The following is a 230686-nucleotide window of genomic DNA, read 5'->3' as shown; positions in this document are numbered from 1 at the left end:
GGTAGCGAGGCACAAAAACAGCAATGGTTGCAACCTTTGCTTGCAGGAGAAATCCGTTCAGTGTTCTGTATGACTGAACCCGCCGTGGCTTCCAGTGATGCCACTAATATGCAAGCCACGGCAGTGATTGATGGTGATGAAATCGTCCTGAATGGGCGTAAATGGTGGTCATCGGGCTTGGGTGATCCCAATGCCAAAGTGATTATCTTCATGGCTTATACCCCTGACGAGAGCAAAGACCGTCATCATCAACATTCGATGGTCTTAGTACCGATTGACACGCAAGGCGTGACGATTGAAAGAATGTTGCCTGTGTTTGGTGATTACGATGCGCCACATGGACATGGGCAAGTTAGTTTTGACAATGTACGTGTACCTGTCGGCAACTTTATTGGTGGTGCAGGACAAGGTTTTGAAATTGCACAAGGGCGTTTAGGGCCTGGGCGAATCCATCATTGTATGCGTTGTATCGGTGCTGCTGAAAAAGCCTTAGAACTGATGATTGATCGTGGTATGTCCCGAAAAGCCTTTGGCAAAGAATTATTAAAGTTGGGTGGGAATTTAGAACGTGTGGCAGAAGCCCGTGTGCAAATCGACCAAGCCCGTTTATTAACGCTGTATGCGGCTTACAAGATGGACACTTTAGGTAATATGGCGGCACTCACCGAAATTTCTGCAATCAAAGTGGTTGCACCAACCGTATTGCAAAATGTGGTGGATATGGCGATTCAGATTCATGGCGGAGAAGGTGTATCACGCGATACTCCGCTGACAGGATTTTTCAATCAAGCACGCAGTTTACGTTTAGCTGATGGACCAGACGAAGTACATAAGGGCATGATTGCTAAACTAGAACTCAAAAAACGTGGCTATGGTCGTGGATAAGGATATAAGAAAATGGCAGTGATTGATGTGGGTGGTCAGGTTCGGCATGGCGAAGAACTGGATATTTCCGCAGTGGAAACGTGGTTAAAAGACCAAGGTATAAATCTACAAGGACAGGCACAAGTCACCCAATATTCGGGGGGTGCATCGAATTGGACTTATCGCCTGCAATATGACAATGCAGATCTAATTTTACGCCGTCCACCGAAAGGCACCAAAGCCAAATCAGCACATGATATGGAACGTGAATACAATGTGCAGAAGCATCTTGCGCCGTTCTACCCTGTCCTGCCTGAAATGATGGCACTGTGTCAGGACGAGAGCGTAATTGGCTGTGACTTCTATGTGATGAAACGGATCGAGGGTATTATTCCACGCGCCAATTTACCGAAAGAATTACAGTTAGATGAGCAACAGGTACAGCAATTGTGCCTGAATGTTCTAGATAAATTGATCGAGCTGCATCAAGTGCCGTATCAAGGTACAGAATTGCAACAACTGGGCAAAGGTGAAGGTTATTGTCGCCGTCAAGTCGAAGGTTGGGATGCACGTTATAGCAAAGCCCTCACACCGAATGTGCCTGATTTTGCTTTTGTGCGTGAGTGGTTATTGGAACATATCCCTGCCGATGCTAAAACTTGCGTGATTCATAATGACTGGCGTTTTGATAATGTCATTTTAGATCCACAACAACCGACTCAGGTGATTGGGGTGCTAGATTGGGAAATGGCAACACTCGGTGATCCATTGATGGATTTGGGCAGTGCCCTCGCCTACTGGATTCAAGAGGATGATGATGCGCTGATGAAATCAAGCCGCCGTCAACCGACCAATTTAAAAGGTATGCTGACACGTCAACAGGTGGTGGATTACTATCTGGAAAAAACAGGTTTGCAACCAACGAATTGGGCTTTTTATGAAGTGTTTGGTTTGTTCCGTTTAGCTGTGATTGCGCAACAGATTTATTATCGTTATTACCATCAGCAAACTGATAATCCCGCCTTTAAGGATTTTTGGATTTTGATTCATGCCTTACATATTCGGGCTTTAAAACTGATAGCCCAAAACAATCCGCAAGCACGTCCATTGATTGCTGAATATGCTGCAAAACTACAGGATATTTTAAAACGATGAGCACAATTTATTTGGTGCGACATGGGCAAGCGTCGTTTGGCGCAGCGAGCTACGATCAGCTTTCAGCTAAAGGTGAACAACAGGCACAGGTTGTGGGTGATTTTTTTAAACAAACCCTAAAACAAACGCCTTTAGTGGTTGCAGGTTCAATGCAACGTCATCAGCAGACGGCGCAACTCGCTTTATCGCAAAGTTTCCATAATGCATCCATTCAAACCGAATCGGCGTGGAATGAGTTTGATCATCAGCATGTCTTTGCTCAATATGAACCACGTTTTAATCGGCCTGAATTGCTGAAACAGGATGTTGAACTGGTTGCTAATCCACGTGCTTATCTGGCCAAAATCTTTGATGGTGCGATTGACCGCTGGATTGGAGCGCAATATGACCATGAATATCATGAGACTTGGTTAGGCTTTCAGACCCGTGTAGAAACTGCTTTGCAAACCCTGTGTGAGCATCTTGATGCGACACAACAGCGTCAAGCCGTGGTATTTAGTTCAGGTGGCGTGATTTCTGTGGCGGTAGGTAAAGTATTAGGTCTGGATGCTAAACAGATTTTTGCACTGAACTGGTCCATCGCCAATGCCAGTATCACCACGCTGCGTTGGGTGGATGGGCGTTTGCAGTTACTCAGTTTTAATGAGCATCATTATTTAAAAACACGTGATGCTGAACTTTTAACATGGATTTAAAAAATAGGTGGCAGGCATGGCAAAGACCATTTTAATTACAGGGGCAAGCTCGGGTTTGGGCGCAGGTATGGCGCGTGAGTTTGCTGCCAAAGGCTATAATCTTGCGTTGTGTGCACGGCGGCTGGAACGTTTGGAAACACTCAAACAAGAGCTACAAAGCCAGTTTTCGATTCGGGTGGGGATTAAGATGCTGGATGTGACCCATTACGATGATGTGTTTACGGTTTTTAAAGCCTTTCAGCAAGAATTTGGAACGATTGACCGAATTATTGTCAATGCAGGTGTGGGTGAAGGTCGCCGTATCGGTAAGGGTCATTTTGATGTAAACCGCGCTACGGCTGAAACCAATTTTATTTCGGCATTGGCGCAATGTGAAGCCGCGGTTGAAATCTTTAGAGCGCAAAATAAAGGGCATTTGGTGGTGATTTCCTCGATGAGTGCAATGCGTGGTTTACCAAAGCATTTATCGACCTATGCCGCGAGTAAAGCCGCGGTGGCGCATTTGGCTGAAGGGATTCGTGCCGAGTTGTTGAATACGCCAATTAAAGTCTCAACGATTTTCCCAGGTTATATTCGCACTGAATTGAATGAAGGTGCCAAGAAATTACCGTTTGAAGTGGATGAGAAAACTGGAAGTAAGGCTTTGGTGAAAGCGATTGAGAAGGAACCCGTGAAGGCGTATGTGCCGCAGTGGCCGTGGTTACCAATGGCAATTGCAATGAAAATTTTGCCTTTAAAACTGGTAAATAAATTGAGTTAATTACAATAAATGGATTGGATATGTTTCATTTGGAAAAGGCTGCACAGCCTCATATAGACTGAATAGGTTTAATTGTTTTTTATAGGCATTTCCTTACTTTTCATGGGTGAGGAGTTTACTCCGCAAGGTAACAAAAATCCTTTGTTGAGCAGAGGGTACGTCCATGTAACCCCTGCTCAACGGGCAGCATCCATGCCGCCTGTCACGGTAGTAAATACCGTGACAAGATTGAATTATGAAAGTGTGCTATAGGCTAGATTACGACAAAGCCGTAATCAACTTTTGGTGTAATCCACCAAAACCACCATTCGACATAATCACCACAGCATCGCCCTCACCTGCTTCATTCACCACACGGGCAATGATCTCATCTAAAGAGCGGCTGACTTCGGCCTTGTTTGATGAAGCGGCAATCACAGGCTGTAAATCCCAGTCCAAGCCCTCTGGTTGATACCAGATCACTTCATCGGCCAATCGTGCAGAGTGTGCCAAACCATCTTTATGGCTGCCCATACGCATGGTATTAGAGCGTGGCTCAATGATCGCCCACAGTTTACGTTCGCCTAGACGTTTACGTGCGCCGTCCAGCGTGGTTTCAATCGCAGTTGGGTGATGAGCAAAATCATCATAGACTTCGATACCACGCACCCTACCTAACAGCTCCATACGGCGTTTAACGCCACCGAAGTTGGATAAGGCTTCACAGGCTTGTTCAATCGTTACACCGACATGCTGCGCTGCAGCAATGGTGGCTAAAGCATTGGCAACACTATGCTGACCCGTCATATTCCATTTCACTTCGCCAATTACTTTGCCATGTTCAAGCACGTTAAAATGGCTGCCATCGGCACTAACCAATTCAGCAGATAAAGCGGCTTGGTCATTTGGCTCAAGACTGGTACGAACCACAGGCGTCCAGCAGCCCTGTTCTAGCACTTCATCAATATTGGTTTCAGTAATCGGCGCAATAATACGACCTTCACTTGGAATGGTACGCACTAAATGGTGAAACTGTTTTTGAATGGCAGCGAGGTCATCAAAGATGTCGGCATGATCAAATTCAAGGTTATTTAAAATCGCAGTTTTTGGATGATAGTGAACGAACTTAGAACGCTTATCGAAGAAGGCAGAATCATACTCATCGGCTTCTACACAGAAATATTTTCCACCACCTAAACGCGCGCTCTCACTAAAACCCAGTGGTACGCCACCAATCAAAAAGCCAGGGTTTAAACCTGCCTGATCCAGCACCCAAGCCAGCATGGTCGTGGTTGTGGTTTTGCCATGTGTCCCCGCCACACCAAGTACATGCTTGCCCTGCAAGACATGATCTGCCAAAAACTGTGGGCCAGAAATATAAGGCAGGCCTTCATTTAACATGTATTCAATCGCATCAATACCACGTTTCATGGCATTACCGACGATCACAAGGTCAGGATGCGGTTGTAAATGGCTACGGTCATAGCCCTGCATCAATTCAATACCTGCATTTTCCAGTTGAGTCGACATGGGTGGATAAACATTGGCATCTGAACCTGTGACTTTATGTCCTAAATCTCGTGCTAACAGAGCCAAAGACCCCATAAATGTGCCACAAATACCCAAAATATGCAGATGCATGTTGTATCTCGCTTTATTCATTCACGTAAAACGTGTGTTATGCAGTTAAAAATTTGCCTCAAAAGATAGCAAGGCTGACATTGAAAAGATAGTCAAAATTCGTTGTTGTTCTTTACTTATAATGACGTTGAGGAATGATAAAATTCCAGTATTTTTAAAATATTATTTTGCAAAGGACATTATGTTGAGCTTCCCTCTGCTGGCGTTATGCCTATTGATCATTTCTAACTGTTTTATGACTTTGGCATGGTATGGGCATCTTAAAATTTTACACGATGCCCCGCTTTGGCAAGCGATTTTGTTTAGTTGGTGTATTGCCCTGCTGGAATACAGTTTTATGATTCCTGCAACTAAACTATTAAATCAACAGGGTTGGAGTTTGGGCGAAATGAAAATCACCCAAGAAGTTGTTACGCTGATTGTGTTTGTGCCCTTTATGATTTTTCTGTTTAAACAACCATTCAAGTTGGATTATGTCTGGGCGATGTTTTGCTTAATGGGCTGTGTCTATTTTGTGTTCCGTAACCAGAGCTAATTTTGGGGGATCAGTAAAAATGTTCTTTAGTTGGGGATGCCTGAAAAAACCGCTATAATATTTGCCAATTGATTCCTTTGTGCTTGGCGTAAGTCGAGACATTTCCCTATTTTTATCATGTTTTGGAAAAGCCAATGAATGCGGTCGCAACAGATAGCCAACCTTTAGTCGGGATTATCATGGGTTCTCAATCCGATTGGGCAACCCTTGAACATACCGCTAATATGCTCAAACAATTGGGTGTTCCTTTTGAAGCTGAGGTGGTTTCTGCGCACCGTACGCCAGATCGTTTATTTGAATATGCTGAAACAGCACGTGATCGTGGTATTCAGGTGATTATTGCAGGTGCGGGTGGCGCGGCGCATTTACCGGGGATGTGTGCTGCTAAAACTGATTTACCTGTGCTTGGCGTGCCTGTTAAATCTTCAATTTTAAATGGCGTTGACTCATTGCTTTCGATTGTACAAATGCCAGCGGGTATTGCTGTGGGAACACTGGCAATTGGTCAGGCAGGTGCAACCAATGCGGCAATTCTTGCAGCGCAAATTCTAGGTTTAACCCGCCCAGATATTGCTAAAAATGTGGCTGATTTCCGCACAGTTCAAACCGAAAAAGTATCGAACAATAACATTCCTGGTCAAGTATAACGGGGCCAATCATGAATAAAACCATCGGTATTTTTGGTGGTGGACAGCTTGGGCGCATGATGGCGCAAGCAGCTTTACCACTCAATATTCAATGTAGCTTTTTCGAAGCCGAAACAGACTGCCCAGCAGCTATTTTAGGTCCTGTATTTTCAAGTAAAAATCCAGAAGCACTACAAGATTTCATCGCAAGTGCCGATGTATTCAGTCTTGAATTTGAAAATACGCCTGTTGCTGATGTAGATGTTTTGACCCAAACCAAAACACTGCACCCTCCTCGCCTTGCTTTGGCGACAGCACAAAATCGCTTGGCAGAAAAAAGTTTGTTTGACGAACTCGGTATTCCAGTTGCACCGTATCGTGCTGTGGATAGCTTAGAGAGCTTAAAGCAAGCCGTGGCTGAACTGGGATTACCTATCGTATTAAAAACCGTAACAGGTGGCTACGATGGTAAAGGTCAGTTCGTATTACGTTCTGAAGATCAAATTGATACAGCTTGGGCTGAATTAGGGCCTGCCAAAAGCTTGATTGCAGAAAGTTTTGTGAAATTTAGCCGTGAAGTATCCATTATTGCGGTGCGTGGACAGGATGGTGATGTTAAAACTTGGGCACTTGCTGAAAACCACCATCACAATGGCATATTGTCACACTCAATCGTTCCTGCACCAAATAGCACAGATTTACAACCAGTTGCACAAGACTATATTACTCGGTTGTTGAATCATCTTAATTATGTGGGTGTACTTACACTTGAATTATTCGTGACTGAACAAGGGCTTTATGCCAATGAAATGGCATGTCGTGTTCATAATTCAGGACATTGGTCGATTGAAGGTGCGATTTGCTCGCAGTTTGAAAATCATATCCGTGCAGTAGCAGGCTTGCCGCTAGGAGCAACCGATATTGTGCGTCCAACAGTGATGATCAATATCATTGGTCAACACCCTAAATCAGAAGATGTTTTAGCACTCAAAGGTGCGCATTTACATCTTTATAATAAGTCTGAGCGTGCAGGTCGTAAGTTGGGCCATATCACACTGATGCCGAATGACCGTGATGATTTAACCGACTTGTGTCGTCAGTTGGCGAAGATTTTACCAGTTCCATTAGCACTGACAGATGATATGAATCTCTAAACTTACCCACATTATCTAAAAGCGATCTTTGGATCGCTTTTTTATTGCGTATGATTTTTTGAATTTAAAGTTTTAAATTCAAAAATGTGCGATACCATTTTTGGAGTGCTGTGGATAACTTTAAGCTGGGCTTTTGAATTTAAAATAGTATGAAAAATTTGAATTTAAATTGTGCTGGGTTGTTGAGTGTTGTGGTTTAAATTCAAAAATATGCATTTTTTAAAATTAAAACCAAAGGTGTTGCTGTGTTTTGAATTTAAATTTTGAGGCTGTGGATATCTATTTTTGATTTTAATTTTATGAAATGTAAGTAATAGTGTGTGGGTTTGAGCTGTTTTAGTAAACTGGAATGAATTTAAATGAAGTATCTATTTTTGAATTCAAAAACATGGTTGGTATGAAGTTATTTTTTAAATTCAAAAATACAGATAGTGATTGATGCTTTTTTTGAATTTAAATGAAGGGTGTTGGTAACTTTTAAATTTAAAACGATGGTGGAGTTATGAATTTAAAAATTAGGTTTTAAATTTAAAAGACAATAAATGAATTCAAAGTTACGTTTCCAAACGATACATATTCAAACAGCATGTTAAGGTGAATAGGAAATTTAAATTTAAAAACTTTGGTTAAGACATGAAACATCATTTTTCTTTATTTATGGGCACTGCCTTATTTGCTTTATTTAATCAAGCGCATGCAGAACTCATTATTAATGGTGCAACGGTGTCAGCGACAACGACAGCACCATCCAACAGTACCTATTCACCAAATACAAATTTCCAGTCGTGTATTGCGAACTTGCGTTCTCAGGCAATTGCATCTGGGGTATCTGGTGCGACTTATGATCGTTATACACAAAACCTAACGCCTGATTATTCAGTCATTGATAAATTAAATTACCAGCCTGAATTTTCGACTCCAATTTGGGACTATTTATCAGGTTTGGTTGATGATGAGCGTGTCCAAGTGGGCAAACAAAAACTTGCTCAACATCGTTCTGTTTTAAATCGAGTTGAACAGGCTTATGGTGTACCCGCAGAAACTGTAGTGGCGGTGTGGGGTGTGGAAAGTAACTACGGCGATATTTCAGGTAAATATCCATTATTGCAGGCTTTGGGAACGCTCAGTTGCGAGGGTCGCCGCCAAAGTTATTTCCGTAGTGAATTTTTTGCGACGATGCGTGTTTTACAGCGTGGTGATTTAGCACAAGATCAACTCTATGGCTCATGGGCAGGGGCTTTTGGTCATACCCAGTTTATGCCATCGACCTACGAGCGCTTAGCAGTAGATTTTGATGGTGATGGTCGCCGTGATCTGGTTTCAAGTACCACAGATGCTTTGGCTTCGACGGCAAACTTTTTAAAACAAGCAGGTTGGCAAACAGGTATGCCATGGGGTTTTGAAGTCAAAATTCCACAAGGTGTGTCAATTGCGGGCGAAAGCCGTCGTAATAAAAAATCTCTAAATAGTTGGATTGAGCAAGGGGTGATACGTGCTGATGGTACAGCTTTAATTCAAGGTAATTTATCGGGTAGTACGCCTGCTGGATTGATTTCACCTGCGGGCGCAAATGGTCCAATATTTTTGGTCTTTAAAAACTTTGATGCAATTTATAGCTATAACGCTGCTGAAAGTTATGGTTTAGCGATCGCTCATTTATCTGATCGTTTACGAGGTGGTACAGCATTTTTAACGTCTTGGCCAACGGATGATGCAGGGACTTCTCGAGCAGAGCGTCGCGAAATTCAGCAGTTTTTGGTCAAGCGAGGTTATGATATTGGTGTGGTGGATGGATTGATTGGAGACAAAAGTCGTCAAGCCATTCGCCAAGAGCAAACGCGCTTAGGCCTGAATCCTACAGGTCGTGCTGGTCAACAAATTTTACGTGCATTTAGGCAAGAGCAAGCAAAACAAATGATGCAATAAGTATATTTAAATAAAATAAGGTCTGCTTAAACACAGACCTTATTTTATTTAGGGTGCAGCATCTAATTTTATGGCTTCTAAAATATCAAAAATTACCGCAGTGACATCTTGGCTTAAATCACGATCATTAAAAATCTCGTAAGCAGTAATGGTCACATCTGTATCGCTAGGTAGTTGTTTTTGTTCTTCTTCAATCAGGTGTTCAATTGGCAAGAGCGTTTGTTTAACTTCGAGATGTAGAACTTCATTATAAGTAAGATTCTCATCTTCAAACTCTAATTCATGTTCATTGAAATAGGGGATCAAAATAGAATGAAGATACGGACTAAGATCCTGAATATCCAAGATTTCAATATCACGAGTCTGCTCAATCGTACTGATGTGATCGTTCACCTCAATCAGGATATGATAATAACTCATGTTGATCTCCGCTTAAGACTAAAATAATGTTTTATCGACACAATAACATGAATAAATCAAAAGAATCGACCCATTCTTGTTATCTTGTTCAAAAACATCATTCGGGAAATCAATGATGCGTTTGGACTGGGCTTATCGGGACAAACCCAATAATTCCAGATCAGTGTCGGTCAGCTGAAAGTCCTTGGCATCCTGTTCCTTGATACGTGGATACATGAGGGACTTTGAATTGTGGGTATGTTTAAGTCCCAATGCATGACCAAATTCATGTGCAAGCGTTAAACGCAGGTCATCAACTGAGGAAAATTCATAAATAGAAATCTGTTTACCATTGAAATGCCCTTTGTGAAACAAACGTGGCTGAAATGTTTGATTAAATTGATGAGCTGATGCTACAAGTTGCTTATTATTTTGATTGAGTTTTTGAATATCTCGATTAAGTTGCTGAGTTTTTTGATTATAAACTTGAATCTCTTGTTGTAGGGCGAATTCAGCCATAAAAGGCTATCTTGTTAATAATAAATCACGGTCGGCCTGAGTGAGACGGAAATGGTCCATCTCTTGATCTTTCATAATAGGGTGCATTAAAGCTTGAGGGCTGTTTGCATGTTGTAAACCAAGGGCGTGTCCTAGTTCATGTGCTAGTGTTAATCGTAAATCGTTATCTGATTCAAACTCATAGATTAAAATTTGTTTTCCATTAAATAAGCCTTTATGAAATAAATGTGGTTGAAAGCGTTGTTTGTATTGTTTGACTGAAGCATCTAGTTGTTGATCCAGTGAATTAAGTTCATCTATTTTTTGATTTAATTGAGTAATTCTTTGATTGTATTGATTCACTTCTTGTTGCACTAACTCAATATTACTTTGTAGCTCTTGTTGTTTTTGCTGAAAATATGTCGAATCCCCAGATGAAGATTGGTTGTGTTGAGCAGAAAGCTGCTCTTGATTATATTGCTGAATTTGTTGATTGAGTTGTTGTTGTTTTAAATCTAAAAATTGCTTACTCCGCATAATTTCTTGTTCAATTTGGTCTAATTGCTGTTTTTTATCTTTCCATACCTGTTGATTCGCTTCGAGTTGAGTTATATGTTCTCTGCGTTGTTCACTTTCTTGTTGGCGTTCATCGTAAATGAGGTGAATCGCGAGCTTTGCATTCGGATCATGGATAAAATAATCCTTTCCCGTACCATCTTTCCAGATCTGCGTGGCTTGCTGGCTAATGGCCTCGACCTGCTCAACACTGAGTTTAAAACGAGGATCTACCTCAGCGATTCGATAACGCAGGCGAGTATCTATTGGATGAGTGATACGGTCAGCTAATGAATTGAATTTTAGTTGAGGATGTTTCTGAGTTTGATAACTTAACCCTAATAAGAAAATAATTAACCCTGAAAAAATTAAAAAGCGCATGATTGTATTTTCTATTCTTCTGAAAATGAGATGAATCAGTTTAAGAGAGACTTTTGATCTAAATAAATTGAACTATAACAAGAATAAGAGATATCTGGAAAATATATCAACATGTATCACATTCTGCTTTAATGCATATTCTGAAGGAATAAATAAAATAAACATTAAGGCACAATATGCTGAAATATTTACTGAAAGCGCCTGATACTGTATGGACAGCAGATTCTCCTGCTGAGGCAAACGTTAAAAATTTAAAAATCAAATATTTGGGGACGGCGGGATTCATTCTTTCTGATCAGCATCGTACAGTTGCGCTTGATCCTTTTATCAGTCGTCCAAACTTAACCCAAACGTTTACTCAGCCTTTATTGAGTGATCCTGAATTAGTCAGACAACATATACCAAATGCAGATGATGTATTGATTGGGCATGCTCATTACGATCATATTTTAGATGCACCTGAGGTTTGTAAGCAAACAGGAGCACGTTTAATTGGATCCAAAGCGACTTTAATGTATGGACGTTCAGCAGGCTTGTCTGAATCGCAAATGCTTGAAACAAAGGGGAGAGAAATCATAGATTGTGGTCAATGGCAAGTGGTGGGTTTACCATCCATACATGGTAAGGCACTGTTTGGTCGTGTGCCTTTACCAGGGGATATGACCACTCCACCTCCTTATCCTCCCAGATTTCATCACCTGCGGCATGGTCAAGTGTTTAATTGGTGGATTAATACGGGGCATCTTCGCGTTGTACACATTGATTCAGCTGATTTTATTGAACAAGAATTACAAGGGAGGCAAGCAGATATTGTTTGTCTATGTGCGATTGGACGCAAATATCGCCCGAACTATGTCAAAGATGTCGTGCGCTTGCTGAAACCTAAATACATTATTCCATGTCATTGGGATAGCATGGTGACACCGATTGATGCACCACCACAGTTATTACCTGGGGTGAATATTCCTGAGTTTATTGAAGAAATAAAAGCTTGTGGCGTTATACCTTTGTTTATGCCAATTTTGGGCGAACTTTATTTTGAACAAAATGACTTATCTTAAAATATAAAAAAAACCGCGCTTTCGCGCGGTCTTTTTTAAAGAGACAAATTATTTTTTGTCATCTTTAACTTCTGTGAACTCAGCATCTACAACGCCATCGTCCGCTTTTTGTTGTTGACCCGCATCACCACCTTGGAATGCATTTGGATCAAAACCTTCTGCGCCGCCAGCACCTTGTGCTTGTTCATAAGCACGTTGAGTGATTGGCATCAAGATGTTTTGTAAAGCTTCAGTTTTCGCTTTGATGTCTTCAACATCATTTTCTTTAGTTGCTGCTTCAAGCTCAGAAACCGCAGTAGCGATTGCAGTTTTTTCATCTTCAGTCACTTTGTCACCTAGATCTTTAACTGCTTTGTTTGAGCTAGATACTAAAGCATCTGCTTCGTTACGAGCTTTCGCTAACTCTTCAAATTTGCGGTCTTCTTCAGCATTCGCTTCAGCATCTTTAATCATTGCTTCGATTTCAGCATCAGACAAACCTGAGTTCGCTTTAATCTGGATTGATTGCTCTTTACCAGTGCTCTTATCTTTAGCCGATACTTTTAAGATACCGTCAGCGTTGATGTCGAACGATACTTCAATTTGCGGTACGCCACGTGGAGCAGGTGGGATATCGCCTAATTGGAAGTTACCCAACAATTTGTTTTGTTGAGCCATTTTACGTTCACCTTGGTAAACCGAAATATCTACAGCAGGCTGGTTGTCAGCAGCAGTAGAGAACACTTGTGATTTCTTCGCAGGAATCGTAGTGTTCTTCTCAATGATTGGTGTTAATACACCGCCCATTGTTTCGATACCTAAAGTTAATGGTGTTACGTCTAATAAAAGAACGTCAGTTTTGTCACCAGACAATACTGCACCTTGAATCGCAGCACCGATTGCAACCGCTTCATCAGGGTTGACGTCTTTACGTGGCTCTTTACCAAAGAATTCTTGTACCTTTTGTTGTACAAGTGGCATACGAGACTGACCACCAACTAAAATTACGTCAGAGATGTCTGAAGTCGAAAGACCAGCATCTTTAAGCGCGATTTTGCAAGGCTCGATTGTACGAGCAACTAAATCAGCAACCAAACCTTCAAGTTTTGCACGCGTTACATTGATCACTAAGTGTTTAGGACCAGTTGCATCAGCGGTGATATATGGAAGGTTGATTTCAGTTGCATTTGATGAAGAAAGCTCGATTTTTGCTTTTTCAGCAGCTTCTTTCAAACGTTGTAACGCAAGTGGATCATTTTTCAAGTTCACACTTTGTTCTTTCTTAAATTCTTCAACCAAGAATTCAATTAACGCGTTATCAAAGTCTTCACCACCAAGGAACGTATCACCATTTGTTGATAACACTTCGATTTGTTGGTCGCCATCAAGGTCTGCGATTTCAATGATTGATACGTCGAATGTACCACCACCTAAGTCGTAAACTGCAACTTTACGGTCGCCTTCTTTTTTGTCCATACCGAACGCAAGCGCCGCAGCAGTTGGTTCGTTAATGATACGTTTAACATCAAGACCTGCAATTTTACCTGCATCTTTAGTTGCTTGACGTTGCGCATCGTTAAAGTAAGCAGGAACGGTAATTACCGCTTCAGTAACGGTTTCACCTAAATAGTCTTCTGCAGTTTTCTTCATCTTTTTCAAGATTTCAGCAGAGATCTGTTGAGGCGCTAATTTTTTATCGTTTACTTCAACCCAAGCATCGCCATTGTCTGCTTTAATGATTTTGTAAGGTACAAGACCGATGTCTTTTTGTACCGCTTGATCTTCGTAGCGACGACCGATTAAACGCTTGATTGCGAATAATGTATTTTTCGGGTTGGTTACAGCCTGACGCTTAGCACTTTGACCCACTAAGATCTCGCCATCTTTATAAGCGATGATCGATGGAGTTGTACGTGCGCCTTCAGCGTTTTCGATTACTTTTACTTTATCGCCTTCAAGTACAGCAACACATGAGTTGGTAGTACCTAAGTCAATACCAATAATTTTCGCCATTTGGTGTGTTCCTCTAAAATTTTGTTGCAATGTTTTGCTTGTTATTCGATATGAGAGTCAATCGGTTTTTTTCAAGCATTTTTATGAAAAAAAATCAAAAAACTCTCAAATTCCTCCATTTTTGAGCAAAAAACGCTTGCTCACACGCATTATTGACCCACCATCACCATCGCAGGACGAAGTAAACGTCCATTCAGGGTATAGCCTTTCTGCAACACCGTACCAATCTCATTGGCCTTGGCATTTGGATCGATACCTACCGCTTGGTGTAAGTCAGCATTGAAGCCATTTTGGGTATTCGCCTCAACCACGCCAAATTTTTCCAGTGTGGTCAAAAGGGATTTTAGGGTCAATTTCACGCCTTCGAGTACAGGTGTTTGTTCATCACCAGCGGCTTGAATCGCACGTTCAAGATTGTCGACTGAATCCAACAACTCTTTAGCAAATTTCTCAAGAACGGTATCTTTGTGTTTTTCCGATTCACGCTGGATACGTTCAACACTCTTTTGTGCTTCGTACACGGCATTTGCGGTACGGGCTTTTTCAAGTTTCAAGCTTTCTTCGAGTTTGGTGATTTGCGCTTGTAAATCTTCAACGCTAAGCTCGTTTGCTTGCTCTACACCTTCAGCTTGAGTTTGTTCAGTTTGTTGCTCATTTTGAATGTCTTGAGCTTGCTCATTTTGCTCATTAGCCATTGATGATCTCCGTTGAAAAAAGTTCTTAAACATGTACAGTCCTTTTGGCGTGAATGCTCATAGGGTTAAACCCGAACTGCCACATCTTGTTCATTCATAGATAGGGATGAAGTATGGGCAACACGACAAAATTCAAGCGTTCAGGTTGATTTAAATCTTTTAATTTTGCTGATTTAAGTAAAAATTTAAGTTTTCGATGACAAAAGCAATAAATTCTTGTGTGATTTTCGGTAAATGTTGCCTTGATGCATAGACTAACGACAAGGTTAGGTCAGGTGCAGAAAAATCTGTAAATACCTGTTGCAAACGATGTTGTGCTATATCCTGACGCACCAATAGCGTTGGTAACATGGCAATGCCTTCTGCTTTGAGACACATTTGATAGAGCGCAATCACATCATTACTTTTAAACGTAACATTTAATGGATAATTCTGAGGTTGTTGATCTGTATCAAACAAAGTCCAATACTGATTATGCGTATGGTGGGCTATACATTCATGCTGAATCAGTTGGCTTGGGTGTGAAAGGGGAGTGTGATCTTGTAAATAATGTGGATGCGCACAAAAGATAGATTCAATATCACAAACAGGACGAGCAATTAAACCATCAGCAACTTTTTGTGTAATTCTGAGTGCAAGATCAAACTGAGCATCCATCAAATCAACCGTATTTTCAGTTAAATACACATCAAAATGAATGTGTGGATATAATTTTTTAAATTGCTTAATGCATTCATTTACCCCAAGTTGAAACAAAAATAAACCACAAGTAAAACGGATCGTACCACTATGCTGTTCAGGTGCAGCCAAACCTTCAAGCAACTGTTGCTGCTGTAAAATATTCTCACAATAGACCAAGGCTTTTTCACCCGCAGGGGTAAGAGAAACTTTACGTGTATTACGCTGAAATAGCCGCGTCGAAAAAGTATGTTCAAGATGATCGGCTTTGTTGCACGAAGTTTACGCTATTGGCGACGATATTCAGGTCCATGTTTCTTGCGTTTCCATTCGCCCTCACCTAGAAACTTCATGCCTGTAGAGTCTACGATGAGAAATATATTGCACAAGGCAGCCCATCGCTACTTTTATGGTCGCTGATTACAATATCAATATGCTTTTGTCTTCTACAAAGCGGGGAGTACGAATATCACTGATATTCGGGCTGCTCAGCCGTAAAGTTTAATCAGACTTTGCACAAAGCCAGTAACCATACGTAAAGACAGACGGAATAAGGATTTAATCATTAAGCAGCATTGGATGGCTGCGTCGGAGTAAGTTTGATTTCGCCCTTGTTTGCCTTTTGATGGCGCATACCATTGCGTAGCAGGATCAAACCAAGTGGCAATATTTCCGCGATGAAAAAGCCTTTACAGATAGGTTTGTGCAACAAAGCCATTAGAAATATTAAAAAATCAGAAAATACCTCTTTTACCTGTGCTTGAGCTTGGCTATTGGCATGAAAGGCAAGCAGTGATTAGCAAAATGGTTAATGACTTTTTAAGATAAGCCATTTAGGTTACAGCATGATTTTGAATTCTTTAACTTGATCTACGACTTTATAACAGCATATAGTCGATATGAACAAGAACTATGGACAGGGCGAAAAAGGGGAAGAACGTGTCAGCATTACCTCAAAAAATTCAAACGATTTTAGATAAAGGACAAGGTCCTGCTGCACGAGCTCTAGATAAGCTGCCTAAGATTGTACAAGAATCATTGGCGAAAGTTTTAGGCTACCCATATCAATATCCAGATTTGGATGCTTTTACAAAATGCTTAATAGCAGTTCAAATTAAACAAGGGCGTGTTGGTTTTATTGGAGATGATCCGATCGAATCTCGCCGTCAATTTGATACACAAATGTTAGCGATTTTAAATAAATCGACTTCTATAGAATCGGTAGAAGATATACGTCTGCCTTTACAGAGTGGCACTGTTTTCGCAAGGCATTATCATCCTGCACCTAATAAGAAATTACCGATGATCGTGTTCTATCACGGTGGTGGTTTCGTCGTTGGTGGTTTAGATACACATGATGAAGCCTGTCGACTCATTGCGAAGTACGCAAAAGTACAAGTTCTGAGTATCGATTATCCGCTTGCACCAGAAGCATCTCCGCAGTTACTCATTAAATCTTGTGATGATGCATTAGCATGGGTGTATCAAAATCGTCGTCAGCTAAAAATTTATAAAAATCGTATCGCTGTTGCTGGAGATAGTGCAGGAGGAAATATTAGTACTGTGGTTGCACAGCATGCGGTTGGTAAATCATATGCACCACAAGCTCAGTTGTTGTTTTATCCTGTTGTAGATTTTAAAAGTAAACATCCTTCTTTTTATGCCTATGGTCAGGGTCTGGTGTTAACCAGTAAAGATGTAGATTACGTCACTAAATATTATTCAACACAGCATCAAGTTGCGTTAGATGATCCATTAATCTCACCTACGTATGGAAGTCTTAAAAAACTAGCTCCAGCATTTGTGGTAACAGCAGGGCATGATTTATTACATGATGAAGGTGAGATTTATAGCCATAAACTAAGACAAAGTGGTGTTAAAGTGCATTATGTAGATTATCCAGATCAAACGCATGGATTTATTAATCTCACACCGATTTCGAGTAAAGCTAAACGCAATACAATCGAAATCGCTAAAAACTTCAGAAAGTTTTGGGATAAACACAATTAAATTAATCAGCCTATGTTTCACGTGGAACATAGGTTTTTTTTATTAGTAAATAACAAATAGAAATAGCAAAAATAAATTTGTAAAACTAATATTGAGAAGTACAACAAATCACTCGTTAAAATCAGAGAAAAGCAATCATGAAAAAGTTGTTGATGACAACCAGCCTACTATTAGTAAGCAGCCATTTATTTGCCAACACAATGGTTGATATGAAAACCAGTATGGGAAATATTGAAATTGAACTTTTTAACGATAAAGCACCTGTATCAGCAAAAAATTTTGAAAGCTATGTAAAAAGTAACTTTTATGCTGGAACTATTTTTCATCGAGTCATCCCAGGATTTATGATTCAAGGCGGGGGGATGGATGCCAATATGATTGAGAAGGTAACTAAAGCACCTATTAGTAATGAAGCAAGCAATGGCTTGAAAAATACGCGCGGTACATTGGCAATGGCTCGTACTAGTGATCCTAACTCTGCTACGAGTCAATTTTTTATTAACGTTGCTGACAACACTTTCCTAAATCGTTCACAAATGAATGCTGGTTATGCTGTATTTGGTGAGGTAACGAAAGGAATGAATATTGTTGATAAAATTGTTAGTGTTCCTACAGGTAACTATGGAATGCATCAAGATGTACCTAAACAGCCGATTAAAATCATTAGTGTTCAGATAAAGAACAAGAAGTAAAAATTAAAGCAGAAATATTTTTAAATATTTCTGCTTTAATTCAATTTGATCATCAAAATTAGGTGGAATTACATCCATATTTTCAATTAAGTCATTAAATTACATACACTTACTTTAATTAAATTCACTTTTAAGATAATTAATAAATTTTAAATTATATAAATCAGTAAATTAGGTAAGTTGGAGTTTAAAAAAAAAACAACCGAATTTTAAATTTTCTAAAAGTGCTTGCGTGTGTTTTGAAATGGTGTAGAATGCACATCCATCGGCGGTGATGCAGATAAAAACTTGTTGAGAAACAAGGATTTGGCTAGATTGGTTGGGTTCTTGGGTTGGTTGGTGAGTTTTAAGAATATCGAAATTACCTGTTGACTTTAATTTAGATTAGAGTAATATAGCCGACCTAGCTTGATGATGACGAATCATCGAGAAGATCATTAAGAGAATAGAAGAACAACTTGTGTGGATTTTTACTGGTTGATCGATCGAAAATATTTCATTGATTGAATGGTAGAAATTACTCGAAGTTTATTTGAGCGAATTTTTAGTCAGAAAATTGATGAGCCAGATTTAGTACTTTTAGTAAAGTACAAATGATTTTAAACTGAAGAGTTTGATCATGGCTCAGATTGAACGCTGGCGGCAGGCTTAACACATGCAAGTCGAGCGGAGATGAGGTGCTTGCACCTTATCTTAGCGGCGGACGGGTGAGTAATGCTTAGGAATCTGCCATTTAGTGGGGGACAACATTCCGAAAGGAATGCTAATACCGCATACGTCCTACGGGAGAAAGCAGGGGATCTTCGGACCTTGCGCTAAATGATGAGCCTAAGTCGGATTAGCTAGTTGGTGGGGTAAAGGCCTACCAAGGCGACGATCTGTAGCGGGTCTGAGAGGATGATCCGCCACACTGGGACTGAGACACGGCCCAGACTCCTACGGGAGGCAGCAGTGGGGAATATTGGACAATGGGCGGAAGCCTGATCCAGCCATGCCGCGTGTGTGAAGAAGGCCTTTTGGTTGTAAAGCACTTTAAGCGAGGAGGAGGCTACCTAGATTAATACTCTGGGATAGTGGACGTTACTCGCAGAATAAGCACCGGCTAACTCTGTGCCAGCAGCCGCGGTAATACAGAGGGTGCGAGCGTTAATCGGATTTACTGGGCGTAAAGCGTGCGTAGGCGGCTGATTAAGTCGGATGTGAAATCCCTGAGCTTAACTTAGGAATTGCATTCGATACTGGTCAGCTAGAGTATGGGAGAGGATGGTAGAATTCCAGGTGTAGCGGTGAAATGCGTAGAGATCTGGAGGAATACCGATGGCGAAGGCAGCCATCTGGCCTAATACTGACGCTGAGGTACGAAAGCATGGGGAGCAAACAGGATTAGATACCCTGGTAGTCCATGCCGTAAACGATGTCTACTAGCCGTTGGGGCCTTTGAGGCTTTAGTGGCGCAGCTAACGCGATAAGTAGACCGCCTGGGGAGTACGGTCGCAAGACTAAAACTCAAATGAATTGACGGGGGCCCGCACAAGCGGTGGAGCATGTGGTTTAATTCGATGCAACGCGAAGAACCTTACCTGGCCTTGACATACAGAGAACTTTCCAGAGATGGATTGGTGCCTTCGGGAACTCTGATACAGGTGCTGCATGGCTGTCGTCAGCTCGTGTCGTGAGATGTTGGGTTAAGTCCCGCAACGAGCGCAACCCTTTTCCTTACTTGCCAGCATTTCGGATGGGAACTTTAAGGATACTGCCAGTGACAAACTGGAGGAAGGCGGGGACGACGTCAAGTCATCATGGCCCTTACGGCCAGGGCTACACACGTGCTACAATGGTCGGTACAAAGGGTTGCTACCTAGCGATAGGATGCTAATCTCAAAAAGCCGATCGTAGTCCGGATTGGAGTCTGCAACTCGACTCCATGAAGTCGGAATCGCTAGTAATCGCGGATCAGAATGCCGCGGTGAATACGTTCCCGGGCCTTGTACACACCGCCCGTCACACCATGGGAGTTTGTTGCACCAGAAGTAGGTAGTCTAACCGCAAGGAGGACGCTTACCACGGTGTGGCCGATGACTGGGGTGAAGTCGTAACAAGGTAGCCGTAGGGGAACCTGCGGCTGGATCACCTCCTTAACGAAAGATTGACGATCGGTAAGAATCCACAACAAGTTGTTCTTCGAAGATGTATCTGAGGGTCTGTAGCTCAGTTGGTTAGAGCACACGCTTGATAAGCGTGGGGTCACAAGTTCAAGTCTTGTCAGACCCACCAATCTGCAACAAAGCTAGAGATTAAGATATATCGTTCATTAAGTGATAAGCTGGGGACTTAGCTTAGTTGGTAGAGCGCCTGCTTTGCACGCAGGAGGTCAGGAGTTCGACTCTCCTAGTCTCCACCATGAATTAAAAGAGTTTGTAAAAACGAAATTAATTCAAAGCTAAATAGATTATAGAGTTTAATGAATAAAAAGATTAAGTAATTGATCTTGGTTTATTAATCTCTGTGATTTATCACAGTTTACTGCAAGCTGACGAGGCTGTAGTTAATCATTAACAGATTAGAAAATTGAGTCTGAAATAAATTGTTCACTCAAGAATTTAAGTTGATCGAAGTAATTTGATTGATTTAAACATATTGAGAACTAGCAAAAACACTGAATCAAGCGTTTTGGTATATGAATTTAGATTGAAGCTGTACGGTGATTAAGTTCACGAAGCAACAAACTGGATGAGAGCGATGTAAGTTGAAAAACGAGCATAGCAATCTGTCCTAACCTTACTTGTAAGGGTTAGCGACTGTTTGGGGTTGTATAGTCAAGTAATTAAGTGCATGTGGTGGATGCCTTGGCAGTCAGAGGCGATGAAAGACGTAATAGCCTGCGATAAGCTCCGGGGAGGCGGCAAATATCCTTTGATCCGGAGATTTCTGAATGGGGGAACCCACCCGCTATAAGGCGGGTATCATAAGCTGAATACATAGGCTTATGAAGCGAACGAGGGGAAGTGAAACATCTCAGTACCCTTAGGAAAAGAAATCAATTGAGATTCCCTTAGTAGCGGCGAGCGAACGGGGATCAGCCCATTAAGTTGTGTGTGTTCTAGTGGAACGCTCTGGGAAGTGCGAACGTAGAGGGTGATATTCCCGTACACGAAAGGGCACACACAATGATGACGAGTAGGGCGAGGCACGTGAAACCTTGTCTGAATATGGGGGGACCATCCTCCAAGGCTAAATACTCCTGACTGACCGATAGTGAACCAGTACCGTGAGGGAAAGGCGAAAAGAACCCCTGTGAGGGGAGTGAAATAGATCCTGAAACCGCATGCATACAAGCAGTGGGAGCCGACTTGTTCGGTGACTGCGTACCTTTTGTATAATGGGTCAGCGACTTATATTCAGTAGCGAGGTTAACCGTATAGGGGAGCCGTAGAGAAATCGAGTCTTAATAGGGCGTATAGTTGCTGGGTATAGACCCGAAACCAGGCGATCTATCCATGAGCAGGTTGAAGGTTGGGTAACACTAACTGGAGGACCGAACCCACTGTCGTTGAAAAGCCAGGGGATGACTTGTGGATAGGGGTGAAAGGCTAATCAAGCCTGGTGATAGCTGGTTCTCCCCGAAAGCTATTTAGGTAGCGCCTCGGACGAATACCATTGGGGGTAGAGCACTGTTTCGGCTAGGGGGTCATCCCGACTTACCAAACCGATGCAAACTCCGAATACCAATGAGTACTATCCGGGAGACAGACTGCGGGTGCTAACGTCCGTAGTCAAGAGGAAAACAATCCAGACCGCCAGCTAAGGCCCCAAAATCATAGTTAAGTGGGAAACGATGTGGGAAGGCATAGACAGCTAGGAGGTTGGCTTAGAAGCAGCCACCCTTTAAAGAAAGCGTAATAGCTCACTAGTCGAGTCGGCCTGCGCGGAAGATGTAACGGGGCTAAAACTATGTGCCGAAGCTGCGGATGTATACTATGTATACGTGGTAGGGGAGCGTTCTGTAAGCCGATGAAGGTGTGTTGAGAAGCATGCTGGAGGTATCAGAAGTGCGAATGCTGACGTGAGTAACGACAAAACGGGTGAAAAACCCGTTCGCTGAAAGACCAAGGGTTCCAGTCCAACGTTAATCGGGGCTGGGTGAGTCGACCCCTAAGGCGAGGCCGAGAGGCGTAGTCGATGGGAAATTGGTTAATATTCCAATACTTCTGTGTAATGCGATGAGAGGACGGAGAAGGTTAAGTCAGCCTGGCGTTGGTTGTCCAGGTGGAAGGTTGTAGGCATGTATCTTAGGCAAATCCGGGGTACTCTATGCTGAGAGCTGATAGCAAGCTGTACTTGTACAGTGAAGTGGCTGATACCATGCTTCCAGGAAAAGTCTCTAAGCTTCAGTTACACAGGAATCGTACCCGAAACCGACACAGGTGGTCAGGTCGAGTAGACCAAAGCGCTTGAGAGAACTCTGCTGAAGGAACTAGGCAAAATGGTACCGTAACTTCGGGAGAAGGTACGCTGCTGACGGTGATGGGACTTGCTCCCTGAGCGGTTGGCAGCCGCAGAAACCAGGCCGCTGCAACTGTTTATTAAAAACATAGCACTCTGCAAACACGAAAGTGGACGTATAGGGTGTGATGCCTGCCCGGTGCTGGAAGGTTAATTGATGGGGTTAGCGTAAGCGAAGCTCTTGATCGAAGCCCCAGTAAACGGCGGCCGTAACTATAACGGTCCTAAGGTAGCGAAATTCCTTGTCGGGTAAGTTCCGACCTGCACGAATGGCATAATGATGGCGGCGCTGTCTCCAGCAGAGGCTCAGTGAAATCGAAATCGCTGTGAAGATGCAGTGTACCCGCGGCTAGACGGAAAGACCCCGTGAACCTTTACTGCAGCTTGACATTGAACTTTGACCTTACTTGTGTAGGATAGGTGGGAGGCTTTGAAGTTGGAACGCTAGTTCCAATGGAGCCGTCCTTGAAATACCACCCTGGTAATGTTGAGGTTCTAACTCTGCCCCGTAATCCGGGGCGAGGACCATGTCTGGTGGGTAGTTTGACTGGGGCGGTCTCCTCCTAAAGAGTAACGGAGGAGTACGAAGGTGCGCTCAGCGTGGTCGGAAATCACGCGTAGAGTATAAAGGCAAAAGCGCGCTTAACTGCGAGACCCACAAGTCGAGCAGGTACGAAAGTAGGTCTTAGTGATCCGGTGGTTCTGTATGGAAGGGCCATCGCTCAACGGATAAAAGGTACTCTGGGGATAACAGGCTGATACCGCCCAAGAGTTCATATCGACGGCGGTGTTTGGCACCTCGATGTCGGCTCATCTCATCCTGGGGCTGAAGCAGGTCCCAAGGGTATGGCTGTTCGCCATTTAAAGAGGTACGCGAGCTGGGTTTAGAACGTCGTGAGACAGTTCGGTCCCTATCTACCGTGGGCGCTGGAAATTTGAGAGGATCTGCTCCTAGTACGAGAGGACCAGAGTGGACGAACCTCTGGTGTACCGGTTGTGACGCCAGTCGCATCGCCGGGTAGCTATGTTCGGAAGGGATAACCGCTGAAAGCATCTAAGCGGGAAGCCTACCTCAAGATAAGATTTCCCTAGGAATTTATTCCTCTAAAGAGCCGTTCGAGACTAGGACGTTGATAGGTTGGGTGTGGAAGCACGGTGACGTGTGAAGCTGACCAATACTAATTGCTCGTGAGGCTTGACTATACAACACCCAAACAGTTGTTGTATTCAAGATAAATTCAATACACAACTTGATTTAGTGTGAAAACTAGTTAAAATGCTGAACACAAAGTTAGACTCAATATCTAATCCGTTAATAACTCTTTGGTTCGTAAGTAAGGCAGACATGAAGTGAAAACACAACATGATCAATAAGACCCCAAAACACCACAACAGTTTGCTGGCGACAATAGCAAGAGTGAACCACCTGATCCCTTCCCGAACTCAGAAGTGAAACCTCTTAGCGCTGATGGTAGTGTGGCACTTGCCATGTGAGAGTAAGTCATCGCCAGCTTTTAAATACGAACACCCCCTACTCGATAGAGCAGGGGGTGTTTTTTATTGAGTGGAGAAAACATAAGATTATTGTGAAAAAAGTCGAGGGTTTATGGAAGATATTGAATTATATAATTTTTCTACAGATATTCTTAATACAATCACAAAGGAGCTAAATCAAAGTTATTATGCTGATTTTGATGAAAAAATTGTTATCAAATTTAGTACTGAAGATGAAATTAATGCTTATGCTAAAGTTTTGCCTACAGGCGATCATTGTATTGTTATTACTTATGAATATATAAAAGCCATTTATGATGATGCTGTTGAATTCTGTAATTTTATTACTCGAGCGCAGACAGATATATATTTTCAGAAATTTTTCATTGGTTTAAGTGAGGCAACAATGTTACCTCAAAGTTTCACATTCGAAGATAATATTAAAAATATGTTTGTAAATTCTTTAACGTGGACTTATTTTCACGAATTAGGTCATTTAGTACAAAAACATGGATTTGTAAGAGATAGTGATTCCATTAATATTCAAGAGTTCCATGCAATGTCGGATGCGAAGGAATTAACTGGTGCTTCCGCTGTGTATTCACATGTAACAGAAATAGCAGCAGACTATTATGGTGTAAAGAGTGTTCTTTTAGAGTTATTTCGGCATTGGAAGGGGCAAAGCAAACTCTTGGTTGATTCGGTATATATATTTGTATGCTCATTAACAAGCTGTTTTTATAGATTTTATGGCAATAAATCTTTAATTATTAATTCTACTCCCCATGGTTCACATCCTCATCCAATTATTCGTGCTGAATTAACTAATCAAATTAATGTTGAATTTTTAGATTTAGTTCTATCTATAAATTGTCCACCTTATTTAAACCGAAAAACTATTGTACACTTTTGTTATAGAGCAGCTCTAGCAACATCTTTATTCTGGTTCCAGAAATATGAGAAAGATAAGGATGATATATTAGCTTTCATGATGAAAGGAGTTTTGAATAGACAGGAATCTAAAGATTATATGAATACTATAATTACAACATGGGATAAAATTTTACCTACGATAGAAGCAAATGCTTTAGACACAAATTCTTTAACTCTTTTATCATTTACTGATCAATTTAGAGATATAGTGAAATGAAACTCAATTCTTTCTCCCCACTCCCTGAAGATGATGATGAACTGCATTTGCCTGAGCTAGTGTATTGGGCATCCCTTGGTGATGTGGAACAAGCCGAGCAATTATTGGTAGAGGGAATAGATCCAAACCAGACCGATGATGAAGGTTATAGTGCGCTTCAAGCTGCTGCCGAGAATGATCATTTAGCTGTGGTGAAACTACTAGTGAGTAAAGGAGCAAATGTCGCTTATAAAGGCGAATATACTGCGCTGCAGCTTGCAGAAATGGCAGAGCATGACGAAGTGGTTGTCTATCTAAAAACTCTTTAAATCACGCATAAAATGATAAATAAAAAGAAGCCCCATCATCCTGACGGGGCTTCTTAGTATTCAGCTTCTTGTCGTTTATATTCCTTATGAACGACCGCTTCCTGCATATCTTGTTATTTTCAATGAGACTTCCTGTCTCTCTATGATTTATATGATATGTGAAAACTTTAGAATGGGATATTCGCCAATCGCTGAGATTGTTGTAAGTTTTGGCGTACATCAATCGGGAATGATGAAATGATAAGCGATAAAAAACGGAATCTATAGATTCCGTTTCTCAGCTTATTAGGATTTAGAAATGAACATCTAAACCGATATAAGGACCTTTAAAATTAAATTTAAGATCGTTTTTTTCGTAGTCATCTAATTTAATGTCTAAGATACGGTAGCCAGCTTTCAAGCCAACATCGACCAACAGATTATCAATAAAGTTATATTGTAATTCTGCTTGCGCATCGGTAATTTTAGTATCATTAAAGTTGCTATATAAGAGTTCTGCTTTGGCACTTAGACCAGTAAACGGCAGTTTTACACCCGCCGATCCATAGATCACAGGTAAAGTTTTATCGATACCTGTTTTGCTTAAACCGAGTGTTTTAACATCACCATTTAAACTGGTTGCGCCTAAACCAATATCTGCATTTACGATAGTATCCAAGATTTCATAATATAAAATGAAATCGGTATGGTCTATGTTCAAGTCATAAACTGGCTGACCTGCAACTTCATTTTCAGTTTGTGATTTTAAATTCACATAGCGAATTTTTGCATTTGGAATCAGTGGAATTGGGTGCTCAAATGCAAGCGAAACCTGTGCAGATCCCTTACGATCAAGGTCTTGATCTGGTGCAGATGTTTGTGCAGCCATATTGGCTTCACCGTTGTAATTCCAGTAGCTGAGATCGCCTTTTACACCAATCATATCTGCTTGCGCCAGACCACACAGACTTGTCCCTAAAGCTAAGATTGATATTTTTAATATTTTCATTCGATTGTCCTAATTCATATCAAAAACCGTAATGAATTGTTGTGAATTCATCAGTGATTGGGCGAATCATATAGTGATATTTGAAAATATACAGTAGTCTAATTTTAAATTTTAATTATGAGATGAAGAATAATGACTGATGTACAAAATGTTGTGGATTATCCTTTGTATGTTGCAGGGAAAGCGGTAACGACAGGTGAATGGTTAGAAGTTCATGATAAATATACTAATACGGTCTATGCTCGAGTTGCGTTAGCAGATGAAAAAGTGTTGGAAAAAGCAATTTCTGCTTCAGTTAAAGCTGAGGTAGATATGGCGACGCTTAAGCCATTTGAAAAACAAAAAGTTCTATTACATTGCGTTAAACGTTTTAATGAATTACGTGAAGAATTGACAGAAATATTGATTGTTGAAGGGGGTAAGCCGCGAGGTGCTGCAAGTGCCGAAGTGGAACGCCTGATAAATACTTTCCAATTGGCTGCAGATGCGGTCACACAACTTGATGATGGTCGAATGTTGCCTTTGGCAGTAACGCCTGCGGCTGCTCGTTTTCGAGGTATGGTTAAGCATGTGCCAATTGGTGCAGTTTCGCTGATTAGCCCATTTAATTTCCCTTTAAATCTGGTTGCACACAAGATCGCACCTGCAATTGCAGCAGGTTGTCCATTTGTATTGAAGCCTGCGAGTTTGACACCGATCAGTGCATTAATGATTGCCAAAGTTTTGGCGGAAACTGATTTACCAAAAGGCTCATGGTCAGTGTTGCCTTGTGATCGCCAAGCAGCGGATATTTTGGTAACAGATGATCGTTTTAAATTACTCAGCTTTACGGGGTCAGATCAGGTTGGTTGGGACATGAAAGCGCGTGCAGGGCGCAAGAAAGTTACTTTGGAACTGGGTGGCAACGCTGCGGTTCTGATCGATGCTGATACCGTGATTGATGAGGCGCTGATTGATCGTTTGATCAGTGCCGCTTATGGGCATGCAGGGCAAGTTTGTATCAGTGTGCAGCGGATTTTAGTGCATGCTGATCTTTATGTGGAAGTGAAAAAGAAACTGATTGCGAAACTGAAAAAAATTAAAGTAGATGATCCAAAGCTCAATACCACATTGGTAGGTCCGATGATTAAGGAAGCTGAAGCTGTTCGCCTGAAAAAATGGGTTGATAAAGCCGAGAAAAAAGGGGCAAAGGTTCTGACGGGAGGACATTTACAAGGCGTATTATTTGAACCGACTTTACTGGAGAATGTTGATGCCAAACTAGAAATCTATAAGGATGAAGCATTTGGCCCCGTTGCCATTTTAGAAAAATTTAAAGAGTTTGAGCAGGGTATTAATACAATTAATCAAAGTCGTTTTGGTTTACAGGCAGGGGTATATACGCAAAATCTGAATAAAATGCTGTATGCATGGGATCATTTGCATGTTGGTGGAGTCATCATTAATGATGTGCCTACATTCCGTGTCGATAACATGCCGTATGGCGGTGTGAAAGACTCAGGCTTAGGTCGCGAAGGAATTCACTCAGCGATTCGTGATATGCAAGAAGAACGCTTGCTCGCAATTAAACAATAAAATAGAAGTTCAAGCGGAGTTCTGGCTTCGCTTGATTAGGTTGTATACTTGATTTTATAAATTGACTGTAAGGTCAAAATTTCATTCAGTTAAAAAATAATCAGTTATTTAAAAAACCTAATTTTTCAGACAGAAATTACAGTAAAAAGAAATAAAAACAGGTATTGTTCGGCTATTAAAAAGCAGAAAAACAAAATCCAATCTTTAAGGAAGATGGTTTGGTTTTTGCTTGTTTGTTCATGAAAATGAGAGGCCCACAAGGTTGGAATTTCATGCAAGCAAAACAATATTTTTTATGGCACTTTTCATGTCTGTTGGATAATAAAACCTAACGCAGTATGAAAAATGCCAGCGGTATATATTTAGGTGTCATATGGCAGATTCTCGTGAAAACTGGACATCACGATCTGGTTTTATTATTGCAGCCGTTGGTTCGGCTGTAGGTTTAGGTAATATTTGGCGCTTTCCTTATGTTGCCTACGAAAATGGTGGTGGTGCGTTTCTTATTCCGTATTTACTCGCACTAATTACGGCTGGTTTACCTCTTTTATTTTTAGATTATGCGACTGGACATCGTAGTACAGGCTCACCCCCTAAAGCATATCGTGCTTTATTTAAAGGTGGTGAAACACTAGGTTGGTGGCAAGTCTGTGTCTGTATCATTATTGGTTTGTACTATGCCAGCGTACTGACGTGGGCGGGAAGTTATGTGTATTTCTCGATTGGTCAGGCGTGGGGCAGTGACCCAGAAAGTTTCTTCTTTAATACGTACTTACAGACCTCGAAAGCAACTGGCTTTGATTTGCAGTTTGTCAGCCATTTATTTTGGCCAATTGTTGGGATTTGGGCACTGACCTTAGTGATTTTGTATGGTGGTGTTAAAAAAGGTGTTGAATTATCCAACAAGATTTTCATGCCTTTGTTATTCGTCCTCTTCACAGTTCTGGTAATTCAATCATTACGTTTACCTGGTGCGGCTGAAGGCTTAAATGCATTCTTCACGCCGAACTGGTCTGCGATGATGGACTATAAAGTGTGGTTAGCTGCTTATGGGCACACTTTCTTCTCATTATCTGTTGGCTTCGGGATCATGGTGACATACTCCTCTTACTTAAAGCCGAAAACCAATTTAACAGGTTCGGGGTTGATCGTTGGTTTTGCCAATGCTTCAACTGAGATCTTGGCTGGTATTGGTATTTTTGCAGCATTGGGTTTTATGGCTCATACCGCGGGTAAAGAAGTACAAGATGTCGTCAGTGGTGGTATTGGTCTGGCATTTATTGCCTTTCCAAAAATCATTTCAAGCTTGGGTGCAGGTGCAGATTTATTTGGTCTATTGTTCTTCTCTTCGCTTTTTGTCGCTGGTATTTCTTCCATGGTCAGTATCTTGGAAGTACCGATTGCAGCCATGCAAGATAAGTTAAAATGGAGCCGCAAGAAAGCAGTAACCATCATTGGTGGTGGTAGCGCATTCGTTTCAGTTATCTTATTTTCAAGCGTAAATGCGATTAAACTGGTTGATATTGTGGATCACTTTATCAATAACATCGGGATTATTGGTGGTGCATTATTATCCATCATCAGTGTGGCTTGGTTTAAGCGTTCAGCTTTAATCGAACTTCGTGATCATGTGAACCGTATTTCGACGATTCAATTGGGTAAAGGTTGGGATTTCACTTTAACTGTGATCACCTCTTTGATCTTATTAACCACATTGAGCATGACTGTGTTTAACTTGGTCAAAAATGGTTACGATACGTATAGCATGAGCTTGCAAGGTATCTTTGGGTGGGGCAGTGTGATTTTCTGTGCTGTCGTTGCAGTTATACTCAGCAAAATGAAAGATCGCTAGGAGCGCAGTTATGAATACTTCAGCAATCGTGATGATGATCATTTCAATGGTGTTTTTATGGGGCGGACTTGCTTTGTCGATTCTGCACTTAATGAAACATCCAGAAGAGTTAGATGATGTTTTAGAAGAAGTTAAAGATCATCATACGCTTTAAAATAGATTCAAAAACAGCAGGCTTTGAAGCCTGCTTTTTTTTATTTTGATTATGCCAATTTTTTAATTCGGCAATAATAGAAACCATCGCCAGAGTGCGCAGACGGTAATAATTGGCGACCATAAGTCTGTTCAATACCCCAATCCGCATTGATTTTGATTTCTTCGGCATTGGCATGTGCGGCGAAGAATGCCGCCATTTGCTGTTCATTCTCAGCTTTTAGAATGGAGCAGGTGATATACAACAACGTTCCACCAACTTTGAGTTGTTGCCACATTTGTTGAAGAATCTGTTTTTGTAATTCAACCGTTTGTGCGATATCGGTTGATTGTCTTAACAGACGAATATCCGGATGGCGACGAATCACACCTGTTGCAGAACAAGGCGCATCTAGCACGATACAATCGACGGGTTCTGGTGTCTGCCAAGTGGTGGCATCAGCGGTAATAATCTCGACATTGTTGTCATTTAAGGCAAGACGTTCTAAATTTTCAGAAACACGCAATAAACGTTTGGCATCATGATCCAGCGCAATCAGTTTTTGAGGGTTAAAGCGCTCAAGAATATGTGCAGTTTTACCGCCTGGCGCAGCACAAGCATCGACAACAACTTTATTATCTAAGTTCGGTAACAGCGTCGCGCACAATTGGGCATGTTCATCCTGAACGGAAAAACCACCTTCTTCAAAACCTGGTAAATGGGTAATATTGCCCGTTTGTTCCAAAACAATACCCACATTTGAAAGCATGCAAGGATGAGCATCAATCTGCTCTTCGTCCAAAATCTCTAAATATTCGTTACGACTGACTTGGCGTTGATTGATGCGAAGAGTGAGTGGAGCGACTTGTTTTAAGGCTTGGCATAGAGTCTCTGCTTGCTCAGGCCAATCTTTTTTAAGTCGCTTGAATAACCAGCTTGGTAAACCATGCGTACTATTCAAAGCTGTTTGAAATTCCGCTGTTTCACGTGAAACACGACGCAGAATCGCATTCACCAAACCACTCATGGGTTCGAAACCAAGTTGCTTAGCCGCATTTACCGTTTCTGAAATCGCAGCATGTACTGGAATGCGCGTACATAGAATTTGATATAAACCTAGATATAAACAACTTTCGAGTGCTTCATTGTCTAATGGCTTTGTGAGCAATGGTAAGGTAATGGCTTTTAACGAATACCATTGGCGTAAACAACCTAAAGTAAGTTCGTGATATAAACCACGGTCACGTTCAGAAACGATATTGATATGTTGATTTAAAACAGAAGCCAAAGATTGCCCGTTTTGAACCGCCAAAAGTGTTTTGACCACTTGTGCGCGCAGATTCAAATTTTTTGCAGATGATTGATTCGATTGGCTCATGGGAGAATTTGTCCAAGATGTAATTTTTGAGTTTGGGCAATTTGTACAGGATTTAGGGCCTTGCCACCTGACCATTGCAGGCTGGTGAGGCACACCGCGGTATTGTCGCCACAGGCAACATGTACGCCTTGTTTATCAATTGCAAGAATTTCACCGACTTGTGCATCTGCCTTGTTGTGTTCAGAGAGCATTGAACTCCAAACACGTAAAGCATTATTTTCATCCAATTGAATAAAAGCCACAGGCCAAGGATTGAACGCTCGAATATTGCGATCGATTTGGATTGCAGTTTGTGTCCAGTCAATTCGTGCTTCTGATTTCACTAATTTATGTGCATAAACCGTGAGGGATTCATCTTGAACTTCACGTTTTTCGATAAAATCCTGCAAGCTTTGCTCTGACTCAAGCACGGCACAAATCGCTTCAGCACCTTGAGTCGCCAATTTGTCATGCAAGGTTGCAGAGGTATCTTCTGCTGTGATTGGGCAATAGGTTTTGTACATCATATCGCCTGTGTCCAAACCTGCTGCCATTTGCATGATGGTAATGCCAGTTTCTGTATCGCCTGTGGCAATGGCACGTTGAATCGGTGCTGCGCCACGCCAGCGGGGTAACAGCGAACCATGGATATTTAAACAACCATATTTAGGGGTATCTAAAACCGCTTGCGGTAAGATTAAACCATAGGCTGCCACCACCATGACATCTGCGCCAAGTGCAGCAAGTTCTTGTCGAGCAGCTAAACCTTCTTCAGTCGACGCTTTAAAATGCAGTGGTTGATAAACGGGTAAACCATGTTCAAGTGCCAGTTGCTTGACAGGAGAGGGAGTGAGTTTTTGCCCACGACCTGCCTTACGGTCAGGCTGGGTATAAACCGCAATGATCTGGTGTGATGTTTTTAATAATGCCGCCAATGCGGTTGCCGCAAATTCAGGCGTACCAGCAAAAATGATCTTCACAAAGATAATCCACAGAAAATTTGCCCCAAATTATAAGCCAAAAAACCACTAGCCCCTAATTAGGTGAAAGGAATTGTCTTTGAACAAAAAAGATAGGTTCGCCGGTCATCAGTTAAACGATAACTTGTAGTATGATGGGAAAAGCTCAGTATCATTTCGCCAGAGAGAATGTCTTATTCATCTCGAGCACACACTTGTTGGGAATACAAAATGCCTGATTATCGTTCAAAAACATCAACACATGGAAGAAATATGGCGGGCGCGCGCGGTTTATGGCGTGCGACTGGTATGAAAGATGAAGATTTTGGCAAACCAATTATTGCGGTGGTCAACTCATTTACCCAATTCGTTCCAGGTCACGTGCATCTTAAAGATTTAGGGCAACTGGTTGCACGAGAAATTGAAGCTTCTGGTGGTGTCGCAAAAGAATTTAATACCATTGCCGTGGATGACGGGATTGCCATGGGTCATGACGGGATGCTGTATTCACTACCATCACGTGATTTAATTGCCGATTCTGTAGAATATATGGTGAATGCACATTGTGCCGATGCAATGGTGTGTATCTCGAACTGTGACAAGATCACACCAGGAATGCTGATGGCGGCAATGCGCTTGAATATCCCAGTGGTGTTCGTATCTGGCGGTCCGATGGAAGCGGGTAAAGTCAAATTCCGTGGTGATGAAAAGGCAATCGACTTAGTTGATGCCATGGTCGTTGCAGCAGATGAAAGCTATACCGATGAAGAAGTTGCAGCATTTGAGCGTTCGGCATGTCCGACGTGTGGTTCATGTTCAGGTATGTTCACGGCCAACTCAATGAACTGTTTAACTGAAGCTTTAGGCTTATCATTGCCGGGTAATGGTTCTATTGTTGCAACTCACGCTAACCGCAAAAAACTATTCCTAAAAGCAGGTCGTTTAGTCGTTGAACTTGCGAAGCGTTATTATGAACAAAATGACGACAGCATTCTGCCACGTTCAATTGCAACCAAAGCCGCTTTTGAAAATGCGATGACTTTGGATATTGCAATGGGTGGTTCTACCAATACCGTATTGCATTTGCTTGCTGCTGCACATGAAGCAGAAGTTGATTTCACTATGGATGATATCGACAATTTATCTCGTAAAGTACCTGTATTGTCTAAAGTTGCACCTGCAAAGTCGGATGTGCATATGGAAGATGTACACCGTGCTGGGGGTATCATGGCGATCTTGGGTGAACTCGATCGTGCTAACTTACTGAACACCTCTTGCCCAACGGTACATGAACCTACTCTCAAAGATGCCTTAGACAAGTGGGATATTATCCGCACTGAAGATGCAGATGTTTATGAGTTCTATCGCTCATCACCAGGTGGTGTTCCAACTCAAGTGGCATTCTCACAAAACCGTTATTATTCAACTTTGGATGGTGACCGTGAGAAAGGTGTGATCCGTAATGCTGAACATGCTTTCTCTAAAGACGGTGGTTTGGCAGTCCTTTATGGCAACATCGCTTTAGATGGCTGTATCGTGAAAACTGCGGGTGTGGATGAATCGATTCTTAAATTCACGGGTACAGCGCGTGTTTTTGAAAGCCAAGATTCAGCGGTTGAAGCGATTTTAGATCATAAGATCGTGGCAGGTGACATCGTTGTCATTCGTTATGAAGGCCCACGTGGTGGTCCAGGCATGCAGGAAATGTTGTACCCAACCAGTTACTTGAAGTCGAAAGGTTTGGGTAAGGACTGTGCGTTGATTACTGATGGTCGCTTCTCTGGTGGTTCTTCAGGTTTATCAATTGGTCACGTGTCTCCAGAAGCAGCGGAAGGTGGTGCAATTGGTCTGGTTGAAGATGGTGATACTATCCAAATTGATATTCCGAATCGTACCATTCACCTTGATGTTGATGATGCAACCATGGCGCACCGCCGTACAGCTCAAGAAGCCAAAGGTTGGCATCCAGCGGAAGAGCGTAAGCGTAAAGTTTCAAAATCTTTGAAAATTTATGCTTTGCATTCAACGAGTGCTGCGAAAGGTGCAGTACGCGTTCTGTAAACTATTGCTAAGCGACAATGTTTATCATCCCTCTTTATTACGATAAAGAGGGACTTTTTTCTGATTTTATAAGATACTCATTATACTTATTTGCTCACTTGTTTGAATTCAAGTTAGAGAAAGCTTATCCATTCATCACTTTATAATCATTAGAGGCGATCGACATGTCTTTGTTACGTCGTTGGTTTGATCCCATCCGATCGAGTTGGTTCTATCAAAAACCTTCTCGTCAGGCGGTGTTGCCCACGGAACAGGGTTTAAGTATTTACCTGCGTTTAGACGATGTTTATAGCTATCTTGCAGTACAACAGCTTGATCAGCTCAATGAAATTTTGAGTGATGAACTAAAACCTTTAAAAGTGATTATTTCAAGACAGGGTGCTGAGCCTCCTAATGGTATGTCACAACAAGATTGGCAGAGTTATTGTTTGAATGATGCTAAAATTCTCGCCAAACAACATCGGTTTGGTTTCGATGAAACCCCTGAAATACCTAGTCCAGAAGCATTACAACAAGCAGAAATAATTCTAAAAAATACCCCTCTGAGAGAACACAATTTTTTACATTTACTCGAAGATGTATTCCACATGTTATGGCAACAACAATATGGGAAATTACGTACTCTTTATGCGATGGCAAGTCAGCATCAAACACCTCAAGATTATCCTGAACGTATTTTTAAAGATGTGCCTGTTGCAGCCAGTTACTTCGAATTTGGTGAGCGTAAATATCAGGCCGTTGATGATTTATTACGCCTTACACGCCGTTTGAAACAACAAAAATTACTCACCGGAAATCCAATTTTTCTGATTAATCATATCGAATGGCGTGAGCATCTCATTAATGATGGTGAGTCACTGACAGAAGTCCAAAGCTTACATCCAGAATTAGATCTGTATATTGCACTTGAAGACCCGATGAGTTGGCTATTATTGGCTTATATCAAAGAAGAACTGGCCAATTATTATAATATTCAATTGAGCGTTTATCCGCTGAGCTATCATGGGCGAGATTGGTTTGACTGGAGTTTGGCGACCCGTGTTTCCAAACGTACACAGGTGGCATTCACCCCATTCTGTCGGCCTACTAAAGAAGCAACTTATGAAATGGCGAAGCTGTTTTATAGTGTTGCAGAGGAACAGCAGGTGGATGTGATCCACCAGATTCTGGAAAGTGTCTGGACACGGGGTAGGGATTTATCCTTCAAGGCGCATTTTCAGCGAATGCAAAAGCGCTTGCAGATTGAACAGGTCACTGAACAGGATGTTGAAGCTTTGTTGAAACAGAATGATGAACTCTGTCAGCAAAAGCATCAGCCAGATTTTCCTGTACTGGAATTACGTATAGATGGACAGAGCTATGTTTTTAATAGTTTGTATCGAGTTTGGATGATTGAAAGTATTATCAGCAATGTTTTGGAAGATAAATATAAGCAGGAAAGTCAGGAATAAATAAAAAGGCAGCCGAAGCTGCCCACGATTCTAATGTTTATCTTTTAAACTGAATAACAGGTTCAGGAAAATCGCAGCAAACGTTGCGGTTCCAATTCCCCCTAAATTAAAGCTACCAAACAGTAATTCAAAGTTGCCTGCACCCAGAATAATGGTCACTGAAGCCACAATCAGGTTTTTATTATTAGAAAAATCGACTTTATTTTCGATCCAGATTTTTGCACCTGCAATGGTAATTAAACCAAATACTACGATCGAAGCACCCGTAAGGACTGCTGTCGGGATCGTACTAATCACTGCGCCAAATTTAGGAGACAGCCCCAAGAAAATTGCAAATACGCCAGCGATTACAAATACAATCGTAGAATAAACACGGGTGACTGCCATCACACCAATATTTTCACCATAGGTGGTCATACCCGGTGCGCCAACACTACCAGATAAGGTCGTTGCAAGACCATCCGCAACAAAAGCTTTACCCAGTTGAGGTGTAAGATCTTCACCTGTCATTGAACCGACTGCTTTGATGTGACCTAGATTTTCAGCGACTAAAATCAATGCAACGGGAGCAATAATTAAAATTGCATTTAAATCAAAAGTTGGGTGTGAAAAAGTTGGGATGCCAAACCATGGTGCTGCTGCGATTTGGGAGAAATCAATCGGTTTACCAAATCCTAGAATATTTGTTGCAACCACATATATGGCATAAGCAATCAATAAACCTACTAACAGTAATAAACGTTGTAATAAGCCCTTGGTAAATACAGCAATAATGCCCATGCTTAATACAGTGATGAGTGCCATCCACATTTCAAAAGGCTGTCCAGCAACGCCTTTAATAGTAACGGGTGCAAGGTTGAGACCAATAATCATCACCACAGCGCCTGTGACAACAGGTGGCATGAGTTTCTCAATCCAACGCGTGCCTGTGAGCATGACCGCAAAACCGATCAAGGCATAAAAAATACCACAGGCAACAATTCCACCAAGCGCAACTGCAAGGTTTGGATTGGCTCCTGACCCAGTAATATGACCAGTTGCGGCTGCAACGACACCAATAAAGGCAAAGCTTGAGCCTAAATAACTTGGAACACGACCACCCGTGATCAAGAAGAAAATAATAGTACAAATCCCTGACATTAAGATGGCAAGGTTGGGGCTAAAGCCCATCAGAAGGGGTGCAAGAACAGTTGCACCAAACATTGCAAATGCGTGTTGTACCCCTAATACCGCACTTTGTAAGGGCGGTAAATATTCATTTGTCGCGACAGGGCGATGATCAATCTTTCCCTGATACGGCTGCCATTTTGGAAACCAATTTGACATAGATGAGACTCATTATGTGATATCAGCGGGTATGATACCCTGTCTTAAAACGAGCTTTCACCTATAAGTCATTGAGAATATTGCCAGATCATGTTTTTTACGTCTGTATTTTTACCTTTTGGTAAAATGTGTTTCAAAATAAACTATCGTATTTATTATTTATTTTTTTCTAAATTATTTGAAAAGTTAACTATCTTATTTAAAAAATATTTTCTAATTTTTTTCTAAAAATGGAATGTTTTGCCAATTTTGCCATCAACACCTGTGATTTATGTTGATGGCAAGGCTCTTATTTAGCCGGTATTGCGCAAACCTGCCGCAATACCTGCAATACTCACCATTAAGGCATGATCGACAGGGCTATGCTCGGTTTGATGCTCGGCTAAATACAGACGACGGCGTTTCATTAACTCTGCTTGCAGTAAATGTAAAGGCAATAAATACGGTTTACGCACCTGCATGGATTGATCCAATACTTCATTATTACTTAAAAGCTTAGACTCACCTTTAAGACTGAGCAAGGTATCTACAGCATTTTGTAGGCGTTGGCGTAATTCAACCCCCAAGTTTTTTAAGTCTTGGTTTTGTGTCAGGTGAGACTCGTAATAGAGCGCAATATCTGCATCAGATTTGGATAAAACCATTTCCAGCATATCAATTAAAGTTTGGAAATACGGCCACTGTTCAAGCATTTCATTTAAGGTGTTTTGGTGTTGTTCATGTACCTGATTGATCGCCGTGCCTGTACCCAACCAAGCGGGCAACATCAAGCGAATTTGTGTCCATGCAAATACCCAAGGAATTGCTCGAAGAGATTCTATGCCACCACTAACTTTGCGTTTGGCTGGGCGTGAACCAAGCGGTAGCATTTGTAATTCTAACTCAGGTGTGACCGTGCGTAGATAACTGACAAAATTCGGATTTTCACGCACAGTTTGTCGATAAACCTGTACCGATAAATCAGTCATTTGATTCATCAAATCACGCCATTGTTTCTTTGGCTCTGGCGGTGGCAATAACGTTGCTTCTAATGTTGCCGCTGTATATATTTCCAAATTTTGTAGCGCGATGCCTTCTAAACCAAATTTAAAGCGAATCATTTCACCCTGTTCAGTGACACGAATTGCTCCAGAGATTGAACCTGGTGGTTGTGAGAACAATGCTTGTTGTGTTGGTGCACCGCCACGACTGATTGAACCGCCACGACCATGAAACAGAGTCAATTGCACCCCATGTTCTCGAGCGACAGCGGTGAGTTCTTCTTGCGCACGATATTGTGCCCAGTTTGCCGACATAAAGCCCGCATCCTTTGCCGAGTCTGAATAGCCGATCATCACTTCATGTTTGCCTTGAATATGCTGTTTATACCAATGCATATTGAATAAGGTATTCATGGTTTTGGCTGCACCATCAAGATCTTTTAAGGTTTCAAATAAGGGCACCACTCGAAGAGGATGTTGGATACCAGCTTCTTTTTGTAAGAGTAAAACAGCTAAGACGTCACTTGGATATTCTGCCATCGAAATAATATAGGCACCCAAGCTCTCAGCTGGTTGTTCAGCCAAAGTGCGCATGGTCGCAAAGACTTCGAGTACATCAGGATGTTGAATCAAGCTGCCTTCAGGTTCATTGAAATATTTAGGCAGTAAAGGACGTTTACTTTGTAGTTCCTGAATAAGGAAGTTTTGACGAGCCTGTTCAGTCCATGATTCAAAATTGCCTAAACCTAGATATTCAGTAATCGCTGAAATGGCTTGACGATGCCGCCCTGATTCTTGGCGAATATCGAGTTTGAGTAACTCAATTCCAAAGCAATTGATTCGGTATATAAAATCAAGCAATTGCCCATTGGCGATTTCAGCGAGGTTGCTCTCGATTAAGGAGCGATAGCAGAGTAATAAGGGCTGTAATAATTCATCTTTATTTCGAATGATCTGACTATCATCAGCTTCATGGCCTTGTAAGCGTTGCCCCAACCAATAGCGGGTGGCTTTTAAACGTTCACGGGTGTCGCGCAGATATTCACGATACGGTTCAGGGTGTTCATAACCTAATGCTTGAGTCAGTTCCTCAGAACAACTTTGAATGGACAGTTCCCAACGCAGATTTTCAATATCACGCAAATACAAATCAGCAGCTTGCCAACGTGATAACCATAATACTTCTTGGGTGACTTGATGGGTGACATTGGGATTGCCATCACGATCACCACCCATCCATGAGGCAAAGCGAATTGGCGCGATATTGAGCGGTAAGTTTTGTTCACAATGCTGTTGGGTCAGTTCATTCAGCTCACGAATAAACTTAGGTACAGCATTCCACAAAGTTTGTTCAATCGTCGCAAAGCCCCACTTTGCTTCATCGACAGGGGTCGGGCGATGTTGGCGAATTTCGTCTGTCTGCCAAGCTGAACTGACCAATTGTTTCAGGGTGGCGATGGTTTGTTGGCGTTCACGAGGTGTTAGTTTTTGCTGATCTAGTTGAGATAGGCAATCGGTAATATCATCATATTTTTGAATCAAGGTACGACGACTGACTTCGGTTGGATGCGCTGTAAGTACCAATTCAATTTTTAAATCGCAGATTTGTTCGAATAATTGTTTTGAGTTGATCTGTTCAGTTTTGAATTTTTCAAATAAATGTGACAAAGGATTTGGATTAGGGGCTTGTTCGTCAAACTCAGCCTGACGACGATTACGCACTACATGATATTGTTCCGCAATGTTGGCGAAGTTCAGAAAATGTGAGAATGCACGAGTCAGCGGCAAAATTTCTTCATCTTTCAAACCGAGAAACAATTGTTCGAGCTGTTTTTCTGCTTCGATCTGGCCGTCACGTGCACCTTTGGCTAATGCGCGAATTTGTTCAATCTGATTAAACAAATCTTGCCCAGCATGTTGCTTTAAGGTCTCTCCAAGTAAATTGCCGAGTAAGCGGACATCTTCACGTAATGGAGCAGTGATTTGTTGAATCATTCTAATTCTCCTGTTGTTCTCACTCGACTATAGCGCGATTGGGGGACATTCCAAGAGCAGAACGTAAAAAAATGTGAATTTTATCTAATTTTTAGGTTGATATTTAAGCAAAAAAATCTCGATGGCATGTTGAATGATCTGATCGATTTCATCCGCCGTGGGCACTGCGGCTAGACCCAGTAACACTTGTTGATGACGGATACCTAACATCAGCGAGATGATCAGCTCTGTTTGCTTGAGTGGCGCGTCTGCCTGAATAAATTTAAAGGCGATGGCTTGCTCAAAAAAATCACACCACACATGACACATGCGGGTATGTGACGCATCAAAAAACTGTTGGGTTAATGGACTTTGTTCCGCTGCCAGTTCAAACAGTAGGCAATCCAGTTTCAGTGCTTCAGGCAGATAGATAATACTCAAAGCCCGTTGACACATCAGTTGCAAAGCCTGTTTGAAATCAGAATCTGCGGTCAGTTCAAACTGTTTGGTCCGAATCGATTCTTCACAGCTTTCTTCAATGGCGCAGATAAACAGGTTAGCCTTGTCCTGAAAATGGTTGTACACCGTGAGTTTAGTCACGCCTGCTTCTTTGGCAATCTGATTCATATTGGTGGCGTGGTAACCCATTTTTAAAAAAATAGATTTTGCAGCCTGTAAGATTTTGGCTCTTTTTTCTAAATCTTTAGGGCGACCACTGTGAATTTGCACGTTAGCTGTCTCATTTAATTCAATTCAAAATCAAAATGCTAGATTTAATTTTTAATTAGTGTACTCATGAGTATATTAATTAAAAAATAAACAATCTATCATAATGTTCATATTGTGCCTTAAAAAATCAATTTGAATAAGAGCGAAACAGAGATGAATCTGCTAAATCATGTAATTGTGGGGTTGCTCGTACTCAGCAGTGTCACTTTAACAGCATGTCAAAAAGAGGTTCCCAAGACTGAGGAAATTCCTTATGTCATGGTGACGCAGCCGAATACGAATCATATCGATCAAAAAAGTTATGCAGGTGATGTTCAAGCCAAGCAACAAACCGCACTGGCATTTCGTGTTGGGGGGCAAATTACCGAACGTTATGTTGATGTGGGTGATCGGGTCAAAGTCGGACAGGTTTTGGCTAAACTAGATGTCAAAGACGCACAATTGCAAATGAACGCTGCCAAAGCGCAATTGCAAAGTGCTGAAGCAGCAGCAAAAATTGCGGCTCAAGAATATCAGCGTTATCAACAGTTATTACCTGTCAATGCAGTGAGTCGCTCACAATTTGATGCGGTGAAAAATCAGTATGAATCTGCTCAAGCAGGGTTACAGCAAGCGCGTTCTAATTATGAAGTGTCTTCAAATCAAACCGGTTATAACCAACTTATTTCGAATAAAAATGGCGTGATTACTCAACGTCAAATTGAAATTGGACAAGTAATTGCGGCAGGTCAACCTGCCTATCAACTCGCAATTGAAGGTGAGCGAGAAGTCGTGTTTGGCGTACCTGAGCAGGCCGTCAGTACCATTAAAGTCGGGCAACCTGCTTGGGTCACTTTGTGGTCTCAGCCAGAAGCACGTTTTGCGGCAAAAGTCCGTGAAGTGTCACCCGCTGCAGACCAATCGCGAACATTCACCGTGAAAGTTTCATTGCTTGAAGGGCAGTCGACGATTCAACTCGGGCAAAGTGCACGGGTATTCTTTGTCGCAAATGAAAATAATGTTCTGAGTGTGCCCTTATCCAGTGTTACTGCCAATGATCAACAAGCCTATGTCTGGGTGGTGAATGCTAATCAAACCTTACGTAAAGTCCCAGTGACGTTGGGTACTTATGGGCGTGACAGTGTGCCTATTCTGTCAGGTCTAAAAGCTTCAGATTGGGTTGTGGTTGGTGGTGTGCATCTATTACGTGACCAGCAAAAAATTCATCCTGTAGATCGTGATAATCGCGCAGTCACGGTTAAAACAGGAGGTTAAGCATGAAATTTAACCTTTCAGAATGGGCACTTAAGAATAAGGGCATCATTCTCTACTTTATGCTGTTACTCGGCATTGTCGGGGTGATGTCGTATTCCAAGCTGTCACAGAGTGAAGACCCACCCTTTACTTTCAAAGTGATGGTAGTACAGACCTATTGGCCAGGCGCAACCGCACAGGAAGTTGCAACGCTGGTGACAGATCGTATTGAAAAAGAACTGATGACCACAGGGCAATATGAAAATATTCGGGCATATTCACGGCCTGGGGAATCTATGGTCACGTTTATTGCTAAGGATTCCTATCGTTCTGAGCAGATTCCTGACGTTTGGTATAACGTGCGTAAAAAGGTCAATGATGTCCGTTCACAACTTCCAAGCGGTGTACAAGGCCCATTTTTTAATGATGAATTTGGTGATACCTTCGGCAATATCTATGTTTTAACGGGTAAAGATTTTGACTATGCGGTAATGAAAGAATATGCCGATCGTTTGCAACTACAACTGCAACGGGTCAAAGATGTCAGCAAGGTTAATTTGGTGGGTCTACAAGATCAGAAGATCTGGATCGAATTATCCAATACCAAAGCTGTTCAGCTCGGTGTCCCTGTCACAGCCATTCAGGAAGCGATTCAGAAGCAAAATGATATGGCAGGTGCAGGTTTCTTTGAAACAGGTACAGACCGTATTCAAATCAGAGTTAGCGGACACTTACATAGTGTCGATGACCTGAAAAAAATGCCGTTGTTGGTGGGCGATAAAACCATTCAATTGGGTGATGTTGCTGAGGTCTATCGCGGCTTTAGTGAACCTGCTCAACCACGTATGCGTTTTATGGGTGAGAATGGGATTGGCATTGCGGTGTCCATGCGTAAAGGTGGGGACATCATTGCATTGGGCAAAAATTTAGAAACCGAATTTAACAGTCTACAAAAAAGCTTACCTTTGGGCATGAAACTGCAAAAAGTTTCAGACCAACCTGTTGCAGTACAACGTAGTATTCAAGAGTTCTTAAAAGTTTTAGCTGAAGCGGTCATTATCGTTTTATTGGTCAGTTTCTTCTCACTCGGTTTTCGTACAGGGCTTGTTGTTGCATTGTCGATTCCATTGGTTTTAGCAATGACCTTTGCTGGGATGAGTTTATTTGACGTCGGCTTACATAAGATCTCATTAGGCGCATTGATTCTTGCGCTGGGTTTGTTGGTCGATGATGCCATTATCGCCGTGGAAATGATGGCGATTAAAATGGAACAGGGTTACAGCCGATTAAAAGCAGCAGGTTTTGCATGGCAAACCACCGCTTTTCCAATGCTCACAGGTACATTGATTACCGCAGCAGGTTTCTTGCCAATTGCCACGGCACAATCTGGAACAGGTGAATATACCCGTTCTATTTTCCAGGTGGTGACGATTGCATTGATCGTGTCATGGATTGCTGCGGTGTTATTTGTGCCTTATCTGGGTGAAAAACTGTTACCTGATTTCACCAAACAGAATCAACAAGCGGCATGGTATTTACGTTTATGGGCAAGGTTACGCAAGCAGCCTGTACCAGTAGTTGAGTCGCATGGTCAGCATCATGATCCTTACCAATCCAAGTTCTATCAATCCTTCAGGCATATCGTCGAAATCTGTATTACCTATCGTAAAACGGTGATTGCTATTACGGTCGGTATCTTTGTATTGTCTGTTGCGATGTTTAAGTTGGTACCGCAACAATTCTTCCCACCATCGAATCGTGCAGAAATTCTGGTGGACTTAAAACTGGAGGAGGGGGCTTCACTAACGGCGACAGAACAAGCAGTACATAAGGTAGAACAATTCCTATCCAAACAAAAAGGGATTGATAATTATGTCGCTTATGTTGGAACAGGTTCACCACGTTTTTACTTACCTTTAGACCAACAACTTCCACAAGCCAGTTTTGCCCAGTTTGTGGTGCTGGCATCATCTTTAGATGATCGTGATGAAATCCGTCGCTCTTTAGACAAGCAGATTAAGCAATTATTGCCACAGGTTCGTACTCGTGTGTCTTTACTCGAAAATGGCCCACCTGTGGGTTATCCATTGCAGTATCGGGTCTCAGGTGAAGATCTGGCAACGGTTCGGGCAGAGGCACAAAAAGTGGCTAAAGTTTTAAGTGAAGATCCCAATACAACCAACGTACATTTAGATTGGGGCGAGCCAAGCAAAATTATTGCAATTGAAATTGACCAAGATCGTGCTCGTCAAATGGGTGTTTCCAGTGTTGATTTGGCTAACTTCCTAAACGCTTCTGTGACAGGTGCGGTGATGAATCAATATCGTGAAAAACGTGAACTCATAGAAATTCGTTTACGTGGTGATAAGTCAGAACGTGTCGAAGTGGCTTCGTTAGCAAGTTTAGCTGTGCCAACCACCAAAGGCACCACTGTACCGCTAGCGCAAATAGCAAAAATTGAATCACGCTTTGAAGAAGGTCTGATTTGGCATCGTAACCGTCTACCAACGATTACTGTTCGTGCCGATATTCGAACCAATTTACAGCCTGCAACCGTGGTTCAGCAGTTAGCGGATAAAATGCAAACTTTACGTGCCGATTTACCCAATGGTTACTTAGTGGAAGTCGGTGGTACGGTTGAAGAATCTGCGAAGGGTCAAAATTCAGTCAATGCAGGCATGCCATTATTCTTGGCTGTGGTGATGACTTTGCTGATGATTCAATTACGTAGCATGTCACGCGCAACGATTGTTCTGCTGACAGCACCACTTGGCTTAATCGGGGTGGTTGCATTCTTACTCTTGTTTAATAAACCGTTTGGTTTCGTGGCGATGCTTGGGACGATTGCATTGTCAGGGATGATTATGCGGAACTCGCTGATTTTGATTGATCAAATTGAACAAGATATTCAGGCAGGGTATGCACCGTGGGATGCGGTGATTGGTGCAACCATGCGCCGTTTCCGTCCAATTGTATTGACGGCATTGGCTGCTGTACTGGCGATGATCCCTTTATCACGCAGTATTTTCTTTGGTCCGATGGCGGTTGCGATTATGGGTGGCTTGATTGTGGCTACCCTGTTGACCCTGTTTTTCCTGCCTGCACTCTATGCGGCGTGGTTTAAGGTCAAGAAAGCAACACATCTATCATAATTATTTTGTGAATAAAGGTGCGAAATATTGAAAATTTCAATATAGTAGCACCTATATTTTAAGACCAAAAAATAATTGAATTTCATTGCATGACTGGTTTGGCAAAATGCAGTGAATGAGGTGATCTAGAGCATGGGGCAAGACAATATTGAGCAGCATCGCCGTTATGTGGCGATTTCGTACGTGTTCATGTTTCTTGCATTATTTACAATCGTGTTTGCAGTGTTTGCGTATCTGCTGGCACGAAAAGTTGCGACTGCGAATAATGCTGAAGTATGGATACACGCGCATGCACTGTGGATTATGCGTAATGTGCTGCTGTTTATTCTAATGGCTTTCTTTGCTGCCCTGTGGTTTATTCCACTGTTCTTTTTTGTCTGGAACAGCGCCCTCTGGGTGACCGCCATGACGGTTGTGGGTGTCGTGTTTAGCTCAATTGCATGGCTATTTCTGTTGAATGCATGGATCAAAGGTATTGCCAGATACTTTAGAAATAAAGCGGTTTTCTAAATTTATCGCTTTTTTTATCACAATCACCCTTGTAAACGTATTGTACAGGCCCTATTAAGGCTCTGTTGACTTTAGAAATAAAATGTCAGCGGAGCCTATTTGTTTTTTTAAGTTTGAATAAATTCCGTGAGGAGCATCGCCAACCATGGCTAAACGTGATTATTATGAGGTTTTAGGCGTTTCGAAAACCGCAAGTGATGATGAGATTAAAAAAGCCTATCGTAAGTTGGCGATGAAATATCATCCAGATCGTAACCCAGACAATGCTGAAGCGGAAGAAAAGTTTAAAGAAGCAGCAGAGGCTTACGAAGTACTTTCTGATGGCGAAAAACGCAGCATGTATGATCGTGCTGGCCATAGTGCTTTTGAAGGCGGTTTTGGTGGCGGCGGTGGCTTCGGTGGTGGTTTTAGTGCAGAAGACATCTTTAGCCAGTTTGGTGATATTTTTGGTGGTGCTTTCGGTGGTGGCGGTGGTCGCCAACAACAACGCCAACGTCGTGGCTCTGATCTTCGCTATGTGATGGAATTGACGCTTGAAGAAGCAGTCAAAGGCGTGAAAAAAACGATTACTTTTACTGCACCAGCGCCGTGTGAAAGCTGTGATGGTAAAGGTTCTAAGAATCCAAATGATGTTGAGACGTGTCGTACCTGCCATGGTGCTGGTCAAGTACGTATGCAGCAAGGTTTCTTCTCGGTTCAACAAACTTGTAGTACTTGCCGCGGTCAAGGCAAAATTATCAAAAACCCTTGTAATACTTGTCATGGTTCGGGCGTTGCGGATCGTCAACAAACGCTTGAAGTCACTATTCCTGCAGGTGTGGACAACGGCGATCGTGTTCGCTTAACAGGTAAAGGTGAAGCGATTCGTGATGGTCAAGCGGGTGATTTATATGTTGAAGTCGTAGTTCGTGAACACGAAGTCTTCCAACGTGACGGTGCAGATCTCTATATGGATGTACCAGTCAGTATTGCTGATGCTGCATTGGGCAAAGAAATTGAAATCCCGACGCTTGATGGTCGTGTCAGCTTAAAAATTCCAGAAGGTACGCAAACAGGTAAGCTATTCCGCTTACGTGGTAAAGGTGTTCGTCCTGTACGTAGCAGCATGGTCGGTGACTTATTGTGCCGTATCGTGGTAGAAACACCTGTGAATTTAAACAGTCGCCAACGTGAATTGTTGAAAGAATTACAAGCGTCGTTAGATGGTGATGGTCATGCTGCATCACCAAAGAAAAAATCTTTCTTTGATCGCTTGTTTGATTAATTAGCATCAATAAAAAACCTGCTGCGGCAGGTTTTTTTATGGGAATTTTTTAGCGTAGACACAGAGTTTTGCTATAGTAGCTCAATTGTTTAAATAAAAGACTAGGAAAAATTATGTCGACTTCTCCACGCATTGGAATCTTGGGTGCAGGCGGACGCATGGGGCGTATTCTGATTCAAGCAGTACAACAAGCAGGCTACCAACTCGCAGCAGCTGTTGAACGTCCAGAAAGCAGTTTGGTGGGTGCAGATGCAGGGGAACTTGCAGGGATTGGCAACATCGGCGTCAAGATTGTGGGAAGTTTAAGTGAAGTTTTAAAAGACTGTGATGTCGTGATTGATTTCACTGCGCCTGTTGCCACTGAACAACACTTAAAGTTATGCCGTGAGGCAGGTGTTGCAATGGTGATTGGCACCACAGGGATGTCGGATGAACAAAAGGCTTTCTTAGATGAAACCGCAACACAGACTCCAGTCGTTTATGCTGCTAACTATTCAGTTGGTGTGAATGTTTCAATCAAATTATTAGAGCTTGCAGCGAAAGTGTTTGGTGATAGCGTTGATATCGAAATCATCGAATCACATCACCGTCACAAAGTGGATGCGCCATCTGGTACTGCATTTATGATGGGCGAGGCGATTGCAGATACTTTAGGTCGTGACTTGAAAACAGATGCTGTGTATTGCCGTGAAGGTCATACAGGTGCTCGTGAGCGTCAAAGTATTGGCTTTCAAACCATTCGTGGTGGCGACATCGTCGGTGAACATACCGTGATGTTTATTGGTGAGGGTGAACGTGTTGAAGTCACACATAAAGCGACCAATCGAATGAATTTTGCTTCAGGCGCTGTTCGTGCGGCTGCATGGGTAGTGGGTCGTGAGGCTCGTAAATATGATATGAAAGATGTTTTAGGCTTTAACGAGATTGAAGTTTAAAAGGTACTTTTTTTGTACTATAAAAGAGCTTGTTGAGCTTTCTTTCTGATAGAGATACAACAAGCTCTCGCCATCATTACAACAATTGAGCATGACATGAATAAAAAGCATATTGTTCTTGCTACACTGCTAAGCGCGACAAGTTTAGTCGTCAGTGCCGCAGAAGCACCTAAACTGAGTTTACATCGCAATAATATTAAAGTTTGGACCTACCAAACAGAGAATAATCCGGTCTTTCAGTACAAAGCAGAAACGACTTTTGATGTACCTTTGGAACGGGCAGTTGCGGTAGTACTTGATGTTGAACGCACACCCCAATGGGTGCCTTATGTTGCTAAGGCACAGCTTTTGTCTCGGGATGAAAAGAAAGGGGAATTTACCCTGTATATGCTGTTAGATTTCCCATTTCCTTTGAAAGACCGTGACTTGGTCATTAAAGGCAAAATGAATAAAAATGCTGATGGCAGTATTAGTATTAAGAATAACGCGATTAAAAATAGTTACCCTGAACAACCTGATGTGATTCGTTTGAATCAATATACAGGAGATTGGACGTTCCAAAGACTTGCCAATAATAAGGTTAAAGTCATGACTAGTGGTTATGCCGACCCAGCAGGTTCGATTCCATTGAGTTTTGTGAATATGTTTGTGCAGCAGCAACCGTATCAAATGCTGATGAAAATGAAGAAAGAAGTGAATAATCCATTCTATGCACAACCACATTTGCCTGAATTGCTTAAATAAATCTAAGAGTAAAAAGCCTGATTCAATCAGGCTTTTTTATGCACTGATACATTAGCCAGCTTGCCACCGAAGGGATGAGCAAACTCGAAAAAACCATCCCTATCCAGACCAGCATCAGGGTGATAAAGGTCGGTTAAGCAGGATTAAACTCAACCAAATTGAGCGATACACAGATTGTTCACTTAATCTTTTTCACTATTCTGTTGATGGCTGCAATTTTGCGATGATTATTGTTGCTAAAAAATAGATGAATTTGCAAAATACAGTTGACGAAATATCAATAATTAACGAGGCGGCAATGAAATCTACGGTAGAAGAACTACTTGCTTTTATGACCATTGTCGATACAGGATCATTTATTGCTGCTGCTGAGCGGCTTGGACAGACGGCATCGGGAATGAGCCGCTCTCTCAGTCGTCTAGAGTCAAAGCTTGGAGTCACCTTGCTAGAGCGCACGACTCGAAAGTTAAAACTGACCCAAGAAGGACAACAATTTTTACAACATGCGCGTAAAATTCTCAGTGATTTAAGTGCAGCTGAAGAAGCTCTAGAAAAATCGGATCAGGATACCTCGGGTGTGATTCGGATTGACTCAGCCACGCCGTTTATTCTGCATGTCATTACGCCATTGGTACATAAGTTCAGACAAAGTTATCCCAATATTGAGATTGAGCTGAATAGTAATGATTTAGTGATAGATCTATTAGAACATAAGACTGATGTGGCGTTTCGTTTTGGTGAATTACATGATTCCAGTCTGCATGCGAAATTGGTGTGTAAAAGCCGAATTTATATTGTTGCTAGTCCTGAATATTTACAGCGTAAAGGGAGACCTGTACAAGCTCAGACATTAATAGAGCATGATGTGATTGGTTTCACCCGTCCAACCTATATCAATACTTGGCCGATTAAAATTGATGGTGAGTATTTTCAAACCCAACCGAAAGTAAAAGCATCGAGTGGCGAAACGGTTCGACAACTCTGTTTGCGTGGGCAGGGCATTGCCCGACTATCAGAGTTTGAAATCTGGCAGGATATGAAAGAAGGCCGCCTTCAGGCTCTATTTGAAGATCAGATTGAGCACTCTTATCAAAGCATCCATGCTGTGTATTATCAACAAGCGCATTTGCCGAAACGGGTTCGCTTATTTATTGAGTTTTTGACTGAGCAGTTAAGTCATGGATTTTCGGTTTGCCAATAGCTGTTTCGGCAAGTTTGAGTTCTAAAACTTGAACAAGTTGTCCAGTCGGTTGTTGTACTGCAACTTTGACCTGTTGCTGTTGTTGCGTGCATTCAATTTTGACCGTTGGCAGAAAGTTACTTGAGAGCATCAGGCCATTTTCATTGGGCTTCTTATAGGTCAGTTTGATGACACGGCTCTGCTCAGGGGCTTCACTTTTCTCCATTTTCCATAATTCATAGGTCGATTGGTTTTGAATTTGCAGATATCCCTGTGAGAGTGATTTACACACTTGTTGTTGCTGATAAGTGGACTGGTCAGTCAGATTGCAGCCTGTAAAAAAAATTGTAGAAAATATAAATAAGATCTCTGTACACGACAAATTTCATAGGGCCCTTGTCCTATCAGGCTTTTTCTTCCTTAAAATTGCGAGCACTTTCTTAAATTCTTCTTTTTTTCCAAAACCAATCAAACGTAGAATAGCCATTTGAACATAGTCCAAACCGTATCGAAATAAACTTACTGAAAGTCGTCCATGCTTCTTTATTTTTATCGTTTTTTTTCGATCATGTTGCCATTCACCTGTTAAATAGCACCAACAGAAACCGATCGCTAGCACTGCTATCAATTTCTTGACTCGTCTAGGGTCTGTTAAACGAGTATTTTCAAGATTGAATCCACGTCCTTTGAGACAACTAAATAAGGTTTCGATTTCCCAGCGTAATGCATAATCACGAATAGCAGAAGCATTAAACATACGAGAAACAACAAGTAAAAGTTCTCCATCTTCTAATCGTAGCGCACTAATATACAGTTTCACTCGACCAACCCAAATACGTCGTTTACGACATTCAGTTTGACCAACTTGAAGATGACGAAATAAATCACTAATTTTATGATTCTTGGCTAAGTGATTGGTCACAATAAAGTTTTTTTAACACGTATACAGAAGTTAATGTCATTTTCAATTCACCATGTAAACCATTTCTCACCGATAAATTCTCTGTCTGCGAACACATTCACAATACGATCTTTACCAAAAATGGAGATAAAGCGTTGAATCAAAGCAATACGCTCTTTTGTATCTGAATTTCCACGTTTATTGAGCAATGTCCAAACAATAGGTATCGCTATTCCACGATAGACGATGGCTAACATCAAGATATTGATATCTCGTTTTCCCCATTTCCAATTGGTTCTATCTAAAGTCAGTTGCACTTTGTCGAATGAAAACATATTGAAAATCAACTGAGAAATTTGACGATAATCAAAATACTGACCTGCAAAGAAGCGTTGTATACGTCGATAAAATGATTGTGGTAAGCACTTGATGGGTAAGGCTTTAGATGCAGAAGAAAGGTTGCATGTCTGTTTTACAATTAATGCCAGCATAATCAGTGTAAAACATTTTACATGTGACTTGTTCCACTTTAGATATTTGTTTAAGATGAGATATAACTCATTGAAATGTGTCATCATATTCGTCGTCAGAAAACAAGTATTATGCCATTATTTCAATGAGTTATCTTTTTTTGTCGTGTACAAAGAAATAAGATATTGTTTTTCATGCTCTTATCATTTGTTAGTTGATTTTTATAGCTTAACGGTGTTGTATTAACCAATACAGATACAGAAATTTATAAAAAAGCAGTACAGATATGACTTTTCAATATCAACGCCTAGCAGATCAATTGGCTCATAAAATTTATCAACATGAATTACAGCCACAGCAAAAGTTAAGTTCTTTAAGGGAATTTGCTCGTCAGCAAAGTATTAGTTTGAGTACCGCACAACAATGCTACGAACTGTTAGAAGCAAAAGGACTGATTTATGTCAAAGCCAAATCAGGCTATTTTGTAAGTTCAAGACAATATCAAAGTGCTGCCCCTGAAAGTCCAAGCTTTGAGTCCAAAGCACGGCAAGTCTCGAATTTAGACTTACAGAATCAGATTCAAACAGCATCGATTCAAAATCATTTAACTCCTTTAGGGGCTATTCAGTTGTCGCCCCATTTAATTCCTGTAGATGGGCTACGTCGTTCCTTACAGCGTGCGCTTAAACACTGTCAGCCCGAAGATTTTTTATATTGTAATAAACAGGGACATGAGCAGTTACGTAAGGCTTTATCAGATCATTGGCGTGAAGATGGGATTTATGTCGCTACAGAAGATATTTTTATTACCAATGGCTGTATGCCAGCTTTGTCCCTGTTAATTCAGCAGATCAGTCAGGAAGGGGATAGTATTTTAATTCCAACACCTACCTTTAATGGCCAGTTGCAAATGTTGGCAAGTCTTAAGCGTAAGATTATTGAGATTCCAGCAGATCATCATGGTATTGACCTTGAGCGTCTTGAGTTTTTTATGAAACAGGGCGATGCCAAGTTGTGTTTACTCACTGCTAATTTTCAAAATCCATTGGGCTACTGTTTAAGTCATTCACAGAAGCAAAAAATTGCTGAACTTGCACAGCAATACCAATGTTTTATTTTAGAAGATGATATTTATGGTGAATGCAGTTTCCAAAAAGAGAGACCTTTGCCGATTCGTTATTGGGATCAACAAGGCTACGTAATTTGGTGTGGTTCAGTCTCGAAGTCACTGTCTACCGCCTATCGTGTGGGATGGTTTTGCTTGGGACCACAATTACAACACTTACGACCACAACTCTTATCAAATAACGTCGGTGTCAATACACCCTTACAGTTAGGCTTGGCTGATTTCATTTATAGTCGTGGTTATCGTGAGCATTTGGATGAGTTAAGACCGAAGTTGATGCAACAAGTCCAACAGTATCGTGCTTATATTTTGCAAGTATTTGGTGGGATTCCAATCGCCTTGAGTCAATCAGAAGGGGGTTATGCTTTGTGGTTGCAACTGCCAGAAAATATTACGGGCTTAGAGTTATATTATTTAGCGCAGCGCCAAGGGATTAATATCGTACCAGGGGAAGTGTTTGGTGAAGATCAGCGTTATCAGCACTTCATCCGCTTAAATGCAGGGCATGCGTTGACCACCGAAATCCGCCAAGCAATTCAACAGTTGGCGGATTGGGTGAGAGAGCGTATGTCGTCGGTTTTAAATTAATCAAAGTCTGCTTTAAGTACGATCCGATAACGTGCTTGACCTGAATGCAGTCGTTCAAGGGCTTCATTGAGTTGAGACATTGGAAATAGCTCAATTTGTGGCGCAATATTTTTACGTGCGGCAAATTGTAGTAGTTGACGCAGTGCTAAAGGTGACCCAGTTGGAGAAGCTGTAATCGATTTGGCACCACTCATGATAGTACCTACAGAAACTGGAATAGGCTCTAAGGTAATACCCAAGAAATGCATACTACCATTCGGTGCCAAGGTATTGAGATAGGCTTGCCAATTCAGAGTTACATTGACGGTGCTAAGCAATAAATCAAATTTGCCACGTTGCGCTTTGATCGCTTGAGCATCACGACTATTCACCACATGGTCAGCACCCATGGCTTTGAGTTCTTCAGTTTTGTCTGGATTTGAACTAAATGCAGTAATCTCACAACCCCAAGCTTTAAGTAGCTTGATGGCCATATGCCCTAAACCACCAATCCCAATGACACCGACGTGATGTGTTGCTTGGATCTGATGTTTAAGTAAAGGATCAAACACGGTAATGCCGCCACAAAGCAATGGTCCTGCACTCTCAGGATCCAAACCCTCTGGTAGAGGAATGACCCATTGCCAACCTGCGCGAACTTTTTCTGCAAAGCCACCCGCATGACCAACGATAGTCGCAACGCTGCCACCGGTACATAAAACTTGATGACCACCAATACAAGGATCGCATGCTTGGCAACTTTCAGCTGTCCAACCAATGCCAACACGTTGACCAAGTTTCAGTCCTTTGGCTTCTGAACCGAGTGCGATAATTGTGCCAATAATTTCATGTCCAGCGACAGCAGGATAAACGGATGAATGCCATTCATTATTGATCACAGACAAATCTGAGTGACATAAACCGCAGTATTCAACTTTAACTTCAACCTGATGTGGCTTTAATTCACCTGCATCAAATTGATAAGGAACCAATTGCTCTCCTGCTTTCATTGCAGCATAAGCACGAATTTGGTTATTGCTCATTCGATAACTCCTTGGAAAGGAAAATGAATTCGTATTATTTAAAATGACAGTGATTTTCGTGATCGTTGACCATTCCTACCGCTTGCATAAACGCATAACACGTTGTGGGACCAACAAATTTAAAACCACGTTTTTTCAGTGTTTTTGAAAGTTTTTGACTGATTTCGGTTTGTGCAGGTGCATCACGATAATGAATGACATCGTTATTTGGAGTCTGATGGTCAACAAAGGCCCATAGCCAATCAGATACATCACCAACTTCATTTTTGAGTTGCTGCCATGCAATTGCATTGTCTCGAATCGCTTTAAGTTTACCTAGATGACGAATTAATCCTGCATCACTCAGTTTGTCTTCGAGTTGATCATCAGTAAACTCTGCAATCTTAGTAATTGGATAGTGAAAGAAGTGTGAACGGTAATTCTCGCGCTTTTTTAGTACCGTAATCCATGATAATCCAGCTTGTTGACCTTCAAGACAAAGCATCTCAAATAATCGATTTTCATCTTGTTCTACTTTGCCCCATTCTTCATCGTGGTAGCTAATATAGAGTGGATCATTGGAGCACCAGCCACAGCGTTGAATCGTCATATTTGATGCTTCCTATTGTTATTCATATAAAATCATGAAAGTGTGAATGTCACCCATTCATTTGGGCGAGTATCCCAATAATACAGTTCAGCTGTATTTAAATCAGTAAATTTAAGCCAAAAGTCTTTACCAGATTTATCTGCAAATCCTGTGCTAATCAGCAGAGCATCTTCGGTAATCTCCATAATCCAGCCTTGATAGCTTGTACCATTGATGATGATTTTTTGCTGATTTCCAGACTCTGCAAATTTAACCAGTCGTTCAATCAATGCTTCTGACATTCTATGTTCCTAACGTAAATATGAGTATGGATTGACTGCTCCACGCCCTTTGCCATTTAAATAAATACCATAATGTAAATGTGGGGCAGTCGCACGAGCATTGCCTGTATTGCCCACATAACCAATGAGGTCGCCCTTATGAACATAGTCTCCCACATTAAGACCACGTTTATGACCATCTAAATGGGCATAGTAGTGCCAAGAACCAGATGGTCCTAGAATCCAAATGATTTTGCCACCTAAATTATTATTACGTAAATCAGCGACCAACCCTTCGGTAGCACTATACACTTTCGTCCCACGCTCCGCCATGATATCAATCCCTTCGTGGTTACGTCCTTGGCTACGTGCAGCTCCCCAAGTATCTCGTAATTCACTTCGATTGACACCTTTGACTGGAACGGGCAAACGGCTGTCTAAACGCAGATTTTTAAGTTTATTAATTTGAGTGGCTGGTAGGGGCGTAGGCTTACTAGGCGTTGTCGTACATGCAGAAATGAGAATAGCCAATAGGCTAATAACAATAAAGGGAATCGAAAGATGCACACAAACTCCTTGTGATTTCGATTTACAGCAGTTAAGTAGAGGAGGTCTTTTGTTTTGCTGTAATCAATTTTTTCATGGCGGTTGGAATGCCTTTGGCAATCGCAGCTTCTGGACTTAGCCATACTCCATTTAATTCGATACTGAGCTGTTCTTTTTGATCATGTTCCACGTGGAACAGTTGTTCATGCAGTATCCATGTAAAGTGGGTAAAACTATGACTAATCTGTAGTGATGATACTTGAGCTTGGAGCTTAAATTGCTGTTCAATCTGTTGTAATTCGGTTGCCTGTTCAATGATAGGCAGACAATACAAACCTCCCCATAGACCGTGGGCTTCACGTTGTTGCCAAAGCCACTCATGACCTGATTGAATTAGGAGCACATTCGCCGTTTTAACAGGGACAGGTTTTTTTGCTTTTTTAAACGGGAGTTCTTGTTCTAAACCTTGTTGATAGGCCTGACAGTGTTGTTGCATTGGGCAGTATAGACACAAAGGCTTTTTCGGTGTGCAGACTGTAGCACCCAAATCCATGATTGCTTGGGTGTAATCATGATTACGTTCTTTAGGGCACAGCTGTTCCGCAATTTGCCATAAAGCGCGCTCATGCTGTGGCTTAGATAAATCATCTTCAATCGCAAAAAAACGTGCTAAAACCCGTTTCACATTGCCATCCATAATGACGCCATATTGTCGTAAGCCAAGAGACATTAATGCACCAGCAGTTGAACGACCAATGCCTGGTAATTCAATCCACTGTTCTAATGTTTCAGGAAACTTTCCTTTCTGCTTTACGATTACAGCGGCTTTGTGCAGATTGCGTGCACGGGCATAGTAGCCCAAACCAGCCCAATAAGGGGCAACCTCATCCCAACTGGCCTGACCAAGATCGTCTACGGTTGGAAACCTTTCGATAAAGCGATCAAAATATTGCAGAACAGTTTTAACTTGAGTCTGTTGTAGCATGATTTCTGACACCCACACTTTGTAGGGATCATCAGCGACTTGCCATGGTAAATCGTGGCGGCCATGTTGGTCGAACCACGTGAGTAGTGCATCAGAAAATGAGAAATCAGACATGAATCAGAACAATCAAAAGCAGAGGCTTAGTATAATGAAAATATAATCGTGGACTTATTTAAATGATAAAAACATTTGTTCGTGTGTAGGAGACATAAATGCCACCTACACAGAATGAAGTCTTTGCGAAAGTTTATGCCAATATTTTGAATCAGTTTAAATGTTTATCTAGTAATTCATACATTGCTTCTAATCCTTGATGTTCAGCTTCGGCGTTATAGCCTAAGTCAACATTATTTGCTTTAGCTCGCTCATCTGCGAGGGGATTACTAAAGCCATGTTTGGCATCTTCAAAAATAATCACTTCATGATCGACTTCTGCATCGTGCATTTCCTGACGGAAGCTTGCGACATCATCTAAAGAAACCATGGTGTCGATCTCACCGTGTAATACAAGAATTTCAGCCTGAATCTTTCCTTTTTGTGCAGGTGCTTTCGGGCTTAAATTCGCGTGGAAGGTCACCACAGCTTTCAAATCGGCACCAGATCGCGCCAAATCCAGAACAACTTTACCACCATAACAAAAACCAATTGCTGCCAATTTTTCAGTATTGACCTCTGGTTGTGCTTTTAAAGCATCTAAGCCTGCTTGAGCACGCTCAACCACGGTGTCTACATGATCAAATGTTTGCATCATCCATGCAGATGCTTGAGGAACATCAGAGGTAACTTTTTTGTCTCCATACATATCAATTGCGAGAGCGGCAAAGCCGTGTTCTGCAAGTTCACGCGCACGTTGCTCGGTATATTCGGTACGTCCCCACCATTCTGGAGCAACAATAACTCCTGCAACTGGTACATCTCGGATAGGTGTCGCAAAATAGCCAATAAGGCGTTGACCATCTGGGGCGGTATATTCAATTTCACGCGTTGTAATTGGAAAGCTCATTTTTTAATCCTGATCTATATTTTCAATGCTTTGATTAAAGCATAAAAAAGCAAAAAATTGATGATGCTAGCGGAAAGACAAATTTTTATTCGGCTGAAATGATGATAATAAAAAAAGAAGAATACGGCGATTCTTCTTTTTTCTTTCTGAATTTTTATTTCTGTTTAAACTAAACTTTACCGCGTGATAAGAAACCCACTACAGCAAGAATAGCCGCGACCACTAATAAAATGACGGCAAAGTCTTTGGATAAACCAGCAACACCACCAAAACCTAATAAACTGGCGATTAATGCAATCACTGCAAAGATAATAGCCCAACGGAACATATTACTTACTCCTAAATTTATCGTTATGAGATTACTATAGCGTGTATTTTTCGCACCAAATGTGGTGTTTCTGTGGTTGAAATGTTCAATAACTTAAGTATTGTTAATCGCTTAAGTCGCTTGGAAAACAGCTTGATTGAGAATAAATGCTATAATCAACACAAATTTTTAAAGCCTAAAACATTTGCCATGTCTACCGAATTGCGCGCTAACTTTTGGAAACTATATCCACTTGATCAGTTGAATAATACTGAGTGGGAGGCATTGTGTGATGGTTGCGGTTTGTGTTGTTTGGTTAAGCTTGAAGATGAAGAAACGGCAGAAGTCGCATATACCAAAGTTGCATGTAAATTATTAGATTGTAAAACGGCACGTTGTTCTGATTATCCGAATCGTCAACAGCATGTTGCAGATTGTATTCAATTGACACCTGAACGATTGCAAACAATTACATGGTTACCTCCTAGTTGTGCTTATCGTCGTTTGAATGAAGGTAAAAATTTACCGTCATGGCATTATTTAAATACGGGCTCACGTCAGAGTGTGATTAAAGCGAAGAAATCAGCAGCCGGCCGCTGTATTTCAGAACAAGATATAAATGAAGATGATATAGAAGATTATGTCGTACGTTGGGTACGTTAGATCTTGATATATATTTCTTATAACTGTGTTTTTTATCAATAAAAAACAATACTTTTGCAGTATTTTATTTATACATTCCCATATGATTAACACTGAGAGGTCGATGTGGTTTGAGAGCCTCTTTGTTTGAATGAAATGGGTTTGGGAAATAGACATGATCGCATCAAGAATGCTTTTTTTACTTGCAGGGCTTTTATCCTGTAATTCTTCGATTTGGGCAAAACCGCTCAGTGAGCAGCAAGTTAGGGAAATTGTAGATCAATAATTTAAACCATTATTAGATCAATATAAGATTCCTGGATTAGCGGTCGGTGTCACATTCGATGGTAAGCATTATTTTATCAATTATGGCTTGGCATCAAAATCAAACCAACAACCCGTAAGTAACCATACTTTATTTGAACTTGGCTCAGTCAGTAAGACCTTTAATGCAACTTTGGCAGGTTATGCACAGGCGCAAGGGCAGTTATTATTGTCGGATCATCCCGCCAAGTATTTCCCAGAATTAAAAAATACCGCAGTGAATAAAGCTACGATTTTAAATTTAGGTACATATACTGCAGGTGGCTTTCCGCTGCAATTTCCAGATGAAGTTGTTAGTCAGCAGGACATGCTTCAATATTTTCAAAGATGGCAGCCAAAGACCAACGTTGGTACGGCACGACAATATTCAAATCCAAGCATTGGTTTGATGGGGTATATCACGGCATTAGGATTGAAAAGACCCTATTCTGAATTGTTAGAAAAAACACTTTTTCCACAATTGGGATTGAGTCAGAGTTTTGTGCAAGTATTTGAGCAGCAGATGCCACAATATGCGTGGGGTTATAAAAATGACCAACCCATTCGCGTTTCTGCTGGGATGTTGGATGCTGAAGCTTACGGAGTGAAAAGTAGTAGTTCTGATATGCTGAAATTTTTAGATATTCAACTTCATCCACAAAAGCTAAAACAACCCTTAAGAGCAGCGGTTGAAACAACGCATGTGGGATATTTTCAAGTTGGTGCGATGACCCAAGGGCTAGGCTGGGAGCAATATGCCTATGCTGCATTTATCCCACAGCAGAAAATTGGGATTGTGATGCTCGCTAACACTAATTTTCCGAATGAAGCTCGAATTACTGCAAGCTACCATGTCATGCAGCAGTTACTTCAAAAGAATACCGCGCAATAGAATGTCGCGTTGTTGCAGATTCAAATTGTAGATTTGGATCAGACGCAATAGACTAGGATAAAACAGTATAAAGTCCGTGATGATGTCAGATACGCATATTCCTTTACCTGAACGCTTACGCCCTCGTGATTTGTCAGAAATCATCGGCCAAGATCATTTGCTCGGTGAGCATGCACCGTTACGCCAAATGATTGATCAGGGGCATTTGCCTTCGATTATCTTTTGGGGGCCGCCAGGGGTGGGTAAGACTACAATTGCTTTGTTATTGGCACAGGCAGTTGATCGTCCTTTTATTAGTTTATCTGCATTAAATACGGGCGTAAAAGAGCTGCGCGAAGTGATTGCGGAAAGCGGCGATTTACTGACATCAGTAGTGTTTATTGATGAGATCCACCGCTTTAATAAGTCGCAGCAAGATGCCTTACTGAATGCAGTTGAAAAAGGCAAAATCACTTTGATTGGTGCAACCACAGAGAATCCATCTTTTGAAGTGAATAGTGCACTGCTTTCTCGTTGTCAGGTTTATACCTTAAATAGTTTGGATGCTGATGCGATTCAAACCCTGATCAATAAAGCCATTCAAAGTGATAAGTTTTTGAAAGAGCGTTTTATTCAGATTGAAGAATATGATGCGCTGATTCAATTTGCTGCGGGTGATGCACGTAAAGCGCTTAATTTGATTGATTTAATTGCCAGTACTTTTGAGCCTGATATTGAAAATATCGTGACCAATGCAATTGTGGTTAAAGTCGCACAGCAGAATATTGCACGTTATGACAAATCAGGTGAGCAGCATTATGATTTGGTTTCGGCATTTATCAAATCGATTCGTGGTAGCGATGCGGATGCGACCCTATATTGGATGGCACGCATGCTCAAAGGTGGTGAAGACCCTGTTTTTATTGCACGTCGAATGTTGATTGCAGCATCGGAAGATATTGGCAACTCGAATCCGAATGCCTTGTTGTTGGCAGGTGAGTGTTTCCGTTCAGTACAAGCGGTCGGTATGCCTGAAGCACGAATTATCTTAGGTCAATGTGCTGTATATCTCGCAACCAGCCCGAAAAGTAATAGTACCTATCTCGCCATTAACCGAGCTTTGGAGCTTGCCGAAAAAACTGCGAATTTACCTGTGCCGTTGCATCTACGTAATGCGCCAACCAAATTGATGAAGCAACAAGGTTATGGCGTGGATTATCTCTATCCGCATCATTACCCTGAGCATTTTGTTTTACAGGAATATTTGCCGCCTGAGTTGCGGGGTACGAAGTTGTATGAGCGTGCCTTAAATAAACGTGAAGTTGAAGCCGAACGTTTGCAGCAACGCCGTTGGCAGCAGGAACAACAGCAGCAATAAAGATCTGTTTAAACAGATGAGTTGTATTTTCACATTTCACCTAGTCAAGTTCCCAAAAGTGTAAATGGGAATTTGGCTGCGGTTTTATATTCGATTTATTTCAACATGAACTCAAAAAAAGCCACATTCATTGGATTGCTTGCGATCTTCCTTTGGAGCTTGATTGTTGCATTGATCAAGGATGTCAGTTCGCATTTTGGTGCAGTCGGTGGCGGCGCATTTGATTTTGATTGGTCATCTTCCACGTCCTTACTTTTTGCCGCTGCCGCTATGGGCTTTGGTTATGCTGCATGGAATGTCGGGATTTTGCATGGCAATGTCACGTTGTTGGCAGGTGCTTCGTATTTCATTCTTGTATTCTCAGCTTTTTTCTCGGCAATTTTACTCAGTACGCCACTGACGATTTCTTTTTGGTATGGTGCTTTTATGGTGTGTATTGGGTCGATCTTATGTTGGTTTTCGACTCGAGTGAAATCATCAACTTAGTTTAAGTGTATAGCGGAATTATTATTTAAGTGCGTTATAGTCACTATATTTTTGTAAGAGGCTACTAGACACTTCATATAAAAGATCGCATTATCGCGGCATATCACGGATGATAAAGCTCTGCCATGATCACAAACAAAATCAATGCTGCGGAAAGTATCCGAGGCTTAGCCTGCCTTGCAGTTGTATTGTCACACCTATCGCTGACTTTCTTTCCCCAAATGCATCATTTTGATTTAAGTGTCGTACCTCAATATCCCTTTTTTGATCAACTTTATCATTCCCCATTTGCATTCTTCTATTCAGGTACAGGCGCAGTTTTTGTCTTTTTTGTTTTAAGCGGTTATGTCCTGAGTTTATCGAGTTTAAAAAAGAAAAATTCAGCTGAAAAACTAAAAAAATCATTAATTAAGCGTTATCCACGTTTGGCTATTCCCGCGTTTATCTCTTGTATTATTGCCTACCTCGTCTGTTTCCTTCCTGTCGATGTTACGCATGTTTCTGAATGGGGGGCTGCTTTGGCAAATCCTCATCCAAAATTAAGTATAGCTTTGTATGAGGGCAGTATCGGAGCATTTTTATTTGGGGACTCAAGCTATAACTGGGTGTTGTGGACGATGCAGATTGAGCTGCTCGGTTCATTGGTAATTTATTTCGCCAGTTATTTTTATAGCAAACGACCGATGCTTGCAGGTCTGTTCTTGCTGTTGAGTATTGCGACAGCCTATACGATTTCACAAACTGTATTACTCGGTATCCTGAGTTTTATTTTAGGTCTGGGTTTACTTCTATATGCATCAGAATTAGCCACAGGCCTATCTGTGTTGCTATTCACGCTGGGGCTATATTTCTGTGGTGCGCATAACGAGAGTTTGAGTTATCGGATTTTTGCTCAATTTTTAGGTGAGCAAACCTACGATTATCTGAATTTTATTGGCGGTTTTTGTATCGTGTATGCGGTATTAAAAGGCAAATGGTTAGCACAATTTTTTGATTCACCATTTTTAGTTTTCTTAGGCAACATCTCATTTTCTATTTATTTAATTCATCTTGCTGTGATTTATGCTTTAGCAATTCCTTGTTTTAATCTATTTCATATTCAATTGGGTTTTTCGTATTGGGTAGCGGGTCTGTGGGCGAGTTTGTTTACAGTGATGATAAGTATTGTTTTAGCTACTCCCTATAGTCGCTATGTGGATGATATTGCAATTAAAGTCTCTAGTAGGCTTACAAAGATATTTTAATTTCACAGTATTCATTTCGTCCTCAAACGATTCGTGACGATCAACTGGATCAACTGAAAGCCTTGGATATTATTCCATCTTTCTTCTCATTGCATACGTTCTATTGGGGGATTGGCATCGTCAACAAACCTTAGGTGAGGCGAGAGCAGCACGCATTTCACCAACGGCAAGTGCTTTGAAGCAACAGCTTATTTTTACAGAGCATCATGATGCACCTGTTGTGCCGCCGAATAGTTTGATGATGTTAGATGCAACTGTAAATCGAGTGACACGCAGTAATTATGTATTAGGTGCAGATGAGTGCGTGAGTCCCTATATGGCTTTAAAATCGATGACGGATTGGGCAGCTGATCAATATTTTGAAGATGAACATAAGGGCACGATAACTTAAGGGAATCTGATTTATCAGAAACTGGGAAATTAGATAAACCAATAAAAAACCAGCCTAATCAGGCTGGTTTTTATTAAGAACGGCAGCTTAAGGCTTAGATATTATCTAAGTTAATGCCTAAACGTGCAGCAACTTCTTCATAAGCCTCAACCACACCACCTAAACCTTGGCGGAAACGGTCTTTGTCTAATTTTTTCTTGGTGTCTTTATCCCATAAACGGCAACCGTCTGGAGAGAATTCATCACCCAATACGATACGATCGTGGAATACACCGAATTCAAGTTTGAAATCAACAAGAATCATATTACCTGCATCGAATAATGCTTTCAGTACATCATTCACTTGGTAAGTCAGTTCTTTCATTTTTTCAAGTTGAGGTGCTGTTGCCCAACCTAAAGCAATTGCTTGAGATTCATTGACCATTGGGTCGCCAAGCGCATCATCTTTGAAGAACAATTCAAATGTTGGTGGTGTTAACTCTTTACCTTCTTCAACACCTAAACGGCGGCATAATGAACCTGCTGCGTAGTTACGAATAACACATTCAACAGGGATCATTTGTAATTTCTTCACAAGCACTTCTGTTGGAGAAAGTAACTTTTCAAAATGAGTTTCGATACCCGCTTCAGCCAACTTTTCCATGATGAAGGCATTAAAACGGTTGTTCACCTTGCCTTTACGATCTAGTTGCTCGATTTTTTCGCCATTGAATGCTGATGCATCATCACGAAAGACTAAAATCAGGTGATCAGCATTATCTGTTTCATATACAGATTTTGCTTTACCAGTATAGAGCAAGGTTTGTTTTAACATGGGGGAACCTTTTGAAAAAGTATGCCTAGTAAACGACTAGGCTGGCCAATTTTGGTAAATCTGGGTTAACACTTCAGCTGCAACGGCAGGGTCTGCAAATGTTGTATCAAGTTTGAATAGCGCAACTGTATTGCTTGAGCCTACAGCCGATAATTTAAGTAGGTAATTTTGATCACCTACTTTAATCGTTGCTTCATAGCCATTTTCTGCTTGTGAAATAACTTTGTAGTTGAGGCTGCTCAAGGTTGCAAAAGTATATTGCCATGCACTTGCTGTCGGGCCATCAACTTTGAGTAATGGGTTTTTATTCCCATCAGTGACAAGCTGTGGACGACCCACTGTTGAAGCGGTTGCTGAAGTATTATCGGCTGAATTTTGCATCGCTTTTGGACGAGGCAATGCATAGCGGTTGCCACTTTCATTTTCAAGCTTTGGTGCATGCTCAATTGCAAGTGGATCAACCGTAGGCGCTGGATACAATGGCGTAAATGGTCTTGCCGTTATGCCCTCAGGAAATTTGAGTGGTTCAAGTGCTTGTGCTTTTTTATAATCTAAAGAATGATTATTGAGGGCAAAACGACCACAACCAGCCAAACTTAAAGCTGAAATGACTAGGACAACACCAAGACGTAATTGCATCATAAATTGCTCGTATTAAATAATTCCCGCAGCTTTTAAATCTGTGCGGAGCGGTTCACGATATTGTTGTGCTAGAGCGGTTAATGGTAGGCGAATACCTGTACCAATTGAGCCCATCTCATGCAATGCCCATTTCACAGGAATTGGGTTTGATTCGCAAAACAAAATATTGTGTAGATTTGCAATTTGTTGATTCAAGCTTTGTGCTTTTGCTTTATCTCCAGCTAACGCAGCTTCACAAATTTCGCTCATTTGCTTTGGTGCAACATTGGCTGTTACAGAGATATTACCTTTTGCACCCAGTAAAATCAGTTCCCAAGCAGTTTCATCATCACCTGAATAAACAGCGATTTTATTATTTAAACCTTCGATGAGGGCTTGACCACGTGGTACATCGCCTGTTGCATCTTTAATACCAACAATGTTTTTAACATCAGCAAGACGAATAACGGTTTCGTTTTGCATATCGACACCAGTACGACCTGGTACATTATAAAGAATTTGTGGAATATCAACGGCTTCAGCAATTGCTTTGTAGTGTTGATATAGGCCTTCTTGTGTTGGTTTATTATAATATGGCGTAACCAGTAAGGCCGCATCAGCACCTAATTCTTTTGCAGCTTTAGTCAATTCAATCGCTTCACGCGTTGAATTTGCACCTGTGCCTGCGATAATTGGAATACGTTTGTTGGCTACACGAATCACTTCTTTGATGACTTGTGTGTGTTCTTCCATGCTTAATGTAGACGCTTCGCCCGTCGTGCCGACCGCAACAATACTATGTGTACCTTGTTGGATATGCCACTCAACGAGCTTCTCAAGACTCTTCCAATCTACGCTGCCATCTTCAAACATAGGGGTGACGATTGCGACAATTGAGCCTTGAATATTCTGTGCTAGCTGAGTCATTTTAAAAAACTATCCTATTTTCCCATCCGAGATTGAATTAGTTGAAACGAAATATTGGATGGTTGCAGTATTTTGATTGGTCATCCAACAATTCCATCGGGTTGAATGACAATTACGCAAATTATGACTGATCGGAGGCATAAGAACAATATGCTTTAGTCAAACTGTGGAAAACTTTAATTCATCTTTATCTTGAATCGTTTTCATCTTTTATAAAAGTGAAAACATGAGTAGCCAGAACATAATCAGCAGGGTATTGTAAAAATACAAGCTTAAAACTGGAGCATGCTATGCAGACACAAACTCATCATGTCGCATTAATTGTTGTTGATGTCCAAAATGGATTTACTCCTGGGGGGAATTTGGCCGTTGCAAAAGCAGATCAAATTATTCCGATTATTAATCAACTTGCAAAAAAGTTTGAGCATATCGTGCTGACACAGGACTGGCATCCTGAGCAACATATTTCTTTTGCAGATAATCACGACAATAAAGTACCGTTTGAAACCATTGAATTGCCGTATGGTACCCAAGTGTTATGGCCGAAACATTGTGTTCAAGGCACTCACGATGCGGAATTTCATCCTGATCTGGATGTTCCAACTGCACAACTGATAATTCGTAAAGGCTTTCATGCCGATATTGATAGTTATTCTGCTTTTATGGAAGCAGATCGTAAAACTCCAACAGGTTTAAAGGGTTATTTAACAGAACATCAAATTGATACAGTATATATCGTAGGGATTGCCACAGACTTTTGCGTGGCGTGGACCGCCTTAGATGCTGCACAGATGGGCTTTAAAACTTATGTCATTGAAGATGCCTGTAAAGCGATTGATTTGGATGGTTCACTACAAAGCGCATGGCAAAGAATGTTAGAGCAAGGGATTGAGCGTATTCAATCGACTACAATTTTGTCATAAGCTTGAGCCGCTTGATCCAAAGGCGTTAAACTTATAAAACTGATAAATCAATATCAGATAAACTCTAACTTCAGACAGAATTGAGCGTTTTATGTCAGCTGAACTTGATGATTTTGATCAGAAAATTATTCATTATTTACAAATGAATGGAAGATTAGCTAATCAAGAATTAGCAGAATTGGTGGGATTATCAACTTCTCAATGTTCACGTCGTCGTATTCAGCTTGAACAAAATAAAATTATAACGGGTTACTATGCGCAAATTGCATTAAGCGCAGATCCAACACCGATCATGGGTATTATTGAAGTGAAATTGCAAAACTACAATGATGCGACACACGATCGCTTTGTTGACTTTCTTTTAAATGAACCTGCGGTGAAAGATATTCATAAACTCACAGGAAGTTATGATTTTGCACTGAAGGTTGCAGTGAAAAATTTAGATGAAATGGTCAAATTGATTGGGATTTTGTCATCTAGTAACTTTGGCGTCAGTAATTTAAATACATCGATTGTGTTGGAAAAATTAAAAGAAAATGGGATCGCGATTAAGTAAAAAATCTTTCTCTTAGATGAATACCATTCAAACTGAAGCATTCGACGTTGTTGCATAAAGATTATTCAAAAAAGGATATTTTGATTATAAATTGCATTTATGGTGAAAATATAAGAATAAATTGCGAAATTTTAATAAAAATGATCAAATATACCATGTCTTTCTTTGAGAGATCTTTCTCCCTGCTGTTGTTCTCCTATTGAGTTGTATCCTTATGAATACCGATCAGAATATATCTTTGGTCAGTCCAGTCATGCCCGTGATTGACCAACACTCTAAGATTGAAGATGGATTGGCCATGTTAATTGGTACATTCATTCTATCGTTTGCCATGAATTTATTGCAGCAAGCAGGGATTATGACAGGTGGTACAGCGGGCTTATCGTTGTTGATCCACTATATTACCGACCTGAAGTTTGGCATCTTATTTTTCCTGATCAATATTCCATTTTATTATTTTGCTTATAAAAAGATGGGTATTGCCCTTGTAGTGAAAACCTTTGTTGCGGTGGCATTACTGGCTGGGTTTACGGAAATCATTCCTCATTTTTTTCAGTTGTCAGAGGTCAATCCAATCTATGCAACGATTTTTGCGAATGTGTTGATGGGGGTAAGCTTTCTGATTTTGTTTCGCCATCGCTCAAGCTTAGGCGGCATCAACCTCTTGGTTCTATATTTACAAGAACGCTTTAACATTCCAGCAGGTAAAGTGCAGATGGGAATTGATGTTACCATCTTATTAGTTTCGTTGTTTTTCGTAGATTGGAAATTGATTCTAATTTCAATTTTAGGAGCTGTTATTTTAAATTCAATTATTCTTTTGAATCATAAAAGCAGTCGGTATGTGGCTTAAATCTGATCATCAATGGCAATAAAAAAGGAGGGCTAACCCTCCTTTTTTTATTTTGTAATTATTCGACTGTTACGCTCTTGGCAAGGTTACGTGGTTGGTCAACGTCGGTACCACGTAATACAGCAACATGATACGAGAGCAATTGCACAGGAATACTATATACAATTGGCGCTAACCATTCATTGACAGCTGGAACATGAACGACATGTTGGCGATCTTTACCATGAATACCACTGTTTTCATCAGCAAAAACAAATAATTCCCCACCACGAGCTTGAACTTCTTCCATATTCGATTTTAACTTATCGAGCATTTCATCTTGTGGAGCCAAGATCACGACAGGCATCTCATTGTCTACTAAAGCCAATGGACCATGCTTTAATTCGCCAGCCGCATATCCTTCAGCATGAATGTATGAAATTTCTTTCAGTTTCAATGCGCCTTCTAGTGCGATAGGGAAGTGTGTGCCACGTCCTAAGAACAAGCAGTGGTTCTTTTCAACGAAGAGTGCTGATAGACGCAGAATTTCAGTATTGCCTTGTAAAGTATCTAAAATTACTTTCGGGCAATGCCATAGCGCTTCTGTAATTTCCTTCAATTGAGCATCTGCAAGACGTTGTTTAACTTGACCAATTTTTAAGATCAACAACATCAATGCTGCAAGTTGAGTGGTAAAGGCTTTGGTTGATGCAACGCCGATTTCAGGACCTGCAAGCGTGAGTAAATGATGATCTGTTTCGCGAACCATTGATGAAGTGGCAACGTTACAAATGGTCATGGTACTAATGTCGATGTTCTGAGCTTGAGCACGTTTTTGTGTTTCGCGTAATGCAGCCAACGTATCCGCAGTTTCTCCAGACTGAGAAATACAGATATACAGTGTATGAGCAACAATGACAGGCGTGCGATAACGGAATTCACTTGCAATCTCAACTTGGCAAGGTACACCAATCAATTGCTCGAACCAGTATTTTGCAATCATACCTGCATGGTAGCTAGTACCGCAGGCAATGATTTGTACTTGCTGAATTTTGTCAAAATCCGCATTGGCATGTTGAAGAAAATCTTCACGCAAATTATTGTCATTCAATGCTTGTGAAATCGTTTGTTGAATCGCTTCTGGTTGCTCATAAATTTCTTTGAGCATGAAATGCTTATATTCGCCTTTTGATACATTGCTGACGGTTGCATCCAGTTCTTTGATTGGACGTTCAACACGGGTGCCATTGACAAAAACTTCAATACTCGTACGTGTTAAGCGTGCAATATCACCTTCTTCAAGATAGACGAAGCGATTAGTAACAGGTAATAAAGCCAATTGGTCTGAACTAATAAAGTTCTCGCCAATACCTACACCGATCACCAATGGTGAACCTTCGCGCACAGTGATCAGTTCATCAGGGTGTGCGGTATGCACAATACCCAGAGCAAAAGCGCCTTTTAGGCGAGGAATAACTTTTTGTACAGCTTCAAGTAAGCTATCAGTTTGCTTTAAAGCATCGTTGACAAGATGAGCAACAACTTCAGTATCTGTTTGTGAGGTAAAGATATAACCTAGCGCTTGTAATTCATCTTTAAGCTCTTGGTAGTTTTCAATAATACCGTTATGTACAACAGCGACATCACCTGAAACATGTGGATGAGCATTATTTTCAGTCGGTTTACCATGGGTTGCCCAACGGGTATGTGCAATACCTACATTACCAGTCAAATGCTGCTCAGATACTGCTTCAGCTAAATTTGCAACTTTACCTACACGACGTTCGCGTAAGATTTGTTGATTATTCAATAACGCTAAACCCGCAGAGTCATAACCGCGATATTCCAGACGTTTTAATCCTTCAATCAGAATATCAGTTACACATCGTTCAGCAACGCCACCAACAATACCACACATAATTTTATCCTCTTATTTTTTCAGTTTTTGGGGGCGCTGATAATTTGCTTTTTCAAACTGTTTTGATCGTTCGACAGCTAAACTATGCTCTGCCACATCTCGAGTTAAAGTTGAGCCTGCACCTGTGGTTGCACCTTGAGCAATTTTAATTGGTGCAACCAATGAGTTATTGGTACCAATAAATACATTGTCTTCAATCACAGTACGATGTTTATTTGCGCCATCATAATTACAAGTGATGGTCCCTGCACCAATATTACAATCAGCACCTATATCTGCATCACCTAGATAAGTAAAGTGATTGGCTTTAGAACCTAATCCAATATTTGAATTTTTGACTTCGACGAAGTTGCCAATATGCACATCATTCGCAAGATTTGCTCCTGGGCGAAGACGGGCGAAAGGACCGATTTGGGTGTTTTCTCCAACGATCGCATTTTCAAAAATGCTATAGGCTTGAACTTTAGTGCCTGCCGCAATACGAGTATTTTTTAAAATACAGCCTGCGCCAAGTTGAACGTTGTCACCTAATTCGCAATCACCTTCAATAATGACATTGACATCAATTTGTACATCTTGACCACATTTCACAGTTCCACGTAGGTCAAAACGATTTGGATCAATTAAATGTACGCCTTGTTGCATCAATTCTTTTGCTTGCTGTTGCTGAAATTGACGTTCCAAAGTTGCAAGTTGTAGGCGGTCATTCACACCTTCAACTTCAAATTCAAGCTCAGGTTGAATCGAAGCAATTTCTAAGCCATCCGCAACTGCCATTGCCACGATATCCGTAAGGTAATATTCACCTTGAACATTGTTATTAGACAGTTTTGGCAACCATTGATGTAATTTGGCATTACTTACACAATAAATGCCCGTATTAATTTCTTGTATTAGACGCTGTTCGTCATTGGCATCTTTATGCTCAACAATCGCTTGAATCTTACCTGCTTGACGAACGATACGACCGTAGCCTGTTGGATTCTCAACATTAAGCGTAATCATACCAATACCAGATTGGCTAGAGGCATCAAGTAGCTGTTCAAGGGTACTTTGACGAACCAGAGGAACATCCCCATATAAAATCAAAGAAATACCCTCTTGAGGTAATACAGGGAGAGTCATTTGAACAGCATGACCTGTTCCTAACTGTTCTGCTTGTTCAACCCACTCTATTTGTTCAGCAGCAAAGCTTTGCTTAACGAGTTCACCACCATGCCCATAGATCGTAATAATATTTTGAGCATGTAATTTTTTCGCCGTTTGAATGACGTGACCGAGGAGGGGGCGGCCTGCAAGTGGTTGTAATACTTTTGGTAGTTGTGAACGCATTCGCGTTCCTTTCCCCGCTGCAAGAATAATAACAGTTGTTGACATAACTAACTCTAATTCAATGGCTTAAGTCAAAAAATAAAAATGAATCATAAAAATACAAAGCGCAGCCCAAAGACCTGCGATGATGTCATCAAGCATAATCCCTAGACCACCAGTAACTTTTTGGTCTGCCCAACTAATCGGAAATGGTTTCCAGATGTCAAATATACGGAAAAAAATAAAACCGACAATGACCCATAACCAGTTTAATTGCTGTACATAGAGCAAGGGCAATAGCGTAATCGATTGTCCTGCGAATTCATCCCAAACGATGCGTCCATCATCATGCACATTGATGACTTTGGCTGTGTGTCCGCAGATATAAATGCCCACAACCGACATGATCAGGATGGCAATCAAGCTGCCATAGAAACCCAATTGTAGCCACAATGGCACAAACAGCAGGGCAAATGCAGAACCAAATGTTCCCGGTGCTTTAGGACTGAGACCAGAACCAAATCCAACCCCGCAGAAAACGATGCAGCGATCGAACCAAGTCATCTGTTTGAAGTGAATGGGAGGCTTATGCAAAATGTTGGTATCCATGAATTTGTAGTGGGCAATTTTCACCCATATACTCAAATAACAATCCAGTTTGTTGGGTAATTTTGCCGATTATTGTAAGCGGAACATCTAATTGTTGTCGCGACAGTTTTTCAAAATTTTGCGGTGATATTGTAAAACATAATTCGTAATCATCACCACCTGCAAGCGCATAATGCCAAGCTTGTCTCAAATCTAATTCTTTTAGTGACTGATCTATCGGAAGTTGCTCAAGCTGTAATGTTGCACCTACTTTTGAGGCGTTCAGAATATGTCCTAAATCTTGTGCGAGTCCATCTGAAACATCAATCATACTTGAGGCTAAACCTTTTAGCTGTTGCCCCAAATTACAACGAGGTGTTGGATAATCTAAGCGTTGTTGTAGAGGATGTCCTAAGTGTTGTAATCCAAACGCGGCATCACCAATCTGTCCACTAATACAGACATAGTCGCCGACTTGTGCACCTGATCGGGTAATGGCCTGACCTTGTTCAATCCAGCCTAAAGCGGTGACACTTATAGTGAGTTGGGTGCTTTGAGTAGTATCGCCACCGATTAGGCTAACACCAAATTGATCGCAACAATCAAAAAGACCCTGACTAAATCCAGCCAACCAGTCATGATCAACGGTAGGGAGGCTGAGTGCGAGTAAAATACTATGGGGTTTTGCACCCATTGCGGCGAGATCAGATAAATTGACCGCGACACTTTTCCAGCCAATGGCATGGGCAGAAGTATCTAAGAGAAAATGTCGACCAGCAACCAATGTATCTGCACAGATCACGAGTTGTTGTGAGGGAGGAGGGGTAACAATGGCTGAGTCATCACCGATACCTAAACTGACATCAGATTTTGATGTACGTTTAAAGTACCGCTCAATAATTGAAAACTCAGCCATGCAACATCAAGCCTATTATTTTGCTTGTTGTTTTTCAGCTTCACGAAGCTTTGATGAAAGACGGTCTAATACACCATTGATGTATTTATGGCTGTCTGCACCACCAAAGTGTTTTGCTAGCTCAATTGCTTCATCAAGTACAACGCGGTATGGAACTTCGAGATGATCTCGTAATTCATAAGCACCAAGTCGTAAGGTTGCAAGTTCTACACCATCTAGTGCAGTTAACTCACGATCAAGTACAGGGATGAGTAACTCATCTAAAGCTTCATGTTGAGCAACCACTTGAGTGAGTAATTCATGGTAATAGTTAAGGTCAACTTTGTGCATCGCATTTTCTACACGTGTACGTGCTTCAATTTCATGGACAGGGTTATGACTCATTTGCCATTCATAAATCCCTTGTACAGCAAAACGACGTGCTTTGCGTTTCGCTGCATAAGCGGCCTGAAGTGTTTGCGACATGCTTTAAATTGCCTTTAATAAGTTAACCATTTCGATTGCAGTCAATGCAGCTTCGCTACCTTTGTTTCCTGCTTTCGTACCTGAACGTTCGATTGCCTGTTCAATGCTGTCTGTGGTTAAGACACCATTGATCACAGGCATTGTGCTTTCAAGTGCAACTACACCTAAACCTTTCGCACATTCACCTGCAACAAAATCAAAATGTGGTGTACTACCACGGATCACTGCACCGAGTGCAATGATGGCATCAAATTTCTTTGAAGCCGCTAATTTTTTTGCAACGATAGGAAGTTCCCACGCACCAGGTGCGTGAATAACAGTAATCGCATCTTCTGAAACGCCATGACGTTTTAAAGTGTCGATCGCGCCTTCAAGTAAATGTTCAACCACGAAGCTGTTGAAACGCCCTACTAAGATCGCATAACGACCTTCGCTTGCGAGATGTAATAAACCTTCAATTCGGCGAATTGCCATAGCAACCTCGATTATTTTGCTGTGATTTGATCGGCAGTGATATATTCCACTACCTCTAAATGGAAACCAGATAAAGCATTGAAACGAAGCGGAGAACTCAGAAGCTTCATTTTTTCAACACCTAAATCTCGTAAAATCTGCGCGCCAACACCAATCGTCTGGTACTGATGCGAAAGTGCTGCATTAGACTTAAGTGGTTTTGGTTGATTTAACTGCTCTAAGGCATGTCCTAGATCTTCTAAATGATCTTGACCAATCCATACCAATACACCGCGCTCGCTTGCAGCAATTGTTTTCATTGCTAGATCTAAATTCCACGCTGCCGCACCATCGGCCTTATTTAATTTTAATAAGTCGCGAACAGGATTAAAACCATGGACACGAACAGTGGTCACGCCTTGTTTCGGTTCGCCTTTTACCAAAGCTAAATGGATATCTGGATTACCAATTTCACGATATTTATACAGTTCAAATGTACCGTATTCAGTATCAATGGTTTCTTGAGACAAACGTTCAACAGTTTGTTCGTTGGTCATGCGGTAATGGATCAGATCCGCAATTGTACCGATTTTTAAACCATGTTTTTCTGCAAAAACTTCTAAGTCTGGACGGCGTGCCATGGTGCCATCTTCATTAATAATTTCACAGATAACAGAGGCAGGCTCTAGACCTGCTAAACGGGTGAGGTCGCACCCTGCTTCCGTATGACCTGCACGGTGCAATACACCGCCTGGTTGAGCCATCAATGGAAAAATATGACCAGGTTGAACGATATCGCTTGGTTTAGCATGTGCTGCAACTGCGGTGCGAATTGTATGCGCGCGTTCAGCAGCGGAGATACCCGTACTGATTCCTTCGGCTGCTTCAATCGACAGCGTGAAGTTAGTGGCATGTTGTGCACCGTTTTGATCTACCATTAACGGTAAATTAAGCTGTTTACAGCGATCACGGCTCAAAGTTAGGCAAACTAGGCCGCGCGCATGCGTAATCATGAAGTTAATATCTTCAGGGCGAACATGCGTTGCAGCGATGACTAAGTCACCTTCATTTTCACGATCTTCATCATCCATTAGGATGACCATTTTGCCTGCACGAATATCTGCGACAAGCTCTTCAACACGACTCAGCGGCATTCGCTTTCACCTTTTATGCTGCCTTTTAGGGCACTAGTATTCGATAAATCTGGTGTAGTTTACCGTATTTTAATAAATTTCGCCTGTGCTTCTTTATCAATTAAAAAAGTGAATCAAGCAAATAATAAAGCAACGCTTTATCCTAATGGGCATTTATAGCCCTGTAAGGGAGCATTGCATTTTGAATTTGAATCGATACATTCGATCGAGCTAAGATTCAGTCGAAGCTTTTACTTTTTTACCCATCAAAATTTCAGTGCGCAGGTTTTGTGCTACGGTGGCACATTGCTCATTCATGCCGTTAATCATAAAGGCATGACGAGTCATAATACTACTCGGATTTGGCATCACAACTAATTCATAACTGTTTTGAACCGTTTTGAGTTGCTCATGATTGAGGTGTAAAGCTGCTTCTTTGGCATGTAAGTGCTGAGTCAGACGTTTTGAGGCTTCAATCGCGTCTAATTGCATCGCTTCTACAGCACTAGCAACAGCACCGCGTGTTTGTAGTGCAAAACGTTTATCTTCACGATAACGCTTATATAAAACATCTGCCAATAACTGGAAAACAGCACCAATCATCATCAGACATTCTAATGCATGGGGATGTTCTGATGTCGTCGACAAGGTTGCGCCTTCAGCATTAAATTCTTGAACGACGTTCATTTGTGCAGCGTCGAGTTGGTAATGCTTCGCACAGAGATCAATGCTTTTATCCAAGAATAATTGACAGAGTTTAAAATAAGGCACAGAAACGGATTGGTTGACACTGCTCAACAGTTGTTTTGGATCATAAAACTGGATATTCAGTGCGATGGTTTGATGATCTAAATTGACTTGTTGATCTGTTGTTGAAGCTTTTTCAATACGTGATTTTGGTTGAGCTTTTGCCTGTTGCTGTGCTTGTGCAACTAACGTGACTGTGTTTTGCTTCTCAAGTGCGAGAGCCTGAGTTAAACGTTGAATTTCATGTTTAAGATGATTTTCTTGGTTAATACGAGCTAAATATTCACTACGTGTTGGACGTGCAATGGCACGATACGCCAACCAGATCAACCCATGAATAAATAAAGATGCCAAAATCGCCAGCCACTGCGTGCGTAAGATTTCACCAATACTTGGTTGGATAAGCGTAATTTCAACCGTTCCCACTTTCTTTTCATTTTGTAGTGCATCTCGAACAAAGACTTCACCTTGACGGGTCTTTGCCATACCACTGGTTGCAAGAACCTGTTTATTGGCATCGAGGATACGAATGGATGCGACACTTGGGTTGGTTGCATAACGGTTGGCCACCAGCGCTAATGAGACCGTGTTGGCAGGTTCCAGTTCTGAAAGGCTATCTGCCACAAGCTGACTGGTCATCAGTTGTCCCTGACTGGTGCGGTTTTCATTGAGTTGATGTGTCGTTGCAATCACCAGTAAAAAGGTATGCAGTGCAAAACTTACGATCAGCAGGCTAGCAAATAGCCCTTGGCGTGGCGCATTCAAGTTAAACTTCCAAGATAAATAAGAGTCAAATAGATTCAGGTCAGGTTATGTTATGATTCTTACATACAATAGTTGTCGCTCAAACACGAGTCAATTCATGCGTGAAATCATTCTTATATCCTTTTTAGGACCAGATCAACCGAATCAGTTTACTCGATTAATGCAGGTACTTTCCGTGCATTCTTTGCAAATACTCGATGTGGGTCAGGCTGTTATCCATAATCAACTCACTTTAGGAATTGTTGTTGCTTCGGATAATGAGACTGCAACAGCATTAGCAATGAAAGAGATTTTGATTTTAGCACATGATATTGGCTTAACTGTGCGATTTAAACCAATCTCCAACGCAGAATATGATCAATGGGTGAGTGAAGGTGGGCGTACCCGTTATATCGTGACGGCACTTGCACCAGAGCTGACCGCTGCGCATTTGCAGGCAGTCACTAAAATTGTATCGAGTCAGGGCTTCAATATTGAAACAGTAACACGCTTATCTGGTCGTTTAGATCTCGATGCAGAAAGCCAATTTCCACGTCGTGCCTGTGTTCAGTTTGGTTTAAGTGGACAAATGTTGGATGCACAAGCGATGCGAGCTGCATGTTTGAGTTTGTCAGGTGAGCTGAATATTGATGTAGCGGTACAAGAAGATAATGCTTACCGTCGTAATCGTCGTCTGGTTTGTTTCGATATGGACTCAACCTTGATTGAACAAGAGGTGATTGATGAATTGGCCCTAGAAGCAGGTGTCGGTGAACAGGTCGCTGAAATTACTGAGCGTGCCATGCAAGGTGAACTCGATTTCCAACAAAGTTTTCGTGCACGTGTTGCATTATTAAAAGGCTTGGATGCTTCTGTACTTCCAAAAATTGCAGAACGTTTAACCGTGACGGAAGGGGCGGAACGTTTAATCTCGACTCTGAAAGCATTGGGATACAAAACGGCAATCTTATCGGGTGGTTTCCAGTATTTTGCTGAATATTTACAAGCAAAGCTCGGTATTGATGAGGTACATGCCAATATTTTAGATGTACAAGACGGGTTGGTGACAGGTGAAGTCAAAGGTGCGATCGTGGATGGCGCACGTAAGGCTGAATTATTGCGTCAATTGGCAGACAAAATGGGAATCTCATTAGAGCAGGCGATGGCTGTTGGTGATGGTGCTAATGATCTACCAATGCTATCAATCGCAGGTTTAGGCGTGGCGTTCCGCGCTAAACCACTTGTTCGTCAAAATGCCAATCAGGCAATTTCAAGTGTCGGTCTGGATGGTGTCCTGTACTTGCTGGGAATGCATGACAAGGACCTGAACCGTGCTTAAAGACGGATTGTTCTAAAAATACCCAAATTGTTTAAGCTTTATTCAATGCCGTTTTTCAAGCGGCATTTTTTATTTTAAATACGTCACAATTTCGTCATATTTATGTCTAAATGTATAGAAAAACAACGATAAAAAAATTCTGAAAAAAGTTTCTGAATGATTAAAAAGATCGATATTTTTTTGTAATGACACGCCGTAATTGATGCTATATAGCACTTTGAGACTTTTGTAATTTTAAAAAATGTAATGACAAAAGCATATTGCGACACCTTGTGTCGTATGGTTAATTTCAAGCTCTTTTTTTCTATAAAAAACCCTCCATAATGCATAAAGACGTTAATGCAACACCGAATATTGTTTAGAGATTACAGAACAAATATGAGGTTTGGACACGATCCAAACCACCTTTTAAAGACGGAGGTTTCTATGGAAGCAGCGAATTTCACCATGTGGGTTGGATTTGGCTTAATCGCTGTCGCAGTTATTGCTGTTTTCTTTTCTCCTTATCGTCGTTGGTTAGGCTTTATGCTAGCGGGTATGTTGAGTTGGGGATTATTAGAAGCGGTGCGCTTTGGTATGCAAACCATGTTCGAAATGTCGGTCGCCTATAGTTATTTGACAGCCTTAAGCCTTGCGATGGTAACGGTTACATTCATACTTTTACGTGAAGACAAACAAACACAAAAGCAATTGGCGAAACGTCAGTATATTGAACATACGCCAGTCTATAAGGATGACCAACAACAATGTTCTAGCCGATAATTTATAATAATTTGTACTACATCAAAGGCATGCTCAGCATGCTTTTTTTGTGCTAACTTTCTGCAACAAAGCTTTTACAGACCTATCGACAATTGTGCTAGGATACGGTTGTCTTAATTTTCATCATTATACTGTAGGCATAAATGTCATGAAGCTTTCTTCTTTACCTGTGATTCAGTTACCGATCGTTGATGTAAGCACTGACCCACTTGATCTATTAGTGGCAGGTTTGGCGTTACGTATGAAGCAATTGGCACGTACTAGCCCAAAGTTTATTGAATTGGTTCATGATCGTGAATTTCGTATTCAAATTGGTACAGATTTAGGTTTGGCACGTCAGATTATTGTTAATCGTGGCAAAATTGATACGGTTGCGGGTAGTCCTGAAAAAGCTGATTTTATTTTGCAATTTGCTTCAAGTGAGCAAGGCGTAAAAACTTTGGTGAAGGGTGATCCAACTGCATTCATGACAGGTATGCAAGATGGCAGCATTAAAATGGAAGGTGACTTCAGCTTGTTAGTTTGGTTTAACCAAGCAGCTAAATTGATTCCACCGAAAGTGCCAAAACCAGTAAAAGAAAAAATTCGCCAAGCACGTGCATTTATTAAAGAAAAAACAGGTAAATAAACCAACCTGAAAAAAACTCCCTAAAAGGGAGTTTTTTTATGTCTCATTTATTCAATTTCTAAATTAAAAGTCACAGGCCCATCATTAATTAAATGAACTTTCATATCAGCAGCAAAAATACCTGTTTGGACATGAGCAAATTGTTGACGTGCATGCTCAACCAATTGCTCATACAAAGTTTTCGCTTCGGCTGGCGGCATGGCAGGTCCAAAGTCAGGGCGTAAGCCTTTTTGTGTTTGCGCCATCAAAGTAAATTGTGAAACCAATAAAAGTCCACCCTGAGCTTGGCTTAGATTCCACCCCATTTTGCCTTGTTCATCATCAAATATTCGATATTTTAAAATCTTATCAATAAGCTTTTGTCCTTGCTCTAAAGTATCGCTTTTACCTAGACCTAAGAATACGAGTAAGCCGTGCTGAATTTCGCCAGTGGTTTGACCCTCAACCACGACTTTCGCTTCTAAAACTCGTTGAATTAATGCGCGCATAAGATTAAAAAATAGGTGAAATAGAGTGAGGCAGTGTAACAGACACCGCATATAAAAATGAGTTGTGCAGCAAAAGTCTACTATTCAATCCCAGCCATTTGGTTGTATAACAACTGATATTGCAAAAGAATTGGTCAAAACCATCGCCTATGTCTGCCATTATTCAATCTTTACTCGACACCGACCTGTATAAATTCACCATGCTACAAGTGGTGCTGCACCAGTTTCCACAAACGCACAGTGTCTATCTATTCCGTTGCCGAAATCTGGAGGATACCGCCTATCCCTTGACGGAAATTCTGGACGACCTCAATCATCAGCTTGATTTACTCTGTGAATTGCGTTTTGCTGAAGATGAGTTGCAATATCTTCGTTCTTTACGTTTCATCAAAAGTGATTTTGTTGATTACCTTGAATTATTCCAGCTAAAAAGACGTTTTATCCAAGCCAGTATTGATGAATCGGGTCGGTTGGATATTCGGATTGAAGGGCCGATGGTTCAGGCCATGATGTTTGAGATTTTTGTATTGGCGATCGTCAATGAGTTGTATTTCCGCCGTATCCGTAACGATGAGGTATTGGCAGAAGGTGAACGTCGCTTACAACAGAAATTACTTCAGTTAGAACAATATGCTAAAGAACAAAAAGAGAGTGATCCACCATTTTTAGTTTCGGATTTTGGCACACGCCGTCGTTATAGTTTTGAATGGCAAAAACATGTGGTACAAGCCTTTTATGCGGTTGCACCGCAAGTTTTTCGTGGAACCAGTAATGTTCTACTTGCTAAAGAGCTGGGTATTAGCCCGATTGGAACCATGGCACATGAGTTTTTACAAGCGTTTCAAGCTTTAGATGTCCGATTACGTAATTTTCAAAAAGCGGCTCTAGAAGCATGGGTACAAGAATATCGTGGTGATTTAGGCATTGCTTTGACCGATGTGGTTGGAATGGATGCTTTTCTACGTGATTTTGATTTGTACTTTGCCAAACTCTTTGATGGCTTACGTCATGACAGTGGTGATCCCTATGAATGGGGGGATAAAGCGTATGCGCACTACCGCAAATTAAAGATTGATACCAAAACCAAAATGCTGACCTTTAGTGATGGTCTCAATTTAGAAAAAGCATGGCTATTGCATCAATATTTTAAGGACCGTTTTCAAGTCAGTTTTGGGATTGGGACGAATCTGACCAATGATATGGGGCAAAAGCCTCTGAATATTGTATTGAAGTTAGTGGAGTGTAATGGTCAATCGGTGGCAAAAATTTCCAATAGTTCAGGTAAAACCATGACTGACAATGAAACTTTCCTTGCATATTTAAGACAGGTGTTTGAGATCGAAGAGGTCAGCTAATCTATAGCTGATTTTCTGCTAATTGAATGCAAAAAATCAGACAAAGATAAAAAGTCGGCTATGTTAAAATTGATTCAATGCGGATAGAAAATAGCATAAAAATGACTGATGTAGATTTTAAACTGGGTTTACTGATTGAGCCTGAAGAACTTGTACCTTATTTAGGACATGAGCTGATTCGTGTCGTTGATTTAAGCCGAGCATCGGTTTATGAACAATTGCATATTCCTCATGCCATTCATTTACAGCCTAAATTCTTGGTTGCACAGCATGAACAGGCGAATGGGGTGTTACCTGATCTAGCAGGTTTACAAGCTCTCATCGAAAAATTAAATATTTCACCTCAACATCATATTGTCGTTTATGACGATGAAGGTGGGGCGTGGGCTGGACGTTTAATCTGGAATTTACATTCTCTTGGTTTTAACCGCGCCAGTTTGATTAATGGTGGGATTCATGCTTGGTTGGGAGCAAGCTTACCGACTACAGCAGATATAGATAAAGTCACCCCTGTGAGCGAGCTTGTGCAAGTTAATTTGAATAGGTTGCAACAGTATCGAGTTGAATACAATGAATTACTTCAGCAGGTTCAACAACAGAATATTCAGCTCTGGGATTGTCGCACTAATGAAGAATATACTGGACTACGTTTAGCTGCGCGACGCGGTGGTCACATCCCAAATGCATTGCATTTTGAATGGAGTACTGCCCTAAACCGTGAAAATCATCTAAAATTACACCCGCTTGAACGCACTCAACAACGTTTAGAACAATTAGGCTTTAATTTACAACAACCTGTGGTGGTGTATTGTCAGTCACATCATCGTTCGGGTTTGGCGTATATATTGGCAAGATTGCTCAATTGGCAAGTCAGAGCCTACGATGGTGCGTGGAGTGAATGGGGCAATCGCCTCGATAGTCCTATTATTTCAGGGGAGTCACCGTCTTGAGTTTTTCAGCAGATTTAAAAAAACAACTTTTTATCAAAGCACAAAATTTAGTACCGCAACATCAACTGAGCCGTATTATTGGCAAAGTTGCAGCAAGTGAAAACGTTTTGGTGAAAACTGCTGTGATTCAAGCATTCAAAGCAAAATATGGCATTGATATGAGCATTGCCGAACAAACGAATCCAAATCAATATAAATCATTTAATGAATTTTTTACTCGTGCACTTAAAGATGGCGTGCGTGGTGTAGATGAACAAGCGGATAGTATCGTGTGTCCTGCGGATGGTGCGATTTCACAGTTGGGTAAAATTGAAGCAGGTGATATTTTTCAAGCCAAAGGTCAAAGCTTTTCTGTTGAGAAATTAATTGGCGATCCACAACTGGCAAAACCATTTATTGATGGTCAGTTTGCAACGGTTTATTTGTCACCGAAAGATTATCATCGTGTACATATGCCATTGGCTGGCACGTTGACCGAAACTCTATATATTCCAGGTGAGTTGTTCTCAGTCAACCAGACCACTGCTGAAAATGTACCAGGTTTGTTTGCACGTAACGAGCGTATGGTGTGTTTATTTGATACTGAACTTGGTCGTATGGCGGTGGTCTTAGTCGGCGCAATGATTGTTGCAGGCATTGAAACTGTTGCAACGGGTAAAGTAAAACCAACAGGTCGTGTTGAATTACAACATCACCAAATGCGGTTAGATAAAGGGGCTGAGTTAGGTCGTTTCTATTTAGGTTCTACTGCTGTGGTTTTATTTGAAAAAGATAAAATGGTGTGGGAAGAACAGTTTAAAGCCAATTCTACTGTAGTGATGGGTGAGCGTTTAGGTCACTCGGTTTAATTTAGAGTTGAGTTTAAAAAGCCCTTAAAAAATTAAGGGCTTTAATTTTTATGCATAATGTTTCCACTATTAAATGCTAAAACTCCATTCTCATATAAATTATGATTATTCATTTTTTAACTTCCCCATTACCTATTAATTTACATTAATTACGCGGATCTCAACTTTTTAAGTCATTGAAATACGAAGGACATAACCCAATTTAATTTTCGACCAAGAAAACAAACTCAGTTATGTCCATTTACGAATCTATCATTCTTTGTTAATTCTCAACAAGCCCTAGCTCTGTACGCTTTTTCTTACATCAATTCCAGCCAATGGCGCATTTCCATACCCCAGAAAATTGCCTATTATGAACTCATCGGGAACAGGAAGTTCCAGAACATAAAACAAAAATGATAAGTTCAGGCATCAGGACGTGAGGTAGGACAGGAGTTATACCTAAAGTGCGAAATACGAAAAAGCCCGACAGGATGTCGGGCTTTTTTACATTTGGTACAACGTGGATAGCTCTTTATATCATACGATACAAACGTTCTTTGGGAAAGACAGCGGTAAAGGTTGAGCCTTCGTTTTCTTTGGAGCTAATTTCTAAATGGGCACCATGTTGCATTAACACATGTTTGACAATTGCTAAGCCTAAACCTGTCCCCCCTGTCTGACGGCTACGTGCGCTGTCAACACGATAGAAGCGCTCAGTTAAACGGGGTAGATGTTTTGGATTAATGCCAATCCCATTATCTTGTACGGTAAAGTAAGCGTGATCGCCATCTTCATGCCAGCCAATCGTAATAATGCCGCCTTTCGGTGTGTATTTAATTGCATTGGTGATTAAATTACTAAACGCACTGGCAATTTCCATATCAGAGCCGATTAAATCACAATGACTGTCGATATCTAAATTTAAAGTATGACCATAATCGAGATTATAAGCACGCGCATCATCAAATAATTGATTCATCAAATTTGCCATGTCAATAATTTGATTTTTTGCGACTTTTTTATTGTTTTCTAAATTGGATAAAAGCAATAAATCATTCACCAATGCATTCATGCGTTTGGTTTGCGACTGCATTTGGGTAAAAGCACGTTTCCAGCGAGGAGTAATGTCATCTTGATCGATAAATGTTTCGATATAACCACTCAATACGGTGAGCGGTGTACGTAATTCATGAGAAATGTTGTCCACGAAGTCTTTACGCATTTGTTCAAGATTATGTACGCGAGTAGTGTCATATGCCACCAATAAGCGGCTTTCACCACCAAAACGAGTTAACTTGACTTGCACATATCGGTCTTCGTCCATTTGAGCCTGTAAACGGATACCATCAGGTGCTTGATCGATATGATTAAAATATTCAATAAAGCTGGGTTGACGCAAAATAGCCAGTAAATTACGTCCGCGATCTAAAGGATTGATGCCTAATAACTTTTCGGCAGCAGGGTTCCACCATTCAATCTGATGTTGGTCATCAATCAAAACGACAGCTTCCGCTAATGCAACCAGAGATGATTGAGCACGATCAATCAAACCTACCATTTCGGCTTGAACGATACGTTCTTGTCGCTGCGCTCGATAGACATTAAATAATAATGCACCCCAAATACCGCTTAGATTTGGGGGAACATCATAGGGACGATTTGAGATCCACTCATTGACTAAATACAGTGAGCGCAGTTGGAGTATAAAAAAAACGACAAACGCGACAAAAATACAGCTCCAAAAGTATCCAACCCCGAATCCAATTAAGCTCGCAATCAATAAGAAAAAAAGTAGCAGTCTTAGATCTTGTTTTGCAAACGTCCATAAATTGCTGTGACGGAAACGTTGATGTTCACGTGCCAGTTCAGGGACGGGATAAGGTTCATACATAAAGGATTTTAACCTGCTGCTAAATCAGCTCGTGTAGAAAAACGATAGCCTGTGCCACGTACTGTTTGTACAAAACGATCTACGCCGAAAGGTTCTAAGACTTTGCGTAAACGTCGGATATGCACGTCAATAGTACGATCTTCGATATAGACATTACCGCCCCAAACTTGATCCAGTAATTGTGCACGTGTATACGCACGTTCAGGGTGCGTCATAAAGAAAGCCAATAAACGATATTCGGTTGGACCCATATCGAGAATACTGTTCCCAAAGCTCACACGCTGACTGACTGGATCAAGCATTAAGCCATTAGCATCAATGACTTTTTCGCCACTGAGTGCATTTGCACGACGCAATACAGCTTTGATACGAGAAACCAATTCACGTGTAGAGAATGGTTTGGTCATGTAATCATCTGCACCCGCATCTAGCCCTTGCACTTTATGGTCTTCTTCACCACGTGCTGTCAGCATGATGACAGGAATTTCAGCTAAGTTTTCATCACGTTTGAGACGACGGCATAGATCTACACCACTGACACCACCCGGTAGCATCCAATCCAGCAAAATAAGAGCAGGACGCTGATCGACGATAATCTGATGCGCTTGTTTTGCATCCTCAGCTTGTAAACATTGGAAGCCTGCCATATCCAAAGAGGTATGGATCATTTCGCGGATCGGTAGCTCATCATCGACAATTAAAATATAGTCATCTTTCACTGCGCAATACCCTTAAAATCTGTAACGGTGAACCGTTTTGTTGTTATGACAGGCTTATTACAAAGATTAATTATGACAATATCATTGCAAAAGATTTAATAAAGTCGAATTTTAGCAATAAATTGTGACAATTGTAAGGCAGAGGAGTGACCAAATCATGACAAGTTGTTTGCAAATAAAACAAATGAATTCATTTGGTTAATACCATCGAAACCTTTTTATTTTGTTCGTCACAAAACTGTAAAAGGATTTTAATTTTTTTGTGAGGTGGTTTCAATAAATGATAAAAACACAGCACAACAAGCAGATAACACATCTTCTAAGGGCTGTTTAAAACCTTCGGAAACCCAACGAATAATAATATGCGTCACATATCCATTTAAACCTGTTGCCATTAATGAAACTTCTTCACCACTTTGTGGCACATTTGGCATGGTAATCATCATGAATGCTTGAATAATACGATCAAATTGGGTCAAAGTTTCCTGAATCGTGGCTTGATTATGCAGATCTTGAACCAACATGGCATCGATATAAATAATTCGTGCCATACGAGGGTCATCTTTAATTGCACTTAATAATGCGGATAAACCTGCCGTGACCATATTCTTAGGTTCAGGTGCAGCCATGAGCACAGCTTGGGTTAAACAATTTTGCATTTTGCCAATCATTTTTAAGAATACCGTTTGGAAAAGCTCCTCACTTTTCTTAAATGATTCATAAAAATAACGCTCAGTCAGCTTCGCCTCATTACAGACATCTTTGACAGTGACCGAAAAAAAACCCTGTGTACCATAGGTCGCAATGCCTGCTTCAATCAATTTTTCGCGGCGAGCTTCTTTGCGTTCAGTTAAAGAGAGACCTTTAAACTGGCGCTCTTTCGCTTCGGTATTATTTTTCTTGCGTGTCGCTAGATCTTCAGTTGCCATGGAAAAACCGTTCCCTAAAAAGTCTTTAAATCGTATGTCTAAGATTTATTTGCATTTTAAACAGGTCTTGCGAATTTATAATAACTAAATTTCGTAAAACTTATTTCATCGTGTCTAAACATCTTACGTCATGAAATGTAAATAGACCTAATATGACAAGCAATATGTTGGTTATTGCCATTTGTCTTAAAGCTGTAGTGTACTATATTGACAACCTGTATTGTCAAAATTATATTGGTTATAGCTTAAACTGCACATGATCAAGACAAATGTGTGCATATCATTCGAAATACAAAGGATAGGCAATGAAAAATTTTAAAAATAAAGTCGCAGCGATCACAGGTGCAGGTTCTGGGATTGGACAGCAATTGGCAATTTTATTGGCTAAACAAGGTTGCCATTTGTCATTGAGTGATATCAATGAGAAAGGATTAGCGCAAACTGTTGAGTTGGTAAAACAAAATCCAATCAAAATAACGACCAAAGTTCTTGATGTTTCAAACCGTGAAGCGGTGAAGCAATGGGCGCAAGAAACTGTTCAAGATCATGGCTCAGTGAATATGATTTTTAATAACGCAGGTGTGGCACTTGGCTCAACTGTTGAAGGCGCAAGCTATGAAGACTTAGAGTGGATCGTGGGAATTAACTTCTGGGGCGTGGTTTACGGCACCAAAGAATTCTTACCATTCATTAAGCAAACCAAAGATGGTCATATCATCAATATCTCAAGTATTTTCGGTTTAACTTCGCAACCAACACAATCTGCATACAATGCAACAAAATTTGCAGTACGTGGTTTTACTGAATCATTACGTCAAGAACTTGATATTGAAAAGAGTGGCGTAAGTTCTCTTTGCGTACATCCAGGTGGTATCCGTACCAATATCGCAAAAGCTGCCAAAATGAATGACAGCTTAAAGAGCTTGGGCATGGATCCAAATAAATCGATCAAGCAGTTTGATAAATTCTTACGTACACCGCCAGAAGAAGCTGCACGTCAGATTTTAAATGCAGTGTTGAAAGATAAACGCCGTCTGTTAATTGGAACAGATGCTCGTATTGTGGATTCTTTCCAACGTCTATTCCCGACGGGTTATCAACGTATTGCTGCACTTGCAACGAAAATGATGTAAGTTGCAAGCATAAAAAAGCCATTCTTAGAGAATGGCTTTTTTATTTGAGGATCAAAGAAATTTTTAAATAAGGACTTTGATCTTAGTTTTCTTCCAAACGAACTGATAATAAGAGGCTTGTAATATGCATAAGCAGACAAAAGAAAGTGCATAAGCAGTCCAAATGCCCGTTAAGCCCCATAACGAACTAAACCAATAGGCACAAGGAACTTCAATTAGAATAATAGTGAGAATATTAATCATCATGGGAACATTGACGGTTCCACTAGCTCGCATGATTGAAGCAAAAATAGCACTCGCACCGAAGAATAAAATTGACCACAACACAATAAATAAGAGCTGCTGCCCAAGTTCAATGACGCTGTGATCGGTAATAAATAGAGCCATTAAATATTTGGAAAATAAGTAGGCTAAAGTGATCAAACTGCCCGTGAATATGACATTCATTCCCAAAGCGGTTCGTGTGACTTTGGCTAATAGTTCGGGTTTGCCTGCACCAATCGCCTGCGCGGCAAAAATAGAAGCCGCAATTGAAATAGAGAGAGCTGGAAATTGAATATAGTTGAGTACTTGGTTCACTGCACCATATGCTGCGGTCGCATGTGCACCATAATGATTAACCAAACCAATAATGACTAAGCCTGCCAATGAAGTTGTCACCATTTGGATGCCTGTTGGGATACCAAGCTTTAAGATTAGTTTGCTTAGGTTGCTATCGTGACGAATACTTTTCAATAGACGGGCATCTATTTTCAGTGGATGGTTCTTATAATTGAGATAGAAGCTCAGAAAAATAAGGACTGCGGCATATCCCATGATTGTTGCAACAGCAGGCGCGACAATGCCCAGAGCAGGGAATCCAAAATAGCCTTTGAGCAAAACAGGTGTTACCGCCAAACCAATCAAACTGGTTAGGCTCAATGCAATCAATGGTGTCACACTGTCACCGACACCGCGTAAAATCGAAGTATAAATAATATAGACAAACAGTAATGGACTACCCACCAGCATCCATCGAACATAGGGCAAAGAGAGGTGCATGACTTTAGGATCTGTACCTAATAATTGCAAAATATGCTCGGCAAAGCTCCAACCTAAAACAGCAATAATGCTGCCACCAATCAACGTCATAAATAGGGTAGAGCCAATCACACTTCTGACTTTTTCAAGATTTTGCGCACCCCATGCCTGTCCAATCAGTACAGTCGTTCCCGCGGAGATCCCGATCACAAATGCCAATAAAAAGAAAAGAATTGGGAAGAATACAGACACCGCAGCAATCGCATCTACTCCCATCATTTGACCGACAAAGATGGTATTAATCGTTCCTGATAAGTTCTGTAAAATGTTGGTAGCAATCAAGGGAACCAGAAAAACAAAAAATGTTTTCCAGAGATTGGGTTGCATGACCAAAGGTTGGCGTGGTGTCATTCTATTTCCTTCACGCTTCGCCCAGAAACGTTTCTATTTTTTCTTTTTCCACCATACCATCATCGGTCATATTGACGTCATGATTGTTCGGTTTATTTTTGTTGATCAACACTCTGCAAGGATTGCTCCTGCACGTTGTAAAGTTTGATCAGTTTTGGCAAAGCAGAATCGAATCAGGCGTAGTGACTCGGGCGCTTGTTGATAAAAAACGGAAATAGGAATCGCGACAATTTTGTGTTGCTCTGCGAGGAATTGGCACATTTCCACATCATTCAAGTCAGGGCGAATCGCACTATAATCGAGATTTTGGAAATAAGTGCCTTGTGATGGAATAAATTGGAAACGTGAGTTTTGAATTTGGGTATTAAAAAGATCCCGTTTTGCCTGATAAAAGTTCGGGAGTTCCTGAACGTGCTCAGGATGTTGCTGCATATAGTTCGCTAATGCTATTTGGCAAGGTGTGGTTCCGCAAAAATTAGCAAATTGATATATTTGACGAAACAAACGCATTAAATGTGGTGCTGCAACGCAATAACCCGTTTTCCAACCTGTGACATGATAACTTTTTCCAAAAGAACCGATTACATAACTGCGTTCACGTAATTCGGGGAATTGCAGTGCACTAAAATGTTTTTGTCCATCAAAAACGAGATGTTCATAGACCTCATCAGAGAGCACAACGATATTTTTATCTTGAATGAGTTCAATCAGTTGATGCCAGTCTTGTTCTGACCAAATCGCACCAGTCGGATTATGTGGTGTATTGACGATAATCATGCGAGTTTTTGCATTGATACAATCTTTAACTTTTTGCCAATTCACCTGAAATGTTGGTGCTTCTAAATGAATATGAACGGATTTCCCCCCTGCCAGTTGTACTGCAGGGGCATAGCTGTCATAGCTCGGGTCAAAAATAATAACTTCATCATCTGCATGGATACAGGCTTGAATGGCACAAAAAATCGCAATAGTTGCGCCAGGGGTAATGGTGATTTCGGTGACAGGATCGAGTTGCAGTTGGTCTCGCTGTAAAAACTGTTTGGCCAGTTGTTCTCTGAGGACTAAAACACCATCTCCCGCAGGGTATTGGTTATAACCTGAAAGCGTGGCTTGGCTCAGCGCTTCAAGCAATGCAGGTGGAGCAGGGAAATCGGGGAAGCCTTGAGACAGATTCAGTGCATTCAGTCGTTGTGCGAGTTCAGTCATCACGCTAAAAATAGTCACGCCTTGGCTTGGGAGTTTTGACTGAAGCTGCAACATGGTTTTTAACCTGATTGATGTTTTATTTAGGACTGATTGTATCCAGAAAGAGCGGCCTTTTCCAAATTATCGATCTCTAAATAAAAAGAGAGATGTCTCTTATTGGTTTGAAACATGTGTTTCAGATCAAGAGAAATATTGGAATTGTGTCTTAATCAAAACAATACTGACAGAATTGGTCATTTTTTATTGAAAATTGTCTAAAAATTTGTTGTTTTTCATGATGATACGCTATTTTAGTTGCTGCTGTAAAGCGCTATAATTTCCATCGAGGGGTTCAAATTAAATACCAATTATCGTGAAATGGGACATAGAGTAATGGACAGTTTCGATCTAAAAATACGCTACCCACATCATATGGATTTAAAAGATGTAGAGCAGCTTGAGGCACTGAATACCATTGGGGTATTAACTCGTTTTGATAAAATGGGCTGGAAAAAACAATTAAGCCGTTGGCTGCAGCTTGATGGTGCTAGCCCAACGTTTACCATTACCGATGAAAAGACAGAACAGACCATAGAAATCGTATTGAATACCTACGGATCATCTCAGGAACTTAACTTTATCGTCAAGACAGACATTCCAGTGGTTGTCCCTAAAAAACAAATATTTGGATTAGTTACACGACAGGCGAAAGAAAAAGTTCATTTTAAACAACTTTCATTGGTACAAGTGAAAGCCTATCTAACTGCATTTTTAAAACAAGATACAGATACTTTGATTCGTTATTATCAAGAAAGTAAACAGCAACTGGCGCAATCTGCATAACGATGAGGAGCAAATTCCCCCATCGTTCTGTTGCTATTTACAAAACATTTTCAACAATGGCACGAATGATACCCAGCGCCAAACCAATAAACGCCCCGACAATCACGCCATTGACACGGATCATGTGTAAGTCACCACCGACCTCACTTTCGATTTTGGCAATCATTTCGCGTGAATCCCACTCGTGGATACGTTCGCTGATATAACGGATGATCTTGTCGCTGTATTGTTCACTGAAATTCGTCGCTAAGCCGACCATTTTTTCATTCAGAACCTGACGGACTTTTTCATTCTGAATCAAGCTTTCACCAAGCTGTTGTATCGCAGCCTGTAAATTCGTTGCAATACCAGAATTTTCCTGCATTAAATCGGTTTTAATCGCATCACATAAAATTGCCACAGCACCACTAATAAAGTTCAGCACCTGTGGACTGTCCAGCACATCATCCTTGCTCTGATTTAAGCGCTTGCTGGCTTCACTGTTGCTGTCCGCAAGCTGTAACATCAGATTATGCGTGGTGGTCTCAATGTCCTGCCGCCACGGATGTTCAGGGTTAGCCAGCATGGATTCAACTTTTTCAATCAGTGAGTCAATTGTCCGTTGTTGCACATCAATCCCAATCCAGCTTGCGCCTTTGGCTAGTTTCCAAACACCTAATTCTTGGAACAGTTTACGTGATAGATCTCTTGCCTTTTCAGGATGAGAGACCATCCACTCATGCGCTAAATCAAGACCGCGTTGTAATACGTCTTGATGGAAATCATTTTCCAAAACAGCACGTAACATTTCACTGGCGAGTTTATTGATTTTGGTACTGCGTACCCATTGCACACTATTGTTTTGCACAAAGTGGGCAATTTGATCTTGGCTCACAAATTCAAAAATTTTCGGTACAGTATGTTGAATCATCTGTACGACTTGTTGGTTATTTTGAGGGTTGGCTAGCCATTGACCGACGGCCAAACTGAGGTCAGCATTTTTTAAACTGCGTTCAACGATTTGAGGAGATAAAAAGTTTTCTTGTACAAAGCGGCCCATTGATTCTGCAATACGCGCTTTATTCCGTGGAATGATTTCGGTATGGTCACGCAATAGTTTGGGTAAAGGCATTTTTCCAAAAGGATTGCGGAAAAGTACAGTGACAGCGTACCAATCAGCCAGCCCACCAACTACACCTGCTTCCGCACCTAACATAAAAATATGAATGACCCATTTATATTCAGGTAAAAAATGCGCCGCGACCATTAAGCCAATCCATGCTACAACCGCAATGATCAATGCCATAGTGGCGAAGTACTTACTTCTTTGCAGGCTCGGTACGTGAATTTCTTCGACTGAATTCATTGAGTCATCCTTATCAATTTACTTTTTGTTTTGAGGTGGCGCAGGGGGCTGCAACACGTCTCCTGTTGGACTCAATCCGTATTTTTGCCCTAATGATTGCAAAATGAGTTGCGCATCAAAAGCATCAGGTGATTGCTGCTGAGTCTGAAAACACTCGATAGTATACGACACTTGGATTGGATCAAGATTGACCACTTGAGGCATATCATAGAATGGATCAGGCCAAAAGGCAGGATGGCGGCGATAATAACCATATGGGTAATAAGAGGGTGTCGGATAAATCACGGCTTGGCGTTGCGTCTTATGACGTGCATTACTTGGATCATCAACAACGGTAAAATAACGAAAACCGTTTTTGACTGTAGTTTGTGCAGCTTTGAGTAAAGTAATTTCTTCTGCCGTACCATAACTCAAATTATTATCTGCCTGAAAACCGACACGGAACGTTTTATTGTTTAGTGGATAGGCTGTGAACTGCCCGAGTTGATCGAAAGTTTTAGGTTTTGATGGAACAGTTGTACATCCTGCCAGTGTTAATGCAACAAGGAGAGGGGCACATATGAATAAAGATTTCATTTTGCAATTCCTATGTTCAATGTCTCAGGAGACGAGAGACTTAAAAGCTGCTATTCGGTTCTGTTAAAAAGGTCTGTTCTTCAGGTGTCGAGCTTCGACCTAAGATGGCATTACGATGTGGATAACGGCCAAAACGGTCAATAATCACTTTATGCTTTTTTTCAAAGCTCAAATTAATTTCGTTCCCTAAACGTTGGAACAGTTTTAAAGCAAACTCGTGCATTAATTTAGATTCACTATGCATAAATGGCATATATAAAAATGAGCGTTGTTCGGGATTCAGTTGAGCATCGAGTTGTAAACTAATTGCTTCTTGAGCAAGCATCAATGCCATGCTGTCATAGGCAAAAGCTTGCGCTTGATCACGATATAAGTTGCGAGAAAATTGATCCAACACAATGATTTCGGCTAAACGACCTTCTGGTGTGTGTCGCCAAGACCAAAGCTCTGCTTGGGTCGCTTGATGGTGAATTATTTGAAATTGGTCGCGAATTTTTGCATCAAATTCATCACTTTTGGCAAACCAAAGCGAGCGATGCTCAGGGTCAAACCAGAAGTTAATAATGTCCTGCGCTTGCATAGTTCAGTGCTCATGGGAAGATTTATTTTTTAATAAAATCACAATTTCAGCATGTCTTATATAACAAGATTGTGTTAAAAATTGCCAAACTAAACCAATGCAATCAGGTGACTAGATCACAATTGTCGTTATAATTGGCAGAATAACCAAGTCGCGACCATTCATGTGGTTGGCTGATCTTAAATAAGCGAGCATATAAATTATGAATCAACCCAGCATACATTCTTCCTCTGTGATACCGACTTGGGTAGATGCTTCGCTATTCAAGGGGATGCTACGCGGCATTGAACGCGAAAGTTTACGTATGCAAAGCAATGGATTTTTATCACAAAAAAATCATCCAGAAGCTTTAGGTTCTGCACTAACACATCCGCATATCACGACAGATTATTCAGAAGCATTGATGGAGTTTATTACTACACCGAAAACAACCATCGTGGCTGCATTAGATGAATTAAGAGATATTCATAGCGTGGTACATCAGCAGCTAGAAGAAGGCGAAAGATTATGGCCACTGTCCATGCCGTGTATGTTGGATGATAATGAAGAAAATATCCGATTAGCACAGTACGGCATTTCTAATATTGGCCGCTTTAAAACCTTATACCGTCATGGTTTAGGTGTACGTTATGGTCGCCGTATGCAAACGATTTCGGGCGTGCATTACAACTTATCTTTCCCGGATCAATTGTTTGCAGTATTGCGACAACATGAAACCAAGCCAGAATTAAAACAACTCAGTTTGCAGGATTATCGTAGCCATCGTTATTTTGGCCTGATTCGGAACTTTATCCGACTTACCCCTTTAGTGATGTATCTGTTGGGTGCAAGCCCGTCGGTCTGCCGCTGTTTCCTAACAGGCCGTGAACATCATCTACAGCCACTGGTCAAGGGCACTCTCTATTTACCTGAGGCAACTGCCTTACGCATGGGGCGTTTGGGCTATCAAAATTCAGCTCAAAAAGAATTAGGTATTCATTACAACGATCTACACGATTATCTTGATGGATTACAAAAAGCGGTACATACCCCTTATCCTGAATTTACCGATTTAGGTTTAAATGACGAACAGGGTGAGCCGATTCAAATCAATGATCACGTGCTCCAAATCGAAAATGAATACTACAGTCTAGTTCGTCCGAAACAAGTACCACAAGCAGGTGAAACCCCATCACAAGCATTGAAGAATCGTGGTGTTGGCTATGTAGAATTACGTGCCGTAGATGTAAACCCTTATAGTGCGATTGGAATTGATGAAATTTCAGCGGGTTTTCTTGAAAGTTTAGCATTGTATTGTTTATTAAATGACAGTCCTGATTTATTTGCTGATGAACAGGAACAGATTGATCATAATCAAACTGAAGTGGTCAATCGTGGACGTGCAGTAGATGCTAAAATTATAGAAGGTGAAACAATAGTTTCACTGCATGATTGGGCACAACGTCATTTAAATGCGATTCAAGACTGCGCTACTTTGTTAGATCAAATGGATGGTTCACAGTTATATTCTGAGGCAATCCAAGTGATGCAGCAGCGTTTAGATCATGTTGAAAATACCCTTTCCGCGCATGTGATTAAAGATACTTTGGATAATGGAGGGACATGGAGCTTCGGGAGTGTCATGGCTCAACAACATGTCAATCGTTATGAGCAACATCAGCTGAGTGCAGAAAGAGAACAATATTTTGCAGAATTAGCGCAAACATCGTTGCAAAAACAAGCGCAACTTGAACAAGATAACGACATCAGCTTTGAACAATATCTTGCGCAATACCGTTAAAATTTTAGAGGACTTCCCATGCGATGGACTTACCGCTTAGTTAGTGCATTATTGGTACTAACGAGTATTATTGGTATCTCGTTTGCGTTGTATTTAGAACATGTGCAAGGTTTAGAGCCTTGCCCACTGTGTATTTTCCAACGTATTGGCTTAATTGGAATGGGATTGATTGCGTTAGTCGCATTTATTCATAATCCGATTTCAAATGGTTTTAAACGTTTTTATGCACTATTAGCAACCTTATCCATCGGTTGGTCAGTGGGCGTGGCATCTCGTCATGTTTGGCTACAGCATTTACCACCTGATAAGGTACCAAGTTGTGGTCCAGGCTTGGACTATTTAGTTGATGCATTGCCAATGAAAGCGGTATTTCAGGAAGTGCTTTCAGGTTCAGGCGAATGTGCAGCAATAGATTGGACTTTCTTAGGACAATCTCTACCCGTGTGGTCGTTGCTGTATTTTAGTTTGATCTTATTGGTATGTTTGTGGCAGTTGTTTAGACATTATAGTGTTGCTAAATAATAAAAAAAGCCAACGATACGTTGGCTTTTTTTAGATCAAGAAGACTGACATCAGGTTTCTACGATGCCATCTAAATCATCAAAAGTATAATTATTCGGAACATTGATTAAATGTGTTTGGATACCTTCCTCAACGACTTCGTCAACATCGGGATATAACCAACGTGTAATCTGTTCAGCAACACTCGAATGGTACTGAATTTCAAAATGGTTTAAACCATAGAATACGGCTTTATGGGTTTCTGGTAATTTGAGTTGGAAGCGTGGATTTTGATGTTCACCTAGCGCACTTTCCACACTGACCAAATAATCGCCAATGACAGAGAGTGCTTTATTACGCAATTTCTCAAATTCTAAAGTACCTGCGATTAAGAAGGTATTGATATGAGAGGGTAATGGTGCAGGTTTACGATTATCATCAGCAAAGCCAATACGTGCATTATTATGTTCCCAATCGTCATCTCGAACACTGCCATGACGCAAATCTAAAATACCATTACTACGAATGTTGATCAGTTGACCAATTAAGCTAATAAAAGGGAACGCGCCCAATTTATCTTGCAAAATAAAACCAAAGCGTTCTAGCGCCGCACCATGATGTGGCGAACCAATACAAACTAAATTCTCAACCATATGCACCCATTGATAGAGATTCTGTTTGCCATAAAATAGGGCACTACGAGAAACCAAGCCACCCATACTATGTCCGATTAAATCAATGCTGGTGATTCTTGGATTTCGTTGTACTAAATCTTCAAGTACATTGGCAAAGCTTCGACCATTTGCAGAAATACGACGCCCTGTATTGTAGTTCAGATATAACATGGTGTTGTTGTCCCGTTGCGCAAGCAGACGTTCACCAATTCCACCATAACGGCTATTTGACCAGCTGAGATGATTCATACACAGACCATGTGTAAGAATGACAATACGACCAGTTAATTCACCTTGTTGTAATGATCCATAATGATCATAAAGCACCATAGGTAAAGCCATTGGGTTGTGTTGTTTTAAGAAAAAGTCTCCAAAAATCCCGTTTAATGCACCCACCACGAAATGCAGTGTTGGTGTCAGGGGTTTATCATGCAGCACAGGGAATTTTTCAATAATATGACGTAAACTTGGTGCAAGAAAACTGCTACCGTACTTCTGTAATGTGTCATAAGAAAATTGATAAAATTTTTGTAACTGTGGAAGTTTCTGTAAATTTTTAGCTTTTTGTGCGCTTAAACCAAGTGTTGTCCGTAACACTTCTGTTTGCACTAATTGCACCAATTCGTGAACACCACTTAAGCTCGTGCTCACAACTTGCGCCAAACCTTCCAAAACATCTGCCTGACTCGGGGGTGTACTGTCCCATTTGCAGTAGGTTTCATGCAGAGGCGTTAAACTTGGCATATTGATTTCCCCATCCTTGATATATACCGAAGGTTTGAAGTAATTGACTTAATATTCTTTAGATAAACTACAACAAACGCTTACATCTTATGCGTTTCATAAGTAATTTTTTTAGAATACTGATGAACGGAGTACACTATCGTTTTTTGTGTCAGACAATATCAAGCTTAAATGTAATTTATATTGTTATTTATTTATCTATTAACCTAAATAATGTGATTTATTTGATAATAAGTCAAGCTGTTGTCTATTATGGTGCGTATGCAAATTATTTATTTACATGGCTTTCAAAGCAGCCCCATGTCAAAAAAGGGGCAACAATTAGAACAATATTGCACAAATGTTGAGCATGCTGATGTGCATTTACCTGATTTGAATAAACCGCCTGAACACGTTTTAAGAGATATTTCTAAGCTGATTGAAAGTTTACCACTCGATCAAGTGAGATTGGTTGGAAGTAGCTTAGGGGGATTCTATGCGACATATCTTGTCGCAAAATATGGATGCCCTGCTGTACTGATTAATCCTGCTATGCGACCATGGCAGTTATTCGAAGATTTATTCGGGATTGAACAAATCCCACTCAAAGTCACTGATTCATGGACACTCGATGCCGACCAATTGCAGCAATTACAATCAATTGCTGACACGAAGTTAAAGCATGCTGATAAAATTCTTGTACTGTTGCAACGAGGTGACGAAGTCTTGGATTATCGTCAAGCACAACGTTATTATAATGCAGCACAGCCATCCGCATTGATTTTAACCGACGCTGATGGTAATCATGCAATGGATGATTTTGAAGAAAAATTACCTTTCGTACTCCGATTTTTATCGACAGCCCTCTAATAAGGAAGTCAGACCCAGTGACACAATACACGGCACAATCCCTTGAAGTTCTTTCAGGTTTAGATCCTGTTCGTCGTCGTCCCGGTATGTATACCGATACCTCACGTCCAAACCATTTGGCGCAAGAGGTGATTGACAATGCGGTGGATGAAGCACTTGCAGGACATGCCAATCAAATTTGTGTCACCGTATATGAAGATGGTTCATTGTCAGTCGAAGATAATGGACGAGGTATGCCAGTCGATATTCATCCTGAATATGGACAAAGTGGTATCGAAATTATTTTGACCAAATTACATGCAGGCGGAAAATTCAGTACCGATAATTACCAATTTTCTGGTGGTTTACATGGTGTCGGTATTTCTGTCGTGAATGCTTTATCAACACGCGTTGAGGTTGCGGTACAACGCCAAGGTAACTTGTATCAAATGGCGTTTGAACAAGGTGAACCTGTTGCACCATTATCGGTGTTAGAAGGTAAAGTTGCGAAACGTGCGACAGGAACAACCGTTCGCTTTTGGCCAGAAGCAAAATACTTTGATAGTCCAAAATTTGCACTAAAAGCATTGAAGCATAATTTGAAAGCTAAAGCCGTTTTAGCGGCAGGTTTAAAAATTATTTATGACGATAAAATTAATAACGAAAAAATTGAATGGCAGTTTGAAAATGGTCTAGTCGACTATTTAATGGATGAACTCGAGGATCGAGAGATTCTACCTGATCCTGCCTTTGTCAGTAGTGGACAAGCAGAGCGAGCAGCTTGTGAATTTGCGATCTGTTGGAATGTCGAGGGGGGTGAGCAGATTCAGGAAAGCTACGTCAACCTGATTCCAACCGCGCAAGGTGGAACCCATGTCAATGGATTGCGTGCAGGGGTCACGGAGGCGTTACGAGAGTTCTGTGAATTACGCAATTTATTACCACGTAATATGAAACTTTCGGCAGAAGATGTTTGGGATGGGGTCAATTTCATTCTATCGCTGAAATTCCAAGAACCTCAATTTTCGGGGCAGACCAAAGAGCGTTTATCCAGTCGTGAAGCCTCCAATATTGTGCTGAATATCGCCAAAGATGCCTTTGCTTTATGGTTAAATCAACATGCTGAGATTGCAACGCAGTTAGCTGAAATGGCAATTGCTAAAGCTGGACGTCGCTTAAAAGCAGCGAAAAAAGTGGAGCGTAAAAAGATCGTCTCTGGTCCTGCGTTACCTGGAAAACTGGCAGATTGTGTCGGTTTAACGCGCGAAGACAGCGAATTATTTATTGTCGAAGGTGATTCGGCAGGTGGAAGTGCTAAACAAGCGCGTGACAAAAATTTCCAAGCGATTATGCCGATTCGTGGAAAAATCCTGAATACTTGGGAAGTGTCTTCGGATGAAGTGCTGGCCTCGCAGGAAGTGCATGATATTGCGATTGCCATAGGGGTTGATCCAGGCAGCGATGACCTATCTGAATTACGTTATGGCAAAATCTGTATCCTTGCCGACGCAGATTCGGATGGTCTACATATCGCGACATTACTCTGTGCATTGTTTGTGAAACATTTCCCGACTTTAGTTGAAGATGGTCATTTGTTTGTCGCAATGCCACCACTGTATCGTATTGATATTGGTAAAGATGTTTATTATGCGCTAGATGATAGTGAACTCGAAAGCATTTTGAAAAAAGTGAAAGGTAATAAAAATCCGCAAATCACTCGATTTAAAGGATTGGGTGAGATGAATGCGAGTCAATTGCGTGAAACCACAATGGACCCAAATACGCGCCGTTTAGTCCAACTTGATTTGGATGATGCGCATTTTACCGCAGGGTTATTAGATAAATTGCTGGCAAAAAAACGTTCGAGTGATCGTAAGCATTGGTTAGAACAGAAAGGTAATTTAGCGGATATTGTGGTTTAAACGATTAGTTAAATGGATGAGTCAGCCAAGCTTGCATGCTTGGCTTTTCTTTATCTAGGGTCTAGCCATATTTAGGATAAATTAATCTGCATCATTTTAGTTCATCTCGTTCTTTTTGTATGCAATGTTGTATACAAGATTGGATTCTTATTTATTTTATTTAATAAATATTAAAATAAAACAATAGCTTAAATTGTTGGCATAAAAATTGAATAACTCCACTCAGTAAAAATCAAAAGATCAATCTGTGGAGAACAAAGATGCAAAACAAATTAATGTCAATGTCCGTTCTTATGGCAGCGATGATGGGGGTAGGACTGGTCGGTTGCTCAAAACCAACCGAAAAAACAGAACAAACAAAAACTGAAACGAAAGCGGCACCTGCAGCAAGTGGCGATACGATTAAGGTGGGGATTTTACATTCACTCTCTGGCACGATGGCAATTTCTGAGACCTCTCTGAAAGATACTGCATTGATGACCATTAATGAAATCAATGCCAATGGCGGGGTGATGGGTAAAAAACTCGAACCTGTCATTGTTGACCCAGCATCAGATTGGCCGCTATTTGCTGAAAAAGCACGTCAGTTAATTACTCAAGACGAAGTTGCCGTTATTTTCGGTTGCTGGACATCAGTATCACGTAAGTCGGTTCTTCCTGTGGTTGAAGAGTTAAATGGTTTATTGTTCTATCCAGTGCAATATGAAGGTCAGGAACAGTCTAAAAATATTTTCTATACAGGTGCAGCACCGAATCAGCAAGCCATTCCTGCGGTGGAATATTTAATGGGTGATGAGGGCGGTAAAGCACAACGTTTTGTTTTACTCGGTACAGATTACGTCTACCCACGCACCACCAATAAAATCCTGCGTGCTTTCCTGAAGTCTAAAGGTGTTGCCGATGCAGACATCATGGAAGAGTACACGCCATTTGGTCATAGCAACTACCAAACTATTGTTGCCAATATCAAGAAATTCTCCGCAGGTAAAAAGACTGCGGTGATCTCCACCATCAATGGCGATTCCAACGTTCCTTTCTATCGTGAGTTAGGCAACCAAGGTATTAAAGCTTCTGATATTCCAGTGATGGCTTTCTCAGTTGGCGAAGAAGAATTACGTGGAATTGATACCAAACCATTGGTGGGTCATTTAGCGGCATGGAACTATTTCATGTCAGTTAAAAATCCGAAAAACACCGAGTTTGTGAATAAATTCAAACAGTATGCAGTGGAATACAAGCTTCCAAATGCCGACAAAGTTGTGACCAACGATCCGATGGAAGCGACCTATGTGGGTATCAATATGTGGAAACAAGCGGTTGAAAAAGCAGGTACAACGGACGTTGATAAAGTTCGTGATGCGATGGCGGGTCAAACTTTTGCTGCACCATCGGGTTATACCCTCAAAATGGATGAAACCAATCACCATTTACATAAGCCTGTGATGATTGGGCAAATTCGTGGTGATGGGCAATTTGATGTTGTTTATAAAACGCCTCAAACCATCAAAGCTGAGCCTTGGAGCCCATATATTCCTAAATAATTTTCCTATGCAACCTGCTGTTTCGGCAGTAGGTTTTTCTTAGTTTTATTTCTTGTTGATTGGTTTAAATAGAAAATATAAGGGGAGTCTTATGGCGAAACACTATGTTTTGGCAATGCTCTGCATCATGGCTCAGATCATGTTTAATCCTGCATGGGCAGAAGTTACTTCACCAACAATTGTGACGTCTACAACTTCTCAGGATGCCATCCAAACTTTTGTTAAATCTGACTTTGCTACTCGCCGTGCCATGTTGAATCAATGGCCAGCCAGTATTGAGCAACTCGATCAGTTGGTGGCATATATTGATCAAAATGAGTTATATAGTGATAGTTCAGGCAATACTTATATTCTAAAAAACGATGAAGAATTATTAAGTTACCCACAACTACAAGTCGTCGAAACTTGGCCTTCAGACTTGTCTCAAGTGACTTTGGTCAATACTTTGCGTAAGGCGCTGAACTTTGGACAAGCCAAAGTTAAATTGAATTCTGATGATGCATCACAACGTTTAGCCGCTGTTGATATTTTAGAAAATAACTTGGATGAGCTTGATGTCGCAACGATCAAACAACTCTATCTCAATGAAAAAAGTGAAGGTGTTAAAGCCCGTTTAGCACAACTGAAAGCACGTTTAGATTTTAATAGCTCAGATGAGTTTACCAAGATCGAAGCGGTAAAAGTTTTGGCAGATTCGAACCGTCCAGATGTATTGGCTTTAATCAATCAAAGTTTAGAACAACCACAAAATAATCCCGCATTGAAAGCAGCTTTAATTGAAGCACAAAATAAAATTAAAACACGTATTCAAATGAGTGAATGGTCAGGGCATGTATTTTCGGGTCTCAGTACCGCTAGTATTTTACTTTTAGCAGCGCTTGGTCTTGCGATCACATATGGTTTGCTTGGTGTCATCAATATGGCACATGGTGAACTCATCATGATCGGTGCTTATACCACTTACGTCATTCAAAGTTTTTTTAAAACGCACTTTGCAGGCTTAGTCGATTGGTATTTATTGGCTGCGATTCCTGCTGCATTTCTGGTGAGTGCGTTGATCGGCATGTTGATTGAACGTACTGTGATTCGCCCGCTTTATGGTCGCCAATTGGAAACATTATTGGCAACTTTTGGGGTGAGCTTAATCTTGATGCAATCGGTTCGCATGATCTTTGGGGCACAGAACGTTGAAGTGTCGAATGTCGCATGGCTCAGTGGCGGTATTGCCCTAACACCGAGCCTGATGTTGCCATATAACCGTATTGCGATTATTGGTTTTACTGTGGCGGTCTTACTGCTTCTAGTTTTCTTATTAAACAAAACCCGTTTCGGATTATTTGTTCGTGCTGTGACACAAAACCGTCAAATGGCGCGTGCCGTGGGCATTCGTTCTGCACGTATCGACATGATGGCATTTGGCTTAGGTTCTGGCTTAGCTGGATTGGCAGGTTGCGCGCTAGCACAAGTAGGGAATGTCGGGCCTGACCTCGGACAAAACTACATTATTGATGCTTTCCTTGTTGTTGTGGTTGGCGGCGTGGGGCAAGTGTGGGGTGCGGTACTTGCAGCCTTAGGTTTAGGGATTAGCGGTACAGTTCTAGAGATTGGTCTAGGTGCGGTTTTAGCAAAAATTATTCTCTTGGTTCTTGTGATTTTGTTTATCCAAAAGCGTCCACAAGGTTTGTTTGCCATCAAAGGTCGTTTCGTGGAGTAAGCCAATGAAAATCACTTCTTTATTTGCAGATAAACCGTATAGCGCAATTGCGATTGCCATTTGTTTTGCCGTGTTATTGAGCTTACCTTGGTTACATCTGTTATCCCCTGATTCAGCATTTTATCTGTCTGCGTATTGGATCACGTTGATTGGCAAAATCATGTGCTTGGCTTTGGTCGCATTGGCACTGGATTTAGTGTGGGGCTATGCAGGGATTTTAAGCTTGGGGCACGGTTTGTATTTCGCCCTCGGTGGTTATGCCTTTGGCATGTATTTGATGCGTGAATCCGCAGGCGATGGCTTACCTGATTTCATGCGCTTCCTCAGTTGGACAGAACTCCCTTGGTATTGGGTGGGGACTGAGCACTTTGCTTGGGCGATGATCTTGGTTTTATTTGTGCCTGCCTTAGTTGCTTTTATTTTTGGTTTCTTTGCTTTCCGCTCAAAAATCAAGGGTGTGTATTTCTCAATTATTACCCAAGCCATGACCTTTGCAGCGGCACTCTTGTTCTTCCGCAATGAGACGGGTTTTGGTGGTAACAATGGCTTTACGGGTTTTAAAACCTTACTCGGTTTTGATATCACTTCTGCGCCAATGCGTGCCAGTTTATGTTTTGTCACCGCTTTGGTTTTGATGCTGTGCTTTATCGGCTTACGTCAACTGATGAATCGTCCTTATGGCCGAGTGCTTGGCGCGATTCGTGACAGCGAAAACCGTTTGCAATATTTGGGTTATCGCACGTTGTGGTACAAGCTTTCAGCATGGGTATTGTCGGCTGTGATCGCAGGTATCGCAGGGGCGTTGTATGTGCCACAGGTCGGTATCATTAACCCAAGTGAAATGAATCCAGTCAATTCGATTGAAATGGCAGTGTGGGTTGCAGCAGGGGGGCGTGGCACCTTGATTGGACCGATTCTTGGTGCAGGTTTAATCAATGCTGTGAAGACTTATTTTACAGTAGCAGCACCAGAAGCATGGTTATTGATCTTAGGCGCTTTATTTATCGTGGTGACGATTTTCTTACCGAAAGGTGTGATTGGATTATTTGACCGTTTTAAAAAGGAGAGCAATTAAATGAGTGATTTATTCCTAGACTCAGCTCAACATGGCGGTCAACTCGGCGAGGGTTATGGACGTGCCAAAACTGAGGGCGCAGATTTTAGTCACGGGATTGCCTTGTATTTAGAAAAAGTCAGTGTCTGGTTTGATTCGTTTCGTGCTTTAAATGATTTATCACTGTACATCGCTGAAGGTGAATTACGCTGCATCATTGGACCAAATGGTGCGGGGAAAACCACACTAATGGATGTGATTACAGGGAAAACGCGTCCAACCACGGGCACTGCTTTTTTTGGTCAAAACTATGATCTTGCCAAAATGAGTACCGAGGAAATTGCGGAAGCAGGGATTGGGCGCAAATTTCAAAAACCAACGGTATTTGAAAATTTCACTGTGATGGAAAATTTATTGCTCGCTGCACCACACGATAAGCGAGTGAAAAAAAGTTTGTTTAGCCGACTTGATCCAGAAGCACAGTTAGCACTGGAGGAAAGTTTGGAGCAAATTCGCTTAAAGGAATTTGTAAAAAAGCCCGCAGGATTATTATCTCATGGTCAAAAGCAGTGGTTAGAAATCGGTATGTTATTGATGCAACGTCCGAAGCTGATTTTATTGGATGAGCCTGTGGCGGGTATGACCGATGCGGAAACAGAACGCACCGCTGAATTGTGTTTAGAACTTAAAAAGAATCACACCTTAGTAGTGGTCGAGCATGACATGAGCTTTATTGACACTATCAGCGAGAAAGTTACGGTATTGGCGCAAGGCGCAATTTTGGCAGAGGGCACATTGGCAGAGGTACAAGCCAATGAAGATGTGATTGAAAAGTATTTGGGACGCTAGGAGACTGCCATGTTAGAAGTGAAAGAAGTTAACCAGTTTTATGGTGGTAGTCATATTTTGCGTGATGTGTCTTTATCTGCGCCTGTGGGGGAGTGCAGTGTTGTTTTAGGGCGTAATGGCGTAGGTAAAACCACGTTGCTGAAATGCTTGATGGGGATTTTACCGATTAAATCAGGACAAATTTTGTTAGACGGCAAAGATATTGCCAAGATGTCGCCTGAGCAACGAGTACGTGCAGGATTGGCCTATGTACCGCAAGGACGAGATATTTTTTCAACCTTGACGGTAGAGGAAAACATCCTGATTGGCATGGCAAAATTTTCAGGCGCAAAAACCCGAAAAGTACCGAGTCATCTCTACGAAATTTTTCCTGTCTTGGATGAAATGAAGCATCGCCGTGGTGGAGATTTGTCAGGTGGTCAGCAACAGCAGCTTGCGATTGCTCGAGCGTTGGCTTCTGAGCCGAGTGTCTTGATTTTGGATGAGCCAACTGAGGGGATTCAGCCGTCAATCATTAAAGATATTGGTCGGGTCATTCGTAAATTAGCAGATCAAGGGGAAATGGCGATCGTTTTAGTTGAGCAGTTTTATGATTTTGCTGAAGAGCTTGCAGATAACTATACGGTGATGGCGCGTGGACAAGTGATCGCACAGGGACAAGGTGCGGAAATGCCTGAAAAGGGTATAAGGGAGTTGGTGGCAATTTAATAAAAGCCTCGTAAGAGGCTTTTTTATTGAGTAGTTGAAAGTTGTAGCTGCATCCAAACCAAGTCACGCCATTGTCCAAATTTTTGTCCGACTTGTGGCATATAACCTGTTTGTACAAAACCAAGCTGTTCATGTAGCACAATTGAACCCATATTTTCACTATCAATCGCAGCCACCATGATATGCATGTTTTGTTGTATCGCGAGATGGATCAGTTGTTTCATCAAAGCTTTGCCTAGACCTTGACGTGCGTAGCTTGGATCAACAAAAACAGAATGTTCGATACTCTGACGATAGCCGCTAATCCTACGAAATGCAGCATAGTAGGCATAGCCAGCAACTTTATTATGGTGTTGGTCTTCAACCACAATCATTGGGAATTGCTGCTGTTGCATGTCTTGAAAACGTTGTTGATATTGTTCTAAAGCAACAGCTTGATGATTCCAGTTGGCTGTACCTGTCAGGATTTCATGATTATAAATCGTAAGAATCTGTTCCAAATCATTTAGTGTGGCAAAACGAATTTGATAAGGTGAATGCAAAGAACGCGCTGCAAGCTTAAGTTTGAATGGCATGGATGAATTAATGAAAGTTCACATATTCTGAATATGCGTGATTGCAAAAAAAACAGCAAGACTAAGCTTGCTGTTTTTCAATTGATTGACTGTTTAGAAGTGGTATTTAACCAAGGCGCTGACATTGTTTTCATCGCGGTTTTTCATACCAAACTTGTTATTCCAAACAGAATGTTCTACACCTAAATATAAGCGTGTTTCAGGTGAAATATGTTTGCCAACATTCCACTTATATTGTGTGGTCCAGTTGAGTTCACTTTCATGATGCTCCTTACCATCGTGGGCAGCACTTGACCAGTCAAGGAAACCATCGACCAAGAAATCTTCAGTGGATACTTTAAATGGCAATGCATAGGCAATCGTCATTTGATAGTCATCAGCGGTTTTTTCATTATTAGCACGGTAGAAGTTTACATTCGCATATTGGAAATATGGAATTGCTAAATCAAAGCCTACACCGTACAAGAAGTTGTCAAAACTAGAAAAGTCATCGTTATTGCTTTCCCATGTTGTTGAGATCAACACATCTTTGACTAGGCCGAAAGCAAGTTTTTGACCAGAAATTTCGCCTAAGCTCAAACGAGGAGAAAGTTCGAAATAGGTACTTTTATGATCGTCACCACCACGCATACGATCCATAAAGAAGAATACGTCGGCATATTGTACTTTTGCAGCGTATTCGACAGTTAAAGTCGTTTGTTTTTCATCGACAACTTCATAGTTCTCACCGTATAAACCAGTGAGGCTAAAATCTTGCCAAATAGGCTTTGCCTGAACGAAAGCTGCTGTAGATACCAATAAACAAGTCGCTGCAAGTTGCTTCAATTGCATTTAAAAAATTCCCCCCAAAAATGGCGTGTCAAGCATACAAGGAATTAAGCAAAAATAAAGCCAAATTTGACCAGATGCTCAAAAGAATTGTATAGAACCGACCAAAAGAAAAAAGCCAATGAATTTAAAAATCTTTTTGATCAAGTTTTAATAAAAATGTCAAAAATCAGCTTGCATATTTGTTATGAAAGTCAGATATTGGAGTTATAGAAGATCTTCTTAACTACTGAAAAGCAACAGATGTGAAGCAAGGAGACCACAAGCATTTACATAATCAAAATATACAACTGCACTGAATGAATGCATGCTCAAAGCGTGCTAAATAAAAAAGTTTCGTAGAACCGTCTCACAGAAAAGAGAGGAAGATATTTATGAATATTGAAATCCGTACAGATAAAAACATTCAAGGTAGCGAACGTTTAATTAGTTATGTCCGTGCAGAACTTACGCAAGAATTTCAACGCTATAGCGAGCGTATTACACATTTTTCTGTTCATATTAGTGATGAAAATGGGGAAAAAACGGGAGATCATGACAAACGCTGTATGATCGAGGCTCGTCCAGCAGGTATGAAGCCACTAGCCGTGACTCATAAAGCTGCAAATATCGATGCATCTATTCATGGTGCGATTGATAAACTAAAACGTAGTTTGGAACATTTATATGAGAAAAAAGACCATCACCGTGGTGGTTTACCAGAATATGTTGATGTCGATGACGATGTAAAAGTTGATGATGAAGCGTAAAGATAAACGCGAAAAAAAAGTCCAGTTTTGGGCTTTTTTTTTGTGTATATCAAATTTATACATGATTTTTAGGTTGTTTTATAAAAACCTGTCGGGATATTCGGCATAATAGAAACATTAAATACATTGTGAGAATTGGTCATGTTAAGCAATCAGCAGCAGGCCTTGGTGCAAGCCATACAAAAACTCGATTTAGACCAAGTGCAATCTTTACTTGCTGAAGGACTCGACCCGAACTTTATTGATCCAGAACAAGGACCACCTGTTTCAGTTCTTTGTGATGGTTTGTTTGCGTGGTGGGAAAAAATTTGTGAGGCTTATGAAGCTGGCAAGCCATTGAGTGAAGATGAAAAACAACAACAATTACAAGTTTATCAAGACATTTTAGACGCATTAATTCAAGCGAAAGCCAATCTTCATTTATGGGATGCGGAAGAGTTTTATGGTCCGCTTTGGGATGCTGCAAGTTCAGCATGCGCACCTGTGGTTCAACGCTTACTCGATGAAAAAGTCGATCCAAACACAAGAGATGAAGAGGGTCTAACGATTTTGTCTTCAATTAGCCAACTGTTTTTTGATTGTGATTTTGATGAAATTGACTGGTCAGAATCTTTGGTAGAAGAGCGTGAAACACTCGAATTATTACGCAAACATGGCGCGAAAATGTCAAAAGAGCTAACGACATAAGTCTAGCCAACAAGATATAAAGGGGAGAACAATGAAAAAGTTTCAAGTATTAGGCTTGATTGCTGCATCAATCATGACAACTGCAACATTTGCAGCAGAATTTTCTTTTGACCGTCCAGGCTCAGGTATAGGTACGGGTATTACACCTGTAGGTCACTTGGCGTGGGAGCAAGGACTACCCTCGGTCAGCTATCAGCAGGACAATGTTGCTGGGGCAAAAGACAAAACCTTAACCCTGAATGCAGATATGTTATTGCGTACAGGTTTAGCTGATGGTTTGGAATTACAATTGGGTTGGCAAGGGCCAGTTTGGCAGCAACATAAATATGCAGGCATGAAAAAAGAAACCAACGGTTTGGGTGATGTCAGTATTGGTTTGAAAAAGGCGATTAATTTAAAAGATGATCGTTTAACAATGGTATTGTTAGCAGAAGCGATTATTGCGACTGGCAATGATGAATTCACGAATCAAGATGATATTTATAGCCTCACTTCAGCAGTTGCGTATAAGTTCAGCGATTTGGTGGGTACATCAATTACCATGCGTTATGAAGCACAAAATAGTGATTGGGCCGTGACTGCAATTCCAACCATTGATTATAAAATTGCGGGTAAATTATCTGGTTTTTCAGAGTTTGTTTATCGTAAAGCAGAAAGCCAAGACTATGAATATGGTTTAGGAACCGGTTTAGTCTATAGCTTAAATGATCGAGCTCAACTTGATGCAAGTATAGGTGTGGATTTGAATGGCGATCAAAAAAGCTATAGCGGTGGTTTAGGTTTATCTGTTTTATTCTAGTCAAAATCTACGCTAACTTTTGAAATCCTTCTGCAGGCAGAATGAGGTCTTAAGTTATCGGGAGAGTTACAGTGAGATGAACATGAAAATGTCTGTTCAGGGTGGGTACATTAGCCAATTAATGCGCTACTTTTTGGCTACTTTATTGTTGTTATGTACGTCTTTGGTTTACGCTCAAGACAATCTATCAGCACCGTTACTGACTCCTGAACAGGCATTTGCATTTTCAGTTGAATCGACCAAAACCAATCAAGCGCGGTTACACTGGACCATTCAGCCTAATTATTATCTCTATCAACACAAATTTGAGGTTCAACAAGGCAATCAACCTGTTACGTTGAAATTACCCAAAGCAATTGAACAGTACGATGAAAACTATGGTCATAGCCAAGTTTATTATCAGCAAGCAGAGTTTGAGATTAGCACTCAAGCATCTCAACATTATCGTGTTACATGGCAGGGTTGTGCCAAAGACCGTATTTGCTATCCACCTCAAAATATTGAATTTCAAACCGATGCTGATGGGTTGGTTAGTGTCGAAAATGTCAGTTCTAATTCACAAAAACGTTTTTTAGATGTTGCTCGTTCTGCGAATAGCTTAAATGCTCAGACCGCAGAGAGGGATGAACTTACAACTGAAAAATCTAATGATGTAAAGCTGAATAATTCAACCAATATGGCGCAAGACCAACAGTGGTCAAGCACATTGGCACAGCACTCTCTTGCTTATAGCTTGTTATTATTTCTAGGCTTAGGAATTTTATTGGCATTTACGCCGTGTTCTTTACCAATGTTGCCGATTTTGACCTCATTGATTGTTCGTGAACATAAAGGCGTTAAAGCATGGACGATTGCGCTTACTTTTGTATTTAGCATGGCAATGGTCTATGCCGTATTGGGTTTAATTGCCTCTGTGGCAGGGCTAAATTTCCAACGATGGTTACAGCAACCTGCGACATTAGTTGCATTTAGTCTATTGTTCGTTGTATTCGCTTTAAATCTGTTTGGTCTATTTGAATTGAAACTGCCACAGAAATGGGTGAATCGCCTCGACCAAATGCAGTCAGTGCAACAAGGTGGGACTTTGCTTGGTGCAAGTATCATGGGCATGATCTCCGCATTGTTAGTCGGTCCGTGTATGACTGCACCTTTAGCGGGTACATTACTCTTTATTTCACAAACGCAAAATCAGTGGCAAGGTGCTCTACTATTATTCACCTTGGGATTTGGTATGGGTATTCCATTACTGCTTGCCAGTGTTCTAGGTGCAAAGGCACTACCGAAAGCAGGGGAATGGATGCATCAAATTAAGGTTATTTTTGCCTTTTTGATGTTGGCGTTAAGTATTTATTTTATCCGTCCGTTATTACCTGAATTAGCGATTCAAATACTTAGTCTTGTATTGGGCATGGCATTTATTGGTTTCGCGATATATCGTCTGTTTGTGAAGAAAGGGCAATTACAGTGGTTATATGCATTGTTGTTGATGATCTCAGTTCCGTTTTTAGCTTTTAACCAATATCAACATATTCAAAATTTAAGCGCAGTTCAGGCAGATAAATTAGCAGAGTGGCATGTCGCAACAACCGCTGCTGATTTTGAGCGGATTTTAGCCAACGCACCCAAAGATCAGGCCGTTGTGATTGATGTGTATGCAGATTGGTGTGTGGCTTGTCAGCCGATTGAGCATCGTGTATTAAAAGATGCAGAAGTTCAACAGGCATTATCTCGCTATTATTTGATTAAACTTGATTTAAGTCATTATGATGCGTCGCATCAGGCATTACTCAATCAATGGGACATTTTAGGACCGCCAACCTATTTATTTTTAGATCAAAAACAACAAGAAGTACGTTCGCTGCGTTTAACTGGTGCTTTTCAAAAATCAGAATTATTACAACAACTCACCTTGCTGAAAGGGAAATTATAATCATGTATCAATTGTTTATTGGCAATAAAAATTATTCAACTTGGTCGATGCGACCGTGGATTTTATTAAAACAACTTGGCATTCCATTTCAGGAGCATTTAATTCAATTTGATAGTTTTGAACCTAATAGCCAATTTAAAACTGAGATTTTAAAATTGAATTCAACCGGCAAAGTCCCAACACTCATGCATGATGATTTGATTATTTGGGATAGTCTGGCGATTTGTGAATATATTGCTGAACAAAATCCTGAGAAGAATGTGCTACCTCAAGATAGAAAGCAACGAGCCAGAGCACGATGCATTAGTGCAGAAATGCACAGTAGTTTTCAAAGTTTACGTAATTTGTGTCCAATGAATGTTGAGGCTGATTTGTCCCATATTGGAAAACAGCTTTGGGCTGACCATGAGCAATTACGGAATGACGTCGCTCGAATTGATCAAATTTGGTCAGAGCGACCAAGTGAAGAGCAGTTTTTATATGGTGAGTTTAGTCTAGCCGATGCATTTTATGCGCCTGTGGCTATGCGTTTTGAATGTTATAAATTACCCATCTCTGCTTCTAGCCAAAGTTATATGCACAAGATATTGTCTTTAGCATCAGTTCAAGAGTGGATCGCAGAAGCCAAACAAGAACAGATGTTTGTACCCTTTGATGAGCCTTATCGTAATCATCGTGAAGAATATTTAAAAGACTAAACAACAGGTCAAAAATAAAGGCATCTTTGGATGCCTTTATTGGATTAATTTAAGAAAAGTTCAGTAAAAATTTTGACTTGATTTCGACCAGATGCTTTTACCGCATACAATGCTTGATCTGCCTGACTAATAATTAAGTGAGATTCATCGGCACTAAGTGTGCTGCTGATGCCAAAACTGGCACTGATAGAAAACTCTTGATGATCTTCTGAGGTAAATTTTAACTCACCAATCGCTAAGCGACAGCGCTCGGCCACACTATATGCCTGTGTAGTGGTAGTATTGGGTAACAGTAAAATAAATTCTTCGCCACCAAAACGACCAATCACATCTTGATCACGCACATTATTTGCCAAACATCTCGTGACCTGAATCAAGACTTGATCCCCCATACTATGCCCAAACTGGTCATTAATATTCTTAAAATGATCTAAATCGAGTAATACAATCGAGTAAAGTTGATTTGGTTGCTGATGTAAGCGCTCTAAGTGATTGCTAATACTGCGACGATTCATCACATTCGTGAGCGGATCTAAAAGACTGAGTACTTGAATAGCCGTTTCTCGAATTCGCCATTGTTTGAGCAGACTTTCAAATAGCAACAAACAAGCAATTAAAATTGGCAATAAGAAGAAAAACATACTGCCAACCCAAAAAGGATGCATTTGAGCTTGATTCAGGACTTCTAGCTTAAATATTGGTGCATATTGTAGGACACCATACATACTTAAAAAGTTGCAAAACAGCAGTGCGATTGTTGCTGGCACCAGTGCACAATAAATCATTTTGCGATCAAACAGAACCAGACCTACTCCCACAACACTGACATAGGCAACCATGGTTGCTGGACTAAAACTCCCAATCAGATAGCCTATATGACAGAGTAAAACAGTAACGACCTGTACGCTTAAAATCGGAATGATTTCTTGTACCCAAGATTTATCTTTATAAATAAAGCAGGGCATAATCAAACTTAAAAAGACAAAAAGCATGATTACATTGGTCCAAAGTTTAGATCGAACCAACGGTAAATTTACCCATTGCCATGTAAATGGATTCAGCAAGACAAAACTGTCCCAAATAATTCCAAATAGACTTATAAGTGAGGCTAAGATTAGCAACAAAATACATTTCTTTAACATGTTCCAATTAATTAATGGTTCATGTTCCCAGAACTGCGAGAAATTCCATTTTTCTCTGTCAACTAACCTCTTAAAATGAATCCTCATGATTGGCATGTTTCCTTATATGCAATGAGATTCCTAAGAAACGTTATGAGTGTAAATTCGTTATCAAAAATATTATTAAACGATTATTAAAATAACAATAGCACTTTTAGAATGAGAAGGAAGTCTAGCTATGTGCTTTTTAATGTAAATTAGGAGAGCAAAAATTCTTTGAAAAAGGAAGCTTAATCTAAATATTCGATCAGTTTGTTCTTATAATGACAAAAAGGAATTAAGAATGACAATGGTCAGACATAGCTGACCATTTTCTGCAAAATCATCACATTATGTTTTAATCACGATCAATTGCATGAGCAAAATCCGCAATATCTGCTAAAGCCTGTTTAGCTTCTGGAAACCAAGCATTAAACATTTGGAAGTTATGCCACATGCCTGTATAAAGTTTAAAGTGTACTTTGACTCCAGCCTTTTCTGCTTTTTCTCTAAAGCGTTTTGAATCATCCAGTAAAATTTCTTTTGAACCGACTTGCACCAGTGTTGGCGGTAAGCCTTTAAGATCATCAAATAGAGGTGAAACACGCGGATCATCCGCTTGTACACCATCTTTTAAGTAATGATTAATTCCTGCTTGTAAGGCTTCAATAGAGAGCAGAGCATCATGTTTTTGGTTAAAGCGTAATGATTCACTGGTGAGGGTCAGGTCTAAATAGGGTGACATTAAAATTAAACCGCTTGGCATGAGGTCAGGTTGTGCTTTTAACCGTAAGCACAATGCTAAAGCGAGATTGGCACCACAAGAATCCCCCGAAATAATAATATCTTTGGGTTGGATACCTTGTACTAATAGTGCTTGATAAACGTCAAAAATCGCATCAATTGCTTCAGGGAAAGCATGTTCAGGGGCCAAAGGATAATCCACATGAACCACTTGCATTTGCGTGCGCGCAGCAATATCAGTCATGAGGGCACGATGAGTATTTAAACTCCCCAAGAAAAAAGCGCCGCCATGAATATGAAAAATAAGTTGTGTGGCAGAAACTTGTGCTTTGATTTCTTCACCACACACGCCTGCTAAGCGCAATGGTCGAATTTGTACTGTCGGATTTTGGGGGAATAGACGACAAAGTTGGTCTAATAAAGGTCGCAAAGCATTCGGGGCTAAATTAAACTGACTCGGCGTACGAATGGTCGCTTTTAGTAATGATTCAGTAAAATAATATTTCCAAACAGTACCAAATTTCATAATTTTTCCATATTGTTAGGTCAGTATATAACTAAGAGAATTTTGACTCGTGTGCCTTGCGCTGTCATTACAGCAATGTTTTGTTGTTGCTCAGGCTATACCCAATAGTCATAATCAAGAATTGCAATATTGATAGAAATTCTCAATACTCTTAATCTTGAAAAGACCCCTTAAGGATATTACAAAAATGAAGAAAATTGCTTTAGCATTTGGATTGCTTGGTTTAACAACTTTTGCCAATGCGGCAGATGTGCTTAACGGTAGTGTTTGGCAAACGATTGATGATGAAACTAAACAACCGAGAGCGATTGTGAAGTTTACAGAGCAAAAAGACGGTACGCTCAATGCATCAATTCAAAAATTTTTAGTGGCTGGTCAGGAAAATGCCTGCACTAAATGTGAAGGTACTTTTAAAAATAAACCGCTGAAAGGCGTGACAATTGTTCATGGTCTTAAAAATGCAGGCGGTACAAATTATGATGGCGGTTCTATCATTGATCCTAAAAATGGTAAAACTTATAAATTGAAAGCTGAAATCATCGATGGTGGTAAAAAGCTTAAATTACGTGGCTACATCGGCGTTGCAGCATTAGGTCGTAACCAGACTTGGGTTCGTGCCAACTAATTTGAGTTTGAACTGAAAAAAACCGAGTCCTGTGACTCGGTTTTTTATTTTATTTCTTTAAGCGGAGAGGTTTTGATACGTTGCTTCATCAAAGCCAATGACAAAGCCTTCAGGCGTTTGTAAAACGGGACGTTTAATCAAACTCGGCTGAGCAATTAAAGTTTCAATCAAATTTTCCTGATTACTTGTTGCATGAGCCTGTTCTGCTTCGGTTAATTTACGCCAAGTCGTACCTTTTTTATTGAGAACCTTATCTGCGCCAATCTCTTTTAGCCAAATTGCTAAAGTGTCGGCATCAATCCCTTGTTTTTTATAATCATGAAATTCGTAAGAAATTCCTTTTGCTTGTAGTGCATCAAAGGCTTTTTTCATCGAATTACAATTTTTAATTCCATAAATTTTAAACATACTGAAAACCATAACAACACAATGAAAGATATGCGTTAAAGCCTAACTTAAAAGGCAGGGAATGTACCAGTTGAAAATTTTTATCAAGTGAATCGATGTTATGTATTAAGCGTAGATTAAATGACTAAATCTTTCTAAGTTTTTGAACTAAATGGCTAAATACAAAGCGAGGAAAAATATTTAATATCTAAAAAAGAGAAAACCCGCATCTAATCATCCTGATCATGCGGGTCTCATTTCAACGTCCAATGTCTCATCCTTGCAAATAAACTTAATCTAAGTTTATTTTGTCTTCCTACGGCGTCCTATCCTTTTTTGGTCATCCTGACCGCTTCCCTGTGCCGTGGTGCTATAATGCCGTTACAGCTGGTAAATAAAAATACACAAAAAACGACATAATATGTAAGCTAAAGATGCGGTCAAAGTGAACATGTGTTCACTTATTCGTGTATTTTATAATCAATAATCACAGGTGCATGGTCACTAAACCATTGTTCTTTATACACCCAAGCATTTGCAGTGCGTGCTTTCCAATCAGGAGAGCAGGCTTGATAGTCGATACGCCAACCGACATTTTTCGCACGTGCTTGACCACGATTTGACCACCATGAATACAATTCAGCTTCTTTTCGTACCTCACGGAAGGTATCTACATAGCCAAGTTCATCATAAATATGGTCGAGCCATGCACGTTCATGTGGCAAACAGCCAGATGATTTCTGATTGCCTGACCAGTTTTTAATATCAATACGCTTATGCACGATATTGTAATCACCACACACGATGATCGATTTATTTTCATCTCGCCATTGTTTGAGTATTTGGGCGTATTCTTGAAGAAATAAATCTTTACGTGCTTGTGCTTCATCACCGCTTGAACCTGATGGTAAGTATAAGGAAGCAATATGAACAGGGTGTGACAGACCTAAATCGAATTCCGCCGTGATAAAACGTCCTTGCGAATCTGCCAATTCAAAACCTAAACCATTTTGTACAGAGACAAAGGGTAAGCGACTATAAATGGCTGTGCCTGCATAGCCCGCACGCTCAGCAGGGAACAGATGCGTATACCAACCTTCTGGTTTAAATTTATGCGTCCATTGTTCATGGGTAATGCGACTTTCTTGCATACATACCACATCGGCATCGGACTGTTCTAACCACTCAAGCAGACCTTTGGTCACAGATGAACGTAGACCATTTACGTTAATTGAAACCACTCGAAGAATTTTTACATCACTTGGATAGCTATCCTTTGGTATCATACGTCTGTTTAACCTCAATTAAAGAATTTGGAGCACCTTATATGACAACGCCTGTGTCATTTCATCCGCAAGCTTTTATCGAACTCGCATTATCACGTGGTGTGCTTAAATTTGGTGAGTTTACCTTAAAATCAGGTCGTGTCAGTCCTTATTTCTTTAACGCAGGTTTGCTCAATGACGGCGAAGCGTTGTCTTTGTTAGCACAAGGTTATGCCGATAAATTGGTTCAGTGTGAAAACGTTGGTGTGATTTTTGGTCCTGCGTATAAAGGGATTCCTTTTGTTGCGGCGACTGCGGTGGCGTTATCTCAAGTACATGGCAAGAGTGTTCCTTGGGGTTTTAACCGTAAAGAAGCCAAAGATCATGGTGAAGGTGGTGTGTTGGTGGGTGCATCGGTTGCAGGTCAAAAAGTCTGGATCATTGATGATGTAATCACTGCGGGGACTGCGGTTCGTGAAGTTGTAACGATCTTAAAAAATGCGGGTGCGACGATTGCAGGGGTGTTGGTTGCGCTAGACCGTCAAGAACGAGGTCAAGGTGAGCTTTCTGCGATTCAGGAAGTACAAAAAGAACTTGAAATCCCTGTGCATGCTTTAATCACGATGAAAGATTTGATGGATTATTTAGATGCAAAAGGCGAGAAAGACGCTTTAGCCAATATGCAGGCGTATCGTGAAAAATATGGCATCTAAATTTTAAGCATAAAAGAAAAGGAAGCGAGGGCTTCCTTTTTTATTGAAAAATCATGTAAAAGTCGTTCCAATGGGCTAAACCCTATAACGGTTTATATTAAGATGTTGATGCTTATGGGAAAATTCCAAGCATTACGCATATGGCGTATTATGTTAATTTTAAAAAATCTAAATAAATGATACTTGTATTAAATAAAGTTTGATATATATTTAAATATACACAATAATAATTTCATGGATAAAACATCCAAGATAACAAGGTTTCAGCATGATTATTGATTTTACAATCGAAAATTTCTTATCTTTTAAAGAGCAACAAACTTTAAGTTTTGTCGCTGAGCCTCCTTATGATATTCATCCAGATCACTTGTTAGACACTCCAGAAAAAGGCTTAAAGCTCCTAAAAACTATTGTGATTTATGGTGCGAATGCTTCAGGGAAATCTAATTTTTTATCAGCAATCCATTTTCTTAAACAGTTGATCATTAATTCGACAGAAAAAAAGCTAGATGAACCTTTTGAGTTAATTCCATTTCTTCTAGATAAAAAACAAAAGAATGCCCCAACCTCTTTCGAGGTTAATTTCTTTTGTGCAGATATTAGATATAACTATTATTTGGTATTAGACAAAAAAAAAGTATTTCATGAACACCTTTCTTATTACCCTAAAAAGTATAAAAAGAACATTTTTACTAGAGATTTAAATGAATCTGGAGAATATGAATATAATATTGGTGCTGATTTAAAGCCGAAAAGAATCTATGAAGATACAGCCCTAAAAACGTTACCCAACGTTTTATACTTATCAAAGATGGTAAAAGAAAATAGTCAATTTTTAAAAACTATCTATGATTGGTTTGCTAACACCTTATCTGAACAATTTTCATTAGAGGATACCGCTAAAAGTATTCACTCTGACAATCAGTTTAAGGAAAATTTCTTAAAATTTTTAAAAGATCAAGATATTGATATTTTAGATATTAGTGTAGATAAAGGATCACTTGCCGAACAAATTATTAAAAATAATGATTTTACTCCAGAGGTTCAAGAAAGAATTATCGAAGATCTTAAAAACCGATATTACTACGACATTAAAACTTTCCACAAAAATTCAGATAATGAACTTGAACCATTTGATTTAGAATTAGAGTCTCAAGGGACACGTAAGCTTTTTGCTCTATCTTCATTATTATTGAATAATTATAAAAAATTTGAAAAGACTTTTTATGTCGATGAATTGAGCTCAGCATTGCACCCACTATTAGTTAAAAATTTTCTGAAAGAATTCAATAGGACTACTAATAATCAATTAATTTGCGTCACACATGATACTCACTTAATTAACCAAGAATGTTTGAGAAAAGATCAAATTTATTTTGTAGAAAAAGATAAATCTCAAGTTTCCTCTATCTATTCTTTGCTAGAATTCAATCCAAGAAACGATAGAGAAAACTGGGAGTTGCGCTATCTGACAGGAAGATATGGTGCTACTCCATTTTTTGGATAATTTGAGAATCAGATATGGGTAGTGACGATATAGCTAAAAAACGTATTTCTGCAAACAAAGAAAGACGGAACTCTCAAAAGGAAACTCGAAAAGCACGTAATGTTGGCAATCGTTCTATCATTCCTAATATTTTAATATTGACTGAGGGGTATTCAGAAAATATATACTTTAATAAACTAATCCAAATATTAAGTTTAGGTACTGTTAAATCAAGAAAAAGTATTAGTACAGCTTGTACAGGTATATTGAGAGAGGCTGAAGAAGAGGCTATCAAACTAAAAGATACAGAAATGGAGTTAAATTATATTTTCTGTATTTTTGACTTAGACACTGTAAGAAATAAAAGACATTTAGAAATTTTGTCAAAAATAAATTCTGATTTCACACAAATTATCCCTATTTATTCATTTCCTTGTATAGAGATTTGGTTTCTTCTCCATTATGAATGTAATCCTCGTCCATTCCAATCGAAAGGCAAGAAATCTATTGGTGATACTGTTAAAGAGCATTTTAAAAAGACATATGCACCTGAATACTCTGAAACTAATACAGATATTATTGAAGCGTTAGCCTCTCAATATAATCACGCTATTCATAATTCTATTCGACTATATGAGCAACAAGTACAGGTAAACTCAAATAACCCTATTACAAATATACATAGCCTTGTGCTATTACTAAAAAATATCTCAGATCGTACTCAAAATTACTCATTTGATGAGCAATATCAATGCTTTATTGAAACACACATTTAACATAAAATCTCTTATGTGAATCACTCTTCCTCACACTTCTTACATTCCAACATAACCCCTAATTTCTCTTTTCGCCCTTGCTCCGTCAACACCCAAGGGCGATTTTGCCACGGCGGATCATGGCGCACATGCTGACCATGCCCACAAGCGAGATCAGCAACCCAATGTCCTTCGTCGTCTAGATGAAATCCAACAATGGCTTGCTGCATTTATTCACTCAAACTTTCAAGTTTAGAATCCTCTAAACCCTTTAAAAAACGATGGCATAGATTATGAATTGCCACCAAATCATTCGGATCAACACCTAAAGAGCAGGCGAGTTTAAAAGGAATTAAGGTAATTTCATCTTTTGCAGACAGTGCTTTTTCCAGCAAGATTACCTTCTTCATACGCTCATCTTCTTTTACCGCAATGCGCTTTAAAAATTGCTTTTCTTCAAGTTTTTTAATAATTGGCGTCAGCGTGCCTGAATCAAAAAAGGTCTTCTGCCCTATTTCAGATAACGTCACATTGTCCTTTTCATATAAAGCCAGCAACACAATAAATTGCGGATAGGTCAGATCGTATTCCTGAAGCAAGGGACGATATTGACGAATCATCGCATTGGTCGCGGAATACATCGCAAAACACACTTGATTATCCAAGTAAGAAAATTCAGTCATGCTTTGCTCCTCAACGTCATCTTTGCGAAATCACAGTATAGTTTGATTAACATAAAAAGTATATTGCGCATAATTAACTTGCACACAATATAGTTGTGTGCAATATTAATTCACATAGCTGAACAAATACACAAAGCTATTAGGCAAATAAGATTGATTGAATTAGAGCGAGATGTTGTATGACCACAATTTATGATTTTCAGGCTGAACTTTTAGAAGGCGAGCAAAAGAACTTTGCAGACTATCAAGGCAAGGTTTTATTGGTGGTGAACACGGCAAGCCAATGTGGCTTAACCCCACAATTTGAAGGTTTGGAAAAGCTATATCAGGACTATCAACAACAAGGTTTAGTGGTTTTAGGCTTTCCGTGTAACCAGTTTGCTAACCAAGACCCATCAAGCAACGAAGAAATTGGCAGCTTCTGTCAGCGTAACTATGGTGTGTCATTTCCAATGTTTGCCAAAGTCGATGTGAATGGCTCAAATGCGCATCCGATTTATAAATATCTCACTTCAGAAGCCAAAGGCATCTTAGGTAGTGAAAGCATCAAATGGAATTTCACCAAGTTTTTGATTAACCAAAATGGTGAAGTCATCAAACGCTATTCACCAACCACTAAACCTGAAAAAATTAGCAAAGATATTCAAAAACTCTTGGCATAAGTTGAATATAAAATTGAATGCTTTAGAAATTACTGGTATCGAAATCATCTACCAGTAATTTTTTAATTTTTATCACTCAGAAAATCGTCTATTTAAATAAATCGAATCTAGTGATTTGAATAAATTGGAATTTTTTAAATTTAATAATTACATAACTTGTTTAAACAACATCAACAAACTTCGCTATACTTTTGCCAAGATTAAAAATATGAGCGTTAAATTATGCGTGTACTTGTAGTGATGGATCCAATTGAAACGGTGAATCTCAAGAAAGATTCAACCATGGCAATGTTATGGGCGGCAAGCCGTCGCGGTCATGAATTGGGTTATGCATTACAACACGATTTATATATTGATCAAGGTAAAGCCTTTGGTTTGATTTCGCCGCTTAAAGTCTTTGAAGATTACGATCATTATTATGAGTTGGGTGAGAAGCGCAAAGAGTCATTGGCGGATTACGATGTAGTGTTGATGCGCAAAGACCCACCGTTTGACATGAATTTTGTGTATACCACTTATATTTTGGAACAAGCAGAGCGTGAAGGGGCATGGATTATTAACAAACCACAATCGCTACGCGACTGTAATGAAAAGTTGTTCGCGACTCAATTTCCAGAACTTCAAGTGCCCACTTTAGTGACTTCACAACAAAGCTTGATTCGTGAATTCATTAAAGAACATGGCGATGTGATTGTGAAGCCTTTGGATGGCATGGGCGGTATGGGGATTTTCCGTTTATACCAAGATGGGGTAAATATTGGTTCAACTCTGGAAATGCTCACCGAAATGGGCACATGTCCAATCATGGCACAACGTTATATTCCTGAAATTGTTGAAGGTGATAAGCGTATCTTGATGGTGAATGGTGAACCGATTCCATATTGTTTAGCGCGTATTCCGCAAAATGGTGAAGTGCGAGGTAATTTGGCGGCAGGTGGTTTAGGTCAAGCGCGTCCACTTACTGAAAATGACAAAATGATTGCGGCAAAAGTCGGTCCTTTCCTGCGTGAAAAAGGTTTGGTTTTTGTGGGGCTTGATGTGATTGGTAATTATGTGACTGAAATAAATGTCACCAGTCCAACCTGTATTCGTGAGATTGATGCTCAGTTTGGTACCTCGATTGCAGATAATTTATTTGATGTGCTAGAAGCAGGGCGAAACAGCTAAGATTAAGCCATTTTTTGACCAAACTGTCCGTTTGTATTTGGATTAAATTTATGTGCAAATGGGCGTTTGGATATTGGTAGAACCTTGTTTTCAACAAAGAATTAAAAAAAGCTCAGCTTTCTGTTGTAAACAGGTGAAATTCGCTTTTCGTGAATGAAGCTTTAGGATTAGAATAACTTCCGAAAACAATAGACGATAACCTTCTTTTGAGTTGAAGAATTAGACCGTGACCAATTCGCCACAGAATAAACCTAAACATGTCATGATGATGGCCGCTGGCACAGGTGGACATGTTTTCCCTGCGCTTGCTGTTGCCAAACAACTGCAACAGGATGGCTGCCAAGTCTCTTGGCTAGCAACGCCTACGGGAATGGAAAATCGGTTACTCAAAGATCAAAATATTCCGATTTATCAAATTGATATTCAAGGCGTACGCGGTAATGGTATTTTACGTAAGTTGAGTGCGCCATTTAAAATTCTAAAAGCAACATTAAGCGCGATGCGCTATATGAAGCAATTAAACATTGATGCTGTGGCGGGTTTCGGTGGTTATGTCGCTGGACCAGGTGGTTTAGCAGCACGTTTACTCGGTATTCCTGTGTTAATCCATGAACAGAATGCGATTGCAGGATTTACCAACACCCAATTGGCGCGTATTGCCAAGACCGTGTGTCAGGCTTTTCCAAATACATTTGCAAACAGTGATAAAGTCGTGACCACAGGTAATCCTGTACGTGCTGAGATTACTGCGATTTTGAACCCATCATGGCGTTATCAAACCCGTGAGCAAGCACAATTACCACTGAATATTCTGATTGTTGGTGGTTCACTGGGTGCACAAGCACTGAATGAGCGTTTGCCTGAAGCTCTGAAAAAGGTCAATGTTCCATTGAATGTGTTTCATCAATGCGGCCAAAATCAGCAAGAGATTACGCGTGAACGTTATCAGGGTGCATCTGCAAATTTAAATATTCAGGTTGAGCCTTTTATTCATGATATGGCAAAAGCCTACAGTGACGCTGATTTAATTATTTGCCGTGCTGGTGCATTAACGGTTACAGAAGTCGCAACTGCGGGTCTTGCTGCAGTGTTTGTTCCGCTGCCTATCGCAGTGGATGATCACCAGACTGCAAATGCGAAATTTTTAGCAAATGTCGGCGCTGCGAAAATTTGTCAACAAGCAGACATGACGCCGGCTGTTTTAGATGCGTTGTTAGCCACATTATTAAATCGCCAACTACTGTCTGAAATGGCAATTAAAGCACGTCAACAAGCACAACCGAATGCAACTCAGCATGTGGTTGATCTGATTAAAAAATTGTAATTCGAGTTTATTTATGTCTCCAACAAATCCAAACCAAGCCAAAAAGCTCATCAAAGTGCCAGAAATGCGCCGTATTAAACATATCCACTTTGTTGGGATTGGTGGTGCGGGGATGTGTGGTATCGCCGAGGTATTGGCCAATCAAGGTTATAAAATTTCTGGTTCAGACATTAAAGCCTCAAAGACCACAGCCCAACTCGAAAGCAATGGTATTAAAGTTTATATTGGGCATTCGGCTGAGAATATTAAAAATGCCAATGTGCTCGTGGTATCAACTGCGATTGATCCTGAAAATCCAGAAATTAAAGCCGCGATTGAACAACGTACCCCAATTGTACGCCGTGCTGAAATGCTAGGTGAGTTGATGCGCTACCGTCATGGTATTGCAGTCGCTGGAACGCATGGTAAAACCACAACTACCAGTTTATTAACAACGATGTTGGCGGAAGAAAATCTAGATCCAACTTATGTAATTGGTGGTTTGCTGAATAGTACAGGTGTCAATGCTGCACTGGGTGAAAGCCGTTTTATCGTAGCAGAAGCCGATGAGTCAGATGCATCTTTCTTGTATTTGCAACCGATGGCTGCGATCGTGACCAATATTGATGCAGATCATATGGACACCTATGAAGGTAGCTTTGATAAGTTAAAAGATACCTTTATTCAGTTCTTACATAATTTACCATTCTATGGTTTGGCAGTTGTCTGTGGTGATGATGCCAATATCCGTGAAATTTTACCGCGTGTTGGGCGTCCAGTCTTAACCTATGGTTTTAATGAAGATAATGATGTACGTGCCGTTGACGTTGAACAAGATGGTATGCGCTCACATTTCACTGTATTGCGTAAAGATCGTGAGCCATTACGTGTCACCATCAATCAGCCAGGTTTGCATAATGTCTTGAATGCATTGGCTGCGATTGGTGTGGCAACTGATGAAGGTGTTTCTGATGGTGCGATTTGTCGTGCTTTAGAAGGCTTTAGCGGTGTTGGTCGTCGTTTCCAAGTTCAAGGTGAATTTGAGGTTGGTGAAGGCACTGTTAAACTCGTTGATGATTATGGTCATCATCCAAAAGAAGTTGAAGCCACCATTAAAGCAGCGCGTGCCAGCCATCCAGACCGTCGTTTGGTAATGTTGTTTCAACCACACCGTTTTAGTCGTACTCGTGATTGTTTTGATGATTTTGTCGATGTGTTATCACAAGTGGATCAACTGTTATTACTGGAAGTCTATCCAGCGGGTGAAAAACCGATTGTGGGTGCGGATAGCCGTGCTTTAGCACGCAGTATTCGTTTACGTGGTGAAGTTGAACCGATTCTAGTTGATCCAGTTGATGGCAATTTGCCGAATGTTTTACAAAAAGTGTTACAAGCGAATGACTTGTTATTAACACAAGGCGCGGGTAACGTGGGCGCAATTTCGGTAGAATTGGCCCAGCATCGCCTGTATGCCAAATAATGTGTGTTATGAATATTAAAAGTTTTACAGTTTTAAGGATATAAACGTGTCAAATGCTGCAAAATTCGGCAAAGTTGCCGTGTTGTTTGGTGGGAAATCAGCTGAACGTGCTGTGTCACTGGATAGTGGTCAGGCTGTTTTAGAGGCGCTACTGCGTTCGGGTGTACAGGCAGAGGCATTTGACCCGCAGGATCGTAGCGTGACGGAACTGGTTGGCTATGACCGTGCCTTTATTGTGCTGCATGGCCGTGGCGGTGAGGATGGCCAGATTCAGGGCGTTCTAGAATGGCTAAACATTCCATATACGGGGACTGGCGTACAGGGCTCCGCAATTGGCATGGACAAGGTCAAGACCAAGCAGATCTGGCAGGGCAGTGACTTGCCAACCGCGCCTTATCGCATCGTCACCAAGGATTCTGAATTAGATGCAGTGATCGCGGATTTAGGCCTGCCTGTGATTATCAAGCCTGTGCATGAAGGCTCAAGTGTCGGCATGAGCAAGGTTGAGAAAGCAGAGGATTTTGCGGCTGCAATTGAAAAAGCGACACAGCATGATGCTATCGTGATGGCTGAAAAGTGGATTACGGGTCGTGAATTCACCATTTCATTCCTGAATGGTCAGCCGTTGCCTGTGATTCGTTTACAGCCACCTGCAGACGTTGCTTTCTATGACTATGAGGCAAAGTATCAACGCAATGACGTGGAATATGGCATTCCTTGTGGTTTAAGCGAAGACGAAGAGAAAAGCTTGCAAGCATTGTGTCTACGTGCTTTTCAAGCAGTCGGTGCGGAAGGTTGGGGACGTATTGATGCCATGCAGGACCAGAATGGAAACTTCTGGTTGCTGGAGGTGAATACCGTACCAGGCATGACCAGCCACTCTTTGGTGCCTAAGGCGGCACAGGCGGTGGGTTATGGTTTTGATCAGCTGTGTGTTGCGATCCTAGAGCAAACCCTGGCGAAGTCGGCTTAATTCATGGCTCAACTTCCTGCATCCATGCGCCGCAAACCACGGGCAGCAATCAGTTCTATCCATGAGAAACCGCCATCACCCAAGCAAAAAATGGTGAATGCGGGAGGGTGGATCCTGTTGCTGATCGCTTTCGCTGTGCTCACAATCGGTCTTTATGGCTTGTATAAAGTCATGACTGATGCAACCGTGGCGCAATTGCAGATTGTTGGGACCAATTCAGATGTTGAAAATCAACAGCTGGCACAACACTTAAATCCGATTATTAAAGACAACTACTTTACTTCAGATTTAGAACAAATTCGGGACCAGGCTTTAAAGGTCTCATGGGTTGACCGTGTGGTGGTGTCACGAGCTTGGCCAAATGCGATTCGGGTGCGGGTGATGCCACGCCACGCAATTGCACGCTGGGGAACAGGGCGTTTGCTTAGTGACAATGGTGATGTCTTTAGTGAAGCTGTATTAAAAGTACATCCAAACTTGCCACTTTTACATGGGCCAGTCAGCCAATCCAAAATGATGATGCGTCGCTATAATGAAATTAATCAACTGTTTCATCCAGCGAATTTAAGATTAAAAGAATTGTATTTAACAGAGCGAATGACGTGGTTTATGCAGTTTGATTCAGGTCTACGGATTATTGTTGATCAAGATCAAACCATGAATAAGCTTCAACGCTTAAGCCATTTGGCACAAACGGATCTCAAACCTGTATGGTCGAAAATCTCAGCAATTGATTTGCGTTATCGGAATGGTCTCGCTATTCAATGGAAAAACGCAATCCCGCCAAAGATTGTCAACGGTCAGTTAGTTGTAACGATTGATGACACAAGCCTTGCAGGGGCAATTCAGGCAAAGCCATAATACGTGGCTTGAAAATAACAGGCAGTTTGCCCGTACTAAACAACAAAAGATATGGTAATGAAGTAATGAGTGAAGCTGTTTCCTCAGTTGTTGCGATTGATATTGGGACGCATAAAGTCTCAGTTTTGATTGGTAAGGTCCATGCACCGGATAAGATCCAAGTGATTGGCATGGCAACTGCTCGCAACCGAGGCATGGTTAAAGGCAAAATTGTGAGCTTGGATAAGGTGATTGCTGCGATTAAAAATGCAGTCTCTGAAGCCGAAGATATGGCGGAGTGTCGTATCCATAGCGCATGGGTGTCAATTCCAAGTACTGAATTGCAAAGTTTTTACGCATCAGGCCGTACACCAGTAGCTAATCATGATCATATTATTACGACAAATGAAGTGGTTAGAGCATTAGAGTTAGCCAAAGCGAGCCATGTATCGCCAGATTATTATTTTGCGAGTGCTGTTCCATTAGGCTTCGAGTTAGGCGATTCGGCTGAATGGGTGCAGAACCCAGTCAATATGTCGGCTCATAGCATGACCGGGCATTATCAATTGATGATGATGCCGATTAATACCATGCAAAACCTTGATCGTGCCATGAAAGGTGCGAATATCGGGGTAGAGAAAATGGTGGTATCTAGTTTAGCTACGGCTGAAGCTAGTTTGCTCAAAGATGAAAAAGAATATGGCGTATGCTTAGTTGATATTGGTGCAGGGATTACCAATATCGCAGTATATTTAGATGGTCGTTTAGCATTAGTACGTACCTTGCAACGCGGTGGTGAAAATGTGACCCGCGATATTGCAGCGGTTTTACAAACGACCACTGAAGAAGCTGAACGTATTAAAATTTTACATGGTTGTGTTGATCTCAGTGTAGTGAAACCTGACCATATGATTCAAGTGCAAGCGATTGATGGACAGCAGACCATTAGTCGTATTGAGCTTGCAGAAATTATTATTGCGCGTTATGAAGAAATCTTTACATTAATTCGTGAAGAGTTAGAGCATAGCGGAGCAATATATGGTTTATATCATGGTGTAGTACTCACAGGTGATGCTTGTCAAATTGAAGGTATGGTGAATTTGGCACGTCGTATGCTTGGAGTATCTGCACATTTAGGTAATCCACCTTTACAGGTCTATGCTGAAGACCAACATCTTGCTGCATTACGTCGTTCGATGTATGCGACAGCGTCAGGATTATTGATGTTTAGCCAAAGTGATTTGCAGGATGCAGTAGAAGAACCAGAAGAATCGAATGATCGAAGTTTTATGGATCGAGTGACCAATGGTTGGAATGCATTAAATAGCAAATTAAAAGCTATATTTTAAGTTGTACGTATTTTGGGGAAAATTTGTTAGGAAGTTGTAATAGTGAGCCGTTGTACTTGACAAGCTAGCTATTATTGAACAGCATCTTAACATCGGTTGTTTTAAAAATCAGGGCAGTAACGGGCTGAAGTGACTGCCATTTTATATATTAGGAAATCTAAAGGTCATGACCTCATTTGAATTGGTAGAAGATGAACTAGACGATGGCAACGGTCAAGCCCGTTTCACAGTATTTGGTGTCGGTGGTGGTGGTGGTAATGCCGTCCAACATATGGTGCAATCAGATATCCAAGGAGTAAAATTTATTTGTGCCAATACTGATAAACAGGCACTCGATAGCATGAATGCGCCTTTTAAAATTCAGATTGGTGAACAAAGTACGCGTGGTTTAGGTTGTGGTGGTAAACCAGAGATGGGGCAAATTTCTGGTGAAGAGAGTCGTGAAGTGATTCGCCAGCACCTTGAAGGCACAGATATGGTCTTTGTCACCGCGGGTATGGGTGGTGGTACTGGTACAGGTGCCGCTCCAGTGGTTGCAGAGGTCGCCAAAGAAATGGGCATCTTGACCGTGGGTGTGGTAACGACTCCGTTTAATTTTGAAGGTCGCCGCCGCCAAAAGTTAGCAGAAAAAGGTATTGAAGCTTTAGAAGAGCATGTTGATTCATTGATTATTATTCCAAACCAACGCTTACTCAGCGTTTATGGTGATATTTCAATGAAAGATGCTTATAAAAAGGCAGATGATGTATTACTTAATGCGGTACGGAGTATTTTTGATCTTGTAGTGAACCATGGTCATATGAATCTCGACTTCGCTGATCTGAAAACAGCTATGAGTACTCGCGGTTACGCAATGATGGGATCGGGTACAGGACGTGGTGAAGATCGTGCTCGTCAGGCGGCTGAACAGGCTATCCGTAGCCCGTTGCTTGATAATGTGAATCTCACTAATGCAAAAGGTGCATTGGTGAATATCACAGGTGGCGAAGATATTACTGGACGCGAAATTGACATTATTTCAGAAGTAGTCAACCAGATTGTCGATTTGGATGAAGGTGAAATTTTCTATGGTACGGTATTTGACCCAGATTCGCGTGATGAGCTGCGTGTGACTGTAATTGCAACAGGTTTGACACGTAATGCCAATGATACCGAACCCAAAAAACGTACAGTAACCCATACGCCAACAACAATCGCTAAAACCCAACAACCTGTAGATGAAGATGATGTTCCGGCGATCAGTAAACGTGCAAATGTAGACGCACCTGCTACAGCAGCGCCAAGTTCTACACCACGTTCATCGCCAATGAGTATTCAAGACTATCTGAAAAATCAGCAGCGTAAATAATAAAATCATATGTTTAGAGAAAGGGGGTAAGTAATTGCTCCCTTTTTTATTTTTTTAAAATGGCAAAATATGCTAAGTTATATCGGTTTTTGCAAATGAAGTTGTCATGGTATGGTGAAACAACGTACTCTCAAGCGTGTGGTGAAAGCGAGCGGTATTGGTCTGCATAGTGGTCAAAAGGTGCTGATTAATTTTGTTCCTCACCATGTTGATGGAGGTATTATCTTTCGCCGTATTGACCTCAATCCTCCTGTAGAAATTCCTGCGAATGCTTTACTCATTCAAGAAGCATTTATGTGTTCCAATCTTGTGCGAGAAGATATAAAAGTCGGTACGATTGAGCATGTGATGAGTGCTATAGCGGGATTAGGCATTGATAATTTAATCATCGAGGTCTCTGCTTCTGAAGTACCTATTATGGATGGCAGTGCAGGTCCATTTATCTATTTACTCATGCAAGGTGAGTTAGCAGAGCAAGATGCACCAAAGAAATTTATTAGAATTCTAAAACCTGTTGAAGCACTTATTGAAGATAAGCGTGCTATTTTCACCCCGCATTCAGGTTTTCAACTCAATTTTACGATTGATTTTGATCATCCCGCATTTGCTAAAGAATACCAATCCGTGTCGATTGATTTTTCAACGGAAACTTTTGTATACGAAGTCAGTGAAGCGCGAACTTTTGGCTTTATGAAAGATCTTGATTATTTAAAGGCGAATAATCTGGCTTTAGGGGCGAGTTTAGAGAACGCGATTGGTGTTGATGATATAGGTGTGGTCAATGAAGAGGGATTGCGCTTTGCTGATGAGTTTGTGCGTCATAAGATTTTAGATGCTGTCGGTGATTTATATTTATTGGGTCATCAGGTAATTGCTAAGTTTGATGGCTATAAATCAGGGCATGCACTCAATAATCAGCTGTTACGCAATGTTCAAAATGATCCGAGTAGTTATGAAATTGTAACATTTAATAACGATAATGATTGTCCAATTTCTTATGTGAGTGTGATATAAGTCATTGTCTTTTATTGGTTATGTTATATTATAACAATAAAAGTTGAGATTTAGTTCACATAAAATAAGTGTATATTTCAATACCTAAGATAAGTAGTTTACTTTTTATTGCTTGCCAAACGTAGTAAAGCTTGGCTAAGCTTAGGGTCGCTCACATATTCAGCGGCGCTGCGTAACTGCTCTTGGGTTTCTGAAGAAAGTGTTTTAGATGGGGGAGAAGGTTCACGAGGAACATTCATTTTGTTTCTTAGGCGAACTTGGATTTTTCGTAAGTCTTTGAGTCCTTCTAATTGAGCTAACTGCGCAACATAGTTGCTTTGTAAATAGCTGAGTTGACTAATCATCGCTTGATTTTCACCAGTTATGATCAGAACGCCATGTTGATAACAAACAACCTGCCATTGCTCTGGTTGGGGCAGTATAGGTTGAATAATTTTCGTAAGTTGTTTCCATCGAGTCACTTGCGTAGTCAGAAACGTTAAGTTTCCAGTTTTTATGTGTTGTCCTTTCTGTTGAAAAACGTTGCTAGGTTCAGACATGTTAACTTCCTTCGAGGTTATCGGCTCATCTTAAGCGTTCATTTTAACTGTTATCAAGGAAGAGATGATAAAGGAACTATTTAAGGACTGTTTCAAGAGGTTTTTTTATGCATATGCGTCGTATTTTACTTGCATTCTCACTCGCTGCTTCAGCCGCTTCGGTTGCTTTTGCAGATTATCAAAATATTGGTCAAGCAACAGATGGTGACCGCCTAGAGCAATTATCTAAAACCTTAGCACAAGGTTCTTATAGCCATCCTGATGATATTGATTTGCCTGCCGTATCGAATGTATCAGTTAAATTGCGTGAAAAAACTATTGAATTGAATAATGCTACGATCGAAAGAAAATATGGTCGTTCAGCGATTTCATCGACTGCCGAAGATAATGCACGATCTTTTTCAGCAAATACAGGTTATTCGTGGTTAGTTAATCACCCACTTCAAGAAGGGCGGGTAAGTTCAACATGGGGTAACCGTACCTTATTAGGAACGACACGTCATCATTCGGGTGTTGATTTAGCGGCACCATCAGGTACAGCTATTTATTCAACAGGTTCTGGTGTTGTAACCAAATCAGGTTGGGGATCAGGTTATGGTCAATATGTTGAAATCGATCATGGCAACGGTTATATCACTCGTTATGCTCACGCTTCACGCTTAATGGTGAATGCGGGTGATCGCGTTAGTGCAGGCGAACATATTGCCAATGTAGGCTGTACAGGACGTTGTACAGGACCACATTTGCATTTTGAAGTTGTCAAAGATGGTCAACGTAAAAATCCAACAACTTATCTTGCCATGTTGCCTTAAGCTAATTTGTTAACAGTTGTATATTAAATTTAAAAAGAAAGCGCCTTAATTGGCGTTTTTTTATGTTTTTTGTTTCATTTGAGTCAATGACTATTTAGCAAGAAAATATTAGGGGATTTTGTATTCATTTGGGGCGATACCTCCATAGCACCAAAACATGATAAATATATAAGGTCAAAATAACTTAAGGGAAAAGGTGAATTGTATGGCGTTTTATGGCGACTCAGACGCGCAGGAAACCCAGGAATGGCAAGAAGCATTTGATTCAGTATTACAACATATGGGCACGGAACGCGCCGCATTCTTATTAGAAAAACTTTATCAACAGGCTATTGCAAAACATGTTCCGATCCAACGCTTAAATACACCTTATCTCAATACGATTTCTGTTGAAGAACAACCAGCGATGCCAGGCGACCAAGATATGGAGCGTCGTATTCGTGCTTTAATTCGTTGGAATGCCTTGGCGATGGTATTACGTGCCAATAAAACAGGCGATGATCTTGGTGGTCACCTTGCGAGTTTCGCATCGTCTGCAACCTTATATGATGTTGGTTTTAACCATTTCTTCCGCGCAAATAGCAATAACTTTGGCGGAGATATGATCTATTACCAAGGACACTGTGCCCCTGGTATTTACGCACGTTCATTTTTGGAAGGGCGTTTAACTGAAGATCAATTGAATAATTTCCGCCGTGAAGTGGGTGGTAATGGTCTTCCGAGTTATCCACATCCGTATTTAATGCCGGACTATTGGCAGTTCCCAACTGTATCCATGGGTTTGGGTCCAATTATGTCGATTTACCAAGCACACATTCAAAAGTACTTGATGAATCGTGGTTTGATCAAAGAAGAAAATCGTAAAGTCTGGGCATATCTGGGCGATGGTGAGATGGATGAGCCAGAAAGTACGGGTGCAATTTCACTTGCGGGTCGTGAAAAATTAGACAATCTCATTTGGGTGGTGAACTGTAACTTACAGCGTCTAGACGGTCCAGTACGTGGTAACGGTAAAATTATTCAAGAATTAGAATCTTTATTCCGTGGTGCGGGCTGGCGTGTCATTAAAGTGGTTTGGGGCCGTCATTGGGACCCACTACTGGCTAAAGACAGCACTGGTGCTTTAAAAGCGGTTATGGAAGAAACACTGGATGGCGAATACCAACGTTTACAAGTGAAGGGCGGTGCATATGCACGCGAAAAATTCTTTGGTAAATACCCAGAAGCGGCTGAGTTGATTAAAGACTTAAGCGATGAAGATATTGATAATCTAAATCGTGGTGGTCATGACCCGTACAAAGTTTTTGCAGCCTATGCAGAAGCATGTACAGCCAAAGGTCAACCAACTGTAATCTTAGCGAAAACTGTTAAAGGTTATGGCTTGTCTGATGAAATTGAAGCAGTAAACAAAACGCATCAAATCAAAAAGATGCAAATCGAATCTTTAAAATATGTACGTGATCGCTTCAATTTGCCATTTAACGATGAGCAATTAGAAGAAGTGCCTTTCTATCGTCCAAGCGAAAACTCGCCTGAATTGAAATATATGAAGGCACGTCGTGAAGCGTTAGGCGGTTATCTACCTGCACGTCGTAAAGAGAGTGAAACTTTAACGATTCCTGAATTATCAGTATTTGATGCCGTATTAAATGGCTCTGGCGGTAAAGAGCAATCGACCACGATGCTGATGGTTCGTTTAATTGCTGCATTATTGAAAGAAAAAGCAATTAAAGACCGTGTCGTTCCAATCGTTCCAGACGAAGCACGTACTTTCGGTTTAGAAGGGATGTTCCGTCAGCTCGGTATTTATGCTGCGCACGGTCAAAAATATACGCCAGAAGACCAAGAACAGTTAATGCATTACCGTGAAGCAAGTGACGGTCACATGTTGCAAGAAGGGATTAACGAAGCGGGTGCGATGAGTGCTTGGGCTGCGTTGGCAACCAGTTATTCAACCAATAACTTGCCGATGATTCCAATGTACATGTACTACTCAATGTTTGGTTTCCAACGTATTGGTGACATTGCATGGGCTGCGGGTGATGCACAGGCACAAGGCTTCTTACTCGGTGCGACCGCTGGCCGTACCACATTGAATGGTGAAGGTTTACAGCACCAAGATGGTCATTCACATATCTTGGCGAACACCATTCCAAACTGTGTATCTTATGATCCATGTTTTGGTTATGAATTGGCTGTGATCGTACACGACGGTTTACAACGCATGTATGTGAACCAAGAGCGAGTGTTCTATTATTTAACCGTAATGAACGAAAACTACGAGCATCCTGCAATGCCAGAAGGCGCTGAGGAAGGCATTAAACGTGGTATGTACTTGTTCGAAAAAGATGAAAAAGCAACAGTTCAATTACTGGGTTCAGGTGTCATTCTTCGTGAAGTGATTAAAGCTGCGAAAATCTTACGTGATGAATACCAAATTCATTCAAACGTTTGGAGTGTAACCAGCTTCAATGAGTTGTCACGTGATGGGATGGCATGTGAAGAATATAACCGCTTACACCCGCTTGCGCTTGCTGAAGAAGTGAAAGAATCTTGGGTATCTAAACAGTTACGTGGTACTGAAGGTATTGTTGTTTCTGCGACAGACCATATGCGTGCGTACAGTGAACAAATCCGTGCATATTTACCAGATGGTCGTCCATTTGTTGCATTAGGTACAGATGGTTACGGCCGTTCAGATACACGTGCCAACTTACGTAGTTTCTTTGGTGTTGATGCTGCACATATCGTGGTTGCGACTTTGAAAAAATTAGCGGACGAAGGTGAGGTAGATGCACGTTTAGTGAAAGATGCAATTTCTAATTTTGAATTAGATACGGATCGTCCAGTGGCATGGGCGCCACAAGCGCATCCAGAAGTCCAGGCAGTTGCTGAATACAATGAAACACAAACAGGTGAGGGGAAATAATTATGCAAATCCAAGCACCTGATATTGGCGTAGATAAAGCACTTGTTGCAGAAATCTTGGTCAAAGTCGGCGACCAAGTTGCAGTTGACGATAGCCTTCTGGTTTTAGAGTCAGATAAAGCAACGGTAGAAGTACCAAGCACTGCGGCAGGGATCATTAAAAGTATTCTGGTTCAACAGGGCGATGAAGTGACTGAAGGCATCGCATTGATTGAGTTAGAGTCTGAGTCTGCCGCTGAAGCACCTGCAAACGATGCACCGAAGTCAGAAGCGCCAAAAGCAGAAGTAAAACCTGTCGAAGCTGAAACAAAAGCACAACCAGTTGCTGCTCCAGCAGCGACAGCAAGCCAGATTGTGGATGTAAAAGTTCCCGATATCGGTGTGGAAAAAGCGCTGGTTGCAGAAGTATTGGTCAAAGTGGGTGATCAGATTGAACCTGAACAAAGTATTGTGGTGGTTGAATCGGACAAAGCGACTGTAGAAGTTCCAAGCTCGGTTGCGGGGATTGTGGAAGCGATCCAGATTAAAGAAGGTGATAGCATTAAGGAAGGTGTGGTCTTGATTCAGGTCAAGACTGCAAGTTTGGCTGCTGCACCAGAACCACAAGCAACTCCAACTCAAACAGAAGCGCCAGTCGCAACGACTGAGGCACCAGTTGCAACGAATACCTCAACGGGTCATGTTGAAATTGAAATACCTGATCTAGGTGTAGAAAAAGCTCTTGTTTCAGAAATTCTGGTCAATGTTGGTGATCGTGTTGAAGCTCAACAAAGCCTATGTGTGGTTGAATCAGATAAGGCATCGGTTGAAGTACCAAGCTCGGTTGCAGGGATTGTGAAAGCAATCCATGTGTCTGCGAATCAAGAAGTTCGTCAAGGCATGGCATTAGCAACGATTGAAGTGAGTGGCTCGACCGCTGCACCAACAGCAGCGCCAAAAGCTCAACCAGCCGCTACGCCTGCGACTCAAGCAGTACCAGCAAAACCACAGGCGGCAGCGACAGCAGCCCCAAGTGCGCCTGCACAAGCTGAGAAACTGACCAAAGCGCAAGAAGCTGACAATGCCAAGGTGTATGCGGGTCCAGCCGTGCGTAAACTGGCACGTGAGTTAGGTGTTGTTCTTGGGCAGGTCAAAGCATCAGGTGAGCACGGTCGTGTGATGAAGGAAGATGTCTTTGCTTATGTGAAAACACGTCTGACCGCACCACAACCGACTGCTGCAACGCAAGCCGCTCCAGTGGCTTCAGGCTTGCCGAAGTTACCAGACTTTAGTTCATTTGGTGGCGGTGAAGTGAAAGCGATGACGCGTTTACAGCAAGTGTCTGTGCCACAGCTGTCATTGAATAACTTTATTCCGCAAGTGACGCAGTTTGACTTGGCGGATATTACCGAGCTTGAAGCATGGCGTGGCGAACTGAAAGATGGCTTTAAAAAACAAGGCTTGAGCTTAACCATCTTGGCCTTTATTGCCAAAGCGGTTGCGCACTTGTTAAAAGAAGAGCCGTATTTTGCGGGGCATTTGGCTGATGATCAGAAGTCAGTATTATTGCGTAACGAAATTCATATGGGTATTGCGGTTGCAACCCCAGATGGTTTAACAGTGCCTGTATTACGTAATCCTGATCAAAAATCAATTAAGCAAATTGCAGCAGAATTGGCTGAACTCAGCCAAAAAGCCCGTGATCGTAAATTGTCACCGAAAGATCTACAAGGTGCCAATTTTACCATTACCAGCTTAGGCAGTATTGGTGGTACTGCATTTACGCCGTTGGTCAATTGGCCGCAAGTCGCGATTTTAGGTATATCCCCTGCAACCATGCAACCTGTGTGGAATGGTAAAGACTTTGATCCGCGCTTAATGTTGCCGTTGTCATTGTCTTATGACCACCGTGTGATTAATGGTGCTGACGCAGCACGTTTTACCAATAAGTTGACCAAGCTTTTAAAAGATATTCGTAGCCTATTGCTCTAGTACTTTTTAACGATGGAAACCTCGCATATGCGAGGTTTTCTATTTTATAGCATTAAAAAATCGACTTTATTTGTGCAAGCTTTTGTCTAAAATTAATATAGTTGAAAGAAGTATTTATTCGGAATAAGGAGCAAGGATGTTAATCATTTATCGAGTTGTATTACCGATATTACTGATTATTTTTGTATTAATGGGCTTGTGGGTCAATTTTCTACATTTTGCATCAGATTGGGTGATGTACATCGTCATGGGTTTGGAAGTGTTAGCTGCAACAATTGTGGTTAGCATGGAATATCAAGCTCAAAATGTTGGCGGTGCAAGTGGTTGGGGGATTTTTGGTTTTTTTGGCTTGAGTGTGAATTTAGCTTTGTTATTGGGGATTGCCCGTTTGCTAATTTGGGGTTACCAAAAATTTTGGGCATAGTGATTTAAAAAATTTAAAGAGTTTGATAAACTAATATCACTTCATTGGGGAGTAGCCGCTCTTTACGCAAAGTAAAGAGGTGATGGTCAACATAATTGTTCCACAGAACATGGTCATCATAGCAAAGAACCAAGAACAGCTGTTTAGCTGTGCTTTTGTTGGCAAGACCTTTGATTTACCACTCTGCATCAATCTACTTGATTTTGGCTAGCAGGAGGGGTAGGTCATCGGTATATTTTGCTAGCCAGAGCATTCAACTATGTATGAATTCCTCATCTCCACATCAATTGTTGCCCTTGCTGAAATGGGCGATAAAACACAATTGCTGGCATTATTACTCGCGGCACGTTTCCGTAAACCCGTTCCGATTTTAATTGCAATTTTACTGGCTACCACGATTAATCATGGTATCTCTGCGGTATTAGGTCAATGGATTACGACTGTCCTAAGTCCTGAAATTCTATTATGGATTTTGGCACTTGGTTTTATTGGTATGGCGATTTGGATGCTCATTCCTGATGAATTAGGGGATGAAACTGAAAGTATTAATAAATGGCAAAAATTCGGCGTATTTGGTGCAACTTTTATTCTATTTTTCTTGGCTGAAATTGGTGATAAAACCCAAATTGCTACAGTTGCTTTAGCTGCACGTTTTGACAGTATTTTTTGGGTCATGTGTGGTACAACGCTTGGCATGATGTTAGCGAATGCGCCAGCAGTATTTATCGGCGATAAGTTAGCTGATAAGTTACCAATTTCACTTATTCATAAAATTGGTGCTGCGATTTTCTTAGTCGTTGGTATTTCAACCTTGGTACAGCATTATTTCTTCTAATTAAATTTAAATCGCAAAAAAGATCCATCGTTTATGCATGGATCTTTTTTTATAAATTATGATAAAAGTACAATATTTGATTGAAACAATAATAAAATCCCATTATTTTATTAAGGAATTAAAATATTTCATATTTAAAAAATTTTTATGGGGTTGATATGAGTTTTGAGCGGACTACATCGCAAATACTATTTGATAATGGTACGCATAAATGCATTAGTTTTACCAGTTTGGTCAAGGGCGAAGGCATTCAAGCCAATCAATTTTTAATTATTGATCACGATCGTGCAGCGGTTCTAGATCCAGGTGGTGATCTGACCTATGTTCCTTTAACCATGGAGTTAAACCGCTATACCAAATTGAAAAATTTGGATTATGTGATGGCATCCCATCAAGACCCCGATATTATTACTTCGATGCCGCGTTGGTTAGTTTATACCGATGCGAAAGTAGTGGCATCTAAATTATGGGCACGCTTTTTACCGCATTTAAACTCAGCATTTATGAGTGATCGAATGAAAGGGAATTGGGAAGATCGCTTAATTGAGCTTGCCGATACTGGACAAGTGATTCCTTTAGGTGAATCAGCAATCGTAGCGATTCCTGCTCACTTTTTGCATTCGGTGGGCAACTTCCAGTTTTATGATCCAGTCGCCAAAATTCTTTTTTCAGGGGATATGGGTGCCTCAATTGTTGATGATGCCAGCCAGCCGATTGCCGATTTTGAAGCTCACATCAAGAAGATGAAAGGCTTCCACCAGCGTTATATGTGTTCCAACAAGGTCATCCGTTTATGGGTGAATATGGTTCGCCAGATGGACCTCGACATGATTGTGCCGCAGCATGGCACCGCATTTGTTGGAAAAGAGATGATCAACCAGTTTCTGGACTGGATTGAGGGTCTGGAATGTGGCGTAGATTTAATGAATGAGTATGTGTTTAGTTGTCCTACCTAAATGAATTCATAATATTTTTTCTATAAATCTATTGTGTTCATCAACAACTTTTCTTAGGATTCAAGTTACAAAAAATTAATTTGATAACGAGAATTTTAAGAAAAATGTTGTCTCAAGTTGCAAGCTCAGATGCATGCGTGAGTTGTGGTGCATGCTGTGCAAATTATCGTGTTTCTTTTTATTGGGCTGAAGCAGAACGGATGCCTGCAAACATGGTCGAACCGCTCACAGCCGTTTATTCTTGTATGAAAGGTACCAACCAAGCTCAAGTCAAATGTATCGCATTACAAGGAGAAGTAGGACAGCAAGTCAGTTGTTCGATCTACGCCATTCGAAGCTCAACGTGTAAAGAGGTTCAGATTGCGGATGATCATTGTAATAAAGCACGACTTGCGCACAATCTCATCCCATTGATTAATATTGAACAACAAGATTCAGAAAATAATGAGAATTATGATCAAGTTTGTTAACTGTATCGATGTTGCTTAAATGACATAAGGCGTCGTAGTGAAGCGTTTCTACGCGCTTATCAAATTATTTTCATCATAGAAAATGAAAATCACATCGAAATTTGTTTATAATAGCTCACGGAAATTACCAGTGAGATTGTTATGCTGACCATCGTTCAAGAAGCGTTAACCTTCGATGATGTCTTATTACTTCCTGCCTACTCAACTGTTCTCCCAAAAGATGTCTCCTTAAAGACACGTTTAACTCGCGGAATTCAACTGAATATCCCTCTCGTTTCTGCTGCAATGGATACGGTGACTGAGTCTCGTATGGCGATTGCAATGGCGCAAAATGGTGGTATTGGTATTTTGCATAAAAACATGGATATCGCTGCACAAGCTGCGGAAGTACGCCGTGTAAAAAAATTCGAAGCTGGAATGGTGAAAGACCCAATCACAGTAACGCCTGAAACGACAGTACGTGAACTTATTGCAATTACCCAAGCGAATAATATTAGTGGTGTACCTGTTGTAAAAGATGGCAAAGTTGTGGGTATTGTCACAGGTCGTGATACACGTTTTGAAACCAATCTTGAACAACCAGTAAGCAACATCATGACAGGTCAAGACCGTTTAGTGACTGTTCGTGAAGGTGAGTCGAAAGAAAATATTCAAGCATTGCTACAAAAGCATCGTATTGAAAAAGTTCTAGTTGTTGGTGAACACAATGAACTCAAAGGTTTAATTACAGTCACTGACTTCCGTAAAGCGGAAAGCTATCCAAGCAGCTGTAAAGATGACCTTGGTCGTTTACGTGTGGGTGCTGCGGTCGGTACAGGTGTAGAAACACCAAGCCGTGTGGAAGCATTAGTCGATGCGGGTGTAGATGTGATTGTCGTAGATACGGCACACGGTCACTCAGCGGGCGTAATTGAACGTGTACGTTGGGTAAAAACAAATTATCCACAAGTTCAAGTGATTGGTGGAAACATTGCAACAGGTGATGCAGCTTTAGCATTGTTAGATGCAGGTGCAGATGCCGTTAAAGTGGGTATTGGTCCTGGTTCGATCTGTACGACACGTATTGTGGCAGGTATTGGTATGCCGCAGATTTCGGCAATTGATAGTGTTGCCAATGCACTAAAAGATCAAATTCCATTGATCGCAGATGGCGGTATTCGTTTCTCTGGCGATATGGCGAAAGCGATTGGCGCAGGTGCGAGCACAATCATGGTCGGTTCACTCCTTGCTGGTACTGAAGAAGCGCCAGGTGAAGTTGAATTTTTCCAAGGTCGTTACTATAAAGCGTATCGTGGTATGGGTTCATTGGGTGCAATGGCGGGAGCAACAGGTTCTGCTGACCGTTATTTCCAAGACTCTAAAGCGGGTGCTGAAAAGTTGGTCCCAGAAGGAATCGAAGGTCGTGTTCCATATAAAGGTCCAATGGGCAATATCATCCATCAAATGATGGGTGGTTTGCGTTCTTCTATGGGCTATACAGGTTCATCTGTGATTGAAGATCTTCGTCAAAATGCAAAATTTGTGAAAATTACTTCGGCAGGTATGTCTGAATCACATGTTCATGATGTGACGATCACTAAAGAAGCACCAAACTATCGTGTAGGTTGATCTTTAGTAATTTTGGCAATAAAAAAACCGTCAGTGCACTGACGGTTTTTTTATTTTGGTGTAAAGTGAAACAGATGAAAAATGATATGACGATACGTCATATAAAGATAAGAAAGCGAGTAAAGAATGAGCTATTTTGGAACTGATGGAATTCGTGGCAAATTTGGACAAATGCCGATTACCCCTGAATTTGCATTAAAATTAGGATTTGCAGCAGGAAAAGTATTAAAAAGAAATAGTCCTAAAAACAAACCAATTGTGGTTATGGGTAAAGATACGCGTTTATCAGGTTATATTCTAGAAGCAGCTCTCCAAGCAGGTTTAAACGCAGCAGGTGTGTATGTGCATTTGTTGGGGCCATTACCAACGCCTGCTATAGCGCATTTAACACGTGCTTTACATGCACATGCAGGTATTGTGATTTCAGCATCACATAACCCTTACTTTGATAATGGGATTAAATTTTTCTCAGGTGAAGGTAAAAAACTCCCAGATGCCTTACAAAATGAGATCAATCAAGAATTAGAAAAAGATTTAGTGATTGATGATACGGCTAACCTAGGTAAAAGTGTTCGTGTAAAAGATGCAAATGGTCGATACATCGAATTCTGTAAATCAACATTTCCATATCACTTCGATCTTAGTAATCTCACAATTGTAGTGGATTGTGCTAACGGCGCAGCATATAGCGTTGGTCCTTCAGTTTTTAGAGAGCTAGGTGCAAAAGTAATCCCGCTTTTTAATGAACCAGATGGTTTAAATATCAATGAAAATTGTGGATCAACCCATCCTGAATTTCTACAAAAGGCTGTGGTTAACCACCAAGCTGATTTAGGTATTGCGTTTGATGGTGATGCAGATCGTGTCGTAATGGTAGATAAAAATGGTCAACTGGTAGATGGTGATCATATTCTGTATATCCTTGCTACTCAGGCCAAAAATAAACCAGCAGGTATTGTTGGAACAGTCATGAGTAATATGGCACTTGAGTTAGCATTACAAAAAGCGGATGTCGGTTTTGTACGCGCAAAAGTCGGTGACCGCTATGTATTACAGGCATTAGAAGAAAATGGTTGGGTGACAGGTGGTGAGCCTTCAGGTCATATCTTAACGTTGGATAAGAGCACAACTGGTGATGCGATTATTGCCGCTCTACAAGTATTAACGGTGATGGTTGAGCAAGAGAAAGCATTACATGAATTAGTTGCAGACTTTGAATTATTTCCACAGGTGTTAATCAATGTTCGTTTACAGCATATGATTGATCCATATGCTGTTCCTGCTCTTGTTGCTGAATTTGAAAAAGCTGAACAACAATTGACTGGGCGTGGACGTATTTTGATTCGTAAATCAGGTACTGAACCTGTGATTCGAGTTATGGTAGAAGGAGATCAACAGCAGGAAGTGGATGCCATTGCAAATCATTTAGCCGATGCAGTCAGAGCTCATGCTCAAGCTGCTTAAAGGAGAGTAATAATGAATGATGTCATTAAAGACCTGAGTGAACTTCGTTTAAGTTATGAACAAGGTGAGTTACACGAATCCCAGATGAGTGTAAATCCCCATGAGCAATTCTTGAATTGGTTCAATCATGCGCTCACTGCTCAATTACATGAACCCTATGCGATGTCTTTGGCCACAGCAAATACACAAGGTCGCCCACACGTCCGAACCGTTTTGTTACGTGGTGCAACAGAAGCTGGTTATGATTTTTACACCAATTATGATAGTCAGAAAGGATTAGACCTTGCGGAAAATCCTTATGCTGAACTTTTATTTTACTGGCCGAGTTTAGAACGTCAGGTACGTATCGGTGGTCAGGTTTCCAAGATTTCAGAACAGGAATCGACGGATTATTACCATAAGCGTCCACGTGATAGTCAGATTGCAGCACATATTAGTACGCCACAAAGTGGTGTCATTGAAAGCCGTGAGTTACTGCAACAGCGTTTTCAAAACTTACAAAACCAAGTACATGAAGCTGAGTTGGATAAACCCGAATTTTGGGGTGGTTATCGCTTAGATGCAGATTATTATGAATTCTGGCAAGGACGACCAAACCGTTTACATGACCGTTTAAGTTATGAAAAACAAAATGGACTTTGGATTATTCAACGCTTGATGCCATAAATGACCATGATTCAAATTCAACAAAGACCATTTTTGACACGCCCTGAACAATTTCAGGGCGTGCCTACGTTTATTGCTGAGATATTGGCTAGACGTGGAGTGCAATCGGAACAAGAGCTTGAGTTAAAACTCAAGCATTTATTGCCACCTGATCTCAAAGGATTAGATCAATCCGTTGAATTAATTGATCAAGCCATTGATCAAAAAAAACAGATCGTGATTGTTGGTGACTATGATGCCGATGGTGCGACCAGTACCGCCCTGATGGTGTTAGTGCTGCAAGAGATGGGTGCGGTGGTTGAATATCTGGTGCCTGACCGTTTTAAGTATGGTTATGGACTTACGCCAAAAATTGCTGAACTGGCGCAGCAGACCTATCAGCCAGATTTACTGATTACGGTGGATAATGGAATCTCCAGTCATGCAGGTGTTGAAACCGCACAGGCGTTGGGGATGCAGGTGATTATTACCGACCACCACTTGACCACCAAACCAACTCCACCCGCAGAGGCGGTGGTGAATCCTAACCAGTTGGGCTGTGACTTTCCAAGCAAAGCATTGGCTGGGGTTGGCGTTGCCTTTTATGTATTAGCAAAGTTAGCCAGTTACCGCTCTCAGCAGAGAAAAAGTACCAGTAAAGTCACTCAGTATTTAGATTTGGTTGCGTTGGGAACTTATGCTGATGTTGCATCGCTTGATTATAATAACCGTATTTTAGTGGATGCTGGCTTAAAACGAATTCAGCAATATCAATGTCGTGCAGGAATTTTAGCATTATTGGATATTGCAAAACGAGACGCCGCAAGTTTACGCGCTCAAGATTTAGGTTTCGTGATCGGCCCTCGAATTAATGCGGCTGGTCGTATGGAGAGCATGCGAATTGGCATTGAGTGTTTATTGGCTCCAGATCTAGAAACAGCTTATCCAATTGCACAGCAGCTCAATCAACTGAATGTAGAACGTCGTCAAGTTGAAGCTGAGATGAAACAGCAAGCGATCAGTGCATTACAGCATGTGCAGCTACAAGCAGATTCTTTACCTGCCGCATTGGTGATGTTTGATGAGCAGTGGCATCAAGGGGTAATAGGGATTGTAGCTGGGCGTCTAAAGGAACAGTTTCACCGACCAAGTTTAGTATTTGCTCCTGATGAAGATGGGATACATATTAAAGGCTCTGCACGTTCGATTGAAGGTATTCATATTCGCGATACTATTGAGCAAGTCGCAGAACAATACCCACATTTAGTTAGCCATTTTGGTGGTCATGCCGCAGCAGCAGGTTTGACCTTAAAAAAAGATAATTTTGATGAATTTAAAACAGTTTTTATTCAATCAATTGCTGAAATGGATGAAAATTTATTCCAAGCGACTCTATGGACAGATGGTGAGTTAACTGATGCTAGTTTACATCTTGAAACGCTAGACTGGATTGATCGGCTAGGTCCTTGGGGACAAAAATTTCCAATTCCTCAATTTGAGGGGAGATTTAAAGTGATGGATTATCGCTGGCTTAAAGATCAGCATTTAAAACTGAAAGTATCTTTAGGACAGCAAATTATCGATGCAATCGCTTTTAATGCGGCAGACCGTTTTGAGTTCAATCCGATGCTGGGTTATGTTGATCTCGTTTATACATTGGAACGTAACGTTTTTAATGGCAATACGAGTCTGCAATTGCAAATATCACATCTCACACAATAAAAAATCCGCTCAGTAGAGCGGATTTCTTTATCTAGCATAATTGCTTAGAAGCGGTATGCACCACGGATACCATAGGTATTATAGTCATCACCAAAACCAACACGACCTTCTAAGCTCACTTGTTGATTCAGGAATTTCTTCGCAGAGATACCCCATTCATCACGATTTGTTAGGTCGTTATTGTAATAATCTGCACCAACACTCAGTGTTTTATCTAGATAGTAGTCACCTTTAACACGGTATTCATCTGAATCACCAAATGCACCATACGCTTCTAAGTTGACATCTTTTCCACCAACTTGAGTGACATATTTAGCACGTACAGTTGGATCAGCGCCGTCTTTACCATTTTTCTCGTCGTAGCCTTTCACACCTAATGCAAGTAATAAGCCTGGAGCAGGTAAGTAACCAACTTCTGCGCCGTATGTTGTTACTTTTTGATCGATGGCATTATTGTCTACTTCACGCTCACTACGACCGACATTACCACTTAAATAGAAATCACTATTTGGTACGAAATATTCAACACCTGCGCCATAGTTTGTATCTTTTACGCCACTATTGTCGGCATAGTTAACATTGGCTTTCACGTTGCTAGCACGGTTTAAGAACGCTGCTTCTGCAAGTGGTGCATTACGTGTTTGGACTGGATTGAAATAATAAGTCCCATCCACACCAAAATTGTTTGTGCTATCAAAATCGTCCCAATCTGTATAGGTATATGAACCACCCACTTCAGCTTGATACGCATGAGCAGTGCCTGTTACTGCAATCGCAGATAAAAGTGCTGATGCTATTGCTAATTTTTTCATGGTTATGCCCCTGTTGAGATAATGAACCAAATGAATATTAATTACACTTTTTGTTACAACTTTTAGTCTAGAGAAAATTATTTAATCGTCAATCTTAAGAAAGTAACTGTATGGTACAAACGTAGATAAAATGTAAATTTTAATTAGTATATAGTTGATTTTAAATAAAAAATATTAGTGTTTTGATTTATTAAAACTTAGGATAGATTGTGTTTATTCGTATTTTTAGTGTAATCAGAGTCAGTTTTAAACATGAAATTATATAAGCAAAATACATTTCCATGTATCGGATGAACTGCTGAATTTAGTTAAAAATACATGGCTGTGTCGTACAAACCAGTTATGTTAAAATATGAGATTGAGTGAAAAATATTGTGAGAAAATACGCGTGGAAATTAATCCGTACTTAGTCCAATTGAAAGATTTATCTGATCGTAGCCAAACACTACGGGGGTATCTTTGACTACGATCTAAAGGCTGAGCGTTTAGAAGAAGTTTTAAGAGAACTAGAAGACCCAACGATTTGGAATGATCAGAGTCGTGCGCAAGCCATTGCGAAAGAAAAGGGCAGTTTAGAAAATACTTTAGGTGTATTTGATCGTCTTGCAGAGCAGCTAGATGATGCCAAAGCCATGCTTGATCTGGCTGTAGAAGCCGATGATGAAACTTTACTAGAAGATGTTCAGGCTGAACTTGATAGTGCTGAACAGGCTTTAGGTAACTTAGAATTCCGCCGCATGTTTAGTAATCCAATGGATCCAAATCCATGTTTCCTTGAAATCCAATCAGGTTCTGGTGGTACGGAAGCACAAGACTGGGCATCGATGTTACTGCGGATGTATCTGCGTTGGATCGAACGTCATGGCTTTAAAGCTGAATTGATGGAAGTGTCTGATGGTGACGTGGCAGGCATTAAATCCGCAACCATCCGTGTCGATGGCGAGTTTGCTTATGGCTGGTTACGTACCGAAAGTGGCGTACACCGTTTAGTACGTAAGTCACCATTTGACAGTAATAACAACCGTCATACCTCATTCTCTGCGGTATTTATCTCACCTGAGATTGATGACAATATCGAAATTGATATTAATCCATCGGATGTCCGTACCGATACTTATCGTGCTTCGGGTGCGGGTGGTCAGCACATTAACAAAACTGACTCTGCGGTGCGTTTGACCCACGCCCCAACAGGCATTGTGGTGGCATGTCAGAACCAACGTTCACAGCATGCGAACCGTGACCATGCATGGAAACAGTTACGTGCCAAACTCTATGAGTTAGAGATGAGCAAACGTAATGAAGCAGCTCAAGCATTGGAAGACTCGAAGTCAGATATTGGTTGGGGCAGTCAGATTCGTTCTTATGTCCTAGATGATTCACGTATTAAAGATTTGCGTACAGGGATTGAAAATTCAAACACCAAAGCCGTGCTTGATGGTGATTTGGATAAGTTCATTGAAGCAAGTTTAAAGCAAGGTCTATAAATCTCTTGCCCTCTCCCTAGCCTTCTCCTGTCAGGAGAGGGAATACTCGAATTTAAAGTGTGAGAAAAAGTCTCCTATTCCTGAGCGGATGGAGACTTTATTCAATGAAAACAAATATATAAAAGTGGCTTCGTTCAGCATTGTTTAGTTAATCGAAAAAATAGGATATTAATATCGAAAAAAACAGATATTAATATTTAAAAAATACGATATACTGGGTTTAGGTGCTGAACAAAGTTTTGCCGCTTGATCAACATGGTGAGTCTATGGATATTGATATTATTAGCAAAGCCTTAGCCAATCCATTACGCCGACAGATTTTGCAGTGGCTGAAACAGCCTGAGCAATTTTTACCGGTGCAGGAATGTGGTGGCAGTTTTGAACGAGGCGTATGTGCGGGTCATATTGAACGTCTAGGCAAAGTTGCACAATCAACCATGTCAAATCATTTGTCTGTGTTACAGCAGGCAGGTTTGATTCAAGTTGAGAAATATGGGCAGTGGTCCTATTTCACCAGAAATGAAGCTTTGATTCAGCAATATATCGAACATTTAAAACAAACACTTTAACTGAATAAGTGTAAATTGAGGCGATCATGGCTGAACTAAATTCTGCGTTACAAGTGGGTGATTTTACGATTAAAAACCGTTTGGTTTTATCACCTTTGACGAGAGCTCGTAGTGGTGTTGAGCGTATTCCAAACGATTTAATGGTGGAATACTATCAACAACGTGCCAATGCGGGCTTAATTATTACTGAAGCGACGGTGATTAGTCCGAAAGCTGCTGGCTACGCCAATACGCCAGGCTTATGGTCACAAGAACAAGCTCAGGCGTGGAACAAAATTGTTGAAGCAGTGCATGCGCAAGGTTCAAAGATTGTGGTTCAGCTATGGCATGTCGGTCGTATTTCACATCCTGACTTATTAGATGGTGATATTCCAGTTGCACCAAGTGCGATTCAACCTGCGGGTGAAGTGAGTTTACTGCGTCCAAAACGTCCTTTCGTTACACCTCGTGCTTTATCGCATGAAGAAATCCAAGAAATCGTCGCACAATATAAACATGCGGCTGAGTTAGCGAAAGCAGCAGGTTTTGATGGTGTTGAGTTGCATGCAGCCAATGGTTACCTGATCGATCAGTTCCTGCAAAGTAGCACCAATATTCGTGATGATGAGTATGGTGGTTCAATTGAAAACCGCGCGCGCTTGTTGTTGCAAATTGTGGATGCCTTTATTGAGGTATGGGGTGCAGGTCGGGTGGGTGTGCATTTGGCACCGCGTGGTGATTCACATGACATGGGTGATGATAATCCACTCGCGACTTTTGGTTATGTGGTTGAACAACTGGATCAGCGCAATGTGGCCTTTATCTTTACCCGTGAATATGAAGCGGAAGATAGTTTACAGCCGCAACTCCGCCCTAAATTCAAAGGGGTGTGGATTGCTAACGAGAAATTAACACCAGCTTCAGCAAAACAGATTTTAGAAACTAAGCAAGCAGATGCTGTGGCTTTTGGATTAGCTTATATTGCCAATCCAGATTTATTAGAACGTTTGGAACATGATTTGCCTTTAAATCAGGTTCAATTTGATACTTTATATGGTGCAGGTGCAGAAGGTTATACCGATTATCCTACCTTTGAACAGTTGGAAGCCTAAGCAACCTGTGCTGGATAAAAATAATCTGAACTGAACTCAGATGAAAGATCAAGCGGATCATTAGCCGCTTGATTTTTTACTTTTAAGACTTACTTTGCTGTACTGCCTGTTCACTTCGATTCTTATAAAAATCCAGAATCACATTGGAAAAATCATGCACCATCAGTTGTGCAACACGATTGGCATAGAAATTCACTTCGGTGCTAATTCGATAATCAATTTTTAGTGTGAGCTTAGTTTGCTGATCATTGATTGGTGTCAATTCAAACGAGGTATATCGAAGATCAAAATATTTCCCTCCAATGCTGACATGATCATCTAGCGCGCCTAAGTGACTGGCTAGAAGCGCCCATAAGCAGCACAGTAACGCTAGAATTAAAAAAGGGAGAATAATTTTAAATGGATGACGGGGTAGATATTCTTGTGTCGTTTCATCAGAAGGTTGCTTTATTTGTTTGAACCAATCAGGTTGCATTGTTTTTCTCAAAATGGATTATTCTTTGTTCTAAGATATCATTTTTCTTTATAAAGAAATATTTAATCAAAGTGCAACATACAATAATCAATTGTCAATGCATATGAAACTTCCGCATAATGAGCTGAAATCAAATTCTAAATTATGGTCTAGGATGGCGCAGCAAAACGCAGTACAGCAAACACCATTTTGGTATAACTTTTTACTGATATGTCTCAAGCCTTTATACCGTTGGAAAATTAAACAACGGGCTGAAAGTGATGCACTATTTCAGCAAGAGTGTCTAGAGCGTTTTGGACCATTTCAACCCCCTAAAAATTTAAATACGATTTGGTTTCATGTGGTATCGGTTGGAGAAACGAATGCTGCTCAACCTTTGATTGAGCACTATCTAAAACTTGGACATTCAGTTTTAGTGACCAATACCACCAAGACAGGACAAGCCAGAGCCAAGAGTTTATTTTCCGAAAAATATCCGACACTTTTTCAGGCGGTCTATTTGCCTGTTGATCAAAAACCATTACTGAAACAATTTTTTGAGTTGTATCAACCGAAACTTCTTGCTCTAGTGGAAACTGAAATTTGGCCAAACTTAATTGCCCAAGCGAAACAGCAACAAATCCCATGTATCTTATTGAATGCTCGTCTTTCAGCAAAATCAGCAAAAGGTTATGGCAAAGTTCGTCGTTTAACACAGCCGATGTTGCAGCAACTCACATGGTTGTTAGCTCAGGACATCGCGACACAACAGCGTTATATGGATTTGGGGCTAGATCAAGCCAAGAGTCAGGTGGTGGGTAATATCAAGTTTGATATTACAGCACCACAACACTATATCCAGCAGGCGGAACAGTTGAGACAGCAATGGCAATTGCTAGATCGTCAGGTGATTACCTTAGCTAGCACCCATTCACCTGAAGAAGAAAATTTATTAAGACAATTACAACCACATTTAAATTCAAATCCAAATTTGCTCTGTATTGTGGTACCACGTCATCCTGAGCGTTTTGATGAGGTGTATAAAATTTGTCAAAGTTTAAATTTAAATACGCAACGCCGTAGTCTTAAACAGCCAATTCAAACTGATACACAGGTTTTTCTAGCCGATAGTATGGGTGAAATGTGGTTATGGTATGCACTCAGCCAAGCTTGTTTTGTGGGTGGTTCATTGAATGAGCCAGGTGGCGGACATAATATTTTAGAACCGATGGTTTTAGATGTACCGACTGTGATAGGCCCACGCTATTTTAATTTCCAAAGTATCGTGGATGAGTTTGTAGCGGAACACGGAATTTTGATTGGAACAGATGCTGTACAAGTGGTACAGCAACTTTTGAGTTGTTTAGATGACCGAATACAGACTCAGCAATTGATTGAACAGGCCGAATTGGTTCTGCAACGAAATAAAGGCTCACTCCAAAAGCATATTCAATTGATTGATCATTATTTAGAATTTAAAGCTTTGTCATGAATATTGTTTTACTTGAACCTAATCAAATCACGACAACAGATAATATCTGGCAGATTGAAAATCAACGTCAACTACAACATTTACAACAGCATATTCAGTTGAATTGTGGTGATACTTTAAAAGTCGGTGTGCGTAATGGTCAACGCTATCTTACGGAAGTAATATCTGTTTCTGAGCAACAGATTCGCATAAGATCAATTCAGGTTGAAGCAATCCCAGCAAAGTTACCTGTGCATTTGATTCTTGCTTTGCCACGTCCTAAAGTGTTACGCCGTATCATCATGGATGCGGTGACTTTAGGTGTGGAACGGATCAGTTTGATTCATAGTTATCGAGTGGATAAAAGCTATTGGCAAAGCCCATTTTTACAGCAACTCGATGATTATATGACTTTAGGTTTAGAGCAAGCAGGCGACACGATTGCACCTGAAATTCAATTGTATAAACGCTTTAAACCTTTTGTTGAAGATGTTTTGCCTACATTTATTTCGGATCAGAAACCCGCTTATGTCGCACACCCTTATGCAGAACAGCAGATGCCTTATGCGATTCAACATTCATGTCACTTAATTGTTGGCCCAGAAGGTGGATTTATTCCGTATGAGGTCGATCTGCTCATAAAAAACGGCTGCCAAGCGATGAGCTTAGGCAACCGAATTTTACGAACTGAAACGGCAGTATCACATATTTTAGGGCGATTATTTATCTAAGTTCTCTGTATTATCAGATTGATCACCACGATACACTTTGACTTCTTGTACTGGGTAAGGAATCGAAATTCCTTTTTCATCGAAGGCTGTTACAACCAGTTCTTGAATTTCACTAATTGATGCAGATGTGGTGGTTTCTGTGGTATTTACCCACCAACGGACGGTTAAATTAATCGAGAAATCTGCAAGTGCGGTGACATTGACCGAGAAACTGGGTTGGCTCAGTACATTGAGATTACGGTCTAAAATATCCATAATGATTTTTTTTGCTTTCTGCATATCATCTTCATACCCAATACCAACGACAAACTCACAACGGCGGCGCTGGTAGGCATTGTTCACTGTCACGGCACTGGTATACACCGTGGCATTTGGAATCACGATACGGCGACCATCAGGTGAGCGTAAAAAGGTTGCGCGAATTTGGATATCTTCAACATTGCCTTCAAAACCATTCACAACAATATCATCGCCGATGCGGAAAGGTTCACTGAGTAAAATTAAGATACCTGATAGCAAGTTTTGGAAAATATCTTTGAAAGCGAAACCGATTGCAACAGAACCGATTCCCAATGCTCCGATTAACTGGCTTGGGGTGAAACCTGGAATAGCGATGACCAATCCAATTAAAAAACCAAAGAATAGAATAAAAGTGCTTCCGACACGGTTGAGCACTAATACCAAGTTTTGTCGGGTGTAGCTACGGTTTTCCAAAGTTTTGTGAATAAAGAATTTAAATAACTTAGTCAGTAGCCAAAAAATGACAAATACTGTGATCGCAATACAGATATAGGGTACACGCTCCCAAAAGCTATCCATAATTTTATCGATTGTTGTATAGGCATCATGATATTTTTCAGTATGTGCCAATACCGTTTGCGTGGTTTTTGCACCTGCTTGATGGATCAATTCACCAGTATCTTTAGCGACCTCAGTTAATGTCGTTTGCTCATTTGCCACGGGAAAATCTCTATTTCGCAACGTAAGGAATTTATTAGGGGAGCTATCATAATGAATTTATGCTGATCATGCATGATAAATTCCGTAACGGTTTTATTTACTGAGTAGTTCAAATTTGGCTGTTCGATAAAGTATTAAAAATACTCAGTTGTATTTTGTAAGATCTGGGTTGGTGTACCCCAAAAGTCAGGGCTAGCAAAATAATAGCTAAAGATAAACATGCCAAATATCATCATTAAACTGAATATAATCATGATCCATGCAAATAGTTTTTCCCATGTGGTGGATGGGCGGACATCGCCATAATCATTGCGATGAGGTGTGCCTGCTGCAAATAAGACATAAAGTGTAAAAAAGAATTGAATGATTGGCACCAGTAATAATAGACATAGCCACCCTGTTTTATTCAGATCGTGTAAACGTCGGATCAAAAAAACGATCTGAAAATAAAAGCCAGCAAACCATAGTGCAATCAGCGCAATTCCTCCGATTCCTGAAAATGCAGATAAGATTGGTTCATGAATCTCAACATTATTTACACTTAGACTCGCCGAAATTGTGGCAATAAGAATGAAAAGAACCGTCCAACTGATACTCAGTAAACCATACCAACCTAGATAGCTTAAGCGATTAAAACGTCCTTTAGCAGATAAAGGATGATCGTATTGAGGCTGAATTGGGGCAGATAGTGTTTGATCGAACATGATGAATTCCTATTTTTTGATTATTAAATCTTTTAAGGTCTTAGCAATGATCAAAATAATCACTTATTTTAAAAGTAAAAAGCATAGACATGCAGTTCAAATTTAAATTATTTTGAGTAAATTTTTGAAAAAAATTTGGTTGCTAAAGCATAACATTCTTACGACCAAAGCCGCATTGTTTGCTCTTGTAAATGATGACCATACTGCAAGAGAAAACAAAATATACCCGAAAAATAGATGTGTATATCTAAGGTATGAAATAAAAAACAAAGGAAGTGAGCTATGAAAGAAATCTACCCAGTGCCTGATAAATTCAAAGAAATGGCAAGAATCTCGGAAGCAGACTATTTCAAACGTTATCAGGATTCAATTGAGCAACCCGAAGTATTTTGGGCACAGGAAGCAAAAAATATTGATTGGATCAAACCATTCACACAGGTTAAAAATACAAGTTTTAACGCAGATAATTTCAAAATTGAGTGGTTCGCCGATGGTGAACTGAATGTTTCAGCCAACTGTTTAGATCGTCATCTTAAAGATAATCCTTTAAAGCCTGCGATTATCTGGGAAGGTGATCATCCTTCACGTCATAAAATCATTTCATTTTCTGAACTACACGATGAAGTCTGTCGTTTTGCCAATGTGCTAAAAAAACAAGGCATTCGCAAGGGTGATCGTGTGGTGCTATATATGCCAATGGTGCCGGAGGCAGCGATTGCCATGTTGGCCTGTGCACGAATTGGTGCTGTGCATTGTGTGGTGTTTGGTGGGTTCTCACCAGACTCATTGGCTAGCCGTATCGAAGATAGTCAAGCAAAATTAGTGATTACTGCGGATGCGGGCATGCGCGGCGGTAAGCTCATTCCACTGAAAGAAAATGTAGATGCAGCCTTAGAAATTGATGGCACTAGTAGTGTCGAAAATGTGATTGTGGTGCATCGTACAGGGAATCCGATTCAGTTCAATGCTGAGCGTGACGTTTGGTATCACCTTGCGATTATGGAAGTAAATGAACACTGTCCACCAGAACCGATGAAAGCAGAAGATCCGCTCTTCATTCTGTACACCTCGGGCTCAACAGGAAAACCGAAAGGCGTGTTACATACCACAGGTGGTTATCTGGTTTATGTCAACACTACTTTTAGAGAAGTCTTTGATCTCAAAGAAGATGATGTGTATTGGTGTACTGCAGATGTAGGCTGGATTACGGGACATAGTTATTTACTTTATGGTCCGTTGAGTAATGCCACTACTACGGTCATGTTCGAGGGAATTCCACAATATCCAACTTGGGCACGTATTGGTCATGTGATTGATAAACATAACATCACGATTTTATATACTGCACCAACTGCAATTCGCGCCATGATGCGTGAAGGCGATGCCTACGTGCGTGAAAGTGATCGGAGTAGTTTACGTTTGCTGGGTTCAGTCGGTGAACCAATTAACCCTGAAGCATGGAATTGGTATCACGAGGTCGTAGGTGAAGGCCGTTGTCCAATTGTCGACACATGGTGGCAAACAGAAACAGGTGGCATTTTAATTTCACCATTGCCGGGTGCAACTGCACTCAAACCGGGTTCAGCAACACGTCCATTCTTTGGAGTACAACCTGCGTTAGTCGATGGCGAAGGAAATGAATTGGACGGAGCAACAGAAGGTAATTTGGTCATTAAAGACTCATGGCCGGGCCAAATGAGAACCATTTGGGGCGATCCAGAGCGCTTTATTGAAGCTTATTTCTCAACTTTTAAAGGCTATTATTTTACTGGTGATGGTGCACGCCGTGATGCCGATGGCTATTACTGGATCACTGGGCGTGTTGATGATGTACTGAACATTTCAGGTCATCGTTTAGGGACAGCCGAGATTGAAAGTGCATTGGTTGCACATGAAGCAGTGGCTGAAGCGGCAGTTGTTGGTATGCCACATGACATTAAAGGTCAAGGGATTTGTACTTTTGTCACCTTGCAAGCCGATGTGGCGGAATCTGAGGAGCTACGCAAGGAGTTGGTGAGCTGGGTGCGTAAAGTGCTTGGGCCAGTGGCTACCCCTGATGCACTGCATTGGGCGCCTGCTTTGCCGAAAACTCGTTCAGGTAAAATCATGCGTCGTATCCTAAGAAAGATTGCTGCCAATGAGTTGGATAGCTTAGGCGATACCTCAACATTGGCCGAGCCGGCTGTGGTTGAACATCTGATTGCCACGGTTTATCCAAACCGATAAACCTATTCAAATTTAAAAAGAGCGTTCGATGGAACGCTCTTTTTTTCTGCATGATTTAATTCTGTGCTAAAAAATCAGCCGTGTTTTGTACTGTGGCAAAGAAACCGAGTGCAGATAAAAATGCCGTTTGTACATCGGCTGCTTTGACGATCTTAGCATCATGTTCAAGATCACGGGTTGCAGTGGCATCTGCGATCACAATGGGTTGGTATCCAAGTTCTTTGGCTGCACGTGTCCCTGAGTCAATACAGACATGGGTCATCATACCTGTGATCACTAACTGTTCAACTTGATGCTGTTTAAGGATGGTTTGAAGATTGGTTTCCAAAAAGCTATTGGGAAAATGCTTTTCGACAATCACTGATTGATCTGTGACTTTAAGTTGAGGATGTAATTCAACACCCACAGTATTTTCCTGAAAGAAACTGGCAGAGGCAGGGTTAATATGCTGAATATAAATAATCGGTAAATTGTTTTGAATAAAATGGTCTTCCAATAGATTGGTTTGCGCTAGAGCAAGGTCTGGATTGACCAATTCCATTTTGCCATTTTTAAAATAATCGTTTTGGACATCAATAATCAGTAAGGCTTGTTTCATCATTTTTTTCTTCCAACGTTAAGATAAAACAAGAGTAGGGGAAGTGTGAAAAATCCGCTATATTCAGATGAAAGCATTGTTGCTAGTTTTCTTTCGTAATGAAAAATGAATATTGAACTTGATCTGATTGATCTGAAAATTATTGAATTGCTAAAACAAGATTCGCGTTTAAGCCATAAAGAAATAGGACAGCGAGTGCATCGGACTGGGCAGGCCGTTGGCGCTCGTATTGCACAGTTAATGGATGCAGGCTTTATCAAAAATTACACCATCGCGATAAAATATGAACATAAACAATTCATCCAACTGTTTATGAATGATCAGCAGGCTTTTATTGAGGTTGAGCGTTTGGTCAAACAATATGAGCAGGTGGATGAATGTTTTAAAATTCTCGGCAACGCCTGCTATATGATTGTTAGCCATTTTAATCCATCACAATTAAATGAGTTTATTGAGCAACTGTCGCAGTGGTGCCGATATTCGGTTGAAACGGTCATGCGGGAAATTGAGACCCGTTAAAATAAAAAAAGCCCCAAGCCGAGCCTTGGGGGGAAGATTTGCCATTTCTTTTGTTTTTCTTCTTATTCAGCACTGAAAACTAAGCTGATTTTGCTGCGAGACGCTGTTCCTGTTGTTGCTCAAGTTGACGGACTAACGGTAGAACTTTTGCTCCAAAATATTCTACTTCTTCAATAAAATGTAGAAAGCCTGAAAGAACCAAATCAACGCCAACATTCTTTAAGGCCACAATCCGTTCCGCAATTTGTTGCGGCGTACCGATCAGATTTGTTTTAAAACCATCATTGTATTGAACCAAATCATCAAAGGTCGATTTTGCCCAATTGCCCTCACGCTCAGGGGCTGCTGCACCTGCTTCACGGGTGGCATCACCGAAGGCATTCACCGCTTCGACATTGGCTTGACCTATGATTTCATTCAGTACAGCTTTAGCTTCTTCCTCAGTATCACGGGCAATGATAAAGGCATTAACCCCAATCTGGACTTGTCTGTTGGCTAACTTTGCTTTGCTGCGGACATCATCAACTTGCTTCTTGATTTCTTCAACGCTATTGCCGTTGGTAAAATACCAGTCTGATACACGCGCGGCCATATCACGTGCTGCACGGGAACTGCCACCTTGAAACACTTCGATATAAGGTTTTTGCAAAGGTTTCGGTTTAAGCGTGTAATTTTGGAATTGGTAATATTTGCCATCAAAGCTGTAATTGTCAGCTGTCCAGATACCTTTGAGGGTACGAATAAATTCCTCCGAACGAACATAACGTTCATCATGCTCAGGCCAAGGTTCGCCAATCGCATCAAATTCGCCACGGAACCAGCCGCTGACCACATTAATCGCAATACGCCCTTGGGTGAGGTAGTCAATGGTCGCTAGTTGTTTAGCGGCGAGTACAGGTTTCCAAGGGCCTGGTAGGATCGCTGCAATTACTTTGAGTTTTTCGGTTTTTGCCAATAAAGCATGGCTGAAACTCACGGATTCATGTTGGTTTTCTGCGCCATAGCCAGCGGTAAAACGGATTTGTGTAAGGGCATATTCAAAGCCGCTTCGTTCCGCTGCTTGTGCGAGGCGCACATTGTAGTCATAGCTCCAGTCAGTACGTTGTTCAATATTGCTTACAACGAGACCACCACTCACATTAGGAACCCAGTAGGCAAATTTAATTGCTGATGTTGTTATTGTCATCGTTGTATCCTCCATAAAAGATATGGTTTATGCGACGTGGGTTAACTTCTTGGCTGACTTCGGGTGTAAGCGAGATTCAGCTGCATCCAGATTCGGTACTGCCGCAGATGGTAAGACTTCTGCTTGTTCGATTTGTTTATTGATGCCGAGATTCTGATTGGCTTGCTCAGTTTTGGCTTTGATGGCAGCAGCACGTTGGCCTTTGGCAGGTGCCCATTCCAAAATTGGTAAAGCACGTGCCGCAGCCAAGGTGACGCGATCAGACAATTGCTCGCTTTTTACCGTGTATTCAGGAGTGAAATCACGATCAGTGGCATAGACCCCAATCGGTAAGGTTTGTGCTTGGAAAAAACTGAATAAAGGGCGTAATTGATGTTCTAACACCAGTGCATGACGGTCACTGCCACCTGAAGCGGCGAGTAACACAGGTACATCAACCAAAGCTGTTTGCTCAACAAAGTCGAAGAAATGCTTAAATAAGCCCGTAAACGAAGCACGATAAACAGGTGTTCCCACGATCAATGCATCGGCAGCTTCAACTGCAGCTAAATCATCTTGTACCCGTTGTGGCAGTTGATTGCGATAAAATGCCCCGCCTAGTAAAGGCCCAATTTCACTCAGCTTGACGAAATGTACTTTAATATTAATCGCTTCCGAAAGCTCATCCAGAATCGCCTGAACTAAACTTTCTGTTTTTGATGGGCTGTTTAAACCACCAGATACTGCAACAATATTAAGGGGAGTAGAGAGAGTATTGTGATTGGACATAATAGCGGCCTAAAAGATCATTTCGAATTGCTATTTATTTATCTACACCGCATGCCAAGTTGTAAAATAAGGAAATGCTGCAAGCTTATCTGTTTTGTATATATACCTATAAAGGATTCAGTAGAAAAAATTAAATGAATTTAATACTCTGTTTCTATTGGTTATTTCTGTATAGTAGTTTGGGAATGATCTAGGTTGTGTGAGTTATATCAATGTTTGTATTGTTTTGCATTTATGATGAAATAAACAAGTTTTGATGTCTAACCAACAGTTCATTTCAAAAATAGGCTAAGATAGATTAAATTTGAATAAACACCGTACAGTGACGTACTCGCAGACAGCTCAGCGCTTATGAATATTTTAATTGTAGACGACCACCCTTTATTTAGACATGCTTTAATTCAAGCGGTTCGATATAGTCTTCCTCAAGCACAGATTCAGGAAACTGCGGATGTCGATGAATTCTATGAGCGCTTAGAGCATGGTGCAGAACCTGATCTCGTATTACTTGATCTGAATTTACCCGGCGCATCTGGTTTTTCTGCCTTGGTATACGTACGAGCACAATACCCAGCGATTCCAATCATTGTTGTATCAGCACATGAAGAAGTCTCGATTATTCAACGTGCAATTGCACATGGTGCAATGGGGTATATCCCGAAATCATCACACCCAAGTCATATTGGCGAAGCAATTAAACACGTTTTGGAAGGTGAGATTTGGTTACCTCCAAATCTACCGACACATTCAGGTTTTGATCCTCGCGCTGCCGATGAAACGGCTTTGGCAGAACGTTTACAATCACTCACACCACAACAGTTCCGTGTGTTGATGATGGTTGCTGAAGGCTTGTTAAATAAACAAATTGCTTATGAGCTAGATGTATCAGAGGCGACGATTAAGGCGCATGTGACAGCAATTTTCCGCAAATTAGGCGTACAAAACCGTACGCAGGCAGTACTTGCGATTAGTGCATTAAATATCGAAGATAAAAAGATGTAATTAACAAGTTGAATAACTCATTCGGTTATTCAAATGTTTAAAGACAATAAAAAACCCAGTTCATATGAACTGGGTTTTCTATGCATAGATGCTTAATTAGAACATCTATGACTGCATTAGAAGCGTACTTTAGCGTTTAAGCCAACAGTTTGCATATCTGCATCAGAACCAACAGCATTCGCATTTAAGTAGCTTGCACCAACAGCGATCGCTGGAGTGATGAAGTAATTTACGTTCACGCCCCAAGCTGAGTCTGGTGAACCAGCAAAGCTAGATTCAGCGTAAGAAACGCCAGCGCTAAGTTGAGAGTTTAAGTACAAATCAGTTTTTAACTCGTATGCAGTGTCTTCACCATAAACGATACCTGTTTCGAAACCGATTGACATAGGCGTACCATCGATAGCACCAACGTATTTAGTACGAGCAGTGATTGCATCTTGGTCATCAGCGATAGTCGCTGTTTCACCAACTGCTTTAGCAAAACCACTATTTAAGATTTTGAAAGTATCCAAAGATGTTTGTTCAACAACGTTTGTATAACCTACAGCAACAAGGAAGTTTGGAGCGATTACCGAACCAAATTCAACCGCCCAACGCTGACCACGGTCATCAGTCTCACCATATTTACCATCATTATCAGTCGCGCTATAGCTTAAGCTTGCATATGCTGGTGTATATGGAGTTGGTACATAAGCTTCAGCTTTAACACCTACGTTTTGAGATTTAGTATCATCTAAATTAGCAAAGTTATAACCAAGAGATACGTTAGAAGCTTGGTTAACAAAAGCTGCTTCAGCTAAAGGACCTTTAGAAGCATCTACATTTTTGAAGTAGTAAGTTGCTTGTCCGCCAACAGTGTAATTATTAAAATCTCTGTTTTCATCGTTAGAATCTAGAGCTTCAGACTGACCTTGGATTTCGAATTGGTAAGCTTGAGCACCGGTCATGGCTAATAATAAAGCAGTGGCTAAACCGAGTTTTTTCATAATAATTTCCAGCTTTTACAGTAAGGAGTAAAGTTGGATTTCATTCTATTGTAACAAAATATGATGTCAATGTAATAAATGACATGTTCCGACAAATGATCATGTAAGATAATAATGGTGGTTAAAAATTGCTCTGCTAGAGTTTCGGTTGTCAACTTTAGAAAAAATATAATATTAATATATAGATAAGATATTTTCTTATGTTTATTTAAGCGAGTAATTTTGTTTTGAAACGATGTATCTTAATTGTTTAATTCGATTTAGTTTATCGTTTTTTTCGTTTTAATATGTCGTAAAACTGTAATAAATCACCAATAAAAATGTGATTTTAATCTCATTAAAATTGTGTTATGTGATTAATTTAATTTGTAAATGAAGCATGACAATTAAAAAATTTGGGAAGTTCAATTTTAAGAGCTAATTTAATTTGGAAAAACGATTGTAAATTTAAACTTGATCTATTTAATCGACTTTACTTTTTGAGATATAATTCACATAATGGTTGCAGAGAGGTATTTAATTTGCATTTTATTCTCTCGTAACATTTTCTCAATATATTGTGTTTTACTAGCTCGACTTTCCCCAAGGTTGAGCTTTTTTTTGCCCGTTCTTTATCCATTTTTTAAGATATGACCTTTGAGTTGGCGTAAATTCAAGCTAGAGAAATGAAATCAACCTAAATTTACGCCAGTACTTGAGAACCAATTAAATTTATTTCAACATTGGCTTCAAGAAACGCCCTGTGTGAGAAATCTCAACTTCAGCGACTTGCTCAGGTGTACCTTCGGCAATGATTTGACCACCACCAGAACCACCTTCAGGACCAAGGTCAATTACCCAGTCGGCAGTCTTGATCACATCCAAATTATGTTCAATCACCACAATGGTATTACCCTTATTGCGTAGCTCATACAAAATGTCGAGTAACTTAGCAATATCATGGAAATGTAGACCTGTTGTCGGCTCATCCAAGATATATAAGGTTTTACCTGTATCACGTTTTGCTAACTCACGCGCTAATTTAACCCGTTGCGCTTCACCACCTGAAAGCGTGGTTGCTGCTTGACCTAAACGAATATAGCCTAGACCTACTTGAATTAAGGTATCTAAACGGCGGTGAATCACAGGAATGGCACTAAAGAATTCAGCAGCATCTTCTACGGTCATTTCTAACACGTCTGAAATGTTCTTGCCTTTATAACCAACCTCTAAAGTTTCACGGTTATAACGCTTGCCATGACAGGCATCACAAGGCACATACATATCAGGCAGGAAATGCATCGCGACCTTGATCATGCCATCGCCTTCACATGCCTCACAGCGCCCGCCTTTTACGTTAAACGAGAAACGACCTGCGCTGTAACCACGTGCTTTGGCTTCAGGCGTTTGTGCAAATAACTCACGAATTGGGGTAAATAAGCCTGTATATGTGGCAGGATTCGAACGTGGGGTACGACCAATCGGACTTTGGTCAATATCAACCACTTTATCTAAGTGCTGTAAACCATCAATCGAATCAAACTTTTCTGCGGTCAGTGTGGTTGCACCATTGAGCTGGGTCGCAGCCAAAGGTAATAAGGTGCGGTTAATCAGCGTTGATTTTCCTGAACCTGAAACCCCAGTCACACAGGTCATAATGCCGAGAGGAATGGTGAGATCGACATTTTGTAAATTGTGTCCGCTTGCGCCAGACAATTGAATGACTTCATTTGGACGAGGTGATTGAGTACGTTGTTTCGGTACTTCAATTTTTAATTTGCCAGAAAGATATTGACCAGTGAGTGAGTCAGCATGATTCGCAAGTTCGTCATAAGTCCCTTCAGCAATAATTGCACCACCATGAATACCTGCGCCAGGACCAATATCAATAATATGATCCGCAGCACGAATCGCGTCTTCATCATGCTCAACCACAAGCACGGTATTACCAAGATCACGTAAGCGAATTAAGGTTTGTAATAGACGATCATTATCACGTTGATGCAGACCAATGGATGGCTCATCCAATACATACATCACACCCATTAGGCCTGCACCAATTTGCGATGCGAGACGAATACGTTGTGCTTCACCCCCTGATAATGTTTCGGCTGAACGTGCAAGACTGAGATAATTTAAACCGACACTGACGAGGAAATGTAAACGTTCACGAATCTCTTTAAAGATTTTATCTGCGATTTCACCTTTGGCACCTTCAAGATTGAGGTCTTGATAGTAGTTTTCTGCATCACCAATCGACATCTTGGTGATTTGTGCAATAGTTTTATCTTTAACACGAACATGGCGAGAAATTTCATTGAGACGTGAACCCTCACAGGCATCACATGCTGCATTGGATAAATATTGTGCGAGATCATCACGCACATAATTCGATTCAGTTTCACGATAACGGCGTTCTAAATGTGGCAGAATTCCTTCAAAGGCTTGTACGCGACTGTGTTTACGGCCACGTTCATCGATATAACTGAGGTCGATTTTCTCTTTGCCTGTGCCTTGTAAAAATTTCTTTTGGGTGTCTTTATCTAAACTATTCCAAGGTTGATCGAGATCAATACTGAAATGATCCGCAACTTTTTGCAGCATGGTGTAGTAATACGGACGTTGTCTGTCCCAACCACGAATCGCCCCTTGGCTGATCGAAACTTCTGGATTTGGAATCAGTTTTTCTGCGCTGAAATGGCTGCGTGTTCCTAGACCGTCACAGACAGAGCAAGCACCAAATGGATTATTAAATGAGAATAATCGTGGTTCAAGTTCAGCTACGGCACGGTCACATTCAGGACATGAATGTTTTGCAGAGAACACACGTTCAGGATGTTCGCCATTCATCCACGACAACACCGCAATATCATTACCTAGACGTAATGCAGTTTCAAACGATTCTGCAATACGATTGCCGAGATCGTCACGGACTTTAAAGCGATCGACCACGACTTCGATGGTATGTTTTTTCTTTTTGTCTAATTCAGGTGGGGTATCAATATCAATGATTTCACCATCGACACGCGCACGGACAAAACCTTGACCTTGTAATTGTTCAAATAATTGGGTGTATTCACCCTTACGCTCGCGCACCACTGGTGCAAGTAGCATCAGTGCGGTGCCTTCTTCCAGTCCTTTTACCGCATCAACCATTTCTGAAATGGTTTGTGCCACCATTGGGAGATCATGTTCAGGACAGTAAGGCGTTCCAACACGTGCGTAAAGCAAACGCAAATAGTCATAAATTTCGGTAATTGTCCCGACAGTTGAACGAGGGTTATGGCTGGTTGACTTCTGCTCAATTGCAATTGCAGGTGATAAACCTTCGATTGAGTCAACTTCAGGTTTTTCCATTTGCGAAAGGAATTGGCGTGCATAAGCTGAAAGTGATTCGACATAGCGACGCTGACCTTCAGCATATAAAGTGTCAAATGCAAGGGATGATTTTCCTGAACCTGAAAGCCCTGTGATCACCACAAATTTGTCACGTGGAATATCGAGTGACACATTCTTTAAATTATGGGTACGTGCGCCTCGAATACGGATATGACTTTGGCTCATGAAAACATCTCAGTAATATGCAAATAGAAGATCAAAATACATTGAAGAACAGCAATCTCATAGATCATTCATTATTTAAGTTGAATGTATTGAAAGAAAGCTCAGTACTAATCAATTTAAAATAATTTCTGAGCAGCATTTTGCTGTTGAATGGGTCTTATATGATAGCGCCTTAAAATTGTTCAAGTGGTATAAAAATATTTAAAACGACAAATTGTGACGGTTAAATCACATTTATAACGAGTATCACATCCTGACCGAGTTGTATTTTTATCATTCCTTTTCTGATTTTACTACCGTAAAGCTGTTGCAGAATAAAAATACATAAATTTACTACATGACTGGTCTAATATTAATTTATGGTGTGGCTATGAAACGATCAATCAAGAGTGAAGCAACTCGACAACATATCTTGGATACTAGTTTTGAATTGTTATTGCGTAAAAGTTTTGTGGGGGTTGGTTTACAAGAAATTTTAAAAGCCTGTGACGTGCCAAAAGGTTCGTTCTACCACTATTTTGCGTCTAAAGAGGCATTTGATTGTGCCCTATTAGAACAGTACATGGCGGATTACAAAGTACAAGTCGAACAGCTTTGGTAGCATACTGAACAAAGTGCGTATGCACGTTTAATGGCGTTGTGGCAGGCATGGATTAACGATCCAATTTATGGCAGTTGGGCGGAAAACTGCTTAATTGTCAAACTCGCAGCAGAGGTTTCAGATTTATCTGAAGACATGCGACAAATTTTAAATTTAGGTGTGCATCGACTCACGCAACGCGTGGCGCTGTTATTGCAAGAAGGGCAGCTCCAACACATCTTGATCCATTTAAAACAGCTCAAGTGATGTATCAGCTCTGGTTAGGGGGCTGCTTTGATGACCAAATTGGCACAAGACAAAGCGCCATTGCATCTGGCTTTAGAAACCACCAAACAGCTGTTACAACCAATACAGGAATAAATCATGCAAAGTATTATCCATCATCAATTTGGCGAACCCGTAGATGTTTTAGAATTAGGTGAGATGCCGAAACCTGAGCCTAAAGCAGGCGAAACCATGCAGATTTCATCGGGCGATTTGATTTTCAAACAGGCCATGGTGAAAAGTTTTTGGGTAAGTGTCGTCAATAAAGAAATCCCAGCAGAGCGCAAAAAGGCATTATTTGTTGAGTTATTAACGCTTGCGACGCAAAAGAAATTAGTTTTACCTGTGGAAGGTGTTTTTAGTTTTGATGATATTAAAACGGCTGCACTCAAAGCAACTCAGGGTGCGCGTCAGGGCAAAGTGTTGTTAAAGCCTTAATTTGGAAAACAGACGACCACTCGTGAGGCTGGTCTACTTAAATTGAGTCATAAAATAAAAAGGGAAGTTATATGATTGGACAACTGCTAGTAGGATTAATTGCTGTCTTACATGTCTATATTTTAGTGTTGGAAATGTTCCTGTGGGACAAACCTTATGGTTTAAAGGCTTTTGGTAATAGCTTGGAAAAAGCCCAACTCACTAAAGTTTTAGCGCAGAACCAAGGTCTTTATAATGGGTTTCTTGCAGCAGGTTTGTTTTGGGCACTCATTGCACCTGAAACCTATGCGGTGGCTTTGGCAAATTTCTTTTTAGTGTGTGTGTTGATTGCAGGTATTTATGGTGGTTTGACTGCAAGCAAAAAAATTATTTATATCCAATCTGTACCCGCATTGCTTGCCTTAATTGCGGTTAACTTTTTTTAAGCAATTAAAGGTATTCACTCGATCTGATTTATGTTTTAATGCAGCCAGTTTGAGATGAGCCTCATACAGTATATCGGACAATACGATATACGACTAAGCCCCTATGAGGGGCTTTTTTATGTCTCTGAAAAATGTAAATGAAGGTCTGATAGACGATTAAGCTTGATCTAAACCTAACCATTGGCGTTGCTGGTACGCGCTGTCCCAAAACAACCATTCTAATTTAGCACCCATGGTATATGCTGCATGCATTTTTGCTAAGGTATCTTGATCACAACGTGCTGCCACTTTATCTACAGTTGCAATCACATTGCGCACTGCCGTATTAAATTCTTCACCTGCATAGGTATCAATCCATGCTTGATACGGATTATTAGGAACTGATTGGTTTACGATATCTTTACCAACCTCAGCATAAATCCAAAAACAGGGAAGCAATGCTGCCAAAATCACAGGATAACTTTCTGACCAAGCTGTTGCGGTTAGGAAAGAGGTGTAATGGTGGCAGGCAAGTGTTAATGGTGTGCCTTCAAACTCAGCCTTGCTGACGTCAAACTCCTGCATAAAATCACTATGCAGGCTACGTTCTACAATAATCGCAATTTTTGCTGCTTCCGAAAATTGAATCACATCATCTGCTTCATAGGCTTTTGCCGCAGCTACAGCAAGCGCACGACCATAAGCGAGTAAATAGTGAGCATCTTGAATCACATAATGACAAAATGCTTTACGATCTAAAGTACCCTTAGCTAGTTCTTGATTGAATGGTAGAGCTAATATTTTTTGATATAAATCGTGATTACGTTGCCATACATCTTGAGAAAACGTCATGAAATGAACCTATTAAAGTACATATAAAAGAAATCTTTCAGCACTATAACAGAGTCTGGTTTGGATGGTTTCTTTTGCCAAACAAGTCCAACAATCTTTTCTCTTTTTGGGTCGAAACTCGCCTACAATAGCTACATTTTTATAACTCAACGATTTCGCATAAGGCTGTTCATGAAGCATTTTCGTTTTTCTATATTCTTTACGGTAGTGTGTTTAGCACTATCTGCCTATTGGGGCTACACGCATGGCCCTGAAGCAGGCGTAGCTACGATGCTTAAAGCATTGACCATTACTGCGATCTTGGCCGTAATGGAAGTTTCGCTATCCTTTGATAATGCTGTGGTAAATGCTTCGGTATTACGTAATTGGGATCATTTTTGGAAAATGATTTTTTTAACGGTGGGTATTCTAATCGCCGTGTTTGGAATGCGTTTGATTTTCCCTGTCGTTATTGTTGCTGTGACGGCAGATATGGGCATGATTGAAGTCGCTAAAATGGCATTGAATGATCCAAAAACCTATTCAGAGCGTTTAATGGCACATCATGCTGAAATTTCAGCGTTTGGTGGTACTTTCCTGTTAATGGTGTTTTTAAATTTCTTCTTTGATGATGGTAAAGAAACGCATTGGTTTAGGTGGTTAGAAGCAAAATTAGCAAATTTAGCCAGTGTGCCAGCCATGTCTGTTTTTCTCGCATTGATTGCCATGATTATTATGGCAGCCAATGTTGAAGAGTCTGTACGTTTGGCTGTGACCATGGCAGGGATTTGGGGTATTGTCGTATATATTGGCGTACAGGTGCTTAGTCATCTCCTTGGTGGTGAGCCAGAGATTGATGAAAATGGTAACGCGGTTACGCATGATGCAAATGGCGCTGCTTCGGGTGTCGTGAAAGCTGGTTTTGGTGGTTTTTTATATCTTGAAGTCCTAGATGCATCGTTCAGTTTTGATGGTGTGATCGGTGCATTCGCGATTACCAGTGATGTTGTCATTATCATGTTAGGTCTTGCGATTGGCGCAATGTTTGTCCGTTCAATGACCATCTATCTTGTTGAAAAGGGCACGTTAGATGCTTATATTTTCTTGGAACATGGTGCGCATTATGCGATTGGCGCTTTGGCATTTATCATGATCGCAAGTGGTACAGGCTTACATGTACCTGAAGTTGTAACGGGGCTAATCGGGGTTGCCTTTATCGTTTGGGCCGTGATCGCATCTATTCAATATAGCAAGCGAGAACAGCAAGCTTCTTAAGCTTATTTTCAGCTAAGTGGTATATTTTAAATAAAGGAGCACGATTTGCTCCTTTATTTTTTCTCCTAAAGATTGTGTTTTTCATAATCTACTTACAACCTTGTTAAGCGAATCGCTTATAATTCGCTAAGCCAGTTATAGTGTCTTATCAATAATGAATGCTTTAGAACGCCGTTCAACTTTTGCCTTAAGCAGCATTTTTGCCTTACGCATGTTGGGTTTGTTCATGATTATTCCTGTCTTTTCAGTGGCAGGACAGTCTTATCAATATGCCACGCCTGCCCTCATTGGTTTAGCGGTAGGGGTCTATGGTTTAACACAAGCAATTTTGCAGATTCCGTTTAGCTTGTTGGCTGATCGTTTTAGTCGTAAACCATTGGTTGTACTGGGTTTACTCTTATTTGCGATTGGTGGTGCGATAGCAGGTTTATCTGACACAATTTATGGTGTGATTATTGGTCGTGCAATTGCAGGTGCTGGTGCAGTTTCAGCCGTAGTCATGGCTTTACTGGCCGATGTGACCCGTGAAGAACAGCGGACTAAAGCCATGGCAGCGATGGGGATGAGTATTGGCTTGTCTTTCGTAGTGGCATTTAGTTTAGGGCCTTGGCTCACTAGCTTAGTCGGTATTTCTGGACTATTTTTCGTGACAACGATTATGGGATTGGCTGCGATTTTGATGTTATTGCTCGTGCCTAAAGTCACACGACATCATCGTAATTTCCAACAAGGTTATTTATCGCAGTTGAAACAAGTCATTCAAATGGGCGATCTGAATCGCTTACATGTCTCTGTTTTTTCTCTGCACTTATTGCTCACGGCAATGTTTATTTATATTCCTTCTCAGTTGATTGAATATGCACAAATTCCACTGGCAAAACATGGTTTGATTTATTTACCATTATTGGTGCTGAGTCTGTTCTTTGCTTTCCCAAGTATTATTATTGCTGAAAAATATCGCAAAATGCGTGGTATTTTCTTGTCAGCAATTGCTGGAATTATTGTGGGTTTACTGATTCTTATTTTTGGTTATGAATCGAAATATGTATTGCTCGCAGGGCTTGGTATTTTCTTTATCGCCTTCAATGTCATGGAAGCGTTATTGCCATCTTGGTTATCGAAAGTTGCACCTATTCAATCTAAAGCAACTGCGATGGGAATAAATGCCAGTAGCCAATTCTTAGGTGCTTTTTTTGGGGGTACTTTGGGCGGACAGCTTCTGATGTTACAGAATACTGCACTTGGCTGGAGTGTCCTCTCTGGGATTGCTATACTTTGGTTGTTGGTCAGTTTTGGGCTGGCTCAACCTCGATATTTGTCTTCAATTGTGTTGCCTCTACCTCAAATGACACAAACGGACGAATGGACTTCAAAATTGTTGGCAATTCGTGGTATTGAAGAAGTCGTGGTGATGCCTGAACAACAAGTTGCTTATATTAAAGTCGATAAACAGTGTATAGATGATGCTGGGCGACAAGATTTAACGCACTTGATTGGCAAAGAGGTAGCCATTTAAACATAACTCTTATAAAGTAAAACATAGAAATATATAGGATGAAGACAGCTAATGCGTGGTGTGAATAAAGTTATTTTAGTAGGTACTTTGGGTAAAGATCCTGAAACCAAAACTTTCCCAAATGGTGGATCCCTGACTCAATTTTCGATTGCAACAAGTGAGTCTTGGACAGATAAGAATACAGGCGAGCGTAAAGAACAAACAGAATGGCATCGTATTGTGTTACACAACCGTTTAGGCGAAATTGCACAGCAATATTTGCGTAAAGGTTCAAAAGTTTATATCGAAGGTTCATTACGTACTCGTCAATGGACAGATCAAAACGGTCAAGAGCGTTACAGTACTGAAATTCGTGGCGATCAAATGCAAATGTTAGATACGCGTCAACAAAGCGAACAAGGCGGCGGTGACTTTAATCAACCACGTTTTAATAACAACAATAATCAAGGTGGTGGTTACCAAAATACGGGTTATAACAACAACCAAAATGGTTATGGTCAGGGCGGAGGTTTTGCTGGCGGTAATCAAGGTAATTATGCTGGTAGTCCACAAGCAGGAAATGGTTTTAATACACCAAAATCAGCACCTCAGCCTGCGACTGCCCCTGCTGATTTAGATGATGATTTACCGTTTTAGACTATACAATAACTAAATATTGTATTTATTAAAGAAAAAGAGCTTGATTTATATCAAGTTCTTTTTTTTATTTCTTTTAAAAATATTGAATTTTACTTACTCGCTATTTTTTATACAGCAAATGTCAACAGACCCTAATTTAGTATTAAATTATCTATAAAATTTAAGATTGTCCTGTTTGTGGAATAATTTGTTGTTAATCCATATCTATAAGCGTTGATCATCAAGGCGTAAAATGAGTCTCAAGAAAAGAATTTCTACCTGAATAGGAGAAACTAAATGAAGAAAGTTCTTGGTATCTATCAAAATAAAAATATGCACTGGGTTGGTGATGGTTTCCCTGTGTACAATTTGTTTTCTTATGATCGTTTGGGACAAGCGATTAGCCCATTTTTACTTTTAGATTATGCAGCGCCGTACCGTTTTGAACCAACAACTGCTCAACAAGGAGTGGGTACCCATCCGCACCGCGGTTTTGAGACCGTAACGATTGCCTATCAAGGTGAAGTGACACATAAGGATTCAAGTGGTGGCGGTGGTACAATTAAAGCTGGTGATGTGCAATGGATGACAGCTGGAGGTGGTGTTCTACATCAAGAATTTCATTCCCCTGAATTTGCTCATCAAGGTGGTTTGTTTGAAATGGTACAACTATGGGTAAATTTGCCAGCTCATTCGAAAATGACGCCTGCAAAATATCAAGCCATTAAAGCAACTGATATCCAAAGCATTCACTTGGATGATGTAGGAAGTGTATTGCGTGTGATTGCTGGGCAATATCAAGAGACAATTGGCGCAGCTACAACATTCAGTCCAGTCAATGTTTGGGATGGTAAAATTGTGGCGGGTCAAGCACACACGTTTTATGTGACCGAAGGACATACCACATTGTTGGTGCTACTTTCTGGTGAGGTGATTTTAAATGATGCTCAACACATTGCAGCACCAAGTTTGGTTGTACTGAGCCGTGAAGAAATTGATTTTACGATCAAGGCTGAGCAAGACAGTAAATTCTTGATTTTAACAGGTCAACCTTTGAATGAACCGATTGAAGGTTATGGGCCATTTGTTATGAATAGCAAAGCTGAGATTACAGATGCGATCAATGATTTCAATCGTGGTAAATTTGGCAGCATGTAAAGCTTAATTTTCCTTATATACAGACACATATAAGAAAGCCCATAACTCCTTTAAAGCTATGGGCTTTCGCTATAAGGCTCTCTATTGATTGTTTTAATATTAGGTCACTTATTATTATCAAGTTTGTTACGTGACTCGATTCTGATTATTGTTTAATCACAATAGCGCTAAATTTCAGCTTTGCAAAGTCCCTAACAGGGTAAAAATGGAAAAATAAAGAATGTTATGTATATTTATTTAATGTATAAAACAATATAGTTAATATTATCATTGATTTAAGCTTAAAATAAGAAGTGTGTTAAAATGTAACAATAAGTGAATGGACACATTAAGACAAAAGTCTAGCTTAAATGCAGAATATGGTATTTTTTAATACCGTATTTAGGTTAACTATCAGTCATAATCAAGAAAAATCATCAACTGATGGGACATAATTTTGGATATTGCAATTATCGGCAGTGGTATGGCAGGACTTGCCTCAGCCAGAATCCTACATGATGCAGGACATAACGTAACGATATTCGAAGCACTTGCTGGGCGCGGCATGGATAGTCACAGTATAGACTTTGATGGGGGCTTAATTGATGCACCATTACGTGTGATGAACCCAAAACTTTGGAAAAATACTTTAAGTTTAGCCAGCTATTTGGGAATAGAAACGTTCCCTGTGCGTACATTTATGGCTTGTAGTTGGTTATTTGAAGATAAAACAGATACTTGGCTAACAACTTCACGTAGCCGAATTGGAAATTTCCCAATTATTAATAACCGTAAAGGGATACAGCAATATGGCTGGCGTCTGGTAAAAGGGATGCTACAACTCAAAACAGCTGTACATCAATTTTTCAAATCAGATAATCAAGACATCACCCTAGCTGAGTTCATGAATCAATACCATATTGAGGAAGTGTTCTGGCATGGTACGGTAATGCCAGTGCTTTATACCATTTGCACATGCCATCCAAAAACGATTGGTGAGTGGCCAGCCAAGCCCCTATTAGAGTTTATTCGCCAACTCACAGAAGGTGAAGCTTTATTGCGAATGAAAGGGGGAACACCTGCACTCGTGAATCGACTGATTGATGGAATTGCTATCCATAGTGGCTCACCTGTTGAAAAAGTAGAAGAACAAGGCGATAAGATTTTGGTAGAAAATGGACAAGGTGCAAGCCAATTGTTCGATCGAGTTGTTATTGCAACACCAACACCAGCCATTGAAAATTTTCTCAAGCAACCACAATTTGCAGATGATATTGCATTACTGAAAAAGTTCCGTTTTGAACAAGGTGATTTGGTTATTCACACTGATCCAATCGTGATGCCACAACGCCGTAAAGATTGGGCAGTATTAAGTTATATGATGGATCGGAATTTTAGCCGCCAGCAATTCACTGTGTGGATTAATTCAATCGAACCAAGCCTAGTCGGCAAAAATGCCGTATTCCAAACTTGGTGCCCTGTAATTGATATTGACCCTAAGAAAATTATTTCTAAGGTACAGCTCACCCGTGCTGTTGTTGATTCAGAGACGGTTGCGTTGAATAAACAAATTCAAAAACGTCATTTAGACCTCAATCGTAAAGTGTTTTATTGTGGTTCGTGGTCATGTGATGGATTACCAATTTTAGAATCTGCGGTGACCTCGGCGATGCATATTTCTGAAATTTTAGGTGCGCCATTGCCTTTCGTTGGGCTTAAACCGAAAGTTTCAGTTGCGCCAGAACTGGGTTATTAAATATGGCTTACTCCAAGCAAGGATGGATTGAGAAAGTTTTCGGACATAAATATGCAATAGATGCAAAACGTCTCGGAGATGATTCTCTACTTGCTTGGAGTAATTTAGGTTATTGGCAGAACCAATATGATGATTACCCACAGGCTTGCCAAAGCCTAGCGGATCAAATCGCTGCTTCTATTCAACTCAAACAATCTGATCATGTTTTAGATCTGGGCTGTGGACAGGGAGCAAGTCTTTTACATTGGCTTAGGTATTATCAGATTCAACAACTCAGTGCGGTTGAGCTACAGCCAGAATATGCCAAACGAATTCAAAAACAATTAGCCCAAGTTCAAATTCATTGTGGATCATTTTTGAATTTAAACGCACTGCAACTTTTAAATTTATTTGATGTAGTGCTGTGTATAGATGCAGCTTATCACAGTGATTTGAATTCATTTCTCAATTCGACATCTTTGGTTTTGAATTCAAAAGGTCGAATTGCATTTCATTATTTGATGTGGTCAGATGCTTGGCGAGAGTGTTCAAATTTAAAAAAACAACAATACCGTTATTTGCTCAAAAGCGCTGATGTAAATTGGCAAAATTTAATGGGTGAACAACAATTAACACAAAAGCTTATACAAAAAGGATTTACCCAGATTGAAATTCAGGATTTTTCCGAACCTGTTTTAAATGGTTTTGCTGTCTATATTGAAAATAAGAGAAAAGAAAGGAAACATTTTGACTTGGCACAATTGAAAATTGATATGACAGCAAAGTTATGTAGAAAACTCTATCAAGATGGTTTAGTGCATTATATTCAGGTCAGCGCAGTTAAAAATTAGGCAATAAAAAGGCTTAATCTTTAAAATTAAGCCTTTTTTGAATTTGATGGTGCCGGCACACGGATTCGAACTGTGGACCTACTGATTACAAGTCAGTTGCTCTACCAACTGAGCTATGCCGGCAACGTGGCGAGAATTCTACAGAATCTATTTAAAAAAACAAGCGAAAAAATGAGCAAACAGATAAATTTAATTTGATTGTTGATTTTTTATCAATTTTCCCCAAATTGACCGCAGTAAATTCCAATCAATCAATGGTTTTAAATAGCTTTCAACCTAAGATTTGAAGCTAATTCCATTGAAATTTGGGGGTAAAAAAATAGGGGTAATTTATTATGCCCCCAGTTATACCCCCAACCATCTCAGGATTCAATAGGATCAATTGGAAAACATAAGGCAATAAAAAAAGCCTAAACCCTTTAGATTTAAGCTTTTAGGACTCTATGAGATATCATAGAAAGTAAACTTGGCGGTGAGAGAGGGAATAAACTTTTTAATTTAAATATATGATAATTAATGTAACTTAGAAGTCGAGTTTTCTATTTTACCCCCAGTTATACCCCCAACTGCATGAAGGTAGGGACGCTGAATCGCAAAGGGAAAAATTTACATGGAGGCTCACCTGTGCTGTTCTTAATTATACATGAATTTCTATTTTCCCCTAGGCATCTTAAAGATGAGTTGATAGACACTAGCATAAGATCACTTTGAACTGCCTAACAGTTTAATATTTTGTAATTTAATCCCTACTTCATCATGAGCTGCCAATTTGGCGAAGTTTTCTTCCATACCAAGCACCGCCATTACTTTAATGTATGTACCAATAGCCACACTAGGGTCACCAGTAAAAACTTTACTCACGGTTTTATTATCAAAACCTGTACGATCACAGATCAATTGTTTAGTCAGTCCACGGCGTTTCGCAGCAAGTAATAAATCCTCTCCAAAAGTTGTCAATGCCTTACGTTGTTTAGGGAATAACACCCTGTATAAATCTCTTCTTCCCATAAGTATCTCTGAAAACTGGGACTGTATTCCTAGATTCTGTAGTCAAATAGGAATACATTCCGTATGGCGGTAAAAATCAACTGTTGAGATATTGAAAATTATTGATGCTTTTTTAAGTATCACACTCCAGCTACGAGAGATAAAAACACAATTTTAAGACTAATCTGTTTTCATCTATTCAAATTTTCTCTTTTTATCATGGCGGTAAGGTTTTGCTGAAATATTTGAGGTCATGATATTGGACACTGAGCATTCTATAGATGTACGTAAGCCATCAAATAACTGAACTTCATTGGATGATTTAAGATATTCAATAATATTCTCACTGAGAGATTCTATAATCTCTTTAGGATTTCTAATCTTAATTTGGTCGTTTTGAGCCAACTTGATTAGATCTGATGTATTTGGAAATTCCTTGCCACCATTAAGTTTAAGTGCCATTTTATTATCAATCGTTTTATAGATCAGTGTATGTGTAATATCAAATGGCGGTGAAACAAAAATATCCTTCATATCAGATGAATATTGAAGTGCGAAATTCTTAAGGTGTGCATCACCATTGCCAATTAGACAGTTGAAAACAATGTACTTATACATCCTCTCAACTTCAATTGAGCTACCTGTATATAGATAGGTTGCGTTTAATAAAGCTTCATAGCTTCCTGTGTATTTTGCATCAGGATCATTAGGCTTTTTCATTAAAGTCGTAAAGTCTTCATATCCAAGTCTTATACCATCATCGGTTTTATCAAAACGCTCTACAACATAAGTTTCTAAATTTTCGGATAAATAAGTCTTTGGTGGTTCAAGCCCACATTTTCTTGCTGCCTCCATACAAACAAATTCATTAACTGTCAGTAATGGAAATTCTGAATCGAATGATTTTACGATTAAATCTCTTTGTTGAACGGTTCTATCCGTCTGGGTTGTGATTGCATTTGGCACGCTCACTTTAGGTTGCATACCAGCTAGTGAATTTCTTAGGTAATATTTTTCTAATAGTTGAGGGAAAAGAGGTTCTTTGCTGTCGTAGGATAGAATTTCACCTAGACTTAAAGATTCAGCTTCGGGTAAATTCAGCTCACTTTTATAAGAAAGCATTCCGATTCCCTGATCACCTTGTAATGCCAATAAATACATATCATTGACTTTGGCATATCTTGCAAGTTTTTCAGCAATGAATCGGCGATTGAAGCCTTCAGGTAAATTTTGGGAAAATATTGGGTGTAATGAGCCTGATGAATAACCATCCATACCTTTCTTGGTCATGGTGAGAGATACATGCTGTTTTTCTTGTATAGGTTGATAGTGATGTACTGAGCCATATGTCAGTACACCTAGATCGATTTGATTTGTACAAACGTGAATTGTATTGATTTTATTGGGTAGATATACGCTGGTATTCATTCATCCTCCTCAGAGAACATGCTTTCAATTTCATCCCAGTCGGGTAGGGTATGTTTCTTTTCGCTTACTTCAAATTGTAAGCCAACAGCATCTAATACACGTTCAAATATATCAAAAGACCCTGTAAAACGACCATTTTCAATTTCGGAAATCGTAGTTTTATTAATCCGTATTAATTCAGATAGTTTCTGTTGTGTATAACCTAGAATTTTTCTTGCTGCTCGTATTTTTTTACCAATCTCAGCTCTACTTGCCATAGTCTGCTCTCGGGTTAATAAGTTAGCTATATAGTTAATATTGTATTATAAGATGGTAAAGTTAGCTATATAGCTAATTTAATTGATTTACTATAAATAAGAAATATTTCTATTGTAGGTATGAATATGCACTGTAGTAAAAACTCAGATAGTTTACTTGAGCTACGTCTACGAATTGCTATAAGGGCTGAATTGGTTTTCATTACTGGTTACGAGGTACAACAGCTTTGGATGTAGAAATAACTTTTCCTTGCCAACAGCGGTTTCTTCTAGTACTCCTAACTCAACTAATTTCTTTAGATAGGTGGATGCAGCCTGTCTTTTAGCTATGCCTTTTTCGACTAGATTAGAAATACGGCAATAGGGTTGTTCAAAAATCACATCGACCAATTCCCTTGAGTAAATCTTTTCAGCATGGTTTTTAATGTATTCGATGCTATGTTCATGCAAGCGTCGGATTGCTTTGATTTTGGCAATTGTCCATTCACTACTATTTTTCACTGCTTGTAGCATGAATAAAATCCATTCTTGCCAATTTTCTTGTGTAGTCACATTCAATAGCAGCTCGTAGTATTTAGCTTTATTTTGAATGATAAAACGACTCAGATAAAGAATCGGCAAAGTCATTAATTGCTGATCCATCAAATACAAAATATTAAGAATCCGCCCTGTACGTCCATTACCATCAACAAAAGGATGAATCGCTTCAAATTGATAGTGAGCTATCGCCATCTTGATTAAAGGATCTATGTCTTCGTTGTAATGTAGGAACTGGTCTAAGTTGGATAATAAGTTACGGATCGTTTCCTGCCCATCAGGTGGTGTGTAAATGACCGTTCCTGTATAGCTATTTTTCAATGCTGTGCCTGTAGTTGCACGAATATCCAAATCTACGCCTTTAATCGTCTGGCATACCTCAATAGCAGTACGTGTATTTAAAGGGCGTTCCTGAATGGACTGTACGCCTTGATATAGTGCTGTCCTGTATCTTAGAGCTTCTTTAGTAGCATGATCAGCCTGATCTTCATGACCTTGTGCATGTTGGAATAGCTCATTGGTCGTGGTGACAATATTCTCAATTTCAGAACTGTCCTTTGCCTCTAACAATGTGATGATATTCATCAGGATCGTTTGGTTTGGAATAAGCTCGCCTGCCTGCTTTAATTCAGCCAAGGCTGCTCTAGCTTCAATACATAACTTGAGTACTGTCTTGGTCTCTACATCCTGTTTTGGTGGTAAAGGGGGCAAATCGTTATACGGTTCAGTTGCTTGCCATTGGGTCATCGTATTTATTCCAGTATTTATTGTTATGTCGATACGAATAGGAAAAATCGACATGAGCATAAGTTATGTCGATAGCATAAACATGATTAGGGTGTCATGTCGATAAAAGTTAGAAATATCGACATGATTTTTTATATGTGTCGATAGCATAAATATGATTAATAATTCTAAATTTTATTATTTTTATTTAAAAAGTATGTGATTAATAGGCTTTTAAAAGCTTGAATTGAAAATAAAGATAAATTAAATTCAATTAGTTAAAGTGTATTTGATTTTAATTTTATGGAAAATAAAAGGATTTTTGAATTATTAAGGCTGCGAGTTCCATACTCGTATGGATTGTTGCCAGATGAAGAGCGTGGAAAGACAACCTTTTTCAAGGAGTCTGTTGATGCATTGGAAAACTTGACTAACTTTTTTGAGGACGTTCGTAGCCACAGAAATCCTATACTTGAGAAGTTTTTAAATACGAGTAACGAGGTGCATGGATTTGATCAAGATACATATTTATATTTTAGTAAATTATTGCCTAACTCAGCTATTTTACCTAACTGTGGATATAAGTTCAGGCAAAGGACGACCTCTACTGAATTAATGGAATGTATTCGCAATATACAGAATACAAGTGAGTATTTTTTGCACTTGGGCGGAAATGATCCTTATGCCTATTTACCCTCAAATCTTCAAAAACGTTTCCGTGGACAGGGTGATAAGACATTCCCTACAGCTCAAATAGTAGCTTTAAAAAATTTGATTAAGGAAAATCAAACAAGCATAGATTGGAATGTGGAATTTGAGAGAAGAAGAAGCTATATCGATCATATGAATTTGTGCGCTGATTTTGATCACATCATTAAACAAAATTTGAAAGTGAATGTTTTGTGTTTGGATATCAATCTAAAAAATTCGTCAAATAGTGCAGAACATGAATTTATCCGAATCAATTTAGGATATATAACCAAAATTCAGACCTACTTAAATCAGTTTCCTAATTTTTTGAATGGGTTTTTTAAGTGGGAAAGTGATCATCAACATGGATTGAATTTACATTGTATTTTATTTTTTAAGGGTGAAAGAAAGCTTAGCCCGAAAAAAGTGGTTGAAAAGCTTACCGATAGTATAAGTCGAGACAAGTTTGATTCAGGCGTAGCAATTACCAATTGGCTAAATCTATTAAAGAAAATCACAAGGTATGATTTTACAAGAATTTCATATCATCAAACAGAGCATATACATCAGTTTCAATATTGGATTCTGGGCTACTATGCTTACATTGACCATATCATACAGCTAGACTACAGAAATAATGTTGATGATTCATTCTCACCTAATGGGGACTTTTTGAGGCTTGATGAGTTTGTATATTATGACCCATTGCTGGCATATCAGCGCAATCTTGAGCGGTGGAAAAAACGAATTGAAGGTAAAGATTCAAAGAAAGTTTGGCAGTATCGAAACCTACCAATTGCAGCTATTGAACGGATTGAGATAGCACAGTTAATTTATGAAGAATATGCCTGCGTTGACAGTAATTTTAAAGGATTAGTCGAAGTCGGTGTGCGATTAGAGATTTTTATTGAAAATGTATTGGTTTCATTTGGCAACTTTTTTGATTTCCCTAGGCAGTTTAGTGAGTCAAATCCATTAACTGAAGATGAGTGGGCAAGTTCGATTACTCCATGCTGCCAGCAATATTTCAGTTTGATTGATGAATTTGAGGCAGTGTTACAACTCTTAGATTACAGTCAAAATTCTGCCTTAAGTCCTAATCTTAATGTGGATAATTTTGGCATAAGAAGTTTCTTTTTAAAGAACAAAATGGATGATAAGTTCAATTTGGATTTAAACAAAATTTTTGAGTTGAACAATGCACTTGCCGTTTTAAGAGATAGGTATATAGGAAATTCAGTACATCATGGACGATTAAAAAATAGAATTAACTCCAAACATTTAGAGATGAATAAAATATCGGCAATTGAAGCACAATATAAAATTTGTGCTAGGCGTTATGTGACATCTATCGATTATCTAAATGCTATTTTAGTTCAAGATGTAGTGGTCTATAGAATTCAATTTATACTCGATGTAAAGGCATGGGGAAACATCTCACAAGAGGAATTTTCTAAGCTTTTTACAAATTTCATCCGTTTTGGTAAAAGAGCCCAACCGCTATCAAAATGTATTGGGTATCTAGGATGTTGGACTTTAAATAGCCAGCATAAAACGATTGCCGATGTTTTATTTTTCTTTTCTCGGTCTAAGCTTACGCAAGTCGATGGGATTGCACGCTCAATAATTGATTATTGGCATAAGTTCTTAAAAATTCATTTTGAGCATAAGTCAAACAAAGATCCGCAGAAGGTGTATAGCGATACGGAATCTATAGCGGTATTTTCCTCACAACAAGAATTTAACTCAAAATTCGTAATATTTGATGCTAAGAACAGAAAAAAGCAAAACCTGTTCAAACAAACAGTCATCAAATATTTAGCCTACAATGAGATTTTCCAACCAAGACCAGTAGTCCCTATTAGGAAGGTATTAATCAAGGGGTCAAAGGTAAGTATTGAAAAAAGTGCTAAAAACTAACTTTAGCTTATCCTGATTCAGTATTTTCATTGGGTAAAGGTAAGGTCAGCATCTCAAACTATTGTCGAATGGTTCATCACTCTTAGCAGGTTATTAAAGTTATTATATACTTATCAATACCTTAAATGATTCTTTGCTCATATATATGCGGCATAATTAATAAATTACAGATCAGTCAGTGATATGAATCCTAACATGATGAATATCACGACATGAATTTGACTACAGTTCTTTGGAATGAATCCAGTGTATGTACTGCAATTGAAGACTTTGTTTACGATGTCTGTTTTGAACAGATGAGTGAACAACAATTCAAACAAACATTGAGAACATTATATGAAGCCTTTCAGTACTTCTATTCAACACAGCTTCACTACACTGTATCCATCCAATATTTTATTCAGTGTAAGGACTGGATTGATCATTTTCTGAATGGGCAATCTGCATCACAGATCTTAAATTTTAATATTCAACAGATTCAAATCCTACGTTGTGTACTCAGCCAATATCGAAATGATTATTGGAATGAGCTCAGTCGTTTTATCCAACAAGAAGAGCAGAATCGAAGGTCACTGTATCAGTATCTGACTAAACTCATCACACATTATTCTGAACTGTTATTTGTACGTGTCGATTTGGGTTATCTCAAAGAGCAACAGGTTTATATTGGTATCGAGAATGTTCAACAACATATGAACATTTTGAGAAATCGTATAGCCAATCAAGATGGTTGTTTCATGGGGTTACAAGGATATGCATGGGCATTAGAGCAAGGTGTAGATAAAGGCTACCATTGCCACTTATTGCTGATTTATGATCCATCGAAACGACAGAATGACTGGTATCTTGCTGATCAGGTTTGGCAAATGTGGAACAGTATTACGGGTAATATCGGTGTGCACTTTAACTGTAATACTACGGAATATAAGCAGCAGTTTATGCTGAATGATCGCTTAGGGGTAGGGCGTATTCGATGTGATAATCCCGTGGAAGTGACAAATGCATTGAATGCTGCCATGTACCTAGTCAACCCTGAAAAGTATGCACAACATCTACGAACAAAGATACCGTATATGCGTAGCTTTGGTACAGGTCAATTTGAAGTGCATTGGCGTAGAGGTGTTGCTCAAACCTTGCAGCGATGTGGATTTTAAGTCAAACAATAATTAAAAAACTACGGCACTCCTAGTGATATGAACAAATAACCTAGGATGTGTTTTCTCATGACGACCTACAACGAAGCTCAAACCTTTTGTGAAATTGAAAAATTTATCAAGGATGTGGTGAATGACCAAATCAGTTGTGAACAATTCAAGCAACAAATTGTTCCTTTAATCATCAAGTCTAGACGTTTCTTTATTGCGGGTTATGATTATGTTGATTCCATCATTATTTTTAAGCAGATTGAACGAGCCTTGTTTCAAGCCAATAAATATGGATTGTATGAAAATATTAAAGACCTGCCCGATCATGTCATTCAGTTGATGATTGCTGATATCCAGTCAAAATCTGAATTGATACAGCATGGTCATCAATACGATCAGAAGCAGAATAAAGCTGAAATGAAAAAGGTTGAACGTTTCTTCTTGGATTTAGTACAAAACAAGGACTGCTTAATGATCTTTCCAATGCGGTTGGGTATCAGGGAAGATGTATCGTCATTAGCATTTCACGAATTTGAATGTTATGTCTATGCCTTGTTGAGAGAGGTTAGGGCAAGGGAGATCAATTTATTCCGTTGCATCCATTCAGTAATTTGGAAGATGAAACATCATCCTGATCGTGGTTACTACCTCCAGATCTACTTTATTTATGCAGGACAGGCACAGAACACGACTTTATCTGATCATGCCAATAAATTGGCAGCGAAGTGGGAAGAACTCAGTAATGGTTATGGTGAAGCCCACATTGAGGAGCAAGCCAAGAAAGGCTGGTTCGTGAATTGTCAGGATGATAGGCAGATTCAGCGTATCCTGCAATTGCTCAAGAGTGATTTTAATGCGAATAGTAAAAATCATTATTTAAGGGTGATGCGAACTCGTCGCAAGACATTTGACTGTGAACGCATCCCTTTAAAGCTGAATTAGTTTTGTTCAGCAAAAGTAATGGAGTTGTTGTCGAATAGTGCTCTAAGGAAAACAATGCGCTTAGACCACTAATCCACTGAAGCATGAGTGGGCGAAAGCCTAGAAATTATAGGTATAGGTCAAGCCACTACTTGTCGTGATGGTCACTTCACGCACGTAGTCAGCCGAACAGCCTAAGTAAACTTTTGCCACTGAGCCATAGCGCATATTTTGGTAATCATAAGTACCTTTACTTCTGCAATTACCACGATTGATTAAAACCCCTGTGATGGTGGTTGGCGCATCGTTCAAAGACATGATGTTTAACAAATCGGTATAGCCTGTCATGGAGTATTGTGATTCTTCACGACGAACACGGACTTCAAACTGTTCCTGCACAGTGGGTTCAGTCACTTCCTCAGCATTGTATGTTTCATCTTCTAGAAAGGATTTATCAACGGGTGGAAAATCATCTTCGGATTGAGGGGGCGTTTCAGTCGCATCAGCATTGCTATGCTCGCTTGTTTGAGTGTCTTTAGGTTTTGATGCATCATTGCCTGAATTACATGCGGTTAAAGTCAGCAGCAACACACTGGATAAAACAATAGATGGAATAAAATTCATTACACATGCCTATATTTAATCGAATATTGTGATCTACAGGGTTGGGTGAAAGCCCAACTCTGTGTATTTAATTGTTTGGTCAATCAATTTTTTACTTTTTATAAAAGTGGGAATTACTCATCGATCTTTTTAAATACCTTCTCGATCGGCGTGTAGTTTTCCAAGCTAAAATCAAAAGGAATTGGTTTTTTAAGCGGTACATCAAATTGCTTTAATCGGGCATTTTCTATGCCGTTGAAATGTTTGCGTTGAAAGGACATGGTAGTCGGTTCAAGGATTGCGATCGGTTCATTTGCTGAATCAGCTTGCGTATTGTTGGCTTTATAAATGACTAAACTATCTAACTCCAACTTATGATTATTGAAGTTAAAAATATAACCGACATACTTTTGCCCACTAGCCGTAATGATATTTTGTGCTAACTCTGACGTGGATGGAGCTGTGAAATTCACAATAAGATCAGATGCGAAATTCATGTTCTCAAAATGTAGCTGTTTCGAGTCAGCATCGTAATAAACAAAATTATCAATCGGACCATTCGGTCGATCATTCGGTGTATAGCTGCTTGGCATAAACAGACTTTGACCAGACGTAGCATTTAAACTGAGTTCTAATAGCTTTAAGTCATAATTGAGATGGGCATTTTTACTATCTAGTTCTTTTTGAAGTGTCTGAATACGTTGTTGATATTGTTCTGTACTTTCAAATTGATCTTTTTGTGGTGGAGTCACCTGCATTGTCGATCTTATATAATTGATGGCTGTATCATGAGCAGCACGTAAAGAATAGTCATCACCTAAAGCAAATGTGAATGCTGGAAACTGTTGACCAGTATGTCCGATTACCAAAACTTGATTGTTTTTTAAAGCTAGAACATTTCTTAAATCGTTGAGAATGGACTGAAAATGCACGCAGTTTGCACAATAGTCCGCTACATCCGAATTCTCAGCAAACATCTGTAATCCAGAGATGGTTTTATACGGTGGATAAAAAGAAAAATATCCCTCATCTTTGATGAGTTCCTGAAAGTCTTCTCCCGTCTTTGTTAGCGGAGTAGTAATTTTATTGCGAGCGATAATTAAAGGAGAAGAAACAGCCTGTGCAGGGGCAGCATCATTCAATGACATTTTTTCGATCTTTTGAGTAAGTTCTTTTTCCTGTACATCATCTTGTTGTGGTTTTGAGCAGCCGACCAATGCAAGGCTGGTGAGCAGCGCAATTGAAACGTATTTCATCCTATTATTTCCCCATCCAATATTTTTAAAGTTTTTTAAAATGAATTATGAAATTGACTGTAATTTCAAATCCATTCTGCTTGGCTGTCACAGACCCTAGCGATGCTGTTACTAAGCACAATAAGGACACGCCAAATTAGCTGTACGACGAATTCCATGATTTTTATCCAGCACAAAACACCACTGACCAAAATGGATGCAGCAGTTAATTGATTCCTTGAATCAATCAGGACACAGCGAAAGCGTGCGATAAATGAATGGGAATAAAATGCTTGAGAGGCGGAGAAAGTGCAGGGGAATAAAGCACAGTAAATTGTGTCATGGTTGACTCCTTAGGTATTAAGAAGTTCTACCGAATCACTGTCAATTGATTATGGTGGCAGAACGAAAGAGGGTTGACAGACTGAACCTAAGAATCAGCACACCCGAAGGTGTCCCCCTCCCGTTCTACCGCAGAGGGAGCACGAGAACTCACACCAAAAGAAAAATATCTTTTAGTGCACTTAGGAAACGGTCTGTCAAAACCGACTGACAATGTAGGTCAGCCCTTGCATCATAATCGCTGCTAAAAAACAGGTCAATTGATCTGTTTAATCATCATTCAAAAATCACCCAAAACTGATGATAAAAAACGCATTCTAAAAAAATACAAATACATAGCATCTAAATGAGAACGGTGCTTCTCCATTTGAGACAGCACTACTAATACATGCTTTAGCTACATTGCAATCACTTTGCCTGCTTCCCTCAGCAGGCTTTTTTTATTCATTTACAGGAAATACCACAATGAGTTTGCCATGTCCTTATTGTCAGTCTAGAGAGACGGTACAACTGCAATCCCCCCAACATTTACCTAATACCTCAACCAATAATCCTATTTCTAATAGTGTGATGTCACCGATGGCACTTGCCACATTAGGAGTGAGTGTTTCCAAAAGCCTGAATATTCCTCCGATTGCAGGCGCAATCGTTGGAGTACTGATTGGCGGAATATGGATGCTGATCACTGAAGATGAACAGCAACAACCGCTACACCCAACTTATCGCAGGCAGTACTACTGCAACAACTGTGATCGCAGCTTTAGCCCGAATTTACGAAATTAAGTATTTAGCAAAATTTAAATCCAACGCTTTTACCCATTTTAAAATTGATACAGGAATTATTCTTATGGCACATTTAGTAGAAACAATGGCATTCACTGGACAAACCCCTTGGCATGGCTTAGGCAATGAACTCACCCCAAACCAACCTATAGAGGTCTGGGCACAACAGGCAGGTATGGATTGGCGGATTGAATCTTCAGATGTTAGTTACATGGCACAGAATGAAAAGGGGCAAAGCATTATCATGCCTTTTGAAGAGCAACGGGTACTTTATCGCTCAGATACCCACGCACCGTTATCGGTGGTTAGCCAACGCTTTCAGGAAGTGCAACCGATGGAAATCCTACACTTCTATAAAGACCTAACTGAACAATCAGGCTTTGAACTGGAAACCGCAGGCGTACTCAAAGGCGGTAAGAAATTCTGGGCATTGGCTAAGACAGGACAAACTTCGGCCTTAAAAGGCAAGGATGTCAGTAATGGTTATATTTTATTGGCAACAGCATGTGATGGCACATTGGCGACTACAGCACAATTTACCTCCATTCGGGTGGTATGTAACAATACTTTAGCGATTGCTCTCAAAGGACAAAATACCAGTGCAGGCGTAGTGAAAGTTCCGCACAGTACCAGATTCAATGCGGAACGCGTCAAACAGCAACTGGGGATTTCAGTTCGTGCATGGGATGAACACATGTATGAAATGAAACAACTAAGTCAGCGTAAGGTGACTCAACAGGAAGCAGCAGCCTATTTCGATGCGGTATTCAACAATACCAGTCTGAGCATTGCGGAACAGGATGAAAGCATTATTCAGTTCTATCGCAATGCAGCCATGCCAAATCAAGGCATCACGCCAGTAAGTAAACCTGATAATAAAACCGAACCGAATGGACGTGCCATGTTGAAAGTCATGTCCATGTTTAACGGACAAGGGCGAGGAGCAGAACTGAGTTCTGCTAAGGATACTGCTTATGGATTGCTATGCAGTATCACAGAATTTTGTGATCACGAACGTCGAGCCATGAGTACCGATCACCGTCTTGATTCAACATGGTTTGGTGCAGGAGCAGCAATCAAGCAACGAGGTTTGGAACAGGCCTTAAGAATGATTGCCTAAATTCAGTTTCAGTTAAGTCTTCTACATTAGCCTAAGCAGACGGTAAAGCCGTAACAAGCATTGCAATTCTCATTTCGCCACCTCATCCCCGATGTGGCTTTTTTTATGCCCGAAATTCAGCTTTTACGCTTTTACTCATACAGGAATATTTCTAATGAATAGCCATACTCAAATTCAAAACACACTAAATAACCCGCCATTACAACCTTATTCACCAAACCTGAATCCAACCACTCAAAACTCATCGACTCAACAGGTTGAAGTCGGAACTCGAACCAAACGAGACCGACCGAATACGCAGCCACGAAAAACCAAAGCACCCACAGCTAAACGCCTTGCCAACACCAAACAGCTCAATTACCAACAATGGCTAGAAGTCCGAAAGCAGGGCATTGGCAGTAGTGATGCCGCTACAGCATGTGGTTTAAATCCCTATATGTCGATGCTGGAACTGTGGATGATCAAGACAGGACGGATGCAACAAAATATCGAGGATGAAAGTGCTGGTTATGCACCGTTGTACTGGGGCAAGCAGTTAGAACCCTTGGTGGCTGAATACTACAGCATGCACACCAATAATAAGGTGCGTCGAGTCAATGCAGTGTTACAGCATCCTGATGAAGACAAACACTTTATGTTGGCGAACCTTGACTATGCCGTGGTGGGCAATGATGAAGTTCAAATCTTGGAATGTAAAACTGTAGGGGAATATGGTTCTAAGTTATGGCGAGATGGTGTGCCTTTATATGTCCTCTGCCAAGTGCAACATCAACTGGCAGTGACAGGTAAACAGGCAGCGCATATCTGTACCTTGATCTGTGGACATGAAAGTAAAATCTTTAAAGTGACCCGTAATGAAACCGTGATTCAGCATATCATTAATGCGGAACGTCACTTCTGGCAATGTGTGGAATCGGATATTCCACCGAGTGTCGATGCTTCTGACTCAGCAGCCAAAGCCTTGCAGCAGCTTTACCCTGAGCAGATACCACTAACAGTGGAAGATCTGACTCAAAATGAACAAGCCAACTACCTATTTAACCAATTGCTTGAAGAGCGACATAAGGTTGAGCAGCACCAACAGTATTTTGATGAACTCAAACATCAACTGCAAATGATGATGAAAGATGCTGAACGAGCAGTGTTTACGGGTGGTTCAGTGACGTGGAAGAAATCACAAGACTCGATCAGCCTAGACAGCAAATCCTTACTGAAACAACACCCTGAATATCTACAGCAGTTTCCTCAAACCAAAGCAGGTACACGGCGATTTCAGATTTACCCGAATGGTGGATAAGGCAGCAACGCAGATCCAGCATTTATTTCTTCAACAAACGTATCAAATCAACCAATACCCAAAACCAACCGATCCCAGACCCGAACAGGTATGGGATTTTTTATGCCCAATTTTTATTTATACATCTATATAGAGGACATCACCATGATTAAAGGTTTAGCAATTACACCGCCAGTATTAGGACGTATTAGTATCGGCAAAATCATCGAAAAGAATGGTAAACGACTCCCTGAAAAGGATGACCAATTTACCATTACCAGTCAAATTCAAGGAAAAGATGGCTGGGTGAAACATCCACTGGATGAACAGTTACGTGCTAAAGCACAAAACCAGAAACTCAGAACCATTCCAGTACGCATGATCTTTAACGATCCTGAACTGAATCTACGGGCAGAGTACAGCCTATTTGACCGCCAAACTGGACGCTTAATCTGCTCAGGTAATGGAGAAACCTGTCAGCGACTGGGACAAAATGGTATTGAACAGCATCCATGTCCATCACCTGATCTTTGTCCATTGGCACAGGGTGGGTTGTGTAAACCTTATGGGCGGCTGTATGTGAATTTAGATGAATCGGATGAGTTTGGCACTTTCATCTTTAGAACCACAGGCTTTAATAGCATTCGTACCTTGGCTGCACGATTACGTTATTACCATGCTGCTTCAGGTGATTTACTTTCATGCCTGCCATTGCAATTGACTTTACGAGGTAAAAGCACCACGCAAAGTTATCGTACTCCGATCTATTACGTGGATTTAACTTTACGTGATGGAATCAATTTACAGGAGGCAATTACATCAGCCAAACAGATTGATGAAACAAGTAAGGCAGCAGGGTTTTATCAGGAAGCTTTAGATCATGTGGCACGGCAGGGCTATGGCAATGCTAGCTTTGAGGTGGGAGGTGAGGAGGGGCTGGATATTGTTGAGGAGTTTTATAGTGATGAATCAAGACCAGAACAGTCTCAACAAACGCATGACCTAACCCATGTTCAGGATATTCAGAAAGGCTTGCAGCAATCGGTTCAGGCTTTGAATTGATTAGGTGGAAGCAGGACGTTTTTTCTTACAGCGAGCTCTATTATTTGAGCGAAATTGCGCTCGCATCATTGATTGGGAGAAAAGCATCATGAATGCGTTCACAGGTCAAACTTTTCAGATGAATCAAATCATTAACATCAAACATGTTGTTGAATTTACTGCTCTGAGCAAATCAAAAATCTATGAGATGATAAATAAGAAATCAAAGTATTACGATCCGACATTTCCTCAGCCTATACGGTTAACAGAGATGCGTATTGGTTGGTCTGCTTGGGAAATCCATCAGTGGATTGAGTCTAAGATGGGACAAAGGGAAGAGTGATTTATGGTTGAAAATAATCTGAATGATGAAGTGATAAAAATTTTCATTGAAAGTAGGTTGGTGAAATATGAGAATTTTAATCTAGTGCAAGGCTCTATAGGCAGATCATTTAATAGGTATGATGTAGTTTTTAGATTAAATGAACGGCATTTAGAACTAGTCTCAATTGAGGAAAATAAAGTATTAGAAAAGGTACAGATAGTTGATATGGAGGCTAGTGAGTGTATTGCATTTGCTAAGCAGGCTTATATGGTATTTCATCAAACTATTTGTGAAATCAAGAAAAGCCATTAGTAGCTTTCCAGATTAGTGACAAACTTAACCGAAGTTTGTCACTAATCTGACGAGAGCTTTTACTCTTTTATTTTTTGTTTTCGAGCCTAACTTATAAGAAATTAGTATCTGTGAGCTAAGGGAACAGAGGTAAACTGACCATAAAGCAAAGATTATTAACTCATCATCTGTGTGGTTTTGTGGTAGATTAAATAAATTTAGAATATTAAATTAATATTAATCAACAGTATGGTGAGGGTGTTATGCAGTTTATTAATGCATTAGGTGTATTATCAAAATCTTCATCATATGCGGTTACAACAGAAAATGAACTTGATGAGAACTTAACCACAGTAAAAGAAAGTTTATATGTTGCTATGCCCATTGAACACGATGTCATGGAGTTGTTGGCAGGAATAACAGAAAAGTCAAAAAAAGTTATTTTTCTTTGTGGAAGTAGTGGGGATGGTAAATCCGAATTATTAGTGCGAGCTAAGCAGCAGTATGACAGCCCCTATATTAAGTTCCATTTAGATGCTACACATAGTTTTGAGCCACACGATACAGCTATTGTTACTTTAGACAAAATTTTTAGTGAGTTTGAAGAGGGGAATCATTCTTTAGTCATCGGAATAAATATTGGGATGCTAGGAAACTATGCTGAAGAAGCACAAAATCCTTCAATTAGGCAAAAGCTGAAAAAATACTTAGAGTGTCAAGAAAGCTCAGAGGACTTTAATTTTATTAATTTTGAGAACTATCCAAAATTTGAAATTACTAAGGATGGTTATGATAGTGAGTTCCTGCTACAGATTCTTCATCGAATAACTTCACCTACATCTGAACTTTATAGATTATTCGAGAGAGAGGAATTTGAAGGATTAAGTGGTCCTGACTTTTTAAATTTTGTAAATTACAAGTTGCTTTGTAATATACAAATACAACGAGTATTAGTTGAGCTATTACTGAAAATTAGACTATTCCGAAATCAGTTTATTACTGCCAGAACATTTTTAGATTTAATTTATGAGCTTGTAGCAGGGAAAGACTATCTTTTTAATAATATATTCAGTTGCAGTGATAATGAAATTTTAGAAAAAGCTATTGAATTTGATCCATCTAGATTGAGAACCAAGACAATTGATCGTTTCGTAATTGCATATGAATTAAGCGGCCTCTCTGACGACTTTCAAGTATTCTGTGAACAAATTTTATCAGAGTTAATGATTAAAAATTTAAATAGCTCTAGTTCATATATAAGACTATTTTACTTATTGAAATTTATAGACTTAGGTAATAATTTTCACAAGAAATTTGAGGGAGATTTTACAGAAAATTTATTGTTGAGTTATTTAGATATTTATAGGAATCATAAATACTATGATCCAGCTAAGTCTAAACAAGTTTTAAGAAATTTCTATAATAAAGAACTACTTAGTGCTTTAAGAAGTTATATAAATAAGAAAGCCCCATATTTGGAAGATGATCAATTTTTAATGACTGAATATGATAATTATCAAGTAATTTCACACCTCAAACTCACTCCTGATTTTTCGGCAATAGAAAACACCCAACAAAAAAAGGGAAGTGGGAGCTTCAATGTCTATATTAAAATTAAAGATTTTTCAGAAGAAAGTAGAGACCTAAGAGATAGTTTTTCTATAGATATCAATTTGTATGAGCTATTAAATAAATTAAGATCAGGATATAGGCCAAACAAGAATGATAGAAGTGTAGTAGTTGTTCTGAATGAAATTGTAAATAGACTAATAAACTTTGCACATAAATCTAGTCGAATTAATTTTAAAAGTAGTTCGAATGAAATTAAATTTATTTTAGAAGATAATTGTATTGAGGTTGGGGGCTGAGGATGAGCTTAATTAATAACTTAAAGCCAGCTAGTAATAGTATGGCAACATTTTATCCTATCAGTACTAACGAGAATAGTAATGACTTCAATTGGGATACTGTAACTAATCTATTTTTAAAAGAACTTTATGGGTTAGTCTCAGAAAATAAAATAGAAACTGAATTGAAAATATTTCATCAGGAGTTTGAAGAAAAGTTTAAACATCAAGTATCTGATAGGCAAGCTTGGCAAGTTATTGAAAATATTTATTTTTTAAACAAAAGTGTTGCTAAGATATCTCCTAAATTGCGTATTTTTTCATTATCGGATGATACCCATAACTTATCAGCTGAGAGAAGAATAGTTAGCCTTCTTAAAACCTTACTAAAAAGAGGTTATGTCTATCAAGATGACGTAAATAACTTAAATTTTATAGAACAACTAATTTTTGAATCATTTGAGAAAATGTTTCCCAGCAATGCGTTAGATATTTCGGGGATTAACTCCTATTTGCCTAAGCTATCAACTATTTTTTCAGAAGATTTAATTTTTTTAACTACTAACTCAAAATATTTTTTAGAAAATATTCAATTGTTTATAGAGATTTATATCTGTATCTATACAGCTCAACTATCTATAGTTATAAATAGTTGGAGAGAAGCCAAAGAGCCCGAAATTAAAGATTGTTATTTCATTTTGGATACGGAAAGGGCTAGTCGGGAACGTGTATCATTACAACGAAGTGGTTACAAATTGGTGGAGAAAGGGCTCGAATCAATATTTCCTATACTTGCATTAACTGAAAGCTTACAGAGTAATGTGGAACAAAAAGTCCCTTTATGGCAACTAAGAACAACTTTAACAGATCAAGACATTGAACCCTTAAAAAAATATTGCCAAGACTTTTCTAAAGATCGTGGTCTACCAATTTCTGATAGCGATTTATTTGATTTATCATCAATTTTAGATGAATTACAGCGGTTATATAAAGCACAATTCGCGAAAGGGGAAACACGAGCAAGCCGCAATGTTAATGTTGTACGAGCAATAAAAAATATAATTCTTAAACCTTTTACGCAATCTAGAGGAAGTGCGGGAACAGTATTTGTTCTTACTCAAGAATATTTATTGTTGTTGACTAATTTAGTAATTGGTAAAAGAGAAAAGCTTCGATTATATGAAGTCATTAAAGAGCTAGAGCTACGAGGAATATTTTTTGATAAGGAAAGTAGGAAAGCCTTAGTTGAGTTTTATGAACGCTTAGGTAATGTAGAAAAAATGAGTGATAGTGGGGATGCAATCTATGTCAAAAAAACAATATGAAGATTTTTTAGTTGAACTCTTTTTTGACTGGGCTGAAAGTCATTTGAAAATAGGTGAAAAATTACACTTTAAATCTCCAGATGATAATAACAGCTCAAAGCTTTTTAAGGCATTCCAGCGAAAAGCTATTTCTTCTTTTTTACTTGGAAGTTATAGTCTTTATTATTTTACATTAAATGGTTACAAAGTCATTCCTGTACTTCATTCAGACCTTGATATTGGTTATTCTGAAAATTATATCTCTCGTCTAAGAGATTTAGTTTCAAGCCAAATAGGGGATTTCAAAGATTCTATCTTACTTATTATTCATAACTCTTCTCTAGATACATTGAATAATTCCTCCAGAGACTTGACATTAACGGATAATATTTGGAATCCAAAGAAAATTTATCAATCTTTGATGAATTTTATTGATGAAAGTCCTTTTAAAGACCATCAAATTTCTAAACAACTTTTGAAACATCAGTTTGAACTTATTCTTGCTGATGGCGCAACGATGTTCGGCTTTAGGGAGCTCTTTAATGCTGTTCAAGATGGAAAAATTGAATTTAATGAGCTTGGTTATTTAAATGATTCTGCATTAGAAAGCTGGAGCGGGTCTAATATAAGCCAAATTGAGAAGCGGTTAGGGGAAAATAAAAGATTAAAAGATGATATTGAATATATAGTTGAGCAATTTCCAACTGAATATGTTGAAAAATTAGTTGATTTAGATTTTAGTGAAAAATTTATTGAGAAGTATTTTGATAAAAATGACCTAGAATCATGGAGAAAAAATTTAGACTTCGGTGAGTGTCAGCAAGAACGAGAAAGAAATTCCATTGATTTCATTGAACTCTCAGAATTAACTACTTCTGTTGAAAAGTTTTATCATAGAACTAGAGGTGATGGTTCTCAGAAAGGAAGTGCTGCTGTTCGTGATCATCATTTAATCTTAGAGGTCTCACCATTTACTTCCCTAATTAATATAGATATTTCGTTTGTAAAAGGTCAGTTGGCTGAGGGTGATTTTAAATCAACAAGAAAATTTAAAAAGTCTGGTGGTTTTAAAATTAATAATAGATCTAGTAAAAAAACTATATTAGAAGTAGAGATGGAGTTTGATGGAGAAATTAAGTATTTAGATTTTGAGATAAAAAGATCTAAACCAAAAGAATGTTTTAAATTTAAAATTCTCTTAATTCCTGAAAATATTTTTCCAATTGATTCTTTTGCAAATAAGTTTTTAATAGCGCCATCTAAAGAACAGTTGGTACTTGAAACAGATCAATCTGATTTTATTTTTAATAGTGATGTAGACTCTATTTATACCTTAGATAAATGTGATGAAATTGTTGATATTAATGATTTTGGAGCTGTGGATTTTGATAGGCTACTCAATACAGAAGAACAAGTTAATTTTAGTCTTAGAAATGGGAATAAAACTTTAAATTTTGAAGTTCAGGGTATTTTATCTGTTTCGAGTTTGAGCTTACCACTAATCTTTAATATTGAAGCTTATCAACATTTTTTTAATGACCAAGTCTTTGGTGTTTATAATACAAGGAATTTACGGATTTCAATCTTGGGGCGAGAATACAAGATTAAAAATGATTATAAAAAGTTACTTGATTTGGAAGTTAATCTAATAGAAAAGAAAATAATTTCTAATAAAACTGCTTTTGGATATGAAATTACTGTTGATGATATTGTTTTAAGTTATCCTATCTTAGGAGATGCTTATGCGAAATTGTATAGCTATCTAGAACAACGAAATACAGTAATAAGTTTGGTTTCATGGGGAGTTGAATTTACGAGTATAGTTGAATCTATAGTCAATGAATATGTGAAACTTATACATGAAATTCCTACAAAAAGGATGCTCTCTTCTGATGCTAAGATGTTGGTTAATATTGGTTTCTTTAGATTGGATGGGTGTGAATATATAAGTCCTATCCATCCACTAAATCTCTCATATTTTTTAAATTTAATAAAAACATGCCGTGAAGATAAAACAAACTCTTTTGAAACATTACATGCAACTACTCTTCGAAGGCTTAATGCTGAAGGCTTGTTGCCTTTTAATTGGCATATTGATCATGAATTTAGTTATAGTCAGGTCTTAATCGAGCATCCTATGTGGATTAAGGTAATACCTAAAAAGTTGACAAAGCTAGACTATATTAAACCTTTGGTTCGACAAAAAACTAATGAATTTATTGAAGCTTTTAAAATTTTGTTTAATCAAGGTGAAAGAGATACTTTATTAATAAACTCAATCCATAATGAATTTAATCAAGAGCTATTCCTTGGTTTAGTTGAATTTGTTCAGAGAGTCAAAGCCCAAGATGTTCCAAAAATTCACGTCAATTTATATGATGATGAGTTGGTTAATACCTACTTTGACGTAGTGGCTGATGCCACAAGCCAAACTGATCTGAAAAAACTATGTAAGTTATCGATAAAAGATCAAAATTCAGATCAAGTCGCGGATCTCATTCGTAGAAGAATTACATATAGTAAATTTGAAATTACGAGTGAGATGAAGTTTAAATATGCTCATCTAACTTTTATTCGAAATAATACTCCTGTTGAAGTTGCAAATGTTGATTTAAAGGCTGAAAAGACAGGAATTGCTTGTAGAGGGTTACTTGCTGGAGAGACATCTTATCATCAAGAAAACACTTACTTTACAACAGCAGGATTGAAGGGTTTACCTCATCACAATAATCCTGCAATTCAGATTGTGCAACGTTATAGTGCGCTGAGTCATGCGGCTTGGAAGAATCAAAATTTCTATGAATCAAATGGCTTATCTTTAAAAGTATCTAATAAGCTACAGCTTCTTCTTGATAGTGCGTATGAAGACAGCTTATGGACGGTTATTATTGATCCAAAGGTAACGTTAGATTTTTTTAAAGCTCAGCAAGATGTTGTATTAATTCATTACTCTGATAATTATACCAATTCAGCAAATTATGATGCGATTACGGTAACTAAGCGTAGAGATCTTTATGATCAAATTCTTAGTCAAGGCGAACCTGGGAGAATTGATGAATTCAATGCTTTTAATGGTGAATGGCTATTAAAAATGTTAACTATGCAGGAAAAAGATAGACGCGAAAAGAAAAGCATTATTGCTGCATATAAGTATATAAATTGCCTCCTTTTTGATAGTGATATTATTTGGGTGCCTTTAAGTGTAGCTGAGATGATTCGAGTATCAGGCAACATTGGGTTGAAAATGGGGGAGTCTGATTTCAGTACATATTGTCAGGGTAAAAAGTATGGTGTGATTTCAGATGATGTTCTATTTGTTGGTTTTAAAAATGGACGGATGTATCTACTTCCATTAGAAGTTAAAGTTGGACAAAAACAGAAACATGATAAAGGTATTCTACAAGCTAAAAAATTAAAGCAATACTTAGAAGCTTGTTTATTTGGAAAAAGAGATTTAGCAGGGCATTTATATAGAGGTTTATTTATTAGACAAATCATGATGCAGGTAGAAAAATATCAACTATATCAGACCTATCCTGAAAATTATTTTGATCAATTATTGAAAGAACGTGAGTGGTGGTTGCAGGGTGATTATCAATTAGCAAATATTCAGAATTATCCAAAAGGGTTTGTCCTTGCATTTATTGAAAGTAATACTTTCTTTCAAGAAAAATTTACTTTGGACGAGGATATTCTTGTTATTAAGCTACCAGGTGCTTGCCAAAATCAATTTATCTCTAAGCCTTTGAACGAGCTAGTGGCGTATTGCGAGAGTAAAAGTTTAGTTCATATTCCTGAGAGTTTTATCTTAAAAGGTGAAACTAATTTTACTGATATAGAAATCATAGAAGAGTCGGATGCAAAGATCCTTGAAGAATTAAATTATATTGAAGGAGTAGAAGATCAGGCTTCATTCCAAAATGAAAGTAGCCACAATCAATTTGACTTGTTCTCTAGTTTAGACGAGCCTGAGGCAACTGAGGCAACTGAGGCAACTGAGGCAACTGAGGCAACTGAGGCAACTGAGGCAACTGAGGCAACTGAGGCAACTGAGGCAACTGAGGAGATTTCACCAATACTTGTTAGGAGTAATGAGCCATTACGTGTACTTTTAGGTGAAAATACTTTTACAAGTGAACAGTTATATTGGGAACCAACTAATACAGCTAAATTCATGAATACTAATACAGGTATCATCGGTACTATGGGGACAGGTAAAACACAATTTACTAAGTCACTCATTACTCAGTTGATACAGAATCAAGATAAAAATGTAAATTCTGCTCCCATAGGTATCTTGATCTTCGATTATAAGTCCGATTATGTAGATGTTCCATTCATAGAAATTAATTCAGTACAAACACATAAGCTTTATAAATTACCTTATAACCCTTTAAGTCTCTTTGGGGATACCCCAATGTTACCAGTGCATACTGCTCGTAGTTTTTCGGATACGATGGCAAAAGCATTTGGTCTGGGTGTTAAGCAGCAGGCAACATTACGAAAATTAGTTTTAGATGCCTATGAGCAAGTAGGGATTGATAAAGCCGATTCCGCTACATGGCATTTACCAGCCCCAACGATCAAAGATATTTGGAATCTATTTGAGACAACTGAGCCATCTGTTGATTCATTATATGCTGCTCTTGAAAGTTTGAATGAATTAGAAATATTTGAGTCGAATAATCGTCAGTGTTCTAGCTTATACGATTTACTAGATGGTGTATTAGTGGTTGAGCTAGCTGGATATCCAGCTCAAGTCCAGAACCTTGTTGTTGCCTTGACTTTAGATTTGTTCTACTCGCAAATGCAGAAAAAGGGTAAACCCCAAGTTCAAGAAGACTATAGGCAGATTACGAAGATGATACTTGTGGATGAAGCTGATAATTTTATGTCACAAGATTTCCCGAGTTTACGTAAGGTTCTTAAAGAAGGTCGCGAATATGGGGTGGGTATGGTCTTATCTACTCAAGATATTACACATTTTAAGACAGGGGAAAATAACTATTCAGCCTATATCTTGACTTGGGTGATTCATCGTGTAGCACAGATCAGTAACGGTGATATTAAAGCGATATTTAATGTTGATGATAAATCTGAGCAAGAACACTTGATGGAAACAATTCGTAAGCTAAATAAGCATTATAGTTTATATATTGATGGGCATAAGAAACTGGTGAAGATGAAAGACAAAGCTTTCTGGGAGTTATGCCAAGAAATTGAAGTTTCTTAAGAGGTACGAAAAATGAGCTATGATGTATCTGTATTAAGTGAAGTTCAGTTGCGTAAACAACAAATTTCTGCTGCTAAAAAAGCAGCAGAAATTGTGACATTACGTGAGTGGTATGATTCAACTATGCATGGATATGAGTTAGAAGAATATTTTAAATATTTTTCTAATTTAGGCAGATTAGGCAAGGAGCTTCATAAACGTGGTGTAAAAAGAGTCACGGAACTATATGAAGCTGATAATGGAGTATTTGTAGAAGCTACTTTTGTTCGCAGTCATTTAGATTTGCTAGGACCATTATGTGCTTTAGCTTGTGTGTACAATGGTATGAAAAAATAAGCCTGAATTATTATTCAAGCTTTTCTTTGAGGCCAATAGCTATTTCAATAGCATTTCGAATTTCCCGTCTACCTGATCCAGAAGCATTAATAAATTCAGCATTATGAAATGGAATAGATTGGGCTGGCAATAATTTTTCTATAAAAAAATCCTTGCTGATTTTTTTAAGAAGCAAACTTTCAGGAATGATTTTTCTAAGAATATCAAATAATGCTTGTATGCCAACTGTTCTAATAATAAATGAATTGCTAGGAGCTTCTTTCCAAAATACTTCATTACAGGCAGTAAGATAATTGAAGACTAGGGTATATATGAAATTATCATTTCCATTTAAATAATAGTCTCTTAAAGGAGATGTATCTTTTCTACCTGAATCTATTAAACCAATACGACTTTTTAACTTATTCTTAATTAAATAATTTGCATCTTTCGTTGGATTCGTGGAAATCAGTCGCATGATACCTTCTACTATAACAGCAGTTGAGACTTTCCATTCTGAATTCTGGCTAATTTTAACCAATTCTTCATCAGCCTTAGCTGCAATTTTTATCTTTCCTAGTAAGGGTGAGTCTGGAAGAGAAGCTAATTTTCTTGTTAAAAAAATAGCTAATTTATCTGGCGTCCAACATGTCGAGTTTTCCTCTGATATGTTATAACCATATAATTCATAACTTAGACTCTTATCGACAGGTTTTTGTGTTGTATTGATAATAGAAAAAAGATCTGCTTGATATCCTTTAGGTAAATCTAAATAGACAGAACAAAGCAAATCCATTTTGAGTCGATTAAGATCTTGTAAATATTCTTCAGTAAATCCAAATAAACGATGTTGCCCATCAATAATGGCGGCTAATTTGTTTGCAGAAGGAATTGTTAGGGTATAGAGTTTACAGTCTAGATTATCTATATTTACTTTGTTGACTTTCCAGCTCATGCTTTTATTAATGTTGAAATTTTCTTTTTCTTCTAACTCGTCAATAGTATATCCAGATTCATGATAGTTTGCTGCCAAAATAATTGCATTGGGGAATGCTGAGTCATCACGATCAATATATTCTGCAATTTTCTTTAAACGCTCTTTTTGAATACTTCTTTGTGTACCGCCCTCTAAAATATAACCTTTTTCTGTTTTCTTTGCCCTCATGATGTCGCTAAAGCAAACTTCTAATAAAATATGAGCTGGAAGTGAAATTGCATAGAAATCACTCATTGGTTGGCATATTTTTATTGCAGGTACAGTGATTGGGAATGTCATTTGTAATTAACCTATATTTATGATTCAAAGCCTTCGGGTATTTTACCATCAAGATCTTGGGCTAAATTTTCCCCACCTAGAGCTGCTTTTTTAACAGGTTTATCATATAAATCATCGCTTAGTGATAATTGGATCCAGGTTATCCATAAAGTTATAAATGTCATGGCAGCAGTGAATATGTATATGTACCAAAGTTTGGCTTCAAATTTTGTTCCAATTAATTCAAAGAAAATATAGCCTGCTAAAAACACAAAAAAGCCTAATAAACATTTAGCAAACTGTGGTGTATCCTTATTAAGAATAATTTGAAAATACGCTCCGCTTACGAAAGGTGGAGTAAGTAAGATAATTGCATTAAAAAGGGGTTGATAATCAGCATTCTTAATATTTCTGAGTTCATACCAAACCCCTATAGAGCCAAATACGCAAATAGCTATTAAAAAGAATAGTAAAAATGTCGGGTGTCTTATAGGCTTTTTAGTTTGCGTCCATATAAATTGGAAGCCATCGACAAAACCATTAAAAGCTTTCTCAGGAATGCTCATATGTTATTCTTTATATCTTTGAATAAATTTAAGTTAAAGATGTAGCTAACCATGAACTTATGATTAGTCCAAATAATTATAAAGAAAAATACATATTTATGAAATCAATTGGAGGATATTTAAAGGCGATTTTGCGCGTACTGAAAGAGATCCAATACCACGATGGATATGCCCACGCATCCGATCAAGCAGTATTTTATTTTCTAGAGGTTCTTCCTGATGATCTTCTACATATCTTAGAAGTGATAAGAATAAATCTGTATTTTCACCTGTAAGCGTATAGGCATTAAATTCAGACCCATCCTCATTTGGTAAAGGAATATTACCTAATGGCCCTTCTTCTAAAGACATCATAAGTGCAATGCGGCAAAGGAGGTTAGGAGTTAAACCTGTACGTTGCTTCAGCATACGTAGGCGGGTAGTAGCCTCAGAGGAAATTTTAAGCTTGCTGTAATGCAATTCTCTTCTCCCTATTAGTACGTTTTAAGTCAGTGAAATAACCTAGTAGTGCTTGTGTCGAAGCCAACTCATGATTGTATTCTAATAAGTAACTTTCAGAAATGAACTGATCTAACTGATTGATATATTGATCATCAATTTCTGTATCAGTTGATAGAATAATGACTTGATGACTAACATGAGGAAAATATAGCTTCATTAGGTTATCACGATGTTCTCGATCTAAACGTCCTAATGGAGTATCTACAATCATGGGTAAATGACGACCGCTAGTTTTAGCTAATGCCCATAGCATTGCAATTGCATAAATCTGTTTTTCCCCAGCCGATAGCGCTGATTTTTCAATAGAATGCCCATTTTTTTTGATCAAGCATGTACTGAAATTTTTCGCATCAATATGAAGGTCAGTAATAAAGTTCTTTTTGCGTAGAAGAGAGTTAAAAATTTCTACAAAGTTTTGACGAACTTGAATAATTTTTTGTTCAAGTAATGCAGTCTCAAAATCAATAAGTGCTTTAATACCTTTAGCTGCTAATGAGTTTTTATGGTTTTGAAGTTCAAAGTCAACAATAGCTTCGTTGGCTGATTTAAGGCTACGTTCTACCGTGACAATGTCCCAACTGAGTTTACGATATTCTTCATCTTTTTGATCCAGAATTATATCAAGTTCGCCTAATTTACGTTCTTTTTGCATTAATTCGTCTAAATAGGCATTTGAATCTTCAGCATTTTCTGCACGAGCAATAGAGAACTCTGTTGCCTCTTTCTCCTGATTTAGCTGTACAAAACGACTATAAAGCGCCTGAACTTGTGTTTTGGTTTCTATTTCTAAGTCAATTAGTTTTGCCAAAGATTGTTTAGGCTTTGTTAGCTCATTAAATGCAATATGTGAGCTTATTTCTGACTGTGTATTAAAATAATTTTTGAGGAACTGATTCAGGTTTTCCCAGTGATCTTCTGTCCATAATTCTTCTTTTTGCACTGAGCTGCTTTGGAATGATGCCAAAGTTTGCTCAATAAGATGTCTACTTGCAGATTGATCAGCAGAAGAGGCTTCTAAATGTGTCATGAATTTGGAAATAAGTTTAGGTGCAAACAGGAACGGAAGTAAGTTGTTAGCCAAATTGGTAAGCTCTTGCTTACATAAATTAATTTCTTTATTCAGTTGGGACAGTTTTGTTTTTAATTGATCATATTTCAATGCAATTGCACCGCCTTCTGATACAAATCGTAGTCTTTTTTGCTCAATATTTTTTAGTAAAGCTTGGTGTTCAAATTTAAGTTGAGCACATTCATTTTTTAAATTTACTTCTTGAGATGTAAGATGATCTAAACGTTGAGTAATAACCTCAATATCATTTTGATTAGCATCATTCAATTTATTGCGATTTAGATAAGAATGCAGATCTAGACGTAGTTTTTCAATTAGATCAATTCCAAGCAGGTTTTTAATTGCATCTGATAACATAGCATTAGTATCTTCAGCAATATCTTGAATTTTCTCACCATCAAAAAAGAAAAGCTGTGAAATACCAAATGGGATCAACTCTAATAGAAAGTTTTCCCATTCTTGCTCTGGTACAGAAGTAACAGTTTCCCCATTCTTTTTTAAATCTAGGCTTTCTCGCAATTGGTTATCTGAACCAATTGCCCATGAACGACATACAGTAAATTCAGCAGGAATACTTCCTTCCGTATAAATAAAATTAAGTTCAACTCTAGATGTACGTTCTGGATGGTTATGGTTTATCTTACTTAAAAGATATTGATGATACTCTTTTTGACTTATGCCTAAACCAAGTGCACGTCTACCATAAAGAGCTAAACGGATTGAGTCTAAGAAAGTTGTCTTACCTGCACCATTTCGCCCCCCAATTAAGATAATAGGTTGATTAGTTGAGGTTGATGATTTCTTTGGCTCAAGTAAAAACTCTGTGCGCTGACCATATAAACCAATATTATCAAGTATCAATGATTTAATAATCATGGCTTAGCTCCAACATTATTTAATAAATCTAACTGCCCAGAAGAAACTTCTTCAGTAAATGAGGATTCATCATCATCTACTTCAATAATTTCATTAATGTCCTGCTGGGAATTACGGGCAGCTAGAATACTTGCTAAATCACGCCATTCTTCATTGAGTACTTTATTGAGCTGGTTATGGATGTTATGGCGTCTTTTAAGACCATGGGAGGCTTTTTCTACGCCAATTAATTTCACCATGAGCTCTGTAGGGATTTTATGTTCCTTACAAATCGCATCAAGTAGTGCAAAGTCTTGGGTATTGTATAAGACACTATCTTCAATCTGCCAATCTAGTTCAATACCTAAAGTTTCTTTAACGATTTGTGGAACAGAGTCAGCCCAGTCTCCACTTTCTGAACGCCATATTCTACGAATTTCATGTAGTTCTTCAGGATGGATGAGTATGGGAGCTTCGCCGATTGGAGCTTCTGCTTGAACTAGTTTTTGAACTTCTAAAAGTTTTCTTAGAAGTACTTTGCGGAATTCAAGTTTATACGGCCCTGGTACGAGTTTGCCATTTGTATGGTTAAAGGCAACTTGACCATTACGGCGTTTAAATTCTCGATAGATGAACTTTTTCTCTGGATTTTGAGTTGATGACAGTAAATCGCGATATTCAAGTAAAGGTTCTAGCCATTCTTCACCAGACTCAACCATGGCTTCCATTGATTTATCATGTTGAACAACAGTACATACCCAGCATCCAAAGCGTGAATTACCACAACTAGGTGTAGTCTTATCAACAACGAGAGGACATTCTCCTGCTTGAGCATTTCTATACATGGTGACAAGTTCACGATTATCATTATTCCAAGGTGACTTGTTCTGTAATAGATAGTTCCAAACATCATCTGTTGAAAAAGTTTCTATCGGTGCAAATACAAAAGCATTTAGTAAAGATGAATGGCGAGCTAGTTTTGTTCCTTTAATTTTGTGCATTGCAATGACTTGAGCACGCGTAGCACTTTCTGAAGAGCGAACACCTAAGACAACAACAACCTCTCCAAATTCGGTAACACGTTGAGTAATGAACTCATTTGCGGGTTCAATTTTAAGACGCTCTGTACACCAACGGAATTTGTTACTTGGTGCTGGATAGCCACGACCCAGAAGGTTCACCCAAAAAGAACGTTCTACACGAGGACTTACTTTTTGGACTTTAAAAGGTAAACCTAATTCATCTGATTTTTTTTGAATATTTTCTAAATTTTTATCGATATAGCGAACTATAACAGGTGTTTCGACAAGCGTATCCGAACTAATTACATAAACAGGTTTTTGTCTTTGTTCTTTTGGAAGTATAGCTAAAGCATTCCAAACAAGTTGTAATGCGCAAGTTGAATCTTTACCACCTGAATATCCTACTACCCAAGGTCTTTGGTCAGATAAATAAACCTCTTGAATAGACTTATACATATCTTTAAGAGAGTTGGTCTCAAAAATACTCATTAGACTCTCTCTTCAATATGTGCGTGGCGACTTGCTTGTATCGCATCAATATGGATATCTTCAATTCTTTGTGATTCAGTGTTCAATGGTATCCCTAAAGTTCTCTGGATATGATTTGTAACTAAGACAAGATTATTGCGTGATTTATTAATCTTACCCGCTACCAAAGCACGACCACCCCACAAGGCTAGATTTTTTCTAGACCAATCAATTAGCATTAACTTACTTATATATGATTGCCAATTATCACTATGATTTTCTAGGAGAATATTACCTACTCGTGCAATAGCTTGTAGTGCTATGCCGTGAGCATGTATGTAATCTTGTCTTAACTGGAATGTGCTGCCGTTACCTTCGAGTAGATTTAACCAATCTGGCATGCATTGTATAACTTCTTGCCAGAATATGGTCGAAATCTTAATTTTTTCATCAGTTGAAATATCTGATTGCTTAAAATTTAATAATTCTTTAGTGGCTTGATGTAATGAACTGAATGTAAAAAGTTTTGAAGAGCGGTGTGAAATGCTTGATTTTTCAAAGTCGGTATAGTCAGAAAAAAGGGGAATTTTATCAATCATTGATTTAGTGATATAGGTTTGTTCATCTCTGTGATTAAAAAGTAACTTTATTGATTGTGCTGGTCTTACAGCATGCATATTAAGGTCGGCAAACATTTGCTGAGAACGTTTTAGCCCCTTGTCTGCATAAATTACTACGGAAATAGTTTCATCACCAAGGTAGGGGGTGACCTTTATAGCCTCCTCAATTGCAGCACGTCTATGTTGCCCATCATTTATAAGTACGGTAGCGTCCATAGAGATTTTAAGTTTACCCATGTTGCCTGATATAGGTTCAAATTTAACTTCACCATCTACACATGCACATAAGGAAGACAGGATATATTCCAGTGGGTTCTCTGTAATGTAACGGCTTATTTGAGGAATACGTGCTTTATTGAGCGTTCGTTGAGCTCTAAGAGGTGGAGGTAATGACTCATCATCGAATTTAAAAAACTTAGGCACAAATTTAAGTGGCACCATGATGACGTAAAATGCTGAACGTGCTTGTAGACCTTGCATTGCGACAAATTCGAACCAATTACCTTCCATAATGTACAACTTTAAGTGAACCCCTAGACTCGAATGATCATATCATGGGACGTTTATATTTTCTATTTGGACGTTTGTTATTTTAACTTATGAGCTTGGATCTAGGTAATCTGATTACTGAATATAGATTGGGAACTATTGACTAAAGAGGTAAGGATGAGTCGTTTGAATTGAGGTCTAGCTATTAGTAATATATAGAATGGATTGATATTTTTTGAGATTAAATTTCTTTAAGGTTTTGTTTTTATTTTGAATTTTTTAATAAATATTGTTTTAGTTATATCTACTTGATTCTTATAAGTGTATAAACTTATTTCCTCAATCCATCAATAAAATCAGACCACTCCTGCATCATCTTAACTCTATAGTCTAAATGCTGAGCATGGTTGTAAGCCTGTGAAACAGCATTCCCAACCCTATGTGCAAGTTGAATTTCAATAGCATCATGCATATAGCCTTGTTCGTGTAAAGTTGTAGAGGCAAGTCCACGAAATCCATGACCAGTCATTTTACCGTTATAGCCCATCGTTCGAATTGCACATAAGAGAGCATTGCTGCTAATTGGCTTAGCGGTACTGTAATTATAGAAAACGTACTGTTTTATACCTGTAATGGGTTGAATCCTTTCTAGTATCTCTAAAGCCTGTTTTGATAAAGGCACAATATGAGGCATAGCCATTTTCATTTTGTGTGCAGGAATGCGCCATAAATCATTCTCATAATCAATCTCATTCCATTCCATCATTCTAAGTTCTGCGGTTCTAACAAATGTCAGGGTCATCAACTGTAGGGCTGATCTAATAATGAGGTTGCCATGATAGCGATCCATACGTTCAACAAAGGCAGGGAATTCGGAAATGTCCAGACGAGCCATATTTTTTACTTTACGGGGCTTGAGAGCCTCGCCTAAGTGTGGGGTAGGATCATTCTCAATAATGCCTTTACGAATCGCAAAACGAAAAATACGACCTGCTAAAGGGATAGAGCGTTTTGCCATCTCCTGTGCACCACGCTCTTCAATTTTTTTGGCACAAGCTAATACGTCTTTCCCCTTAATTTGATCAATTGGCATATCACCTAGAGCAGGGAAAAGGTCTTTCTCAAATACGGATAAATCACGTAAGTAAGTTGCTTCTTTTATAATTGCTTTACGGTCTTGCATCCATTCGATTGCGAGTGCTCTAAAAAGCGTACTTTCATCGACTTGCAACTTTTTTTGTTTCTTCGCTTCATTGGGATTAATACCATCTTTTAAGTTTAAGCGTGCTTCATCACAAGTTCTTCTTGCTTGGGCAAGTGTGGTGTCAGGATATGTGCCAATGCTGAAAATATTTTCTTTCCCATTGAAGCGAAATTTCATACGCCAATGCATGCCACCTGAAGGGGTAACTTCTAAATACATGCCTTTTCCATCAGGATATTTTACTTTTTTTTCAGAAGGTTTGATCTTTCTGAGTTGAGCATCTGTAAGTCGTGTGGCATTTTTCATAGAAATTTGGGGGTAAAAAAAAGAGGGTAATTTATTATACCCCCAGTTATACCCCCAACTATCTCAGGATTCAATAGTATTTATTGGAAAGCATAAGGCAATAAAAAAAGCCTAAACCCTTTAGATTTAAGCTTTTAGGACTCTATGAGACATCATAGAAATTAAATTTGGCGGTGAGAGAGGGATTCGAACCCTCGATACGCGCAAACGTATACACACTTTCCAGGCGTGCTCCTTAAGCCACTCGGACACCTCACCAAGGTGTGCGATAGTAACTAAAAAAAAGCAGACTGCCAAGTTGTAGTCGAACAGATTTGCAGAAAAACTTCTTGGCTAATGATAATATTAAGGAATATAACGTTCTATATTGAAGACAATATATGCAAAGTACTGCAAAAAAAGCAGCCTTACCTGCCACTGCATTGGCAGCATTAGGGGTGGTGTTTGGAGACATTGGAACCAGTCCTCTGTACGCTTTGAAAGAATCCTTCCATGCTGCACATGGCTTAGGAATTCAACCTGAAAATGTATTGGGAATCTTGTCGATTATTTTTTGGTGTTTAATGCTGATTATCAGTATTAAATACATCGCGATTGTTATGCGTGCGGATAACAATGGTGAAGGTGGAATCATGGCTTTACTTGCTTTGAATCTACGCAAAGCAAAAATATCCGATAGTAAGAAGATTTATTTAATTGCGATTGGTTTTGTTGGGGCATCGCTATTTTTTGGTGACGGTATTATTACGCCTGCAATCTCAGTACTTTCCGCTGTTGAAGGTCTATCAATTGCAACCAATGTACTTGATCCGTTTATTGTGCCAATTGCAATCGTGATTGTAACGACATTATTTTTAATGCAAAAACACGGAACCGCGTTTGTTGGTAAATTTTTTGGGCCAATTACGCTACTCTGGTTTTTGTCATTGGGGATCTTGGGTGTCATTAGCGTCGTGCAAACACCAATCGTACTCGGTATGGTTAGTCCTCATTGGGCAATTCAGTTTATTTTCACTCATCCTGTACAAGCATTTTTTATTATGGGTGCTGTTGTTCTGACGGTCACAGGTGGTGAAGCCTTATATGCAGATATGGGGCATTTTGGACCGCGTCCAATTCGTTTCGGTTGGTTTAGTGTCGTTTTGCCGTGCCTTGTATTAAATTATGCTGGACAAGGTGCGCTGTTACTTCGCAATCCTGCGGCGATTGAAAATCCATTCTATTTACTAGTCCCAAGTTGGGCTTTGTACCCAATGATTATCTTGGCAACGATGGCAGCTGTGATTGCATCACAGGCCGTTATTTCTGGGGTTTTCTCTTTAGCTCGTCAAGCAATCCAATTGGGTTATTTACCACGTTTAGGCATTAAACATACTTCTGATTCTGAAGAAGGACAAATTTATGTGCCATTTCTGAATTGGTTATTGCTGATCGCGATTGTCATCTTAATTTTAATTTTTAAAACCAGCTCAAACCTTGCAAGTGCTTATGGCTTGGCTGTGACCTTAACCATGTTATGTGACACAATTTTGGTTGCTGTATTCATATACTATGCATGGAAATGGAGCTTACCAAAAGTGATGCTGTTGATTATTCCATTCTTTATTTTGGAATCCGTACTGGTCGCAGCAGCATCATTAAAAATGTTTTCAGGTGGTTGGGTACCGTTATTGATCGGTGCAGTCGCGGTTATGATCCTGATGACGTGGAAACGTGGGCGTGAGCTTACTTTTGCTAAGCTTGAACACGACACCCTATCACTCGATTTATTTGTGAAAAGTATTGGGGACAATGTTCATCGGGTACCTGGCGATGCAGTCTTTTTAACTGGAACGCCTAATGTTGTTCCGCATGCGATGCTACATAATATTAAGCACAATAAAGTACTACATGAGCGTAATATTTTAGTCACGGTTGTGATTGAAGATGTTCCATTTGTTCCTCAAGAGGAGCGAATTAGTGTTGAAACGTTGAATGAACATTTCTATCGCATCAAAATTTTCTACGGTTTTAAAGATGAACCTAATGTGCCAAAAGCCCTGATTCAAGCTTACGAAGAATTAGGCTTTGAATACGATTTGATGCAAATTAGCTTCTTTATTTCACGTGATCGTATTGTTCATAGTGTGGGAGATGGTATGTCTCCGTGGCGCGAACGCTTATTTATCTCAATGCAACGTAATACTAGCCCTGTGAGTGACTTCTATCAAATTCCAACCAACCGTGTTGTGGAGTTAGGCAGTCAAATTGAAATCTAGGTAACATAAAAAAAGGCACTTTAGAGTGCCTTTTCTATTATCTGGTGATCAAGTGAACAGTTTTGCGACATAAAGTGACGTTCTTTGCTTTATCTCAATATACAGTTGAATATGGAATTGCTAAGCTTCGCATTCATATTGATTTTGATTTAGTTATGGCGAAGAAAACAACCAAAAAGAGTAAAACACAATTTGCTTTTTTGAGCCAAAATTTTGGAAAAATTGTTCTTGCTTTGATCGCAACAGGCAGTTTCGCGATTGCATTTGGTAATGAAAAAATTTCTAAATTAATTCCTTTGCCATCGAGTCATGGTGCTTGCTTAGAACAATTTTATCGAGATGTTCCTCCTTTACTTACAAAAGAAAGTCTAAAAAAAGATAGTTATGCTTTGTGTTTTAATGATTTTAATGTGATGTATTCAGGTATTTCAAAAACACCATTGTGGTCAGCGGAATACCTTACCCCAGATCGTTTAAGTATTAAAATCAAGCGCGAAGATAGTTTTCACGAAGAAACACGAGTGCCTCTCGCTCATCGTGCATTGTTAGCGGACTACCGTGGTTCTGGGTACGATCGTGGACATATGGCACCGAATGGTGATATGAATAACACTGCGGCACAACATGACAGTTTTTCTTTAGCCAATATGGTGCCACAATCACCGAAGAATAATCAGGAAGTTTGGCGTAAACTCGAAGAAGCAGTGCGTTCTATTGTGACTAAACAGCATAAAGATGCCTATGTTGTGACTGGACCGATCTTTGAAGATAAGCGTTTAAAAACCATAGGGAATGGCGTAATAGTTCCTACAGCGGTATACAAAGCCGTGTATTTACCTAAACAGGGGATTATTGGGGCGTACTATGCACCGAATAATGATTCATTACAGGTTAAAGTGGTGAGCATCTGTTATTTAGAAGAAAAGTTAGGAATTAATTTATTTCCACAACTCACAGAACAACAAAAGCGTAATGTTTATCAATTGCCTACATCGGCACAACAAGTTAAAGCCAATAAAGAAATTAGCTATGTGAGTTGGGATAGACAAAGTCAATGTGCTGAAGAAGCAACCACGGCAAGTATTCAAGCACAACAGCAGCAATTCTCTTCTGGGAAGACACAAACTGATGAGACTAATTTGCCGCAGATTGATGAGGAAACCAAACAAGCTTTAATCAAGCAATTGATTGATGCATTGGTTCAGTATTTTTTACAATTGTTGAGATAATGTAGGGCCTATTGAAAATTATCAGGGTTTGGCTCACTGTGATGAAAAGAGAATAACAATGAGAGAACGAGATGTTTAAGCCTTTTGTGGATGGAAATGAGTCTTCGGCAATCTATGACCTGACGCTGGAAAATCAGGTCGATTGTGTCAGTCTATATGGAAACCTACAGATCACTAAAGATCAGGTTGGTTTACAGGCTGCCAGAAAGTTGCAGGCCTTTATGAATGAGGTGGTGACAGCCCTGGAGCAGGAAAATCTCCCTGAGAAAATTCAGCGCCCACCTGAACAGGAAATCGAAAATCCATTTCTATAAAAAATGCTTTAAGAAACCATCGTTTCCTTATCAATTTGATTAAGAACTATAAATGGTATTGTTCTTTCGCCACTGTTGTGGAGTTAAACCAGTCCAAATTTTAAATGCACGTTGAAAAGCACTTTGTTCCGAATAGCAAAGTAGCAAGGCAATTTCTTGTAGGCTCAAATGCGGATCTTTTAAATATTCCGTTGCGAGCATAAAACGTACTTGTTGCACACGTTCTTGAAAGGTGGTGTTTTGCTGTTGTAAGTGGCGTTGTAATTGTCTTACCGATAATCCTAATTTTTCTGCAATAAAATCGATTTGATATTGATTTTTTTGTAATCCAGTCAAAATTGCATGTTGTAGACGTTGATCGAGTTGAGTGGAATTGGGAAGCTTATCCAATAAAGCTTGAGCTTGTTGTAGCAACAATTGCTGTAAAGTGTGATCGCCTGTTCGAAGTGGCTTAAAGGCTTCGGTAACAGGTAGAAGTAGCTGAGTTTTAGGCTGATCAAAACGGACTTTACAACGGAAATACTGCTCATAAACCATAATGTTTTTCGGTGCGGTATTCACAAAATGCACTTCGTGTAGATTGAGATCTTCACCTGACAGAAATAACTTAAGGAATTGCACCATCAACGCAATTGCAATTTCATCTGTTAATTGGGTTGGGTTGGGTTCTGGAGCTTCCCAGCGGATTGATGCGTAGGGTGGGTTAAATTCAACGACGAGAGGGCTACCATCATAAATTAAGCGATGAAAATCATGATAACGCGCCAATGCTTCGCCCAAGTTTTCACATGACAGTGCGAGATAAGCAATAATTCCTAAATGTTTAGGTTGTACGTGCTCTGCAATTTCTAAGCCTAAACCTGTCTTGGGATTTAAACGATTAAGATCTTCAAGTAAGTCACGCCAAACGACGTAATCAAAACGTTCAAGATTTTGGACTTGTTGTAATTGCTCAGGAATTTCAATATTTTTTGTTTCGCAATAAGCCTTTAATAAATGCCCTAATCCGCCATAAACAGAGCCTGTATAGTTCTTGAGTTGGGACATCCTGTCTACTCCTTATTCTGTCGTGTTTTGTCAATATAAATATATCGTATCGTCAATACTTCGCCTACAAAAATTTATATCTTTAAAAAAAATAAGGAAACATTGGGAGACAGCTCCATGTTAAAGGGTTTTGTTGCAGGTTTGGCAGTTGCAAATGCATTTGAATGGTTTGCTCATAAATATCTATTGCATGGGGTACACCGTAAAGGCAAGCCACGTTTCAGTCCAACGCCAAAACAGATGGAATCACACTGGGCACATCATCGTGAGGTTCGTAAGCAAGAGTTTTCCGATGACTGTTATGCTGAGGGCCTGGATAACTGGCGTACCCGTAATGAACTGATAGCACTGGCTGCGGTTGCAACCGTGTCGAGTGCGGCAGCCTATCCATTCTCCAAAGGGATGGCGCTGTCATTCTGGTATTGTGCAGGTAATTATTATTATGTGCATCGCCGTTCTCATTTAGAGCCAGAATGGGCAAAAAAACGTATTCCCTGGCATTATGATCATCACATGAACTCAAATCAAGATGCTAACTGGTGTGTAACGCGACCATGGTTTGATTATGTGATGGGAACGCGTGTGGTGTCCTCGGCTGATTTAAAAGAAGCCAATCCACTCGGTCTACCGTTACCTGCACCACTTTCAAAAGCATTGACGCAAGCGATCGAATCGGTTTTTCCAGCGAAATGGGTTGAGCAAAAACTAAAATTAGTCAAAGCACCTGTAGTAGAAACTGAGCAACAAGAATCAGTGGCTTAGAGGAAAATGCGACATGTGACCATAAAGCATAAGCATTGTGACGAATCGTGACGATGCTTTCATGAGTCATGTCGTGAATTGTCAATAAAATGAGTTTTTAATGGCAATATTTTTATGTGTTATCCCGTTATCTTAGCTCAAGCATTGAGAGTGCTCATAATTTAATCAAAATGACAAAATTCACGTTTACCCTCTAGCGTTGTATAAACGCAGTTTCCATACCTTGCTCCGCAAGGTATTTTTTTGTCTGAGGAAATATTGCGTGAATAAAAAACCTCTCAAACGATGATTTTGAGAGGTTGGTTTTTTGAGTAATACTCGCGTTTAAAGACGCATTTCAATCCCTTGCTCAGCCAAATATTGCTTAGCTTCAGGAATTGTGTGTTGACCAAAATGGAAAATTGAAGCAGCCAGTACCGCATCTGCACCACCTTTCAAAATTCCGTCAGCCAAATGTTGTAAATTACCTACGCCACCTGATGCGATGGTCGGAATATTGACACGATCATTGATTTGACGCATCAAGGCAATGTCATAACCCGCTTTGGTTCCATCCGCATCCATACTGGTAATCAGCAATTCGCCCGCACCGAAGTCAGCCATTTTCACAGCCCATTCAATCGCATCAATTCCTGTTGGCTTACGACCGCCGTGGGTAAAGATTTCCCACTTATTTTCGCCAGTTTTTTTCGCATCAATTGCGACCACAATACATTGTGCGCCAAAACGTTGAGAAGCTTCTTGAACAAACTCAGGCGTAAATACTGCTGCCGAGTTGATACTGACTTTATCAGCACCCGCATTTAGTAATAGGCGAATATCTTCAACTTTACGGACACCACCACCTACAGTTAAAGGTACAAACACGCTTTCAGCCATACGTTCTACCGTACGGTAAGTTGTATCGCGTCCATGATGGGTAGCAGTAATATCTAAAAAGGTAATTTCATCGGCGCCTTGTTCGTTATAGCGACGTGCGACTTCGACAGGGTCACCTGCGTCACGAATATCAAGGAATTGAACGCCTTTGACGACTCGACCATTATCAACATCTAAGCAAGGGATAATACGTTTTGCGAGCATAAAATTTTCCAAAAAATCGCCAATAAAGAAAGGGGTGCTACACCTTCATGGAGGGAACAGGTATTCTATCAAACTTCACAGCTATTTTTTGCAGGTTTTCCATGTCGGTTTATACCCCGTTGAGTTTAGAAGAAGTTCAAGCATTCGCTGAGCCTTATGGTTTAGCGATCATTGACCTGATTCCAATCCAGGGCGGTATTCAAAACACCAATTATTTTTTGGTGGATCAATCAAAACAACACTATGTTTTAACGGTTTTTGAAGAATTAGATGCTGAGGGGGCAGGTGAACTGGTACCTGTACTGGATTGTTTGGGTAAGGCAAGCGTACCTGTGGCGGTGCCCTTAAAATACAATGGGCAGGCAATTCATAGCATTGCAGATAAACCTGCTCAGATTGCACCTCGTTTGATGGGTGAACATCCTGAACAAGCCAGTATTAAACAAGTACAGGCGATTGCTCAAGCGCAGGCAAAATTGCATTTGGCTTTGCAGGGCTTTCCTTTGGAACGTGATTTTAATCGCAATCATCAATACTGGTCTGAAGTAGCAAACCAATTGCGTCCTCAATTGATTCAAGCAGATCAACAACTTTTAAATCAGGTCTTTCACTTATTTACAGTGATTACGCAAGCATATCCAAACAGACCAATAGGCTTTATTCATTCTGATTTATTTCGGGATAATACCTTGTTTGAGGGAGATCAATTACAAGGTATTCTTGATTTTTATGAACTCAATCAAGATGAATGGCTATTTGATATTGCGATTAGTATCAATGACTTCTGTACAGCTTATCCACAAGCCCATTTGGATATAGAAAAAGCTGAGGCATTCTTAGGTACTTATCAAAGCATTCGTCCACTGACACAAGATGAATTGGCTTGTCTGGATATTTTCCTAGCAATGGCTGCTTGTCGTTTTTGGTGTATGCGTTTACAGGTCGCACAGAAAAATGCAGCAGAAGGGCGGATAGGTGAAGATATTTCACAAAAAGACCCTATGGAAATGCGCATGATGTTACAAAACCGTTTACAACAAGTTTTAGGTTTAGGGTAGGAATATGCGAGATCAAGGGCGTTTAGTTGAATGGTTCGATGATAAAGGCTATGGCTTTATTCAACCGAATGATGCACATAAAGATCGTGTTTTTATCCATATCAAAGACTTTGCTCGCACAGGGCCACGTCCAATCGTGGGGTGTGCCTTGGAATATTTAATCATTTTGGATGAGCGCGGTCGTTATCGCGCTCAGCAAGCAACTTATTTAAAAGCATCACAAGTAATTGAACACCGCAGCAAACCTGCTCAGCCGACATCTGCCAAGCGTTGGTCAGCGATGCAGATTGGTATTGTGATTTATATTGTATTTATGCTGATTGCAAGTTTTAGTAAATTGCTGCCGCCGTATACTTTGCTGTTTGTTAGCTTGATGAATGTCGTTAGTTATTGGTTGTATGCGCAAGACAAAGAAGCAGCACAATTGGGAAATCGCCGTGTTCCAGAGCAGACTTTGCATATCGTGGATTCTTTGGGTGGCTGGTGTGGAGGATGGATTGCTCAACAAAAACTGAGACATAAAACACAAAAACAACCGTTTCGTAAGATTTATTTCTGTACCATAGTCTTTCATATATTGTTGATATGTTGGTTAATTTCTCCACTCAATGTGTTTTATTGATTGGGAGGGGAGTTTTTGGAGATAAATAAAAATGAATTATTCCGTTGATCAAGATCCAAACCGTACCTTAACTTTGGTTCTCTATGTCCTTTATATAATTGCGATTTTTAGTGGTGGTTTGTTGGCGATTATTGCTTTGATTATTAACTATGTCAAGCGTAGTGATGTGCAAGGTTCAATTTTTGAGAGTCATTTTACTTGGCAAATTCGTACCTTTTGGTGGTATTTGGCTTGGAATATCATTGCATTTATCCCTTTTTTCTTTCTGTTTTTTACAGGCGATAATGCCAATGCTTTTGCAGGTGTCGCACTCTCAAGTACTATATTTTGTGGGTTAGTGATTTTTGCTGCATGGGTGTGGATTGTATATCGAGCAATTCGAGGTTTAATTGCATTAAATGATAATAAGCCAATGTATCAATAAATTGGATCAACCATGATTATTGAGCATGTGCATTCGTGTATGTTGATGAAAAAGAAAGAGTCATCAGCAGCATAGAGTGCTTTTTAGCGCTCTTTTTGTTTAGGCTTGTTCCATTTTAACTCACTGACCAACACCCCCAGAACCACCATTAAACCTCCCAGTAAAGGCAGTCGCTCACCCGCAATCTGCCCAAATAAGCCTGCCCAGACAGGTTCACCTGCATAGATGATTGCGGCACGAGTTGGGTCAACCATGCGCTGGGCCCAGTTCATCACAAACTGAATCAGGGCGCTGGCTAGACCCAAAGCCGCGGCAATCAGCAGCAGTGTCCATGAAAATTCAGGAATCTTGTGTTCACCCACCATCGGCATACTGGCAAAGGAGAGCAGTGAGGCAACTGCAAGCTGAACCACCGTAACCCGCCTGAGATTGACTTTTCCAGCAAAATAGCCAATCAGGATAATTTCCAGCGCAATCACAAAGGCACAGATCAGCGTTAGCACCTGCCCGTAATTGAGGTGAATACCTGAGAAACCATTTCCCGTTAAAAGTACCAGACCTGTAAATGCCAGTGCTGTGCCTACCCAGGTCATTAAACTGGGGCGTTTCTGGAAAATAACCCACATTAAAATGGGTACGAGTGGAACGTACAGGGTAGTCAGAAAGGCTGATTCACTGCTGAGGATGCTCTGTAGGCCGATGGTTTGTGTGCCATAACCAATTGCAATCACTACCCCAATTGCGGTGCCAGCCAGTGTTTCCTTTAGGGTTAACCCACGAATTGACCTGATTGAGATTAACAGGATAGCCAGAGCCGCAACGGCAAAACGGCAGCCCACAAAGAACATGGGACTACTAAAATTCAGGGCGTATTGCACTGCCAGAAATGTGCTGCCCCAGATCATGGTAATAAAAATAAGCGCAAACTGGGCAGCTCGGGGAGAGGAGGCGAAATGGGTTGGCATGGTGTAAAACAGTAAAAATCAACTTTATATTGTGTATAAACTGATAGCGTCTATGCAAGAGAAATCATCTGTTCTAGCGTGGATCAGGCAATTTATTCAACTCACAAATAAAAAAAGAGCCTAACGGCTCTTCTTTCAGTACTTTGTTTAGAGGCGATTATCATCCAACAAGAGCTGTGCTTCGCGAAGGTTTAATGTACCTTCATAAATTGCACGACCTGTAATAGCACCTAAAATACCTTGCTGACCTTTCAGGTTACGGACATCATCAAGGTTAGTGACACCGCCTGAAGCGATCACAGGTAAGCCAGAGTATTGTGCTAAATGAACAGTTTGCTCAACGTTAACACCTTGCATCATACCATCACGTGCGATATCGGTATAAACAATGCTTGAAACACCAGCATCTGCAAAACGTTTTGCAAGATCAGTTGCCTTCACGTCAGTTACATTTGCCCAGCCATCTGTTGCAACCATACCATTGATGGCATCAATACCGACAATGATATGACCTGCAAAGCGTTTGCACGCCTCTTCAACAAACTCAGGCTCTTTTACTGCCTTTGTACCAATAATCACAAAAGATACACCCGCTTCCAAATAGTGCTCAATCGTTTCTAGTGAACGAATACCACCACCAATTTGAATTGGAAGTTCTGGTTGTGCACGTGCAATCGCTTCCACCACAGGTTTATGAATTGGCGTACCTACGAAAGCACCATTTAAATCAACTAAATGTAAACGACGTGCGCCTTCATCAACCCAATGTTGTGCAGTTGCGACAGGATCATCAGAGAAAACGGTATCGTCTTCCATACGTCCTTGTTTTAAACGAACACATTTACCATCTTTCAGGTCAATTGCAGGGATGATTAGCATGCTTTCGCTCCTAGCGTCATCATAAAGTTTAAATTGGCTACATATTAACAAAGTATTGATCAATCGCTAAGCCTTGTCTGCTGAACCTTGAAGTATTCTTACTATTTGTTGTTGAATTTGAGGAGGTAGTAACTGCTGATGATATAGGTATTGGTATATCAACAATGCGGCATAAGCATCAGCGGCAGCATAATTGATTTGTTGAGGACTTAGCTGTTTGCCAGACTAGTTTGAAGTGCTGATTTTTTTGCTTTTGACAAAATAATGTTGGAAAAGTAGAGCAATCGCAGTTTTTAAAAGAGTTGTTTGTTGCTGCATTTCCATTTTATGAAACTCAAAACTTTTGGTTGAGCTTAAACAGTTTTATGAAAATGAAAAAGCCAAGTGAGAAAACTTGGCTTTTTCATTATGGAAAATCGTTATTCAGCGTATTGCTGCTGTTTGATTGGTATATTAAATCTTCCATTCCACAAAGTTTTTCAGCAACTGCAAACCAGCGGTATGACTTTTCTCAGGATGGAATTGGGTCGCGAACAAATTGTCTTTGTGAATCGCCGTACAAAAATTCACGCCATAATCACAAGTTGCTGCCGTGATCGCTGGATCTTTTGGTTCTACATAGTAACTATGCACAAAGTAGAAACGTGCATCTTGTTCAATGTTATTCCACATCGGATGGCTTGGATCAAGTTGATGGACTTGATTCCAGCCCATGTGAGGTACTTTCAAGTTTGGAATTTCTGGAAAGTGTTTCACAACACCGTCAAAAATACCCAAGGCATCGACACCGCCATTTTCTTCTGAACTTTGCAGTAGTGCTTGCATGCCGACACAAATGGCTAATACAGGTTTGTTAAACGCGGCTTGACGTACCACTTCATCGATCCCTGCTTCATGCATGCCTTGCATACAATCACGCATGGCACCTACACCAGGAAATACAATTTTATCTGCTTTAGCAATCAGTTTTGGATCATTGGTCACATCGACAGTTGCACCCACATGCTCTAAAGCTTTTGCTGCAGAGTGTAAATTACCCATACCATAATCAAGTAAAGCAATACGTGTCATTACAAGCTACCTTTGGTCGAAGCAATGGTATTTTCTGCACGTGGATCAATTTCACATGCCATACGCAATGCGCGAGCCAATGCCTTAAACACACTTTCGATCTGGTGATGGCTATTCTTACCCTTTAGATTGTCAATATGCAGGGTCACTAACGCATGGTTGACAAAACCTTGGAAAAACTCAGAGAACAAATCGACATCAAACGTTCCGATACGAGCGCGAGTGAATGGAATATCCATAAATAAACCCGGACGACCAGATAGATCAACAACAACACGAGAAAGTGCTTCATCAAGTGGTGCATAAAAATGACCATAACGACGTAAGCCTTTTTTATCACCTAAAGCTTGTGCAAATGCTTGCCCCAAGGTGATTCCACAATCTTCAACAGTATGGTGATCATCAATTTCTAAGTCACCATCGCAATGAATATCGATATCAAATAAACCATGACGCTTGATTTGATCAATCATATGGTCTAAAAATGGAACTCCAGTGTTGAGTGTGCCTTGACCCGTACCATCGAGATTGAGACGAACTCGAATTTTGGTTTCGTTGGTGTTTCTTACCACTTCACTGATACGTTGCGTCATGGACACGTTCCTCAAAAAACGTCAAAAATGATAGAATTAAAAACCGATAGTTTCGCTGTGACGAAAAAGTGACAGCATCATAGTTTGCTCAGGAGGGTTAATCAATGCCTATTACCGTACATGCTTACAGTACACTAGATAATCTAGGAATTCGTACTCAGCTCGAGCGACTCTACGATACCAGCCCAGAGTTTGGTGATGGGCAAGATGCAATGGAGCAACTTGCGCAAAATCTACAGCAATATACCACAATTTATACCGCTGAATTTAACACCAAAATTATAGGTGCAATTTGGGCAACAGGACAAGGTGAAAGCCGTGTTTTAGAATATATTGTCGTACATCCATCCAATCGTGGACGTGGGGTTGCAGAGCGTTTGGTTGAAGAAGTGTGCCGTATCGAAGAGGAACAAGGTGTAAAGCATTTTGAACCAGGTTGTGGAGCAATTCATCGTTGTTTATCGCATTTGGGCAAAATCTAGAATTCAAGTCTAATTGGTTTGCGATTTGCAGTAAAATTAGACGTTTGATAGGAAAATCCACAAATTTGCTTGACGCACGTGGGTAAACATTGTTTAATACGCCTACTTTGGCGCGATAGCTCAGTCGGTAGAGCAACGGATTGAAAATCCGTGTGTCCCCAGTTCGATCCTGGGTCCCGCCACCATAAATTGTATTTTCAATCCCCGATCCCATCGGGGATTTTTTTTAGCCAAAATTGATTGCGTGAAAAATGGGCAATCAAATCAAAAGCTCATGATAATTATTGACTATTGAGCTGAGATACGGCTTAATACACCCCATTGGCGCGATAGCTCAGTCGGTAGAGCAACGGATTGAAAATCCGTGTGTCCCCAGTTCGATCCTGGGTCCCGCCACCATATTCAAAAAGCCCTAAACTCAAGTTTAGGGCTTTTTTTATGCATGAAGCAAAATGGGATGTGTTTGATCAAAAAATTTGTTTATGAATAAAAAGAATATGCTTCTAAAATTAACTTAGTTATCTGAATAAAAGAAAAACAATATACTTATGCATATATTATTTTTACTGAAGATAAGTTATGCAAAATTTGCTTGGGTTTACACTCCCTACATTATTTTTATCTGCTTTATCGTCATCAGCATTCGCGACAACAGGTTATTTTATGCATGGCTATGGGGTTAAAGCCCAAGGCGCTGCTGGGGCCTCTATTGCGGCATTTAATGATGCTTTGACGATTGCGAATAATCCTTCTGGATTGGCTTGGTTAGACAGTCGTGTCGATATTGGCACGACTATATTTAACCCTAAACGTTCTGCTGAAATTGAGGGGAATTTGGCAGGCGCCAACGGTCAATACAGTGGCAATGGGCGTGAATATTTTGTTCTACCTGAATTTGCGATAAATAAGAAAGTAAATGATACGGTTGCTTTGGGTTTAGCGATTTATGGTAACGGCGGTATGAATACTTCCTACAAGAAAAATCCGTATGCAGCTTTTGGGAATACAGGTGAGGCAGGAGTGGATTTAGCACAGGTTTTTATTTCTCCATCTGTGGCTTGGCGTTATAGCGAAAACCAATCCATCGGTATTGCGACCAACATTCTTTATCAACGATTTGAAGCTAAAGGAATTTCAGATTTTGCGCCATTTTCTGTTGATGGACAAAAACTGAGTAATAATGGTAAGGACTCTGCTACAGGCATAGGTGTTAAAGTCGGCTGGAGTGCCAAGCTAAATGATGTCGTAACTGTTGGTGCAAATTACTCTTCAAAAATTAAATCGGACAAATTTGATCAATATCGTGGTTTATTTGCACAAGCTGGAGGTTTTGATGTGCCGGAGAGCTATGGGGTAGGAGCCGCTTTTCAATTGACGCCTGCATTAACTGTATTAACCGATATAGCGCGTATTAATTATTCGGATGTAGATTCAGTTGGAAATCCTTTTAGTCTAGCTTCGGTGATGGCGGGTAATGGTTTTGGTTCAGAAAAAGGTCAGGGTTTTGGTTGGAAAGATATCAACGTTTACAAGATTGGTGCGGCATATCAAGTTAATCCACAAGTGACGATAAGAGCTGGATATAGCCATAATGATCAGCCAATTCCTCAAGATCAAACCTTCTTGAATATTCTTGCACCTGGTGTAATTCAAGATCATCTCAGCGTGGGGGCGACGTGGAATATTGATCGTGCACAGGAGCTTAGTGTTGCATATACCTATGGTTTGAAAGAAACCGTAAAAGGAAGTCAATCTATTCCTTTGAACTTTGGCGGTGGTGAAGCTAATCTTGAAATGGATCAGCATATTTTAGGTGTTTCATATGGTCTGAAATTCTGATCAAAACGAAAAAGGCTGAATCAAATAGATTCAGCCTTTTTCAAGATGTGCAGCAAAAAATTAAGCAGTTTTTGCTAATTTTTCGTTTGCTAACATATGACCTGTTTCTTCGAAGTTTGCATGCCATGACAGTGCTTCACGAAGAATATGAGGTGTATGGCCACCGCGCTCGCAGGCACGATCAAAATAGTCATTTAAGGCAGCTTGATAAAGCGGGTGTACGCAGTTGTCAATAATCACACGTGCGCGCTCACGAGGTGCTAAGCCACGTAAATCTGCTAAACCAACTTCAGTTACCAGAATGTCAACATCATGCTCATTATGATCAACGTGGCTTACCATTGGTACGATTGATGAAATATCACCACCTTTTGCGATTGACTTGGTAACAAAGATTGCAAGGTGAGCATTACGTGCAAAATCACCTGAACCGCCGATACCATTCATCATTTTTGTACCGCAAACATGCGTAGAATTCACGTTGCCGTAAATATCGAACTCGAGTGCTGTATTAATCCCAATAATCCCCAAACGACGTACGATTTCAGGGTGGTTAGAAATTTCTTGTGGGCGTAATACTAATTTATCTTTGTAGTGTTCAAGATTGCCAAATACGCGCTCACCACATTGTGCAGATAGCGTAATTGAGCTACCAGAAGCAAATTTCATTTTGCCAGCATCAATCAATTCAAAAGTACAGTCCTGTAATACTTCAGAATACATGACCAAATCTTCAAAGTTAGAATCTTTAAGACCAGTCAAAACTGCATTTGCAATTGAACCAATACCTGCCTGTAAAGGACCTAGATTTTTCGCTAAACGACCCGCAGCAACTTCTTTTTCAAAGAAAGCGATGAGGTGATTTGCAATCCCTTGAGTTTCATCGTCAGGCGCAGTCACAGTTGAAGGTGAGTCGGCCGTATTATTAAAAACGATACCTACGATTTTTGCTGGGTCAATTTGGATTGCAGTTGAACCAATACGATCATCGACTTGGGTTAATGGAAGTGGGGTACGTGTTGGACGATATGTTGGAATATAAATATCGTGTAAGCCCTCAAAGTTTTCGCTCAATGAGGTATTAATTTCAACGATCACTTTTTCAGCAAAAATTGCGAAACTTGCAGAGTTGCCTACAGAGGTTGTCGGTACGATATGACCATCTTCTGTAATCGCAACAGCTTCAATCACAGCAATATCTGGACGTTTAAGCTGTTGATTACGCATTTGCTCAACAGTTTCAGACAAATGTTGGTCGATAAACATTACTTCACCATTATTAATGGCGCGACGTAAAGTATTATCAACTTGGAATGGCATACGACGAGCAAGTACACCTGCTTCCGTCAATTGTTTGTCTAAGTCATTCCCTAGGCTTGCACCTGTAATTAATGTGATTTTTAACGGATTTTTTTTAGCTTGTTCGACCAATGCTTGTGGCACAGCTTTTGCTTCTCCAGCACGAGTAAAACCACTCATACCAACCGTCATATCATTTTCAATAAAGCGAGCAGCCTGTTCAGCGCTCATCACTTTGTCATGTAGGGTAGCAAGGCGAATACGACTTAAAGACATGATCCATTCTCAATATACTTCTTAGTTAGATATGGATTTTAGCGTTAAAACTTGAAAAGGGAATTGGACTACGGCTAAGGTCTAATATGTGAAATGCGTGATACTTTTTCAGAGATAAAAAGAGTTATTTTTCCAGCATGAATTGTTCTAAAAATGTCCAGTGATGCTCTGTTTAATTTTATCAATTGCATTCGTTTGAGATTCTTCAAGATTTTCATGGTTGAGTGGAAGTGAAATCACCACTTCTAAACCACCTTGCTCGCGATTGCGAATGCTAATTTGTCCCTGATGAATGTCAACAATACGTTTTACAATGGCTAAGCCGAGGCCACTTCCTTGAATCGTGCGTGCTGAATTACCACGAACAAAGGGTTGCATGAGTTCTTCAACTTGATCTGGTGGAATACCTTCACCATGATCAGCGACGGTAATCAGAATATGATCATCTACATGGCTTGCCGATAATTCAATTGGTTCTGCGCCATAACGTTTGGCGTTGTTGACTAAATTCGCAATCAAACGTTTTAAAGATAGGCTTCGGGCAGGAATGATAGGTAACTCTTGTGCTTCAAAACGAATATCTAAGGGCTTAAATTGTACAGCGACTTCTTGAAGCAATGTATTGATATTGGTTTGTGATAGTTCTTCATCAGATCCATCTCGCATATACGAAATAAATTGATTCAGGATCGCATCCATATCATCTACATCGTAAATTAGACCTTCGCGGAAAAACTCATCTGGGAGCATTTCTGCGGTCAGGCGAATACGCGTCAGTGGCGTACGTAAATCATGTGAAATCCCTGCTAGCATGATTTGTCGATCGCGTTCAGTTTGCTCAAGCGTATATACCATATGGTTGAATGCTTGGTTTACTTGACGTATTTCGAGTGGCCCATGATTGGTATCAAGATAAGGTGCTTTACCAGTTTTACTATAATTGTTGGCAGCATTCTGTAATCGACGTAATGGTCGATTCATTTGTCGGACTAAAATTAAAATAATAATTGAAGAAATAATTGGAACGCCAAAAAGCCATGCTGCAATCAGTTCAACGCTGTAGTTGGTATATGTTTTTAGTGGTTCACGCACCCAGTTGCCATGCATTTCAGGCGTTTGAATCCAAATACGGGGTATTGGTTTGAATTTAAAATATACAGTAACGTTATCAGCGTTATCGACTCCCAGCTCTTTCGCAAGTTTGGTTTCGATTTGGTTGGTAAATAACTCGGCTAAGAATTTATCTTCAATTTTTGGAAATTGTTTGGGGTCAGTGATGTATTCAATACCAATACGGTTTTTAAGCCATGTATCAATATCAACTTCTGTATCACGATGTAAAATACGGATATCTGGATTATTGACTAATTCAAGCTCAATGGCGAGATAACGCGCATGTTGTTGTAATTCTGGTAAATATAAAGTTCGCCAAAAGAACCACAAGGACATAAACAAGCTAAAAACCACCGTGAACAATACCAAGATCGTGGTACGCATGGCCGCAGAACGTGGTTTAATTTTATCTAAAAAACGTTCCCATTTTGTTCGCGGTCTTTCTGAATAAGTCGCGAAATCTGTAAATGCTTGTGGATCAATTGGTTCAAGTTTCAATGAAGAATTTCCTAAGCTTACTCTGCACCATCTGGAACAAATACGTAACCTACACCCCAAACCGTTTGAATATAACGGGCACGCGCAGGATTATCTTCGATTAAACGACGTAAACGAGAGACTTGGACATCAATCGAGCGCTCCATAGCACCCCATTCACGACCACGTGCCAAATTCATCAATTTATCACGAGTTAAAGGTTCGCGAGGATGTTGAACCAAAGCTTTTAATACTGCAAATTCACCTGTCGTTAACGTGACCACCTGACCTTCACGCGTTAAAGTGCGTGTAGAAAGGTCGAGCGACCATGGACCAAAACTTACGACTTCAACTTGTTGACTTGGTGCGCCTGGCACTTCACGGACTTGGCGACGTAAAACAGCACGAATTCGCGCTAATAGCTCATTTGGGTTGAATGGTTTTGGTAAATAATCATCTGCACCCGCTTCAAGACCCGCGATACGGTCAGAATCACTACCACGTGCAGTGAGCATGATAATCGGTGTGTCGATATTAGACTGACGTAAACGACGGCAAATACTTAAACCATCTTCTACTGGGAGCATAAAATCGAGCACGATCAGCGAGAACAATTCACGTTGCAGTAAACGGTCCATTTGTGTCGCGTCATGAGCAGTTTTGACTACAAAACCTTTATCTTCTAAAAATCGTTGCAAAAGCGTACGCAAACGCACATCGTCATCGACCACTAAAATGCGTTCGACTCGGTCTGTCTCATGGTGTACAGTTTCCGTCGATTCGGCAGGTACAACTAAACTCATGATGTGCTCCTTTATCGTTTATTGTCATCGTCTTTATGCAATGCGATTGTGAAATATCAATAGACCTTTGAGTATACGATTCATTGCACAGGTTTGGCTATGTTATAAAGCAACAAATATTGCCAATAAAATCAAGAGATAGATACCAAATGTATACAGGTAAAATTATGACAATCGATCTATTTTTCAATATTTAGGCGAAAAATTCTTAGTATTTTATAAGTATTTATCAATTAGCATAAGCTACTCTAAAAATATTCAAAAAAACAATAGTGGATTTTATAGTCACGGACTTTATAATCAGTGCTTTTAGACTTAACCCTTGTGGAATCAATCACGATGACTGACTTAGTTCAGCAGTTGGCAAATGAACTTGCCGTACGTCCAAACCAAGTAGAAGCTGCTATTCGTTTAATTGATGAAGGCGCTAGCGTTCCTTTTATTGCACGTTACCGTAAAGAAGTCACGCAGGGCTTAGACGATACGCAATTACGCCAACTCGACACGCGTTTAACTTATCTACGTGATTTATACGAGCGTCGTGAAAAGGTGATTCAATCTTTACAAGAACAAGATAAATTAAGTGATGATTTATTGGCGCGTGTGAATGCAGCAGAAACTAAAAATGCATTAGAAGAAATTTATGCACCGTACCGTCCAAAACGTACCAGTAAATCATTTAAGGCAAAAGAAGCTGGTTTAGGTCCAATAGCTGAAAAAATTATTGCTGATCAAGTTGATCCGACTGAGGCATTGGCAGGTTTTAGTCATGAAGATTATCCAGATGTCGAAAGCCAACTTGATGCAATTCAGCACATCTTGATTGATGACTGGGCACAAAATATTGGATTAACCACTGAATTAAAACAAATTTTCTCTAAAACAGCAGTTCTTAAGAGCGCAGTTGCTTCTGAAGAGAAAAAAGAAGTCGGTAAAAAATTCCGTGATTATTTTGAGTTTTCTGAAAACCTAAATAAATTACCTTCGCATCGTTTATTGGCGATGTTACGTGGTCGTCAAGAAAATGTATTGGGTTTAAAAGTAGACGGCGAAGATGATACGCCGTTAGCTCGTATTGAAACTGAATATAATCTTGATCAAATTCAGCCTCAAAGCCGTCAAGATTATTTAAAACAAACTGCAAAATTATTCTGGCTAGGTAAGATTCGTCCGCAAATCGAACATTCGTTATTGACTGATAAGCGTTTATCTGCCGAAGCTGAAGCAATGGATGTATTTGCAGAGAATTTACGTCATTTACTTCTATCTGCACCAGCAGGTGGTCGTGTTACTTTAGGTGTTGATCCTGGTATTCGTACAGGGGTAAAACTGGCAGTGATTAGTGAAGCTGGTGATGTCCTTGCACACAGCACGATCTATCCATTTGCACCGAAAGAAGATAAACAAGGTTCAATTGCTGAGTTAGCTCGTTTATGCCGAGAGTTCCACGTGGAACTTATTGCGATTGGTAATGGTACAGCAAGTCGTGAAACTGAAGCAGTTGTTGCTGAGATGATGGCTGCCAATGCTGATTTAAAACTCACACGTATTACGGTCAGTGAAGCAGGTGCATCGGTTTATTCGGCAAGTGAACTTGCTTCTCAAGAATTACCAGAGCTTGATGTTTCAATTCGTGGCGCGGTTTCAATTGCGCGCCGTTTACAAGATCCATTGGCTGAACTTGTGAAGATTGATCCGAAATCCATTGGTGTGGGTCAATATCAGCATGATGTGAATCAAACTGGTTTAGCAAAAACATTAGATGCTGTGGTTGAAGACTGTGTGAATGCGGTGGGTGTGGATGTGAATACCGCATCTCCAGCGATTTTGGCATATATTGCAGGTTTAAATAAATCGATTGCACAGCAAATCGTTGAATATCGTAAAGAACATGGTCGTTTCGATAACCGTCAAGCCTTAAAAAAAGTGCCACGTTTAGGTGAACGTACTTTTGAACAATCAGCAGGCTTCTTACGTGTTCAAAATGGTTCTGAGCCATTGGATGCATCAGCGGTTCACCCAGAAAGTTATGGCGTGGTTGAAAAGATTGTTGCAGCAAAAGCCACAACAGTAAAAGACATTATTGGTAATACTGAAATTATTCGCCAAGTCAAAGCAGATGAGTTTGTCGATGACAAGTTTGGTTTGCCAACGATTCAAGATATTTTAGCTGAACTTGAAAAGCCTGCTCGTGATCCACGTCCAGAGTTTCGTACTGCCAAGTTCCGTGAAGATATTACGGAAGTTGCGCAACTCACTGAAGGCATGCAGCTCGAAGGTGTAGTGACCAATGTGACCAACTTTGGCGCGTTCGTAGATGTGGGTGTACATCAAGATGGTTTAGTGCATATCTCTGAACTTGCAAATGAATTTGTTTCTGATCCACATAAAGTGGTGAAACCAGGTCAAATTGTGCAAGTACGTGTGATGCAAGTTGATGTGGAACGTAATCGTGTGAACTTAAGTATGCGTGCAGAAGGTTCTGCACCTGCTAAAGCGCCACGCCAACAACAGCGCCCACAGCAAGAACGAACTGAACGTTCAGAGCGTAAGCCTCAAGGTCAACGTCCGCCACGTAAAGAAGGTGACTTTAAGCGTCCACAAAATAACAAGCCAAAAACTGAAAAACCACAAGAGCAAAAAATCGGTGGTTTAGGTGCTTTGTTATTACAAGCAGGGATTAAAGGTTCTAAATAACCTAATTTAATCTACTTACAAAACCTTCCTTCGGGGAGGTTTTTTACATTCAAAATAGATGATTTTTCCACTTTTCATGTTGAACTTTATTATAATTCCTCAGTTCCCAACGCAAACTTGTTGTTCTTATGTCCCCAGATTCTACTGAAAATCTTTCTTCCCCCCAGCATGCTTTTTTACAAGGAGTGATCAAAATACTGCCGCTATGTTTCGCGGTATTGCCGTGGGGCTTGCTGGCAGGCTCAATGGCGATTCAGGCTGGCCTGACCACTGGGCAAGCCATAGGAATGTCTGCATTGGTTTTTGCTGGTGCAGCGCAGTTGATGACACTGGGTTTAGTTATGGCGGGTACACCTGCACTCACCATTATCATTTCAGTATTTTTGATTACCACACAGCATTATTTGTATGCTCTATATTTTCGTGAAGAAATTGCCAGACTGCCATTAAAACAGCGTTTGTTATTTGGTTTTTTGCTGACTGATGAATTGTTTGCTGTTGGTATTCATAAGCGTGAATATTATATTTATTTTTTGCTTGGGGCTGGCAGTTTTTTCTATTTGGCTTGGGTATTGTTTAGTATTGGCGGTATTGTGTTGGCTTCCTCTCTGCCAAATTTAGATCAATATCATCTCGATTTTTCCATTGTTGCAACCTTTGTTGCCATTGTGATTCCCTTTATTAAAAACCTGAATACGTTGGTGGGTGTCCTGGTTTCGGTGCTTTTAACCGTTGTTTTTCTAAGCTTAGGTTTTAAAAGTGCCGCGATCATGGCAGGAGTAATTGGAATGTTTGCGGCAACGTGTTTGCAGAATATTCGGGAGCGTACAGCATGAGTTGGTTTCTCCTGATTATTCTGGCAATTGTGGTGTTTATGAATCGCTATATCTTGCTTGAACCTAATCTTCCTTTGCGTTTACCCAAATGGTTTCAGCAGTCTTTGCAATATTCTGCACCGTGTTTACTGACAGCAATTGCGACTCCGATTGTGTTTATGGATGAGCAGGGGGCATTTCGTTCGACCTTACTGAATCCGTATTTTCTCGCCACGATTTTAACGATTGTAATTGCTTATAAAGTGCGACATACCTTGTTGACGATTATTCTGAGTTTGGCGTGTTTTTATGGATTGGTGTTCTGGTTGAATTAGTTAAATTAAAAGATTGGGAGTATATAGATTATGCTCTAAAATGAGAGCAATTCCTGCAACACCAAAACATTATCTGCCTTTGGTGAGCGTAGATGATCTATGCAAAGTGATAGTGCGAGCTGCAACAGATTCAGGTTTAGTGGGCTAGTCCTTATTAGTTGCCTCAGAGCAGAACATTCTTTTGTCTGAATTGACGAAAATGATTGCTCAACAATTCAATGTCTCTGCACCGAAACAACATGTGCCGCTGACTATTTTACGATTAATTTCGAATTGGACATGATTGGCAAATCAATTAGAAATGTCGGCTGAGATGTTAATTTTTTTGAGGACTGAATAACTGAACTTAAAACTGCTTAAACAATTTAGACAGCGTTAGGCTATCCAGACAGGGGATTTAGCGGATGCCATTACAAAAACAACAGATTGGGTGAAACAAACAACATCCACACAAATTATTTAAATCATAAAAAAACAGCGTATCTAGAGATACGCTGTTTTTAAAATCGGAATCATAAGATTACCAGTGTTCACCTGGGAACAAACGCGCATAGGCACGTTGTACAAGATTTAATTTCTCTTGCTCACCGATAGATGCTGTAGAGCTTGGGAATAAGTTAAATCCGATCGACATCAAAATATTATTTACATCTGGTGCAATCGCATAAGTAATTGATGCGAGACGACCTAAGTTGGTAGCAATCTTTTTCGGACGTTTCACAATCGCATAAGCAATCAAGTCTGCTGCTTGTTCAGGAGAAAGCGTCGGTACATATTTATAGATTTTAGTTGGTGCAATCATTGGGGTACGCACTAACGGCATATAAATCGAAGTGATTGCAATTTTGTGTGAGTGAACCTCAGCAGATAAACAACGGCTAAATGCATCCAGTGCCGCTTTAGACGCTACATAAGCAGAGAAGCGGGTTGCATTTGCAAGTACACCAATCGAACTGATATTGATGATTTGACCGTCTTTACGTTGCATCATGTGTGGCAAGATATTCAATACCAAACGTACTGCACCGAAATAATTTAATTGCATTGTACGTTCGAAATCATGGAAACGATCAACAGACTCATGTACAGCACGACGAATTGAACGACCTGCGTTATTCACTAAAATATCGATGTGATCAACAGCAGCTAAAATTTCTTTTGAAACTGCATCAATTGATTCCATGTCGTTAAGGTCACATGGAAAAACAGAAGCTTTTCCGCCCTCAGCTTCAATCTCAGCTTTGACTTCATCTAATTTTTCTTTAGTACGAGCAAGCAACAAGACATGAGCACCTGCCTGAGCGAGGTATTTTGATACCGTTAAACCAATGCCACTTGATGCACCAGTGACAACAATAGTTTTCCCGTCGACTTTTTGTTGAAAAAGTTTTTTGAGTTTTGCGTTCATGTAAGTTACCTACATTAATCAAGCTGTTGTTTGCAATGCTTTTTTATTGCGATTAAACATTGCACTTTATTTTGTATTAATATTAACCGATATTTTTTGTTTGTCTAGTGTAAATGTTTGAAATTTAATATTTTTTTAGAGTAAAAACTCTAAAAAATAAACCTATAGTTGAAAATGATATTATATTTTTCGAATTTTGCATAGAAAAAAAGCCCTGTGTTAAGGGCCCATTGATTTCATTGAATTTAAACCTGAGCAAGCGCCTGTTCAAGGTCAGCAATCAGGTCATCAATATGCTCAATGCCAATAGACAAGCGCACAAGGTCTTCACTGACCCCTGCCGATTTAAGTTCCTCTGCATTGAGCTGGCGGTGGGTGGTGGTTGCTGGGTGGCAGGCCAGACTTTTGGCATCCCCAATATTGACCAAACGTGTAAACAGTTGTAATGCATCGATAAAACGAGTACCGCCTTCTAAGCCATCTTGTACGCCAAAAGAAAGAATCGCTGAAGGTTTACCTTTCACATACTTTTGTGCCAAATGATGCTGTGGATGGTCACTTAAACCTGCATAATTGACCCATTTTACTTTTGGATGTTGTTTCAAATAATTTGCAACTTTCAGAGCATTCTCCGTATGGCGCTCCATACGAAGGCTTAAAGTTTCTAAGCCTTGTAAGATCAAAAACACACTCAGCGGACTAATCGCAGCCCCTGTATTGCGTAGCGGAACAACGCGTGCACGTGCGA

The 230686-nt window shown here is 40.0% G+C and carries 201 protein-coding genes, 6 tRNA genes, 3 rRNA genes, 10 pseudogenes and 1 riboswitch (2 of these 221 only partly in view); of the genes and pseudogenes, 130 read left to right on the top strand and 90 right to left on the bottom strand.

What is annotated here, in order from left to right; genetic code table 11:
• The 4 genes in view from ABLB98_RS14090 to ABLB98_RS14075 are tightly spaced (at most 16 nt apart) and all read left to right on the top strand, a layout consistent with a single transcriptional unit that may run on beyond the window.
• Positions 1-885, top strand: the 3' portion of a protein-coding gene (locus tag ABLB98_RS14090) for an acyl-CoA dehydrogenase family protein (RefSeq protein ID WP_348883306.1). 348 nt of this gene lie to the left of the window's left edge; 885 of the gene's 1233 nt are visible here — the last part of the coding sequence; its start codon lies beyond the left edge, outside the window; its stop codon occupies positions 883-885.
• 12 nt (positions 886-897) lie between these two features.
• A complete protein-coding gene (locus ABLB98_RS14085; protein WP_348883305.1) occupies positions 898-2019 on the top strand; it encodes a phosphotransferase family protein in 1122 nt (373 codons plus the stop codon).
• On the top strand, positions 2016-2714 hold the full coding sequence (locus tag ABLB98_RS14080) for a histidine phosphatase family protein (protein WP_348883304.1): 699 nt from the start codon (positions 2016-2018) through the stop codon (positions 2712-2714). The genes ABLB98_RS14085 and ABLB98_RS14080 overlap by 4 nt, the downstream gene beginning before the upstream one ends.
• A 16-nt stretch (positions 2715-2730) precedes the next feature.
• The gene (locus ABLB98_RS14075; RefSeq protein ID WP_348883302.1) at positions 2731-3474 is read left to right on the top strand and encodes an SDR family oxidoreductase; all 744 of its coding nucleotides are present in this window, start codon (positions 2731-2733) and stop codon (positions 3472-3474) included.
• A 258-nt stretch (positions 3475-3732) separates the two neighbouring features.
• Here the strand turns inward: ABLB98_RS14075 and mpl are convergent, their stop codons facing one another.
• The gene (gene mpl / locus ABLB98_RS14070; protein ID WP_348883301.1) at positions 3733-5094 is read right to left on the bottom strand and encodes a UDP-N-acetylmuramate:L-alanyl-gamma-D-glutamyl-meso-diaminopimelate ligase; all 1362 of its coding nucleotides are present in this window, start codon (positions 5092-5094) and stop codon (positions 3733-3735) included.
• A gap of 181 nt (positions 5095-5275) precedes the next feature.
• Here mpl and ABLB98_RS14065 point away from each other — a divergent pair, with 181 nt between their 5' ends.
• The 4 genes from ABLB98_RS14065 (at position 5276) to ABLB98_RS14050 (ending at position 9335) form a co-directional block, all read left to right on the top strand.
• Complete coding sequence (locus ABLB98_RS14065; protein WP_348883300.1) at positions 5276-5629, top strand: DMT family protein; 354 nt, start codon at positions 5276-5278, stop codon at positions 5627-5629.
• Between the two features lie 134 nt (positions 5630-5763).
• A complete protein-coding gene (gene purE / locus ABLB98_RS14060; protein ID WP_004760283.1) occupies positions 5764-6276 on the top strand; it encodes a 5-(carboxyamino)imidazole ribonucleotide mutase in 513 nt (170 codons plus the stop codon).
• 11 nt (positions 6277-6287) lie between these two features.
• Positions 6288-7409: a 5-(carboxyamino)imidazole ribonucleotide synthase gene (locus ABLB98_RS14055; RefSeq protein ID WP_348883299.1), complete on the top strand. Its 1122-nt coding sequence runs from the start codon at positions 6288-6290 to the stop codon at positions 7407-7409.
• A gap of 633 nt (positions 7410-8042) precedes the next feature.
• A complete protein-coding gene (locus ABLB98_RS14050) occupies positions 8043-9335 on the top strand; it encodes a lytic murein transglycosylase (RefSeq protein WP_348883298.1) in 1293 nt (430 codons plus the stop codon).
• Positions 9336-9383: 48 nt separating this feature from the next.
• Here ABLB98_RS14050 and ABLB98_RS14045 read toward each other — a convergent pair whose 3' ends face one another.
• From ABLB98_RS14045 to ABLB98_RS14035, 3 genes and pseudogenes are all read right to left on the bottom strand, one after another.
• A complete protein-coding gene (locus ABLB98_RS14045; RefSeq protein WP_004660506.1) occupies positions 9384-9755 on the bottom strand; it encodes a hypothetical protein in 372 nt (123 codons plus the stop codon).
• Between the two features lie 132 nt (positions 9756-9887).
• Positions 9888-10238 (bottom strand): annotated as a pseudogene (locus ABLB98_RS14040) (matrixin family metalloprotease); the annotation flags it as partial.
• A gap of 21 nt (positions 10239-10259) precedes the next feature.
• A complete protein-coding gene (locus tag ABLB98_RS14035) occupies positions 10260-11168 on the bottom strand; it encodes a matrixin family metalloprotease (protein ID WP_348883297.1) in 909 nt (302 codons plus the stop codon).
• Positions 11169-11344: 176 nt separating this feature from the next.
• Between ABLB98_RS14035 and ABLB98_RS14030 the strand changes: the two genes are divergently transcribed.
• Positions 11345-12229 carry an MBL fold metallo-hydrolase gene (locus ABLB98_RS14030; RefSeq protein ID WP_348883296.1) on the top strand — a complete coding sequence of 295 codons (885 nt, stop codon included), beginning with the start codon at positions 11345-11347 and terminating at the stop codon, positions 12227-12229.
• A 48-nt stretch (positions 12230-12277) separates the two neighbouring features.
• Here ABLB98_RS14030 and dnaK read toward each other — a convergent pair whose 3' ends face one another.
• The 4 genes and pseudogenes from dnaK to ABLB98_RS14010 form a co-directional block, all read right to left on the bottom strand.
• On the bottom strand, positions 12278-14221 hold the full coding sequence (dnaK, locus tag ABLB98_RS14025) for a molecular chaperone DnaK (protein WP_004949942.1): 1944 nt from the start codon (positions 14219-14221) through the stop codon (positions 12278-12280).
• A gap of 149 nt (positions 14222-14370) precedes the next feature.
• On the bottom strand, positions 14371-14916 hold the full coding sequence (grpE, locus tag ABLB98_RS14020; RefSeq protein ID WP_004914460.1) for a nucleotide exchange factor GrpE: 546 nt from the start codon (positions 14914-14916) through the stop codon (positions 14371-14373).
• 159 nt (positions 14917-15075) lie between these two features.
• Positions 15076-15858: pseudogene (locus ABLB98_RS14015) on the bottom strand (LysR family transcriptional regulator); the annotation flags it as partial.
• A 26-nt stretch (positions 15859-15884) separates the two neighbouring features.
• Positions 15885-16280 (bottom strand): annotated as a pseudogene (locus ABLB98_RS14010) (transposase); the annotation flags it as partial.
• A 253-nt stretch (positions 16281-16533) separates the two neighbouring features.
• Here ABLB98_RS14010 and ABLB98_RS14005 point away from each other — a divergent pair.
• The 9 genes from ABLB98_RS14005 to ABLB98_RS13965 all read left to right on the top strand — a co-directional run bounded on the left by ABLB98_RS14005 (position 16534) and on the right by ABLB98_RS13965 (position 25751).
• Positions 16534-17604 (top strand): alpha/beta hydrolase, encoded by a 1071-nt coding sequence (locus ABLB98_RS14005; protein ID WP_348883295.1) that lies wholly within the window; start codon positions 16534-16536, stop codon positions 17602-17604.
• Between the two features lie 137 nt (positions 17605-17741).
• Entirely contained in the window at positions 17742-18296 is a 555-nt protein-coding gene (locus ABLB98_RS14000; protein WP_348883294.1) for a peptidylprolyl isomerase, read from the top strand.
• Between the two features lie 601 nt (positions 18297-18897).
• Positions 18898-20434 (top strand): 16S ribosomal RNA (locus ABLB98_RS13995).
• 59 nt (positions 20435-20493) lie between these two features.
• Positions 20494-20570: transfer RNA gene (locus ABLB98_RS13990), tRNA-Ile, on the top strand.
• Between the two features lie 51 nt (positions 20571-20621).
• A tRNA-Ala gene (locus tag ABLB98_RS13985) sits at positions 20622-20697 on the top strand.
• Positions 20698-21110: 413 nt separating this feature from the next.
• Positions 21111-24002 (top strand): 23S ribosomal RNA (locus tag ABLB98_RS13980).
• 195 nt (positions 24003-24197) lie between these two features.
• A 5S ribosomal RNA gene (rrf, locus tag ABLB98_RS13975) occupies positions 24198-24312 on the top strand.
• The 16S, 23S and 5S rRNA genes sit together here with 2 tRNA genes alongside, the layout of an rRNA operon.
• A gap of 93 nt (positions 24313-24405) precedes the next feature.
• Positions 24406-25443: a hypothetical protein gene (locus ABLB98_RS13970; protein WP_348883511.1), complete on the top strand. Its 1038-nt coding sequence runs from the start codon at positions 24406-24408 to the stop codon at positions 25441-25443.
• Positions 25440-25751 (top strand): ankyrin repeat domain-containing protein, encoded by a 312-nt coding sequence (locus tag ABLB98_RS13965; protein WP_348883510.1) that lies wholly within the window; start codon positions 25440-25442, stop codon positions 25749-25751. The genes ABLB98_RS13970 and ABLB98_RS13965 overlap by 4 nt, the downstream gene beginning before the upstream one ends.
• A gap of 292 nt (positions 25752-26043) precedes the next feature.
• On the opposite strand, the gene ABLB98_RS13960 is transcribed toward ABLB98_RS13965, so the two are convergent.
• Positions 26044-26739 carry a TIGR04219 family outer membrane beta-barrel protein gene (locus ABLB98_RS13960; protein ID WP_348883509.1) on the bottom strand — a complete coding sequence of 232 codons (696 nt, stop codon included), beginning with the start codon at positions 26737-26739 and terminating at the stop codon, positions 26044-26046.
• 132 nt (positions 26740-26871) lie between these two features.
• Here ABLB98_RS13960 and ABLB98_RS13955 point away from each other — a divergent pair, with 132 nt between their 5' ends.
• From ABLB98_RS13955 to ABLB98_RS13945, 3 genes are all read left to right on the top strand, one after another.
• Positions 26872-28314: an aldehyde dehydrogenase family protein gene (locus tag ABLB98_RS13955; protein ID WP_348883508.1), complete on the top strand. Its 1443-nt coding sequence runs from the start codon at positions 26872-26874 to the stop codon at positions 28312-28314.
• Positions 28315-28687: 373 nt separating this feature from the next.
• Positions 28688-30166 carry a sodium-dependent transporter gene (locus ABLB98_RS13950; protein WP_005157132.1) on the top strand — a complete coding sequence of 493 codons (1479 nt, stop codon included), beginning with the start codon at positions 28688-28690 and terminating at the stop codon, positions 30164-30166.
• A gap of 10 nt (positions 30167-30176) precedes the next feature.
• Positions 30177-30320 carry a methionine/alanine import family NSS transporter small subunit gene (locus tag ABLB98_RS13945; RefSeq protein ID WP_004659683.1) on the top strand — a complete coding sequence of 48 codons (144 nt, stop codon included), beginning with the start codon at positions 30177-30179 and terminating at the stop codon, positions 30318-30320.
• Between the two features lie 49 nt (positions 30321-30369).
• Here ABLB98_RS13945 and rsmB read toward each other — a convergent pair whose 3' ends face one another.
• Positions 30370-31677 (bottom strand): 16S rRNA (cytosine(967)-C(5))-methyltransferase RsmB, encoded by a 1308-nt coding sequence (gene rsmB / locus ABLB98_RS13940; protein WP_249570464.1) that lies wholly within the window; start codon positions 31675-31677, stop codon positions 30370-30372.
• Positions 31674-32636, bottom strand: coding sequence for a methionyl-tRNA formyltransferase (gene fmt / locus ABLB98_RS13935; RefSeq protein WP_249570463.1), 963 nt, complete (start codon positions 32634-32636; stop codon positions 31674-31676). Before fmt ends, rsmB begins: the two co-directional genes overlap by 4 nt.
• Before the next feature lie 210 nt (positions 32637-32846).
• Between fmt and ilvD the strand changes: the two genes are divergently transcribed.
• Positions 32847-34676, top strand: coding sequence for a dihydroxy-acid dehydratase (gene ilvD / locus ABLB98_RS13930; RefSeq protein ID WP_249570462.1), 1830 nt, complete (start codon positions 32847-32849; stop codon positions 34674-34676).
• A 164-nt stretch (positions 34677-34840) separates the two neighbouring features.
• A complete protein-coding gene (locus ABLB98_RS13925) occupies positions 34841-36127 on the top strand; it encodes a hypothetical protein (RefSeq protein ID WP_249570461.1) in 1287 nt (428 codons plus the stop codon).
• A 30-nt stretch (positions 36128-36157) separates the two neighbouring features.
• On the opposite strand, the gene ABLB98_RS13920 is transcribed toward ABLB98_RS13925, so the two are convergent.
• From ABLB98_RS13920 to ABLB98_RS13910, 3 genes are all read right to left on the bottom strand, one after another.
• Entirely contained in the window at positions 36158-37453 is a 1296-nt protein-coding gene (locus ABLB98_RS13920) for a solute carrier family 23 protein (protein WP_348883507.1), read from the bottom strand.
• Positions 37454-37746: 293 nt separating this feature from the next.
• Positions 37747-40428 carry a phosphoenolpyruvate carboxylase gene (gene ppc / locus ABLB98_RS13915; RefSeq protein WP_348883506.1) on the bottom strand — a complete coding sequence of 894 codons (2682 nt, stop codon included), beginning with the start codon at positions 40426-40428 and terminating at the stop codon, positions 37747-37749.
• Between the two features lie 84 nt (positions 40429-40512).
• Positions 40513-41136: a TetR/AcrR family transcriptional regulator gene (locus ABLB98_RS13910; protein ID WP_348883505.1), complete on the bottom strand. Its 624-nt coding sequence runs from the start codon at positions 41134-41136 to the stop codon at positions 40513-40515.
• Between the two features lie 153 nt (positions 41137-41289).
• Between ABLB98_RS13910 and ABLB98_RS13905 the strand changes: the two genes are divergently transcribed.
• From ABLB98_RS13905 to ABLB98_RS13875, 7 genes are all read left to right on the top strand, one after another.
• Positions 41290-42390: an efflux RND transporter periplasmic adaptor subunit gene (locus ABLB98_RS13905; protein WP_348883504.1), complete on the top strand. Its 1101-nt coding sequence runs from the start codon at positions 41290-41292 to the stop codon at positions 42388-42390.
• Positions 42391-42392: 2 nt separating this feature from the next.
• Entirely contained in the window at positions 42393-45521 is a 3129-nt protein-coding gene (locus ABLB98_RS13900) for an efflux RND transporter permease subunit (protein WP_348883502.1), read from the top strand.
• A 132-nt stretch (positions 45522-45653) separates the two neighbouring features.
• Positions 45654-46031, top strand: coding sequence for a hypothetical protein (locus tag ABLB98_RS13895; protein WP_004659706.1), 378 nt, complete (start codon positions 45654-45656; stop codon positions 46029-46031).
• Positions 46032-46176: 145 nt separating this feature from the next.
• A complete protein-coding gene (gene dnaJ, locus ABLB98_RS13890) occupies positions 46177-47295 on the top strand; it encodes a molecular chaperone DnaJ (protein ID WP_005157098.1) in 1119 nt (372 codons plus the stop codon).
• Between the two features lie 113 nt (positions 47296-47408).
• Positions 47409-48230, top strand: a complete 822-nt coding sequence (dapB, locus tag ABLB98_RS13885; RefSeq protein ID WP_004659711.1) for a 4-hydroxy-tetrahydrodipicolinate reductase — start codon at positions 47409-47411, stop codon at positions 48228-48230.
• A 96-nt stretch (positions 48231-48326) separates the two neighbouring features.
• Complete coding sequence (locus ABLB98_RS13880) at positions 48327-48974, top strand: START domain-containing protein (RefSeq protein ID WP_087547594.1); 648 nt, start codon at positions 48327-48329, stop codon at positions 48972-48974.
• Between the two features lie 298 nt (positions 48975-49272).
• Complete coding sequence (locus ABLB98_RS13875; protein ID WP_348883500.1) at positions 49273-50175, top strand: LysR substrate-binding domain-containing protein; 903 nt, start codon at positions 49273-49275, stop codon at positions 50173-50175.
• On the opposite strand, the gene ABLB98_RS13870 is transcribed toward ABLB98_RS13875, so the two are convergent.
• Both ABLB98_RS13870 and ABLB98_RS13865 read right to left on the bottom strand, forming a co-directional pair.
• On the bottom strand, positions 50123-50536 hold the full coding sequence (locus ABLB98_RS13870; protein WP_348883498.1) for a hypothetical protein: 414 nt from the start codon (positions 50534-50536) through the stop codon (positions 50123-50125). The genes ABLB98_RS13875 and ABLB98_RS13870 overlap by 53 nt on opposite strands.
• 3 nt (positions 50537-50539) lie before the next feature.
• Positions 50540-51630, bottom strand: a pseudogene (locus ABLB98_RS13865) (IS4-like element ISAba33 family transposase).
• A 182-nt stretch (positions 51631-51812) separates the two neighbouring features.
• On the opposite strand from ABLB98_RS13865, the gene ABLB98_RS13860 reads away from it, so the two are divergent.
• The gene (locus ABLB98_RS13860) at positions 51813-53240 is read left to right on the top strand and encodes a PLP-dependent aminotransferase family protein (RefSeq protein WP_348882633.1); all 1428 of its coding nucleotides are present in this window, start codon (positions 51813-51815) and stop codon (positions 53238-53240) included.
• On the opposite strand, the gene ABLB98_RS13855 is transcribed toward ABLB98_RS13860, so the two are convergent.
• From ABLB98_RS13855 to ABLB98_RS13825, 7 genes are all read right to left on the bottom strand, one after another.
• Positions 53237-54262, bottom strand: a complete 1026-nt coding sequence (locus ABLB98_RS13855) for an NAD(P)-dependent alcohol dehydrogenase (RefSeq protein ID WP_348882632.1) — start codon at positions 54260-54262, stop codon at positions 53237-53239. The two genes, ABLB98_RS13860 and ABLB98_RS13855, sit on opposite strands and share 4 nt — an antisense overlap.
• Positions 54263-54296: 34 nt before the next feature.
• Entirely contained in the window at positions 54297-54851 is a 555-nt protein-coding gene (locus ABLB98_RS13850; protein ID WP_087547590.1) for a DNA-3-methyladenine glycosylase I, read from the bottom strand.
• 32 nt (positions 54852-54883) lie between these two features.
• Positions 54884-55132 (bottom strand): hypothetical protein, encoded by a 249-nt coding sequence (locus ABLB98_RS13845; protein WP_087543497.1) that lies wholly within the window; start codon positions 55130-55132, stop codon positions 54884-54886.
• A gap of 9 nt (positions 55133-55141) precedes the next feature.
• Positions 55142-55678, bottom strand: a complete 537-nt coding sequence (locus ABLB98_RS13840) for a M23 family metallopeptidase (RefSeq protein ID WP_348882631.1) — start codon at positions 55676-55678, stop codon at positions 55142-55144.
• 31 nt (positions 55679-55709) lie between these two features.
• A complete protein-coding gene (gene mutY / locus ABLB98_RS13835) occupies positions 55710-56756 on the bottom strand; it encodes an A/G-specific adenine glycosylase (protein WP_348882630.1) in 1047 nt (348 codons plus the stop codon).
• Positions 56757-56907: 151 nt separating this feature from the next.
• Positions 56908-57645 (bottom strand): dienelactone hydrolase family protein, encoded by a 738-nt coding sequence (locus ABLB98_RS13830; RefSeq protein ID WP_348882629.1) that lies wholly within the window; start codon positions 57643-57645, stop codon positions 56908-56910.
• A gap of 169 nt (positions 57646-57814) precedes the next feature.
• Positions 57815-57973 (bottom strand): DUF1328 domain-containing protein, encoded by a 159-nt coding sequence (locus tag ABLB98_RS13825; RefSeq protein ID WP_004878181.1) that lies wholly within the window; start codon positions 57971-57973, stop codon positions 57815-57817.
• A 189-nt stretch (positions 57974-58162) separates the two neighbouring features.
• On the opposite strand from ABLB98_RS13825, the gene ABLB98_RS13820 reads away from it, so the two are divergent.
• The 6 genes and pseudogenes from ABLB98_RS13820 to ABLB98_RS13795 all read left to right on the top strand — a co-directional run.
• The gene (locus ABLB98_RS13820; RefSeq protein ID WP_034602613.1) at positions 58163-58615 is read left to right on the top strand and encodes a YcgN family cysteine cluster protein; all 453 of its coding nucleotides are present in this window, start codon (positions 58163-58165) and stop codon (positions 58613-58615) included.
• 130 nt (positions 58616-58745) lie between these two features.
• Positions 58746-59789: pseudogene (ampC, locus tag ABLB98_RS13815) on the top strand (class C beta-lactamase).
• Positions 59790-59871: 82 nt separating this feature from the next.
• Positions 59872-61146 (top strand): replication-associated recombination protein A, encoded by a 1275-nt coding sequence (locus ABLB98_RS13810; protein WP_348882636.1) that lies wholly within the window; start codon positions 59872-59874, stop codon positions 61144-61146.
• Positions 61147-61227: 81 nt separating this feature from the next.
• Positions 61228-61632 (top strand): annotated as a pseudogene (locus tag ABLB98_RS13805) (EamA family transporter); the annotation flags it as partial.
• Positions 61633-61757: 125 nt separating this feature from the next.
• Entirely contained in the window at positions 61758-62876 is a 1119-nt protein-coding gene (locus tag ABLB98_RS13800) for an acyltransferase (protein ID WP_249570447.1), read from the top strand.
• Positions 62877-62899: 23 nt separating this feature from the next.
• Positions 62900-63264 (top strand): annotated as a pseudogene (locus ABLB98_RS13795) (amidohydrolase family protein); the annotation flags it as partial.
• 97 nt (positions 63265-63361) lie between these two features.
• On the opposite strand, the gene purC reads toward ABLB98_RS13795, so the two are convergent.
• From purC to dapA, 3 genes are read right to left on the bottom strand one after another with little or no spacing between them, the layout of a single operon-like run.
• The gene (purC, locus tag ABLB98_RS13790; RefSeq protein WP_004659747.1) at positions 63362-64081 is read right to left on the bottom strand and encodes a phosphoribosylaminoimidazolesuccinocarboxamide synthase; all 720 of its coding nucleotides are present in this window, start codon (positions 64079-64081) and stop codon (positions 63362-63364) included.
• Positions 64082-64117: 36 nt separating this feature from the next.
• Positions 64118-64720 (bottom strand): hypothetical protein, encoded by a 603-nt coding sequence (locus tag ABLB98_RS13785; protein ID WP_034602567.1) that lies wholly within the window; start codon positions 64718-64720, stop codon positions 64118-64120.
• Positions 64721-64735: 15 nt separating this feature from the next.
• Positions 64736-65629: a 4-hydroxy-tetrahydrodipicolinate synthase gene (gene dapA / locus ABLB98_RS13780; protein ID WP_050041203.1), complete on the bottom strand. Its 894-nt coding sequence runs from the start codon at positions 65627-65629 to the stop codon at positions 64736-64738.
• Positions 65630-65919: 290 nt separating this feature from the next.
• Between dapA and pncA the strand changes: the two genes are divergently transcribed.
• The 3 genes from pncA (at position 65920) to ABLB98_RS13765 (ending at position 67961) form a co-directional block, all read left to right on the top strand.
• The gene (pncA, locus tag ABLB98_RS13775; RefSeq protein WP_348882628.1) at positions 65920-66552 is read left to right on the top strand and encodes a bifunctional nicotinamidase/pyrazinamidase; all 633 of its coding nucleotides are present in this window, start codon (positions 65920-65922) and stop codon (positions 66550-66552) included.
• 91 nt (positions 66553-66643) lie between these two features.
• The gene (locus tag ABLB98_RS13770; protein ID WP_005157045.1) at positions 66644-67108 is read left to right on the top strand and encodes an Lrp/AsnC family transcriptional regulator; all 465 of its coding nucleotides are present in this window, start codon (positions 66644-66646) and stop codon (positions 67106-67108) included.
• Between the two features lie 214 nt (positions 67109-67322).
• A complete protein-coding gene (locus ABLB98_RS13765) occupies positions 67323-67961 on the top strand; it encodes a YitT family protein (protein WP_348882627.1) in 639 nt (212 codons plus the stop codon).
• Between the two features lie 58 nt (positions 67962-68019).
• On the opposite strand, the gene glmS is transcribed toward ABLB98_RS13765, so the two are convergent.
• From glmS to ABLB98_RS13725, 8 genes are all read right to left on the bottom strand, one after another.
• The gene (gene glmS / locus ABLB98_RS13760) at positions 68020-69858 is read right to left on the bottom strand and encodes a glutamine--fructose-6-phosphate transaminase (isomerizing) (RefSeq protein WP_348882626.1); all 1839 of its coding nucleotides are present in this window, start codon (positions 69856-69858) and stop codon (positions 68020-68022) included.
• 12 nt (positions 69859-69870) lie between these two features.
• Positions 69871-71235 (bottom strand): bifunctional UDP-N-acetylglucosamine diphosphorylase/glucosamine-1-phosphate N-acetyltransferase GlmU, encoded by a 1365-nt coding sequence (gene glmU / locus ABLB98_RS13755; protein ID WP_348882625.1) that lies wholly within the window; start codon positions 71233-71235, stop codon positions 69871-69873.
• A 21-nt stretch (positions 71236-71256) separates the two neighbouring features.
• On the bottom strand, positions 71257-71778 hold the full coding sequence (locus ABLB98_RS13750) for a phosphatidylglycerophosphatase A (protein ID WP_348882624.1): 522 nt from the start codon (positions 71776-71778) through the stop codon (positions 71257-71259).
• Positions 71756-72673, bottom strand: a complete 918-nt coding sequence (thiL, locus tag ABLB98_RS13745; RefSeq protein ID WP_348882623.1) for a thiamine-phosphate kinase — start codon at positions 72671-72673, stop codon at positions 71756-71758. The genes ABLB98_RS13750 and thiL overlap by 23 nt, the downstream gene beginning before the upstream one ends.
• Before the next feature lie 15 nt (positions 72674-72688).
• Positions 72689-73138, bottom strand: coding sequence for a transcription antitermination factor NusB (gene nusB / locus ABLB98_RS13740; protein ID WP_004659763.1), 450 nt, complete (start codon positions 73136-73138; stop codon positions 72689-72691).
• A gap of 3 nt (positions 73139-73141) precedes the next feature.
• A complete protein-coding gene (ribE, locus tag ABLB98_RS13735) occupies positions 73142-73612 on the bottom strand; it encodes a 6,7-dimethyl-8-ribityllumazine synthase (RefSeq protein WP_348882622.1) in 471 nt (156 codons plus the stop codon).
• Between the two features lie 11 nt (positions 73613-73623).
• On the bottom strand, positions 73624-74745 hold the full coding sequence (gene ribBA, locus ABLB98_RS13730) for a bifunctional 3,4-dihydroxy-2-butanone-4-phosphate synthase/GTP cyclohydrolase II (protein ID WP_348882621.1): 1122 nt from the start codon (positions 74743-74745) through the stop codon (positions 73624-73626).
• Between the two features lie 210 nt (positions 74746-74955).
• Positions 74956-76236, bottom strand: a complete 1281-nt coding sequence (locus tag ABLB98_RS13725) for a hypothetical protein (protein ID WP_348882620.1) — start codon at positions 76234-76236, stop codon at positions 74956-74958.
• Positions 76237-76333: 97 nt separating this feature from the next.
• Between ABLB98_RS13725 and serB the strand changes: the two genes are divergently transcribed.
• The 3 genes from serB (at position 76334) to ABLB98_RS13710 (ending at position 78944) form a co-directional block, all read left to right on the top strand.
• Positions 76334-77554 (top strand): phosphoserine phosphatase SerB, encoded by a 1221-nt coding sequence (gene serB / locus ABLB98_RS13720; protein ID WP_004659767.1) that lies wholly within the window; start codon positions 76334-76336, stop codon positions 77552-77554.
• Positions 77555-77980: 426 nt separating this feature from the next.
• A complete protein-coding gene (gene aciT / locus ABLB98_RS13715) occupies positions 77981-78316 on the top strand; it encodes a ciprofloxacin tolerance protein AciT (protein ID WP_005157022.1) in 336 nt (111 codons plus the stop codon).
• 148 nt (positions 78317-78464) lie between these two features.
• Complete coding sequence (locus ABLB98_RS13710) at positions 78465-78944, top strand: hypothetical protein (protein ID WP_004659770.1); 480 nt, start codon at positions 78465-78467, stop codon at positions 78942-78944.
• A 47-nt stretch (positions 78945-78991) separates the two neighbouring features.
• Here ABLB98_RS13710 and dtd read toward each other — a convergent pair whose 3' ends face one another.
• On the bottom strand, positions 78992-79432 hold the full coding sequence (dtd, locus tag ABLB98_RS13705) for a D-aminoacyl-tRNA deacylase (protein WP_348882619.1): 441 nt from the start codon (positions 79430-79432) through the stop codon (positions 78992-78994).
• A 149-nt stretch (positions 79433-79581) separates the two neighbouring features.
• Here dtd and pncB point away from each other — a divergent pair, with 149 nt between their 5' ends.
• From pncB to asd, 3 genes are all read left to right on the top strand, one after another.
• Entirely contained in the window at positions 79582-80787 is a 1206-nt protein-coding gene (gene pncB, locus ABLB98_RS13700; protein WP_348882618.1) for a nicotinate phosphoribosyltransferase, read from the top strand.
• 101 nt (positions 80788-80888) lie between these two features.
• Positions 80889-81737: a rhodanese-like domain-containing protein gene (locus ABLB98_RS13695; RefSeq protein WP_348882617.1), complete on the top strand. Its 849-nt coding sequence runs from the start codon at positions 80889-80891 to the stop codon at positions 81735-81737.
• The gene (gene asd / locus ABLB98_RS13690) at positions 81734-82585 is read left to right on the top strand and encodes an archaetidylserine decarboxylase (RefSeq protein ID WP_348882616.1); all 852 of its coding nucleotides are present in this window, start codon (positions 81734-81736) and stop codon (positions 82583-82585) included. The genes ABLB98_RS13695 and asd overlap by 4 nt, the downstream gene beginning before the upstream one ends.
• Positions 82586-83099: 514 nt before the next feature.
• Here the strand turns inward: asd and phoR are convergent.
• The 3 genes from phoR to ABLB98_RS13675 all read right to left on the bottom strand — a co-directional run bounded on the left by phoR (position 83100) and on the right by ABLB98_RS13675 (position 86106).
• Entirely contained in the window at positions 83100-84458 is a 1359-nt protein-coding gene (gene phoR, locus ABLB98_RS13685) for a phosphate regulon sensor histidine kinase PhoR (protein WP_348882615.1), read from the bottom strand.
• Positions 84459-84466: 8 nt separating this feature from the next.
• Entirely contained in the window at positions 84467-85177 is a 711-nt protein-coding gene (phoB, locus tag ABLB98_RS13680) for a phosphate regulon transcriptional regulator PhoB (protein ID WP_004659793.1), read from the bottom strand.
• Between the two features lie 251 nt (positions 85178-85428).
• Positions 85429-86106 (bottom strand): TetR/AcrR family transcriptional regulator, encoded by a 678-nt coding sequence (locus ABLB98_RS13675; RefSeq protein ID WP_256414065.1) that lies wholly within the window; start codon positions 86104-86106, stop codon positions 85429-85431.
• 305 nt (positions 86107-86411) lie between these two features.
• Here ABLB98_RS13675 and ABLB98_RS13670 point away from each other — a divergent pair, with 305 nt between their 5' ends.
• Entirely contained in the window at positions 86412-87239 is an 828-nt protein-coding gene (locus tag ABLB98_RS13670) for an SDR family NAD(P)-dependent oxidoreductase (RefSeq protein ID WP_348882614.1), read from the top strand.
• Positions 87240-87302: 63 nt separating this feature from the next.
• On the opposite strand, the gene ABLB98_RS13665 is transcribed toward ABLB98_RS13670, so the two are convergent.
• Both ABLB98_RS13665 and ABLB98_RS13660 read right to left on the bottom strand, forming a co-directional pair.
• Complete coding sequence (locus tag ABLB98_RS13665; protein WP_087543542.1) at positions 87303-88670, bottom strand: MATE family efflux transporter; 1368 nt, start codon at positions 88668-88670, stop codon at positions 87303-87305.
• Between the two features lie 105 nt (positions 88671-88775).
• Positions 88776-89930 (bottom strand): methionine aminotransferase, encoded by a 1155-nt coding sequence (locus ABLB98_RS13660; RefSeq protein ID WP_348882613.1) that lies wholly within the window; start codon positions 89928-89930, stop codon positions 88776-88778.
• Between the two features lie 318 nt (positions 89931-90248).
• Between ABLB98_RS13660 and ABLB98_RS13655 the strand changes: the two genes are divergently transcribed.
• Entirely contained in the window at positions 90249-90698 is a 450-nt protein-coding gene (locus ABLB98_RS13655; RefSeq protein WP_348882612.1) for a hypothetical protein, read from the top strand.
• 37 nt (positions 90699-90735) lie between these two features.
• Here the strand turns inward: ABLB98_RS13655 and ABLB98_RS13650 are convergent, their stop codons facing one another.
• From ABLB98_RS13650 to ABLB98_RS13640, 3 genes are read right to left on the bottom strand one after another with little or no spacing between them, the layout of a single operon-like run.
• The gene (locus ABLB98_RS13650; RefSeq protein ID WP_087543548.1) at positions 90736-92043 is read right to left on the bottom strand and encodes a DUF445 domain-containing protein; all 1308 of its coding nucleotides are present in this window, start codon (positions 92041-92043) and stop codon (positions 90736-90738) included.
• An 18-nt stretch (positions 92044-92061) separates the two neighbouring features.
• Complete coding sequence (locus ABLB98_RS13645; protein ID WP_348882611.1) at positions 92062-92619, bottom strand: hypothetical protein; 558 nt, start codon at positions 92617-92619, stop codon at positions 92062-92064.
• 40 nt (positions 92620-92659) lie between these two features.
• Entirely contained in the window at positions 92660-93199 is a 540-nt protein-coding gene (locus ABLB98_RS13640; RefSeq protein WP_348882610.1) for a DUF924 family protein, read from the bottom strand.
• A gap of 202 nt (positions 93200-93401) precedes the next feature.
• Between ABLB98_RS13640 and gshA the strand changes: the two genes are divergently transcribed.
• Together gshA and ABLB98_RS13630 are read left to right on the top strand one after the other, a co-directional pair.
• Positions 93402-94979 (top strand): glutamate--cysteine ligase, encoded by a 1578-nt coding sequence (gshA, locus tag ABLB98_RS13635; protein ID WP_348882609.1) that lies wholly within the window; start codon positions 93402-93404, stop codon positions 94977-94979.
• Between the two features lie 18 nt (positions 94980-94997).
• Positions 94998-95501 carry a disulfide bond formation protein B gene (locus ABLB98_RS13630; RefSeq protein WP_005156976.1) on the top strand — a complete coding sequence of 168 codons (504 nt, stop codon included), beginning with the start codon at positions 94998-95000 and terminating at the stop codon, positions 95499-95501.
• A 50-nt stretch (positions 95502-95551) separates the two neighbouring features.
• Here ABLB98_RS13630 and ABLB98_RS13625 read toward each other — a convergent pair whose 3' ends face one another.
• Complete coding sequence (locus ABLB98_RS13625) at positions 95552-96898, bottom strand: hypothetical protein (protein WP_005156973.1); 1347 nt, start codon at positions 96896-96898, stop codon at positions 95552-95554.
• A gap of 261 nt (positions 96899-97159) precedes the next feature.
• On the opposite strand from ABLB98_RS13625, the gene ABLB98_RS13620 reads away from it, so the two are divergent.
• The 7 genes from ABLB98_RS13620 (at position 97160) to urtE (ending at position 105514) form a co-directional block, all read left to right on the top strand.
• Positions 97160-97747 (top strand): YqiA/YcfP family alpha/beta fold hydrolase, encoded by a 588-nt coding sequence (locus ABLB98_RS13620; RefSeq protein ID WP_348882635.1) that lies wholly within the window; start codon positions 97160-97162, stop codon positions 97745-97747.
• Between the two features lie 17 nt (positions 97748-97764).
• The gene (gene parE, locus ABLB98_RS13615) at positions 97765-99648 is read left to right on the top strand and encodes a DNA topoisomerase IV subunit B (RefSeq protein WP_005156967.1); all 1884 of its coding nucleotides are present in this window, start codon (positions 97765-97767) and stop codon (positions 99646-99648) included.
• A gap of 260 nt (positions 99649-99908) precedes the next feature.
• Positions 99909-101189: an urea ABC transporter substrate-binding protein gene (gene urtA / locus ABLB98_RS13610; RefSeq protein ID WP_348882608.1), complete on the top strand. Its 1281-nt coding sequence runs from the start codon at positions 99909-99911 to the stop codon at positions 101187-101189.
• A 91-nt stretch (positions 101190-101280) separates the two neighbouring features.
• Positions 101281-102903: an urea ABC transporter permease subunit UrtB gene (gene urtB / locus ABLB98_RS13605; protein ID WP_348882607.1), complete on the top strand. Its 1623-nt coding sequence runs from the start codon at positions 101281-101283 to the stop codon at positions 102901-102903.
• Positions 102904-102907: 4 nt separating this feature from the next.
• Complete coding sequence (gene urtC, locus ABLB98_RS13600) at positions 102908-103978, top strand: urea ABC transporter permease subunit UrtC (RefSeq protein WP_126132081.1); 1071 nt, start codon at positions 102908-102910, stop codon at positions 103976-103978.
• Positions 103979-104806, top strand: coding sequence for an urea ABC transporter ATP-binding protein UrtD (gene urtD / locus ABLB98_RS13595; protein ID WP_004965001.1), 828 nt, complete (start codon positions 103979-103981; stop codon positions 104804-104806).
• Positions 104807-104815: 9 nt separating this feature from the next.
• Positions 104816-105514 (top strand): urea ABC transporter ATP-binding subunit UrtE, encoded by a 699-nt coding sequence (gene urtE, locus ABLB98_RS13590; protein WP_249570418.1) that lies wholly within the window; start codon positions 104816-104818, stop codon positions 105512-105514.
• A gap of 23 nt (positions 105515-105537) precedes the next feature.
• Here the strand turns inward: urtE and ABLB98_RS13585 are convergent, their stop codons facing one another.
• Both ABLB98_RS13585 and ABLB98_RS13580 read right to left on the bottom strand, forming a co-directional pair.
• Complete coding sequence (locus tag ABLB98_RS13585; protein ID WP_348882606.1) at positions 105538-106089, bottom strand: N-acetyltransferase family protein; 552 nt, start codon at positions 106087-106089, stop codon at positions 105538-105540.
• A gap of 93 nt (positions 106090-106182) precedes the next feature.
• Positions 106183-106920 carry an outer membrane protein OmpK gene (locus ABLB98_RS13580; RefSeq protein WP_348882605.1) on the bottom strand — a complete coding sequence of 246 codons (738 nt, stop codon included), beginning with the start codon at positions 106918-106920 and terminating at the stop codon, positions 106183-106185.
• 371 nt (positions 106921-107291) lie between these two features.
• On the opposite strand from ABLB98_RS13580, the gene ABLB98_RS13575 reads away from it, so the two are divergent.
• The 5 genes from ABLB98_RS13575 to ABLB98_RS13555 all read left to right on the top strand — a co-directional run bounded on the left by ABLB98_RS13575 (position 107292) and on the right by ABLB98_RS13555 (position 111780).
• Positions 107292-107666 (top strand): HPF/RaiA family ribosome-associated protein, encoded by a 375-nt coding sequence (locus ABLB98_RS13575; RefSeq protein ID WP_283324991.1) that lies wholly within the window; start codon positions 107292-107294, stop codon positions 107664-107666.
• Positions 107667-107807: 141 nt separating this feature from the next.
• Positions 107808-108353 carry an ankyrin repeat domain-containing protein gene (locus tag ABLB98_RS13570; protein WP_348882604.1) on the top strand — a complete coding sequence of 182 codons (546 nt, stop codon included), beginning with the start codon at positions 107808-107810 and terminating at the stop codon, positions 108351-108353.
• Positions 108354-108384: 31 nt separating this feature from the next.
• Complete coding sequence (locus tag ABLB98_RS13565) at positions 108385-109152, top strand: transporter (protein WP_348882603.1); 768 nt, start codon at positions 108385-108387, stop codon at positions 109150-109152.
• Between the two features lie 82 nt (positions 109153-109234).
• Positions 109235-111082, top strand: coding sequence for a protein-disulfide reductase DsbD (dsbD, locus tag ABLB98_RS13560; protein ID WP_348882602.1), 1848 nt, complete (start codon positions 109235-109237; stop codon positions 111080-111082).
• Between the two features lie 2 nt (positions 111083-111084).
• Positions 111085-111780: a glutathione S-transferase family protein gene (locus tag ABLB98_RS13555; RefSeq protein ID WP_348882601.1), complete on the top strand. Its 696-nt coding sequence runs from the start codon at positions 111085-111087 to the stop codon at positions 111778-111780.
• Positions 111781-111824: 44 nt separating this feature from the next.
• Here ABLB98_RS13555 and ABLB98_RS13550 read toward each other — a convergent pair whose 3' ends face one another.
• Both ABLB98_RS13550 and ABLB98_RS13545 read right to left on the bottom strand, forming a co-directional pair.
• A complete protein-coding gene (locus tag ABLB98_RS13550; RefSeq protein ID WP_348882600.1) occupies positions 111825-113009 on the bottom strand; it encodes a GGDEF domain-containing protein in 1185 nt (394 codons plus the stop codon).
• A 289-nt stretch (positions 113010-113298) separates the two neighbouring features.
• A complete protein-coding gene (locus ABLB98_RS13545; protein ID WP_087543571.1) occupies positions 113299-114210 on the bottom strand; it encodes an alpha/beta hydrolase in 912 nt (303 codons plus the stop codon).
• Positions 114211-114397: 187 nt separating this feature from the next.
• Between ABLB98_RS13545 and ABLB98_RS13540 the strand changes: the two genes are divergently transcribed.
• Positions 114398-114835 carry a DUF2147 domain-containing protein gene (locus ABLB98_RS13540; RefSeq protein ID WP_348882599.1) on the top strand — a complete coding sequence of 146 codons (438 nt, stop codon included), beginning with the start codon at positions 114398-114400 and terminating at the stop codon, positions 114833-114835.
• A 57-nt stretch (positions 114836-114892) separates the two neighbouring features.
• Here the strand turns inward: ABLB98_RS13540 and ABLB98_RS13535 are convergent, their stop codons facing one another.
• Both ABLB98_RS13535 and ABLB98_RS13530 read right to left on the bottom strand, forming a co-directional pair.
• Complete coding sequence (locus tag ABLB98_RS13535) at positions 114893-115243, bottom strand: arsenate reductase (protein WP_087537239.1); 351 nt, start codon at positions 115241-115243, stop codon at positions 114893-114895.
• Between the two features lie 440 nt (positions 115244-115683).
• Entirely contained in the window at positions 115684-116508 is an 825-nt protein-coding gene (locus tag ABLB98_RS13530; protein WP_005219243.1) for an exodeoxyribonuclease III, read from the bottom strand.
• A gap of 41 nt (positions 116509-116549) precedes the next feature.
• Here ABLB98_RS13530 and pyrE point away from each other — a divergent pair, with 41 nt between their 5' ends.
• The 3 genes from pyrE (at position 116550) to ABLB98_RS13515 (ending at position 119462) form a co-directional block, all read left to right on the top strand.
• Positions 116550-117200, top strand: a complete 651-nt coding sequence (gene pyrE, locus ABLB98_RS13525) for an orotate phosphoribosyltransferase (RefSeq protein WP_348882598.1) — start codon at positions 116550-116552, stop codon at positions 117198-117200.
• Between the two features lie 268 nt (positions 117201-117468).
• A complete protein-coding gene (locus ABLB98_RS13520; RefSeq protein WP_243483774.1) occupies positions 117469-118707 on the top strand; it encodes an ATP/GTP-binding protein in 1239 nt (412 codons plus the stop codon).
• Positions 118708-118721: 14 nt separating this feature from the next.
• Positions 118722-119462, top strand: coding sequence for an RloB family protein (locus ABLB98_RS13515; protein WP_249570405.1), 741 nt, complete (start codon positions 118722-118724; stop codon positions 119460-119462).
• Positions 119463-119482: 20 nt separating this feature from the next.
• Here ABLB98_RS13515 and ABLB98_RS13510 read toward each other — a convergent pair whose 3' ends face one another.
• Positions 119483-119671 (bottom strand): DUF3565 domain-containing protein, encoded by a 189-nt coding sequence (locus ABLB98_RS13510; protein WP_249570404.1) that lies wholly within the window; start codon positions 119669-119671, stop codon positions 119483-119485.
• A complete protein-coding gene (locus tag ABLB98_RS13505) occupies positions 119672-120124 on the bottom strand; it encodes a MarR family winged helix-turn-helix transcriptional regulator (RefSeq protein WP_087547614.1) in 453 nt (150 codons plus the stop codon). It lies immediately after the preceding gene.
• Positions 120125-120303: 179 nt separating this feature from the next.
• Here ABLB98_RS13505 and ABLB98_RS13500 point away from each other — a divergent pair, with 179 nt between their 5' ends.
• From ABLB98_RS13500 to lpxC, 9 genes are all read left to right on the top strand, one after another.
• Positions 120304-120786 (top strand): glutathione peroxidase, encoded by a 483-nt coding sequence (locus ABLB98_RS13500; protein ID WP_125280673.1) that lies wholly within the window; start codon positions 120304-120306, stop codon positions 120784-120786.
• A gap of 222 nt (positions 120787-121008) precedes the next feature.
• Entirely contained in the window at positions 121009-121953 is a 945-nt protein-coding gene (gene gshB, locus ABLB98_RS13495) for a glutathione synthase (RefSeq protein WP_004659872.1), read from the top strand.
• A 226-nt stretch (positions 121954-122179) separates the two neighbouring features.
• Positions 122180-123277, top strand: coding sequence for an undecaprenyldiphospho-muramoylpentapeptide beta-N-acetylglucosaminyltransferase (gene murG / locus ABLB98_RS13490; protein ID WP_348882597.1), 1098 nt, complete (start codon positions 122180-122182; stop codon positions 123275-123277).
• A gap of 13 nt (positions 123278-123290) precedes the next feature.
• Positions 123291-124736 (top strand): UDP-N-acetylmuramate--L-alanine ligase, encoded by a 1446-nt coding sequence (murC, locus tag ABLB98_RS13485; RefSeq protein ID WP_348882596.1) that lies wholly within the window; start codon positions 123291-123293, stop codon positions 124734-124736.
• Between the two features lie 46 nt (positions 124737-124782).
• The gene (locus tag ABLB98_RS13480) at positions 124783-125709 is read left to right on the top strand and encodes a D-alanine--D-alanine ligase (protein WP_348882595.1); all 927 of its coding nucleotides are present in this window, start codon (positions 124783-124785) and stop codon (positions 125707-125709) included.
• A 3-nt stretch (positions 125710-125712) separates the two neighbouring features.
• On the top strand, positions 125713-126570 hold the full coding sequence (locus tag ABLB98_RS13475; protein ID WP_348882594.1) for a cell division protein FtsQ/DivIB: 858 nt from the start codon (positions 125713-125715) through the stop codon (positions 126568-126570).
• A gap of 65 nt (positions 126571-126635) precedes the next feature.
• The gene (gene ftsA, locus ABLB98_RS13470; RefSeq protein WP_087543588.1) at positions 126636-127898 is read left to right on the top strand and encodes a cell division protein FtsA; all 1263 of its coding nucleotides are present in this window, start codon (positions 126636-126638) and stop codon (positions 127896-127898) included.
• 166 nt (positions 127899-128064) lie between these two features.
• The gene (gene ftsZ, locus ABLB98_RS13465; protein ID WP_005156855.1) at positions 128065-129246 is read left to right on the top strand and encodes a cell division protein FtsZ; all 1182 of its coding nucleotides are present in this window, start codon (positions 128065-128067) and stop codon (positions 129244-129246) included.
• 111 nt (positions 129247-129357) lie between these two features.
• Positions 129358-130260, top strand: a complete 903-nt coding sequence (gene lpxC / locus ABLB98_RS13460) for a UDP-3-O-acyl-N-acetylglucosamine deacetylase (protein WP_348882593.1) — start codon at positions 129358-129360, stop codon at positions 130258-130260.
• A gap of 98 nt (positions 130261-130358) precedes the next feature.
• Here the strand turns inward: lpxC and ABLB98_RS13455 are convergent, their stop codons facing one another.
• Complete coding sequence (locus ABLB98_RS13455) at positions 130359-130799, bottom strand: hypothetical protein (RefSeq protein ID WP_005156852.1); 441 nt, start codon at positions 130797-130799, stop codon at positions 130359-130361.
• 107 nt (positions 130800-130906) lie between these two features.
• Between ABLB98_RS13455 and ABLB98_RS13450 the strand changes: the two genes are divergently transcribed.
• From ABLB98_RS13450 to recJ, 11 genes are all read left to right on the top strand, one after another.
• A complete protein-coding gene (locus ABLB98_RS13450) occupies positions 130907-131611 on the top strand; it encodes a M23 family metallopeptidase (protein WP_348882592.1) in 705 nt (234 codons plus the stop codon).
• A 205-nt stretch (positions 131612-131816) separates the two neighbouring features.
• Positions 131817-134540 (top strand): pyruvate dehydrogenase (acetyl-transferring), homodimeric type, encoded by a 2724-nt coding sequence (gene aceE / locus ABLB98_RS13445; protein ID WP_348882591.1) that lies wholly within the window; start codon positions 131817-131819, stop codon positions 134538-134540.
• Between the two features lie 2 nt (positions 134541-134542).
• Positions 134543-136510 carry a 2-oxo acid dehydrogenase subunit E2 gene (locus ABLB98_RS13440; RefSeq protein ID WP_348882590.1) on the top strand — a complete coding sequence of 656 codons (1968 nt, stop codon included), beginning with the start codon at positions 134543-134545 and terminating at the stop codon, positions 136508-136510.
• Positions 136511-136646: 136 nt separating this feature from the next.
• Positions 136647-136934, top strand: a complete 288-nt coding sequence (locus ABLB98_RS13435; RefSeq protein WP_046739814.1) for a hypothetical protein — start codon at positions 136647-136649, stop codon at positions 136932-136934.
• Between the two features lie 34 nt (positions 136935-136968).
• Positions 136969-137109, top strand: a riboswitch (yybP-ykoY riboswitch).
• A gap of 84 nt (positions 137110-137193) precedes the next feature.
• A complete protein-coding gene (locus ABLB98_RS13430) occupies positions 137194-137769 on the top strand; it encodes a TMEM165/GDT1 family protein (RefSeq protein WP_087537048.1) in 576 nt (191 codons plus the stop codon).
• Positions 137770-137927: 158 nt separating this feature from the next.
• Complete coding sequence (locus ABLB98_RS13425; RefSeq protein WP_249570394.1) at positions 137928-138725, top strand: MBL fold metallo-hydrolase; 798 nt, start codon at positions 137928-137930, stop codon at positions 138723-138725.
• 104 nt (positions 138726-138829) lie between these two features.
• Complete coding sequence (locus ABLB98_RS13420) at positions 138830-139195, top strand: YkgJ family cysteine cluster protein (RefSeq protein WP_004659898.1); 366 nt, start codon at positions 138830-138832, stop codon at positions 139193-139195.
• A 141-nt stretch (positions 139196-139336) separates the two neighbouring features.
• On the top strand, positions 139337-140803 hold the full coding sequence (gene guaB / locus ABLB98_RS13415; RefSeq protein ID WP_004659900.1) for an IMP dehydrogenase: 1467 nt from the start codon (positions 139337-139339) through the stop codon (positions 140801-140803).
• A 126-nt stretch (positions 140804-140929) separates the two neighbouring features.
• Positions 140930-142267 carry a phosphoglucosamine mutase gene (gene glmM, locus ABLB98_RS13410; protein ID WP_005156841.1) on the top strand — a complete coding sequence of 446 codons (1338 nt, stop codon included), beginning with the start codon at positions 140930-140932 and terminating at the stop codon, positions 142265-142267.
• Between the two features lie 12 nt (positions 142268-142279).
• Positions 142280-142933, top strand: a complete 654-nt coding sequence (gene pdxH, locus ABLB98_RS13405) for a pyridoxamine 5'-phosphate oxidase (protein WP_348882589.1) — start codon at positions 142280-142282, stop codon at positions 142931-142933.
• On the top strand, positions 142934-144634 hold the full coding sequence (recJ, locus tag ABLB98_RS13400; RefSeq protein ID WP_348882588.1) for a single-stranded-DNA-specific exonuclease RecJ: 1701 nt from the start codon (positions 142934-142936) through the stop codon (positions 144632-144634).
• A 44-nt stretch (positions 144635-144678) separates the two neighbouring features.
• Here the strand turns inward: recJ and ABLB98_RS13395 are convergent, their stop codons facing one another.
• Entirely contained in the window at positions 144679-145446 is a 768-nt protein-coding gene (locus tag ABLB98_RS13395) for a putative porin (RefSeq protein ID WP_348882587.1), read from the bottom strand.
• Between the two features lie 388 nt (positions 145447-145834).
• On the opposite strand from ABLB98_RS13395, the gene prfB reads away from it, so the two are divergent.
• From prfB to ABLB98_RS13380, 3 genes are all read left to right on the top strand, one after another.
• A protein-coding gene (prfB, locus tag ABLB98_RS13390; RefSeq protein WP_111313900.1) for a peptide chain release factor 2 occupies positions 145835-146930 on the top strand; the annotation gives its coding sequence in 2 pieces (ribosomal slippage) (positions 145835-145906 and positions 145908-146930; 1095 coding nt in all).
• Between the two features lie 266 nt (positions 146931-147196).
• Entirely contained in the window at positions 147197-147499 is a 303-nt protein-coding gene (locus ABLB98_RS13385; RefSeq protein ID WP_034602558.1) for a helix-turn-helix transcriptional regulator, read from the top strand.
• A gap of 26 nt (positions 147500-147525) precedes the next feature.
• Positions 147526-148590, top strand: a complete 1065-nt coding sequence (locus tag ABLB98_RS13380; RefSeq protein ID WP_249570388.1) for an alkene reductase — start codon at positions 147526-147528, stop codon at positions 148588-148590.
• An 82-nt stretch (positions 148591-148672) separates the two neighbouring features.
• Here the strand turns inward: ABLB98_RS13380 and ABLB98_RS13375 are convergent, their stop codons facing one another.
• A complete protein-coding gene (locus ABLB98_RS13375) occupies positions 148673-149065 on the bottom strand; it encodes a hypothetical protein (RefSeq protein WP_249570387.1) in 393 nt (130 codons plus the stop codon).
• Between the two features lie 154 nt (positions 149066-149219).
• Here ABLB98_RS13375 and ABLB98_RS13370 point away from each other — a divergent pair, with 154 nt between their 5' ends.
• Both ABLB98_RS13370 and ABLB98_RS13365 read left to right on the top strand, forming a co-directional pair.
• Complete coding sequence (locus ABLB98_RS13370) at positions 149220-150536, top strand: 3-deoxy-D-manno-octulosonic acid transferase (RefSeq protein WP_348882586.1); 1317 nt, start codon at positions 149220-149222, stop codon at positions 150534-150536.
• The gene (locus ABLB98_RS13365) at positions 150533-151246 is read left to right on the top strand and encodes a 16S rRNA (uracil(1498)-N(3))-methyltransferase (protein WP_348882585.1); all 714 of its coding nucleotides are present in this window, start codon (positions 150533-150535) and stop codon (positions 151244-151246) included. The genes ABLB98_RS13370 and ABLB98_RS13365 overlap by 4 nt, the downstream gene beginning before the upstream one ends.
• On the opposite strand, the gene ABLB98_RS13360 is transcribed toward ABLB98_RS13365, so the two are convergent.
• Both ABLB98_RS13360 and ABLB98_RS13355 read right to left on the bottom strand, forming a co-directional pair.
• A complete protein-coding gene (locus tag ABLB98_RS13360; RefSeq protein ID WP_348882584.1) occupies positions 151235-152206 on the bottom strand; it encodes a mechanosensitive ion channel family protein in 972 nt (323 codons plus the stop codon). The genes ABLB98_RS13365 and ABLB98_RS13360 overlap by 12 nt on opposite strands.
• Before the next feature lie 134 nt (positions 152207-152340).
• Positions 152341-152910 carry a DUF805 domain-containing protein gene (locus tag ABLB98_RS13355; RefSeq protein ID WP_348882583.1) on the bottom strand — a complete coding sequence of 190 codons (570 nt, stop codon included), beginning with the start codon at positions 152908-152910 and terminating at the stop codon, positions 152341-152343.
• 282 nt (positions 152911-153192) lie between these two features.
• Here ABLB98_RS13355 and acs point away from each other — a divergent pair, with 282 nt between their 5' ends.
• Positions 153193-155136, top strand: coding sequence for an acetate--CoA ligase (acs, locus tag ABLB98_RS13350; protein ID WP_087537034.1), 1944 nt, complete (start codon positions 153193-153195; stop codon positions 155134-155136).
• 55 nt (positions 155137-155191) lie between these two features.
• On the opposite strand, the gene ABLB98_RS13345 is transcribed toward acs, so the two are convergent.
• Positions 155192-155734 carry a cysteine hydrolase family protein gene (locus ABLB98_RS13345; protein WP_249570466.1) on the bottom strand — a complete coding sequence of 181 codons (543 nt, stop codon included), beginning with the start codon at positions 155732-155734 and terminating at the stop codon, positions 155192-155194.
• Positions 155735-155839: 105 nt separating this feature from the next.
• Between ABLB98_RS13345 and ABLB98_RS13340 the strand changes: the two genes are divergently transcribed.
• Positions 155840-156253: a winged helix-turn-helix transcriptional regulator gene (locus ABLB98_RS13340; protein ID WP_249570384.1), complete on the top strand. Its 414-nt coding sequence runs from the start codon at positions 155840-155842 to the stop codon at positions 156251-156253.
• A gap of 79 nt (positions 156254-156332) precedes the next feature.
• Here the strand turns inward: ABLB98_RS13340 and sfnG are convergent, their stop codons facing one another.
• Together sfnG and msuE are read right to left on the bottom strand one after the other, a co-directional pair.
• On the bottom strand, positions 156333-157439 hold the full coding sequence (gene sfnG, locus ABLB98_RS13335; RefSeq protein WP_249570383.1) for a dimethylsulfone monooxygenase SfnG: 1107 nt from the start codon (positions 157437-157439) through the stop codon (positions 156333-156335).
• Positions 157440-157466: 27 nt separating this feature from the next.
• Positions 157467-158207: an FMN reductase gene (msuE, locus tag ABLB98_RS13330; RefSeq protein ID WP_249570382.1), complete on the bottom strand. Its 741-nt coding sequence runs from the start codon at positions 158205-158207 to the stop codon at positions 157467-157469.
• A 351-nt stretch (positions 158208-158558) separates the two neighbouring features.
• On the opposite strand from msuE, the gene ABLB98_RS13325 reads away from it, so the two are divergent.
• Complete coding sequence (locus tag ABLB98_RS13325; protein ID WP_249570381.1) at positions 158559-159209, top strand: response regulator transcription factor; 651 nt, start codon at positions 158559-158561, stop codon at positions 159207-159209.
• 116 nt (positions 159210-159325) lie between these two features.
• Here the strand turns inward: ABLB98_RS13325 and omp33-36 are convergent, their stop codons facing one another.
• Together omp33-36 and uvrA are read right to left on the bottom strand one after the other, a co-directional pair.
• The gene (gene omp33-36, locus ABLB98_RS13320) at positions 159326-160195 is read right to left on the bottom strand and encodes a porin Omp33-36 (RefSeq protein ID WP_348882582.1); all 870 of its coding nucleotides are present in this window, start codon (positions 160193-160195) and stop codon (positions 159326-159328) included.
• 711 nt (positions 160196-160906) lie between these two features.
• Positions 160907-163738, bottom strand: a complete 2832-nt coding sequence (uvrA, locus tag ABLB98_RS13315; protein WP_348882581.1) for an excinuclease ABC subunit UvrA — start codon at positions 163736-163738, stop codon at positions 160907-160909.
• 370 nt (positions 163739-164108) lie between these two features.
• Between uvrA and ABLB98_RS13310 the strand changes: the two are divergent.
• From ABLB98_RS13310 to ABLB98_RS13300, 3 genes and pseudogenes are all read left to right on the top strand, one after another.
• Positions 164109-164699, top strand: a pseudogene (locus tag ABLB98_RS13310) (TetR/AcrR family transcriptional regulator).
• 87 nt (positions 164700-164786) lie between these two features.
• Positions 164787-165041, top strand: a pseudogene (locus tag ABLB98_RS13305) (NADPH:quinone oxidoreductase); the annotation flags it as partial.
• Between the two features lie 71 nt (positions 165042-165112).
• Complete coding sequence (locus tag ABLB98_RS13300; protein WP_348882580.1) at positions 165113-165466, top strand: DUF1304 domain-containing protein; 354 nt, start codon at positions 165113-165115, stop codon at positions 165464-165466.
• Between the two features lie 156 nt (positions 165467-165622).
• On the opposite strand, the gene tenA is transcribed toward ABLB98_RS13300, so the two are convergent.
• Positions 165623-166297: a thiaminase II gene (tenA, locus tag ABLB98_RS13295; RefSeq protein WP_005156779.1), complete on the bottom strand. Its 675-nt coding sequence runs from the start codon at positions 166295-166297 to the stop codon at positions 165623-165625.
• 171 nt (positions 166298-166468) lie between these two features.
• Here tenA and ABLB98_RS13290 point away from each other — a divergent pair, with 171 nt between their 5' ends.
• The 6 genes from ABLB98_RS13290 to ABLB98_RS13265 all read left to right on the top strand — a co-directional run bounded on the left by ABLB98_RS13290 (position 166469) and on the right by ABLB98_RS13265 (position 173408).
• Complete coding sequence (locus tag ABLB98_RS13290; RefSeq protein WP_348882579.1) at positions 166469-167551, top strand: DUF475 domain-containing protein; 1083 nt, start codon at positions 166469-166471, stop codon at positions 167549-167551.
• Between the two features lie 151 nt (positions 167552-167702).
• Complete coding sequence (locus ABLB98_RS13285) at positions 167703-169067, top strand: MFS transporter (RefSeq protein WP_034602552.1); 1365 nt, start codon at positions 167703-167705, stop codon at positions 169065-169067.
• 51 nt (positions 169068-169118) lie between these two features.
• Positions 169119-169703: a single-stranded DNA-binding protein gene (gene ssb / locus ABLB98_RS13280; protein ID WP_005156773.1), complete on the top strand. Its 585-nt coding sequence runs from the start codon at positions 169119-169121 to the stop codon at positions 169701-169703.
• Between the two features lie 279 nt (positions 169704-169982).
• Positions 169983-170843 (top strand): pirin family protein, encoded by an 861-nt coding sequence (locus ABLB98_RS13275; protein ID WP_348882578.1) that lies wholly within the window; start codon positions 169983-169985, stop codon positions 170841-170843.
• 436 nt (positions 170844-171279) lie between these two features.
• Positions 171280-172578 (top strand): FAD-dependent oxidoreductase, encoded by a 1299-nt coding sequence (locus ABLB98_RS13270; RefSeq protein WP_005156769.1) that lies wholly within the window; start codon positions 171280-171282, stop codon positions 172576-172578.
• A 2-nt stretch (positions 172579-172580) separates the two neighbouring features.
• Positions 172581-173408 (top strand): methyltransferase domain-containing protein, encoded by an 828-nt coding sequence (locus ABLB98_RS13265; protein WP_348882577.1) that lies wholly within the window; start codon positions 172581-172583, stop codon positions 173406-173408.
• A 47-nt stretch (positions 173409-173455) separates the two neighbouring features.
• Here the strand turns inward: ABLB98_RS13265 and ABLB98_RS13260 are convergent.
• The 5 genes from ABLB98_RS13260 to fic form a co-directional block, all read right to left on the bottom strand.
• Positions 173456-173531: transfer RNA gene (locus tag ABLB98_RS13260), tRNA-Thr, on the bottom strand.
• 579 nt (positions 173532-174110) lie between these two features.
• Positions 174111-174416 (bottom strand): transcriptional regulator, encoded by a 306-nt coding sequence (locus tag ABLB98_RS13255; protein WP_152878255.1) that lies wholly within the window; start codon positions 174414-174416, stop codon positions 174111-174113.
• Positions 174417-174590: 174 nt separating this feature from the next.
• Positions 174591-175823: a type II toxin-antitoxin system HipA family toxin gene (locus ABLB98_RS13250; protein ID WP_348882576.1), complete on the bottom strand. Its 1233-nt coding sequence runs from the start codon at positions 175821-175823 to the stop codon at positions 174591-174593.
• Positions 175820-176080 carry a helix-turn-helix domain-containing protein gene (locus tag ABLB98_RS13245; RefSeq protein ID WP_004678949.1) on the bottom strand — a complete coding sequence of 87 codons (261 nt, stop codon included), beginning with the start codon at positions 176078-176080 and terminating at the stop codon, positions 175820-175822. The genes ABLB98_RS13250 and ABLB98_RS13245 overlap by 4 nt, the downstream gene beginning before the upstream one ends.
• 168 nt (positions 176081-176248) lie before the next feature.
• Positions 176249-177364, bottom strand: coding sequence for a protein adenylyltransferase Fic (gene fic / locus ABLB98_RS13240; RefSeq protein ID WP_348882575.1), 1116 nt, complete (start codon positions 177362-177364; stop codon positions 176249-176251).
• A gap of 282 nt (positions 177365-177646) precedes the next feature.
• Here fic and ABLB98_RS13235 point away from each other — a divergent pair, with 282 nt between their 5' ends.
• From ABLB98_RS13235 to ABLB98_RS13225, 3 genes are all read left to right on the top strand, one after another.
• Positions 177647-179953, top strand: a complete 2307-nt coding sequence (locus ABLB98_RS13235; RefSeq protein WP_348882574.1) for a hypothetical protein — start codon at positions 177647-177649, stop codon at positions 179951-179953.
• 212 nt (positions 179954-180165) lie between these two features.
• Positions 180166-181107: an inovirus-type Gp2 protein gene (locus ABLB98_RS13230; RefSeq protein ID WP_348882573.1), complete on the top strand. Its 942-nt coding sequence runs from the start codon at positions 180166-180168 to the stop codon at positions 181105-181107.
• 69 nt (positions 181108-181176) lie between these two features.
• On the top strand, positions 181177-182040 hold the full coding sequence (locus tag ABLB98_RS13225; protein ID WP_348882572.1) for a hypothetical protein: 864 nt from the start codon (positions 181177-181179) through the stop codon (positions 182038-182040).
• 99 nt (positions 182041-182139) lie between these two features.
• On the opposite strand, the gene ABLB98_RS13220 is transcribed toward ABLB98_RS13225, so the two are convergent.
• The gene (locus ABLB98_RS13220) at positions 182140-182643 is read right to left on the bottom strand and encodes a hypothetical protein (protein ID WP_004913296.1); all 504 of its coding nucleotides are present in this window, start codon (positions 182641-182643) and stop codon (positions 182140-182142) included.
• 113 nt (positions 182644-182756) lie between these two features.
• Positions 182757-183878, bottom strand: coding sequence for a hypothetical protein (locus tag ABLB98_RS13215; protein WP_348882571.1), 1122 nt, complete (start codon positions 183876-183878; stop codon positions 182757-182759).
• Positions 183879-184664: 786 nt separating this feature from the next.
• Between ABLB98_RS13215 and ABLB98_RS13210 the strand changes: the two genes are divergently transcribed.
• The 10 genes from ABLB98_RS13210 (at position 184665) to ABLB98_RS13165 (ending at position 197755) form a co-directional block, all read left to right on the top strand.
• On the top strand, positions 184665-184982 hold the full coding sequence (locus tag ABLB98_RS13210; protein ID WP_348882570.1) for a hypothetical protein: 318 nt from the start codon (positions 184665-184667) through the stop codon (positions 184980-184982).
• A 64-nt stretch (positions 184983-185046) separates the two neighbouring features.
• The gene (locus ABLB98_RS13205) at positions 185047-186102 is read left to right on the top strand and encodes a DUF932 domain-containing protein (RefSeq protein WP_348882634.1); all 1056 of its coding nucleotides are present in this window, start codon (positions 185047-185049) and stop codon (positions 186100-186102) included.
• Between the two features lie 154 nt (positions 186103-186256).
• On the top strand, positions 186257-187399 hold the full coding sequence (locus tag ABLB98_RS13200; RefSeq protein ID WP_348882569.1) for a lambda-exonuclease family protein: 1143 nt from the start codon (positions 186257-186259) through the stop codon (positions 187397-187399).
• A 144-nt stretch (positions 187400-187543) separates the two neighbouring features.
• Positions 187544-188440 (top strand): hydrolase or metal-binding protein, encoded by an 897-nt coding sequence (locus ABLB98_RS13195; RefSeq protein WP_270913282.1) that lies wholly within the window; start codon positions 187544-187546, stop codon positions 188438-188440.
• An 88-nt stretch (positions 188441-188528) separates the two neighbouring features.
• Positions 188529-188762, top strand: coding sequence for an AlpA family phage regulatory protein (locus ABLB98_RS13190; protein ID WP_348882568.1), 234 nt, complete (start codon positions 188529-188531; stop codon positions 188760-188762).
• 3 nt (positions 188763-188765) lie between these two features.
• On the top strand, positions 188766-189056 hold the full coding sequence (locus tag ABLB98_RS13185; RefSeq protein WP_348882567.1) for a hypothetical protein: 291 nt from the start codon (positions 188766-188768) through the stop codon (positions 189054-189056).
• Positions 189057-189298: 242 nt separating this feature from the next.
• Positions 189299-190903 (top strand): DNA phosphorothioation-dependent restriction protein DptF, encoded by a 1605-nt coding sequence (dptF, locus tag ABLB98_RS13180; protein ID WP_348882566.1) that lies wholly within the window; start codon positions 189299-189301, stop codon positions 190901-190903.
• A gap of 2 nt (positions 190904-190905) precedes the next feature.
• Complete coding sequence (gene dptG / locus ABLB98_RS13175) at positions 190906-192207, top strand: DNA phosphorothioation-dependent restriction protein DptG (protein ID WP_200481973.1); 1302 nt, start codon at positions 190906-190908, stop codon at positions 192205-192207.
• Positions 192188-197419 carry a DNA phosphorothioation-dependent restriction protein DptH gene (dptH, locus tag ABLB98_RS13170; RefSeq protein ID WP_369028903.1) on the top strand — a complete coding sequence of 1744 codons (5232 nt, stop codon included), beginning with the start codon at positions 192188-192190 and terminating at the stop codon, positions 197417-197419. Before dptG ends, dptH begins: the two co-directional genes overlap by 20 nt.
• A gap of 12 nt (positions 197420-197431) precedes the next feature.
• A complete protein-coding gene (locus ABLB98_RS13165; RefSeq protein WP_348883407.1) occupies positions 197432-197755 on the top strand; it encodes a hypothetical protein in 324 nt (107 codons plus the stop codon).
• A gap of 10 nt (positions 197756-197765) precedes the next feature.
• On the opposite strand, the gene ABLB98_RS13160 is transcribed toward ABLB98_RS13165, so the two are convergent.
• The 8 genes from ABLB98_RS13160 to ABLB98_RS13125 form a co-directional block, all read right to left on the bottom strand.
• A complete protein-coding gene (locus ABLB98_RS13160) occupies positions 197766-199010 on the bottom strand; it encodes a DGQHR domain-containing protein (protein WP_348883406.1) in 1245 nt (414 codons plus the stop codon).
• Positions 199011-199027: 17 nt separating this feature from the next.
• Positions 199028-199555, bottom strand: coding sequence for a hypothetical protein (locus ABLB98_RS13155; protein WP_348883405.1), 528 nt, complete (start codon positions 199553-199555; stop codon positions 199028-199030).
• Positions 199556-199651: 96 nt separating this feature from the next.
• On the bottom strand, positions 199652-199963 hold the full coding sequence (gene dndE / locus ABLB98_RS13150; RefSeq protein ID WP_348883404.1) for a DNA sulfur modification protein DndE: 312 nt from the start codon (positions 199961-199963) through the stop codon (positions 199652-199654).
• Between the two features lie 31 nt (positions 199964-199994).
• On the bottom strand, positions 199995-202001 hold the full coding sequence (gene dndD / locus ABLB98_RS13145; RefSeq protein ID WP_348883403.1) for a DNA sulfur modification protein DndD: 2007 nt from the start codon (positions 201999-202001) through the stop codon (positions 199995-199997).
• The gene (gene dndC, locus ABLB98_RS13140; RefSeq protein WP_348883402.1) at positions 201998-203491 is read right to left on the bottom strand and encodes a DNA phosphorothioation system sulfurtransferase DndC; all 1494 of its coding nucleotides are present in this window, start codon (positions 203489-203491) and stop codon (positions 201998-202000) included. Before dndC ends, dndD begins: the two co-directional genes overlap by 4 nt.
• The gene (gene dndB / locus ABLB98_RS13135; RefSeq protein WP_348883400.1) at positions 203491-204600 is read right to left on the bottom strand and encodes a DNA sulfur modification protein DndB; all 1110 of its coding nucleotides are present in this window, start codon (positions 204598-204600) and stop codon (positions 203491-203493) included. The genes dndC and dndB overlap by 1 nt, the downstream gene beginning before the upstream one ends.
• Before the next feature lie 310 nt (positions 204601-204910).
• Entirely contained in the window at positions 204911-206089 is a 1179-nt protein-coding gene (locus tag ABLB98_RS13130) for an integrase arm-type DNA-binding domain-containing protein (protein ID WP_348883399.1), read from the bottom strand.
• A gap of 168 nt (positions 206090-206257) precedes the next feature.
• A tRNA-Ser gene (locus tag ABLB98_RS13125) sits at positions 206258-206347 on the bottom strand.
• 122 nt (positions 206348-206469) lie between these two features.
• Here ABLB98_RS13125 and ABLB98_RS13120 point away from each other — a divergent pair.
• The 3 genes from ABLB98_RS13120 (at position 206470) to ABLB98_RS13110 (ending at position 209890) form a co-directional block, all read left to right on the top strand.
• The gene (locus tag ABLB98_RS13120; protein ID WP_005219379.1) at positions 206470-208347 is read left to right on the top strand and encodes a potassium transporter Kup; all 1878 of its coding nucleotides are present in this window, start codon (positions 206470-206472) and stop codon (positions 208345-208347) included.
• Between the two features lie 155 nt (positions 208348-208502).
• Positions 208503-209576 (top strand): DNA/RNA non-specific endonuclease, encoded by a 1074-nt coding sequence (locus ABLB98_RS13115; protein ID WP_034602596.1) that lies wholly within the window; start codon positions 208503-208505, stop codon positions 209574-209576.
• A gap of 71 nt (positions 209577-209647) precedes the next feature.
• Positions 209648-209890: a hypothetical protein gene (locus ABLB98_RS13110; protein WP_005156717.1), complete on the top strand. Its 243-nt coding sequence runs from the start codon at positions 209648-209650 to the stop codon at positions 209888-209890.
• Between the two features lie 39 nt (positions 209891-209929).
• Here the strand turns inward: ABLB98_RS13110 and ABLB98_RS13105 are convergent, their stop codons facing one another.
• Entirely contained in the window at positions 209930-210937 is a 1008-nt protein-coding gene (locus tag ABLB98_RS13105) for an AraC family transcriptional regulator ligand-binding domain-containing protein (RefSeq protein WP_348883398.1), read from the bottom strand.
• A gap of 117 nt (positions 210938-211054) precedes the next feature.
• Between ABLB98_RS13105 and ABLB98_RS13100 the strand changes: the two genes are divergently transcribed.
• A complete protein-coding gene (locus tag ABLB98_RS13100) occupies positions 211055-211699 on the top strand; it encodes a sterol desaturase family protein (RefSeq protein WP_348883397.1) in 645 nt (214 codons plus the stop codon).
• 324 nt (positions 211700-212023) lie between these two features.
• Here ABLB98_RS13100 and hisF read toward each other — a convergent pair whose 3' ends face one another.
• Positions 212024-212782, bottom strand: coding sequence for an imidazole glycerol phosphate synthase subunit HisF (gene hisF / locus ABLB98_RS13095; protein WP_004659983.1), 759 nt, complete (start codon positions 212780-212782; stop codon positions 212024-212026).
• A 101-nt stretch (positions 212783-212883) separates the two neighbouring features.
• On the opposite strand from hisF, the gene ABLB98_RS13090 reads away from it, so the two are divergent.
• Genes ABLB98_RS13090 through ABLB98_RS13080 form a run of 3 tightly spaced genes read left to right on the top strand, consistent with a single transcriptional unit; the run spans position 212884 to position 214886 of the window.
• Positions 212884-213840, top strand: coding sequence for a homoserine kinase (locus ABLB98_RS13090; protein WP_348883396.1), 957 nt, complete (start codon positions 212884-212886; stop codon positions 213838-213840).
• Between the two features lie 4 nt (positions 213841-213844).
• The gene (locus ABLB98_RS13085) at positions 213845-214462 is read left to right on the top strand and encodes a DUF1294 domain-containing protein (protein ID WP_348883395.1); all 618 of its coding nucleotides are present in this window, start codon (positions 213845-213847) and stop codon (positions 214460-214462) included.
• Between the two features lie 31 nt (positions 214463-214493).
• Complete coding sequence (locus ABLB98_RS13080; protein ID WP_046739924.1) at positions 214494-214886, top strand: membrane protein; 393 nt, start codon at positions 214494-214496, stop codon at positions 214884-214886.
• An 83-nt stretch (positions 214887-214969) separates the two neighbouring features.
• On the opposite strand, the gene ABLB98_RS13075 is transcribed toward ABLB98_RS13080, so the two are convergent.
• The 5 genes and pseudogenes from ABLB98_RS13075 to hisB form a co-directional block, all read right to left on the bottom strand.
• A complete protein-coding gene (locus ABLB98_RS13075) occupies positions 214970-215851 on the bottom strand; it encodes a DMT family transporter (protein ID WP_348883394.1) in 882 nt (293 codons plus the stop codon).
• Between the two features lie 147 nt (positions 215852-215998).
• On the bottom strand, positions 215999-216730 hold the full coding sequence (gene hisA, locus ABLB98_RS13070) for a 1-(5-phosphoribosyl)-5-[(5-phosphoribosylamino)methylideneamino]imidazole-4-carboxamide isomerase (RefSeq protein ID WP_348883393.1): 732 nt from the start codon (positions 216728-216730) through the stop codon (positions 215999-216001).
• Positions 216731-216796: 66 nt separating this feature from the next.
• Positions 216797-217027, bottom strand: a pseudogene (locus tag ABLB98_RS13065) (3'-5' exonuclease domain-containing protein 2); the annotation flags it as partial.
• Positions 217028-217183: 156 nt separating this feature from the next.
• Positions 217184-217801, bottom strand: a complete 618-nt coding sequence (hisH, locus tag ABLB98_RS13060; protein ID WP_348883392.1) for an imidazole glycerol phosphate synthase subunit HisH — start codon at positions 217799-217801, stop codon at positions 217184-217186.
• On the bottom strand, positions 217801-218394 hold the full coding sequence (gene hisB / locus ABLB98_RS13055) for an imidazoleglycerol-phosphate dehydratase HisB (RefSeq protein ID WP_249570946.1): 594 nt from the start codon (positions 218392-218394) through the stop codon (positions 217801-217803). The genes hisH and hisB overlap by 1 nt, the downstream gene beginning before the upstream one ends.
• A 104-nt stretch (positions 218395-218498) precedes the next feature.
• Between hisB and ABLB98_RS13050 the strand changes: the two genes are divergently transcribed.
• From ABLB98_RS13050 to ABLB98_RS13035, 4 genes are all read left to right on the top strand, one after another.
• Complete coding sequence (locus ABLB98_RS13050; protein WP_087548219.1) at positions 218499-218876, top strand: GNAT family N-acetyltransferase; 378 nt, start codon at positions 218499-218501, stop codon at positions 218874-218876.
• A gap of 109 nt (positions 218877-218985) precedes the next feature.
• Positions 218986-219061: transfer RNA gene (locus tag ABLB98_RS13045), tRNA-Phe, on the top strand.
• Between the two features lie 138 nt (positions 219062-219199).
• A tRNA-Phe gene (locus ABLB98_RS13040) sits at positions 219200-219275 on the top strand.
• A gap of 180 nt (positions 219276-219455) precedes the next feature.
• Positions 219456-220715 carry an outer membrane protein transport protein gene (locus ABLB98_RS13035; RefSeq protein WP_348883391.1) on the top strand — a complete coding sequence of 420 codons (1260 nt, stop codon included), beginning with the start codon at positions 219456-219458 and terminating at the stop codon, positions 220713-220715.
• A gap of 60 nt (positions 220716-220775) precedes the next feature.
• Here ABLB98_RS13035 and ABLB98_RS13030 read toward each other — a convergent pair whose 3' ends face one another.
• From ABLB98_RS13030 to ompR, 3 genes are all read right to left on the bottom strand, one after another.
• Positions 220776-222290 (bottom strand): acetyl-CoA hydrolase/transferase family protein, encoded by a 1515-nt coding sequence (locus ABLB98_RS13030; protein WP_004660065.1) that lies wholly within the window; start codon positions 222288-222290, stop codon positions 220776-220778.
• A gap of 147 nt (positions 222291-222437) precedes the next feature.
• Entirely contained in the window at positions 222438-223901 is a 1464-nt protein-coding gene (locus tag ABLB98_RS13025; protein WP_348883390.1) for an ATP-binding protein, read from the bottom strand.
• A gap of 17 nt (positions 223902-223918) precedes the next feature.
• Complete coding sequence (ompR, locus tag ABLB98_RS13020) at positions 223919-224683, bottom strand: two-component system response regulator OmpR (protein WP_004657337.1); 765 nt, start codon at positions 224681-224683, stop codon at positions 223919-223921.
• Between the two features lie 339 nt (positions 224684-225022).
• On the opposite strand from ompR, the gene ABLB98_RS13015 reads away from it, so the two are divergent.
• The 3 genes from ABLB98_RS13015 (at position 225023) to ABLB98_RS13005 (ending at position 228530) form a co-directional block, all read left to right on the top strand.
• Complete coding sequence (locus ABLB98_RS13015; protein WP_348883389.1) at positions 225023-227380, top strand: Tex family protein; 2358 nt, start codon at positions 225023-225025, stop codon at positions 227378-227380.
• A 128-nt stretch (positions 227381-227508) separates the two neighbouring features.
• Positions 227509-228216 (top strand): AzlC family ABC transporter permease, encoded by a 708-nt coding sequence (locus ABLB98_RS13010; RefSeq protein ID WP_348883388.1) that lies wholly within the window; start codon positions 227509-227511, stop codon positions 228214-228216.
• Entirely contained in the window at positions 228213-228530 is a 318-nt protein-coding gene (locus ABLB98_RS13005) for an AzlD domain-containing protein (RefSeq protein WP_208728055.1), read from the top strand. The genes ABLB98_RS13010 and ABLB98_RS13005 overlap by 4 nt, the downstream gene beginning before the upstream one ends.
• Positions 228531-229050: 520 nt before the next feature.
• Here ABLB98_RS13005 and ABLB98_RS13000 read toward each other — a convergent pair.
• Entirely contained in the window at positions 229051-229938 is an 888-nt protein-coding gene (locus ABLB98_RS13000; protein WP_249570953.1) for an SDR family NAD(P)-dependent oxidoreductase, read from the bottom strand.
• Between the two features lie 245 nt (positions 229939-230183).
• A protein-coding gene (locus ABLB98_RS12995; RefSeq protein ID WP_249570954.1) for an O-acetylhomoserine aminocarboxypropyltransferase/cysteine synthase family protein crosses the window boundary here: on the bottom strand, positions 230184-230686 show its final stretch. Its footprint extends 775 nt past the window's final position; only the last 503 of its 1278 coding nucleotides appear in the window; its start codon lies beyond the right edge, outside the window; the stop codon is at positions 230184-230186.

This window comes from Acinetobacter yuyunsongii (genome assembly GCF_041021915.1).
Taxonomy (GTDB): Bacteria; Pseudomonadota; Gammaproteobacteria; order Pseudomonadales; family Moraxellaceae; genus Acinetobacter.
This window is presented reverse-complemented; position numbering and strand designations above follow the sequence as displayed.

What these genes read in the sequence shown, in the direction of transcription:
- ABLB98_RS14085 (WP_348883305.1), top strand. Translation starts at nt 898, where the DNA reads ATGGCAGTGATTGATGTGGGTGGTCAGGTTCGGCATGGCGAAGAACTG.
- ABLB98_RS14080 (WP_348883304.1), top strand. Translation starts at nt 2,016, where the DNA reads ATGAGCACAATTTATTTGGTGCGACATGGGCAAGCGTCGTTTGGCGCA.
- ABLB98_RS14075 (WP_348883302.1), top strand. Translation starts at nt 2,731, where the DNA reads ATGGCAAAGACCATTTTAATTACAGGGGCAAGCTCGGGTTTGGGCGCA.
- mpl (WP_348883301.1), bottom strand. Translation starts at nt 5,094, where the DNA reads ATGCATCTGCATATTTTGGGTATTTGTGGCACATTTATGGGGTCTTTG.
- ABLB98_RS14065 (WP_348883300.1), top strand. Translation starts at nt 5,276, where the DNA reads ATGTTGAGCTTCCCTCTGCTGGCGTTATGCCTATTGATCATTTCTAAC.
- purE (WP_004760283.1), top strand. Translation starts at nt 5,764, where the DNA reads ATGAATGCGGTCGCAACAGATAGCCAACCTTTAGTCGGGATTATCATG.
- ABLB98_RS14055 (WP_348883299.1), top strand. Translation starts at nt 6,288, where the DNA reads ATGAATAAAACCATCGGTATTTTTGGTGGTGGACAGCTTGGGCGCATG.
- ABLB98_RS14050 (WP_348883298.1), top strand. Translation starts at nt 8,043, where the DNA reads ATGAAACATCATTTTTCTTTATTTATGGGCACTGCCTTATTTGCTTTA.
- ABLB98_RS14045 (WP_004660506.1), bottom strand. Translation starts at nt 9,755, where the DNA reads ATGAGTTATTATCATATCCTGATTGAGGTGAACGATCACATCAGTACG.
- ABLB98_RS14035 (WP_348883297.1), bottom strand. Translation starts at nt 11,168, where the DNA reads ATGCGCTTTTTAATTTTTTCAGGGTTAATTATTTTCTTATTAGGGTTA.
- ABLB98_RS14030 (WP_348883296.1), top strand. Translation starts at nt 11,345, where the DNA reads ATGCTGAAATATTTACTGAAAGCGCCTGATACTGTATGGACAGCAGAT.
- dnaK (WP_004949942.1), bottom strand. Translation starts at nt 14,221, where the DNA reads ATGGCGAAAATTATTGGTATTGACTTAGGTACTACCAACTCATGTGTT.
- grpE (WP_004914460.1), bottom strand. Translation starts at nt 14,916, where the DNA reads ATGGCTAATGAGCAAAATGAGCAAGCTCAAGACATTCAAAATGAGCAA.
- ABLB98_RS14000 (WP_348883294.1), top strand. Translation starts at nt 17,742, where the DNA reads ATGAAAAAGTTGTTGATGACAACCAGCCTACTATTAGTAAGCAGCCAT.
- ABLB98_RS13970 (WP_348883511.1), top strand. Translation starts at nt 24,406, where the DNA reads ATGGAAGATATTGAATTATATAATTTTTCTACAGATATTCTTAATACA.
- ABLB98_RS13965 (WP_348883510.1), top strand. Translation starts at nt 25,440, where the DNA reads ATGAAACTCAATTCTTTCTCCCCACTCCCTGAAGATGATGATGAACTG.
- ABLB98_RS13960 (WP_348883509.1), bottom strand. Translation starts at nt 26,739, where the DNA reads ATGAAAATATTAAAAATATCAATCTTAGCTTTAGGGACAAGTCTGTGT.
- ABLB98_RS13955 (WP_348883508.1), top strand. Translation starts at nt 26,872, where the DNA reads ATGACTGATGTACAAAATGTTGTGGATTATCCTTTGTATGTTGCAGGG.
- ABLB98_RS13950 (WP_005157132.1), top strand. Translation starts at nt 28,688, where the DNA reads ATGGCAGATTCTCGTGAAAACTGGACATCACGATCTGGTTTTATTATT.
- ABLB98_RS13945 (WP_004659683.1), top strand. Translation starts at nt 30,177, where the DNA reads ATGAATACTTCAGCAATCGTGATGATGATCATTTCAATGGTGTTTTTA.
- rsmB (WP_249570464.1), bottom strand. Translation starts at nt 31,677, where the DNA reads ATGAGCCAATCGAATCAATCATCTGCAAAAAATTTGAATCTGCGCGCA.
- ilvD (WP_249570462.1), top strand. Translation starts at nt 32,847, where the DNA reads ATGCCTGATTATCGTTCAAAAACATCAACACATGGAAGAAATATGGCG.
- ABLB98_RS13925 (WP_249570461.1), top strand. Translation starts at nt 34,841, where the DNA reads ATGTCTTTGTTACGTCGTTGGTTTGATCCCATCCGATCGAGTTGGTTC.
- ABLB98_RS13920 (WP_348883507.1), bottom strand. Translation starts at nt 37,453, where the DNA reads ATGTCAAATTGGTTTCCAAAATGGCAGCCGTATCAGGGAAAGATTGAT.
- ppc (WP_348883506.1), bottom strand. Translation starts at nt 40,428, where the DNA reads ATGATTCAACAAATCACTGCTCCATTACGTGAAGATGTCCGCTTACTC.
- ABLB98_RS13905 (WP_348883504.1), top strand. Translation starts at nt 41,290, where the DNA reads ATGAATCTGCTAAATCATGTAATTGTGGGGTTGCTCGTACTCAGCAGT.
- ABLB98_RS13900 (WP_348883502.1), top strand. Translation starts at nt 42,393, where the DNA reads ATGAAATTTAACCTTTCAGAATGGGCACTTAAGAATAAGGGCATCATT.
- ABLB98_RS13895 (WP_004659706.1), top strand. Translation starts at nt 45,654, where the DNA reads ATGGGGCAAGACAATATTGAGCAGCATCGCCGTTATGTGGCGATTTCG.
- dnaJ (WP_005157098.1), top strand. Translation starts at nt 46,177, where the DNA reads ATGGCTAAACGTGATTATTATGAGGTTTTAGGCGTTTCGAAAACCGCA.
- dapB (WP_004659711.1), top strand. Translation starts at nt 47,409, where the DNA reads ATGTCGACTTCTCCACGCATTGGAATCTTGGGTGCAGGCGGACGCATG.
- ABLB98_RS13880 (WP_087547594.1), top strand. Translation starts at nt 48,327, where the DNA reads ATGAATAAAAAGCATATTGTTCTTGCTACACTGCTAAGCGCGACAAGT.
- ABLB98_RS13875 (WP_348883500.1), top strand. Translation starts at nt 49,273, where the DNA reads ATGAAATCTACGGTAGAAGAACTACTTGCTTTTATGACCATTGTCGAT.
- ABLB98_RS13860 (WP_348882633.1), top strand. Translation starts at nt 51,813, where the DNA reads ATGACTTTTCAATATCAACGCCTAGCAGATCAATTGGCTCATAAAATT.
- ABLB98_RS13855 (WP_348882632.1), bottom strand. Translation starts at nt 54,262, where the DNA reads ATGAGCAATAACCAAATTCGTGCTTATGCTGCAATGAAAGCAGGAGAG.
- ABLB98_RS13850 (WP_087547590.1), bottom strand. Translation starts at nt 54,851, where the DNA reads ATGACGATTCAACGCTGTGGCTGGTGCTCCAATGATCCACTCTATATT.
- ABLB98_RS13845 (WP_087543497.1), bottom strand. Translation starts at nt 55,132, where the DNA reads ATGTCAGAAGCATTGATTGAACGACTGGTTAAATTTGCAGAGTCTGGA.
- mutY (WP_348882630.1), bottom strand. Translation starts at nt 56,756, where the DNA reads ATGTCTGATTTCTCATTTTCTGATGCACTACTCACGTGGTTCGACCAA.
- ABLB98_RS13830 (WP_348882629.1), bottom strand. Translation starts at nt 57,645, where the DNA reads ATGAGCTTTCCAATTACAACGCGTGAAATTGAATATACCGCCCCAGAT.
- ABLB98_RS13825 (WP_004878181.1), bottom strand. Translation starts at nt 57,973, where the DNA reads ATGTTCCGTTGGGCTATTATCTTTGCAGTGATTGCATTAATCGCCAGT.
- ABLB98_RS13820 (WP_034602613.1), top strand. Translation starts at nt 58,163, where the DNA reads ATGTCTACCGAATTGCGCGCTAACTTTTGGAAACTATATCCACTTGAT.
- ABLB98_RS13810 (WP_348882636.1), top strand. Translation starts at nt 59,872, where the DNA reads ATGTCAGATACGCATATTCCTTTACCTGAACGCTTACGCCCTCGTGAT.
- ABLB98_RS13800 (WP_249570447.1), top strand. Translation starts at nt 61,758, where the DNA reads ATGATCACAAACAAAATCAATGCTGCGGAAAGTATCCGAGGCTTAGCC.
- purC (WP_004659747.1), bottom strand. Translation starts at nt 64,081, where the DNA reads ATGTTAAAACAAACCTTGCTCTATACTGGTAAAGCAAAATCTGTATAT.
- ABLB98_RS13785 (WP_034602567.1), bottom strand. Translation starts at nt 64,720, where the DNA reads ATGCAATTACGTCTTGGTGTTGTCCTAGTCATTTCAGCTTTAAGTTTG.
- dapA (WP_050041203.1), bottom strand. Translation starts at nt 65,629, where the DNA reads ATGACTCAGCTAGCACAGAATATTCAAGGCTCAATTGTCGCAATCGTC.
- pncA (WP_348882628.1), top strand. Translation starts at nt 65,920, where the DNA reads ATGCAGACACAAACTCATCATGTCGCATTAATTGTTGTTGATGTCCAA.
- ABLB98_RS13770 (WP_005157045.1), top strand. Translation starts at nt 66,644, where the DNA reads ATGTCAGCTGAACTTGATGATTTTGATCAGAAAATTATTCATTATTTA.
- ABLB98_RS13765 (WP_348882627.1), top strand. Translation starts at nt 67,323, where the DNA reads ATGAATACCGATCAGAATATATCTTTGGTCAGTCCAGTCATGCCCGTG.
- glmS (WP_348882626.1), bottom strand. Translation starts at nt 69,858, where the DNA reads ATGTGTGGTATTGTTGGTGGCGTTGCTGAACGATGTGTAACTGATATT.
- glmU (WP_348882625.1), bottom strand. Translation starts at nt 71,235, where the DNA reads ATGTCAACAACTGTTATTATTCTTGCAGCGGGGAAAGGAACGCGAATG.
- ABLB98_RS13750 (WP_348882624.1), bottom strand. Translation starts at nt 71,778, where the DNA reads ATGGATACCAACATTTTGCATAAGCCTCCCATTCACTTCAAACAGATG.
- thiL (WP_348882623.1), bottom strand. Translation starts at nt 72,673, where the DNA reads ATGGCTGAGTTTTCAATTATTGAGCGGTACTTTAAACGTACATCAAAA.
- nusB (WP_004659763.1), bottom strand. Translation starts at nt 73,138, where the DNA reads ATGTCGCAAACACTTCAGGCCGCTTATGCAGCGAAACGCAAAGCACGT.
- ribE (WP_348882622.1), bottom strand. Translation starts at nt 73,612, where the DNA reads ATGGCAATTCGCCGAATTGAAGGTTTATTACATCTCGCAAGCGAAGGT.
- ribBA (WP_348882621.1), bottom strand. Translation starts at nt 74,745, where the DNA reads ATGCCGCTGAGTCGTGTTGAAGAGCTTGTCGCAGATATTCGTGCAGGC.
- serB (WP_004659767.1), top strand. Translation starts at nt 76,334, where the DNA reads ATGCGTGAAATCATTCTTATATCCTTTTTAGGACCAGATCAACCGAAT.
- aciT (WP_005157022.1), top strand. Translation starts at nt 77,981, where the DNA reads ATGGAAGCAGCGAATTTCACCATGTGGGTTGGATTTGGCTTAATCGCT.
- ABLB98_RS13710 (WP_004659770.1), top strand. Translation starts at nt 78,465, where the DNA reads ATGAAGCTTTCTTCTTTACCTGTGATTCAGTTACCGATCGTTGATGTA.
- dtd (WP_348882619.1), bottom strand. Translation starts at nt 79,432, where the DNA reads ATGCGCGCATTAATTCAACGAGTTTTAGAAGCGAAAGTCGTGGTTGAG.
- pncB (WP_348882618.1), top strand. Translation starts at nt 79,582, where the DNA reads ATGTCTGCCATTATTCAATCTTTACTCGACACCGACCTGTATAAATTC.
- ABLB98_RS13695 (WP_348882617.1), top strand. Translation starts at nt 80,889, where the DNA reads ATGACTGATGTAGATTTTAAACTGGGTTTACTGATTGAGCCTGAAGAA.
- phoR (WP_348882615.1), bottom strand. Translation starts at nt 84,458, where the DNA reads ATGTATGAACCTTATCCCGTCCCTGAACTGGCACGTGAACATCAACGT.
- ABLB98_RS13675 (WP_256414065.1), bottom strand. Translation starts at nt 86,106, where the DNA reads ATGGCAACTGAAGATCTAGCGACACGCAAGAAAAATAATACCGAAGCG.
- ABLB98_RS13670 (WP_348882614.1), top strand. Translation starts at nt 86,412, where the DNA reads ATGAAAAATTTTAAAAATAAAGTCGCAGCGATCACAGGTGCAGGTTCT.
- ABLB98_RS13665 (WP_087543542.1), bottom strand. Translation starts at nt 88,670, where the DNA reads ATGACACCACGCCAACCTTTGGTCATGCAACCCAATCTCTGGAAAACA.
- ABLB98_RS13660 (WP_348882613.1), bottom strand. Translation starts at nt 89,930, where the DNA reads ATGTTGCAGCTTCAGTCAAAACTCCCAAGCCAAGGCGTGACTATTTTT.
- ABLB98_RS13655 (WP_348882612.1), top strand. Translation starts at nt 90,249, where the DNA reads ATGGACAGTTTCGATCTAAAAATACGCTACCCACATCATATGGATTTA.
- ABLB98_RS13650 (WP_087543548.1), bottom strand. Translation starts at nt 92,043, where the DNA reads ATGAATTCAGTCGAAGAAATTCACGTACCGAGCCTGCAAAGAAGTAAG.
- ABLB98_RS13645 (WP_348882611.1), bottom strand. Translation starts at nt 92,619, where the DNA reads ATGAAATCTTTATTCATATGTGCCCCTCTCCTTGTTGCATTAACACTG.
- ABLB98_RS13640 (WP_348882610.1), bottom strand. Translation starts at nt 93,199, where the DNA reads ATGCAAGCGCAGGACATTATTAACTTCTGGTTTGACCCTGAGCATCGC.
- gshA (WP_348882609.1), top strand. Translation starts at nt 93,402, where the DNA reads ATGAATCAACCCAGCATACATTCTTCCTCTGTGATACCGACTTGGGTA.
- ABLB98_RS13630 (WP_005156976.1), top strand. Translation starts at nt 94,998, where the DNA reads ATGCGATGGACTTACCGCTTAGTTAGTGCATTATTGGTACTAACGAGT.
- ABLB98_RS13625 (WP_005156973.1), bottom strand. Translation starts at nt 96,898, where the DNA reads ATGCCAAGTTTAACGCCTCTGCATGAAACCTACTGCAAATGGGACAGT.
- ABLB98_RS13620 (WP_348882635.1), top strand. Translation starts at nt 97,160, where the DNA reads ATGCAAATTATTTATTTACATGGCTTTCAAAGCAGCCCCATGTCAAAA.
- urtA (WP_348882608.1), top strand. Translation starts at nt 99,909, where the DNA reads ATGCAAAACAAATTAATGTCAATGTCCGTTCTTATGGCAGCGATGATG.
- urtB (WP_348882607.1), top strand. Translation starts at nt 101,281, where the DNA reads ATGGCGAAACACTATGTTTTGGCAATGCTCTGCATCATGGCTCAGATC.
- urtC (WP_126132081.1), top strand. Translation starts at nt 102,908, where the DNA reads ATGAAAATCACTTCTTTATTTGCAGATAAACCGTATAGCGCAATTGCG.
- urtD (WP_004965001.1), top strand. Translation starts at nt 103,979, where the DNA reads ATGAGTGATTTATTCCTAGACTCAGCTCAACATGGCGGTCAACTCGGC.
- urtE (WP_249570418.1), top strand. Translation starts at nt 104,816, where the DNA reads ATGTTAGAAGTGAAAGAAGTTAACCAGTTTTATGGTGGTAGTCATATT.
- ABLB98_RS13585 (WP_348882606.1), bottom strand. Translation starts at nt 106,089, where the DNA reads ATGCCATTCAAACTTAAGCTTGCAGCGCGTTCTTTGCATTCACCTTAT.
- ABLB98_RS13580 (WP_348882605.1), bottom strand. Translation starts at nt 106,920, where the DNA reads ATGCAATTGAAGCAACTTGCAGCGACTTGTTTATTGGTATCTACAGCA.
- ABLB98_RS13575 (WP_283324991.1), top strand. Translation starts at nt 107,292, where the DNA reads ATGAATATTGAAATCCGTACAGATAAAAACATTCAAGGTAGCGAACGT.
- ABLB98_RS13570 (WP_348882604.1), top strand. Translation starts at nt 107,808, where the DNA reads ATGTTAAGCAATCAGCAGCAGGCCTTGGTGCAAGCCATACAAAAACTC.
- ABLB98_RS13565 (WP_348882603.1), top strand. Translation starts at nt 108,385, where the DNA reads ATGAAAAAGTTTCAAGTATTAGGCTTGATTGCTGCATCAATCATGACA.
- dsbD (WP_348882602.1), top strand. Translation starts at nt 109,235, where the DNA reads ATGAAAATGTCTGTTCAGGGTGGGTACATTAGCCAATTAATGCGCTAC.
- ABLB98_RS13555 (WP_348882601.1), top strand. Translation starts at nt 111,085, where the DNA reads ATGTATCAATTGTTTATTGGCAATAAAAATTATTCAACTTGGTCGATG.
- ABLB98_RS13550 (WP_348882600.1), bottom strand. Translation starts at nt 113,009, where the DNA reads ATGAGGATTCATTTTAAGAGGTTAGTTGACAGAGAAAAATGGAATTTC.
- ABLB98_RS13545 (WP_087543571.1), bottom strand. Translation starts at nt 114,210, where the DNA reads ATGAAATTTGGTACTGTTTGGAAATATTATTTTACTGAATCATTACTA.
- ABLB98_RS13540 (WP_348882599.1), top strand. Translation starts at nt 114,398, where the DNA reads ATGAAGAAAATTGCTTTAGCATTTGGATTGCTTGGTTTAACAACTTTT.
- ABLB98_RS13535 (WP_087537239.1), bottom strand. Translation starts at nt 115,243, where the DNA reads ATGTTTAAAATTTATGGAATTAAAAATTGTAATTCGATGAAAAAAGCC.
- ABLB98_RS13530 (WP_005219243.1), bottom strand. Translation starts at nt 116,508, where the DNA reads ATGATACCAAAGGATAGCTATCCAAGTGATGTAAAAATTCTTCGAGTG.
- pyrE (WP_348882598.1), top strand. Translation starts at nt 116,550, where the DNA reads ATGACAACGCCTGTGTCATTTCATCCGCAAGCTTTTATCGAACTCGCA.
- ABLB98_RS13520 (WP_243483774.1), top strand. Translation starts at nt 117,469, where the DNA reads ATGATTATTGATTTTACAATCGAAAATTTCTTATCTTTTAAAGAGCAA.
- ABLB98_RS13515 (WP_249570405.1), top strand. Translation starts at nt 118,722, where the DNA reads ATGGGTAGTGACGATATAGCTAAAAAACGTATTTCTGCAAACAAAGAA.
- ABLB98_RS13510 (WP_249570404.1), bottom strand. Translation starts at nt 119,671, where the DNA reads ATGCAGCAAGCCATTGTTGGATTTCATCTAGACGACGAAGGACATTGG.
- ABLB98_RS13505 (WP_087547614.1), bottom strand. Translation starts at nt 120,124, where the DNA reads ATGACTGAATTTTCTTACTTGGATAATCAAGTGTGTTTTGCGATGTAT.
- ABLB98_RS13500 (WP_125280673.1), top strand. Translation starts at nt 120,304, where the DNA reads ATGACCACAATTTATGATTTTCAGGCTGAACTTTTAGAAGGCGAGCAA.
- gshB (WP_004659872.1), top strand. Translation starts at nt 121,009, where the DNA reads ATGCGTGTACTTGTAGTGATGGATCCAATTGAAACGGTGAATCTCAAG.
- murC (WP_348882596.1), top strand. Translation starts at nt 123,291, where the DNA reads ATGTCTCCAACAAATCCAAACCAAGCCAAAAAGCTCATCAAAGTGCCA.
- ABLB98_RS13475 (WP_348882594.1), top strand. Translation starts at nt 125,713, where the DNA reads ATGGCTCAACTTCCTGCATCCATGCGCCGCAAACCACGGGCAGCAATC.
- ftsA (WP_087543588.1), top strand. Translation starts at nt 126,636, where the DNA reads ATGAGTGAAGCTGTTTCCTCAGTTGTTGCGATTGATATTGGGACGCAT.
- ftsZ (WP_005156855.1), top strand. Translation starts at nt 128,065, where the DNA reads ATGACCTCATTTGAATTGGTAGAAGATGAACTAGACGATGGCAACGGT.
- lpxC (WP_348882593.1), top strand. Translation starts at nt 129,358, where the DNA reads ATGGTGAAACAACGTACTCTCAAGCGTGTGGTGAAAGCGAGCGGTATT.
- ABLB98_RS13455 (WP_005156852.1), bottom strand. Translation starts at nt 130,799, where the DNA reads ATGTCTGAACCTAGCAACGTTTTTCAACAGAAAGGACAACACATAAAA.
- ABLB98_RS13450 (WP_348882592.1), top strand. Translation starts at nt 130,907, where the DNA reads ATGCATATGCGTCGTATTTTACTTGCATTCTCACTCGCTGCTTCAGCC.
- aceE (WP_348882591.1), top strand. Translation starts at nt 131,817, where the DNA reads ATGGCGTTTTATGGCGACTCAGACGCGCAGGAAACCCAGGAATGGCAA.
- ABLB98_RS13440 (WP_348882590.1), top strand. Translation starts at nt 134,543, where the DNA reads ATGCAAATCCAAGCACCTGATATTGGCGTAGATAAAGCACTTGTTGCA.
- ABLB98_RS13435 (WP_046739814.1), top strand. Translation starts at nt 136,647, where the DNA reads ATGTTAATCATTTATCGAGTTGTATTACCGATATTACTGATTATTTTT.
- ABLB98_RS13430 (WP_087537048.1), top strand. Translation starts at nt 137,194, where the DNA reads ATGTATGAATTCCTCATCTCCACATCAATTGTTGCCCTTGCTGAAATG.
- ABLB98_RS13425 (WP_249570394.1), top strand. Translation starts at nt 137,928, where the DNA reads ATGAGTTTTGAGCGGACTACATCGCAAATACTATTTGATAATGGTACG.
- ABLB98_RS13420 (WP_004659898.1), top strand. Translation starts at nt 138,830, where the DNA reads ATGTTGTCTCAAGTTGCAAGCTCAGATGCATGCGTGAGTTGTGGTGCA.
- guaB (WP_004659900.1), top strand. Translation starts at nt 139,337, where the DNA reads ATGCTGACCATCGTTCAAGAAGCGTTAACCTTCGATGATGTCTTATTA.
- glmM (WP_005156841.1), top strand. Translation starts at nt 140,930, where the DNA reads ATGAGCTATTTTGGAACTGATGGAATTCGTGGCAAATTTGGACAAATG.
- pdxH (WP_348882589.1), top strand. Translation starts at nt 142,280, where the DNA reads ATGAATGATGTCATTAAAGACCTGAGTGAACTTCGTTTAAGTTATGAA.
- recJ (WP_348882588.1), top strand. Translation starts at nt 142,934, where the DNA reads ATGACCATGATTCAAATTCAACAAAGACCATTTTTGACACGCCCTGAA.
- ABLB98_RS13395 (WP_348882587.1), bottom strand. Translation starts at nt 145,446, where the DNA reads ATGAAAAAATTAGCAATAGCATCAGCACTTTTATCTGCGATTGCAGTA.
- ABLB98_RS13385 (WP_034602558.1), top strand. Translation starts at nt 147,197, where the DNA reads ATGGATATTGATATTATTAGCAAAGCCTTAGCCAATCCATTACGCCGA.
- ABLB98_RS13380 (WP_249570388.1), top strand. Translation starts at nt 147,526, where the DNA reads ATGGCTGAACTAAATTCTGCGTTACAAGTGGGTGATTTTACGATTAAA.
- ABLB98_RS13375 (WP_249570387.1), bottom strand. Translation starts at nt 149,065, where the DNA reads ATGCAACCTGATTGGTTCAAACAAATAAAGCAACCTTCTGATGAAACG.
- ABLB98_RS13370 (WP_348882586.1), top strand. Translation starts at nt 149,220, where the DNA reads ATGGCGCAGCAAAACGCAGTACAGCAAACACCATTTTGGTATAACTTT.
- ABLB98_RS13365 (WP_348882585.1), top strand. Translation starts at nt 150,533, where the DNA reads ATGAATATTGTTTTACTTGAACCTAATCAAATCACGACAACAGATAAT.
- ABLB98_RS13355 (WP_348882583.1), bottom strand. Translation starts at nt 152,910, where the DNA reads ATGTTCGATCAAACACTATCTGCCCCAATTCAGCCTCAATACGATCAT.
- acs (WP_087537034.1), top strand. Translation starts at nt 153,193, where the DNA reads ATGAAAGAAATCTACCCAGTGCCTGATAAATTCAAAGAAATGGCAAGA.
- ABLB98_RS13345 (WP_249570466.1), bottom strand. Translation starts at nt 155,734, where the DNA reads ATGAAACAAGCCTTACTGATTATTGATGTCCAAAACGATTATTTTAAA.
- ABLB98_RS13340 (WP_249570384.1), top strand. Translation starts at nt 155,840, where the DNA reads ATGAATATTGAACTTGATCTGATTGATCTGAAAATTATTGAATTGCTA.
- sfnG (WP_249570383.1), bottom strand. Translation starts at nt 157,439, where the DNA reads ATGACAATAACAACATCAGCAATTAAATTTGCCTACTGGGTTCCTAAT.
- msuE (WP_249570382.1), bottom strand. Translation starts at nt 158,207, where the DNA reads ATGTCCAATCACAATACTCTCTCTACTCCCCTTAATATTGTTGCAGTA.
- ABLB98_RS13325 (WP_249570381.1), top strand. Translation starts at nt 158,559, where the DNA reads ATGAATATTTTAATTGTAGACGACCACCCTTTATTTAGACATGCTTTA.
- omp33-36 (WP_348882582.1), bottom strand. Translation starts at nt 160,195, where the DNA reads ATGAAAAAACTCGGTTTAGCCACTGCTTTATTATTAGCCATGACCGGT.
- uvrA (WP_348882581.1), bottom strand. Translation starts at nt 163,738, where the DNA reads ATGAGCCAAAGTCATATCCGTATTCGAGGCGCACGTACCCATAATTTA.
- ABLB98_RS13300 (WP_348882580.1), top strand. Translation starts at nt 165,113, where the DNA reads ATGATTGGACAACTGCTAGTAGGATTAATTGCTGTCTTACATGTCTAT.
- tenA (WP_005156779.1), bottom strand. Translation starts at nt 166,297, where the DNA reads ATGACGTTTTCTCAAGATGTATGGCAACGTAATCACGATTTATATCAA.
- ABLB98_RS13290 (WP_348882579.1), top strand. Translation starts at nt 166,469, where the DNA reads ATGAAGCATTTTCGTTTTTCTATATTCTTTACGGTAGTGTGTTTAGCA.
- ssb (WP_005156773.1), top strand. Translation starts at nt 169,119, where the DNA reads ATGCGTGGTGTGAATAAAGTTATTTTAGTAGGTACTTTGGGTAAAGAT.
- ABLB98_RS13275 (WP_348882578.1), top strand. Translation starts at nt 169,983, where the DNA reads ATGAAGAAAGTTCTTGGTATCTATCAAAATAAAAATATGCACTGGGTT.
- ABLB98_RS13265 (WP_348882577.1), top strand. Translation starts at nt 172,581, where the DNA reads ATGGCTTACTCCAAGCAAGGATGGATTGAGAAAGTTTTCGGACATAAA.
- ABLB98_RS13255 (WP_152878255.1), bottom strand. Translation starts at nt 174,416, where the DNA reads ATGGGAAGAAGAGATTTATACAGGGTGTTATTCCCTAAACAACGTAAG.
- ABLB98_RS13250 (WP_348882576.1), bottom strand. Translation starts at nt 175,823, where the DNA reads ATGAATACCAGCGTATATCTACCCAATAAAATCAATACAATTCACGTT.
- ABLB98_RS13245 (WP_004678949.1), bottom strand. Translation starts at nt 176,080, where the DNA reads ATGGCAAGTAGAGCTGAGATTGGTAAAAAAATACGAGCAGCAAGAAAA.
- fic (WP_348882575.1), bottom strand. Translation starts at nt 177,364, where the DNA reads ATGACCCAATGGCAAGCAACTGAACCGTATAACGATTTGCCCCCTTTA.
- ABLB98_RS13235 (WP_348882574.1), top strand. Translation starts at nt 177,647, where the DNA reads ATGGAAAATAAAAGGATTTTTGAATTATTAAGGCTGCGAGTTCCATAC.
- ABLB98_RS13230 (WP_348882573.1), top strand. Translation starts at nt 180,166, where the DNA reads ATGAATTTGACTACAGTTCTTTGGAATGAATCCAGTGTATGTACTGCA.
- ABLB98_RS13225 (WP_348882572.1), top strand. Translation starts at nt 181,177, where the DNA reads ATGACGACCTACAACGAAGCTCAAACCTTTTGTGAAATTGAAAAATTT.
- ABLB98_RS13220 (WP_004913296.1), bottom strand. Translation starts at nt 182,643, where the DNA reads ATGAATTTTATTCCATCTATTGTTTTATCCAGTGTGTTGCTGCTGACT.
- ABLB98_RS13215 (WP_348882571.1), bottom strand. Translation starts at nt 183,878, where the DNA reads ATGAAATACGTTTCAATTGCGCTGCTCACCAGCCTTGCATTGGTCGGC.
- ABLB98_RS13210 (WP_348882570.1), top strand. Translation starts at nt 184,665, where the DNA reads ATGAGTTTGCCATGTCCTTATTGTCAGTCTAGAGAGACGGTACAACTG.
- ABLB98_RS13205 (WP_348882634.1), top strand. Translation starts at nt 185,047, where the DNA reads ATGGCACATTTAGTAGAAACAATGGCATTCACTGGACAAACCCCTTGG.
- ABLB98_RS13200 (WP_348882569.1), top strand. Translation starts at nt 186,257, where the DNA reads ATGAATAGCCATACTCAAATTCAAAACACACTAAATAACCCGCCATTA.
- ABLB98_RS13195 (WP_270913282.1), top strand. Translation starts at nt 187,544, where the DNA reads ATGATTAAAGGTTTAGCAATTACACCGCCAGTATTAGGACGTATTAGT.
- ABLB98_RS13190 (WP_348882568.1), top strand. Translation starts at nt 188,529, where the DNA reads ATGAATGCGTTCACAGGTCAAACTTTTCAGATGAATCAAATCATTAAC.
- ABLB98_RS13185 (WP_348882567.1), top strand. Translation starts at nt 188,766, where the DNA reads ATGGTTGAAAATAATCTGAATGATGAAGTGATAAAAATTTTCATTGAA.
- dptF (WP_348882566.1), top strand. Translation starts at nt 189,299, where the DNA reads ATGCAGTTTATTAATGCATTAGGTGTATTATCAAAATCTTCATCATAT.
- dptG (WP_200481973.1), top strand. Translation starts at nt 190,906, where the DNA reads ATGAGCTTAATTAATAACTTAAAGCCAGCTAGTAATAGTATGGCAACA.
- dptH (WP_369028903.1), top strand. Translation starts at nt 192,188, where the DNA reads ATGTCAAAAAAACAATATGAAGATTTTTTAGTTGAACTCTTTTTTGAC.
- ABLB98_RS13165 (WP_348883407.1), top strand. Translation starts at nt 197,432, where the DNA reads ATGAGCTATGATGTATCTGTATTAAGTGAAGTTCAGTTGCGTAAACAA.
- ABLB98_RS13160 (WP_348883406.1), bottom strand. Translation starts at nt 199,010, where the DNA reads ATGACATTCCCAATCACTGTACCTGCAATAAAAATATGCCAACCAATG.
- ABLB98_RS13155 (WP_348883405.1), bottom strand. Translation starts at nt 199,555, where the DNA reads ATGAGCATTCCTGAGAAAGCTTTTAATGGTTTTGTCGATGGCTTCCAA.
- dndE (WP_348883404.1), bottom strand. Translation starts at nt 199,963, where the DNA reads ATGCTGAAGCAACGTACAGGTTTAACTCCTAACCTCCTTTGCCGCATT.
- dndD (WP_348883403.1), bottom strand. Translation starts at nt 202,001, where the DNA reads ATGATTATTAAATCATTGATACTTGATAATATTGGTTTATATGGTCAG.
- dndC (WP_348883402.1), bottom strand. Translation starts at nt 203,491, where the DNA reads ATGAGTATTTTTGAGACCAACTCTCTTAAAGATATGTATAAGTCTATT.
- dndB (WP_348883400.1), bottom strand. Translation starts at nt 204,600, where the DNA reads ATGGAAGGTAATTGGTTCGAATTTGTCGCAATGCAAGGTCTACAAGCA.
- ABLB98_RS13130 (WP_348883399.1), bottom strand. Translation starts at nt 206,089, where the DNA reads ATGAAAAATGCCACACGACTTACAGATGCTCAACTCAGAAAGATCAAA.
- ABLB98_RS13120 (WP_005219379.1), top strand. Translation starts at nt 206,470, where the DNA reads ATGCAAAGTACTGCAAAAAAAGCAGCCTTACCTGCCACTGCATTGGCA.
- ABLB98_RS13115 (WP_034602596.1), top strand. Translation starts at nt 208,503, where the DNA reads ATGGCGAAGAAAACAACCAAAAAGAGTAAAACACAATTTGCTTTTTTG.
- ABLB98_RS13110 (WP_005156717.1), top strand. Translation starts at nt 209,648, where the DNA reads ATGTTTAAGCCTTTTGTGGATGGAAATGAGTCTTCGGCAATCTATGAC.
- ABLB98_RS13105 (WP_348883398.1), bottom strand. Translation starts at nt 210,937, where the DNA reads ATGTCCCAACTCAAGAACTATACAGGCTCTGTTTATGGCGGATTAGGG.
- ABLB98_RS13100 (WP_348883397.1), top strand. Translation starts at nt 211,055, where the DNA reads ATGTTAAAGGGTTTTGTTGCAGGTTTGGCAGTTGCAAATGCATTTGAA.
- hisF (WP_004659983.1), bottom strand. Translation starts at nt 212,782, where the DNA reads ATGCTCGCAAAACGTATTATCCCTTGCTTAGATGTTGATAATGGTCGA.
- ABLB98_RS13090 (WP_348883396.1), top strand. Translation starts at nt 212,884, where the DNA reads ATGTCGGTTTATACCCCGTTGAGTTTAGAAGAAGTTCAAGCATTCGCT.
- ABLB98_RS13085 (WP_348883395.1), top strand. Translation starts at nt 213,845, where the DNA reads ATGCGAGATCAAGGGCGTTTAGTTGAATGGTTCGATGATAAAGGCTAT.
- ABLB98_RS13080 (WP_046739924.1), top strand. Translation starts at nt 214,494, where the DNA reads ATGAATTATTCCGTTGATCAAGATCCAAACCGTACCTTAACTTTGGTT.
- ABLB98_RS13075 (WP_348883394.1), bottom strand. Translation starts at nt 215,851, where the DNA reads ATGCCAACCCATTTCGCCTCCTCTCCCCGAGCTGCCCAGTTTGCGCTT.
- hisA (WP_348883393.1), bottom strand. Translation starts at nt 216,730, where the DNA reads ATGCTAATCATCCCTGCAATTGACCTGAAAGATGGTAAATGTGTTCGT.
- hisH (WP_348883392.1), bottom strand. Translation starts at nt 217,801, where the DNA reads ATGACACGTATTGCTTTACTTGATTATGGTATGGGTAATTTACACTCT.
- hisB (WP_249570946.1), bottom strand. Translation starts at nt 218,394, where the DNA reads ATGACGCAACGTATCAGTGAAGTGGTAAGAAACACCAACGAAACCAAA.
- ABLB98_RS13050 (WP_087548219.1), top strand. Translation starts at nt 218,499, where the DNA reads ATGCCTATTACCGTACATGCTTACAGTACACTAGATAATCTAGGAATT.
- ABLB98_RS13035 (WP_348883391.1), top strand. Translation starts at nt 219,456, where the DNA reads ATGCAAAATTTGCTTGGGTTTACACTCCCTACATTATTTTTATCTGCT.
- ABLB98_RS13030 (WP_004660065.1), bottom strand. Translation starts at nt 222,290, where the DNA reads ATGTCTTTAAGTCGTATTCGCCTTGCTACCCTACATGACAAAGTGATG.
- ompR (WP_004657337.1), bottom strand. Translation starts at nt 224,683, where the DNA reads ATGAGTTTAGTTGTACCTGCCGAATCGACGGAAACTGTACACCATGAG.
- ABLB98_RS13015 (WP_348883389.1), top strand. Translation starts at nt 225,023, where the DNA reads ATGACTGACTTAGTTCAGCAGTTGGCAAATGAACTTGCCGTACGTCCA.
- ABLB98_RS13010 (WP_348883388.1), top strand. Translation starts at nt 227,509, where the DNA reads ATGTCCCCAGATTCTACTGAAAATCTTTCTTCCCCCCAGCATGCTTTT.
- ABLB98_RS13005 (WP_208728055.1), top strand. Translation starts at nt 228,213, where the DNA reads ATGAGTTGGTTTCTCCTGATTATTCTGGCAATTGTGGTGTTTATGAAT.
- ABLB98_RS13000 (WP_249570953.1), bottom strand. Translation starts at nt 229,938, where the DNA reads ATGAACGCAAAACTCAAAAAACTTTTTCAACAAAAAGTCGACGGGAAA.